Source organism: Pseudomonas sp. 3296 (assembly GCF_031456615.1).
In the GTDB taxonomy this organism is placed as follows: Bacteria; Pseudomonadota; Gammaproteobacteria; order Pseudomonadales; family Pseudomonadaceae; genus Aquipseudomonas; species Aquipseudomonas mucoides.
This window is the reverse complement of the sequence record NZ_JAVDUY010000004.1, coordinates 346029-574817: the sequence shown is the minus strand read 5'-3', so window position 1 is coordinate 574817 and position 228789 is coordinate 346029. Positions and strand designations below refer to the sequence as shown.

At 60.3% G+C, this 228789-nt stretch carries 216 protein-coding genes, 1 tRNA gene and 5 pseudogenes (1 of these 222 cut by a window edge); 112 read left to right on the top strand and 110 right to left on the bottom strand.

The window, feature by feature from the left end; genetic code table 11:
* Positions 1–708, bottom strand: the 5' portion of a protein-coding gene (locus J2X66_RS13915) for a DUF1329 domain-containing protein (protein ID WP_310265167.1). The gene continues 615 nt to the left of window position 1, outside the view; the window shows 708 of its 1323 coding nt (coding positions 1–708); its start codon is at positions 706–708; its stop codon lies off the left edge, out of view.
* A gap of 207 nt (positions 709–915) precedes the next feature.
* Positions 916–2091, bottom strand: coding sequence for a DUF2252 domain-containing protein (locus J2X66_RS13910; protein WP_310265285.1), 1176 nt, complete (start codon positions 2089–2091; stop codon positions 916–918).
* 772 nt (positions 2092–2863) lie between these two features.
* Here J2X66_RS13910 and J2X66_RS13905 point away from each other — a divergent pair.
* Positions 2864–3223 (top strand): DUF6124 family protein, encoded by a 360-nt coding sequence (locus tag J2X66_RS13905; RefSeq protein ID WP_310265165.1) that lies wholly within the window; start codon positions 2864–2866, stop codon positions 3221–3223.
* A gap of 100 nt (positions 3224–3323) precedes the next feature.
* On the opposite strand, the gene J2X66_RS13900 is transcribed toward J2X66_RS13905, so the two are convergent.
* Positions 3324–4565: an MFS transporter gene (locus J2X66_RS13900; RefSeq protein ID WP_310265163.1), complete on the bottom strand. Its 1242-nt coding sequence runs from the start codon at positions 4563–4565 to the stop codon at positions 3324–3326.
* A gap of 110 nt (positions 4566–4675) precedes the next feature.
* Here J2X66_RS13900 and J2X66_RS13895 point away from each other — a divergent pair, with 110 nt between their 5' ends.
* On the top strand, positions 4676–5131 hold the full coding sequence (locus J2X66_RS13895) for a helix-turn-helix domain-containing protein (protein WP_310265160.1): 456 nt from the start codon (positions 4676–4678) through the stop codon (positions 5129–5131).
* Between the two features lie 10 nt (positions 5132–5141).
* Here the strand turns inward: J2X66_RS13895 and J2X66_RS13890 are convergent, their stop codons facing one another.
* A complete protein-coding gene (locus tag J2X66_RS13890; protein ID WP_194940313.1) occupies positions 5142–5303 on the bottom strand; it encodes a DUF2986 domain-containing protein in 162 nt (53 codons plus the stop codon).
* Between the two features lie 261 nt (positions 5304–5564).
* Here J2X66_RS13890 and J2X66_RS13885 point away from each other — a divergent pair.
* A tRNA-Gln gene (locus tag J2X66_RS13885) sits at positions 5565–5639 on the top strand.
* Positions 5640–5712: 73 nt separating this feature from the next.
* Here the strand turns inward: J2X66_RS13885 and lipA are convergent.
* The 5 genes from lipA to J2X66_RS13860 form a co-directional block, all read right to left on the bottom strand.
* A complete protein-coding gene (lipA, locus tag J2X66_RS13880) occupies positions 5713–6693 on the bottom strand; it encodes a lipoyl synthase (protein ID WP_310265157.1) in 981 nt (326 codons plus the stop codon).
* 92 nt (positions 6694–6785) lie between these two features.
* Positions 6786–8042, bottom strand: coding sequence for a serine hydroxymethyltransferase (gene glyA / locus J2X66_RS13875; RefSeq protein ID WP_310265155.1), 1257 nt, complete (start codon positions 8040–8042; stop codon positions 6786–6788).
* A gap of 33 nt (positions 8043–8075) precedes the next feature.
* On the bottom strand, positions 8076–8459 hold the full coding sequence (gene gcvH / locus J2X66_RS13870) for a glycine cleavage system protein GcvH (protein WP_310265153.1): 384 nt from the start codon (positions 8457–8459) through the stop codon (positions 8076–8078).
* Positions 8460–8794: 335 nt separating this feature from the next.
* Positions 8795–10303 carry a sigma-54-dependent transcriptional regulator gene (locus tag J2X66_RS13865; RefSeq protein ID WP_310265151.1) on the bottom strand — a complete coding sequence of 503 codons (1509 nt, stop codon included), beginning with the start codon at positions 10301–10303 and terminating at the stop codon, positions 8795–8797.
* 79 nt (positions 10304–10382) lie between these two features.
* Positions 10383–11297, bottom strand: coding sequence for a LysR family transcriptional regulator (locus J2X66_RS13860; protein WP_310265149.1), 915 nt, complete (start codon positions 11295–11297; stop codon positions 10383–10385).
* A 151-nt stretch (positions 11298–11448) separates the two neighbouring features.
* Here J2X66_RS13860 and speB point away from each other — a divergent pair, with 151 nt between their 5' ends.
* From speB to J2X66_RS13830, 6 genes are all read left to right on the top strand, one after another.
* The gene (speB, locus tag J2X66_RS13855) at positions 11449–12453 is read left to right on the top strand and encodes an agmatinase (RefSeq protein WP_027924755.1); all 1005 of its coding nucleotides are present in this window, start codon (positions 11449–11451) and stop codon (positions 12451–12453) included.
* A 28-nt stretch (positions 12454–12481) separates the two neighbouring features.
* Positions 12482–13990 (top strand): aldehyde dehydrogenase family protein, encoded by a 1509-nt coding sequence (locus tag J2X66_RS13850; RefSeq protein WP_310265146.1) that lies wholly within the window; start codon positions 12482–12484, stop codon positions 13988–13990.
* Between the two features lie 100 nt (positions 13991–14090).
* Complete coding sequence (locus J2X66_RS13845; protein WP_310265144.1) at positions 14091–15659, top strand: cytosine permease; 1569 nt, start codon at positions 14091–14093, stop codon at positions 15657–15659.
* Positions 15660–15661: 2 nt separating this feature from the next.
* A complete protein-coding gene (gene betA, locus J2X66_RS13840; protein ID WP_310265142.1) occupies positions 15662–17350 on the top strand; it encodes a choline dehydrogenase in 1689 nt (562 codons plus the stop codon).
* 214 nt (positions 17351–17564) lie between these two features.
* Positions 17565–18218 carry a peroxiredoxin gene (locus J2X66_RS13835; protein WP_059182676.1) on the top strand — a complete coding sequence of 218 codons (654 nt, stop codon included), beginning with the start codon at positions 17565–17567 and terminating at the stop codon, positions 18216–18218.
* A 24-nt stretch (positions 18219–18242) separates the two neighbouring features.
* Entirely contained in the window at positions 18243–18701 is a 459-nt protein-coding gene (locus J2X66_RS13830; protein WP_310265139.1) for a GNAT family N-acetyltransferase, read from the top strand.
* 31 nt (positions 18702–18732) lie between these two features.
* Here J2X66_RS13830 and J2X66_RS13825 read toward each other — a convergent pair whose 3' ends face one another.
* A complete protein-coding gene (locus tag J2X66_RS13825) occupies positions 18733–20154 on the bottom strand; it encodes a M15 family metallopeptidase (RefSeq protein WP_310265137.1) in 1422 nt (473 codons plus the stop codon).
* A gap of 145 nt (positions 20155–20299) precedes the next feature.
* Here J2X66_RS13825 and J2X66_RS13820 point away from each other — a divergent pair, with 145 nt between their 5' ends.
* The 5 genes from J2X66_RS13820 (at position 20300) to J2X66_RS13800 (ending at position 24314) form a co-directional block, all read left to right on the top strand.
* The gene (locus J2X66_RS13820) at positions 20300–21277 is read left to right on the top strand and encodes an NAD-dependent epimerase (RefSeq protein ID WP_310265135.1); all 978 of its coding nucleotides are present in this window, start codon (positions 20300–20302) and stop codon (positions 21275–21277) included.
* A gap of 43 nt (positions 21278–21320) precedes the next feature.
* Positions 21321–22061, top strand: coding sequence for a glycosyltransferase (locus J2X66_RS13815; RefSeq protein WP_059182679.1), 741 nt, complete (start codon positions 21321–21323; stop codon positions 22059–22061).
* Positions 22058–22336: a lipid-A-disaccharide synthase N-terminal domain-containing protein gene (locus tag J2X66_RS13810; protein WP_027924746.1), complete on the top strand. Its 279-nt coding sequence runs from the start codon at positions 22058–22060 to the stop codon at positions 22334–22336. The genes J2X66_RS13815 and J2X66_RS13810 overlap by 4 nt, the downstream gene beginning before the upstream one ends.
* Positions 22337–22339: 3 nt before the next feature.
* Positions 22340–23881, top strand: a complete 1542-nt coding sequence (locus J2X66_RS13805) for a glycosyltransferase family 39 protein (protein WP_310265133.1) — start codon at positions 22340–22342, stop codon at positions 23879–23881.
* Between the two features lie 103 nt (positions 23882–23984).
* Positions 23985–24314 (top strand): hypothetical protein, encoded by a 330-nt coding sequence (locus J2X66_RS13800; RefSeq protein ID WP_310265283.1) that lies wholly within the window; start codon positions 23985–23987, stop codon positions 24312–24314.
* Between the two features lie 67 nt (positions 24315–24381).
* Here the strand turns inward: J2X66_RS13800 and J2X66_RS13795 are convergent, their stop codons facing one another.
* The 5 genes from J2X66_RS13795 to J2X66_RS13775 all read right to left on the bottom strand — a co-directional run bounded on the left by J2X66_RS13795 (position 24382) and on the right by J2X66_RS13775 (position 30519).
* Positions 24382–24783, bottom strand: coding sequence for a heme-binding protein (locus J2X66_RS13795; RefSeq protein WP_310265131.1), 402 nt, complete (start codon positions 24781–24783; stop codon positions 24382–24384).
* Between the two features lie 21 nt (positions 24784–24804).
* Positions 24805–26022 carry a glycolate oxidase subunit GlcF gene (gene glcF / locus J2X66_RS13790; RefSeq protein ID WP_310265130.1) on the bottom strand — a complete coding sequence of 406 codons (1218 nt, stop codon included), beginning with the start codon at positions 26020–26022 and terminating at the stop codon, positions 24805–24807.
* Positions 26023–26025: 3 nt separating this feature from the next.
* Complete coding sequence (gene glcE / locus J2X66_RS13785) at positions 26026–27090, bottom strand: glycolate oxidase subunit GlcE (RefSeq protein ID WP_310265129.1); 1065 nt, start codon at positions 27088–27090, stop codon at positions 26026–26028.
* Entirely contained in the window at positions 27090–28589 is a 1500-nt protein-coding gene (glcD, locus tag J2X66_RS13780; protein WP_310265127.1) for a glycolate oxidase subunit GlcD, read from the bottom strand. The genes glcE and glcD overlap by 1 nt, the downstream gene beginning before the upstream one ends.
* A gap of 169 nt (positions 28590–28758) precedes the next feature.
* Positions 28759–30519: a caspase family protein gene (locus J2X66_RS13775; protein WP_310265125.1), complete on the bottom strand. Its 1761-nt coding sequence runs from the start codon at positions 30517–30519 to the stop codon at positions 28759–28761.
* A 619-nt stretch (positions 30520–31138) separates the two neighbouring features.
* Here J2X66_RS13775 and J2X66_RS13770 point away from each other — a divergent pair.
* The 5 genes from J2X66_RS13770 (at position 31139) to J2X66_RS13750 (ending at position 36464) form a co-directional block, all read left to right on the top strand.
* Positions 31139–33142 carry an aminotransferase class I/II-fold pyridoxal phosphate-dependent enzyme gene (locus J2X66_RS13770; protein ID WP_310265123.1) on the top strand — a complete coding sequence of 668 codons (2004 nt, stop codon included), beginning with the start codon at positions 31139–31141 and terminating at the stop codon, positions 33140–33142.
* Positions 33143–33169: 27 nt separating this feature from the next.
* On the top strand, positions 33170–33952 hold the full coding sequence (locus J2X66_RS13765) for a transporter substrate-binding domain-containing protein (protein ID WP_310265121.1): 783 nt from the start codon (positions 33170–33172) through the stop codon (positions 33950–33952).
* An 87-nt stretch (positions 33953–34039) separates the two neighbouring features.
* Positions 34040–34753, top strand: coding sequence for an ABC transporter permease (locus J2X66_RS13760; RefSeq protein WP_027924737.1), 714 nt, complete (start codon positions 34040–34042; stop codon positions 34751–34753).
* 5 nt (positions 34754–34758) lie between these two features.
* Positions 34759–35457: an ABC transporter permease subunit gene (locus J2X66_RS13755; RefSeq protein ID WP_310265118.1), complete on the top strand. Its 699-nt coding sequence runs from the start codon at positions 34759–34761 to the stop codon at positions 35455–35457.
* Entirely contained in the window at positions 35457–36464 is a 1008-nt protein-coding gene (locus J2X66_RS13750) for a DMT family transporter (RefSeq protein ID WP_310265116.1), read from the top strand. Before J2X66_RS13755 ends, J2X66_RS13750 begins: the two co-directional genes overlap by 1 nt.
* On the opposite strand, the pseudogene J2X66_RS13745 reads toward J2X66_RS13750, so the two are convergent.
* Positions 36420–36905 (bottom strand): annotated as a pseudogene (locus J2X66_RS13745) (TetR family transcriptional regulator C-terminal domain-containing protein); the annotation flags it as partial. The gene J2X66_RS13750 and the pseudogene J2X66_RS13745 sit on opposite strands and share 45 nt — an antisense overlap.
* A gap of 171 nt (positions 36906–37076) precedes the next feature.
* Here J2X66_RS13745 and J2X66_RS13740 point away from each other — a divergent pair.
* Positions 37077–38093, top strand: a complete 1017-nt coding sequence (locus J2X66_RS13740; RefSeq protein ID WP_310265114.1) for a succinylglutamate desuccinylase/aspartoacylase family protein — start codon at positions 37077–37079, stop codon at positions 38091–38093.
* Here the strand turns inward: J2X66_RS13740 and J2X66_RS13735 are convergent.
* A complete protein-coding gene (locus J2X66_RS13735) occupies positions 38090–38983 on the bottom strand; it encodes a LysR family transcriptional regulator (RefSeq protein WP_310265112.1) in 894 nt (297 codons plus the stop codon). The two genes, J2X66_RS13740 and J2X66_RS13735, sit on opposite strands and share 4 nt — an antisense overlap.
* A gap of 157 nt (positions 38984–39140) precedes the next feature.
* On the opposite strand from J2X66_RS13735, the gene J2X66_RS13730 reads away from it, so the two are divergent.
* On the top strand, positions 39141–39680 hold the full coding sequence (locus J2X66_RS13730; RefSeq protein ID WP_310265111.1) for a carbonic anhydrase: 540 nt from the start codon (positions 39141–39143) through the stop codon (positions 39678–39680).
* A 67-nt stretch (positions 39681–39747) separates the two neighbouring features.
* The gene (locus J2X66_RS13725) at positions 39748–40128 is read left to right on the top strand and encodes a RidA family protein (RefSeq protein ID WP_027924731.1); all 381 of its coding nucleotides are present in this window, start codon (positions 39748–39750) and stop codon (positions 40126–40128) included.
* A gap of 48 nt (positions 40129–40176) precedes the next feature.
* Here J2X66_RS13725 and J2X66_RS13720 read toward each other — a convergent pair whose 3' ends face one another.
* Positions 40177–41889, bottom strand: coding sequence for an amidase (locus J2X66_RS13720; protein ID WP_310265108.1), 1713 nt, complete (start codon positions 41887–41889; stop codon positions 40177–40179).
* 277 nt (positions 41890–42166) lie between these two features.
* On the opposite strand from J2X66_RS13720, the gene J2X66_RS13715 reads away from it, so the two are divergent.
* Together J2X66_RS13715 and J2X66_RS13710 are read left to right on the top strand one after the other, a co-directional pair.
* Positions 42167–42595, top strand: coding sequence for a DUF1801 domain-containing protein (locus J2X66_RS13715; RefSeq protein ID WP_310265106.1), 429 nt, complete (start codon positions 42167–42169; stop codon positions 42593–42595).
* A gap of 120 nt (positions 42596–42715) precedes the next feature.
* Complete coding sequence (locus J2X66_RS13710; protein WP_310265104.1) at positions 42716–43051, top strand: hypothetical protein; 336 nt, start codon at positions 42716–42718, stop codon at positions 43049–43051.
* 398 nt (positions 43052–43449) lie between these two features.
* Here the strand turns inward: J2X66_RS13710 and J2X66_RS13705 are convergent, their stop codons facing one another.
* A complete protein-coding gene (locus J2X66_RS13705) occupies positions 43450–43869 on the bottom strand; it encodes an organic hydroperoxide resistance protein (protein ID WP_310265102.1) in 420 nt (139 codons plus the stop codon).
* Positions 43870–44257: 388 nt separating this feature from the next.
* Positions 44258–45841: a winged helix-turn-helix domain-containing protein gene (locus J2X66_RS13700; RefSeq protein WP_310265100.1), complete on the bottom strand. Its 1584-nt coding sequence runs from the start codon at positions 45839–45841 to the stop codon at positions 44258–44260.
* Positions 45842–46096: 255 nt separating this feature from the next.
* On the opposite strand from J2X66_RS13700, the gene J2X66_RS13695 reads away from it, so the two are divergent.
* The gene (locus tag J2X66_RS13695; protein ID WP_310265099.1) at positions 46097–46849 is read left to right on the top strand and encodes an SDR family oxidoreductase; all 753 of its coding nucleotides are present in this window, start codon (positions 46097–46099) and stop codon (positions 46847–46849) included.
* Between the two features lie 42 nt (positions 46850–46891).
* Complete coding sequence (locus J2X66_RS13690; RefSeq protein ID WP_310265098.1) at positions 46892–47305, top strand: cupin domain-containing protein; 414 nt, start codon at positions 46892–46894, stop codon at positions 47303–47305.
* A gap of 3 nt (positions 47306–47308) precedes the next feature.
* Here J2X66_RS13690 and J2X66_RS13685 read toward each other — a convergent pair.
* Positions 47309–47410: pseudogene (locus J2X66_RS13685) on the bottom strand (polyphosphate kinase 2); the annotation flags it as partial.
* A 195-nt stretch (positions 47411–47605) separates the two neighbouring features.
* Here J2X66_RS13685 and J2X66_RS13680 point away from each other — a divergent pair.
* Positions 47606–48541 carry a Ppx/GppA family phosphatase gene (locus J2X66_RS13680; protein WP_310265097.1) on the top strand — a complete coding sequence of 312 codons (936 nt, stop codon included), beginning with the start codon at positions 47606–47608 and terminating at the stop codon, positions 48539–48541.
* Between the two features lie 14 nt (positions 48542–48555).
* On the opposite strand, the gene J2X66_RS13675 is transcribed toward J2X66_RS13680, so the two are convergent.
* The gene (locus tag J2X66_RS13675; protein WP_310265095.1) at positions 48556–50121 is read right to left on the bottom strand and encodes an aldehyde dehydrogenase (NADP(+)); all 1566 of its coding nucleotides are present in this window, start codon (positions 50119–50121) and stop codon (positions 48556–48558) included.
* Positions 50118–50753, bottom strand: a complete 636-nt coding sequence (locus J2X66_RS13670; protein WP_310265093.1) for an isochorismatase family cysteine hydrolase — start codon at positions 50751–50753, stop codon at positions 50118–50120. The genes J2X66_RS13675 and J2X66_RS13670 overlap by 4 nt, the downstream gene beginning before the upstream one ends.
* Positions 50754–50853: 100 nt before the next feature.
* Here J2X66_RS13670 and J2X66_RS13665 point away from each other — a divergent pair, with 100 nt between their 5' ends.
* A complete protein-coding gene (locus tag J2X66_RS13665; RefSeq protein ID WP_310265091.1) occupies positions 50854–51384 on the top strand; it encodes a helix-turn-helix domain-containing protein in 531 nt (176 codons plus the stop codon).
* A gap of 56 nt (positions 51385–51440) precedes the next feature.
* Here the strand turns inward: J2X66_RS13665 and J2X66_RS13660 are convergent, their stop codons facing one another.
* The gene (locus J2X66_RS13660; RefSeq protein ID WP_310265089.1) at positions 51441–51884 is read right to left on the bottom strand and encodes a hypothetical protein; all 444 of its coding nucleotides are present in this window, start codon (positions 51882–51884) and stop codon (positions 51441–51443) included.
* 241 nt (positions 51885–52125) lie between these two features.
* Here J2X66_RS13660 and J2X66_RS13655 point away from each other — a divergent pair, with 241 nt between their 5' ends.
* Positions 52126–52581 (top strand): cupin domain-containing protein, encoded by a 456-nt coding sequence (locus J2X66_RS13655; RefSeq protein WP_310265087.1) that lies wholly within the window; start codon positions 52126–52128, stop codon positions 52579–52581.
* Between the two features lie 37 nt (positions 52582–52618).
* Here J2X66_RS13655 and J2X66_RS13650 read toward each other — a convergent pair whose 3' ends face one another.
* Together J2X66_RS13650 and J2X66_RS13645 are read right to left on the bottom strand one after the other, a co-directional pair.
* Positions 52619–53737, bottom strand: coding sequence for a P1 family peptidase (locus tag J2X66_RS13650; protein ID WP_310265086.1), 1119 nt, complete (start codon positions 53735–53737; stop codon positions 52619–52621).
* Between the two features lie 101 nt (positions 53738–53838).
* The gene (locus tag J2X66_RS13645; protein ID WP_027924712.1) at positions 53839–54942 is read right to left on the bottom strand and encodes a polyamine ABC transporter substrate-binding protein; all 1104 of its coding nucleotides are present in this window, start codon (positions 54940–54942) and stop codon (positions 53839–53841) included.
* A gap of 111 nt (positions 54943–55053) precedes the next feature.
* Between J2X66_RS13645 and J2X66_RS13640 the strand changes: the two genes are divergently transcribed.
* Positions 55054–55827, top strand: a complete 774-nt coding sequence (locus J2X66_RS13640) for a helix-turn-helix transcriptional regulator (protein ID WP_310265084.1) — start codon at positions 55054–55056, stop codon at positions 55825–55827.
* Between the two features lie 12 nt (positions 55828–55839).
* On the opposite strand, the gene J2X66_RS13635 is transcribed toward J2X66_RS13640, so the two are convergent.
* Complete coding sequence (locus J2X66_RS13635; protein WP_310265081.1) at positions 55840–56781, bottom strand: class I SAM-dependent methyltransferase; 942 nt, start codon at positions 56779–56781, stop codon at positions 55840–55842.
* Positions 56782–56947: 166 nt separating this feature from the next.
* Here J2X66_RS13635 and J2X66_RS13630 point away from each other — a divergent pair, with 166 nt between their 5' ends.
* The 7 genes and pseudogenes from J2X66_RS13630 (at position 56948) to J2X66_RS13600 (ending at position 63476) form a co-directional block, all read left to right on the top strand.
* Positions 56948–57568 (top strand): cytochrome b/b6 domain-containing protein, encoded by a 621-nt coding sequence (locus J2X66_RS13630; protein ID WP_310265079.1) that lies wholly within the window; start codon positions 56948–56950, stop codon positions 57566–57568.
* Positions 57565–58350 carry a molybdopterin-dependent oxidoreductase gene (locus J2X66_RS13625; protein WP_310265077.1) on the top strand — a complete coding sequence of 262 codons (786 nt, stop codon included), beginning with the start codon at positions 57565–57567 and terminating at the stop codon, positions 58348–58350. Before J2X66_RS13630 ends, J2X66_RS13625 begins: the two co-directional genes overlap by 4 nt.
* Positions 58351–58415: 65 nt before the next feature.
* A complete protein-coding gene (locus J2X66_RS13620; RefSeq protein ID WP_310265076.1) occupies positions 58416–58670 on the top strand; it encodes a pentapeptide MXKDX repeat protein in 255 nt (84 codons plus the stop codon).
* Between the two features lie 297 nt (positions 58671–58967).
* Positions 58968–59480, top strand: coding sequence for a formaldehyde-activating enzyme (fae, locus tag J2X66_RS13615; RefSeq protein WP_008043405.1), 513 nt, complete (start codon positions 58968–58970; stop codon positions 59478–59480).
* A 10-nt stretch (positions 59481–59490) separates the two neighbouring features.
* Positions 59491–60525, top strand: coding sequence for an aldo/keto reductase (locus J2X66_RS13610; RefSeq protein ID WP_310265070.1), 1035 nt, complete (start codon positions 59491–59493; stop codon positions 60523–60525).
* Positions 60522–61955: pseudogene (locus tag J2X66_RS13605) on the top strand (NAD-dependent succinate-semialdehyde dehydrogenase). Before J2X66_RS13610 ends, J2X66_RS13605 begins: the two are co-directional and overlap by 4 nt.
* Before the next feature lie 156 nt (positions 61956–62111).
* A complete protein-coding gene (locus tag J2X66_RS13600; protein ID WP_310265068.1) occupies positions 62112–63476 on the top strand; it encodes an MFS transporter in 1365 nt (454 codons plus the stop codon).
* 124 nt (positions 63477–63600) lie between these two features.
* Here the strand turns inward: J2X66_RS13600 and J2X66_RS13595 are convergent, their stop codons facing one another.
* Both J2X66_RS13595 and J2X66_RS13590 read right to left on the bottom strand, forming a co-directional pair.
* On the bottom strand, positions 63601–64476 hold the full coding sequence (locus J2X66_RS13595) for a LysR substrate-binding domain-containing protein (RefSeq protein WP_310265067.1): 876 nt from the start codon (positions 64474–64476) through the stop codon (positions 63601–63603).
* A 156-nt stretch (positions 64477–64632) separates the two neighbouring features.
* Positions 64633–65811 (bottom strand): hypothetical protein, encoded by a 1179-nt coding sequence (locus J2X66_RS13590; protein WP_405046775.1) that lies wholly within the window; start codon positions 65809–65811, stop codon positions 64633–64635.
* 185 nt (positions 65812–65996) lie between these two features.
* On the opposite strand from J2X66_RS13590, the gene J2X66_RS13585 reads away from it, so the two are divergent.
* The 7 genes from J2X66_RS13585 (at position 65997) to J2X66_RS13555 (ending at position 74213) form a co-directional block, all read left to right on the top strand.
* Positions 65997–66929 (top strand): LysR substrate-binding domain-containing protein, encoded by a 933-nt coding sequence (locus tag J2X66_RS13585; protein WP_310265066.1) that lies wholly within the window; start codon positions 65997–65999, stop codon positions 66927–66929.
* Between the two features lie 170 nt (positions 66930–67099).
* On the top strand, positions 67100–68524 hold the full coding sequence (aldA, locus tag J2X66_RS13580) for an aldehyde dehydrogenase (protein ID WP_310265280.1): 1425 nt from the start codon (positions 67100–67102) through the stop codon (positions 68522–68524).
* Between the two features lie 85 nt (positions 68525–68609).
* Complete coding sequence (locus J2X66_RS13575) at positions 68610–69929, top strand: MFS transporter (RefSeq protein WP_310265064.1); 1320 nt, start codon at positions 68610–68612, stop codon at positions 69927–69929.
* Position 69930: 1 nt separating this feature from the next.
* Positions 69931–71148 carry a mandelate racemase/muconate lactonizing enzyme family protein gene (locus J2X66_RS13570; RefSeq protein ID WP_310265062.1) on the top strand — a complete coding sequence of 406 codons (1218 nt, stop codon included), beginning with the start codon at positions 69931–69933 and terminating at the stop codon, positions 71146–71148.
* A gap of 178 nt (positions 71149–71326) precedes the next feature.
* Entirely contained in the window at positions 71327–72934 is a 1608-nt protein-coding gene (locus tag J2X66_RS13565; protein WP_310265060.1) for a GMC family oxidoreductase N-terminal domain-containing protein, read from the top strand.
* 113 nt (positions 72935–73047) lie between these two features.
* Positions 73048–73455 carry a response regulator gene (locus J2X66_RS13560; RefSeq protein WP_310265059.1) on the top strand — a complete coding sequence of 136 codons (408 nt, stop codon included), beginning with the start codon at positions 73048–73050 and terminating at the stop codon, positions 73453–73455.
* 89 nt (positions 73456–73544) lie between these two features.
* Positions 73545–74213 carry an HAD-IA family hydrolase gene (locus tag J2X66_RS13555; protein ID WP_310265056.1) on the top strand — a complete coding sequence of 223 codons (669 nt, stop codon included), beginning with the start codon at positions 73545–73547 and terminating at the stop codon, positions 74211–74213.
* Positions 74214–74225: 12 nt separating this feature from the next.
* Here J2X66_RS13555 and J2X66_RS13550 read toward each other — a convergent pair whose 3' ends face one another.
* Both J2X66_RS13550 and J2X66_RS13545 read right to left on the bottom strand, forming a co-directional pair.
* Positions 74226–74885: an isoprenylcysteine carboxylmethyltransferase family protein gene (locus J2X66_RS13550; RefSeq protein ID WP_310265054.1), complete on the bottom strand. Its 660-nt coding sequence runs from the start codon at positions 74883–74885 to the stop codon at positions 74226–74228.
* 52 nt (positions 74886–74937) lie between these two features.
* Complete coding sequence (locus J2X66_RS13545) at positions 74938–75885, bottom strand: GlxA family transcriptional regulator (protein ID WP_310265052.1); 948 nt, start codon at positions 75883–75885, stop codon at positions 74938–74940.
* 124 nt (positions 75886–76009) lie between these two features.
* Here J2X66_RS13545 and J2X66_RS13540 point away from each other — a divergent pair, with 124 nt between their 5' ends.
* Both J2X66_RS13540 and J2X66_RS13535 read left to right on the top strand, forming a co-directional pair.
* Positions 76010–76801 (top strand): SDR family oxidoreductase, encoded by a 792-nt coding sequence (locus J2X66_RS13540; RefSeq protein ID WP_310265050.1) that lies wholly within the window; start codon positions 76010–76012, stop codon positions 76799–76801.
* A 66-nt stretch (positions 76802–76867) separates the two neighbouring features.
* Positions 76868–77797 (top strand): pyridoxal-phosphate dependent enzyme, encoded by a 930-nt coding sequence (locus tag J2X66_RS13535; protein WP_310265048.1) that lies wholly within the window; start codon positions 76868–76870, stop codon positions 77795–77797.
* 52 nt (positions 77798–77849) lie between these two features.
* On the opposite strand, the gene J2X66_RS13530 is transcribed toward J2X66_RS13535, so the two are convergent.
* The 6 genes from J2X66_RS13530 to J2X66_RS13505 form a co-directional block, all read right to left on the bottom strand.
* Positions 77850–78167 (bottom strand): DUF2388 domain-containing protein, encoded by a 318-nt coding sequence (locus J2X66_RS13530; protein ID WP_310265046.1) that lies wholly within the window; start codon positions 78165–78167, stop codon positions 77850–77852.
* 95 nt (positions 78168–78262) lie between these two features.
* On the bottom strand, positions 78263–79036 hold the full coding sequence (locus J2X66_RS13525) for a hypothetical protein (protein WP_310265043.1): 774 nt from the start codon (positions 79034–79036) through the stop codon (positions 78263–78265).
* A gap of 20 nt (positions 79037–79056) precedes the next feature.
* Entirely contained in the window at positions 79057–79425 is a 369-nt protein-coding gene (locus J2X66_RS13520) for an SLOG family protein (RefSeq protein ID WP_310265041.1), read from the bottom strand.
* Positions 79413–81068 carry a Na/Pi cotransporter family protein gene (locus tag J2X66_RS13515; protein WP_310265039.1) on the bottom strand — a complete coding sequence of 552 codons (1656 nt, stop codon included), beginning with the start codon at positions 81066–81068 and terminating at the stop codon, positions 79413–79415. Before J2X66_RS13515 ends, J2X66_RS13520 begins: the two co-directional genes overlap by 13 nt.
* 149 nt (positions 81069–81217) lie before the next feature.
* Positions 81218–83938 carry a magnesium-translocating P-type ATPase gene (gene mgtA, locus J2X66_RS13510; protein ID WP_310265036.1) on the bottom strand — a complete coding sequence of 907 codons (2721 nt, stop codon included), beginning with the start codon at positions 83936–83938 and terminating at the stop codon, positions 81218–81220.
* Positions 83939–84241: 303 nt separating this feature from the next.
* Positions 84242–84505 carry a hypothetical protein gene (locus tag J2X66_RS13505; RefSeq protein ID WP_310265034.1) on the bottom strand — a complete coding sequence of 88 codons (264 nt, stop codon included), beginning with the start codon at positions 84503–84505 and terminating at the stop codon, positions 84242–84244.
* A gap of 361 nt (positions 84506–84866) precedes the next feature.
* On the opposite strand from J2X66_RS13505, the gene J2X66_RS13500 reads away from it, so the two are divergent.
* Complete coding sequence (locus J2X66_RS13500) at positions 84867–86000, top strand: NAD(P)/FAD-dependent oxidoreductase (RefSeq protein ID WP_310265032.1); 1134 nt, start codon at positions 84867–84869, stop codon at positions 85998–86000.
* A 139-nt stretch (positions 86001–86139) separates the two neighbouring features.
* Positions 86140–86736 carry a DinB family protein gene (locus J2X66_RS13495; RefSeq protein ID WP_310265030.1) on the top strand — a complete coding sequence of 199 codons (597 nt, stop codon included), beginning with the start codon at positions 86140–86142 and terminating at the stop codon, positions 86734–86736.
* Here the strand turns inward: J2X66_RS13495 and J2X66_RS13490 are convergent.
* Entirely contained in the window at positions 86648–87577 is a 930-nt protein-coding gene (locus J2X66_RS13490; RefSeq protein ID WP_310265028.1) for a LysR substrate-binding domain-containing protein, read from the bottom strand. The genes J2X66_RS13495 and J2X66_RS13490 overlap by 89 nt on opposite strands.
* Positions 87578–87997: 420 nt before the next feature.
* On the opposite strand from J2X66_RS13490, the gene J2X66_RS13485 reads away from it, so the two are divergent.
* The 4 genes and pseudogenes from J2X66_RS13485 (at position 87998) to J2X66_RS13470 (ending at position 90859) form a co-directional block, all read left to right on the top strand.
* The gene (locus J2X66_RS13485; RefSeq protein WP_310265025.1) at positions 87998–88363 is read left to right on the top strand and encodes a DUF6124 family protein; all 366 of its coding nucleotides are present in this window, start codon (positions 87998–88000) and stop codon (positions 88361–88363) included.
* Between the two features lie 790 nt (positions 88364–89153).
* Positions 89154–89361: pseudogene (locus tag J2X66_RS13480) on the top strand (transposase); the annotation flags it as partial.
* Between the two features lie 223 nt (positions 89362–89584).
* Positions 89585–90064 (top strand): hypothetical protein, encoded by a 480-nt coding sequence (locus J2X66_RS13475; RefSeq protein ID WP_310265024.1) that lies wholly within the window; start codon positions 89585–89587, stop codon positions 90062–90064.
* A gap of 429 nt (positions 90065–90493) precedes the next feature.
* Positions 90494–90859 carry a DUF6124 family protein gene (locus J2X66_RS13470; RefSeq protein ID WP_310265022.1) on the top strand — a complete coding sequence of 122 codons (366 nt, stop codon included), beginning with the start codon at positions 90494–90496 and terminating at the stop codon, positions 90857–90859.
* Positions 90860–91044: 185 nt separating this feature from the next.
* Here the strand turns inward: J2X66_RS13470 and J2X66_RS13465 are convergent, their stop codons facing one another.
* On the bottom strand, positions 91045–91932 hold the full coding sequence (locus tag J2X66_RS13465) for a LysR substrate-binding domain-containing protein (protein WP_310265020.1): 888 nt from the start codon (positions 91930–91932) through the stop codon (positions 91045–91047).
* A 117-nt stretch (positions 91933–92049) separates the two neighbouring features.
* Here J2X66_RS13465 and J2X66_RS13460 point away from each other — a divergent pair, with 117 nt between their 5' ends.
* From J2X66_RS13460 to J2X66_RS13450, 3 genes are read left to right on the top strand one after another with little or no spacing between them, the layout of a single operon-like run.
* Positions 92050–93066, top strand: coding sequence for an aldo/keto reductase (locus J2X66_RS13460; protein WP_310265018.1), 1017 nt, complete (start codon positions 92050–92052; stop codon positions 93064–93066).
* A 2-nt stretch (positions 93067–93068) separates the two neighbouring features.
* Positions 93069–93866 (top strand): SDR family oxidoreductase, encoded by a 798-nt coding sequence (locus J2X66_RS13455; protein ID WP_310265016.1) that lies wholly within the window; start codon positions 93069–93071, stop codon positions 93864–93866.
* A 25-nt stretch (positions 93867–93891) separates the two neighbouring features.
* The gene (locus J2X66_RS13450) at positions 93892–94302 is read left to right on the top strand and encodes an SRPBCC family protein (RefSeq protein ID WP_310265014.1); all 411 of its coding nucleotides are present in this window, start codon (positions 93892–93894) and stop codon (positions 94300–94302) included.
* A 48-nt stretch (positions 94303–94350) separates the two neighbouring features.
* Here the strand turns inward: J2X66_RS13450 and J2X66_RS13445 are convergent, their stop codons facing one another.
* Both J2X66_RS13445 and J2X66_RS13440 read right to left on the bottom strand, forming a co-directional pair.
* Entirely contained in the window at positions 94351–95748 is a 1398-nt protein-coding gene (locus J2X66_RS13445; RefSeq protein ID WP_310265013.1) for a HAMP domain-containing sensor histidine kinase, read from the bottom strand.
* Entirely contained in the window at positions 95726–96409 is a 684-nt protein-coding gene (locus J2X66_RS13440) for a response regulator transcription factor (RefSeq protein ID WP_310265011.1), read from the bottom strand. Before J2X66_RS13440 ends, J2X66_RS13445 begins: the two co-directional genes overlap by 23 nt.
* A 278-nt stretch (positions 96410–96687) precedes the next feature.
* Between J2X66_RS13440 and J2X66_RS13435 the strand changes: the two genes are divergently transcribed.
* Together J2X66_RS13435 and J2X66_RS13430 are read left to right on the top strand one after the other, a co-directional pair.
* The gene (locus J2X66_RS13435) at positions 96688–97617 is read left to right on the top strand and encodes a hypothetical protein (RefSeq protein WP_310265009.1); all 930 of its coding nucleotides are present in this window, start codon (positions 96688–96690) and stop codon (positions 97615–97617) included.
* A 211-nt stretch (positions 97618–97828) separates the two neighbouring features.
* Positions 97829–98368, top strand: a complete 540-nt coding sequence (locus J2X66_RS13430; RefSeq protein WP_310265008.1) for a hypothetical protein — start codon at positions 97829–97831, stop codon at positions 98366–98368.
* A 68-nt stretch (positions 98369–98436) separates the two neighbouring features.
* On the opposite strand, the gene J2X66_RS13425 is transcribed toward J2X66_RS13430, so the two are convergent.
* Positions 98437–100248, bottom strand: coding sequence for a monovalent cation:proton antiporter-2 (CPA2) family protein (locus J2X66_RS13425; RefSeq protein ID WP_310265006.1), 1812 nt, complete (start codon positions 100246–100248; stop codon positions 98437–98439).
* A gap of 136 nt (positions 100249–100384) precedes the next feature.
* On the opposite strand from J2X66_RS13425, the gene J2X66_RS13420 reads away from it, so the two are divergent.
* Entirely contained in the window at positions 100385–100690 is a 306-nt protein-coding gene (locus J2X66_RS13420; protein WP_310265004.1) for an RcnB family protein, read from the top strand.
* 3 nt (positions 100691–100693) lie between these two features.
* Here J2X66_RS13420 and J2X66_RS13415 read toward each other — a convergent pair whose 3' ends face one another.
* Positions 100694–101767 carry a sensor domain-containing diguanylate cyclase gene (locus J2X66_RS13415; protein WP_310265002.1) on the bottom strand — a complete coding sequence of 358 codons (1074 nt, stop codon included), beginning with the start codon at positions 101765–101767 and terminating at the stop codon, positions 100694–100696.
* A 157-nt stretch (positions 101768–101924) separates the two neighbouring features.
* Between J2X66_RS13415 and J2X66_RS13410 the strand changes: the two genes are divergently transcribed.
* From J2X66_RS13410 to J2X66_RS13400, 3 genes are all read left to right on the top strand, one after another.
* The gene (locus J2X66_RS13410) at positions 101925–102659 is read left to right on the top strand and encodes a hypothetical protein (protein ID WP_310265000.1); all 735 of its coding nucleotides are present in this window, start codon (positions 101925–101927) and stop codon (positions 102657–102659) included.
* A gap of 35 nt (positions 102660–102694) precedes the next feature.
* Complete coding sequence (locus J2X66_RS13405; protein WP_310264998.1) at positions 102695–103213, top strand: hypothetical protein; 519 nt, start codon at positions 102695–102697, stop codon at positions 103211–103213.
* A 70-nt stretch (positions 103214–103283) separates the two neighbouring features.
* Positions 103284–103622, top strand: a complete 339-nt coding sequence (locus tag J2X66_RS13400; protein WP_310264996.1) for an FKBP-type peptidyl-prolyl cis-trans isomerase — start codon at positions 103284–103286, stop codon at positions 103620–103622.
* 8 nt (positions 103623–103630) lie between these two features.
* On the opposite strand, the gene J2X66_RS13395 is transcribed toward J2X66_RS13400, so the two are convergent.
* Positions 103631–103933 carry a pyocin S6 family toxin immunity protein gene (locus J2X66_RS13395; RefSeq protein ID WP_310264994.1) on the bottom strand — a complete coding sequence of 101 codons (303 nt, stop codon included), beginning with the start codon at positions 103931–103933 and terminating at the stop codon, positions 103631–103633.
* 103 nt (positions 103934–104036) lie between these two features.
* Positions 104037–105068, bottom strand: coding sequence for a D-cysteine desulfhydrase family protein (locus J2X66_RS13390; RefSeq protein WP_310264992.1), 1032 nt, complete (start codon positions 105066–105068; stop codon positions 104037–104039).
* A gap of 117 nt (positions 105069–105185) precedes the next feature.
* On the opposite strand from J2X66_RS13390, the gene J2X66_RS13385 reads away from it, so the two are divergent.
* The gene (locus J2X66_RS13385) at positions 105186–106070 is read left to right on the top strand and encodes a LysR family transcriptional regulator (protein WP_310264990.1); all 885 of its coding nucleotides are present in this window, start codon (positions 105186–105188) and stop codon (positions 106068–106070) included.
* A 52-nt stretch (positions 106071–106122) separates the two neighbouring features.
* On the opposite strand, the gene J2X66_RS13380 is transcribed toward J2X66_RS13385, so the two are convergent.
* On the bottom strand, positions 106123–107229 hold the full coding sequence (locus J2X66_RS13380; protein ID WP_310264988.1) for a cytochrome P450: 1107 nt from the start codon (positions 107227–107229) through the stop codon (positions 106123–106125).
* 82 nt (positions 107230–107311) lie between these two features.
* On the opposite strand from J2X66_RS13380, the gene J2X66_RS13375 reads away from it, so the two are divergent.
* Complete coding sequence (locus J2X66_RS13375) at positions 107312–108067, top strand: metalloregulator ArsR/SmtB family transcription factor (RefSeq protein WP_310264986.1); 756 nt, start codon at positions 107312–107314, stop codon at positions 108065–108067.
* Between the two features lie 102 nt (positions 108068–108169).
* Here the strand turns inward: J2X66_RS13375 and J2X66_RS13370 are convergent, their stop codons facing one another.
* The 5 genes from J2X66_RS13370 to J2X66_RS13350 form a co-directional block, all read right to left on the bottom strand.
* Positions 108170–109189 carry a branched-chain amino acid aminotransferase gene (locus J2X66_RS13370; protein WP_310264984.1) on the bottom strand — a complete coding sequence of 340 codons (1020 nt, stop codon included), beginning with the start codon at positions 109187–109189 and terminating at the stop codon, positions 108170–108172.
* A gap of 155 nt (positions 109190–109344) precedes the next feature.
* The gene (gene lpdA / locus J2X66_RS13365; RefSeq protein ID WP_310264982.1) at positions 109345–110727 is read right to left on the bottom strand and encodes a dihydrolipoyl dehydrogenase; all 1383 of its coding nucleotides are present in this window, start codon (positions 110725–110727) and stop codon (positions 109345–109347) included.
* Between the two features lie 4 nt (positions 110728–110731).
* On the bottom strand, positions 110732–112003 hold the full coding sequence (locus tag J2X66_RS13360; RefSeq protein WP_310264980.1) for a dihydrolipoamide acetyltransferase family protein: 1272 nt from the start codon (positions 112001–112003) through the stop codon (positions 110732–110734).
* The gene (locus J2X66_RS13355; RefSeq protein ID WP_310264978.1) at positions 112004–113062 is read right to left on the bottom strand and encodes an alpha-ketoacid dehydrogenase subunit beta; all 1059 of its coding nucleotides are present in this window, start codon (positions 113060–113062) and stop codon (positions 112004–112006) included.
* A 1-nt stretch (position 113063) separates the two neighbouring features.
* Entirely contained in the window at positions 113064–114299 is a 1236-nt protein-coding gene (locus J2X66_RS13350; RefSeq protein ID WP_310264976.1) for a 3-methyl-2-oxobutanoate dehydrogenase (2-methylpropanoyl-transferring) subunit alpha, read from the bottom strand.
* 185 nt (positions 114300–114484) lie between these two features.
* Here J2X66_RS13350 and bkdR point away from each other — a divergent pair, with 185 nt between their 5' ends.
* Entirely contained in the window at positions 114485–114973 is a 489-nt protein-coding gene (gene bkdR, locus J2X66_RS13345) for a Bkd operon transcriptional regulator BkdR (protein ID WP_310264973.1), read from the top strand.
* A gap of 48 nt (positions 114974–115021) precedes the next feature.
* Here bkdR and J2X66_RS13340 read toward each other — a convergent pair whose 3' ends face one another.
* Positions 115022–115885 (bottom strand): MBL fold metallo-hydrolase, encoded by an 864-nt coding sequence (locus tag J2X66_RS13340; protein ID WP_310264971.1) that lies wholly within the window; start codon positions 115883–115885, stop codon positions 115022–115024.
* A gap of 162 nt (positions 115886–116047) precedes the next feature.
* On the opposite strand from J2X66_RS13340, the gene J2X66_RS13335 reads away from it, so the two are divergent.
* The 3 genes from J2X66_RS13335 to nahK all read left to right on the top strand — a co-directional run bounded on the left by J2X66_RS13335 (position 116048) and on the right by nahK (position 120689).
* The gene (locus J2X66_RS13335) at positions 116048–116854 is read left to right on the top strand and encodes a sulfite exporter TauE/SafE family protein (RefSeq protein ID WP_310264969.1); all 807 of its coding nucleotides are present in this window, start codon (positions 116048–116050) and stop codon (positions 116852–116854) included.
* 108 nt (positions 116855–116962) lie between these two features.
* Positions 116963–118126: a nitric oxide-sensing protein NosP gene (gene nosP / locus J2X66_RS13330; RefSeq protein WP_310264967.1), complete on the top strand. Its 1164-nt coding sequence runs from the start codon at positions 116963–116965 to the stop codon at positions 118124–118126.
* A complete protein-coding gene (nahK, locus tag J2X66_RS13325) occupies positions 118056–120689 on the top strand; it encodes a hybrid sensor histidine kinase/response regulator NahK/ErcS' (RefSeq protein ID WP_405046774.1) in 2634 nt (877 codons plus the stop codon). The genes nosP and nahK overlap by 71 nt, the downstream gene beginning before the upstream one ends.
* A 42-nt stretch (positions 120690–120731) precedes the next feature.
* Here the strand turns inward: nahK and J2X66_RS13320 are convergent, their stop codons facing one another.
* The 6 genes from J2X66_RS13320 to J2X66_RS13295 form a co-directional block, all read right to left on the bottom strand.
* A complete protein-coding gene (locus J2X66_RS13320; protein WP_310264965.1) occupies positions 120732–121397 on the bottom strand; it encodes a response regulator transcription factor in 666 nt (221 codons plus the stop codon).
* A 56-nt stretch (positions 121398–121453) separates the two neighbouring features.
* The gene (locus J2X66_RS13315) at positions 121454–122011 is read right to left on the bottom strand and encodes a PQQ-dependent catabolism-associated CXXCW motif protein (protein ID WP_310264963.1); all 558 of its coding nucleotides are present in this window, start codon (positions 122009–122011) and stop codon (positions 121454–121456) included.
* Positions 122012–122130: 119 nt separating this feature from the next.
* Positions 122131–122922 (bottom strand): ABC transporter permease, encoded by a 792-nt coding sequence (locus J2X66_RS13310; protein WP_310264961.1) that lies wholly within the window; start codon positions 122920–122922, stop codon positions 122131–122133.
* Complete coding sequence (locus tag J2X66_RS13305) at positions 122919–123650, bottom strand: ATP-binding cassette domain-containing protein (protein WP_310264959.1); 732 nt, start codon at positions 123648–123650, stop codon at positions 122919–122921. Before J2X66_RS13305 ends, J2X66_RS13310 begins: the two co-directional genes overlap by 4 nt.
* Positions 123647–124621, bottom strand: coding sequence for a YVTN family beta-propeller repeat protein (locus J2X66_RS13300; RefSeq protein WP_310264957.1), 975 nt, complete (start codon positions 124619–124621; stop codon positions 123647–123649). Before J2X66_RS13300 ends, J2X66_RS13305 begins: the two co-directional genes overlap by 4 nt.
* A 40-nt stretch (positions 124622–124661) precedes the next feature.
* Positions 124662–125846 (bottom strand): ABC transporter substrate-binding protein, encoded by a 1185-nt coding sequence (locus J2X66_RS13295; protein WP_310264955.1) that lies wholly within the window; start codon positions 125844–125846, stop codon positions 124662–124664.
* A gap of 296 nt (positions 125847–126142) precedes the next feature.
* Here J2X66_RS13295 and pedF point away from each other — a divergent pair, with 296 nt between their 5' ends.
* From pedF to J2X66_RS13230, 13 genes are all read left to right on the top strand, one after another.
* Entirely contained in the window at positions 126143–126604 is a 462-nt protein-coding gene (pedF, locus tag J2X66_RS13290) for a cytochrome c-550 PedF (RefSeq protein WP_310264953.1), read from the top strand.
* Between the two features lie 4 nt (positions 126605–126608).
* Positions 126609–127484, top strand: a complete 876-nt coding sequence (locus tag J2X66_RS13285; RefSeq protein ID WP_310264951.1) for a transporter substrate-binding domain-containing protein — start codon at positions 126609–126611, stop codon at positions 127482–127484.
* A gap of 9 nt (positions 127485–127493) precedes the next feature.
* Positions 127494–128255, top strand: coding sequence for a quinoprotein dehydrogenase-associated SoxYZ-like carrier (locus J2X66_RS13280; RefSeq protein WP_310264948.1), 762 nt, complete (start codon positions 127494–127496; stop codon positions 128253–128255).
* A gap of 16 nt (positions 128256–128271) precedes the next feature.
* Complete coding sequence (locus tag J2X66_RS13275) at positions 128272–129210, top strand: quinoprotein relay system zinc metallohydrolase 1 (RefSeq protein ID WP_310264946.1); 939 nt, start codon at positions 128272–128274, stop codon at positions 129208–129210.
* Between the two features lie 143 nt (positions 129211–129353).
* Positions 129354–131129 (top strand): PQQ-dependent methanol/ethanol family dehydrogenase, encoded by a 1776-nt coding sequence (locus J2X66_RS13270; RefSeq protein WP_123435692.1) that lies wholly within the window; start codon positions 129354–129356, stop codon positions 131127–131129.
* 152 nt (positions 131130–131281) lie between these two features.
* Positions 131282–132802, top strand: a complete 1521-nt coding sequence (locus J2X66_RS13265; protein ID WP_310264944.1) for an aldehyde dehydrogenase family protein — start codon at positions 131282–131284, stop codon at positions 132800–132802.
* 257 nt (positions 132803–133059) lie between these two features.
* Positions 133060–133131, top strand: a complete 72-nt coding sequence (gene pqqA / locus J2X66_RS13260) for a pyrroloquinoline quinone precursor peptide PqqA (protein WP_003253598.1) — start codon at positions 133060–133062, stop codon at positions 133129–133131.
* A gap of 54 nt (positions 133132–133185) precedes the next feature.
* Positions 133186–134100 (top strand): pyrroloquinoline quinone biosynthesis protein PqqB, encoded by a 915-nt coding sequence (gene pqqB / locus J2X66_RS13255; protein WP_310264942.1) that lies wholly within the window; start codon positions 133186–133188, stop codon positions 134098–134100.
* Between the two features lie 2 nt (positions 134101–134102).
* On the top strand, positions 134103–134882 hold the full coding sequence (pqqC, locus tag J2X66_RS13250) for a pyrroloquinoline-quinone synthase PqqC (protein ID WP_405046773.1): 780 nt from the start codon (positions 134103–134105) through the stop codon (positions 134880–134882).
* Positions 134879–135151: a pyrroloquinoline quinone biosynthesis peptide chaperone PqqD gene (gene pqqD, locus J2X66_RS13245; RefSeq protein WP_310264938.1), complete on the top strand. Its 273-nt coding sequence runs from the start codon at positions 134879–134881 to the stop codon at positions 135149–135151. Before pqqC ends, pqqD begins: the two co-directional genes overlap by 4 nt.
* Positions 135129–136271 carry a pyrroloquinoline quinone biosynthesis protein PqqE gene (gene pqqE, locus J2X66_RS13240; RefSeq protein WP_310264936.1) on the top strand — a complete coding sequence of 381 codons (1143 nt, stop codon included), beginning with the start codon at positions 135129–135131 and terminating at the stop codon, positions 136269–136271. The genes pqqD and pqqE overlap by 23 nt, the downstream gene beginning before the upstream one ends.
* Before the next feature lie 192 nt (positions 136272–136463).
* Positions 136464–137627: an alcohol dehydrogenase-like regulatory protein ErcA gene (ercA, locus tag J2X66_RS13235; protein ID WP_310264934.1), complete on the top strand. Its 1164-nt coding sequence runs from the start codon at positions 136464–136466 to the stop codon at positions 137625–137627.
* The gene (locus J2X66_RS13230; protein WP_310264931.1) at positions 137611–139338 is read left to right on the top strand and encodes a NahK/ErcS family hybrid sensor histidine kinase/response regulator; all 1728 of its coding nucleotides are present in this window, start codon (positions 137611–137613) and stop codon (positions 139336–139338) included. The genes ercA and J2X66_RS13230 overlap by 17 nt, the downstream gene beginning before the upstream one ends.
* Positions 139339–139343: 5 nt before the next feature.
* Here J2X66_RS13230 and J2X66_RS13225 read toward each other — a convergent pair whose 3' ends face one another.
* The 6 genes from J2X66_RS13225 to copC form a co-directional block, all read right to left on the bottom strand.
* A complete protein-coding gene (locus J2X66_RS13225; protein WP_310264929.1) occupies positions 139344–140216 on the bottom strand; it encodes an aldose 1-epimerase in 873 nt (290 codons plus the stop codon).
* Between the two features lie 177 nt (positions 140217–140393).
* Positions 140394–141284: an SMP-30/gluconolactonase/LRE family protein gene (locus J2X66_RS13220; RefSeq protein ID WP_310264927.1), complete on the bottom strand. Its 891-nt coding sequence runs from the start codon at positions 141282–141284 to the stop codon at positions 140394–140396.
* Positions 141285–141319: 35 nt separating this feature from the next.
* The gene (locus tag J2X66_RS13215) at positions 141320–142141 is read right to left on the bottom strand and encodes an NAD(P)-dependent oxidoreductase (protein ID WP_027923306.1); all 822 of its coding nucleotides are present in this window, start codon (positions 142139–142141) and stop codon (positions 141320–141322) included.
* Positions 142142–142387: 246 nt separating this feature from the next.
* Positions 142388–143686 (bottom strand): OprD family porin, encoded by a 1299-nt coding sequence (locus J2X66_RS13210; RefSeq protein WP_405046772.1) that lies wholly within the window; start codon positions 143684–143686, stop codon positions 142388–142390.
* Positions 143687–143843: 157 nt separating this feature from the next.
* Positions 143844–144704, bottom strand: coding sequence for a copper homeostasis membrane protein CopD (gene copD / locus J2X66_RS13205; protein ID WP_310264924.1), 861 nt, complete (start codon positions 144702–144704; stop codon positions 143844–143846).
* A gap of 3 nt (positions 144705–144707) precedes the next feature.
* Complete coding sequence (gene copC / locus J2X66_RS13200; RefSeq protein WP_310264922.1) at positions 144708–145070, bottom strand: copper homeostasis periplasmic binding protein CopC; 363 nt, start codon at positions 145068–145070, stop codon at positions 144708–144710.
* 138 nt (positions 145071–145208) lie between these two features.
* Between copC and J2X66_RS13195 the strand changes: the two genes are divergently transcribed.
* On the top strand, positions 145209–145829 hold the full coding sequence (locus J2X66_RS13195) for a TetR/AcrR family transcriptional regulator (protein WP_027923310.1): 621 nt from the start codon (positions 145209–145211) through the stop codon (positions 145827–145829).
* Between the two features lie 114 nt (positions 145830–145943).
* On the opposite strand, the gene preA is transcribed toward J2X66_RS13195, so the two are convergent.
* The 3 genes from preA to hydA form a co-directional block, all read right to left on the bottom strand.
* On the bottom strand, positions 145944–147218 hold the full coding sequence (gene preA, locus J2X66_RS13190; protein ID WP_310264920.1) for an NAD-dependent dihydropyrimidine dehydrogenase subunit PreA: 1275 nt from the start codon (positions 147216–147218) through the stop codon (positions 145944–145946).
* Entirely contained in the window at positions 147219–148586 is a 1368-nt protein-coding gene (locus J2X66_RS13185; protein WP_310264917.1) for an NAD(P)-dependent oxidoreductase, read from the bottom strand.
* Between the two features lie 84 nt (positions 148587–148670).
* Entirely contained in the window at positions 148671–150110 is a 1440-nt protein-coding gene (gene hydA / locus J2X66_RS13180) for a dihydropyrimidinase (RefSeq protein ID WP_310264914.1), read from the bottom strand.
* Between the two features lie 542 nt (positions 150111–150652).
* Here hydA and J2X66_RS13175 point away from each other — a divergent pair.
* Positions 150653–152137: an NCS1 family nucleobase:cation symporter-1 gene (locus tag J2X66_RS13175; RefSeq protein WP_310264911.1), complete on the top strand. Its 1485-nt coding sequence runs from the start codon at positions 150653–150655 to the stop codon at positions 152135–152137.
* A 135-nt stretch (positions 152138–152272) separates the two neighbouring features.
* Positions 152273–153556, top strand: coding sequence for a Zn-dependent hydrolase (locus J2X66_RS13170; RefSeq protein ID WP_310264908.1), 1284 nt, complete (start codon positions 152273–152275; stop codon positions 153554–153556).
* Between the two features lie 36 nt (positions 153557–153592).
* On the opposite strand, the gene J2X66_RS13165 is transcribed toward J2X66_RS13170, so the two are convergent.
* The 9 genes from J2X66_RS13165 to J2X66_RS13125 all read right to left on the bottom strand — a co-directional run bounded on the left by J2X66_RS13165 (position 153593) and on the right by J2X66_RS13125 (position 164049).
* Complete coding sequence (locus J2X66_RS13165; protein ID WP_310264905.1) at positions 153593–154747, bottom strand: XdhC family protein; 1155 nt, start codon at positions 154745–154747, stop codon at positions 153593–153595.
* A 70-nt stretch (positions 154748–154817) separates the two neighbouring features.
* Positions 154818–156206 carry an amidohydrolase family protein gene (locus tag J2X66_RS13160; RefSeq protein WP_310264903.1) on the bottom strand — a complete coding sequence of 463 codons (1389 nt, stop codon included), beginning with the start codon at positions 156204–156206 and terminating at the stop codon, positions 154818–154820.
* Positions 156207–156218: 12 nt separating this feature from the next.
* Positions 156219–157574: a nucleobase:cation symporter-2 family protein gene (locus J2X66_RS13155; RefSeq protein ID WP_310264901.1), complete on the bottom strand. Its 1356-nt coding sequence runs from the start codon at positions 157572–157574 to the stop codon at positions 156219–156221.
* Positions 157575–157762: 188 nt separating this feature from the next.
* Complete coding sequence (locus J2X66_RS13150) at positions 157763–158803, bottom strand: GTP-binding protein (RefSeq protein ID WP_310264898.1); 1041 nt, start codon at positions 158801–158803, stop codon at positions 157763–157765.
* 36 nt (positions 158804–158839) lie between these two features.
* Positions 158840–159433, bottom strand: a complete 594-nt coding sequence (locus J2X66_RS13145; protein ID WP_310265273.1) for a UbiX family flavin prenyltransferase — start codon at positions 159431–159433, stop codon at positions 158840–158842.
* Between the two features lie 11 nt (positions 159434–159444).
* Positions 159445–160830, bottom strand: coding sequence for a UbiD family decarboxylase (locus tag J2X66_RS13140; protein ID WP_310264895.1), 1386 nt, complete (start codon positions 160828–160830; stop codon positions 159445–159447).
* Positions 160831–160987: 157 nt separating this feature from the next.
* Positions 160988–161893: an amidohydrolase family protein gene (locus tag J2X66_RS13135; protein ID WP_053158646.1), complete on the bottom strand. Its 906-nt coding sequence runs from the start codon at positions 161891–161893 to the stop codon at positions 160988–160990.
* A gap of 4 nt (positions 161894–161897) precedes the next feature.
* A complete protein-coding gene (locus J2X66_RS13130) occupies positions 161898–162827 on the bottom strand; it encodes an amidohydrolase family protein (protein ID WP_042559644.1) in 930 nt (309 codons plus the stop codon).
* 331 nt (positions 162828–163158) lie between these two features.
* Complete coding sequence (locus J2X66_RS13125; protein ID WP_310264893.1) at positions 163159–164049, bottom strand: LysR substrate-binding domain-containing protein; 891 nt, start codon at positions 164047–164049, stop codon at positions 163159–163161.
* Positions 164050–164167: 118 nt separating this feature from the next.
* Between J2X66_RS13125 and J2X66_RS13120 the strand changes: the two genes are divergently transcribed.
* The 5 genes from J2X66_RS13120 (at position 164168) to J2X66_RS13100 (ending at position 169767) form a co-directional block, all read left to right on the top strand.
* Positions 164168–164632 carry a 2Fe-2S iron-sulfur cluster-binding protein gene (locus J2X66_RS13120; protein WP_310264891.1) on the top strand — a complete coding sequence of 155 codons (465 nt, stop codon included), beginning with the start codon at positions 164168–164170 and terminating at the stop codon, positions 164630–164632.
* On the top strand, positions 164632–166836 hold the full coding sequence (locus tag J2X66_RS13115) for a molybdopterin cofactor-binding domain-containing protein (protein ID WP_310264890.1): 2205 nt from the start codon (positions 164632–164634) through the stop codon (positions 166834–166836). Before J2X66_RS13120 ends, J2X66_RS13115 begins: the two co-directional genes overlap by 1 nt.
* 5 nt (positions 166837–166841) lie before the next feature.
* Positions 166842–167732, top strand: a complete 891-nt coding sequence (locus J2X66_RS13110) for a LysR substrate-binding domain-containing protein (RefSeq protein ID WP_310264887.1) — start codon at positions 166842–166844, stop codon at positions 167730–167732.
* A gap of 88 nt (positions 167733–167820) precedes the next feature.
* On the top strand, positions 167821–169317 hold the full coding sequence (locus J2X66_RS13105; RefSeq protein ID WP_310264885.1) for a helix-turn-helix transcriptional regulator: 1497 nt from the start codon (positions 167821–167823) through the stop codon (positions 169315–169317).
* 198 nt (positions 169318–169515) lie between these two features.
* Positions 169516–169767 (top strand): DUF1652 domain-containing protein, encoded by a 252-nt coding sequence (locus J2X66_RS13100; RefSeq protein ID WP_310264883.1) that lies wholly within the window; start codon positions 169516–169518, stop codon positions 169765–169767.
* Between the two features lie 491 nt (positions 169768–170258).
* On the opposite strand, the gene J2X66_RS13095 is transcribed toward J2X66_RS13100, so the two are convergent.
* The 11 genes from J2X66_RS13095 to J2X66_RS13045 all read right to left on the bottom strand — a co-directional run bounded on the left by J2X66_RS13095 (position 170259) and on the right by J2X66_RS13045 (position 180952).
* On the bottom strand, positions 170259–171026 hold the full coding sequence (locus J2X66_RS13095; protein WP_007948679.1) for an SDR family oxidoreductase: 768 nt from the start codon (positions 171024–171026) through the stop codon (positions 170259–170261).
* 44 nt (positions 171027–171070) lie between these two features.
* The gene (locus J2X66_RS13090; protein ID WP_310264881.1) at positions 171071–172138 is read right to left on the bottom strand and encodes a phosphotransferase family protein; all 1068 of its coding nucleotides are present in this window, start codon (positions 172136–172138) and stop codon (positions 171071–171073) included.
* A 144-nt stretch (positions 172139–172282) separates the two neighbouring features.
* A complete protein-coding gene (locus J2X66_RS13085) occupies positions 172283–173248 on the bottom strand; it encodes a 2-hydroxyacid dehydrogenase (protein ID WP_310264879.1) in 966 nt (321 codons plus the stop codon).
* Between the two features lie 103 nt (positions 173249–173351).
* Entirely contained in the window at positions 173352–173951 is a 600-nt protein-coding gene (locus J2X66_RS13080) for a TetR/AcrR family transcriptional regulator (RefSeq protein WP_310264877.1), read from the bottom strand.
* Between the two features lie 30 nt (positions 173952–173981).
* Positions 173982–174365, bottom strand: a complete 384-nt coding sequence (locus tag J2X66_RS13075; protein ID WP_027923324.1) for a tautomerase family protein — start codon at positions 174363–174365, stop codon at positions 173982–173984.
* Positions 174366–174496: 131 nt separating this feature from the next.
* Entirely contained in the window at positions 174497–175969 is a 1473-nt protein-coding gene (locus tag J2X66_RS13070; protein ID WP_310264873.1) for an aldehyde dehydrogenase family protein, read from the bottom strand.
* A complete protein-coding gene (locus tag J2X66_RS13065) occupies positions 175962–176789 on the bottom strand; it encodes an ABC transporter permease (protein WP_310264871.1) in 828 nt (275 codons plus the stop codon). Before J2X66_RS13065 ends, J2X66_RS13070 begins: the two co-directional genes overlap by 8 nt.
* A 1-nt stretch (position 176790) precedes the next feature.
* A complete protein-coding gene (locus tag J2X66_RS13060) occupies positions 176791–177708 on the bottom strand; it encodes an ABC transporter permease (RefSeq protein ID WP_310264868.1) in 918 nt (305 codons plus the stop codon).
* Positions 177709–177739: 31 nt separating this feature from the next.
* Positions 177740–178882 (bottom strand): spermidine/putrescine ABC transporter substrate-binding protein, encoded by a 1143-nt coding sequence (locus tag J2X66_RS13055; protein ID WP_310264865.1) that lies wholly within the window; start codon positions 178880–178882, stop codon positions 177740–177742.
* A gap of 39 nt (positions 178883–178921) precedes the next feature.
* Positions 178922–180037 carry an ABC transporter ATP-binding protein gene (locus J2X66_RS13050; protein ID WP_310264864.1) on the bottom strand — a complete coding sequence of 372 codons (1116 nt, stop codon included), beginning with the start codon at positions 180035–180037 and terminating at the stop codon, positions 178922–178924.
* Between the two features lie 105 nt (positions 180038–180142).
* Positions 180143–180952, bottom strand: a complete 810-nt coding sequence (locus J2X66_RS13045) for a LuxR C-terminal-related transcriptional regulator (protein ID WP_310264862.1) — start codon at positions 180950–180952, stop codon at positions 180143–180145.
* A gap of 356 nt (positions 180953–181308) precedes the next feature.
* On the opposite strand from J2X66_RS13045, the gene J2X66_RS13040 reads away from it, so the two are divergent.
* Both J2X66_RS13040 and J2X66_RS13035 read left to right on the top strand, forming a co-directional pair.
* Positions 181309–182589 (top strand): HAAAP family serine/threonine permease, encoded by a 1281-nt coding sequence (locus J2X66_RS13040; protein WP_310264860.1) that lies wholly within the window; start codon positions 181309–181311, stop codon positions 182587–182589.
* A gap of 94 nt (positions 182590–182683) precedes the next feature.
* A complete protein-coding gene (locus J2X66_RS13035) occupies positions 182684–184336 on the top strand; it encodes a SulP family inorganic anion transporter (RefSeq protein ID WP_310264859.1) in 1653 nt (550 codons plus the stop codon).
* A 91-nt stretch (positions 184337–184427) separates the two neighbouring features.
* Here the strand turns inward: J2X66_RS13035 and acnB are convergent, their stop codons facing one another.
* Positions 184428–187028 carry a bifunctional aconitate hydratase 2/2-methylisocitrate dehydratase gene (acnB, locus tag J2X66_RS13030; RefSeq protein ID WP_310265271.1) on the bottom strand — a complete coding sequence of 867 codons (2601 nt, stop codon included), beginning with the start codon at positions 187026–187028 and terminating at the stop codon, positions 184428–184430.
* A gap of 407 nt (positions 187029–187435) precedes the next feature.
* Here acnB and J2X66_RS13025 point away from each other — a divergent pair, with 407 nt between their 5' ends.
* Positions 187436–187906 (top strand): DUF1289 domain-containing protein, encoded by a 471-nt coding sequence (locus J2X66_RS13025; RefSeq protein ID WP_123435652.1) that lies wholly within the window; start codon positions 187436–187438, stop codon positions 187904–187906.
* 119 nt (positions 187907–188025) lie between these two features.
* On the opposite strand, the gene J2X66_RS13020 is transcribed toward J2X66_RS13025, so the two are convergent.
* Complete coding sequence (locus tag J2X66_RS13020; RefSeq protein ID WP_310264856.1) at positions 188026–188886, bottom strand: universal stress protein; 861 nt, start codon at positions 188884–188886, stop codon at positions 188026–188028.
* Between the two features lie 162 nt (positions 188887–189048).
* On the opposite strand from J2X66_RS13020, the gene J2X66_RS13015 reads away from it, so the two are divergent.
* Positions 189049–189657 carry a tRNA-(ms[2]io[6]A)-hydroxylase gene (locus J2X66_RS13015; RefSeq protein WP_046032069.1) on the top strand — a complete coding sequence of 203 codons (609 nt, stop codon included), beginning with the start codon at positions 189049–189051 and terminating at the stop codon, positions 189655–189657.
* An 18-nt stretch (positions 189658–189675) separates the two neighbouring features.
* Here the strand turns inward: J2X66_RS13015 and J2X66_RS13010 are convergent, their stop codons facing one another.
* On the bottom strand, positions 189676–190164 hold the full coding sequence (locus J2X66_RS13010; protein WP_310264853.1) for a GFA family protein: 489 nt from the start codon (positions 190162–190164) through the stop codon (positions 189676–189678).
* 219 nt (positions 190165–190383) lie between these two features.
* Between J2X66_RS13010 and J2X66_RS13005 the strand changes: the two genes are divergently transcribed.
* The 3 genes from J2X66_RS13005 (at position 190384) to J2X66_RS12995 (ending at position 193593) form a co-directional block, all read left to right on the top strand.
* Positions 190384–191268, top strand: coding sequence for a LysR substrate-binding domain-containing protein (locus tag J2X66_RS13005; protein WP_310264850.1), 885 nt, complete (start codon positions 190384–190386; stop codon positions 191266–191268).
* A 100-nt stretch (positions 191269–191368) separates the two neighbouring features.
* A complete protein-coding gene (gene aguA / locus J2X66_RS13000; RefSeq protein WP_310264849.1) occupies positions 191369–192493 on the top strand; it encodes an agmatine deiminase in 1125 nt (374 codons plus the stop codon).
* Between the two features lie 2 nt (positions 192494–192495).
* A complete protein-coding gene (locus J2X66_RS12995) occupies positions 192496–193593 on the top strand; it encodes an extracellular solute-binding protein (RefSeq protein ID WP_310264847.1) in 1098 nt (365 codons plus the stop codon).
* Positions 193594–193662: 69 nt separating this feature from the next.
* On the opposite strand, the gene J2X66_RS12990 is transcribed toward J2X66_RS12995, so the two are convergent.
* Genes J2X66_RS12990 through J2X66_RS12980 form a run of 3 tightly spaced genes read right to left on the bottom strand, consistent with a single transcriptional unit; the run spans position 193663 to position 196203 of the window.
* Positions 193663–194280 carry a DNA-3-methyladenine glycosylase gene (locus J2X66_RS12990; protein WP_310264845.1) on the bottom strand — a complete coding sequence of 206 codons (618 nt, stop codon included), beginning with the start codon at positions 194278–194280 and terminating at the stop codon, positions 193663–193665.
* 5 nt (positions 194281–194285) lie between these two features.
* Entirely contained in the window at positions 194286–195089 is an 804-nt protein-coding gene (locus J2X66_RS12985) for an isocitrate lyase/phosphoenolpyruvate mutase family protein (RefSeq protein ID WP_310264843.1), read from the bottom strand.
* A 31-nt stretch (positions 195090–195120) separates the two neighbouring features.
* Complete coding sequence (locus J2X66_RS12980; RefSeq protein ID WP_310264840.1) at positions 195121–196203, bottom strand: trifunctional transcriptional activator/DNA repair protein Ada/methylated-DNA--[protein]-cysteine S-methyltransferase; 1083 nt, start codon at positions 196201–196203, stop codon at positions 195121–195123.
* A gap of 118 nt (positions 196204–196321) precedes the next feature.
* Between J2X66_RS12980 and J2X66_RS12975 the strand changes: the two genes are divergently transcribed.
* From J2X66_RS12975 to J2X66_RS12965, 3 genes and pseudogenes are all read left to right on the top strand, one after another.
* Entirely contained in the window at positions 196322–196741 is a 420-nt protein-coding gene (locus J2X66_RS12975) for a VOC family protein (protein ID WP_310264838.1), read from the top strand.
* A gap of 493 nt (positions 196742–197234) precedes the next feature.
* On the top strand, positions 197235–197627 hold the full coding sequence (locus tag J2X66_RS12970) for a DUF6124 family protein (protein ID WP_310264836.1): 393 nt from the start codon (positions 197235–197237) through the stop codon (positions 197625–197627).
* A 115-nt stretch (positions 197628–197742) separates the two neighbouring features.
* Positions 197743–197835, top strand: a pseudogene (locus tag J2X66_RS12965) (pirin family protein); the annotation flags it as partial.
* Here the strand turns inward: J2X66_RS12965 and J2X66_RS12960 are convergent.
* The 3 genes from J2X66_RS12960 to J2X66_RS12950 form a co-directional block, all read right to left on the bottom strand.
* Positions 197835–198275, bottom strand: a complete 441-nt coding sequence (locus J2X66_RS12960) for a tryptophan-rich sensory protein TspO (RefSeq protein ID WP_310264835.1) — start codon at positions 198273–198275, stop codon at positions 197835–197837. The pseudogene J2X66_RS12965 and the gene J2X66_RS12960 sit on opposite strands and share 1 nt — an antisense overlap.
* 170 nt (positions 198276–198445) lie before the next feature.
* Positions 198446–199066 (bottom strand): LysE family translocator, encoded by a 621-nt coding sequence (locus J2X66_RS12955; RefSeq protein WP_310264834.1) that lies wholly within the window; start codon positions 199064–199066, stop codon positions 198446–198448.
* 90 nt (positions 199067–199156) lie between these two features.
* A complete protein-coding gene (locus tag J2X66_RS12950) occupies positions 199157–200053 on the bottom strand; it encodes a DMT family transporter (protein ID WP_310264833.1) in 897 nt (298 codons plus the stop codon).
* 87 nt (positions 200054–200140) lie between these two features.
* On the opposite strand from J2X66_RS12950, the gene J2X66_RS12945 reads away from it, so the two are divergent.
* Both J2X66_RS12945 and J2X66_RS12940 read left to right on the top strand, forming a co-directional pair.
* Complete coding sequence (locus J2X66_RS12945) at positions 200141–201472, top strand: PLP-dependent aminotransferase family protein (protein WP_310264831.1); 1332 nt, start codon at positions 200141–200143, stop codon at positions 201470–201472.
* Between the two features lie 132 nt (positions 201473–201604).
* Complete coding sequence (locus J2X66_RS12940) at positions 201605–202192, top strand: LysE family translocator (RefSeq protein WP_310264829.1); 588 nt, start codon at positions 201605–201607, stop codon at positions 202190–202192.
* Here the strand turns inward: J2X66_RS12940 and J2X66_RS12935 are convergent, their stop codons facing one another.
* The gene (locus tag J2X66_RS12935) at positions 202193–203026 is read right to left on the bottom strand and encodes an AraC family transcriptional regulator (protein WP_310264827.1); all 834 of its coding nucleotides are present in this window, start codon (positions 203024–203026) and stop codon (positions 202193–202195) included. It lies immediately after the preceding gene.
* A gap of 35 nt (positions 203027–203061) precedes the next feature.
* A complete protein-coding gene (locus J2X66_RS12930; RefSeq protein ID WP_310264825.1) occupies positions 203062–203565 on the bottom strand; it encodes a VOC family protein in 504 nt (167 codons plus the stop codon).
* Between the two features lie 255 nt (positions 203566–203820).
* Between J2X66_RS12930 and J2X66_RS12925 the strand changes: the two genes are divergently transcribed.
* From J2X66_RS12925 to J2X66_RS12900, 6 genes are all read left to right on the top strand, one after another.
* A complete protein-coding gene (locus tag J2X66_RS12925; RefSeq protein WP_310264823.1) occupies positions 203821–204069 on the top strand; it encodes a transmembrane sensor/regulator PpyR in 249 nt (82 codons plus the stop codon).
* 1 nt (position 204070) lies between these two features.
* Entirely contained in the window at positions 204071–205225 is a 1155-nt protein-coding gene (locus J2X66_RS12920) for an NnrS family protein (protein ID WP_310264820.1), read from the top strand.
* 305 nt (positions 205226–205530) lie between these two features.
* Positions 205531–205986 carry a 2Fe-2S iron-sulfur cluster-binding protein gene (locus J2X66_RS12915; protein WP_310264818.1) on the top strand — a complete coding sequence of 152 codons (456 nt, stop codon included), beginning with the start codon at positions 205531–205533 and terminating at the stop codon, positions 205984–205986.
* 24 nt (positions 205987–206010) lie between these two features.
* Positions 206011–208179 (top strand): xanthine dehydrogenase family protein molybdopterin-binding subunit, encoded by a 2169-nt coding sequence (locus J2X66_RS12910; protein ID WP_310264815.1) that lies wholly within the window; start codon positions 206011–206013, stop codon positions 208177–208179.
* A 1-nt stretch (position 208180) separates the two neighbouring features.
* A complete protein-coding gene (locus tag J2X66_RS12905; protein ID WP_310264813.1) occupies positions 208181–208759 on the top strand; it encodes a hypothetical protein in 579 nt (192 codons plus the stop codon).
* Positions 208760–208833: 74 nt separating this feature from the next.
* The gene (locus tag J2X66_RS12900) at positions 208834–209439 is read left to right on the top strand and encodes a GGDEF domain-containing protein (protein WP_310264811.1); all 606 of its coding nucleotides are present in this window, start codon (positions 208834–208836) and stop codon (positions 209437–209439) included.
* Positions 209440–209551: 112 nt separating this feature from the next.
* On the opposite strand, the gene J2X66_RS12895 is transcribed toward J2X66_RS12900, so the two are convergent.
* Positions 209552–210016, bottom strand: a complete 465-nt coding sequence (locus J2X66_RS12895; protein WP_405046771.1) for an amidase family protein — start codon at positions 210014–210016, stop codon at positions 209552–209554.
* The gene (locus J2X66_RS12890) at positions 210013–210438 is read right to left on the bottom strand and encodes a VOC family protein (protein ID WP_310264808.1); all 426 of its coding nucleotides are present in this window, start codon (positions 210436–210438) and stop codon (positions 210013–210015) included. The genes J2X66_RS12895 and J2X66_RS12890 overlap by 4 nt, the downstream gene beginning before the upstream one ends.
* Before the next feature lie 114 nt (positions 210439–210552).
* Between J2X66_RS12890 and J2X66_RS12885 the strand changes: the two genes are divergently transcribed.
* The gene (locus J2X66_RS12885; RefSeq protein ID WP_310264805.1) at positions 210553–211419 is read left to right on the top strand and encodes a LysR family transcriptional regulator; all 867 of its coding nucleotides are present in this window, start codon (positions 210553–210555) and stop codon (positions 211417–211419) included.
* Positions 211420–211582: 163 nt separating this feature from the next.
* On the opposite strand, the gene fabI is transcribed toward J2X66_RS12885, so the two are convergent.
* The 8 genes from fabI to gloB form a co-directional block, all read right to left on the bottom strand.
* The gene (gene fabI, locus J2X66_RS12880; RefSeq protein WP_008152082.1) at positions 211583–212377 is read right to left on the bottom strand and encodes an enoyl-ACP reductase FabI; all 795 of its coding nucleotides are present in this window, start codon (positions 212375–212377) and stop codon (positions 211583–211585) included.
* A 24-nt stretch (positions 212378–212401) separates the two neighbouring features.
* Entirely contained in the window at positions 212402–214009 is a 1608-nt protein-coding gene (locus J2X66_RS12875) for an ABC transporter ATP-binding protein (protein ID WP_310264802.1), read from the bottom strand.
* A 1-nt stretch (position 214010) separates the two neighbouring features.
* The gene (locus J2X66_RS12870) at positions 214011–215030 is read right to left on the bottom strand and encodes an ABC transporter permease (RefSeq protein WP_310264801.1); all 1020 of its coding nucleotides are present in this window, start codon (positions 215028–215030) and stop codon (positions 214011–214013) included.
* Between the two features lies 1 nt (position 215031).
* Complete coding sequence (locus J2X66_RS12865; protein ID WP_027923384.1) at positions 215032–216105, bottom strand: microcin C ABC transporter permease YejB; 1074 nt, start codon at positions 216103–216105, stop codon at positions 215032–215034.
* A gap of 4 nt (positions 216106–216109) precedes the next feature.
* A complete protein-coding gene (locus J2X66_RS12860) occupies positions 216110–217951 on the bottom strand; it encodes an extracellular solute-binding protein (protein WP_310264798.1) in 1842 nt (613 codons plus the stop codon).
* Complete coding sequence (locus J2X66_RS12855) at positions 217948–219780, bottom strand: extracellular solute-binding protein (RefSeq protein WP_310264796.1); 1833 nt, start codon at positions 219778–219780, stop codon at positions 217948–217950. The genes J2X66_RS12860 and J2X66_RS12855 overlap by 4 nt, the downstream gene beginning before the upstream one ends.
* A gap of 193 nt (positions 219781–219973) precedes the next feature.
* Positions 219974–221419 (bottom strand): transglycosylase SLT domain-containing protein, encoded by a 1446-nt coding sequence (locus J2X66_RS12850; RefSeq protein WP_059180962.1) that lies wholly within the window; start codon positions 221417–221419, stop codon positions 219974–219976.
* A gap of 99 nt (positions 221420–221518) precedes the next feature.
* On the bottom strand, positions 221519–222286 hold the full coding sequence (gloB, locus tag J2X66_RS12845; protein ID WP_310264793.1) for a hydroxyacylglutathione hydrolase: 768 nt from the start codon (positions 222284–222286) through the stop codon (positions 221519–221521).
* A gap of 65 nt (positions 222287–222351) precedes the next feature.
* Between gloB and J2X66_RS12840 the strand changes: the two genes are divergently transcribed.
* The 5 genes from J2X66_RS12840 (at position 222352) to J2X66_RS12820 (ending at position 227556) form a co-directional block, all read left to right on the top strand.
* A complete protein-coding gene (locus J2X66_RS12840) occupies positions 222352–223110 on the top strand; it encodes a methyltransferase domain-containing protein (protein ID WP_150780211.1) in 759 nt (252 codons plus the stop codon).
* 90 nt (positions 223111–223200) lie between these two features.
* Entirely contained in the window at positions 223201–223653 is a 453-nt protein-coding gene (gene rnhA, locus J2X66_RS12835) for a ribonuclease HI (RefSeq protein ID WP_008028618.1), read from the top strand.
* Between the two features lie 132 nt (positions 223654–223785).
* The gene (gene dnaQ / locus J2X66_RS12830; RefSeq protein WP_027923390.1) at positions 223786–224544 is read left to right on the top strand and encodes a DNA polymerase III subunit epsilon; all 759 of its coding nucleotides are present in this window, start codon (positions 223786–223788) and stop codon (positions 224542–224544) included.
* A gap of 127 nt (positions 224545–224671) precedes the next feature.
* Complete coding sequence (locus tag J2X66_RS12825) at positions 224672–226927, top strand: Orn/Lys/Arg decarboxylase N-terminal domain-containing protein (RefSeq protein ID WP_310264784.1); 2256 nt, start codon at positions 224672–224674, stop codon at positions 226925–226927.
* A 14-nt stretch (positions 226928–226941) separates the two neighbouring features.
* Positions 226942–227556, top strand: a complete 615-nt coding sequence (locus J2X66_RS12820; protein WP_310264782.1) for a GNAT family N-acetyltransferase — start codon at positions 226942–226944, stop codon at positions 227554–227556.
* Here J2X66_RS12820 and J2X66_RS12815 read toward each other — a convergent pair.
* Both J2X66_RS12815 and J2X66_RS12810 read right to left on the bottom strand, forming a co-directional pair.
* Positions 227522–228415 carry a LysR family transcriptional regulator gene (locus J2X66_RS12815; RefSeq protein WP_310264780.1) on the bottom strand — a complete coding sequence of 298 codons (894 nt, stop codon included), beginning with the start codon at positions 228413–228415 and terminating at the stop codon, positions 227522–227524. The genes J2X66_RS12820 and J2X66_RS12815 overlap by 35 nt on opposite strands.
* An 88-nt stretch (positions 228416–228503) precedes the next feature.
* Positions 228504–228764, bottom strand: coding sequence for a hypothetical protein (locus tag J2X66_RS12810; RefSeq protein ID WP_310264777.1), 261 nt, complete (start codon positions 228762–228764; stop codon positions 228504–228506).
* Positions 228765–228789 lie beyond the last annotated feature (25 nt).

The window sequence follows — 228789 nt, the reverse complement described above, 5'->3', positions numbered from 1 at the left end:
GGCTCGCCGCGCAGGCCCGGTATAGGACAATTTCAACTGGTAGTAGAGGTCGGAGTTGTTGATGGGCTTGGACAGGTTCTCGTAAATCGGGAACGAGACGAAGGCCTCGCCGGTGACGGCCAGGCTTGCCACGCCCGCCGAGTCGACATTCCAGGAGTCGTACTTGGAATGAATGTTGACGCCCTGGTAGCGCAGCAGGAAATTCCACATCGCCTCGGCACCCGATTGCGGGATCGGGAACGGCACACCGGGCAATACATTGTCGAAGGCAATCCCGCCATTGAGGGACCGTGCGACGGTGGCGTTCGTGCGGCTATTGTCCAGCACCGTTTGCGGCAACGATGCGGTGCGGTGGGTTGGGTACACGTCGATGCGGTAACCGGGGTAGCGCTTGGCCAACTCGACGGTGGTGGCCGTCAGCATGCCTTTGTACTGATCAACGTTGCGGCCATTGATCACCAGCAGCGGTTTTTCGTTCGCATAAGGATCGGGGCGCATGGTATCGCCGACCTTGAAACTGGCCGGGGCAGTGGTCAAGCCACCGCTATAAGGCGGGATGGAGCCATCGGCATTACCGGCCTTTTCAGCACCGACCAGCGTCAGGCTGGTGCCCAGTGCGGCAGCTTGCTGACTCGACACATAGGCCTGGGCATTAATGGCCAGCGTCATCAGGAGTGAAGCAGCCAGAAGACTTTTCACGCTTTTCATATTGTTATTCTCTGCTGAGTGCACCAGGCCACTCGTGGCTCAGGCGGAGCAATCGTGTTCACCTTGTGGGCGATCAGACGGGCTCAAGCGCCAGATGCTTTTTTATGACTCCCATTAAAAAGCCCCCAAATCGGGGGCGCTTTTCATTTGACGACAGTCGCTTGGCTATTCATGACAGACGCACACTGTCTCGTCGGCAACGCAGCCTCAAAACTCTTCCTCTCTCAACGCAATGATCCGCCCTGATTTCTCGGCGGCCACCAGAGAGGCATGGTCTTTTGCGTTTTGATCGGCATAGGTGAGGGCAAATGTTCCGATGGCCTGGTCGAAAGAGTCGGTCTTGCCAAGGTAGCCACTGATGAGTGCAGCATCCCCGGATTTGGCGTGGGAACGGGCCAGGGTCAGACCGCACCACTCGGCGTACATTTTCAATCGTGGGGCGGAAATGCCCTCGATGGGTGCTGACATTTTCATGTCGCGCAACTGACGCACAAAGAAATAGCGGCCGTTCTGACCGCGTGTCCAGCCCAGAAAGATGTCGCTGGACGACTGCATCAGACGCTGCCCCGTGACGACACGTTGTCCCTGATTCTCGTATTCGCTCTTGCCGGCATAGGGCGCGAGTACCGACGGACAGGCTTCCTTGAACTGCAGGAGTAACGGGTGATTTTCTGCGGAAAAGAACAGGCCGACGAAACAATAAGTCCCGACGCTGCCAATGCCCACCGCTTTGACGGCAATGTCTTCGAGACGGTAGCGATCGAACAGCACGCGCCGTTCATGGGGCAGCGACAATCGATAATCCTGCAGCGCCAGATGGACGTTGCGCACGAAGCCCTTTTCATACACATGAAACAGTATCGGCGGTTGATCGATCAGGCGCCGTCGCCCTCCGACTTCACCGCTGATTTTGGGGTAAAGGTAATCGCCAACACGCAGCCTGGCCTTGGCGACCAATTGCTCACGGATTTTCTTGATTTCAGCATTGGGCGCCATGTCGATGATCGCTTGGGCGTCCAGGCAGTCGTACCAGACCTCCACCGGGCTCATCTTGGAAAATTTGCGCAGGCTCTCGCGGTAGGCACGCACACATTCGGCGGCGCAGATCTTTGCCGCTTTATCGCTGAGGCGGTTGTCGCGGGCGGCCACGGCAAAACTGATCGCCAGGCGTTTGACATCCCATTCCCAAGGGGCGGGGAGGGTTTCGTCGAAATCGTTGATGTCAAAGATCAGATTGCGCTCAGGTGTCGCGAACAACCCGAAATTCATCAGGTGACAATCCCCGCATGCCTGCACCTGAAAGCCGGTGGTCGGGGTCGTCGCCAGGTCATGCGCCATCAACCCCGAAGAACCGCGTAGAAAGGTGAACGGACTGGCCAGCATGCGCCCGTAGCGCACCGGCACCAGATTGGGCAGTCGATAGCGATTGGACTCTTCGAGGAGTGCGATAGGGTCGCGGTGTTTGCGCGCGGGTTTCCATTCGGCATGAAGGGCATGCGGCAGACGCACGCGTAACTGCTCACCGGCGTACAGGCGCTCCTTGCGTGAGTGAAAGACCCGTTCTTCCCCGTCGTCTTTTGATTGCCCTGACTTGCTGTCGGTAGGCTTGTTTTTACGGGGCGGCATGTTCACTCCTTTGCTCAACGAAGTCTGATTCGGTTGGGCGCAGGAGCTGGTCATTCGGCTGTTCCATCAGCCTGCAGAGAGTGTGTGCGCCAGTGTGTTGGAAAGCGCGAAAGTTAATGTTTGAAGCGTAGCAGCACTTAGTACAACGCGTGTTCAGTCGAAGGCTGTCTTAAACAAGAAAAATCGCCCGCGTTTAAATGAAGCCTTCCGTTACCACTCAGAGGCTACAACGCCTTGCGCCATCGCCTACGGGTAAGACAGAATCCGCCGGCTTGTTTGCTTTGGCCCTGGCCTCTATCGTTTCCCTGCCACTGCCCATCAGTGGTCGGGTTTAGTCGCCCGGGGTTAAAAGTAAGGTGCATTAGCTCTGTCAGTCAGGCATTCCCATGCCTGCACTTGATGGTGGTTGTGCGCAGGGCGCCCTCGGGCGCGCCGGCTTTGCTAGCTTCCCCGGTCGACTAACCTGCGCACAGCTGCCTCCCTCTCGTTTAGTCGCAGGAGGGTGGCGCTCAATCAAGGAAGCGAGCATATGTTCAAAGTAACACCCAACCCACCGGACACTGATCCGGCATCCCCGTACGAACCCGATTCAAAAAAACTCAACGAAGCCGCCGAACGCGCCCTCAATTTCCATTTCCCGTCGAACGCTGATATCAACGCCAAACCGCGAACCCGCAGCACGCTGTTTTCCGTGGACCCGCACGCCACCGCCGAAACCCTGGGCGTATTTTTGGTCGAGACACTGGCCTCGATCGACGTGATGGTCCATCACTTGGTGGATCATCTGGAGGGGGAGGCACGCTACGCCTTGCTGGGCATCTCAAACAGCATCATGGTGGCCGAAATCACGGCAAACGGCGTGCTGGATAAAATAGAACCACCCAGGTAACCGCTGCTACAGACGAGGCTAACACCACCATCTTGTAGCCGCTGCCGAGCCCGCGAGGCTGCGTTCGAGCCGGGGTCGCGCTCGACCGCAGTCCTCGCCATCATGGACGGTGTCCTAGTGGCAGACACGGCTGCGAAACCCGCTGCAACGTGACAAACCAAGCAACCCAGGCAGTCACGCTGATCAAGGCCCCCAACAAACTGACGGCCATCCATCCCCATACCGCATAAACCTGAGTCGCGGCAGCGGCGCCCAGCGCGCTACCGACCGAGTAGAAACACATGTAGGCGCCGACCATACGACTCTGGGCATCGGGTCGCGCCACGAAAATGATGCTCTGGTTGGTGACGTGTACGGCCTGCACCGCGAAGTCGAGCAGGACGACGCCGCAGACCAGTGCGATCAGGGACGTCTCGGCAAACGTGATGGGCAGCCAGGACAACGTCAGGAGCGCCAGCGAAATCCCGGTCACCCGCTGTCCCAGACCTTGATCGGCCCAGCGACCGGCTCTTCTGGCCGCCAGGGCACCGGCGATGCCGGCCAGGCCAAACAAGCCGATGGCCGTGTGTGAAAGCGACAGCGGCGGGGCGCTCAACGGCAGCACCATGGCGGTCCACAGCACGGAAAAAGCGGCAAAGATCAGCAGGGCCAGCAAGCCCCTGACACGCAACGCGGGTTCGGTGATGAACAGTTTGAACAGAGAACGGATGAGCGTCAGGTAGGACTCTTCATGCCTTGTCGACGCCGTGACCGGCACCACTCGCCACAACACCGCCGCAAGAGTCAGCATCAACCCTGAGGACACACAGTACACAGCGCGCCAGCCCGCAATGTCCGCAATCAGGCCAGAAGTAAACCGCGCCAGAAGAATGCCCAGAACAATGCCACTGGTGACCGTCCCCACGGCATGCCCGCGTTGTGAGGGCGTTGCCAGCACGGCGGCATAAGCCACCAGCACCTGAACGACCACGGCCAACAAACCCATCACGACCATCGCACCTAACAGGGCCAGCCATTGCTGCGCTGCGCCGACCGCTGCGAGCGCAACGGCAGACAGCAACACTTGCGAAAGAATCAGCCGCTTGCGGTTGACCAAGTCACCGAGCGGCACGATAAACAGCAACCCCAGCGCGTAACCGACCTGAGTGGCCGTCACCACAACCCCGATCATGGATGATTCCACGCCCAGGCTCTGAGCCATTGAGTCGAGTAAAGGCTGGGCGAAATAAACGTTGGCGACGGCCAGCGCGCAGGTGACAGAAAACAACAACGTGAGCGACGGAGAAAGCCCCGCAGGCTGCGTGAACAGTTGTTGGGTGGTTAAGTCGACCTTGGCTGTCATGCACACCTCCAGGGTGTTAATCTGGTTTCAAATAAAAACCGGATGCGATTGTTGCTGCATCTGGTTTCAAATTGCAACCTGAAAAACCACCTTTTGGAAGGGCAAAAAAAATGGTCGAAGACGTTTCACCGCAAAGCAACGAATGCCCGGTCGCCAGAACACTGGAGGCCATCGGAGATCGCTGGTCGCTGATGATCATTCGTGACGCATTTGACGACATTCGCCGATTCAGCGAATTTCAAAAGAGTCTCGGCGTGGCCAAAAACATTCTGGCGTCGCGCCTGAAAACGTTGGTTGAAGTCGGGGTCTTCGACATTCGACCGGCGTCAGATGGCAGCGCGTACAAGGAGTACGTGCTGACGGAAAAAGGACGGGAGGTCTTTCCGGTTGTGGTCAGCATCAGGCAATGGGGCGAACGTTTTCTGTTCCAGCCCCAGGAGACGCGATCTGTGCTGCTGGATAACGAGTTCGGCCAGCCGCTGATGCCGCTTGAAGTTCGCTCTTCAAACGGTCAAAAACTTGAGCCTTCTGACTGCCACAGGGTGAGGCTGGTTGTCGGCGTTTAAGACGTATCGATCAACTTTCAGCGGTAACGGCTGAGTCTGAACTGGCCTCGGCCTCCAGTTTCAACCGGTCAGCCTTGCTGATGTATTTTTCCTTGCTTTGCGGTGCCAGTTTGGCGCTGGCCTTTTTGGCGTGGGCCTTTAATAGCTGCTGTATTTTTTTACGGCGGTTCATGTTTTTTACTCGGCTTGCAGATTCTTGAATGAGGCGCGCCTTGAATATTAACTCAGATCCTGTGATGCGCTTGATACGCGATGCCCATCAACAACTCTGATGTGACCAGTCATCAGTCTCCGGTTTAATCGAGTGAAACACCCGTTGTATCTGAAGTCTATTAATGTTAAGTGGCTGTTTTAGAAGAAAAATATTTTAAGCAGGGGCTTCCCGGACGGCGCAAAAGTTGTTAAATTCCCGCCCACACGTAGCAAGTGCTACAGGGGCGTCGCCAAGCGGTAAGGCAGCAGGTTTTGATCCTGCCATGCGTTGGTTCAAATCCAGCCGCCCCTGCCATCTTCAAGAAACGCCAGATCCTATCGGGTCTGGCGTTTTTTTATGCCCGTCACTTTCTACCAGGCGACATACCTCAGACTGCCTTTGCACCCTGCATTTGTTGGTCTGCATGGTAAGACGAGCGCACCAGCGGGCCGGAGGCGACGTTCTTGAAGCCCATTTTTGCGCCTTCCTCGGCGAACCAGGCGAACACGTCCGGGTGCACAAAACGCTGGACCGGCAAATGGCTGCGCGACGGCTGCAGGTACTGGCCGAGCGTGAGCATGTCGACGTCGTGCTCACGCATTCGCTGCATGACTTCGATCACTTCCTCGTCGGTTTCACCAAGGCCGAGCATCAGGCCGGACTTGGTCGGTACGGACGGGACCAGTAACTTGAATGTCTGCAACAGATCCAGCGACCACTCGAAATCCGAACCCGGCCGCGCGGCTTTGTACAGCCGTGGCACGGTCTCCAGGTTGTGGTTGAACACATCGGGCGGCTCCGTCGCGGTGATCGCCAGCGCAACATCCATGCGCCCCCGGTAATCCGGGACCAGGGTTTCCAGTTGCACGCCCGGCGACAGCTTGCGGATCTCGCGCAGGCAATCGACGAAGTGCTGGGCGCCGCCGTCGCGCAGGTCGTCGCGATCCACGGAGGTGATCACCACGTACTTCAGACGCAGGTCGGCGATGGCCACGGCGAGGTTCATCGGCTCATCGGCGTCCAGCGGTTTTGGCCGACCGTGGCCGACATCGCAGAACGGGCAACGGCGGGTGCAGATGTCGCCCATGATCATGAAGGTCGCGGTACCACCGGAAAAACATTCGCCGAGGTTGGGGCACGAAGCTTCTTCGCAGACGCTGTGGAGCTTGTGTTTGCGCAGCAATTGTTTGATCCGGTCGACCTCGGGAGAGATCGGCATGCGCACGCGGATCCAGTCGGGTTTGCGCGGGAACTCATCGGTCGGGATGATCTTGATCGGGATCCGCGCGACCTTTTGCGCACCGCGCAGTTTGACGCCGACTTGCATTTTGGCCGGGGCGGGGTTGGTTGATTCCACAATTGGGTTCATGAGTATTTTCTTTCTTCGGAAGGCAGAGGCGAGCCCACACACAGCCCAATGTGGGAGCTAGCTTGCTCCCACAGGGATTACGGGGTGGCTGATCAGTCGCGGTAGACCGGGAAGTCGCTGCACATGGCGGCGGCTTGTTTGGCGACTTGCGCCTCGACATCGGCATCACCGAGGTGATCAAGCAAGTCGCAGATCCATCCCGCCAACTCGATACTTTGCGCTTCCTTGAAACCACGGCTGGTGATCGCCGGCGTGCCAATGCGCAACCCCGACGTCACGAATGGCGACTGCGGGTCATTGGGCACGGCGTTCTTGTTCACCGTGATCCCGGCTCGACCGAGCGCGGCGTCGGCGTCTTTGCCGGTCAGGCCCTGACGGATCAGGCTGACCAGGAACAGGTGGTTGTCGGTGCCGCCAGACACCACGTCAAACCCACGGTCGATAAACACCTTGGCCATGGCCTGGGCATTGCGAATCACCTGCGCCTGATAGGTTTTGAAACCAGGCTCCAGCGCCTCCTTGAAGCACACCGCTTTGGCTGCGATCACGTGCATCAGCGGGCCGCCCTGGCCGCCGGGGAACACCGCGGCGTTGAGCTTTTTCTCCAGTTCCGGATTGGCCTTGGCCAGGATCAGGCCGCCACGCGGACCGCGCAGGGTTTTGTGCGTGGTGGTGGTGACGACGTCGGCGAAGGGGATCGGGTTCGGGTACAGACCGGTCGCCACCAGCCCGGCGACGTGGGCCATGTCGACAAACAGGTAAGCGCCCACCTTGTCGGCAATCTCACGGAAGCGTGGGAAGTCCAGGGTCTTCGAGTAAGCGGAGAACCCGGCGATGATCATTTTCGGCTGGTGCTCGACCGCCAGGCGTTCGACTTCATCGTAATTGATCAGCCCCGTATCGGTGTCGATGCCGTACTGCACCGCGTTGTAGAGCTTGCCGGAGAAGCTGACTTTGGCCCCGTGGGTCAAGTGACCGCCATGGGCCAGGCTCATGCCCAGCACGGTGTCGCCGGCTTGCAGCAGCGCGAGGAACACCGCGGCATTGGCCTGGCTGCCGGAGTGCGGCTGGACGTTGGCGTAGTCGGCACCGAACAATTGTTTGGCGCGATCAATCGCCAGTTGCTCGACCACGTCAACGTGTTCGCAGCCGCCGTAATAACGCTTGCCCGGATAGCCTTCGGCGTACTTGTTGGTCAGGCCGCTGCCTTGCGCTTCCATCACCCGTTGACTGGTGTAGTTCTCGGAGGCGATCAACTCGATGTGGTGTTCCTGCCGTGCGTCTTCGGCATTCATCGCTGCCAGCAGTTCGTCGTCGTAGCCTTTGATCTGGTCGTGTTTGCTGAACATGGTGGTGTCCTGTGTGGTAAGCGGGAAGGGAGGTCAGGCTTCGGCGGATTCCTGGGTCAGGCGCACGTAGGCGTCCTGATCCAGCAGGTGGTAAATGGCCTCGGCGTCGGTCGGTTTGAAACGAAAGAACCAGCCTTCGCCCAGCGAGTCTTCGTTGACCCGTTCCGGTGAGGATTCCAGCATCGCGTTGACCTCGACCACTTCACCGTCCAGCGGCATGCCGATGTTGCTGGCCGCTTTCACCGACTCCAGCACCGCCACTTCATCACCGGCGCCGAACGTCCCCAATTCCGGCACCTGTACGAACACCACATCGCCCAGCGCCTGCTGCGCGTACGGCGTGATGCCAACGGTGACCAGGCCATCACGCTCAAGCCGCAGCCATTCGTGATCGACGGTAAAACGCAATTCGCTCATACCCACTCCTCATTGTTCAGACCCATCCGCTGCTGGTGGCGGATGACGTTTACAGGCTCGTGCGGGGCAGCGAGCGTGGTTGCAGAGAGTGATAGCAAAGGTGGTGCCAATGTTTGTTAGTTGTTTTAAATCAATGATTTACAGTTGTTTTTTGAGAGACAAAGGGTGTTGCCTGTATTGAAATCAATACGGGCAAGAGGCGTGTAGCGAGCAGGGCAAGAAAACACGCGGTGGAAGGGGTGTGTCTTGAATTCGATACGCTGTATCGATTTGCAAACACTCATGTCTGCCGCACCCCACAGGGGATTTGTGTTGTTTGGGGAGGTGGGCAGGTTTCAGGGCTTGGCGGGAATGCCGTATTTGCGCAGGCGAATGGCGATGGCGCTGTGGGAGGTTTGCAGGCGGGCGGCGAGCAGGCGGCTGGACGGGTAGCTGCGGTAGAGCTGCTCCAGCAGGTGCTTTTCAAACCCTTCGACAGCTTCTTCCAGGCTGCCGACTTCACCGTCGTTCTGGCGCTCCACCGCCGTCCTGGCGATGTCCAGATCGTCGATGTCTACCAGCGGGTTTTCGCAAATGGCCGCCGCGCGGAAAATCACGTTTTGCAACTGGCGCACATTGCCCGGCCAGCGGTTGCCGAGCAGGGCGGCAAAGGTGCTCGGGGCCAGACGGCAGACCGGGCGCTGGATCTGCGCGCAGGCCTGTTGCATGAAGTGATTGGCCATCAGCAGGATGTCGTGGCCGCGTTCGCGCAGCGGCGGTACTTGCAGGTTGAGCACGTTGAGGCGATAGAACAGGTCTTCGCGAAAGTGGCCTTCGCTGACCATTTTTTCCAGATCCCGGTGGGTCGCGCTCAGCACCCGAACGTTGACCTTGACCTCGCGATCACCGCCCACCCGGCGGAAGCAGCCGTCGCTCAAAAAGCGCAGCAACTTGGCTTGCAAGTAGGGCGACATCTCACCGACTTCATCAAGAAACACCGTGCCCTGATCCGCCAGTTCCAGCAGGCCGAGTTTGCCGCCGCGCTGGGCGCCGGTGAACGCGCCGGCGGCGTAGCCGAACAGTTCGCTTTCGGCAAGGCTCTCCGGAAGCGCGGCGCAATTGAGCGCGAGAAACGGCGCCTCCCGACGTGTGCTGATCGCGTGGCAGGCACGTGCGACCAGCTCTTTGCCGGTACCGGTTTCCCCCTGGATCAACAGCGGCGCATCGAGGGTGGCCACACGTTGGGCACGGGCCTTGAGCGTGCGGATCGCCGGGGACTCGCCCAGCAGCGCATCAAACCCTTCGGCATGGTCATGGTGCAGCGCCGACAGGCGTTCGCCGATGCGGCTCGGGTGATACAGGGTCAGCAGGGCGCCGGCGTCGGTGATCGGCATAGCGTCCAGCAGTAACGTCTGGCCGCCCAGGCTGACCTCGTGCATGGGCAGGCGGAAGTGGTGTTCGATCAACATGCGTTGCAGGGTCGGATCATCAAACAACGTCGTCAGCGATTCACCGGCCGGTTCACGCCCACACAACGCAATCAGCGCCGGGTTGGCCAGCAGCACAACACCGCGATCATCCACGGCCAAAACAGCGTCAGTGCTGGCCGCAAGCAAGGCATCGAGTTGCAAGCTGCGGCGCTGCCCCGGAAGGATGTCGACCATCGTCACCGCTTGCACGCCCTGCACCCCGAGAAAGGCCTCACGCAACTCTTCCAGCACCTCGGCACCGAGGGTCGGCGCATCGATGTAAACGTTCGGCGGCACCATCTCGACGGCGTCCAGATTGAACCGGCGCCCACCGAGCAGGGCCAGCACTTCCTGGGTGATGCCGACGCGGTCGATGAAGGTGACGTGGATGCGCATAACGGGCCTGCAAGGGTGGTGAGCGGGGTGATTGCGTCAATGAGTATGCCGGGCACTGTGCGGGTGTGGCGAGCGCAGATCAGCCATTGGCGGTTTTACGCGCGCTGGCCGCCAGGTCCTCCAGGAAGGCCTGGAGGATCGGCGGCGGTGCCGTGCCGCGTCGGGTAATCACGTCAAACGGCGACACCAGTTGCAGGCTTTTCGGCGCCAGTTGGTGCATCTCCCCGGTCTTGATCCACTGCGCGGCGAAGTGCGCCGGCAGAAAGCCGAGGTAGGCCCCGGAGATCAGCAAAATGGCCAGCGCCTCGATGTTGTCCACGGTCGCGGCGGCTTTGCTGACCCCCAAATGTTCGAGGTCGTATTGCTGCATGTAGCCGCGCACGACAATCCGGCTGGCGGCGATTTCTTCGAGCAGTTCGTCGCCTTCGGCCTTGTTGCCATACAGCGGATGTCGGCGCCCGCAATACAAGCCCAAGGCCTCTTGATACAGCGGTGTGTGCAGCAACCCCGGTACATGGATGGGGAAGTGCCCGATGGCCAGGTGCAGGCGGCCGTCGAGCACCCGTTCTTCGAGTTCGGCGGGGGTGCCGACGTAGACGTTGAGGTGCACGTCATGCCCCCGGGACACGAAGCGCTGAGTGGTGCGTGGCAGCGGCGAATCGGGGTCGGTGATGGTGGTGTCGATAATTCCCAGGTTGAGTTTGCCGCTGATGTGCTGCTTGAGCACGTCGGCGTCCATGCAGAAATTTTCCACCGCCGACAGCAGGCGTTGGGTGGCTTCATGTATCGCCACGCCTTGCTCGGTCAGGCGAAACCCACTGCGCCCGCGTTGGCAGAGTTTGACCCCGAGCCGGGTTTCCAGATGAGTCATCTGTTCGCTGATCGTCGACTGACCGGCGTTCAACGCGGCCTGCGCGGCGGAAAAGCCCCCGCACCGCACAATCGTAGCAAACACCCTGAGCAATTTCAGATCGACATCGTGTAGCTGAATCACCTTGGACCTCCCGCACGTGGATGCATCGGTAATGCCGATATGAGTATCTGATGTTTAGCATTTTTTCCACGGAAACCTGCGCCCATAGTCATTCCAACGGCGGTCGCCTTGCAGTCCGCCCAGCCGATAACAAAAAGTGGAGAGGCTTGAAATGTCGAATAACGGTTATGAATCCGGTCGCCTGAACCTGCCATTCGTAGGTCATTGCACCTTTGGCAAATCCCCGGTGTGCACCGATTGGGACGCGCTGGATGCCGACGTCGCGGTGCTCGGCGTGCCCAATGACATGGGCACCCAGTGGCGCTCCGGCGCACGCTTCGGACCACGCGGGATTCGCGAAGCATCGACGCTGTTTTCCTTCGGCCACGCCGGCGCTTACGACCACGAAGACGACGTGATGTACCTGACCGCCGCCGACGTGCGCATGGTCGACGTCGGTGACGCCGACATCGTGCACACCGATATGGTCACCAGTAACGAAAATACCGAATACGCTGTGCGCAAAATCCTCGATGCCGGCGTCATGCCGGTGGTGCTCGGCGGCGACCACTCGGTGCACGCGCCGGTGATCAAAGCTTTCGAGGGCCGCGGCCCGATCCACATCATCCACTTCGATGCGCACCTGGATTTCGTCGACGAACGGCACGGTGTGCGCTACGGCCACGGCAATCCGCTGCGCCGCGCCTCGGAAATGAACCACATTGTCGGCATGACCCAGATGGGCATTCGCAACGTCTCGTCGTCCAACCGCGATGACTACGAAGCGGCCCACGCCGCCGGTTCGAAAATCCTCTCGGTGAGGGATGTCCGTCGCCTCGGCGTCGAAGGAGTGCTGGCGCTGATCCCGCAGAACATCAACTACTACATCACCATCGACATCGACGGTTTCGACCCGTCCATCGCCCCCGGCACCGGCACCCCGAGCCACGGCGGCTTCCTCTACTACGAAGTGCTGGAAATCATCCAGGCCCTGGCCAAGCGCAGCAAAGGCAACATTGTCGGCATGGACCTGGTGGAGGTTGCACCGGTGTATGACCCGAGCGGTATGACCTCGATTCTGGCGGCGCAACTGCTGCTTAACAGTATCGGTTTCATCTTCCATGAACGGGCTCAGGCGAAGCACGCCGTGAGCGCAACCACCACCGAATCGGCGTGAACTGACCGCCGCACAGAGGGCATGAAAAATGGACGCGAGTGTTAAGCAGTACCTGCAGAAATTCGGTGTCTCGGAAGCGACCCAGACCTTCCTCAGCAAGGTGCAGAAAATGTTCATCGGTGGCGCCTTTGTCGAGGCCAGCGACGGACAGACCTCCGACGTCATCGAGCCGTCGACCGAAGGCCTGATCACACGCATTCCGATGGGCACCACCGAGGATCTGGACCGCGCCGTGCAAGCCGCTCGCGCGCAGTTCGACGGTGGCGCCTGGAGCCAGGCCAAACCGGTGGAACGCGAGCGCTTGATGCAGCGCCTGGCGGACCTGATCGAGCAGAACGCGGCAGAGCTGGCGGAAATCGAATCGATCGACATGGGCAAGTCGGTCGCGTTTGCCAAGGACGTCGATATCCAGGGCACCGTCGATACCTTGCGTTATTTCGCCGGGTGGGCGACCAAGCTGCACGGACGCACCGTCGAGCCTTCGCTGCCGGGCAACTATCTGGCGTATACGCGCAAGGAAGCGGTGGGGGTGGTCGGCGCTATCGTGCCGTGGAACTTCCCGCTGCAAACCATGGCCTGGAAGCTCGGCGCCGCCCTGGCCACCGGTTGCACCGTGGTGGTCAAACCCGCTGAACTGACCTCGCTGTCAGCCCTGCGTTTTGCCGAACTGGTGCAGGAAGCCGGGATTCCCGACGGCGTGGTCAATATTGTCTCGGGACGCGGCAGCGTGGTCGGCGCGGCCATGGCCACGCACCCCGGCATCGATAAATTGACCTTTACCGGCTCGACCCCGGTCGGCCGTACCGTCGGGCGTGCGGCGCTGGACGAAATGAAGCGACTAACCCTGGAACTGGGAGGAAAATCACCGGTAATCGTGTTGGCCGATGCGGACATCCCTGCGGCGGCGCAAGCGGTCGCCAACGGTGTGTTTTTCAACTCGGGCCAGGTGTGCGACGCCGGTACACGCGCCTATATTCATCGCAGTGTCTACGACGAATTTTTGCGTGAACTGATCGCCTACACCTGCACGCTGAAGATTGCACCGGGTCTGGATCCAGATTGTTTCATCGGCCCACTGGTCTCGGCCCAGCAAAAGCAGCGGGTCATCGAGTACATCGAAACCGGCAAGCAGGAAGGCGCCGAACTGGTCTACGGCGGCCAGCCTGTCGATGGCCCTGGCTTCTTTGTCGAGCCGACCATTTTCGCCCATTGCCGCAATGACATGCGCATTGTCCAGGAGGAGATTTTTGGTCCGGTGCTGGTCACCGCACCGTTCGACGATGAGGAAGAAGCGCTGGCCCTGGCCAATGACTCGGTGTACGGCCTGGCCGCCGCGCTGTATTCCAATGACCTGGGCAAGGTGCACAGCCTGATCCCACGGTTGAAGGCCGGTTCGGTCTACGTCAACGCCCACGGCACCCTCGATCCGTCGATGCCGTTCGGTGGCTACAAACAGTCCGGTTTCGGCAAGGACCTGGGCGCCGAGCAGCTCGATTACCTGCTCGAGACAAAGGCCGTCTGGATCACGTTGCCTTAAGCACGCGGCACCCGTGGAGAGGGAGCAAGCTCCCTCTCCTCAAGGTGCTCATCGCAAGGAATGCAGTTCCGTCATGATCTTCCAACAATAAGAGTCCATCATGAACACTGACGCCAAAGCCGCTCCTAGCGTGTCGCTCCTCGACGATAAACCCATCGTCGAAAGCCATTCGATCGACTTCATCCCGGAACACGAACGCACCGACAAACTGTCGAGCCAAGGCCCGTTCTGGTTCCTCGGCAACTTCACGTTCTTCACCATGACCATCGGCTTCGTCGGACCAAGCGTCGGCCTGACCGCGCTCTGGACCACACTCGCCGGCACGCTGGGCATCATGTTCGGCACGCTGTTCATGGCGTTCCATGGTTCACAGGGCCCGCACCTTGGCTTGCCGCAAATGATCCAGTCGCGGGCGCAGTTCGGCTATCGCGGCGTGATTCTCGTGTTGCTGGCGACGCTGTTTGTGTTTGCCGGATTCAACATCGTCAACCTGGTGTTGATGATGCAGGGTTTGCACACGCTATTCGGCTTTCATCCCTGGGTGATAGCGGTGGCGGTGACGATACCGGCTGCAATCCTGGCGATCCTTGGTCATGACTGGATGCACCGCAGCTTCAAATGGGCGTTGTACCTGTCGATTCCGTTGTACGGCCTGGTGACGCTGGCGGTAATGATGGGCTGGGTGCCCGATGCGGCGATGCCAGTGTTGGCAGCGGGAGAAGTCGCGCCGGCACCGTTGGGCTTCAACTGGACCGGGTTCATCGCCCAGTTCGCGGCGGCGGCCAGTTACAACATCGCTTACGCCCCGTACGTGTCCGACTATTCCCGTTACCTGCCGAAGAACACCTCCAGCGGCAAGCTGATTGCCGTGGTGTTTCTCGGTGCGTCGCTGTCCGGCGCGTGGATGATTTCGGTGGGTGGCTGGTTGGCCGATCACCTGCACTCCACGGACGTGTTGGTCGCCCTCGGACAAGTCGGTAACGTGGTCTCGCCACTGATCGGCACCGCGGTGGTGGTGATCACGATCCTGGCATTCCTGCCGGTGATCGCGATGAACATCTACAGCGCGAAACTGACCACGTTGACCTGCGTCGACTCCATCAAGCACATCGAACCAACCCGCAAGGCCCGCGTCCTGGCGATTGGTTTTGTGATCCTGCTGCAACTCGGCGTGGCCCTGAGCATCCAGAGTTCAGGCAAAGGCTTGTCAGTGCTGGGGATCTACCTGGTAGTGATGCTGTACTTCCTCGTGCCCTGGACCTCGGTCAACCTGACGGACTACTTCTTCGTGCGCAAGGGCCGCTACGCCATCCCGCACTTCTTCATGCCCCACGGCAACATCTACGGCAACTGGGGCCTGCGTGGCATCGCCGCGTACGCCATCGGTTTCGTGTCGATGATCCCGTTCTTCTACATCTACGACGGCGTCGAGCAGCGCGAGGTCTATGTCGGCCCCCTCGCCAAAGCCCTGGGCAGCATCGACATCGCCTGGCTGGTCGGGCTGATCGTTTCGGGGCTGGTGTACTACTGGTTCAGCCGCTCGATTGATCTCAAGCGTGAAGAAACCGTGATCCAGCACATCGAGAAAACCTCTGCGCAATACACCACCGGCGACTCGCTGAGCTTTCGCTCGGCGGCTGTTTTCAACGAATCGGAAGCCGGGAGATAACCATGGCTACGCAAAAATACGACTACATCATCATTGGCGCCGGCTCCGCGGGTTGTGTGTTGGCCAACCGCTTGAGCGAAGACCCGGCTACTTCGGTGTTGGTGCTGGAATTCGGTGGCAGTGACCGCAGTGTGGTGATCCAGATGCCGAGCGCGTTCTCGATCCCGATGAACACCAAGAAATACAACTGGCGCTACGAAACCGAGCCAGAGCCGTTCCTCAACGGGCGGCGCATCCACTGTCCACGCGGCAAGGTGCTGGGCGGTTCTTCGTCGATCAACGGCCTGGTCTACATCCGTGGCCACGCCTACGACTTCGATGAGTGGGAATCCCTCGGTGCCCAGGGCTGGGGCTACCGCAATTGCCTGCCGTACTTCAAACGGGCAGAACATTACGAGGAGGGTGGCGACGGCTATCGCGGCGGCACCGGGCCGCTGCACACCACCAACGGCAACCACATGAAAAACCCGCTGTATGGGGCGTGGGTCGAAGCCGGTGCCGAAGCCGGTTACATCAAGACCGAAGACTGCAACGGCTACATGCAGGAAGGGTTCGGCGCCATGCACATGACGGTGAAAAACGGCGTGCGCTGCTCCACGGCCAACGCCTATTTGCGCCCAGCCATGGGCCGTCCGAACCTGACGGTGATCACCCACGCGATGACCCGCCAGATCCTCCTTGAAGGCAAACGGGCGGTTGGCGTCATGTACGACCACGATGGCCAGACGCACCAGGTTTACTGCCACCGCGAAGTGCTGATTTCTTCCGGCCCCATCGGTTCGCCGCACCTGTTGCAACGCTCCGGTATCGGCCCGGCCGAGGTTCTGCGCAAAGCCGGGATCGACGTGCGCCATGACCTGCCGGGAGTCGGGGAGAACCTGCAGGATCATGCCGAGGTGTACATCCAGTTCGGCTGCAAGGAACCGGTGACCCTCAATAGCAAAATGGACCCGCTGAGCAAACTGATGATCGGTCTGCGCTGGCTGCTGTTCAAGGATGGGCTCGGCGCCACCAACCATTTCGAGGCCGGTGGCTTCATTCGCTCGGACAAGGGCCTGCGCTGGCCGGACATCCAGTTCCACTTCCTGCCTGCGGCCATGCGTTATGACGGCAACAAACCGATCAAGGGCCACGGCTTCATGGTGCTCACCGGGCCGAACAAACCCAAGAGCCGCGGCTACGTGCGCGCCCGTTCGGCGGACCCGTACGAGCACCCGCAGATCCAGTTCAACTACCTCCAACGGGAAGAAGACCGCGAAGGCTTCCGCCGCTGCATCCGCCTGACCCGGGAGATCATCGGCCAGAAAGCCATGGACCGTTTCCGCGATGGCGAAATCGCCCCCGGCCCGCGGGTGAACACCGATGAAGAGCTGGACGCCTTCGTGCGGGAAAACCTCGAAAGCACCTACCATCCGTGCGGCTCGTGCCGCATGGGCGAGGACGACATGGCGGTGGTGGATTCCGAGTTGCGCGTGCATGGCATCGCCGGGTTGCGCGTGATCGACTCGTCGGTGTTCCCGACCGAGCCGAACGGCAATCTCAACGCGCCGACCATCATGCTCGCCGAGCGCGCCAGCGATCTGGTGCGCGGACGCAACATGCTGCCGGCCTCGGATGCACCGGTTGGTTTGGTGGAGAATTGGGAAAACAGCCAGCGCTCGACGCTGCCGGGGCGCAACGTCCGGGTTTAATGTCCTGGTTTTTTGCTCAACAACAGCCAGGTCGACGCCGAGTCGATCTGGCTTTTTGTGTTTTTCAGGCGGGTTTTAGCGGTAACGGCCTTGTCTTGCAGCGTCTCCTATACTGATCCGCGTTGGCAGGTTCAACACCGATCCTGAATGCCGTTGGAGACGCACCCAGCACTCCGACGGTTTTCCCTACGACCCCTCAGTAAGGAGAACGAACATGGCAATCCGCATTGGCGACGAGGCACCGGACTTTACCGTCGAGAGCACCGAAGGCACGCTGCATTTCCACGAATGGATTGGCGACAAGTGGGCCATCCTGTTTTCGCACCCCAAGGACTTCACCCCGGTGTGCACCACCGAACTGGGCTATATGGCCGGGCTCAAGCCCGAGTTCGACAAGCGCAACACCAAGATCGTCGGCCTCAGCGTCGACCCGGTCAGCAACCATGCAAGCTGGGCCAAGGACATCGAAGAAACCCAGGGGCACGCGGTCAACTACCCGATGATCGGTGACGAAAACCTGGTGGTGGCGAAGCTCTACGACATGATTCACCCGAATGCCAGTGGCGGCACCCGCACCGCCGCCGACAACGCCACCGTGCGTTCGGTGTTCATCATTGGTCCGGACAAAAAGGTCAAGGCCATGCTCATCTACCCGATGAGTGCCGGGCGCAACTTCGATGAAGTGCTACGTCTGCTCGATTCCCTGCAATTGAACGCCAAGCACACCGTCGCCACGCCGGTGAACTGGCGTCCGGGCGAAGACGTGATCATCCCGACATCGGTGTCCGATGAAGACGCGCGGAAAAAATACCCGGACGGTTTCAAAACCATCAAGCCGTACTTGCGCACTGTGGCGCAGCCCAAGTAATACAACTGTCGAGGGATTCCCAAAATGGACGTAAAAGCCCTGCGCGCCGACGCCAGCCATCTCGACAAGGTGGCGCGCCTCTTCGACGCCTACCGAGGCTTTTACGGCCAGCCCTCGAACCCGACCCAGTCCCGGGACTTCATCGCCGAACGCATTGCCCGTGACGAATCGGTGATTTTCCTCGCCGAAGACGCCGCGGGCCACGCGTTGGGTTTCGTGCAGTTGTACCCGACGTTTTCCTCCATCGACGCCCACCGCACCTGGTTGCTCAGCGACCTGTTCACCACTCCCGAGGCCCGTGGCCTAGGGGTGGGCACGTTGCTGATGAACACCGCCCGTGCCTTTGCGGTGTCGAGCGGTGCCAAGGGCATGGTGCTGGAAACCGCCACCGACAATGTGGGTGCGCAGCGGTTGTATGAGTCGTTGGGGTATGTGCGTGATGGGGGGTATTACACGTATTGCCTTGATTTGAAGCAGGGTTGAGAAGGGTGGTGGTCATGCACCCCCACCCACATCACGGCAACGCCCACTCCTCACGAAACTGCTCGTACTGCGCCTCCGGCATCTGCACCAGCAATGGCGACTCTCGAGGGTCGAGCCACTTGAGCAACGCAGCAATATCTCCCTGATCCATGGCCGTACAGCCCGCTGTGGGTGACGCGGGGCCGCGCCAGATGTGGAAGAAAATGCACGAACCCGAACCCGCTGTGGCCGGGGTGTTGTGCTCGATGAAAATGCCGTGACGATAACCCTCTTCGTTGCGCATGTGTTCCGAGCTGCTCCAGTCTGTTGCCGTCGCTGCGCCGTCGACCAGTTTGTTGTAGTGACTGGATTGGCTGTCATCCACGCATTCGGTGGTCGGTGTCAGCGCGAGGTAAGGCAGGTGCGTGTCGACCGTAGCGTCGAAACCAAACGCCGTGCCCAGTTTGAAGATCCCGGCGGGTGCTTTTCCATCGCCTTCGCGTTTGACCGGGCCTTCAACATCACCCAGGCTGCTCACGCCTTTGCCCCAGCCCATGCCGTTTTTGCCGACCACGACGGGAAAGGCATCGCCGTATTTTCGAAAGGTTTTCCCGTCACGTTCATAGCGCTGCGCGGTGCCCTGAATGTCATCCCAGTTTTTGCTGGTGACTACAATCAATTGTCCACTGCTGCCGACAGTGTCGCTGGCGCTCATCGGTGTGATCGGGAAATCCATCACGTCCTTCGGCGCGCTCTCGCCACTGAATGTGAAATGCCACCATTCCTTCGAATACCCGGCAAACCCTTCTTTCTCCATGGCACTGCTCAGACGTTGACGGTTGTCCTTGGCGGTGGCGTTGATCGTCGGGTTGGCGGTATGCGCGCGCTCGTCGAAGCAATCGAAACCGGTGCCCATATCCAGGGCGCCATCGTGCCAGCGCTGGTCATAGGGTGCGGTGCAATCGACTTGCGTCGCTGTTGGTGTCCAGGTGTCAGCGGGCAGCGCATCGGGGCCGATCAGCGTCAGGTCCACGGTTGAGCCCTTGGAGTGTCCCGACACCCGCGCCACATAGCCCAAACGCCAGAAGTCCTGCTTGTCCACGCGCGGATAGAACTCGGCCTTGCGCGGGTCACCCGGTTCTGTCGCGAAGCGCCCCATGTCGGCGACGGCGCGGCTGGGTCGATAGCAGTCGAACACCTTCAAACCGTAGCCTTGCGTGCGCAGTTCCGCCTGGACCCGGGCGAGGGCCTTGGCGGTGTCCTCGGACAACAGGCATTCGGCCGCGTCATAACCGTCGAGCCGGTGCCCGGTGAAATTGTGGGCACTGGCGTAGCGCATGTCTTGTTCGATGCTCGGGTCGATGGTGCGCAAATACACCATGTTTTTGGGCCTTGGTTCGGCACTGGCCATGCCGCAAATGACAAGGCTTATCAGTAGCGCTAAAACGCGATTCCGCACGCTTGTCGCCTTCATACAAATTAAATAAATATGTAACAAGATTTCACCATTGCACAGGCAGGGTAACGGGGCGGCGTGTCAACGATGTCACGGGCCTCAAGGACTTATCAATGGTGCCGGACATGAAGTTGAATCGGGCTTCGAATAATAATGAGGTGCTATGACTGTTCTGGTTACCGGCGCTGCCGGTTTTATTGGTTATCACACGGTTAAACGGCTGTGCCAACAAGGTCTTGATGTCGTCGGTATCGATAACCTCAACGACTACTACAGCGTAGAGCTCAAACAGGCACGGCTCAATGAGTTGGAGTCGTTGCCGGGTTTTCGCTTCCAGCGCTTGGATATTGTTGATAAAGCGGCCCTGATGGGGCTGTTTCAGGAGCATCGATTCACCGAGGTCGTGCATCTGGCCGCTCAGGCCGGCGTTCGCTATTCGCTGGACAACCCCGACGTCTACGCGCAATCGAACCTGGTGGGGTTTGTGAATGTGCTGGAAGCCTGCCGGCACCATCGCCCGGAGCATTTGATCTACGCGTCGAGCAGCTCGGTGTATGGCACCAACAGCAAAATGCCGTTCAGTGTCGAAGACGCCGTCGAGCATCCGGTTTCGCTGTATGCCGCCAGCAAGCGCGCCAATGAACTGCTCGCGCACAGCTATTGCCATCTCTACGGGATTCGCGCCAGTGGCCTGCGGTTTTTCACCGTTTACGGGCCCTGGGGGCGGCCGGACATGGCGCTGTTCAAGTTCACCCGAGCGATGCTCAACGACGAACCGATCGACATCTATAACCACGGCGAGATGGCGCGGGACTTCACCTACATCGATGACATCGTCGAAAGCATCGTGCGCCTGCGGCCCAAACCGCCGTTGGCGGACAATGCCGGCGAAGGCATCAATCGAATTTTCAACATCGGACGGGGCGAACCCATGCCGTTGCTGGCGTTCGTCGAGTGTCTGGAAAACGTGCTGGGCATCAAGGCGCGGCGCAACTACTTGCCGCTGCAAGCGGGCGATGTGATCAAGACCTGGGCCGATGTGTCGGCGTTGGCGGATTGGGTCGACTTCCGCCCGCAAATGACGGTCGAGACCGGTGTGACGGAGTTTGTGAAGTGGTATCGGCACTTTTATCAGCGATGAAGCGTTCACCCTTGAGAACAACCATTAGCGGGGGGAGAACCCTATGAGCCAAGACATTTTCGTATCGGTACTGATTCCGGCGAAAAACGAAACCAATAACCTCAAGCCCTTGATTGAGGAAATCCGTGTGGCGTTGGCCGATGAAGCGTACGAAATCATCGTCGTCGACGATGGCAGCACCGATGCCACCCTGCACGAACTGCAACAGATCAAAAACAGCGGTTTGAGCACGCTGCGCATACTGTGCCATGAGCGTTCACTGGGTCAAAGCACCTCGCTTTACCATGCCGCGCTCGCCGCGCGCGGGCAGTGGCTGGCGACGCTCGATGGTGACGGCCAGAACGACCCGGCGGACATCCCCGGGATGTTGCAACTGGTGCGGGGCGGTCACGGTCCGGTCGATGTTCAACTGGTGGCCGGTCACCGGGTTAATCGCCGCGACACCGCCAGTAAACGCTGGGCCTCGCGCTTCGCCAACGGACTGCGCCGGCGCATGCTCAACGATGCCACGCCGGACACCGGTTGCGGGTTGAAGCTGATCGAGCGGGCGGCGTTTCTGCGCTTGCCGTACTTCGACCATATGCACCGGTTTCTGCCCGCGCTGATCCAGCGTCACAACGGCCGTATGATCGTCCACCCGGTCAACCATCGTCCGCGTACGGCGGGGGTGTCCAAGTACGGCAACCTCGACCGGGCACTGGTGGGCATTCTTGATCTGTTCGGGGTCTGGTGGCTGATCAAACGCACGCGCCTGAACACCAAGGCGCAGGAGATCGAAGGATGAACCTCTCCCGCGAAGCCCTGTGGCTGGCGGTCGGTTTCATTGGCCAGATCGCCTTCACCGGCCGCTTTGTCCTGCAATGGTTGTACAGCGAATACCAGAAGCGCAGCGTGATCCCGACGAGTTTCTGGTACTTGAGCATCGTCGGCAGCACGTTGCTGCTCGCGTACGCCATTTACCGCCAGGACCCGGTGTTCATCGCCGGTCAGGCATTTGGCTCGATTGTCTACCTGCGCAATTTGCAACTGATTGCCAAAAGCACCCCCGCGAAGGAATGAGTCATGCGTAGAACGCTATCGCCCGGTGTCGAGTGCCTGGGCCTGATGTTGCTGGCCCTGCTGCTGATCGGCGCCGGGTTGGGGCTGCGTCAGCCGCAGAATGTCGATGAGGAACGATTCCTCGGCGTGGCCCTGGAAATGTTGCACAACAACGCGTGGCTGATTCCGCACCGGGCGGCAGAGATCTACGGCGACAAGCCGCCGATTTTCATGTGGACCGTGGCGTTCTTCACTTGGCTGACCGGGAAGCCTGCGATTGCCCTTTATATTCCGGGCCTGTTGTCCGGTGTGACAGTCACCGCAGTGGTTTACGACCTTGGCCGACGCCTGTGGAACCAGCGCATCGGCCGGATCGCGGCCCTGTTGTACCTGGCCACCTATCAAACCTACAGCATCTTGCAGACCGGCCAGATCGACAGCTTTTTGGTGCTGTTTACCTCGGTCGGCCTCTACGGTCTCACGCGTCATTTGTTGCTTGGCCCTGCCTGGCGCTGGTTTTACATCGGCTGCGCGGCGATGGGCGTGGGCGTAATCACCAAGGGAGTCGGGTTCGTTCCGGCACTGATGTTGATTCCGTATGCCTATGCGGTGCGCAAAGACTGGCCTGGCGTGGTGGCGATGCCGGGGGAGGCGCGCAAGTGGTGGCTGGGACTGGCGGTGATGTTGGGCGCCACGGCGATCTGGTTGCTGCCCCTGGCGTTGTCCATCGTGCTCAATGGCGGCGCCGAGGAAATCGCCTATGCCAAGGAAATATTGCTGCGTCAAACCGCAGGGCGATATGCCGCGGCCTGGGACCATCGTGAACCGTTCTGGTACTTCTTCGTTTACGTGATCCCGCAATACTGGCTGCCACTGGTGCTGGCGTTGCCGTGGCTGGTGCCCGCGTGGCGTCGGCAGTTGCAAAAGCATGACGGCCGGGTGTTGGTGCTGCTGGGGTGGGTCGTGCTGGTGGTGCTGTTTTTCTGCATCAGCAGCGGCAAGCGCAAGTTGTACATCTACCCGGCGCTGCCAGGGTTGGTGTTGGTGGCGGCACCGCTGATTCCCTGGTTGCTCAAGCGCTGGTTCAGCCAGCGCCCGCGCGGTCGTCAAGTGTTCCAGGCGGTGGCGGTGATCTGGTTTGCGCTGTGGTTCGCCCGTGGCTTTATTGAGCCCATCAGGGACGGTGCCAACCCGCATAACGCAATCATGGCGCAAGCCGCGACCATGACCGGTGGCGCAGAACTGGTGCTGGTCGACTGGCGTGAAGGGCACTGGTTGTACGCCCGGCAGCCGATTGTGCATTTCGGCATGGCCGGCTCCTCCGTCGAGCAAGCCGCACAATGGCTGCGCGACCATCCCAAGGCGTACGCGCTGGTCCCCGACGAGGAGCTGGAGAAGTGTTTCAATCCCCAGACCGCCCGTGAGTTGGGCGAAACCTCGCGTGCCCAGTGGTCGATTGTGGGGGCCGACGCGGATAACGGTAAATGTCATCCGTTGCCGCCCGTCAACGTCTATCACTTCACCTGGAACGAGCAGGTCAATGAGTTGAAGGCGGCGCTGCGCTGATCCCGATAACGGTTTTCGGTGCGAATAAGGCAAATTGCTGGCCCCGCTGGCGCAAAACAGTCGCCAAAATCACTTTATTTTCAGGTGGTTAGGCGGAATGCAATTGCGCAATGTAGCGATCACGATGATCTCGTTTGCCCTGGCAAGCATGGCCGGTGCGGCCCAAGCCAGGGAGTTGGTGGCCAATGACCGATACATGTGCGACTGGGGCGCGGGGACGGCGGCCAGGGCCCAGGAGCTGAAGTTGTCCGGGGTGTCGCTGTATGCCGCTCGCAAGAAGATTCAGACCTACAAATTCAACAAACCGTGGATGCACATGATGGCCATGGGCATTACCGAGCAGACCTACGACAGCCCGTCGCGGTTCAAGCCGGCTGCGGTGCGGCAGAGTTTTTATGAAGAGTGCATTCGTTACAAGCTGGCGCGCAAGTAACCGAGCACGAACGCACTTTGTAGCAGCAGGCTTTGCCAGCTGCTACAGGGGGTGTGTTGTTTGCGGATTACTTGATGCACTGCGCCCCGGCCTTGGCCACTTGCGCATCCTGTTCGGCCTTGACCCCGGACACGCCGACCGCGCCGATCACCTGGCCGTCGTAAACAATCGGCACGCCACCTTCTAGGGACGTTAGCAACGGCGCCGATAAAAAGGCAAAGCGTCCGCCGTTGACCATGTCTTCATAACCTTTCGACTCACGCCGGCCCAAGGCCGAGGTGCGGGCTTTTTCAGTGGCGATGTAGGCGCTGCTGGCCGCGCAGCCGTCGAGGCGTTCGAGCGCCAGGGGATGGCCGCCGTCATCGACAATCACAATGGTCACGGCCCATTGATTGTTCTGTGCTTCGGTGCGGGCGGCGGTGAGGATCTGGCTGACTTCGGCCTGACTCAGTACGGCTTTGCGCTTCATGGCGATTGCTCCAAAGGGTGATCAGGGCAGGGCGGCTTCCACCAGTTCAATCCAGTGCCGGACCGGGGTTCGACCCGCGCCGTCGAGGTGGGACTGACAGCCGATATTGGCGGTGACAATGATTTCGGGATGCCCGCTCTCCAGCGCATTGAGCTTGTTGTCGCGCAGTTGCCGGGACAGTTGCGGTTGAGTCAGTGAATAGGTGCCCGCCGAGCCGCAGCACAAGTGGCCATCGGGCACGGGCGTGAGGTTGAAACCCAGACGTGTCAGCAGCGCCTCAACCGCGCCGCCGAGTTTTTGCGCGTGCTGCAAGGTGCAGGGGCAATGGAACGCCAGGCGCTGGTCGCTGTGGATACCGAGGGTTTCCAGCGGTTCATCGCGCAGCACTTCGACCAGGTCCCTGGCCAGTGCGCTGATCTTTTGCGCCTTCTCGGCATAGGCCGGATCGCTGCGCAGCAAATGACCATAGTCCTTGATGAACGCACCGCAACCGCTGGCGGTTTGCACGATGGCTTCTGCGCCGTTTTCAATCGCCGGCCACCACGCATCGATGTTGTGCCGTGCGCGATCAAGGCCGGCCTCCTGGGCGTCGAGGTGATAATCGACCGCGCCGCAGCACCCGGCTTCGCGGGTGGGTATGACGCTGATACCGAGTCGATCCAGCACCCGCGCAGTGGCGGCGTTGGTGTTGGGCGACAGCCCCGGCTGCACGCAACCTTCGAGTATCAGCATTTGCCTGGCGTGGCGCACCGTCGGGCGTGGTTTGGCCGGGTACACACGGCGAGGCAACTTGGCCTGCAAGGTGTTCGGCAACAAGGCACGGAACACCTGACCACCGCTCACCAGCGCTTTGAACAATCCCGGGTTGGGTACCACGCGGCGCAACCCTTCGCGCAATAAACGCTGCTCGAGCGGGCGCGGTACGGCGGCGTCCACCACCGCGCGACCAATGTCGAGCAAGTTGTGGTAATCGACGCCGGAGGGGCAGGTGGTTTCGCAGTTGCGGCACGACAGACAACGGTCCAGATGCTGCTGGGTTTTTTGCGTGACTTCGTTGCCTTCCAGCACCTGCTTGATCAGGTAGATGCGACCTCGCGGGCCATCCAGTTCATCGCCGAGCAATTGATAAGTCGGGCAGGTCGCATTGCAAAAACCGCAATGCACACAGGTGCGCAGAATGCGTTCGGCTTCTTCGGCGCGGGGTAGTTGGCGAGCCTGGTCGCTGAGCGTGGTTTGCATGGGTCAACACTCCGCGTACAGGCGACCGGGGTTGAAAATGCCCCGTGGGTCAAGTTGCTGTTTCAGGTTCTGGTGGTAGCGCATCAGTGCAGCAGGCAATGGTTGGAAAGGGCTGTCGATCAGACCGTGGCTGTAACAGGTCACATGCCCGCCGACCTCGCCGACGATCTTGCGAATGAACGAGGCTTGCGCCTCGGATTTGAGCCAGCGCTGTGCGCCGCCCCAATCGATCAGTTGAACGCCGGGCAAAGACAGTCGGGGTGTGTTGTGGGGCAGGGACAACCGCCAAAGAGGCTGGTCCTCATCAAAGAAACTCAGGCGATGTTCGTTGAGGTCCGCCCAATAGTTCGCGTCCAGCCGCTCGCCGCCCAATCGATCATGGGCCGCCGCCACCGAGCCTTCGCCGCCCTCAAGCCGCAGGTGCAGGCGTTGCCCGTCGTGGCACGCGGCGCTGATCGGCAAGGGTTGCTGGCCCCATTCCGCGAGGCGCAGCAGGGCGCGGTCACTGTCGATGTCCAGGCTGATGCTCAGGCATTGACGCGGTTTGGGCAGGACTTTGAGTGACACTTCAGTCACCACCCCCAGCGATCCGTAACTGCCGACCATCAGGCGCGACAGGTCGTAACCGGCGACGTTCTTCATGACTTCGCCTCCGAAGCGCAGATGCTTGCCATGCCCGGTGATCACCCGCGTACCGAGGACAAAGTCCCTGACCGAGCCTGACCACGGGCGTCGAGGCCCCGACAAGCCGCAGGCAATCATGCCGCCGACGGTGGCGCCTTCGCCGAAGGAGGGCGGTTCGCACGGCAGCATCTGCTGTGCGTCGTCCAATACCTCAGCCAGTTCTGTCAACGGTGTGCCGCAGCGGACGGTGATCACCAGTTCGGTCGGGTCATAGCTGACGATGCCCCGGTGGGTGCGCGTGTCGAGCACTTCACCGGCAACGATCCGTCCCAGGAATGCCTTGCTGTTGGAGCCCTGAATGCGCAACGGCGTGGCGTTTTGCAGCGCCTGGTTGACCTGCTCCAGCAGCGCGGCGCTGTCATCCATGTCGTGTTCGCTACGCATCAGAAGCGCTCCAGATCGGGGAAGGGCAGCTGCCCCATATGCACGTGCATCGCGCCAAACTCGGCGCAGCGGTGCAGGGTCGGAATGTTCTTGCCGGGGTTGAGCAGGCCGCCTGGGTCGAAGGCAGCTTTGACCGCATGGAACACGGTCAGCTCATCGCTGTTGAACTGCGCGCACATCTGATTGATCTTCTCGCGACCCACGCCGTGTTCGCCGGTAATGCTGCCGCCGACCTTTACGCACAACTCGAGGATCTTGCCGCCCAGGGATTCGGCGCGATCGAGCTCGCCGGGCTGGTTGGCATCGAACAGAATCAGCGGATGCATGTTGCCGTCGCCGGCGTGGAACACGTTGGCCACCCGCAGGCCATATTCATCCGAGAGTGTCGCGATAGCCCGCAACACACCGGGCAGTTCGCGGCGCGGGATCGTGCCGTCCATGCAGTAGTAATCCGGCGACAGCCGTCCGACGGCCGGGAAGGCATTCTTGCGCCCGGCCCAGAACCGCACGCGCTCGGCTTCATCGCGGGCCTGGCGGACTTCGGTGGCGCCAGCCTTTTCCAGCACGTGGCGCACGCGGTCGCAATCATCATGGACATCGGCTTCAACGCCATCGAGTTCACAGAGCAAAATGGCTTCGGCGTCGACGGGGTAGCCGGCGTGGATGAAGTCCTCGGCGGCGCGAATCGCCAGGTTGTCCATCATCTCCAGGCCGCCGGGGATGATGCCGGCGCCAATAATGTCACCCACCGCGCGCCCGGCCTTTTCCACGGAATCGAAGGCGGCCAGCAGGACTTTGGCGGTTTGTGGTTTGGGCAGCAGTTTCACCGTGACTTCGGTGATGACCCCGAGCATGCCTTCGGAGCCGGTGAACAAGGCCAGCAGGTCAAAGCCGGGCGAGTCGAGCGCGTCGGACCCCAGCGTCAGGTATTCACCCTCGACGGTCAGGATGTCGATTTTGAGCAGGTTGTGCACGGTCAAGCCGTACTTGAGGCAATGCACGCCGCCGGCGTTTTCGGCGACGTTGCCGCCAATGGAACAGGCAATCTGTGAGGACGGATCCGGCGCGTAATACAAGCCAAACGGCGCCGCCGCCTGGGAAATCGCCAGGTTGCGCACCCCCGGCTGAACCCGTGCGGTGCGGGCGGCGGGGTCGATGTGCAGGATGTTGTTGAAGCGCGCCATCACCAGCAGCACGCCTTTTTCCAGCGGCAGTGCACCGCCGGACAACCCGGTGCCGGCGCCACGGGCAACCACCGGGACGTGCCGCTCATGACAGACTTGAAGGATGCCCTGGACTTCGTCTAGGTGGCGCGGTAACACCACCAGCAGCGGCGTGGTGCGATACGCGGAGAGCCCATCGCATTCATACGGTCTGAGCGCTTCTTGCTGATGCAGGATGTCCAGATCCGGCAAGCGTGCCCGTAGCGCCTGGAGCAGGGCGGCTTTGTCGACCTCGGGCAAAACGCCGTCGACGCGTTCGTCGTAAAGAATGTTCATAGCCGGATCGCGACCCTCGGTTGTTTTTATTAGAGGTCAGGTTTCGATGATAGGTCCCTCGCCAACGTTAGCTCACTTGCGCTAGAGCTGATTTGATTTTGACCCACTCAATAAGAAACCGGGCGTCTTCAAGACGCCCGGTTTGATTTTCAGCATGGTGGTTGATGGTTTATGGAACGACTTTGCCGAGTAAAACCTTCGGCCCGACAATGGCCGGCTTCTGGTCATAACCCAGCTCGGCCAGGAGCTTGCCCGTGGCGCGGACCAAGGCATTGAATGTCGGACGCTTTTTGGATGAGCGCAGCGTCTGGGCGAGCGCGTAGGTGAACGCGCCGTACGAAATCACGCCGTGACGGTACTCATACGACAGTTGGGATTCCCCGCAGGCGTACATGAGGATCGGCAGAAAAGGGCCATCGTGTTTGTAAGCGATGCGGCGTCTGTTGTAGAGCTTGTCGTCGTACCCTCGTACCGCAATGGCCTGGCCGACCCGGCGAATGCCGTCGCGATTGCTCACGGTGTTGGCGGCTTCTGCCTTCTGCGCGTTCTTGCGCGCCTCTTTCACCCAATCGCGCTCGACCCACATCTGCAGACTGGCCTCCCAGCGCAGGGCGCGATGGCGGATGTCATCCGGTGGTGTCAACCCTCGGGCACGCCGCGCGCCTTCACGCGTCATGCCGCCCGAGTGGCAGCAATCGAAGATGGTAATGAACTGTGTGTTGTACGGCAGCTGGATGTACAGGTCGCGAAAGTCGTTGTCGACGATGGCGTGCTCCGGCGTCCAGTCGAAATCCCAGGGGCACAGACATTCATCGATGCGATCGGCCTCGCCGGCGGCATTGGTATTGGGAATCTGCGCACCGTGCCCTGAGTAGAACAGCACTCGGCGATCACCTGCCTGGGCGTCGTCGAGCAACCAGTGCAGGCGATCGCGAATGCCGGCGGTGGTGGCGCGGTCATCGAGCACGACGCGGATGTCATCCGGAGAGAAGTTCGACTCTTGCAGCAATGAACTCATCAGGAACACGTCATTGACGCAACCCTCGAGCCGGTCCGAAGGGTTGGGATAGTTGTTGATCCCGATCAGCAACGCCTTGTCTCGCGAACGACGTGCGGTTTGTGCCTTTGGCACGGCCAGACCGAGTGATTTGTCGACGGCGAGCAAACGTTTGTCGAACCCCCTGGCGAGGCCGACCTGTAACAGCGGGCCCCAGACATTGGACCGGGTTTCGGGGTGACCGAGGTAGTACGTTGCATCGTGATTGAGCGCGTCGCCCGGTTTGTCGAAAGGCGTCATGACTTGAGTGAAGTTGGCATCGCGCAGGTACAGCGGTGCGGTAAACACATGATCGTGTTCGTTGTAGAGGTGGTACCACTTGTATGCCGTGTCAATGCCTTCGATACGTCCGCCGAACGTCTCGCGTACTGCAGGGTTGGCAATCTGCGAGCCGAACGTGATCAGCACGCGCTTGTTCATCAGCGACGGATCCCGACGGAACGTGTCATAGGCGACCAGTGTTCCTAGGCTGTGCGCACAGACGATATCCGGTTCTGAGTCGTTGATGCGCGTGGCGAGGTCTTTTCGCAGCGTGGTTCGCAGCGCCTCGTCGGCGGTCCATTGGGCCACCATGCCGGCCGTCCAGCGCAGGCGGTCGGGAAACTGCCCGATGCCGCGATCACGCCGGAACAGATCCCCGACTGAATGGATGACGGCGCTGGTCAGTAGACGCAGCGTCGCTTCGGCAATTTCCGGCGCGCCCAGACCGCTGGACGCAAAGCGCGCGTCATACTCGAAATAGTCCAGTTCGATCACCGCATTGGGCGCCACGCTCAGCACCGCCGTGGTAATCGACCGTTTCCAGGATTGCTCGAAACTCTCATCCGCTTCTTCATGGCCAATGCCATGCACGCACAGAACCTTGATCTTCATGTCCATTTCCTTGAAGTGATGTCTGCTGGCGTTATTTGCATGAACAAGCGGTTGTTGTCATCGGCTTGATAAGAGAACTAACTGCCTGTTGGTGCGTTGAGTTGAGCATATTCGATTAGCAAAATCCGACTGGGCTTTTTTATGATTAATTGGAATCAGTCAGTTGTTTTTAATTTAGAGCATTGCTATTGGGGTGAACTTCTAAGGTGCGAGTGAAGGCCTTACGGTTCGGGGTGTTGAGGAAAGCGCCTCGCCAAGAAGTGCTGATGTTATTGAGGTTTAGGCTCGGTTAAAGGTGTCAGGTTTTATAAGTGTCTTGTTGGTGTTACACATGCGAAGGAATTATCTAATGTGCAGCACTTATCCAATAAAGCTGACTCAGACGTTGTACCCGTCTTATTAAACTTTCGTGGCCGGAAACCCTCTCGGATTCCCATTCAGCCTCACCATGCCCCCGTGCTGAAAACGCCGCGACTGTCGTGAAAACGACCTCTTTACGCTGAACGCGAACCTTCGCGACTTTTCTGTTGAACGACTGTTCAGCTTCGACTATGTTGATGGCCACCTCCCCGGCGGGTAGCGCGGGCTGGCGTTTCTTCAATTCGAACGAGGCACTGGCATGCGGTTTTCACCTTTTGTTGAGCGGATTTCAGGCGACGGTGTGGCCGCCTGGGATATTCACAATGCAGCCTTTGAAGCCCAGCGCCGTGGTGAGGATGTGATCATTCTCAGCGTCGGTGACCCGGATTTCCCAACTCCCGATTTCATCACCGATGCCGCCATCGAAGCGCTGCGCGAGGGTGACACTCACTACACCGAGATCGCCGGTCGCCAGGCCTTGCGCGAAGCCATCGCCAACCGCTACAGCCCATTGCTCGGCCGTGAGGTGCAAGCGCCGAACGTGATCGTCGCGGCCGGGGCACAGAACGCGTTGTTCATCACCTCGATGTGCCTGCTCAACACGGGCGATGAAGTGATTGCCCTGGACCCGATGTACGTGACGTACGAGGCGACGCTCAAAGCCTCGGGTGCAACGCTGGTGCGGGTGCCGTGCTCGGCGGATTGCGGTTTCAGGCTCGATGTCGCTGTGTTGGCCAAGGCCATCACCCCGCGCACCCGGGCGATTTTCTTCTCCAACCCGAACAACCCCACCGGCGTGGTGCTCAACCGCGAAGAGCTGCAAGCCATCGCCGACCTCGCCATCGAACATGACCTGTGGGTGGTGGTCGACGAAGTCTACGAAAGCCTCGCCTTCGAACGCGAACACCTCAGCCTCGCGGCGTTGCCGGGCATGGCCGAGCGCTGTGTGGTGGTCGGCAGCCTGTCGAAATCCCATGCCATGACCGGCTGGCGGATCGGCTGGATCGTCGCCAACGAAGCCTTGATCGCCCACGCGGAAACCCTGGTGCTGAGCATGCTCTATGGCTTGCCGGGGTTTGTGATGGAGGCGGCGCTGAAAGCGGTGCAGGCCCACGAAGACGTGACCCACGGCATGCGCGACATCTATCGCCGTCGGCGTGATCTGGTGGTCACGAGTCTGTCCAACTGCCCGGGCATTTCAGTGCTCAACCCCGATGCCGGCATGTTCGTGTTGATGGACGTGCGGGACACCGGGCTGACTTCGCTGGAGTTCGCCTGGCGCCTGTTGCGCGAGGCGCGCGTGTCGGTCCTCGATGCGGCGGCGTTTGGCGAGCCGGCGCAAGGCTTTGTGCGGCTCTCGTTCACCCTCGGAGAAGAGCGCTTGGCCCAGGCCTGTCAGCGTATTCGCGATTTTGTCCTGATGCTGAAAGGTGAGGCGCCACGACCGGTGATCAGTCGCGTCACCTGCGAAGCCACCGTTGTCCCCGTCACGTCCAAGACCATGATCGAAGTCGATGGCCTGCACAAACGCTTCGGCAATATCGAAGTGCTCAAGGGCGTCTCGCTGACGGCCCGCGAAGGCGATGTGATCTCCCTGATCGGAGCCAGCGGCTCGGGCAAAAGTACTTTGCTGCGCTGCATCAACATGCTCGAAGTGCCGGACCAGGGACGCATTCTGGTGGACGGCGAAAGCATCAAGCTCAACCACGACCGTCCCGGCGCGCCACTGGTGTCCGACGCCAAACAGCTGGTGCGGATCCGTTCGAGCCTGGGCATGGTGTTTCAGAACTTCAACCTCTGGCCCCATCGCACGGTGCTGGAAAACCTCATCGAAGCGCCGACCCAGGTCCTGCGTGAAAGCCGTGCCGAAGCCACTGAACGGGCTGAAGCCTTGCTGGAACGCGTAGGGCTTGCGGCCAAGCGCAACGAGTACCCGGCGTTTCTCTCCGGGGGACAGCAACAACGGGTGGCCATCGCCCGGGCCCTGGCCATGCGGCCCAAGGTCATGCTGTTCGATGAACCCACCTCGGCACTCGATCCGGAACTGGTCGGCGAAGTGCTGCGGGTGATCCGCTCCCTCGCGGAAGAAGGCCGGACCATGATCCTGGTGACCCATGAAATGGCCTTTGCCCGTGATGTGTCGTCCAAAGTCGCCTACTTGCACCAAGGGCTGATCGAGGAAACCGGTTCGCCGGATGAAGTGTTCGTACACCCACGCAGTGAACGTTGCCGACAGTTCGTCAACGCACATCAGACTCGCTAAAACATCATAAAAAGACGGGGAAAAATCATGGGAAATCGACGTTTGGCAAACTGGTTTACCGGCGCGGCCTGCTTGTTGCTGGCTGGCATGAGCGCGGCGCAGGCGCAACCGATCCGGTTCGCGGTCGCGGCCGAACCCTATCCGCCGTACACCGAGAAACAGGCCAACGGTGAATGGAAGGGCTTCGAAGTCGACCTGATCCACAAGCTGTGCAGCGAGATGAAAGCCGAGTGCGAGATCAAGGAAGTGGCGTGGGATGGCATCATCCCCTCATTGCTGGCGAAGAAGATCGACGTGATTTTTTCCTCGATGTCGGTGACTGAAGAACGGGAAAAACAGATCGCCTTCAGCAAGGCTTACTACGATTCGGTGATCGCGATTGTCGGGCCGAAGGACGCTTCTGTTAAGAAGTACCCGGATGACCTCAAGGGCAAGACCATTGGCGTGCAGAACTCCACGGTGAGCGCCAGTTACCTGAAGACGTACTACTCAAACATTGCCGACGTGAAGTATTACGACACCCAGGACTCGGCCAACGCTGACCTGATTGCCGGTCGTATCGATTTGATGATGGCGGACGGCACGGCCATGGCGGCCTTCGTCCAGACCCCGGATGCCAAGGACCTGGCCTACCTCGGCGCAGTGCCTTACGACCCGATCTTCGGCAAAGGCGTGGGCGCCGGCCTGCGCAAGGACGACACCGAGCTCAAGGCCAAACTCGACACGGCCATCAAGACCTTGCTGGCGAGCAAGGACTATGACGACCTGTCCCAACACTACTTCGGCACCAGTGTGAAACCAGCGTTCTGATAGAGATCCTGTGGCCGATGCAAAACCCTGTGGGCGCGAGCAAGCTCGCGCCCACAGGGTCCGGTGGTGCTTTAACGGGAGAGTGAAATGCCGGCAATGTTCGATTTGATCAATTTCAGCGAACAAGGATGGGGCAGTGCGCTGTTGAAAGGGCTCTGGATGACCCTGCAGATTTCCGCCGGGGCGTTTGTGCTCGGGCTCCTGATCGGGCTGGTGGTGGCCTGCCTCAAGCTGGGCGCGCCGAAACCGATCGCGGCACTGATGCGCAGTTACACCACGTTATTCCGTGCGGTTCCGGAGTTGTTGCTGATCCTGCTGCTGTACTACGTCGGTTCGATGCTGCTCAATTCGCTGATGGCGCAGATGGGCTACGACACGGTGAATGTCAGCGGTCCGCTGGCGGCGATTGTGGTGCTGGGGCTGGTGCAGGGCGCGTACGCCTCGGAGATTTTCCGGGCGGCGATCCAGGCTATTCCGTTCGGTCAGATCGAGGCAGGCAAAGCGTTCGGCTTGAGCGGCTTCGGCCTGTTCCGACGGGTCACGCTGCCGATCATGGCGCCTTACGCCATGGCCGGGATGGCCAACCTGTGGATCAACCTGATCAAGGACAGCGCATTGATCAGCGTGGTCGGCACCAACGAGTTGCTGTACACCGCCAAGCAAGGCGCGGGCTCGACGCGTCACTACCTGTTGTTCTACCTCACCGCCGCGGCGATGTATTACGCCGTGACGCTGGTGTCCAACTACCTGTCGGGACGGCTTGAGCGACGCATCCGTCGCTGGATGCCTTTGGCTGAGTGAATGAAATGATTCCAGCGTGGATAGTTGAATACGCGGCGCTGTTGGGCCGGGGGCTGCAAACGACCATCACCATTTTGTTGATTTCCAGCGTGTTCGGTTATGCGCTCGCGGTACTGGTGGCGCTGGCCCGGATCTCGAAAAACAAAGTGATCGCCAAGGTCAGCCTGTTCTATACCAGCGTGACGCGCGGTACGCCGTTGCTGATCCAGATCTACATCTTCTACTACGGCCTCGGCAGCCTGTTTGCGCAGTTCCCGTTGATTCGCGGCAGCTTCCTCTGGCCATACCTGCGCGACGGTTACTGGTACATCGTGTTTGCCTTGGTGGTGTCGGTGGGGGCCTATGTCGGCGAAGTGATTCGCGGCGGGTTGCTGGCGGTACCCAAGGGTGAGATGGAAGCCGCGTCGGCGTTTGGCATGACCCCGCGCCAGTTGTTGCTGCGGGTGCGTTTGCCCAGGGCATTGCGTCTGCTGTTGCCGACCCTGGCCGGGGAAACCGTGATGCTGCTGAAGTCCACCGCTCTGGCCTCGACCATTGCGATTGTCGATCTGTTGGGCGCCGCCAACGTAGTACGTGCGCAAACGCTGCAAGTGTATGAACCGCTGCTGTTGGTGGCCGGCGTGTATGTCTGCCTGACGTTCATGATCGAAGCGCTGTTTGCCTTTGCCGAACGGCGCGGGACGCCCGTGCGCAGGTCGGTGTAATGAGTACGCCAAGGATGGTCGACCGGTCGTTGCAAGGCATAGGCCTGTGCACCTTGGGTTATACGTTCCTGGCCCTGCAGGACGCCGCCATCAAGCGGCTGGTGGCGGATTATTCGGTGGTCAGCATTCTGTTCTGGCGCGCCCTTGTGGTGGTCCTGGCCTGTCTGCTGGCCGGGCATTTGCGTTTGGTCCAGCGCGCCTGGCGCTCGCCGAGCCGACGCTTGCTGGTGGTGCGCGGGTTGTTGTCGATTGTTGCCTGGGTGCTGTATTACACGGCGGCCCGGGACCTGACCCTGGCGGAAATGACCACGTTATATTTTTCCGCACCGATCATGGTTACGGTGCTGGCGGCGGTGATTCTCAAGGAACGCGCCAGCGGCTGGCAGTGGCTCAGCCTGATCATCGGTTTTGTTGGTGTGATCATCGCCTGCCGCCCGAGCAACCTGGTCGATCCGGTGCCGGTGGTGCTGACGTTGTTGGCGGCGATGTGCTGGGCGTTCACCTACATCCAGTTGCGCCAGGTGGATGAGCAGACGTCCGTGCTCGAACAGATGTTGATCACCAACGTGGTGTTTGTGATTTGCATGGCAGTGGCGTTGCCCTGGACCTACACACCCGCACCCACCCCCGCGTGGCTCGGGATGCTCGGCGCCGGGCTGGTTGGCGGCATCGGCCAGTTTCTGCTGTTTGCCAGTTTTCAGCGGGCCACGGCCACGTTGCTCGCACCGTTCGAATACACCGGGCTGATCTGGGCGTTCCTGTTGTCGAGCCTGATCTGGGGCACGCTGATGGACGTGTCGCTGATGGTCGGTGCCGGGCTGATCGCCGTCAGCGGCACGCTGGCGATGATCTTCGGCCGTCACCCCTCACAGGACGTCGTCGGTGCTGAATGCTCCGTGTCGCAACCCCTTTATCCAGCAGCGACAGATGTGGAGGCCGTTGGCGGGGCTGAAGGTTTCGGGGTTCAGGCACCACTCGATCCAGAGACCGTCGAGCATCGCCGATAAACCGATGGCGGCCAGGCGCGTGTCGTGGATCACGAAGCCTTCACTGGCCGCCATGTCATCCAGCAGTTGGCGGAGCAAGTCGAGGTAGGCGCGGTAGCTTTTTTCGTGGGACTGGCTGACGTGTTCGGAGTGCCGGATCAGACTCCAGAACACCACCCAGACCCCAAGCAATTGCGGGTCCATGACCCGAGGCGAGAAGGAGCCGGTGAGGAACGCGTCCATCTTCTGCGCGGGCGTGCCGGCCTGCTGGATTTCCTGTAGCAGGGCGGTGGTCAGCTCGCTGGCGATCTTTTGATAGGTGTCGGCAATCAACGCATCGATGCTGCCGAAATGGTGATTGAGCAACCCCACGGACACCCCGGCCTCGGTGGCGATGCGGCGCACGGAAATGCCGGCGTGACCGTCGCGCACCAGGCAGCGCAGGGTGGCGGCCACCAGCATTTCACGACGCTCGTCCGGTACTGCACGGCGGTTTTTTGGGGTGGGGATTGTCACAAGGAGTCCTTGGGTGTGTTGCCTGGTTGGCGAGCTTAGTTGAACGTGCGTTCAATCTCCAGTTCGGCCTTGGCAACGTGTCGGTTTTTAACGTTCGTGACGCGGGAGGACTAGCAGATGGTGCAGGATGTTTCGTTCAGTGTTCGCAACAACAACGGTGACCCGGTGCAGGTCAGCGCTTGGCGCTACGACGGCAATGGCAGCGGGCCGACCGTGCACCTCCAGGCCGGGGTGCATGCGGATGAAATCGCCGGGATGCTTGTATTGCATCTGCTGATGCAGAAGCTTGAGGTCGCCCAGGCCCAAGGGCGGCTCAACGGCCGCGTGACGGTTGTGCCGCAAGCCAATCCGCTGGGCATCGGGCAGTTTCGCCAGGGACGCATTCTTGGCCGCTTTCACGACGCTACCGGGCATAACTTCAACCGCGGGTTCGACCAGTCGGTCGCCATGGCCCAACCCTCGACCAACGTCCAGGAATGGCAAAAAAAACTGGTGCAGCTCGCGGCCCCGGCGGACGTGATGCTCGACCTGCACACCGATGACGAAGCATTGCCCTACCTCTACGTTCACCGCCGTTTCTGGCCCCGTGGCCGTGCACTGGCCGCCGCGATGAAAATGGACGTGGCGATCATCTGGGATGACGGCGGCGATGGCTCTTTCGAAGAGACCCTCATTGCGCCATGGCTGCGCGACGGCGTCACCGACCAGCGCATGGCGGCGACACTGGAGTTGCGCGGGCAAGGCGACGTCAGCGACCGGTTTGCCGAGCAGGACGCCGAAGGGTTGTACGTCTGGCTATGCGGCTGCGGGGTCATCGATGAGGCGCAGGCACCCGATGACTGGCCCGTCGAGGCGATGGAAATGGGCCACATGGAAACCATTCTGGCGCCGCAGCCCGGCGTGCTGATCTTTGAAAAAGAGTTGGGCGATTTCGTCGAAGAAGGGCAGCGCTTTGCGCGGATTCTGCGGCGGCCGGGCGATCCATCGTCCGAGATGGTTTTGGTCGCCGAACAAGCGGGGCGCATGGTCACCCGTTATCGCGATCGGCTGGTGTCCCAGGGCATGGTGGTGGCGAAATTCACCGGCAGCCGGGTCTCGCGCAACTGGAGCGGCGGGTTGCTGGACCCAAACTAGGCATTGCTTTGGAGCGTGGTGGCGAGGAAGTCGGCGAACGCCCGCGCTGCCATGCGCGTCGTGCGTCCCAGTGGAAAGTAGGCGTGCACGGGCAGGTCTGCCATTTTCCATTCCGGCAGCAATTGCACCAGATCACCGCTGGCCAGTTCCAGGGCGCTGGCCCAGGACGTCGTTGACACGATGCCGAGGCTGCCGGCGGCGGCAGCCAGGGCGCCTGCGGTGTCATTGGTTGAGAACTGTGGCGTGAGATCGACGCAAGCAACGTTACCGTCGCGTTCAAACTGCCAGGACGAGGCCTGCGCGCCGGCCGGACCACCGACGATCCGGTGATGGGCAAGGTCGTTCGGCAGGGTGGGGGTGCCGTGGCGCTTGAGGTAGGCCGGCGACGCGACGATCACCCGATGCATGGTGCCAATCCGCCGCGCGGTGCCGGCCAGGTCCGGCAGGTGACCCACGCGAATACCGATGTCGACGGCCTCCTTGACCATGTCTTGCCACTGGTCTTCGAGCATCAACTCCAGATGCAACTGGGGATGACGCTCGGTAAACGCCACCAGCCTGGGGATGACCACACGAATGCCCATCGTCGACGGCATCCCGATGCGCAGCAACCCGCGTAACTCGCCGGTCTCGCGCACGCTGTTTTCGGCGTCGTCGACGGCCGCCAGAATCGGCTCCATACGCGCCAGAAACTCCAGGCCGGCCTCGGTCGGCACCACCGCCCGGGTGGTGCGCGACAACAGACGTGCCCCCAGGTTGGCCTCCAGCTCGGCAATCATCCGCGACACCTGGGACTGCGCCAGCCCGCTTTCACGTGCGGCTGCCGAAAAGCTTCCGAGCCGTGCGACGCGGGTGTACAGCCTCAGGGTGAGGATGTCTTTCAAGGGCATGGCAGCGTTCCTGTTGTGGGCGAGCAAAGGCATTGATGCTGATCCGAGATAAATCTTAGCTTGATTCGACGGCTACCGGAGGATCTGGCCGGACGGGATAGTGAGACACCTGCTGCCGTAGCGCGGCTGATTCCACACCTGATTGATGGAGATGACCATGGGCTTTTTACAGACCCTGACCCAACGCAATGTGGCGTTCGCCGCAAACGGTTTCGCTGCCGATTTGAAGATCATTCCTTCGCAGCACACTCTGATCCTCGGCTGCGTCGACCCCCGCGTCGACCCGATGGATGTGCTCCAGCTTGAGCCCGGTGAGGCCGCGGTGATCCGTAACGTCGGCGGCCGCGTGAACCCGACGCTGTTTGAGACGATGGCCATTCTTGGCACCGTTTCGCGTGTTGGCGGCGTGGCGGTGGGGCAAGGCTGGAACCTGATTGTTCTGCACCACACCGATTGCGGCATTCGCGGTTGCTACCACCATGCGCCTGAATTGCTGGCCAAACACATGGGCGTCGCGACAGACGAGTTGGCAGCGCTTGAAATCGACGACCCTTATAAAGCGGTGGCGGTTGACGTGGCGGCACTGAAGGCCAATCCGAACCTGCCGGGTGGTTTCACGGTGACGGGGCTCGTGTACGACGTGACGACCGGGCTGATCGAAACGGTGGTTCCTTCCGGGTTGCTGCGCCCCGATTAAATGAGATGGATGTAAACTGCGCGCCTGATACGCAACAGCCCCTTTTCACCTCAAGCGCGAGATCCTCATGGCTAACCAAGACATCACGTTCATCCCTGATCCAGACCAGGACTCCATCTCCTCCGACGTTGCCGGTTTTGGCGGGCTGCTGGTCTCCACTCAGATCCCTACCCGCGCCGACGGCAGTCTGGAACTGGGTGGCATCGTCGAGCAGAGCGAATGCACGCTGCAAGCGCTCAAGTCAGCCCTGGAAGGGGCTGGCAGTTCGATGGATCGGGTGTTGCACCTGACCATCTACCTCACCGACATGGCGGATCGCGCCGCGTTCAACGAGGTCTACAAGCGTTTCTTCGCCAAGCCGTGGCCGGTTCGCGCCGCTGTGGGCGTGGCCGCTTTGGCGGTCGAAGGCATGCGTGTGGAAGTCACCGCAATGGCGGCCAAGGGCTGAATTATTGAGCGGGATTGGAGCCTGTAGCGCACCAATCCCGCTCAATGTTTACGGCTGGGTTGGCAGCGGCGGGGTGCGCGGCGGGATCAAGCGTTTGCTCCCGGTGGCTTCAAACGCCGACGCCAGGCGCAGCAGCGACGAATCGTCATAGGCGCGACCGGCGAACGTCAGCCCGACAGGCATGCCGATGTCCGGCATCACGCCCATCGGCACCGTGACCGTCGGAACGCCGAGGTGGCGGATGGCGAGGTTGCCGTTGGCGACCCAAATGCCATTGCTCCACGCAATGTCCGCAGACGCAGGATCGACATCGGCGTTCGCCGGGCCCACGTCGGCGACAGTCGGGAACAGCACGGCGTCCAGTCCCAGGCGATCCATCCATTGCTCAAGATCGATACGCCGTGTGTGTTCAAGCCCGCGCAAGCCATCAGGCACGGTGGTGATCTCGTTCCACGGCGTAATGCCGCGTTCGGCCATTCGCACGTATTCGTCCATGCCGGCCGCCAGATCGCCCTCGCGGTTAGGCAGCGTGCCGGGGTCGTGCGGGAATATCAGCGGTCCATTCACATCGACCAGACGGTTCAGTTTCGGATCGCCATTGGCCTGAAGGAAATCATCGAACGCCCAGGCCGTCAGGTCCCACAATTCATGGTGCAGGAACTCCTTGGAGACGATGCCGCGATTGAACACGGTCGGCGCGCCCGGACGGTCACCTTCGCAGTTGGAGACCAGCGGGAAATCGACTTCGACGACTTCAGCGCCGGCGGCTTCGAGGGCCTTGCGAGCCGCTTCCCAAAGACCGATCACCGAGGCGCGGGTGTTGATGCGCTGCCCGGTCGGCCCGCCGATACCCGGCGCCTCGCTGGTGCCCGCTTCAAGATCCTTGTTGATGTACATGCGCGGCACACCGAAACGCTTGCCGGCGAGTGCGTCCGGTTGCGCGGCCAGGTCATGATAGGAAGCCGGGCGCACCGAGGAGACACTCGGAATCGGCACCCAGGGTTGCATCCGCCACAGATCGCCGCGTGTGTCCGGGTCTTCGGCCACGACAATGTCGAGCACCTCAAGCAGGTCCGCCATGGTCCGGGCGAACGGCACGACCACGTCCATGGTCGGTGTCAGCGGCCAGTTACCGCGCACCGAAATCACCCCGCGCGAGGGCGTGTAGGCGCACAAGCCATTGTTCGACGCCGGGCCGCGCCCACTCGACCAGGTTTCTTCCGCAAGGCCGAACGCGGCGAAACTGGCAGCAGTTGCGGTGCCGGCACCGTTCGACGAACCCGAAGCGAAAGGCGCGGTGAGGTAGTCCGCGTTGTACGGGCTCTCGGCACGACCATAGACCCCGCGCTGCATACCGCCGTTGGCCATGGGCGGCATGTTGGTCTTGCCCAGACAGATCGCACCGGCACCGCGCAGGCGTTCGATGGTGAACGCATCGCGATAGGCCATCAGATTGGCGAAGGCCGGGCTTCCGGAGGCGGCGGTCAGCCCCTTTACCAGATAGCTGTCCTTGGCCGTGTAGGGGATACCGTCAAGCGGGCCCAGCGTTTCGCCTTTGGCCCGACGGGCATCCGACGCTTGCGCTTCCTTGAGTGCATCGGGGTTGCGAACCACCACCGCGTTGAGGGCGGTAGGGGTGTCGGCGCCGTCGTAGGCATCGATCCTGGCGAGATAAGCCTCTACCAACTCGACCGCCGTGGTCTGGCCGGATTCAAGCGCAGCACGCAGTTGCGCAATGGAAACCTCAGTGACTTCAATCATGCTGTGACCGCCGGCGATTGATGGGAGACGTGGGATTCAGGGGCATCACTTATCTGAAAATGGGGGTTCATATCGATTCTCGTTGCACTGCATGACGCGGGGCAGGGGCTGGACGGGTGACCTGAGCGTTGCATTTTGGCATTAAGCCGGTGGCAGAGGAAACGCTGTGCGCAGATCGTGCCGGACGGGGCGCCGTCAGTCAGTGGCGCTCGAGCGGTGGGCGAGCGGCAACTATCATGAGGCGGGTCAAAACCATCATGAAGAAGGTGATCACTGTATGAAGAAGGACGAGCCCATTGCACAGGCTGCCGTGACGCAGGACGCCTCGGCGTTGATAGACGACAGAATCAAGGAACTGGGCGATTGGCGGGGCGAGATGCTCGGTCACATTCGAACGTTGATCCGCCAGGCCGATCCCGAGGTGGTCGAGCAATGGAAGTGGCGGGGCGTGCCGGTCTGGTCACACGCCGGGATCCTCTGCACCGGGGAGACCTACAAAAGCGTGGTCAAAATGACCTTCGCCCAAGGCGCGGCGCTGGAGGATCCGGCAGGGCTGTTCAATGCCAGCCTGGAAGGCAATACGCGACGTGCCATTGATGTGCATGAGGGCGAAAAGCTCGATGAAAAGGCGTTGGAGGCACTGATCAAGTCCGCCGTGGCGCTCAACCTGTCGCGGGCGGCCGCTCGGCGTAAACCGGCCAAGTGAGTACAAATCGGGATAACACCAGCGCAATTTTTTGTCGGTAGTACCAATTGGCCATCACCTCCGTTAGAGTGTGCGCCGCCCGAGAGACGGATCCCGGGCACATTCTCATGGAGTTTTTCAGTGAAGTACCTCAGTAAAGTTGTCGCGGTTGCTCTGTTCGGTCTGGTTTTGGCGGGTTGCACCGGTACCCCGATGAACACTCAGCATTACGATGCCAGTCAATACACCGTCCTCGGCCACAGCGAAGCATCCGCTACCGGCCTGTTGCTGTTTGGTGTGATCCCGATCCGGCAGAACAGCCGTTTTGTTCGCGCGCAAGACGCGGCGATCAAAGCCAAGGGCGGCGACGCGATGATCAACACCCAAGTGCAGGAAAACTGGTTCTGGGCCTGGGTCCTGACCGGTTACACCACCAAAATCTCCGGTGATGTGGTCAAGCTGAAAAACGTTCAGTAAGCCCAGAGTCCTGCTGATAGGTGGGGAGGCGTAGACGAAAAAGCCCGCACAGGGCGGGCTTCGGATTTCGAGTAGGTGGCCAGTGCTGGTTTCTGGCTTACAAGGTTTATCAGGACTCTGACAGAACAGTGTTATGTACTTCTGCTTCACACGGCATAAGGGCTGGATCTCAGCGCGGAGATCTTTCTAACCGTGTACCCTTCGGGACGTGCCCCACGTCTCCTTGCTATCCGCTTGCGCATCAGTCTGCGTCTTCACCTACACCTTGAGAATAGCAAAGCATGCGCAGTGTAAAGCGCGCTTTTTAGACCGATTTCGTCCTGTGAAAAACATTGCAGGACGGAAAACTGCTATCGGCACGGCCCGCCCCGAAAGGCGGGCTGTTCCAGCAGGCCGGATCACACCAGATTGATCTCGACATCGATGTTGCCACGGGTCGCTTTGGAGTACGGGCAGGTTTGATGAGCAGCGTCCACCACGGCGCGAGCGGTGGCTGGATCCAGGCCTGGAAGGCTGACATTGAGGCGTGCTTGAAGGAAAAAAGCGTTGTCGATTTTGCCCAGGTCGATTTCGGTATCCACGGCCACGTCGCTTGGAAGGGCGACTTTCAATGCGACTGCCGCCTTACCCATCGCGCCGATAAAACACGCCGACCAACCTGCCGCCAGCAACTGTTCCGGATTGGTGCCGCTGCCCGACGAACCGGGAGGGGACAGCTTGATGTCCAGGCGTGCGTCCGAACTTTTGGACTGACCGTCACGGCCGCCGGTGGTGTGGGTTTTGCCGGTGTACAGCACGGTGTCGATTTGATTGATCATGGCAAGTTCCTGCTGAGGGTTTAGGGCTTGTTTATGCAGGTCGCGGGTTCAGGGAAGTCCTTGCGACGTGGCGCACTTTTGCACCCTCATGTCGTGCGTATGTGTCTGGAATCGGCCGTTGTGTATCGCTGTGTAAGATCGCCGGCAAACATACAGATCGATACCATTCAGCCCGTCGCAATTGCATCTGATAGGCTTCTGCGCCAGACAATTCCCACTTTCAGGCGCACTCAATGTTCAACATTCGTGTCATGACCCTGGACGATTACGAGACGGTTATCGAGCGATCATGAGTCTCGTGGGTTTGGCAGTTCTGATTAACACGCGAACCGCTTTTGTGCCTGAATAGGTCAACTGTTTGTCATTCCTACGGTCAGCCATCCCCGGCTCACTCACCCAACCCCGCCCGCCGCAGTCCCTCCGTAAACCGTGCAAGATCCTCCGCACGCTGAATAGGCAGCCAATCCCTCAAATTAGAAACCCGCAACATCGGATCCAGCGCTCGCAGGTGCTGCATGGCCTGCTTCGCTTTGTCCATTCGTCCGCTGAGCGCGTAACTGGCCGCCACCAAGGCCACCGGGGCCAGCAGATTGGGCAGGTTGCCCAAGGCTTTTTCCGCCCATTGCGTAGCGAGGTCGAAGCGGCCGGCGAAGAAGTGCGCGAGCGACATCCCGATCTGCATCCTGAACATTTCGGGGTCCACCGGACTCAAGCGAACGGCATGGGTCAAGTCCTTGATGGCGCCTTCAGTTTCACCGCGCAGCGCGCGCAAGACGCCGCCCAGGAACCAGGCGGGGGCGAGGTTAGGGTTGAGCAGGCGTGCCCTGTCGAGCAGCGCTATGCCCCCATCGACATCACCGGCCAGATGAGCAAGTGCATGTCCGCCGCGCGTCAACGCGACGGCATCGTCGCGTCCAAGTGTCACCGCCAGGCGCGCAAGCCGTGTGCCTTCGGCGATTTCTGCAGGCCGGTCGCTCATCCAGCCATTGAGCTTGCGCCAGAAGTGGCACCAGGCGGCCATGCCATAGGCTGAGGCGAATTCGGGGTCGAGTTCTATGGCTGTGTTGAACATCGGCAGGGCATCCGCGATGGCTTCGCGGGTGCCGCTGTGCAGTTTTGCCATGGCCCTCAAGTAATAATCGTAGGCGTCCAGGCTTTCGGTGGGTTTGCGTTTGGCGCGTTCGATTTCTGCCCGTTCCAGTTGCGGCGCGATGGCACCCACGACACTTTCGGCGATTTGATCCTGCAACTCGAAGATGTCGTCGATCAGGCCTTCGAAGCGTTCCGCCCAGAGGTGCGTGCCACTGGTCGCGTCGATGAGTTGCCCGGTGATGCGCACCTTGTTCCCGCACTTGCGCACGCTGCCTTCGAGCACGTAGCGAACGCCCAGCGTCTGACCGATGCCCTGGATGTCCACCGCCCGACCTTTGTAGGTGAAGCTCGAATTGCGCGCGATGACGAACAGCCAGCGGATCCTTGAAAGGGCGACGATGATGTCCTCTACCACGCCGTCGGCGAAGTATTCCTGCTCTGGATCGCCGCTCAGATTCTGGAAGGGCAAGACCGTAATCGACGGTTTGTCCGGGAGAAGCAGCGCAGAGGAGGGCGTTTGCCTGGAGGCCGTGTGTTCGTCGACGCCAGGGTGTCGCGCTTGCTCGCTGTTGTCGACGTTGATGTGCCCGACGAAGCGGTAACCCTTACGGGCAATTGTGCGGACAAGGCGCTGCTCTTCGCCCGTATCGCCGATGGCTTTACGCACCGCATTGATGTGGCTGGTGATCGTCGACTCCGAGACGATCCGGCCGCTCCACACGGCCTTGAGCAAGTCGTCCTTGCTGACAACGCAATCGCGGTTGCACACCAGGTACAGCAATAGATCGAAAGTCTGCGGCCCGACGGCCACGACTTGCCCACGCAAGGTCAATTCCCGGCGCTCTTGATCGAGCACGAAGTCTTCAAACGCGAATTGCAACGTGGGCGTCCCCTGGCAAAGCGCCTTCAACTCCGTGTCCCAGGCTGCTGGTGATATTTAGTTGAGATTGATAATACGGCAGCTCGAAACCCGTTGCATGGTCTACGGTGACGATGGACGAATAACCACTGCTTTGGACGCAAATCCAATCGTTCATGAAGGTAAATCCAAGCCCGCTGCAAGGACTTGCCGCGTGCGCGCATGCAATCTCTCTACACCGACGCAATGGTTGCCGTCGACACGTGGAGAACAGCCATGAAGATCGTAGTTATCGGAGGCTCCGGCCTCATCGGATCGAAACTTGTGAACACCCTTCGCGAGCGCGGCCACGACGCGGTCGCCGCCAGCCCCAGCACGGGCGTGAACAGCATCACCCGCGAAGGCCTGGCCGCAGCGATGGATGGTACTGACATCGTCGTGGACGTGGCGAACGCGCCGTCGTGGGAAGACCAGGCCGTGCTTGATTTTTTCGAAACATCGACGCGTAACCTGCTGGCCGCCGAAGCGGCCGCCGGGGTTCGTCATCACGTAGCCCTGTCGATCGTCGGTAGCGAACGCCTTCCCGACAGCGGTTATTTCCGGGCCAAGGTCGCGCAGGAAAACCTGATCAAGGCATCCGGCATTCCTTACACCCTCCTGCGTGCCACGCAGTTCTTCGAGTTTGTCGAAGGCATCGTCCAGTCGTTCGCCGTCGGCGAGGAGTTCTGTGTTTCGCCGGCGCTGATCCAGCCGATAGCGTCCGACGATGTAGTGGCGGCGCTGACCGAAGTGGTGCTGGCAGCACCGGTCAATGGCACGGTTGAAGTCGGCGGCCCGGAAGCGATGCCGATCGACGAACTCGCCAGGCGTTTTCTGCGGGTGACGGGGGACAGCCGCAGGGTCTCGCCGGACGTGCACGCCCGTTACTTCGGTGCCGTGCTCGACGATCAATCGCTGGTGCCTGGCAAGAACCCACGGTTGGGGGCGATCTGCTTCGAAGACTGGATCGCTCAATCGAAGGCCCGGTAACGGCTCGCGCCCTCACATTCCCACCCACGAAGGAGCCATCCCATGGTTACTCGAATCCTGTTGGCCGCGGCTTTCGCAGCGCTATCGATCAGCGCAGCGTCTGCTGCTGAGCCGCCCCACGGCAAGGTGACGGTCGTGTTCGACCGTCCTATTCCCAATCTTCCTGGCAAGAGCATGAAAGGCGTCGTCGTCGAGTATGGGCCAGGCGCTGCGTCGCCATCCCACACCCATCCGAAAACGGCCTTCATCTATGCAACTGTCCTGGAAGGCTCGTTTCGCATCCAAGTCAAAGGTCAGCCGGAAAAGATCTACCACGTCGGAGAAAACTTTGTAGAGGAGCCGGGTTCCGTGCACTTGGTCAGCGCCAACGCCAGCGACACCGAGCCTGCACGCCTCCTGGCGGTGTTCGTCCTCGACACCAGCGAAAAGGAACTCGTCACACCGATCAAGAAGTGAGCTGAAACCCATGACCATCTCGACGCCCGCACGGTTGCACCAGCTGCGGTCGAACAGCACGATTTCACTGGCGGCCGGCAGGTGCGAGACATAGCGCTGGAAATATGGTCCGAGTCCCGACAGGGGTGGAAGTCGCCATGCTGGCCGGGGGATGTGACGGACAAGTGACGATGAAGACATCGCAAAAAAACGTGTTGTCATCCTGGTGTCACCTAACCCATGGCAGGATCCTCGCAAACCGTCTTGAACGCTCAGCGGAACTCCGTCCGCGGGCTGATGAAATTGCCAGGAATCCGCCCCATGAAAGGAGACGCCTCCCTGTTTGCAGCCATCGACCTGGGCTCCAATGCGTTTCGCATGATGATTGGCCAACCGGTCAAACGGAACCAGAAGTGGATGATTCACGAGGTGAAAACCCTGCGTGAACCTGTCCGTTTGTCGGAGGGTTTCCAAGGTGGAGCGCTGGATGAAATGGCGCTGGACCGTGGTTGGCAGGCGCTCTCGCGATTCGGCAAAAAGCTACGCGGATTTGAGCCGGGTCGGGTGCGGGCGGTGGCGACCAGCGCAGTGCGCGAGGCCGACAACGCACAACTGTTTTTGGCGAGCGCCGAGCGTCATCTCGGCTTTCGGATCGATGTGATTTCCGGGTACGAAGAGGCGCATCTGGTGTACGCCGGTGTGGCCCATTCGATCCCCAGCCCGCAGAGCATGCGACTGGTGGTGGACATCGGCGGTGGCTCTACCGAACTGATTCTGGGGCAGGGCACTCAGCCGCTGTTAACCGAAAGCATCGCGATTGGCAGCGGCACCTTTGGCGCGCGTTATTTTTCCGGTGGTTGCATCACGGCTCCGGCGTTGCTGAAGGCGGAGCGGGTGGCCACGCTGCAATTCGAAAAAGTGGCGCGGCGTTACCGTGCCCTGGGTTGGCAGCAGGCCATCGGCTCGTCGGGGACGGCACGGATGCTCGCCAAAGTGCTCAAGGCCAACGGCATGAACGACGAAGGCGAAAGCGGCATCACCTACAGCGGCCTTTTGCGCCTGTCGTTGCGCCTGCTGGAAGTGGGGCATGTGAAGCAACTCAAGCTGGCCGGCCTGCAAAACCATCGCTTGAGCACCCTGCCGGGTGGGCTGGTGGTGATGCTGGCGGCATTCAAAGTCTTCGGTATCTCGCAAATGACGCCTTCCGAAGGCGGGTTGAGGTTCGGGGTCCTGCATGACCTGATGGCCCGGCATTGAACCCCGCCCCCGTTCTAGATACCGTCAATGAGACGAGGCAATGCCATCGGGTTTGCGTCCCGCAGCACCTCAGGCAGTAGTGCTTGCGGAAAGCCCTGGTAAGCCACCGGGCGCAAGAACCGCTCAATCGAGGTCATGCCGACCGACGTGAAGCGGCTGTCCGACGTCGCCGGAAACGGTCCGCCGTGAACGGTGGCAAACGTCACTTCCTGCGGGTGCGCGAAGGCATTGACGACGATGCGTCCGGTGCGGCGCTCCAGCACCGGCAACAAGCGCTGCGCCAAGGGCAAATCCTCGTCCTCAAGGTGCATGGCCGCCGACAGTTGCCCCCGCAGAGAACGCGCAACAGCGAGCATTTCTGCCTCATTCCTGACATTCACCAACAGCGCTGACGGGCCGAAGACTTCTTCAGCCAGCAGCGTTTCGCTCAGGAATTGATCGCCGTCGACTTCCAGCAACGCAGAGGTGCCTTCCAGTGCCGTAATGGCCGGTGAACCTTCGCCAATACGCCGTGCACCTGCGCCCTCTATCTGGCCAAGACCGTTCAAATAGGCGGTGTGAATGCCGGGTGTCAGCATCGGTCGCGCCGACGCCTCATTGACGCGCTTGATCATCGCGGCGCGCATGGCCTCAAAGCCAGGCCCGTCGATGGCAATCAGTAGCGCGGGTTTGAGACAGGCTTGCCCGACGTTGACCAGCATGCGCTCGATAAAGCCGTCACCGATCAGCGCACCTTTTGTCGCCTGCGCATGAGGCAGGATGAACGTCGGGTTGATACTGGTCATCTCGGTAAACACCGGAATCGGATCCGGACGCCGTTGCGCACGGCGATACAGCGCCATGCCGCCACGTTCCGAGCCGGTGAACGTCACCGCTTTGATCAGCGGGTGATCGACCAGCGCTTCACCGATGGCGTTACCGTCACCGCGCACCATCGAGAACACGCCTTCGGGCAGATTGTGCGCTTGCACAGCGTCGCGGATGGCCCGCGCCTGAATTTCCGAAGCCCCGGGATGCGCGTTATGCGCCTTGAGGATCACGGTTGCGCCGGCGGCCAGTGCCGAAGCGGTATCACCGCCGGCAATCGAATAGGCGATAGGGAAGTTGCTCGCGCCGAAAATCGCTACCGGGCCGAGGGCGATCTTCTGCAAACGATGGTCCATGCGCGGACGCGGCTGACGATCAGGTTGTGCCGGATCGATGGCCAGTTGCAGGAAGCGTCCTTTGCGCACGACATTGGCAAATTGACGGAACTGGGTGGCGGCTTTGATCGCTTCGCCCTCCAGTTGCGCTTCTGGTATGCCGGTTTCGAGGGCGGCTCTGGCCGCCAGCGTCTGGCGGACCGCATCGAGATTGTCGGCAATGCTGTCCAGGAACGCCGCGCGCCGGTCGAGCGAGGTGTGGCTGTAAACATCGAATGCTTCATCGGCGAGGGTCGCTGCCCGGTCGACGTCGGCCACGCCACCCAGTGCGAAATCCGGTTCGATCAGCTGATTCGTAGCCGGATTGAGCGCCTTCATCGTCCCTTCGGAACCGGGCACATCGTGGGCGCCGATCAGGAGTTTGCCTGTCAATGTCATGGGCGATCACCTTGGGTCAGCGTGGCGATAAGCTCGGGCGTGGTCACAATGGAATGAGCGAACGTAGGACCATTCAGTTCATGGGCCGAGTGCATCATTTCTGGCTTGAAGGCCGCCGTTGCGTCGCGCACCAGGGTGACGTGATAGCCAAGCTCTTGGGCGTAACGTGCGGTAGCTTCGATGCAGGTATTGGCCAGCAACCCAACGATGATCACGTGGGTAATGCCTTTCTGCTTAAGGCGGAAATCAAGGTCGGTATTGGCAAAGCCGCTCGAACCCCAGTGCTCCTGAACGACGATGTCGCCGTCCTTGGGCGCGAAATCCGGGTGCCATTCGCCGCCCCATTCGCCACGCGCGAAGTGATGCATGTGCATGATCTTGCATTGGGTGGGGCTTGGGTGATCCCAGTTTTCGTAGTCGCCTTGTTCCCAGCGGTGGTGCGGTACGATGACCACCGGGATGTCGAGGGCACGGACGGTGCGATCGAGTGCGCGCAGGTTGTCGAGCAGGCCGACTTGCGCGGCGATCGGTTCGATCAGCGGATAGACTTTGCCGCCTTCGGAAAGGAAATCATTGTAGGGGTCGACCAACAGATAAGCGGTTCTGTCGAGGGGGTAGAGGGCTTTTGACATGGCGGTGTTCTCCAGGAGTGTTGAGTGACCGATGCCCGGCGCTTGCCCGGACATCATGTTGATATGATAATCATAGTAACTGCAAAAGAGGCAAGACCGCATGTCGGTAAATACACCTGTTCCTGAAACCCTGTGCCCGATTTCACGGGCCGAGGCCATCGTTGGCGACCGCTGGACGGTCCTGGTGCTGCGCGAGTTGTTCATGGGCAGCCATCGATTCGACGAGATCCAGGCGCAAACCGCCGGGACCCCGCAAATGATCGCCACCCGTCTCAAGCGCCTGGAGGCTGACGGGCTGGTCGTGCGCCGCGCCTACAGCGAGAGGCCTCCGCGTTACGAGTACCACCTGACACCCAAAGGCGATGCGTTCTATTGCGTGGTGCTGGCACTTCGCGCCTGGGGTGAAACCTGGTGCAAGTCAGAGGAGGAGGGCTTGGCGGTCGTTTACACCCACGCCACCTGTCGCCAGCCTGCCGGATTGGGTCCGTTGTGCGCACATTGCGGCGAACTGCTGCGCCGTGGCGAGTTGATCAGCACGCCCAGCGAGGCCTACGCTGCTGAACGCAAGGCACGGCGAGACGCTTTCAAAGGTGGCCGCGGTGCGGACCCGGTGGCGGCTCAGGATCAGTAATTAAAGAAAAAGGCGTTCCCACAGCGCAGTCGGGAACGCAGGGACAACCCGCGGCTTCAGCTCAGCTTGCCGCAGTAAATGCTTTGACGACCATCGGCCGGGCTTTCACGTACCACCAGCGCATAGCTGCCGGCTCGAAGCGTCTCGACCGCTACCGGTGCGCTTTTCCAGAAATACTGCATCGATGCAGATGAATAGAACCGTGCATTCGGTCCGTCGTTCAGGTCATAGGCCGGTTTTGCACCCAGATTGGCGCAGCTGCCGGGATAGATGTAAGCCGTCAAACGACCGGGTAATGCGCTGCCCATGGTTTCGCCGCTGACGGCGAACCAGAACTCGGTGGCATTACCTTTGGGCATCATGATGGGCCGGGCGATATTCCCGGCGTTGACGGACGTGGCGTGCAGGGGAATGTTGGTGATTTGACTGTCAGGCACCGTCGAACACCCGGAGAGCCACCCGGCCGCCACCACCAACGCCAGCGAAGATACGATTTTCATCGTGATACTCCCGCTTGCAAGAACGCGTTGAAGTGATCCCCCCCGTCAATTCTAGCTGTCAGGGGGCGCTGGGCATTTCTTCAGATAATCGGTCTTCACGGGTACACGTTTGTATCGCTAAGTATCTCCGGTGCCGGCAGCCAACTTCGCATACAAAACCATGGCCTGCGTGACACGAGCGGGATACACCGAACCCTCTAAATGGGCTCACCGTATTGACGGCAATCATTGGAGAATCGCGATGTCCCGTATCACTTCCCGCAACACGGCTGGCCGGTCAGGCATTGCCCTTGCCGTTCTTTCACTGGCAGCTTTCGCGAGTTTTTCGCAGGCGGGCGAATCAAGCGATGAGGCGCAGGCTGGCAAAAGCTGGCAGTCCGGCATCCACCGTACCGATCTGGTGCGCAAAGACCTGGGGGCGGCCGAGCGTGAGGTGATTCAGGTGCGTGTCGATTTCGATGCCGGCGTGTCCTCGCCTAAACACTCGCATCCCGGAGTGGAAGTGGCTTATGTCATCGAAGGTTCGTTTGAGTATCAGCTGGAGGGCCAGCCACCGGTCACGCTCAAGGCTGGCGATTCGCTGTACATCCCGGAGGGCACGGCGCATCTGGCGAAGAACGTGGGTGGCGGTAAAGCGTCGGAGCTGGCGACGTACATTGTGAAGAAAGGCACGCCGCTGCTGGTGCTGGAGGAGTAAGCCGTGTTCGCCCGATGCATGGCATCGGGCGATTCTGTCAGCGCTGCCCCGGCCAACCCGCCTGGCGCAATGCCTTGAGCAGCGTGTCCGCATCCAGCCCCTTCACCGTATGGCCGTTGCCTTCCACTGTGTCAGACGCCAGCAGCGCATTGATGATGGCTTCTTCCACGGCCTCGGTCGCGGCCAGAAACAACTCGCTGATGTGATCGTTGTTGACCATGCGCAGGTTGTCGCACGTCGGCGCGCCTTTGCCTTCATAGGCGGCGGGTGGCACCTGCTGGTTGCCGGTGGCGAAGGCAATGAAGATGTCACCGCTGTGGTCCTCGTTACCGCCACCGGTGCGGGCCAATCCCAGGCTGGCACGCTGCGCGAGGCGCGTGCATTGGTGCGGCAGCAATGGCGCATCCGTGGCCAGGCAGACGACGATGGAGCCCATGCCCGGATACGGCAGCGAGGCTTTGAGGAAGGGCGAGTCGACCTGTTCCATGTAGCGTCCCACCGGGTAACCGTCGACACGCAACTCGTTGCGGATGCCATGGTTGGCCTGGACGATGGCGCCGACGGTCCAGCCGCCTTGCGCCGGGCTCAAGCGTCGCGAGGACGTGCCAATCCCTCCTTTGAACTCATGACAGATCATTCCGCTGCCACCGCCTACTGCGCCTTCGATCACCGGTCCGTCGACGGCATTGCGCTGTGCATGGGCCACATGCTCGGGTTTGACGTGGAAGCCATTGATGTCGCTCAGCAAGCCATCGAACGTCTCCAGCACCACCGGCATGTTCCAGTACAACCGGCCGTCATCGGGCTGGGCCTGCCGGTCCAGTGCAATCAGTGCATCGCGCACCACGCCGAGGCTGTGGGTGTTGGTGAAGGCGATCGGGCTGGTCAGCAGACCGGCTTCGCGAATCCACTCAAGACCGGTAGCGTCACCGTTGCCATTGAGCACATGCACGCCGGCAAAGCACGGTTGCTGGTTGGTGGAACCGGCACGCGGTTCGATCAGGGTGACGCCGGTGTGGATGTCACGACCGCTGTCGGTACGGCCACGCACTTCACTGTGTCCGACGCGGACGCCGGGTACATCGGTGATGGCATTGAGGGGGCCGGGTTGCAGTTGGCCGAACTGAATGTTCAGGTCACGGGCACGTGGTTTCATCGGGTTTCTCATCTTCAATTCGTTAGAAAAAGGTCATTGGGTCGCGGACCTCTGTAGCCGCAGGCTTCGCCAGCGGCTACAGGAATCGCGGTGTCTCAGGGTCACTGGCCGTTTTTGACCTTGCTCCAGACCCGCGTGCGCACACGTTCAGTCGCCGGCGGCAGCGGTTGAAGGGTGAACAACGTGGCCAGCGCTTCAGCCGACGGATACACCGCCGGGTTGGTGCGGGTCGCTTCGGCTACCAACGGTGTCGCGCTGCGGTTGCCGTTGGGGTAGTTCAGGTGATCGCTGACCGGGGCGATGACTTCGGGGCGCATCAAGTAGTCGATAAAGGCCAGGCCTTGTTGCGGATGCGGTGCGTCCTTGAGCAGCACCAGGGTGTCGAACCAGACCGGCGCGCCTTCCTTCGGCAGGCTGTAGGCGATCTTCACGCCGTTGTTGGCCTGCTCGGCGTTGGTCTTGGCTTCCAGCATCGCGCCAGACCAGCCCACCGCCACGCAGATGTTGCCGTTGGCCAGGTCGCTGATGAATTTGGAGGAGTTGAAGTAGGCAATGTGCGGACGCAACTTCAGCAGCAGCGCCTCGGCCTTCTTGTAGTCTTCAGGGTTGGTGCTGTTCGGTGGCAAGCCCAGGTAGTGCAGGGCGACGGGGAGCATTTCCGACGGCGAGTCGAGCATCGCCACACCACATTGGCCGAGCTTGGCCAGGTTTTCTTCTTTGAACACCAGGTCCCAGGAATCCACCGGCGCCTTGTCGCCCAACGCCGCGCGGACCTTGTCGATGTTGTAGCCAATCCCGTTGGTGCCCCACAGATAAGGCACTGCATATTGGTTGCCCGGATCGTTGTTGGCGAGTTTCGCCAGCAGGTCGCTGTCCATGTTCTTGAAGTCAGGCATTTGTGCGTGGGGCAACGGGGCGAGGGCGCCGGCCTTGATCAGCGTCGGCAGACTGAAGTTGCTCGCCACCACCACGTCGTAGCCGCTGCGGCTGGTCAGCAGTTTGCCTTCGAGTACTTCGGCGCTGTCGAAGGTGTCGTAGACCGGTTCGATCCCGGTGTCGCGCTTGAAGTCGTGCAGGGTGTCGGGTCCGATGTAGTCGTACCAGTTGTAGACATGCACCGTCGGGGCATCGGTGGCCATGGCCGACAACGAGACGCACAAACAGGCGCCCAGTCCAAGATTGATATGCGAGCGGTGACGACTCATGATGCGGCACTCCTGGCCTGCTGCAGGCCGGTGATGAACAGGTGCTTGCAGCGTACTGGCAGGCGGGGGACTCACCCATTCCCATCATGGGTTACTCGAAAGGGGTAGTGCGTGGACGGATTGTTGAAAGAGCTGCCGGTGCACCAGTCGCTGGCGCGAGTGTTTGGCGCGTTGGGGCAGGACGGGTTCTGGCGGACGCTGGTTGACACGTTGCGGCTGCTGGTGCCGCTGGACAATGCACTGGTCGCGGTGATGCGCGCGGGGCGGGTCCCGCGTTTGCTGATTGATTTCGACTCGAAGGGCGGTGCCGCCGAGCACGAAGAACTGGCGGACTACAGCGCCGGCATGTACCTGCTCGACCCCTTTTATCAGGCGGCTTGCGCCGGTATTACCGAGGGCCTGCACAGCCTCGAATCGGTGGCGCCCGACCAGTTCCAGCAGAGCGAGTACTACCTGAGTTACTTCCGCTCGGTGGTGGGTGCGGACGAGTTGCAGTTCATGGTCCACGTTGATGGGGCGGTGTTGGGGTTGTCGCTGGGACGTTCGACGCGGTTCAGCCTGCAAGAGCAGGGCCGCCTGCTGTGCGTGCGCGACTGGGTGCTGTCGGCGATGCGCCGTCATCTGCAATTGATGCCGCCGGAAGGCGCGACCGCCGAACCGGTGGCCGGTGATCTTGCGACGTTGCTGGACCGCTTCGACGCGCGTCTGTCGGTACGGGAAATCGAAACCGCCCGGCTGATCCTTCAGGGCTTCTCCAGCAAAGCCATCGCCCAGCACATGGGCATCTCACCGGAGACGGTGAAAGTGCATCGGCGCAATGTCTATCACAAGCTCAATGTGACCGGGCATGGGGAGTTGTTTGCGTTGGTGTTGCAGCCGCGTTGAGCCCGGCAAGACTCAATCGCCCAGTTTGAACACCAACGCCTTCAACCCACACTCAACATCGGCATCCGGAAACTCCGGCGGATTCTCCAGCCGCTGCTCAAAACGCAAACTCGGCGCTTCACGCATCACCCCATCGATCAAGAAGTCAGGCCCAAACGCTGGGTCATTCATGCACGCCAGCACCGTGCCCGCAGGGCTGAGCAATTCCGGCAACCGGCGCAATACCCGCTGGTAATCCTTGGTCAGCAAAAAACTGCCTTTCTGAAAGGACGGCGGGTCGATGATCACCAGGTCATAAGGCCCCTTGCCAATCACTTTGCCCCAGGACTTGAACAGGTCATGGCCAAGAAAACTGACCTGGCTCAAATCGTGACCATTGAGCCGGTGATTGTCGCGGCCACGGCTCAGGGCCGGGCTGGACATGTCCAGATTGACCACGTGCTCGGCGCCACCCTCGATGGCGGCGACCGAGAAGCCGCAGGTGTAGGCAAACAGGTTCAACACGCGCTTGCCCTGGGCATTGGCCCGCACCCAGTCTCGGCCGTAGCGCATGTCGAGAAACAACCCGGTGTTCTGCTTGCGGCCCAGGTCCACGCGATAACGCAAGCCGCCCTCGGTGATGTTCATCTCGTCGATCACCTCGCCCAGGAGCCATTCGGTGGTGCTTTGCAGCAGGTAGCGATGTTGCAACAGCAACGTGTGCGCGCCGGATTGTGCCCACTCGGGTGACTGGGTGATCTGGATCAGCAGTTGTTTCAACGCTTCCAGCTGCGACGCTTCCGGCTCTTTGAACAGCGCGACCAGCACCACGCCCTGCAACCAGTCGACGGTCAACTGCTCCAGCCCCGGCCAGCAGCGGCCGCGGCCGTGAAACAGCCGACGGGTTTCCCCAGGGGCCGTTGCCAGGGCCGTCAGCAGGTGGGCGTTGAGGGTGGCAAGTGCGTCTGAGTTCATCGGGCAGGGTCGGCAATTTGAGGGGGCGGCATTTTAACCACAATTGCAGGGCAAGGCGTGTTGCAACGCGTCGGGAGTTATCACGTTTAATTTAACTTTACGTGAGGATTTGGCGATCAATCGGCTCCCATACTCGGCCCCAATGATCAATCGCAGGGAGCCGGACATGTCGCAGCTATCTGCTTCACCCTCTGTCAATAGCCATCCTCGCTGGTTACGGCTGACCCATTGGCTGAACGCCCTGGCCGTGCTGGTCATGGTCACCAGCGGTTGGCGTATCTATAACGCCTCGCCGATTTATGACTTCAGCTTTCCCAAATCGATCACGCTGGGCGGCTGGCTCGGCGGTGCGCTGCAATGGCACTTCGCGGCGATGTGGTTTCTGGCGATCAATGGCCTGATTTATCTCGCCATCAATCTGTTCAGCGGTCGTCTGAAACGTCGCTTTCTGCCCGTCTCGCCCAAAGGTGTCCTGCATGACCTGTGGGCCGCATTAAGAGGGCGGTTGAGCCATGCCGACTTGAGTCATTACAACCAGGTGCAACGGGTAGCCTACCTGTTCGTGATGGTCGACATCACGCTGCTGGTGGTCTCCGGGCTGGTGCTTTGGAAGTCCGTCCAGTTCCCGCTGTTGCGTGAACTTCTGGCGGGTTACGAAGGTGCGCGGCGGGTGCATTTCTTCGCAATGTCGCTGTTGGTGGCGTTTGTGGCGGTGCATCTGGTGATGGTCGCACTGGTGCCAAAAACGTTGTGGGCGATGATCGTCGGTCGCAAGGAGCGGGTATGAAAAAGCGCATCGAAAGTTCCGGGCTGGACGAATCATCGATCCTGACAGACGCCCGAAAAATACTCGCCCCGCAGATTCCCGACCGTTCGCGTCGCGCGTTTCTGCTGCACAGCCTGACCCTCGGCGGTGTGGCGATGTTGTCTGGCTGCAACCTGACCGACAACGAAAGCGTCGAGACCGCGTTATCGTCCATGTCGCGCTTCAACGATCGGGTGCAAGGCTGGTTGTTCAATCCGAAGGCTATGGCGCCGACCTACCCGGAATCCATGATCACCCGGCCGTTTCCATTCAATGCCTTCTACGGCGTTGACGAAGCCCCGACGGTGGAGGAGGAGTCCTATCGGCTGGAAGTGACCGGCATGGTCGCGGACAAACACAGTTGGCGGCTCGAAGAACTGCGCGCCATGGCACAAACCGAACAAATCACCCGGCACATTTGCGTCGAAGGCTGGAGTGCCATCGGACGTTGGGGAGGCGTCCGGTTCAGCGACTTCCTGAAGCGGGTCGGCGCAGACACCGATGCCCGGTACGTCGGTTTCAAATGCTCGGACGATTACTACACCAGCATCGACATGGCCACCGCCCTGCATGCGCAGACCTTGCTGACGCTGACCTATGACGGCGCCGTGCTGCCTCGCCAGTACGGCTTCCCGATGAAGCTGCGCATGCCCACCAAGCTGGGCTACAAAAACCCCAAACACATTCAGGCGATTTTCGTCAGCAATACCTACAGCGGTGGCTACTGGGAAGACCAGGGTTACAACTGGTTCGGCGGCAGCTGACAGACACATTCATCACGCAGCCCACGCTGCGTTCATTCGCAACCTGCACTTCGAGGAGTTTGATCATGAAAAAGTTAGCCACCGCCGTCCTGTCCATGTGCATCGCACTGGGTGCCGCCAGTGTTTTTGCTGCCGATACCACGAGCAGCGACAGCATGAGCAAGGACTCGATGTCCAAAGACACCATGAAAAAAGACGCAACGATGAAAAAGGATGCCATGGCCAAGGACACGATGAAGAAAGACAGCATGTCCAAAGATGCAATGTCCAAGGACAGCATGAGCAAAGACACCATGAAAAAAGACGCCATGTCGCAGTAGTCCAATCCTCCCGATCCCAGTGGGGAGCAAACTCGCTCCCCACAGGTTTTACAGGGTATGACTTGAACTCATACCCTCATGACTTTTAATGGTTACAGCCCCGCAACCCCCCAGTGTTAAAAAATCGCAAACCGGCTCATCAACAACAAAAAAGAGCGTTTGCAACCATGACTCATCATCACTGCCGCGTCTTCGCCAGCGACCTGCTGCGCTCTTCGAACCCCGACATTTGCCACGCCAGCCCCGCTGCCTGCGTGCGTTTCTGATCAACCTCAACTCCCTGAAGAGTAACGACTCATGAAAGAACTCGACCTGTACATCGGTGAAGGTTTCGAAGGCCCGGGCGTGAATGCCGCGCACATCAATATTCTGATCGGCCCGCGCAACGGCCCGGCCGGTCAGGCGTTTGCCAACAGCCTGGCGTCGCCAAGCCAGGGTCACTGCCCGTTCATGGTGATCGCCCAGCCGAACATTCCAGTCAAGCCAATGACCCTTTACGTCAACAAAGCCGCGATCAGCAGCGACCTGCACGGCAACGCTACCTGGGGCGCCTCCCAGGCTGGTATCGCCAAGGCTGTACTCGAAGCGCTGCTGGACGGCACCTTGCCACCGGAAGCCGAAGACGAGTGGGCCATCGTCACCGCCAACTGGGTCAACCCGGCTTGCGATGACCTGGATGCGGTCTACCTGAACAACTACAACGCCTGCCGCACCGCGATCCGTGCCGCGCTGACCGGCAAGCCGGAAACCGCGCAACTGGCGGATGTGGTCAATCACATCAGCAACCCTTTCTACACGCCAAAAGCCTGAGGTCCGCGCCATGCAATACATTCGTTTGGGCAACTCCGGCCTGCAAGTCTCCCGCCTGTGCCTGGGCACGATGAACATGGGCACCCCGGACTGGAAACCGTGGATCTTCGACGAGAAGAAAAGCGAGCCGATCGTCGCGCACGCCCTCGACAACGGCGTGAACTTCATCGACCTCGCGGACTTCTATTCCGCCGGTGTCGGCGAAGAAGTGGTGGGGCGCATCGTCAAGCGCCTGGCCCGTCGCGAAGACCTGGTGATCACCACCAAAGTCGGCTACGGCACCCGCAACGGCATCAATGCCAGTGGCCATTCGCGCAAACACATCATGGACAGCATCGACGCTTCGCTGAAGCGCTTGAACATGGATTACGTCGATGTGTTCATGCTGCATTACTTCGATGTGAACACCCCGGTCGAAGAAACCATGAGCGCCATGAACGACATCGTGCGCTCCGGCAAGGCACGTTACATCGGCGTCTCGACCATGCTCACCGGGCAATTGGCGAAGATCCTCATGGCCTGCGAGCGCAACGGTTGGGTCAAGCCGATCAACATGCAGCTGCAACTGAACTGCGCCTACCGCGAAGAAGAGCGCGAGATGATTCCGTTCTGCCGCGACCAAGGCCTCGGGGTCTCGGTGTTCAGCCCGCTGGCCCGTGGCTTGCTGACCGGCGACGTGCAGTCGACCCGCAACCAGACCGACTTCTTCACGCAGCAGATGTACAGCGACGAAGCCTCGTTCGAAATCGCCCATTCGGTGCAGCGCGTGGCCCGTGCCCGAGGCGTGTCCAACGCACAAATCGCGCAGGCCTGGGTGGCCAATCATCCGGGTGTGGATTGCATGCTGGTGGGCGCTGATACCACTGAACAGTTCGACAGTGCACTGGCCGCGCTCGATACCAGACTCGATGCCGAAGAACTGCACGAACTGGAACGCAATTACACCCCGTGCGACGTGATCAACGATTACACCGCCGGCAAACGTATCTTGCGTTCGGCCCGTCCGGGTCTGGAACGCTTCACCCTGACTGAGGCTGTGGCATGAGCGCGCTGATTCGCACCGGTAATTTCATCGACGGCCAATGGTCGTCCGGTGGCCCGACTTACCCGGTGTTCAACCCGGCCAACGGCGAGTTGATCACCGAAGTACAAAAGTCTGGCGCCGAAGAAACCAATCGGGCCATTGAAGCCGCCAACCGTGCATTGCCGGCGTGGCGCAAGCTCACCGCCAAGGAGCGCAGCCAGAAGCTCAAGCGCTGGAGCGAGCTGATGCTGAGCAACCAGAAGGATCTGGCGACCCTGCTCAGCCGCGAACAAGGCAAGCCGCTGGCCGAAGCCATGGGCGAAGTGGTCTACGCCGCGAGTTTTCTGGAGTGGTTTGCCGAAGAAGCCAAGCGCGCTTATGGCGATGTGATCCCGAGCCACAAGGCTGATGCGCGGATCATCGTGGTCAAGGAAGCCATCGGCGTGGTCGCCGCGATCACCCCGTGGAACTTCCCGTTGGCCATGGTCACGCGCAAGGTCGGTCCGGCTTTGGCCGCTGGTTGCACGATGATTCTCAAGCCTTCGGAAGAGACGCCGCTGTAGGCCTTCGCTCTGGCGGTGTTGGCAGAGCAGGCGGGTATTCCGGCGGGGGTGTTCAACATTGTGTCGGGCGATGCGGTGGCCATCGGTGGGGCGCTGCAAGCGTCGAGCATCGTGCGCAAACTGTCGTTCACCGGCTCCACGCGCACCGGCAAATTGCTGATGCGTCAGGCGGCGGACACCCTGAAAAAGGTTTCGCTGGAACTGGGTGGCAATGCGCCGTTCATTGTCTTCGACGATGCCGATCTGGACGCTGCGGTCAAAGGCGCGATGGCCTCGAAGTTCCGCAACACCGGACAGACCTGCGTGTGTGTGAACCGCTTCTTTATTCAGGACGGCGTTTACGAAGCCTTCACCGGCAAGCTCGCGGAAGCGGTGGCGACGATGCGGGTTGGCAGTGCGCTGGACGGGGAAACCGAGCAAGGCCCGCTGATCAATGCGGCGGCGCTGGCCAAGGTCGAACTGCACGTCGGCGATGCACTGGAGAAGGGCGCCCAACTGTTGTGTGGCGGTCGTCGTCATGCGCTGGGCGGCACGTTCTACGAGCCGACCATCCTCGCCGAAGCCAGCAGTGAAATGCTCATTGCCCAGGAAGAAACCTTTGGGCCGGTGGCGGCCTGCTTCCGTTTCAAGGACGAAGCCGAAGTGCTGCAAAAGGCCAACGACACGCCGTTCGGTTTGTCGGCCTACTTCTACAGCCGCGACATCGGCCGCGTGTGGCGCATGGCCGAAGGCCTCGAAGCGGGGATGGTCGGGATCAACGAAGGGATCATTTCCACGGAAGTGGCACCGTTCGGCGGCATCAAGGAATCGGGCCTCGGTCGCGAGGGCTCGAAATACGGTCTGGATGACTACCTGGAAATCAAATACTTGTTGATGGGTGGTCTCTAACCCCCACCACAACCCTTGTAGGCGTGAGCCTGCTCGCGATGGCGGTGTGTCAGGCAACACAGCTTCGACTGACACACTGCTATCGCGAGCAGGCTCACTCCTACAGAACAACGATCGGTTTCATTTCTCCGTCAATAACAACAATTGGAGATTTACATGTCCGTACAACCGGTAAAAATCGACGACCTGCCCATCGGGCGCTTTCACCTGAAAATCGCCGGCCTGACCTTCGGCGCGCATTTCACCGACGGCTACATCCTCGGCCTGATCGGCATCGCGTTCACCTTGCTGAGCCCGCAGATGCACCTGGATGCGTTCTGGCAAGGACTGATCGGCGCTTCGGCCCTGATCGGCCTGTTCCTCGGCAGTCTGTTTTTCGGCTGGATCTCCGACAAGGTCGGCCGGCAGAAAATCTTCCTGGTCAGCTTCGTGCTGATTACCATCGCCTCGGTCATGCAGTTCTACGCCGAAACCGCGATGGGCCTGTTTCTGTGCCGGGTGCTGATCGGCATCGGGCTGGGCGGTGATTTCAGTGTCGGCCACGCCATGCTGGCCGAATTCGCGCCGAAGAAGCATCGCGGCGTGCTGCTCGGTTCGTTCAGCGTGATCTGGACCTTCGGCTACGTGGCCGCGACGTTTGTCGGCACCGCCATGCTGAGTCTGGGCGATGACGCCTGGCGCTGGATGCTGGCGTCTTCGGCAATCCCGGCGGCGTTGATTCTGATTGCGCGCATCGGCACGCCAGAGTCACCGCGCTGGCTGGTGAATCAGGGCCGAATTGCCGAAGCGCGGGCAATCGTCAAGAAGCACCTGGGCGCCAACGTCGAACTCGACGAATCCCAATCCACCGAAACCCGTTCCGGCTACGCGGTGCTGTTCAGCCGTGAATACCGCAAACGCACCGCGTTCAACTGCCTGTTTTTCGTCTGCATCGTCATGCCGTACTTCGCCATCTACACCTTCCTGCCTTCGATTCTGCAGAAGATGGGCCTCGCTGAAGGCTTCGGCACTGAACTGATGTTGAACATGCTGCTGATCCTCGGCGCGTTGATCGGGATCTGGTGCACGATCAAATTCTCTCGGCGCGGGTTCTTGATCAACTCGTTCATCATCCTCGCGGTCGCGTTGTTCATGCTGGCGGTGTTGCCGAGCAGTGCAGCGTTCCTGATGGTGCTGGTGTTCGGCTTGTTCACCCTGGTGTTGTCGGCGGTAAGTAATCTGGTCGGCGTGTTCCCGGCCGAGAGTTTCCCGACTGAAGTGCGGGCCAGCGGGATTGGCCTGGCCACGGCGGTCAGCCGGCTGGGGTCGGCGATCAGTACGTTCCTGTTGCCGGTGAGCGTGGCGGGGATCGGCTTGAGCCCGACGATGGGAATTCTGGCGGCGATTCTGGCCATCGGCGCCTGGCTGTCCTGGGCTTGGGCGCCGGAAACCAAATCGCTGACACTGAGCCAGGCGTGCAAGGCGCAGAGCCCGGTGGAGGGTGGCGCAGCGGTGGCAGTGAAAGTCCCAGCCCCAATCTAAGAATCTACCGAAGATCCAATTGTAGGAGTGAGCCTGCTCGCGATGAGGGAGTGTCAGTCGACATCAATGTTGACTGATCCACCGCTATCGCGAGCAGGCTCATTCCTACAAGGGGACGTGGGTGTCAGGGGTTACTGACCAATCCCAACCAATTGGTGAACAAGCGCACCTTCGACAACCCTTGCTTGTCATTCGCCACATCCAGCCAGTAGCCATACGGCCCGATCACCTCCACCGGGGTAATCGGCAGCAGGCTGCCATTGGCCAATTCCTTCTCGATCATCTGCCGGTCAATGACCGCCAGACCACCCCCGGCCAGCGTGGTGTGGATCACCTGATCCAGCGTGCTGAATTCCAGCCCTTGTCCCGCATCGACATCGTTGCGCCCCATGGCCGCCAGCCAGTTTTCCCAGACCTTCAGGCGCTTGCCATCATGCAGAATGTGCAGCAGCGGAAAGCCTCGCAGGTCCGGTGGCTGACCGTCGCTGAACAACTCCGGGCTGGCCACGGCGATGTGTCGTTCCATCACCAGCAATTGGCTGCTGCAATGGCTGTTGGCTTCGAGGCCGAAGCGGATGTGGCAGTCGATTTCCGCGATGCTGTCGTGGCTGGCCTGATTGGTCACACTCAGGCTGATGTCGGGATAACGCTGACAGAACACGCGCAAATGCGCCGACAACCAGCGCGTCGCCCAGGTCGGTGGCGCGAGGATTCTCAGGCGCTGGCGCAGGTTGGGCACGCGCACGGCTTGCAGGGCACGTTCAATGTGGTCGAAAGCTTCCGCCAGGTGCGGGGAGAGGGCGATGCCGGATTCGGTCAGCGACAAACCCTGGGGGGTGCGCACGAACAGCGCGACGCCGAGGTAGTCTTCCAGTTGCTTGATCTGGCGGCTGACGGCGCCTTGGGTGACGTTGAGGCCGAGCGCCGCCTGGCTGAAACTGCGATGACGCGCGACCTCTTCGAAGACGCGCAGCATATTGAGCGAGGGCAGTTGACGCATCGAAGGTGGACTCCGTACCGGCCTCAGGTGTTGCGTCGGGCCGGTTTATTGTTTTGGTGGCGTTCTCTGTGGTGCCTATCTGACTATTAGCAATGGGCGGATGCAAGTGTTGTTTTGGCTGGCGCCATCGCGAGCAAGGACGCTAGAAATACCGGATCAGAAGTAGTAACCCACATTCACATAAAGCTGATTCTCCCACTGATCACTCCCGCCAGCCCCCAGACTCTGGGTGTAACTGCTCCCCCCGATATACGGATCATTCTTGCCAAACAACCACTCCGCAGCGACCCACAATTTACTCACCGAAAACGAGCTGCCCAGAATCATCCGCTCCGAGGTCTTGAACTCGCTGGCAGATTTATCGAAGGCGCTGTAGTTGGCGTACAGCTTGACCCCGCTGACCTGATCGAACAGGTATTTCCCGGCGACGTCGTAACTGATGTCCGCCACATACAAGTTGCCGCGACTGGCAACGTTGTACGTGCCGTCATACCCGCCGAGGGTGACGAGCTCATCGGTGCCGGGGTTACGCGGGGACATCTGTTGCCGCGCCGCCTGCAACTGCACCCCCCACGGGCCGTTCTTGCCCAGGTAGTGGATGGCCACGGCATTGCGCCGGCCATCGTCATTGGTGTCCTTGTTCTCTAGCGACGAGCTCAGGCCCGAGAGGCCGACTTCCGATTTCCACGGTCCCAGGTCCAGCGCCTTGGCCACCCGCAGCACCACGGTGTTGCGCTCCTGGTTGTTGCTGCCGTCGGCGACATAGCTGTCGGCTTCGGATACCACGCTGGAGTAAGTGACCCCGTTGCTGGTGCCTTTGCCTTGCCACGCCGGGCGCAAGTAGTAACCGGCCTGGACGTTCCAATCACCCGATTGCTGGACGTACTTGGCGCCGACCTGTTGCACATCTTCCAGGCCGATGACGTTGCCCAGGGTTTCGTAGAAGGTGCTGCCGAAGTACGGCTGCAAACCGAACGGCACCGTGTTCAGGCCTACTTGCACCTGCTGGTCGGGGTTGAACTTGTAGCCGGCCCAAGCGAACTTGGCGAACTGGATGTCGCCATAGTTCTTGGTGTACTGATACGGATAAGACCGGCCATAGAAACGATACTGGGCCTCGCCGATCCAGGTGTCGGAGTTGTACTTGGCGCTGAGGAACATGGTGTCCAGGCCGAACTTCTGGATATCGCGATCCGGGTCATAGTCCCAGCGCGCACGAACCGCGCCGCCGAGGTCAAGATGGTCGGTCACTTGCACGGCCATGGCAGGGCCCGCAAAGGTGCAGAACAGAGCGATGTACAGAGGACTGAGGCGCAGGGAAGCAGAGAAGGGCATGGGGCAGCTCTCGGTTATTTTTATATGAGATGCCGGCCAGTCTTGCGATGAACGGTGCATTGAACAAACGATTAAAAATGCGCGAGAACCTTCCTCAGATGCATGTTACTGAGAAAATCCTGTAGGACAATGCGCGGTGGCCATGGGATGCTTGGCCGATCAGCTAACGTCCTCGAGTGCTTTACATGAAACGCAAAATGCCCGGTCTTAATGCCCTCAAGGCGTTTGAAGTGGCCGGCAGCACCGGTAGTTTTACCCGCGCCGCCGAGTTGTTGAACGTGACCCAGAGTGCGGTCAGCCGCCAAGTGCGTCAGTTGGAGGAGCAGCTCGGCGAGAGCCTGCTGGAGCGCCGCCACCATCACCTCGAACTGACCAGCGCCGGCAAAGTCTTGCTGCGGGCATTGCATCAATCCTTCGACAAGATCGAGCTGACGGTGCGCAGCATCCAGCAGAAAACCCATTCCAATCGCCTGCACATCAACGCGCCGCCGACCTTTACCAACCGATGGCTGATGCCGCGTCTGGGGCGGTTGCGCGAAAAGCATCCCGAGCTGGAACTGAGCATTACCACGCGCTTGCAGGACAGTCTGGCGGAAACCAGCACCCTCGACTGTGCGATCCGTTTCGGCGATGGCGAATGGGATGGCCTGAACAGCTCGATGCTGATTCAGGAACGGCACATCGCGGTGTGCGCGCCGACCTTGTATGCGCGGGAGTGGAGCGAGCAGGGTATCGACCTCAATCGCCTGACATTGCTGCATGTGCTGGCCCGGGAAGATCAGCGCTACCTGACCTGGAAACACTGGCTGGACGCCGCACGCATCAACGGAGTCGACACCCAGGGCGGGTATGAATTCGACTTGCTGGACCTGGCGATCCGCGCGGCCATCGACGGTTTGGGCATCACCATCGCCGACTGGCACATGGTCGCCCCGGAACTGGCCAGCGGGCAGCTGACTCAAGTACTCAACGTGCATGTGGAAGGGCACCAGTCCTATTGGCTGGTCACCCGGCCGGAGCAGACCCTGATGCCGCAATTGCAGGTGTTCAGCCAGTGGTTGCAGGAAGAAATCTGGTTGGCGCAACGGCAGCTCGAACCCTCAACCGCCGCTCTCTGACCACCACAAATCCCTGTGGGAGCGAGCAAGCTCGCCCCAGAGGGGATCTCATCGTTTCAGAGGGTAACCTGCATTTTTCGAATGTTTGCCCGCTCAATAAATCGTTTGTTCAACCCGCTCAGGATGCCAAGACTGCTCGAACTGGATAAAAACAACGATGGGCGATGCACATGCGACTCGAGCGAAATTTTGTTAACGGCCACTTCATCGAACCTGCCAGCGACGCGCTGATCGCAGTCTATAACCCGGCGACGGAAGCACTGGTCGGCCACGTCTCGGCCGCCACCGCTGTTGAAGCGGTCAACGCGGTCGAAACGGCTGCCGCTGCGCAAAAGGTCTGGGGCAAACTCACCAGCATCGAACGCGCCGAACACCTGCGTGCCTTCGCCGATGCCCTGGATGCCTGCGCTGAACACATCGGCGCCGCCCTGGCCGCCGAGTCCGGCAAAAGCGTGGCCGATGCCAGCAACGAAGCTCGTTACGCCGCGCAGATCACCCGTTATCACGCTGAATGGGCTCGCCGCATTGAAGGCGAGATCATTCCCAGCGACAGCCCGAACGAAAACCTGTTCCTGCACCGCGAAGCCATTGGCGTGGTCGCGTGCCTGATTCCGTTCAACTACCCGGTCTATACGCTGCTGCGCAAAATCGCCCCGGCGCTGATTGCCGGCAACACCGTGGTGGTGCGTCCAAGCAACAACACACCGACCTCGGCCTTTGAAATCGCCAAGGCCGTGGCACAATCCGGCCTGCCGGCCGGCGTGGTGAACATCCTGACCATGGACCACGCCACTGCGGCCGCTGTTTGTACGCACAAGGCTGTGGGCTTGATCACCCTGACCGGCAGCGTCAATGCCGGGCGCATCGTGCTCGATTACTGCAAGGCCAACATCGCCAAGCCATCGCTGGAGCTGGGCGGCAAAACCCCGGCGATCATCGAAGCCGACGCTGACCTTGAAGCCGCCGCGTCCGCCATCGTTGCCTCGAAGACCACCCACTGCGGCCAGTTGTGCACGGCGGTGGAGCGGGTCTACGTGCAGGAAAGCGTCTATGAACCATTCCTCGCGCTGCTGAAATCGAAAATCAGCGCCGTGAAGTTCGGCGACCGCGCCACCGACGCCAGCCTGATGGGCCCGTTGGTCAACGCCACCTCGCAGCAGAACATCCACGCCATGGTCGAGCGCGCCATTGCGGACGGCGCAGTGCTGGAAGCCGGTGGTTTTATCCCGCAGGGCAACGGCCATTTCTACCCGCCGACGCTGCTCAGCGGCTGCCGCCAGGATATGGAGATCATCCAGGAAGAAATCTTCGGCCCGGTGCTGCCGGTGCTCAAGTACCGCGACATCGACGAAGCGCTGGCGATGGCCAACGACCATCAGTTCGGCCTGGCCTCGGTGCTCTACACCGAGAACTACCGCACCACGATGAAAGTCGCCAACGGCATCGAAGCCGGCGAGCTCTACATCAATCGCACCCCGGCCGATCCGTACCAGGGCTACCACGCCGGCTGGAAACGCTCGGGCCTGGGTGGCGATGACGGCAAGCACGGCATGCTCGAATTCACCCAGACCCGTCTCGTGGTCATGAAGTACTGATCCACCGGCAATACGCCTCATGCAACACCCATAAAAACAATTAACAGGGCCAGCCCGGACCACCGGGCGGCCAGAGGTCACCTAGATGTCCAAGCAAGCATCCACTGCTGCCGCTGTTCAGGGTTCGAATGCGGGTTCAATCAGCCAGAGTGACAAGGGCAGTCGCTATTTCCAATTGATGTTACTGGTGCTGGCCGCCGGTGCGATCTACCCGATCCTGTACCTGCGCCAGGTCTACCAGACCACCATGCTCGAAGTGTTCCAGATCAACCACAGCGAGCTGGGGTATCTGTACTCGATGCTCGGCACGATTTTCCTCCTGAGTTACTTGCCGAGTGGCTGGCTGGCGGATCGCATTGCCCCACGCTTCCTGATTTTCTTCTCGCTGATCGCCACCGGTGCCCTGGGCCTGTGGTACTCCACTGCGCCGTCGATGACCGGTTTGATGATCATCTTCGGATGCTGGGGCCTGACCACCGGCCTGACGTTCTGGGCCTCGGTGCTCAAACGCGTGAAGATGATCGCCCATCACACCGAGCAAGGCCGCTTCTTCGGCATCCTTGATGGCGGTCGCGGGCTGGTCGAAGCGCTGCTGGCAACGGTCGCGCTGGGGCTGTTTGCCTTCGCCACCGAAACTCGCGGCGAGTCGGCGGCCGAAGGCTTCAAGCACGTGGTCTACCTGTATGCCTTCACCTGTATCGCCATCGGCTGTGTGCTGGTGTTGATCAAGGACCCGCAGTCGATGGAAGACACGGCGGCGGTGGAGAAGGGCAAGTACAACCTGCTCAGCGACCTGACCACCCTGGTGAAAATCCCGGAGCTGTGGCTGGTCACCGCCATCGTGTTCTGCGGTTATCACATCTTCTGGGCCACCTACAGCTTCTCCGATTACCTGCAGGGCGGCGGCATGACTGCGGTCATGGCCGGCACCATCACCACCATCAAACTGTGGATGCGCCCGATTGGCGGCATCGGCGGTGGCTGGCTGGGTGACAAGTTCTCGAACATCTCGGTGCTGATCGTGGCGCTGTTCTGCGCGACGTTGGCGATGGTCGGCCTGATCGTGTTCCCGGCGCTCAATAGCATGGGCCTGCTGGTCGGCACGGTGATTTTCATCGGCCTGATGACCTATGCGATTCGCGGTTTGTACTGGGCGATCCTCGACACCTGCAACATTCCGCTGCGCATCACGGGGCTGGCCATCGGCATTGTCTCGGTGGTCGGTTATCTGCCAGACGCATTCATTCCGTTGATCAACGGCTACCTTACCGAGCATTTCCCGGGTGCCTTTGGTTACAAGCTGTATTTCGGCTACATCGCTTTCGTCGGCCTGCTGGGGACCCTCGCGGCGCTGACCTTGCGTGCTCGTATCAATCGTAAATCCCTGATTAAGACAGGTGCCTGAGATGAAAATCGTCGCCCTTGAAACCCATATCGTCGCCGTACCGCCACCGCACATCGGCGGGATGTACTGGCTATTCGTCAAGATCAAAACCGATTGCGGCATCGAAGGCGTGGGCGAGATCTACGCCGCGACCTTCGGCCCAAAAGCCATGTTGCCGATCATTGAAGACGTGTTCGAACGCTACCTGTTGAACCAGGACCCGCACCACATCGAACGCTTCTTCCGTCAGGCCTATTCGAGCGGTTTCACCCAGCGTCCGGACCTGACCATGATGGGCGTGGTCAGCGGTCTGGAGATGGCCTGCTGGGACATCATCGGCAAAGCGGCGAACAAGCCGGTCTATGAGTTGCTCGGCGGCAAGGTCAACGAACGCCTGCGTTCCTACACCTACCTCTACCCGGTGAACAGCAAGGGCGAGTACGACTATGACGACCCGGACCTGGCTGCCGAGTGTGCCATCGAGAACATGAACAAAGGCTTCACCGCCGTGAAGTTCGACCCGGCCGGGCCGTACACCGCGTACTCCGGGCACCAGATCTCGCTGGAAGTGCTGGAGCGCTGCGAAACCTTCTGCCGCAAAATCCGCGAAGCGGTGGGCGACAAGTGCGACCTGCTGTTTGGCACCCACGGGCAAATGGTGCCGTCCTCGGCGATTCGCCTGGCCAAGCGCCTGGAGAAGTACGACCCGCTGTGGTTCGAAGAACCGGTGCCGCCGGGTCAGGAAGAGGCCATGGCGCAGGTCGCGGCCAAGACTTCGATTCCGATTGCCACGGGTGAGCGACTGACCACCAAGTACGAATTCTTCAAATTGCTGCACGCCGGCGGCGCATCGATTTTGCAGATGAACGTCGCCCGTTGCGGCGGTCTGCTGGAAGCGAAAAAGATCGCCAGCATGGCTGAAGCCTATTACGCGCAAATCGCCCCGCACCTCTACAACGGACCGATTGGCGCCGCCGCGAGTTTCCAGTTGGCGACCTGCACGCCGAACTTCCTGATCCAGGAAAGCATCATGACCTGGGGCGGTTTCCATGCCGAAGTCCTGACCAAGCCGCTGCAATGGGAGGACGGCTACATCATCCCGTCCACCGAGCCGGGCCTGGGCGTGGAGCTGAACATGGACGTGGTGCGCAGGCACTCGCCGTACACCGGCGAGCGCCTGCACCTGCAAATGGCGCCGACCCCGGTGGACGTTAAAGACACATCGCCAGCCAGGGGCTGACGGGAAGTTTCAGTCGGGCAAGGCTCAAACCTGTAGGAGTGAACCTGCTAGCGATAGCGCCGGGTCAGCCACCATCAGTTCTGGATGCGCCGCCGTCATCGCGAGCAGGCGCACTCCTACACAGTTCGCGCTGTGCCCACTCCAGTTTTTTGTACAACGACTTACGCGGTAACCTTGCATGACTTACGACTACATCATCGCTGGCGCTGGCGCCGCAGGCTGCATCCTGGCCAACCGGCTCTCGGCCAGTGGCAAACATTCGGTGTTGCTGCTGGAAGCGGGCGGCAAGGACAGTTCCTTGTGGTTCAAGATCCCGGTCGGCTTCGCCAAAATGTATTACAACCCAACCTTCAACTGGATGTACTACAGCCAGCCACAAAAGCAATTGGCCAACCGCGAAATTTACGCCCCACGCGGCAAAGTGCAGGGCGGTTCGGGCTCGATCAACGCGATGATCTATGTCCGCGGCCAGGCCCACGACTTTGACGATTGGGCGGCCAACGGCAACGAAGGTTGGGGCTTTAAAGATGTGCTGCCGTATTTCCGCAAACTGGAAAACCATCCGCTGGGCGACAGCGAATACCACGGCGGCAGCGGCCCGATCAGTATCACGCCGATGAAGGGCCAGACCCATCCGATCTGCGATGTGTTCCTCAAAGGTTGCGATGAACTCGGTTACCCGCACAGCGACGACTTCAACGGGCCGACATTCGAAGGTTCGGGCATTTACGACGTCAACACCAAAAATGGCCAGCGTTGCTCCAGCAGCTTCGCGCATTTGCACCCGGCCTTGAGCCGGCCAAACCTGACCGTCGAGCATTACGCCCTGGTCGACCGTGTACTGTTCGACAACGGCCGCGCAACCGGGATTTCCATCACCCAGCACGGTGTGGTGCGAACCTTCACCGCCAACAAAGAAGTGATTCTTTGCGCTGGTGCGGTGGACACGCCGAAGATCCTGCAACTGTCCGGTGTCGCGGATCAGGCGCTGCTGGCCAAGCACAATATCCCAATGGTCAAGCACCTGCCCGCGGTGGGTCAGAACCTGCAGGATCATCTGTGCGCCAGCTATTACTACAAGGCCAATATCCCGACGCTCAATGACGAGCTGAGTTCGCTGTTCGGTCAGTTCAAACTCGGACTGAAATACCTGTTCGCCCGCAAGGGCGCGCTGGCGATGAGCGTCAATCAGGCCGGCGGATTCTTCCGTGGCAACGAGCAGCAACCCCACCCAAACCTGCAGCTGTACTTCAACCCGCTGTCGTACCAGATCCCGAAAAACAACAAGGCCAGCCTCAAACCGGAGCCGTACTCAGGCTTCCTGTTGTGCTTCAATCCATGCCGGCCGACCAGTCGCGGGCACATCGAGATCGCCTCGAAAAATCCACGGGACCCCGCACTGATTGATCCGAATTACTTGAGCACCCAGAAGGACATCGATGAGGTCATTCAGGGTAGCCGCTTGATGCGCAAGATCATGCAGGCACCGGCGCTCAAGGGCATCACGGTTGAAGAAGTGTTGCCGGGGCCGGTCGTCGAAACCGACGAACAAATGCTGCAGTATTTCCGCGAAAACAGTGGTTCGATCTATCACCTGTGCGGTTCCTGCGCCATGGGTTCGGACGAGCAGAAGTCCGTGGTCGACCCGCGTTTGAAAGTCCATGGTCTTGAGGGATTGCGCATCGTCGATGCGTCGATTTTTCCTAACGTGACGTCGGGCAATACCCACGCGGCAGTGTTGATGGTGGCCGAGAAGGGCGCCGACCTGATTTTGCAGGACGCCTGATTTCACATCCTCTGTGTATCAAAAATGAATTTCCGCCAAGTCCGCTGCTCATACCTGATAGGCAGCGGATTTATTGCGCAAAATCATGGGTGTATTCAGGGAGTGTTGAAATTATGGGGCCAGTATCGACGGTGGGCACGAACGTAACTGGCGGGTTGATTCTGGTGGTCGAGGATGACCCGCTGATTCTGGAGTTTCTCTGTGAAATTCTTCAGGAAGAGGGGTTCGTGGTTCAGCCACAGACCAACGCGGACGCCGCTTCTGTTTACCTGGAGCAACACTCGGACAACGTCTGCCTGTTGCTCACCGACATCACCATGCCGGGCAAACTCAATGGCGCTGACCTGGCCAATCAGTTTGGCGACCGCTGGCCAGACAAACCGATCATGATCATGTCCGGTTTCGAAACCCCGCAAAGCTCCGGTGTCAGGCATCCCGTTTCGTTCATCAAGAAGCCCTGGGCGCTCGGCCAACTGCTCGACTGCGTCAAGGACGCCTTGAAGTCCAAACCCCTCAGCTGAAACGTTATTGCGCTGCATGAGTCCGTCTCGCAAGTAAATGCTACATTGCTCGGCACACCCGCCAGGCCCTTGCGAGAGGAAGCTCATCCTTGTCTGCTCATCGATCCGTTTTCAACACACCGTACCGCGCGTTCCTGTTCGACATGGACGGCACCCTGCTCAATTCCATTGCCGCTGCCGAGCGGATCTGGACGATCTGGGCCGTGCGCCACGGGGTGGATGTCGCGTCCTTCTTGCCGACCATTCACGGCGTCCGCGCCATCGACACGGTGAACCGCCAGGGGTTGCCGGGTGTAGATGCCGAAGCTGAAGCGGCGTGGATTACCGAGGCAGAAATCGAAGACGTGGAGGGGGTTGTCGAGGTTCGTGGTGCGGCGGCATTCCTTCGGTCCTTGCCGGCCGGCCAATGGGCAATCGTGACGTCCGCGCCCAGAGCGCTGGCGTTGCGCCGGATGGCGGCGGCGGGAATTCCCGAGCCGGATGTCATGGTGACGGCTGCAGAGGTCAGCGCCGGGAAACCGGATCCAGCGGGGTATCGGTTGGCCGCCAAGCGGCTGGGTGTCGAGGTGACGGACTGCCTGATCTTTGAAGATGCCACTGTAGGCATTCTCGCGGCAGAAGCGGCGGGGGCGGATTTGGTGATTATCACTGAAACGCATGAGCACCCGATCCAGACGCAACATGACACGCTGGCCAACTATCAGTCGGTCAGCGCAACCGTGGATCCCGACCAATATCTCCGCCTTATGCACATCTAACTGCAGGAGTGGCTAATAGAGTCCAGGTATCAGCCGCCAGGTCGTGGCGCAATACGCCTCATACTCCCCGCCAAACTGTGCCCTCAACAACGCCTCTTCCGAGTGAATCCGCGCAATCAGCGGAATCACCGTCAACGCCGCCAGCAACAGCCCGACCCCCGAACGAAAGGCCAGCGCCCAGCCCAGGGCAATCACCAGCATCCCCAGGTAACTGGGGTTGCGCAGGCACCGGTAAATTCCGTCGGTGACCAGCGTGTGCCCCGGCTGAATCGCCACCAATCCGCTGAAGCGCTTGCCCAGTACAAACACCGGCCACAAGCGAAGCGCGCCGCCGAGGCAGAACAACAACGCGCCCATCCAGCGCAGCCCTTCACCGCCAAAGGTCCAGAAATCGATCCGGTCGGTATAGGCCGGCAGGAATCCGCTGAGCAACCCGATTACCCCGAACGCCGGAAGCACCCAGCGATTGGCCCGGTCCTCGCGTTCACCGGAACTCAGATTGACCTCGGTGAACAGCGACAACACGGTCATCACCACGGTTGCGAGGGCAACCACCACCAACGACCCATGGGCAGAAAACGCCGCAAATCCGCCCATGCCCCAGATAGCAAGACCGAGGTAGGCAAGGGTGCCGACGATGGCGAAGAACGCCAGTTTGGCCGAGATTTTCATGGGCGCCTCCTGATGAGCCTTGACCCGTTTCAGTTTAGATGCCCACGGTTGTTCACGCGTTCAACTCGGCCCTGGCATTGCGCCGGATCACTTGCGGCGGTTGGCCGAATGCCCTTAGAAAGGCTTCACGCATGCGGCGTCGGTCAGTGAAACCGGCCTCAGTAGCGATCTGATCGAGGGTCAGGCGCCCGCGTTCGAGCATCTGCCGCGCCGCTTCCAGACGCAGGTTTTCGATGGCCTTGGCCGGCGTCTGCCCGGTTTCGGCGCGAAAGCTGCGGCTGAATTGCCGTGGGCTCAGGCGCGCCACCTCGGCTAGTTGCTCCACCGACAGCGGCGAGGCCAGGTGCTCCTGGGCGTAGCCAAGAACAGTCTGAATGCGGTCGGATTTTGGTGCCAATTCGAGTAACGCCGAATGCTGGGACTGGCCGCCCGCACGACGCTGGTACATCACCAGTTTCTGCGCCACGGAACGCGCCAGTTCCGCGCCGTGATCCTTCTCGACCATGGCCAGCGCCAGGTCGATGCCGGCGGTCATGCCGGCCGAAGTCCAGATCGAGCCGTCGACCACGTAGATGCGGTCTTCTTCCACCTTGATCGAGGGAAAACGCGCTTGCAGGTCTCGGGCATACGCCCAGTGAGTGGTGGCCCGCCGTCCGTCGAGCAGACCGGCCTGCGCCAGCACGAACGCCCCGGAACAAATTGACGCCATCCGCCGTGCGGTGCTCACGCTGTCGCGCAGGTAGGTCAGCACGCTGTCGGGCGCCTGTTGGACGATGCAATCGCCGCCGACCACGATCACCGTATCAAATACCCGCTCACCGAACGCCAGGGTTCCGACGCTCAATCCCCCGGAGGCGCGCAGGGTGCTGCCATCTTCGGAGACTACGCTGACGTCATACAGCGTCTCACCGGCGCTGAAGTTGGCGTACTCGAACACCGGCATGGCGGCCAGCGCCATGGACTGGAAACCCTCGAACACCACAAATGCCACGCTAGTCATTGCCAGACCCTCAAAAGGACATGTCCTGAAAACGTACTTTAAACGTCATTTGAGACAAGTGTAAGAGCCTCTATAACTGTTCGCACCCGGCGAACTGATCGCCTCACTGTGAAGGAAACTCGACATGGCTCTCTCATCCAAAGGCACCGCATTGATCACTGGCGCATCGTCGGGCATCGGCGCGGTGTATGCCGACCGTCTCGCGCGTCAGGGTTACGACCTGATTCTGGTCGCCCGCAGTCAGACCAAACTGAACGCTCTGGCGAACCACTTGAGCAATGAAACCGGGCGCGCGGTGGAGGTGGTCGCCGCCGATTTGAAAGTCAAAGCCGATGTGCTGCGGGTCGAGCAAATCCTGCGCAACGACGCCAGCATCACCTTGCTGGTCAACAACGCCGGCGTCGGCGCTGTCATGCCATTGCTGGGCAGCCCGGTCGATGAGATGGAAGACATGATCACCCTCAACGTTACCGCGCTGATGCGTCTGGCCTACGCCGTGGTGCCAGGCTTCGTCGCCCGCGGCACCGGCACCGTGATCAACATCTCGTCCATCGTTGCGGTCGCACCGGAAATCCTTAATGGTGTGTACGGCGGGACAAAGGCCTTTGTGCTGGGCCTGAGTCAGTCGATGCACCATGAGCTGGCGGATAAAGGTATCCGCATCCAGGCGGTATTGCCCGGCGCGACCGCAACCGATTTCTGGAACGAGGCGGGTAACCCGGTGGAAAACTTGCCGCAAGAAATCGTGATGTCGGCGCAAGAGATGGTCGATGCCGCGCTGGTGGGTTTGGCGAATGGCGAAATGGTGACCGTGCCGAGCCTGCACGACGGCGAGCAATGGGACCGTTACGAAGCGCAGCGTCAGACTCTGTCGGGGTTGTTCGGCAACTCCAGCGCCGCACCGCGTTATTGCTAACCAGGGGGTTGTGGGCAGGGTGAACTAAGCTTGGATAAGAACGGTTCACCTTTGGGACGCCCCGCGATGCTGCACATTAAAACGCCGTTGCTGCTGCACCTGGGCTTGTCGACACCGACCCGGCGGATCTGGCTGAAGATGGAAAACCTGCAACCGAGCGGTTCGTTCAAGCTGCGTGGCATGGGGTTTCTGTGCACTCAGGCCAAGGCGCAGGGAAAATGTCGAGTCGTTTGCCCTTCGGGCGGTAATGCCGGTTTTGCCACCGCCATTGCAGCCGCCAGCCTTGGGTTGAGTGCCTGCATTGTGGTGCCGCATACGACCCCGGAATCGACCCGCAACAGGATCAAAAAAACCGGTGCGCAAGTGATTGTCCACGGCAAGGTCTGGGACGAAGCGAATCAACGGGCCAAAGAACTTTCAAAGGACGCTGACACCGAATACGTGCCGGCTTTTGATCACCCGGTGTTGTGGGAAGGGCACAGCACTTTGGTCGATGAAGTGCTGGAGGTGTGTCCTCAAGTCGATGCGATGGTGACGTCGGTGGGCGGCGGTGGTTTGCTGGCGGGAATTCTCACGGGGTTGATTCGCCATGGCCGCACGGATTGCCGGATCATCGCTTGCGAAACCGAAGGCGCCGCTTCTTTCGCGGCGGCCATGAAGGCCGGGCATCCGGTCCGACTGCCGCGCATCGATACTGTGGCGACATCGCTGGGCGCGGCGAAGGTTGCGGCCTGGCCAGTACAGCACCTCCGTGATTTCCCTCATCAATGCGTGGTGCTCAGCGATGAGGACGCGATCATGGGCGTCGTTCGTTTTGCCAGCGACCTGCGCCAGTTGGTGGAACCGGCGTGCGGTGTTTCATTGGCGGTGGCGTACCTCGACCATCCCGCCATAGCCGCTGCGCACGACGTGGTGATCGTGGTCTGTGGCGGGGTGAGCGTCAGCGCACAGTTAGTCGCCGGGTGGGCACGGTTGTCCGCAGGGAAAGCGAAGTAGGGCTGCAAACGCTATCCAGGTGTCACAAGCCCCACCGCTGTTTTCCCAGACTTCATTGGCCGGCAGCATCGCCTTCCTGGATCAGGATGGCCCGAGCCAGGTCTTCATCAGTGGCGTTGAGGCCGGGATTGTCCTGACGGATTTTTTTCAACACCGACTCCAGATAAACCCCGCGAATCGCACCGCCACTGGCCACGAAGCTGGAGGCGTCATCCCGGGCGGGAATCATGAGTTTATGGTCCTTGAACGTCGAGTACAGCGAAGCCGATACCCCGGCCGACGTGGCGACATCCTCCGCGTCCACTTTGGCCATAGCCGAACCGAAGGGCAAACACAGCATCAGGGAAGAAATGATAATCAGACGGCGCATGACAGTGTCCTCTGAAAGCATGAAGCAAATAGGAAGTACCTCATAGTCTAGGATGCGCGGTGAGCGCCAGGAGTTCCTTAACCGCGCGATATCGTTCAAAACCGCAGTGTTGCTCCGCTGGTCAACCACTGATCACGATCCCCTGTCAGGTGACGTCCCGCCACCACATCCACGTCGAGACGCTCGCCAAGATGAAACCGTGGCCCCCCCTGCCATGCCTGTTCAGCACCCCGTTGGCCATAGCGTTCGGCAATCAGCGTCAGTGACCGGGCCAGGTCGTATTCGACACCGGTGCCCCAGGTCCAGCGATGGTTTTGCTCACCATCGTCATAGGCCTTTGCCCAGCCGGTATTGAGGTTCAGGCGCAGCGCTTGGATCGGCTGGTAGGTGAACGGAAGGTTAAGTTCGCCGCCATCGAAGGCGTGTGCCCGGTTGAACGCGAAATGTGCCGCACCTGCCAGCGCCCATTCAAGACCGAGATCTTCTCGCGCAAACAGCGAGGTCTTGAACTGCGGGCTTAGTTGAGTTTCCGAGTCTGCGTCATCGCGACTGTGCGCAATGGCCGCGCCGAGTTGCAGGGTGGGCAGCCCCTTCAGCGTGCAGTCCTGGGACAACGATGCGTTGCTCGATGAGCGATTATGGCGACCGCTCTGGTACCAGGTGTCGATGTTGCATTCGCCTGGTGCATTGATCGCGGCATCATCCACCACATAAGCGCCGCCGGCGGCTTTGGCGTTGGACATCACTGTCAGGAGTGCGATCAGGCTCAGGGTGATACTGACGAACCACAGATTGCGCCGCACCCTTCGACCTTGCACGGGTGGCAGGTTGCGTAAAAAGGACATGAATTCACGAGTCGGTTTGTGCATGAGGTATACCTCGACAGCTTCTACAAGGGGTGCGTTGTGTTTGGGGTGGCAAGCGACAGGGTTTGCAAACCGGCCGCCCGGGCTTGGGCGAGCAGCTCTTCGGTGTCTTCGCCGCCGGGCAGGGCGATCACCACGTCCGGCCGGCTGTCGCGCAACATGAAGTGGTTGCGCAAGCGCTCTGCCGACTTGCCGTGGCGCTGCCAGTTAGGCGGGTAACGCACAAGGTCGATGCCTTGTTCTCGCGCCCATTCTTCGATTTCGCCGCCCAGATGTCGGTTGCCGCCATGGATCAGCACACGCACCGGGTGCGCGCGTTGGAAGGCGTCGAGCACCCGTCGGCAATGGCCGCTGTCGGCGTAATGGCGTCCCGCACAAATCAGCAGGCGCATGACGGGGTTTCCTTCGCCGGATCGTTGTTCTCGATCACTCGCTCACCGACGCGTTCAAGCAATGGATAGGCGAGGGCGGCGATGTGGTGGTGCACGCGGCGGTAATCGCGCAGCACGCGTTGGAAGAGGTCTCCGGACTCGGCCCAGGTGTTCTTGTCGTCCTGCAGTTTGCGAAAATGCTCACGGCTGGCGTGCGCTTCGAGCTGTCTGACGGTTTCCTTGCGGCTGATTAATTGATGGGCGATGGCGATGTCTTCGCGCAGGAACACGCTGATCGCCAGGCTCAGGCTTTCCAGCAAGGCGTCGTGCAGCGGGGCGATGTTGCCCAACTCGAACGCCGAGAACTGTTCGCCACGACGCACCCTGCGCATCGCCAATTGCGCGAGGCTGCTGGAGAGAATGTCCGCCGCGTGTTCAAGGTTGATGACGAACAAGAGGATTTCCTGGGCGCGATCAGCATCGTCGTCGCTGAGGCCTTCTTTGCCGATGTCGGCCAGATAGGCACGAATCGCTGCGCTGAGCAGGTCCAGGGATTGATCGATGCGTCGTACGTCGTCGACACAGGTCGGCGCTGAGGTGTGGAACAGCTGCAACAGGCGCCCGAGCATCGCCGAGAACATATCGACCATGCGCAGCGCTTCCCGGGCCGCGTTGGACAAACCGATATTGGCCACGTCCAGGCCGGCCTCGTCCAGATAGTGCGGCATGCCGGGATCGACTTCCCGCACCGGATCCGGCAGCAGCCGGGTCAGGGCATTGGCAAGTACGTCGGTCAAACCGATGAACACCAATGCCAACAACAGATTGAAACCGCTGTGCAGGACCACCACCAGTGTCGTCGGATTCAGGTTCGTCTCGGCCAGCCACCCGGCAAACGGCAACACCGCCAGCGCTCCGACCACCCGCACCAGTAGATTACCCAGCGGCAAACGTCGACCGACGCTCGATCCGGCGTTGATCACTGACGGCAAGGTCCCACCAATGTTTACACCCAGGACCAACGCCACCAGGGTGGTCGCCGAGAGCATGCCGGTCGCGGCCAGCGAGACGATCAGCAACACCACGGCCACGCTGGAATGGCAGAGCCAGGTGAGCAGCAGCGCCACCAGCAGGGCAATCAGCAGGTCGCCGTCCAGGCTTTGCATGATCAGTTGAAACACCGGCGTACTTTCGACGTGCGCCAGGGTTGAACCGAGCATGTGCAGGGCCAGCAGCATCAGCCCCAGGCCGATCAGCGCACAGCCGATACTTTCAAAGCGTGAGTCATCGCGCAGGCGAAAGACGATCACCCCCGTCAGTAGCATCAGTGGCATGAGCATTGACAGGTCGAGGCTGAGCAGTTGCACCACCAGGGTCGAACCGAAATTGGCGCCTAGCATCATCGCCAATGCCGGGGCGAGCGCGAGGGTGCCGGCGGCGGTGAACGAGGTCGCCATCAGGCTGACGGCGGTGCTGCTTTGCAGGAGGCCGGTGATGCCGATCCCCGACAGCAACGCCATCCAGCGGTTGTTCAGGTGGTGGCCGAGCCACTGGCGCAACGGCGAACCAAAGCCGCGCAGCAACGCCGAAGAAATCATGTGAGTGCCCCACAGCAGCAGTGCGATGGCCCCTGCGAGGTTGATCAGTAGAGTCGTTCCCGACATGAGAACTCTCCTTTTTTAGTAGGGTTAAGCGCGGTTCATGTGGGAGCGAGCCTGCGCGCGAAAGCGGCGTTTCAGCCAACGAAAATGTTGCCTGACACTCTGTCTTCGCGAGCAGGCTCGCTCCCACATTGTCAGCAGTGTTCAGCCGGTCAGAACCACTGCTTGAAGCGGCGGATGTAGATCGTTTTCATGACCTGCGCGAAGACGCAGTAGCTGAGCAAGGTGGCGACCAACCAAGGGAAGTACGCCCACGGCAATGGCTGCAAACCGACCAGCGTGCCCAGTGGCGAGAACGGAATGTAGATGCCCAGCACCATCACCAGCCCGGTCATCAGAATCACCGGCAATGCCGCCGTGCTCTGGAAGAACGGGATCTTCTGCGTGCGCAACATGTGCACCACCAGCGTCTGCGACAGCAGCCCTTCGATGAACCAGCCGGACTGGAACAGGCCCTGCATTTCCACGCTGTTGGCGGCGAACACGTACCACATCAGCGCAAACGTGGTGATGTCGAACACCGATGACGTCGGCCCGATCCACAGCATGAAACGGCCGATGTTCTTCGCGTCCCACTTGCGCGGTTTGCTGAGGAATTCCTTGTCCATCTTGTCCCACGGCAGCGCCAGCTGAGAGATGTCGTACATGAGGTTTTGCAGCAGCAGGTGAATCGACAGCATCGGCAGAAACGGAATGAAGGCACTGGCCACCAGCACCGAGAACACGTTGCCGAAGTTGGAACTGGCGGTCATGTTCAGGTACTTCATGATATTGCCGAAGGTTTCGCGGCCCTTGAGCACGCCCTCTTCGAGCACCATCAGGCTCTTTTCCAACAGGATGATATCGGCCGATTCCTTGGCAATGTCAGTGCCGCTGTCCACCGAAATGCCGACGTCGGCATCGCGCAGGGCGGGGGCATCGTTGATACCGTCGCCGAGGAAACCCACGGTATGACCGTTGGCCTGCAATGCCTTCAGCACCCGCGACTTTTGCAGCGGCGTCAGCTTGGCGAACACCGTGCGTTCTTCGACGCGCAGCTTGAGGGTGGTGTCGTCCATGCTTTCAATGTCCTGGCCGAGCAGCGGGGTGCCCGGTTCCAGGCCGACGTCGCGGCAGATCTTGCAAGTGACGACCGCGTTGTCGCCGGTCAGCACCTTGACCGTCACACCCATGTCCCGCAGCGCCGCAATGGCCGGGCCAGCGGTTTCCTTCGGTGGATCAAGGAAGGTCAGGAAGCCGCGAATCACCAGCTCGCGCTCATCCTCGGTGGTGTACTGGTTTTTGCTCTGTGCTTTCGGGATCTCGCGGGTGGCGACCAGCAGCACGCGGAAGCCGTCTTCGTTGTACTCGTTGGCCAGGGCCAGCAGGTCTTTGCGGCGTTGATCATCGAGGGCGACGACGCTGCCGTTTTCATGGAGGTGACTGGCGATGGACAGCATTTCCTCGACCGCGCCTTTGCACACCATCAAGTGGTCGTCGCGGCTGTCCTTGACGATGATCGACAGGCGCCGACGGACGAAGTCGAATGGCAATTCATCGACCTTGCTGTAGGCGAACGGCACTCTGAACTTTGGATTCGCATTGGCAAATTGCACCACCGCCTGGTCCATCAGGTTTTTCAAACCACTCTGGTGATGACTGTTGAGCCACGCCAGTTCGAGGATTGCATCGTCGCGCCGGCCATGGCTGTCGACGTGGTGCTCGAGAATGATCTTGTCCTGGGTCAGGGTGCCGGTTTTGTCAGTGCACAGCACGTCCATCGAACCGAAGTTCTGGATCGCGTTCAGGCGCTTGACCACCACTTTGCGCTTGGCCATGGCCATCGCGCCTTTGGCGAGGTTGGCGCTGACAATCATCGGCAGCATTTCCGGGGTCAGGCCGACCGCGACCGCCAGCGCAAACAGAAACGCGTCGCTCCAGTCGCCCTTGGAAAAGCCGTTGAGCAGGAACACGATCGGCACCATCACCAGCATGAAACGGATCAACAGCCAGCTGACACTGTTTACCCCACGGTCGAACGCCGTTTGCACCCGCGAGCCGACAATCGCTTTGGCCAGCGAACCGAAGTAGGTGCGCGAGCCGGTCGCGACCACCACGGCTTTGGCGGTGCCGCTGACCACGTTGGTGCCCATGAAGCAGATGTTCGGCAGGTCGAGCAGGTTCGATTGATCGGCGGCGTAGCCGGTAGCGGACTTCTGGGCGACGTTGCCCAAGGTGTCGTATTTCTCCACCGGCAAGGCTTCGCCGGTGAGCACGGCCTGGCTGATGAACAGGTCGCGGGATTCGATCAGGCGGATATCCGCCGGGATCATGTCACCGGCGCTGAGTTGCACGATGTCGCCGGCCACCAGCTCGCGCATCGGTACTTCACGAAGCGTCGCCTCCTGGCCACGTTGCCCGCGCCGCATCACGGTGGCGGTGGTGCGCACCATGGCCTTGAGGGTTTCGGCCGACTTGGCCGAGCGGTATTCCTGCCAGAACCGTAGCAGGCTGCTCAAGCTAACCATGGTCATGATGATAATGACCTTGGTCAGGTCGGCATCGTCGCTTTCACCCTGGCTGATCGGCAGCCAGTAATCGGTGAAAAAGCTGATGCCGGCCAGGGTCAGCAGCACATAGATGAAGGGATTGTGCAGGGCTTTGAGCAGTTGGACGAGGGCGTGAGGCGGCTTGTCGTGGGCGACTTCGTTGTAGCCTCCACGGGCCAGTCGGCCTTCGGCTTCCAGTTCGGTCAGACCGTCGGGGGTTGCGTTGAGGTTGGCGAGGGTGACGGCGAGGCCGTTTTGAGCTTCTCGTGCGGCGCGCATCGACAGTTTGGCGTTGTCGCTGCTGGCACCTTTGGCGCGGGTGTTCGGGGTTTTTACGGTGGTCATCGCGTGTGCTCCTGCCGCTGACTGCGGCACGACACACAGCCGGCTCACCCAACTACAGGCGAGCGAATGTATGTCGAGCCGCAAACAAGCGATCGATGTCAGAAGTATTGATTTGTTGTTTTAACGTTCGCTGGCTATCCATAGGGAAGTGATAGGCAGCGAACCGTCTACTGGCTTCGTCCATAACTAACTCCAATTAACGTGTGTTTTAAAAGGCAATAAGAAGTTGTCGGTTTCCCTTGTCAGGAAACCGTTGAAGGAAGGACTTTAAAGTGCCTTCAAATCAACTGAATGTGCGGCCTGTCAGGCTCGGCTTCGCAGCTGGAAGCGGCGCACGATACGTCGGCTTGGTGGTTCCTGGCTGTCGTCCAGGCACCAGCGTTGCTGAAGCCGACCCGTCATCGGGCAGACGCGCCAGTTGGCACGCGGGTGTGCTTTGGCAGGGGAAGAAGGGCTGGAAAACGGCGCAATGGCGCGGTTTGCGAGCGTAGGCTCACGGCAGGGCTTGACCCGCATGGTCGAAGCAAAGGCGCGTACGCCGGGCATTACGGAGGTTTTGAAGTTCATAACATGCCTCTGGACCGGACCGGCGCCGGCGAGGCAAGTTACGGTGGAGCATCAAGCTCTAGCGCAGCTCGCCCGACCGAAAAGTCGAGTCCCGTCATTGTCTGGGTTATGTGCCAGATTCTGCTGATTAGCAGTAACCCGACAGCGACTAGATACTGTGTCCATTGAATTCCGGAGTGAGTTGAAAAAAGGCCTTCGTTGAAGGCCCGGGCAATTTACTCAGCGAGGTGGAGTCCGTCAACCTTAAAGGCCCGATTAATAGTGCATTAAATGGAAAAGTTGCACATTTGATTATTGAGTTCAGCCAAATGACAGTAAGTTGTGTTTCATGTGACGGAGTGCAGCGAGGGCCGGTTTGAAAATGAGCACAGGACAATCGAGCATCGATACCGACTGCGTAGTGGTTGGGGCCGGCGTGGTCGGGCTGGCGGTTGCCAGGGCGCTGGCCGGGACCGGGCGGGAAGTGATCCTGATCGAAGCCGGCGAGGGGATTGGCGTGGGCATCAGCTCGCGCAACTCGGAGGTGATTCACGCCGGTATTTACTACCCGACCGGTAGCCTCAGGGCGCAGTTGTGCGTTGAAGGCAGGCAACGGTTGTATGCCTTTTGCGATGCGCGCGGGGTTGATTATCAGCGCCTGGGCAAGCTGATCGTGGCCACCGATGACAACCAGTGCGCGGCGTTGCGGGCATTGTTGGAACAAGGGCGACGTAATGGCGTCGATGATTTGCAGTGGCTGGATGCAGCGCAGGCCCGAGCGCTTGAACCGGCACTGTCCTGCGTCGCCGCGCTCTGGTCACCTTCTACGGGTATTATCGATTCCCATGCGTTGATGCTCGCGCTCCAGGCGGATGGGGAAGCCAGCGGGATGTCGATTGCCTTTCAAACACCGCTGGAATCCGCTCGTTGTACGGCACACGGTTTTGATCTGGTCATCGGCGGTGCGCAACCCATGCGCTTGAGTAGCCGTGATTTGATCAACTGCACCGGGCTCTCTGCGCCTGACGTGGCGAGCCGGATCGAAGGCTTGTCATCGCAGCACGTTCCAGTGGCCCGATTGTGCAAGGGCAGTTATTTCAGTTTTAGCGGCCGCGCGCCGTTCCGGCATCTGCTCTATCCGGCGCCGGAAAGTGCCGGGCTTGGCGTGCACATGACGCTCGACCTCGGCGGCCAGGCGCGTTTCGGGCCGGACGTCGAATGGGTCGATCAGGTCGATTACCGCGTGGACCCGCGCCGCGCCGATGGATTTTACGAGGCGATCCGCCGTTACTGGCCCGGTCTTCCCGATAACAGCCTGCAACCGGCCTACAGCGGCATTCGCCCGAAAATCACCGGTCCGACCGAACCTGCAGCGGATTTCATCATCAGCGGTCCGGCCGAACATGGCGTGCCGGGACTGGTGAACCTGTTCGGCATTGAGTCACCGGGCCTGACCAGTTGCCTGGCACTGGCCGAGCGGGTGGTACAGCGCCTGGCGCAACCCCGTAGCAGCTGACGAGCCGAACGCAGCCTCGCGGAGCTCGTCAACTGCTACAAAGGGGCACGAAGCGCAGGTGCCGGTTATCAGTCGTTGCGATGCCCGGAGCCATGAGGGCTATGCTTTGCAGTGCGCCCATCACCATGGGAGACCTCTGATGATCAACGTACGCACTGCCCGCATGCTTGCCGATTACAAAAACTGGGCCGACCAGCGCCTTTTTGACAGCCTGGCGGCATTGCCGGCAGGTGAGGTCAGCAAAGATCGCGTGTCGGTGTTCAAGAACATGATCGGCACCTTGAACCACATCTATGTCGTGGACTGCATCTGGCAGGCTCACCTCGAAGGCCGAGGGCACGGCTTCAAAACCTCGCATGATCTGTTGCACGCCGACCTTGCCGAACTGCGCATGGCGCAACGGGAGATCGATCACTGGTACTGCGACTGGAGCGAACGGCAGACCGAGACGTCGCTGGATAAACCCGTTGAATTCACGTTTGTCTCAGGTGAAAGCGGCACCATGAGCGCTGGCGCCATGTTGATGCACGTGGTCAACCATGCCAGCTACCACCGTGGCTGGGTAATTCAGATGTACTTCGAAATCCCGGCCATGCCACCGGTGACGGACTTGCCGGTGTACCTGCGCGAAACCCAGCCTACGGCCTTCAAATCGCTGCATGCCCCGGCAGTGGAACCGACATGTGCTGTGCAATTTTCGAGCGCAACCAGCGTTCTGCCGGATCGTTATCGTTGACCCCGTTCCAGACCATGGACAATTCGGACAGCACGATGTCAAACGGCGGGTCGTCGGCCCGCAACTGGCTGCTGCCTTCGATCAGCGCACACGCAGCATAATCCGGCACCGAGGCGAGCAAATCGGTGCCGGCCAGTAACGAGCGCAATCCGGCAAACTGCGGCACCGCCAGCACTACCCGCCGCGAACGACCGATGCGCGCCAGGTCGTTGTCGATAGCCCCGGTCAAGTCTCCGGAAAACGACACCAGCGCATGGGGGCGTTCGCAGAACTCATCCAGTGTCAGAACACCGGGGCGGTCGTCGCCGCGCAGGATTTTTACGCTCAAATCGCGCAATTTCTTGCGCTTGGCATTGGCTGGCAGTTCCGTGGTGTAACTGATCCCGACAGAAATCTCGCCGCTGGCAAGCATCGACGACATCAGCAGAAAATTCACCCGCCGCACCACTACCACGACGTTCTGCGCTTCTTCGCGAATCTGCTTGAGCAACGGTGGAAACAAGCCGAACTCAGCGTCGTCGGACAGGCCGATGCGAAACACATCACGGCTGGTGGACGGGTCGAAATCCTTGGCCCGGCTGACCGCACCGGAAATGGTGTCCATCGCCGGTTGCAGCTCCTGGAGGATCGCCAATGCGCGCTGGGTGGGTTCCAGCGTACGGCCGTTGCGCACCAACAGCGGGTCGTCGAACAAATCGCGCAATTTGGCCAGTGAGGCGCTGACGGCGGGTTGGCCGAGGAACAGCTTCTCCCCGGCGCGGGTGAGGTTTTTCTCGAACATCAGGGTTTCGAAAATCACCAGCAGGTTCATGTCCACACGGCGCAGGTCGTTGCGGTTCATGTTGGAGGCTCGCAGGATTTTGAGGGTCTGTTCAGTAAAGCATCAAACCTGAGAGGGTCATTAAACGGCGATGTTTAACACACATCTCCAGACACTCTGCGAGGCTACACAACCTTGCGCCATTGCCGACGACTGCGCCAGAATCCGCCGGCTTGTGCGCCTTGGGCCGGGACTCTATCGTTTGCGGGTCGCTGACAAATCAGCGATCGGGTTTAGCGACCCGAACCTTTGTAGGCGCAACAGCGCTCCAAACTCTCTTGCAGAATGTTCATCTCTGCGATTGATGTCATGGCGGCTGTGCGCGGGAGACCTTCGGGTCTGCCGGGCGCCTACACCCGGTTCGCTAACCTGTGTACAGCCGCCACCCTTTCTTGTTTAGCGACAGGTCCAGGTGGCTCCATTAATTGTAGGAGCTTCACCATGTTCAAGATCACACCCAACCCGCCAGAAACCGATACCGACGACGTTTCCCCCTACGAATCCACCGATTCAAAAAAACTCAACACCGCCGCCGACCGCGCCCTCGATTACTACCTCAAACCAGTCATCCCCAAAGACACCCCGCGTAAACCCAGCACGATCTACTTCGTCGGCCCCGACACCGATAACGAAACCCTGCTGGTCAACGCCTGCGAGACATTGGCGTCAGCGAGTGTGATGTTGAGCGACTTCGCCGGGCAATTGAACGGCACTCAGCGCCATACCCTGCTGGGCATTCAAAACTCCGTGATGTTGGGCGAACTGGCGGTGAATCGGATGCTGGATAACGTCGACCCGCATGGCTAATGCCGCAACTGCATGGCTGAAAGCTGAGTTTTGCGGTGCTTGTCCGAGCCTCAGCGCAGTTAAAAGGTGACAGATCTATTTGGTAAACAGGTCTGTCGCCTTTTTTGTCATTTTTTGTATGTCACAGTAATTAGGAATAAATAATTCCGCTTCCTTATTGCTGTTATGCCTTGTTGGGCCCGCAGGTCGCGCATATACGGCGGTTAATAAGGATGATTTAATTCAAGCTCGTTCTCAATGTTTGCTTTTTTCTTAAGATTAGAATATCAATGATGGATGCTGTAGAGCATTTCGCCTTTGGGGTCCAGGGTGCCGTAGTAAGTTATTTTTTGTCCCTTGGTATAAGTTCGCACTTTCCGACTTCCTGTAATGCTTATGGCTTTCCCACCGTCATCAGGGATGATCGTAATGGAGTAAATCGTGGTGTCGATATGAGGGTTTGGAGTCGGATTGGACTCGCGGAAATACTAAACTGTTCCTGTAAGGTTTGGCATGGTATTGCCTCATCGATTGAGAGTTGATTTAGGTACTGGGTCCTGACGGTTCAGTGCGAGGCTAGATTGCGAGCAGTGATGATGACTTTAGCGTGTTTGATTTCAGTGTTTAACTGTAATAAGTGACAGTTTTTATGGTGTTTTGTAATATCTGAGATGGCCAGATGAAAGTATGTGGTTTTCCTGATGCCAGGAACATTAATAAAGTTAATCTGGGTTGTACGCAGCAGGATAGGGGGAGATGGCGGGCTGTTCTGGATTCACCTCGCGGTGATTCAGTGCGATCAGCGCGGAACTTTGGCGAGCTACCGTTGGAGATTCCCCGTGACCGCCAGGGCATGTTCGAACCCCAACTCGTCTCCAAACACCAGACACACTGGACGGGCTTCGACGACAAAGTCAGCTCGCTGTACGCCCGAGGCATGACCTTGCGAGAAATTCAGGGGCACCCGGAGGAGATGTACGGCACAGAAGTCTCCCCCCAGCCTCATCTCAGCGATTACCGTGTTAAGTAAGTGTCTTCAGGCCTGTTACCTTTTTGCTAAAACCTATAGCCAAAAATTCTTAAAAACTGTTATTTGTTACAGGTGCCAATTCGTACATGCAGTTCTATATTTATTTACGTGGCAAATGAATAAATCGTTTTGGTGATCAACTTTTCTTGCGCGTCTATTTTTCGCCAGAAAGGCAACAAGACCTAATAATCTCCTTATAATTGGAGCCTGCCGTGACAGATAAAAAAAACGACCGGATTGACCTTGTCCTCGGAACTAATATCATGTCGGGCAATGAGTCCTTCGAAATCAATCCAAAATTTGACGAAGCTTCTGTGCGCGTCGGAAGTGGGGCTGTCGTATTAACTGGTGCCTACCCAGCGATATTAGGCGAGAACATAAATAATGCATTCACTGCTATGGATGCCGCCATAGCAGCGATAGGAGCAATAGGAACAACTCGGACAAAACGAGAGACTTCTCTAAATCGATCATTCATTCTTTCAGAAGAAAACTGCATAGACCATATAATCAGCCAGAAAAACAGCACCTACTCGCACCGATTTCCAGAAGGTTCGACACTCTTAGACGACAAAAGTCACGCCTTTACAATTTTAATCGAGTTAAAAAATGGAATTTACCTGGACGGAAAAGGCAAACTTTACCCATATAAAGATTTTCTAAGCAGCTTATACAATGCCAGCAAAAAATAATAAAACAGCTGGAAAAGAGCTGGAAAAGAGCTGGAAAAGGGGACGCATTTATTTATCTCTTCTGCTTCCGTTCCATGGCCTGAGTGAACATTCAACGGCGATGTTTAATGGGCGCCTCCAGACACTCACTCAGGCTACACAACCTTGCTCCATTGCCTACGACTGCGCCAGAATCCGCCGGCTTGTGCGCCTTGGGCCGGGACTCTATCGTTTGCGGGTCGCTGACAAATCAGCGATCGGGTTTGACCGTCCGACTCAATCAAGGCGTACCAGTACCCAAGAAAGCTTCAGGCTTTTTGCGGTGGCTGTGCGCGGGACACCTTCGGGTGTGCCGGATACCTTGATTTCCGGTCGGTCAACCCGCGTACAGCTGCCACCTTGATTCGTTTGACCGCGGACGGCGACGCCACTAATCAAGGAGCTTCACCAATGTTCAAGATCACACCCAACCCGCCAGAAACCGACACCGACGACGTTTCCCCCTACGAATCCACCGATTCAAAAAAACTCAACACCGCCGCCGACCGCGCCCTCGATTACTACCTCAAACCAGTCATCCCCAAAGACACCCCGCGTAAACCCAGCACGATCTACTTCGTCGGCCCCGACACCGATAACGAAACCCTGCTGGTGAACGCCTGTGAGACGTTGGCCTCAGCGAGTGTGATGTTGAGTGATTTCGCCGGGCAGTTGAACGGTACACAGCGCCACACCCTGCTGGGCATTCTAAACTCCGTGATGTTGGGCGAACTGGCGGTGAACCGGATGCTGGATAACGTCGATCCGCATAGCTGACGTTGAACTGTGGCGAGGGAGCTTGCTCCCGCTGGGCTGCGAAGCGGCCCCAAAATCCCAAGCTCCCTGGAGATCTTGCGAGCGCTGCGCACTCGAACGGGAGCAAGCTCCCTCGCCACAATGGCCCTGGCTGACCGTAGGTTTCTGAAGTGTTTGGTCGGGCCTCATCGCGAGCAGGCTCGTTCCTACGCGGATCTCGGTTCTGTCAGTACCTTGCGAAACGTCTCCACCAACGGCCGCAGATTGATCCGGTGCCACGCCGCCCACAGGGGTCTGGTGAAGGCGATCCATGGCACTTCCCGCAGCACCACACCCGGCGGTGCATTGCGGCTCAAGCCTTTTTGAATCATCGCGATGCCCAGTCCCGAGGCCACCAGGGCCATGGCAGTGAAGGGGCCGGTGGCTTCCATGCGGATGTCCGGGGTGAAGCCGGCGCGGATGCACGCGCTGATAAAGTCTTGGCGGCTGGTGTGGTGTTGCACACCGATCCACTCCTGATCGGCGAGGTCGGCCGGGGTCAATGTGGTCTGCTTGGCCAGTGGATGATCCTCAGGCAATGCCAGCAACATCGGGTCGTCCAGCACCTGAAAGCCCATCAGGTCCGGATCGTTTTTGTCCGGCGGTTCGCTGACCAAGGCGATGTCGAGGCTACGCTGGCGCAGGCCTTCAAGCTGTTCAGTGGAGCGCAGGTTGTACAGCGCGACATGCACGTTCGGCCGCTCGACCCGCAACACACGCAGGGCATTTGGCAACACGCCGGCGTGCATGGCGTTTTCGATGTAACCGACGCACAAACCGCCTTCTTCACCGCGACCAAGGCGTTTGCCGAGGGATTCAAGGCGACTGGCGTGGGTCAGCAGGGCGCGGGTTTCGGCGAGGAAGGTATGGCCGTCGCGGGTCAGGCGAATGCGTTGTTGGCTGCGTTCGAACAAGGTCAGCCCCAGGCGTTCTTCGAGTTGGGCGATCTGCCGGCTCAGCGGTGACTGGGAAATGTGCAGGCGTTCGGCGGCGCGACCGACGTGTTCTTCTTCGGCGACGGCGACGAAGTAGCGCAATTGGCGGATGTCGATCATGTCAGACCTCTGAGGACTCAAGTTCTGCACATTATGTCTTGGACGGTCCGACCGTCGCAATCTAGGATCTGCTCAACGGTCAGGCGACTGGCCACTGAAACTGACGAGGATTGAATCATGAGCTTGAAAGACAAACTGCCCGGCGCGCTGGGTTTCGGCACCGCACCCTTGGGCAACATGTTCCGCGCGATTCCTGAAGACGAGGCGCTCGCCACCGTGCACGCCGCCTGGGATGCCGGCGTGCGTTACTTCGACACCGCGCCGTTCTACGGTTCGGGCCTGTCGGAAATCCGTTTGGGCGCCGCGCTGTCCCGATACAAACGTGACGACTATGTGCTGAGCAGCAAAGTCGGCCGGGTCATTCTGGATGAAGTCGAAGACACGGCGGCCCGTGAATTGGGCGAGAAGAGCGGGGTGTTCGAACACGGCCTCCCGAACAAGATCGTCAACGACTACAGCGCCGACGCGACGATGCGCTCCATCGAGGACAGCCTCAAGCGTCTGCAAACCGACCGTCTGGACATCGTCTGGGTGCATGACATCGCGCAGGATTTCTACGGCGATCAATGGCTGGAGTATTTCAATCAGGCCCGCACCGGCGCGTTCAAGGTGTTGACCCGCTTGCGCGAAGAAGGCGTGATCAAGGGCTGGGGCCTGGGCGTGAACAAGGTCGAGCCGTGCGAACTGACCCTTGATCTGACCGAAGCGCAACCGGACGGCTTTCTGCTGGCGGGTCGCTACACTCTTCTCGACCACGACCGCGCGTTGCAACGTTTGATGGATGCCGCCCTGGCGCAGAACGTCGAGATCGTGGTCGGTGGTCCTTACAGCTCGGGCATTCTGGCCGGCGGTGCGCACTTCGAGTACCAGAAAGCCAGCCCGGCGATCATCAACAAAGTCGAGCACATCAAACGCATCGCTGCCGCGCACGGTGTCGACATAAAAGCAGCAGCCTTGCAGTTCTCGTTGGCCAACCCGGCGGTGGCGGCGGTGATTCCAGGTTCCAGCCGTCCGGAGCGGATTGCTGAAGACGTTGCCGCGCTGTCGGCGGTCATTCCCGCCGCGTTCTGGCACGCGATGCGTGAGGCGAAACTGGTCTGCGACCGCGCGCCATTGCCGATCACAGGAGTTTGAGCATGAAGATTGATCTGAGTGGAAAACTCGCCATTGTCAGCGGCAGCACCGCCGGCATTGGCCTGGGCATCAGCAAGGCGTTGGCCGAGTCCGGCGCCACGGTGGTGGTGATCGGGCGCGAGACGGCCAAGGTCGAACAGGCGCTGGCGAGCATTCGTCAGAGCGTGCCGGGCGCGCAGTTGCGTGGCCTGACCGCGGACCTGGGCACTGCCGAAGGCGCCGAGGTGCTGTTCGCCGCCGAACCGCGTGCGGACATTCTGGTGAATAACCTCGGTATTTTTAACGACGTGGATTTTTTCGACACGCCGGACAGCGAGTGGACGCGCTTTTATGAGGTCAACGTGATCTCCGGTGTGCGCCTGTCCCGGCATTACGTGCCGGACATGGTCAAGCAGGGCTGGGGCCGGGTGATCTTCGTGTCCTCGGAGTCCGGCATCTCGATCCCGGCCGACATGCTCAACTATGGCGTGACCAAAAGCGCCAACCTGGCAGTCTCCCATGGCTTGGCCAAACGGCTGGCGGGCACTGGAGTGACGGTCAATGCGATCCTGCCCGGCCCGACGCTGACCGATGGGCTGGAACAGATGCTCAAGGACGCCACCGCTGCCTCCGGTCGGGGTATACGCGAAGAAGCCGATGCGTTCGTGCGCAAGGCGCGGCCGACGTCGATCATCCAGCGTGTGGCGGATGTCGAGGAGGTGGCGAACCTGGTGGCGTACATTGCTTCGCCGCTGTCCTCGGCCACCACCGGCGCGGCATTGCGCGTTGATGGCGGCGTTGTCGACAGCATGGCAATCTGATTTTTTAATTAACAGAGAGGAATACATGGCAACTGCATCAGCGACGATTGAGATCCCGGCTTCGGCCGACGAAGTGTGGCAATTGATTGGTGGCTTCAACTCGCTGCCGGGCTGGCTGCCGTTTATTGCGCAAAGCGAACTGAGTGAAGGCGGGCGGGTTCGCAGCCTGCAAACTGCGGATGGCGCGGTGATCGTCGAGCGGCTTGAGGCGTTTGATAACGCCGGCAAGACGTACAGCTATTCGATTGAGCAGGCACCGTTTCCGGCTACTGAGTATCTGGCGACGATCAAGGTCGACGCGCAGGGGCAGGGGGCTCGGGTGACGTGGTCGGGTCGGTTCACGCCTGTGGGGGTGAGTGAGGAAGAAGTGGTGGCGTTGTTCGACGGGATTTATCAGGGCGGGTTGCAGGCACTGCGAGCCAATTATTCGGCTTAGTCAGTACGATCAACCCTTGTAGCAGCTGCCGAGCCCGCGAGGCTGCTGCTACAGGGGTTGTGTCAGGTTCGGGTTTTTGCAATCCAGCACCAACCGTGCGCCGCCGAGTTCGCTGCTGCCCACTTCAAGCGCAAACCCATGCAAACTGGCAATCGCCGCCACAATCGACAATCCCAAACCAAACCCGCTTTTCTGGTTGCCACCTTCAGCACGATAGAACCGCTGAAACACCGCTTCACGCTCGGCCTCTGGAATTCCGGGGCCGGAATCCAGCACTTCGATCCGCGTAAACCCGCCCTCACTCACCCCACGCAAAATCACCTCGCCCCCGGGCGGTGTGAACTTGATCGAGTTGCTCAGCAGATTCGCCACGGCTTCGAACAACAACGCCCGATCCCCGTTAAGCGCTGGCAACGACGCCGGCAATTGCAGCTTGAAAACCAGTTCGCCTTCTTCCGCCAGTGGCAGGTAGAAGTCGTGCAGCTCTTGCAGCAAGGGCACCGGGTCCAGTTGCACGAAACCCGAGCGGCGCTGGCGATCTTCCAGTTCGGAAATCCGCAGCAACCCGCGAAAACGCGCCATCAAGGTGTCCGCTTCACCGAGCACCGAATCCAGTTGCACAGCCAGCGTCGAGTCATCTGCGGCCTGCTGCTGAATCCGGTACAGCTGCGCCCGCAGGCGTGTCAGCGGGGTGCGCAGGTCATGGGCGATGTTGTCGCAGACTCCCTTGACCTCGTGCATCAAGCGCTCGATGCGTTCGAGCATGGCGTTGACGATGGTGGCGAGCATGTCCAGTTCATCGCGCCGATTGGACAAGGGCAGGCGCCGGGTCAAATCCCCGGCGACGATGGCTTCGGCACTGGCCTGGATCGCGCGGATGCGCCGCAGGGGGCGTCGGCGCAACAGGTGCCAGCCGGCGATGCCGGGAATGATCGTCAAGGTCACGCCCCAGAACAACGCATGAAGGATGATCCGGGTGACGGCGAACAACGAACCGTTGTCACGCACCAGCACCAGCCAGCGACCGTCGCGGGTCTGGGTCGCTACCGCGTCGCAACTGTCGGCGGGCAGGATCGGGTCGTCGGAATCGGAGCAATCCTTGAGCATGTGAATCTTGCCGTCCAGCGGCAGGTCTTCGGGGATAAAACGCAGGGCGCCGCTGAGGTAGCGATGCTGGTGATCGAACAGGCCATAGGCATCGATGCCGCGGATGTCGAAGGTCATGCTGACGGAGAGAGCGTCCACCAGTTGCTCGCCCTGGAAGCGCGAAAACAGATGCTGGCGTTGCATCAGCGAGTGCTTGGCCAGGTTATCGAGGTAAGCAGACACCTCGTAGTACATGACGCCCATCAGGATCGCGCTCCAGATCACGAACAGCGAACTGTAGAGCGCCAGTAAGCGGCTGCTGGAAGAGCGCCAGCCTTTAGACGGGTTCGGCAATGACATAACCCGAGCCTCGCACGGTCCGAATCAGTGGGGCCTGGCCTTGTGGGTCGATTTTCTTGCGCAGACGGCCGATGTGCACGTCGATCAGGTTGGTGCCGGGGTCGAAGTGGTAGCCCCAGACTTCTTCGAAAATCATCATGCGCGACAGTATCTGCCCGGTGTTGCGCATCAGGAATTCGAGCAGTTTGTACTCGGTCGGCAGCAGCGTCAGAAGCTGGCCGCCACGGCTGGCTTCATGGCTGATCAGGTTGAGTTCCAGGTCGGCCACACGCAACGTCGTGGCCTGGGCGGTCACGGTGTTCTGGCGGCGTAACAGCACTTCAACGCGGGCGGCCATTTCATCGGTGGCGAATGGCTTGGTCAGGTAGTCGTCCCCGCCGGCGCGCAACCCCCGCACGCGCTCATCGACATCGGAGAGGGCGCTGATCATCAGGATCGGCGTGGCCACGCCCATGGTCCGCAGTGTGGTGACAATCGCCAGGCCATCGAGCTCCGGCAGCATTCGGTCGAGGGTGATCAGGTCGTAGTCACCACTGACCGCACGCGCGAGGCCTTCGCGACCATTGTCGACCCAGTCGACATCGAGGCCGTGGCTGCTCAGTTCGGCGACGATCTCCCGGGCGGTCACGGCGTCGTCTTCGATGGTCAAGATGCGGGTCATAGGGCTGGCCTGATTAGCGGTTCTCAATGATGTGCAGCATTTTGCCAAGAAATGATCGGAGTCTTTCTAAATAAAACTTCATGCACTGAATATTGTGATCAATGCAGAAAACCCGCTGGGTTGAGGCATTTCTTGCAAATTGCATGAGAAAAGGAAGTTCAATCTTTATAGGTGATTGAAAAATAAGGAAATAACTAAAATTCGCGACTGGCACGCTGACTGCAATGGTGCATTTGAAGAGTTGTAACACCATCTTTCCTGCCTGGAGCGATACAACAATGAATAGATCTTCTGATGGTTTCTATCCCGTCGCAGAAGAAACGAGCACGCTCTCGGGTGTGTCCTGGGGGGCGATCTTCGCCGGGGCCGCTGCGGCGGCAGCGTTGTCGCTGATTCTGGTGCTGCTCGGTTTCGGCCTGGGTTTTTCGGCGGTGTCACCGTGGGCCAATGAAGGTGTGAGTGCCAAGGGGCTGGGCATTTCAACCATCGTGTGGCTGGCGGTCACGCAAATTCTGGCGGCCGGGGCCGGCGGTTACATTGCCGGTCGCTTGCGGGTCAAGTGGGCCTACCTGCACGGGGATGAAGTGTATTTCCGTGATACCGCCCATGGCTTCCTCGCCTGGTGCGTGGCGACGCTGGTGACCGCGACCCTGGTGGTCGGCTCGGTCAGCAGTGTTATCAGTGGCGGCATGCAAGCAGGGGCCAATATGGTCGGCGGGGCGGCCAGTGCGGCGACTCAAGCTGCCGGTACCGCGGCTGCCAATACCAATAGCGATCAGTACGGCTATTTCGTCGACAGCCTGTTCCGTGACGATCGTCCAGCCGCCGTCAGCGATGATGCCGCGCGTGGCACCGTGACGCGCATCTTTGTGCGCAGTCTGGGCAATAACGGCCTGAGCGCCGACGACCGGACTTACCTCGCACAAATGGTCGCCCAACGCACCAACCTGACTCAGGCCGACGCCGAACGTCGTGTCGATGAAGTCTACGCCCGTACGCAAAAAGCCGTGGCCGACGCCAAACTGGCTGCCCAGCAAGCCGCTGACAAAGCCGCGAAAGTCGCTGCCTGGACGTCGCTGTGGATGTTCATCGCACTGCTGATCGGCGCGTTTTTTGCCAGCCTTGCCGCCACTTTTGGTGGTCGTCGTCGGGACGCCGTTGTGTACGTGGAAACCGATACTTACGTCACCACCACCCCTGTTCGTTAATCCAGGAGAATCATCATGCGCTCATTACTGCTGTTCTTTCTTGGCGTGCCGATCCCGATCATTATCCTGATCGCCCTGTTCATGCATTGATTCGCTGAGGCTCGTGCCTCTGCCGCTTCCGCTTCTGGTGGAAGCGGCGTTTTGCTTTGTGACCCCCAATAAAGCGAAGATGCCTACTACTGTGGGTTGCTTTTTGAAGGGGAGACGTGCGTTGGACAAAAAGGAAATCAAGCGGCAACTGATGGTGGCGCTCGACGCTGGGCACTCCAAAACCGCGACGTTCAAGGCGTTCTCCGGTGGCGTGGTCAAGGACCGGGTGCTCGCTTACTGGATCGGTGCCAGGCCGGATCCGGCGTTGCGGGAAAAACACGCGCTCAAGGTCAACATTCTGCTCGCACTGACCTGCCTTCAGGCCTTGCTGGGGGCCGTCACCGGATTCTATCTGGGCTCGATGATCGGCCCCGGTGCCGTGGTGTTTTTCACCCTGTTTGCGGCGCTGGTGCCGCTGGCGTTTGCCTGGGGTTTCTACAAGAACTCGGCGCAGGTCTACACCCTTTACATGATTCTGACCGTCAGCCAGATCGGGCGGATGTTTCAGGGGTATGAGGAAGATCCGGTGATGACGGTGGTGGGTGTGGTGATCACGTTGGCCATGGTGTTTTATGTGGCCTGGGTGAAGGCGCTGCTATTCCCGGACCTGGGGTTTGTCGGTTCGAAAAAGGTGAAGGGGCAGTTTGTGTTTTCCAACTGATGCTCGGGTGAGGGGCAGGCATTGCACCGCGTTATCGTTCATCGCGGGCAAGCCTGCCGCCACATCACTTAAACCTTGCCCGCTTCCTGCTCCTCCAACTGATCCGACTCAAACAATTTAGCCAATTCCGCCCGCGCTTCCTGCGCCGTCTGCAACACCTTCGCCGCATCGTCATACACCGCGTGCTGGGCCTCCAGCACCTGTTCATCGTGATGCTGGAAACGCTTGATCCGCGCATCCGCCTGCGCCTGGGTCAGCCCCAGGCCAACCAGCGTGCGGCGGCTCATTTCCAGGCTTGAATAATAGGTTTCACGAATCGCCTCGGCCCCCAGGTCCACCAGGCGATGCACATGCTGACGGTTACGTGCGCGGGCGATGATTTTAATGTGCGGGTACAGCCGGTGCACCACCTCGGCGGTCTTGATGTTGGTGTCCGGGTCATCGGTGGCGATGATGAAGTATTCAGCCTGTTCGACCTTGGCTGCGCTGAGGATCTCCGGGCGCATCGGGTCGCCATAGAACACCGGTACGCCGCCGAAACTGCGGGACAGTTCGATGGTTTCCACCGACGTATCGAGCGCCACAAATTTGATGTTCTGCGCCCGCAGAATCCGCGCAACGATCTGACCCATCCGGCCCATACCGGCGATCACCACGCGCGGCGCATCGGTGTCGATGTCGCGGAATTTTTCCGGCACCACGACGGGCTGCACCTTGGGTGAATACAACCGGGCGCACAGCAGCAACAACAGCGGTGTCACTGCCATGGACAGGGTGATCGTCAGCACCAGCAAATCGTACAGGTGCGGCTCGAACAGGCCTTGATCACGGCCAATCTTGAACACCACAAACGCGAACTCACCGCCGGCCGCCAGCACGATGCCCAGGCGCAGCGCACTGACTTTGCCAAGGCCACCGGCCAATCGGCCGACCACAAACAGCAGCGGCAATTTGATTGCGATCAGCAGCAGGGTCAGCCCCAGGACCGCAAGCGGGGCGCTGAGCAGCAGGCTTAGGTTGGCGCCCATCCCGACGCTGATGAAGAACAGCCCCAGCAGCAGGCCTTTGAACGGCTCGATCTGCGCTTCCAGTTCATGTCGGTATTCAGAGTCCGCCAGCAGCAACCCGGCGAGAAAAGCGCCGAGCGCCATGGACACGCCGACCAGGTCCATCAGCCACGCCGTGCCGATCACCACCAGCAACGCCGTGGCGGTGGACACCTCGGGCAAACGGGTTTTGGCGACGATGCGAAACACCGGACGCAACAGATAGCGTCCACCGATGACCACCACCGCAATGCTGCCCAATACCCGCAAACCGTGATTCAAGTCTTCAGCGGCGGTGGAGGTGTGGTCACCCCCGGCCAGCAGCGGGACCATGGCAATCAGCGGAATGGCCGCGATGTCCTGAAACAGCAGAATTGCAAACGCCAGTCGACCGTGGGGGCTGGTCAGTTCCTTGCGCTCGGCCAGGCTTTGCAAGCCAAATGCAGTGGACGACAAGGCAAGGCCAAGGCCGAGCACGATGGCGCTGTTCAGCGGCTGGCCGAAGACGAGCAGCGCCAGCACACCGATCACTGAACCGGTCAACAACACCTGCGCCAGGCCCACGCCGAACACCGATTTGCGCATCACCCACAGGCGTCGCGGCGACAGCTCCAGGCCAATGATGAAAAGCAGCAACACCACGCCTAGTTCAGAAATATGGCTGACGCTTTGCGGATTACCAATCAGCCCCAGCACCGACGGCCCGATCAGGACCCCGGCAAACAGATAACCCAGCACGGCTCCCAATTGCAGGCGCTTGGCCAAGGGCACGGTGAGCACCGCCGCGAACAAAAACACGACAGCGGCTTGCAACAGGTTGCCTTCATGGGGCATGACTTACTCCAACACTCGATACGGCGGAGCGCCAAGGATAAAGGCTGCGGCGGGATGCGTCAGCCGTGATGGCCGACAAACCGTGAATTCCGCTATCGCGAGCAGGCTCGCTCCTACAGTCACTGGAGGATCACCCATGAACCGCAAAACCCTCATCGCCGCCCTGGCCATTGCCGCTGGCGTTGCCGGTATCAACCCTATCGTTCAGGCGGCCGAGTCCCCTCAGAAAACCGTTCAGCCCGGCGTCAACAACCGTGAACTGGTGGTCGGCGACCGCGCCCCGGACATCTACCAACGCAGCGAAAAAGCCCTCGCCAATTGGCAGGAAAAAGGCCTGAAAGCCCCGAAGGATCGGGCACAGTGGGTGCAGATCAATGACAAATACATGATGGTGATGATCACCAACGGGACGATAGTGGACATCACGCCGGTGGAGCGTTAGAGCCTATTGGCTGTGAGCCCGCACCGGGCTTTCGCCGCCCAACCGATACTGATTATTGCCACTGCGCTTGGCCTCATACATCGCCAGGTCCGCGATATGAATCAGCCGGTCCATGCTTGGCGCATGGTCCGGGTACACCGCGACACCGAGGCTGGTGCCGATGTGGCGCTGGTCGTTGCCGATGGTGATGGGCGGTGACAGTTCGATGAAGATTTTCTGGCAGATGCTGCGTGCTTCATCCTGCAGGTTGATGCCTTTGGGCAACCCTTGAAGGATAACCACGAATTCGTCACCACCGATGCGGGCGACGGTGTCGGTTGAGCGCAGGATTTTCTTCAGGCGTGTGGCAGTGGTGATCAGGACGCGGTCGCCGGCCGCATGGCCGTAGTGATCGTTGATGGCCTTGAAACCGTTGAGGTCGACAAACACCAACGCCACCCGGGTCGCGCCGATACGCGCCTGTTCCAATGCCTCGGACAACCGTTCCTCCAGCACCAGACGATTGGGCAGGCCGGTCAACGGATCGTAGTGAGCCAGGTGCTGGAGGTAACTGGCGGAGGCTTTTTCCTCGGTGATGTCGCGCACCACGCCCATCATCTTGATGGTGGCGTCGTGGTCGTTCTTGACCACATTGCCGGTCTCTCGCAGCCAGTGAATACTGCCGTCGGGCCAGACGACGCGGTATTCCTCGTCATGGTTTTCGCCGGTTTCCAGGCAGCGCAGTTCCCCGGCCCGCACGCTGGCGCGGTCCTCCGGGTGAACGCAGGCGCAAAACAGGGCGTAGGAGGGCGTCACTTCGCCGATCTTGAAGCCGAACATGCCGTAGATCGCATCCGACCAGTAGAGCTTTTCGGTGTCGACGTCCCAGTCCCAGGTGCCGATGCGGGCGAAGTATTGGCTGCGTTTGAAGCGTTCGGCATCGCCGTCCTGGCGCACGGACGGTCCCTCGGCCAGGCTGGCGATCAGCGCACGACTCTCGGCCAATTGCTGTTTCAGTGAGCGCACGCGATAGATCATCGCGATGAGCAGGGCAAACATGACTGAGCCGACGGCTGCGCTGGTCCAGACCAGATTCATTCAGGGATCGTCATTGGGCATTAAACCGAGGGATACGTTGGTGCTTATGTTAGTTCACCGCGCTGTTGGGTTGCAGTCGCTTTCTGTCTAACGAGCGCTAGACTTTCTGTGCACGCCATCTGCTTCGTGATCATCCGTCAGCCAGGAGATCCTCAGCATGACTCAAGTCAACCCGTCTGGCCCGACGCCCCCACCGCCTGCGCCGGAGAGTTCACAGTTGTCGGCACACTTTGGTGGGCCAACGCTGCTGTTTGCGGCCTATCTGTTTTTCTATTCCTGGCTGCATTTGTTTTATTACTTCAAGACGTTCGGCATACCGCTGGTATCGCTGGATATCTCGCTCTATTTCTATCTGGCGTTTGCCTGGACTGCGGTGAAACAGTTCGGGGCCTGGATCCCCCTCATTCTGGGCGGCGGTGCCATCCTCTATGTTGCGCTTAACGGCGGCTGGTCTTCGGACCACAGGCTGTTTCGGCATTTTTTGCACAAAGCGCTATTCGCACTTTTTTTGGTCTTGGGACTTTGGGCCACGTCTGTCATGGCCGAGTACCTCGGTACGTTCCAGGCCCAGCAAGTCCGCGATGGCGGTGTGTTGCACCCGATTCGCCTGCACTTTGAAGAAAAGCAGGCGAAGAACTTTCCGACTGAGTTGTCGACGGCCACCATTAGCAAGGATGGCGGGATTAAAGAAGCCGTGCTGCTGATTGAAACGGACGAGACGTACTACGTGCTGATTCAAAAGGTGCTGATGAAAACCGATAAGCAGCCGCAACGTTACGATTCATTTGGCACGGTGTACCAAGTGCCGAAGAACCAGGTGATTTACGTTGAAATGGATGTGCCCAATATGCCGCGTGTTACCAGGACATTGTTTTTAGACGAGTTCCTGTAATCACCACGCGGGACTGGACTAATGGCAGGTGCGCTATGACCAGAAGGAAAACTGCCCTGGCACTCGCTCTGTTTGTGAGTGCGGCGCAGGGCGAACAGATCTTGATGATGCCCAGTGGCGATCAGTACCTGGGCAACGAAACCGTGGACCATTCGGGCATTTTTGTTGATTGCGCAAAATTTCCCCATAGTTCGGCGGACGGCAAGATCCAGCCGACGAGCCAGCGGTGTGACAACAATGTCATCGTTGTCATGGCGCCCTCGTTGATCACTCGCTCACCGCTGGAGGTGGTCAGCGTGGACCCGACCGCCAAAAAAATTGAAGTGATGGAGGGCAATACGGTCCAGACCCTAGACTTGAAACAGTTCCCGGATCTGCATTGGTTTGATTTCACCAAAGGCGACCAGATCGGCATTGTGACTGACAAGAAAAGCAGTACAGGCAAGTGGATCCATCCAGAAGCGATCTTCGGCAAAGACTTCGCGGTCGATGCGAAGCAGAAGGAAGACAAAAAAGTCGTGGAAATGTTGACCCACCCCGATAAAGGCACCTGAACAGTTGCCATCCAGCTGATTTTCTGGGAAAACCACGACCCTCGAATTCTGCAAACAGATAAACACCGTCATGAATAACGAACTGCAAATCATCGACCTCCAGCCAGGCGATGGCAAAGCCGCCGTCAAAGGCGCGCTGATCACCACTCAATACCGTGGCTGGCTGGAAGACGGCACTGAATTCGACTCCTCCTACAACCGTGGTAAACCTTTCCAGTGTGTGATTGGCACGGGCCGGGTTATCAAAGGCTGGGATCAGGGAATCATGGGGATGCAAGTCGGCGGCAAGCGCAAGCTGCTGGTGCCTGCACATCTGGCGTATGGCGAACGTTCGATGGGCGCGATCACGCCGAATTCGAACCTGATTTTCGAGATTGAATTGCTGGAAGTGCTGACGCGGGATGATTGACTGGAAACCTACCCCCGCAGCCCTATGAAAAGGTCCAACTCAGTCGGTAGCTGCTCATTGAGCGCTATGGCGATTTGTTGGACCTGCCCGGCCGTCAGTAAACAGTCCCCGTCCTCGCTTTGATCAAGGTTCTTCCAGCCCAGTACGCCCAGTATCACGACTTCTGACTCGGGCGGAACGGTGAGTTCGTATTTTAGAAAGTCACCCTCTTGATCACCTTTTAAAAATCCGCTGATCCAAAAAAAGTGGGCAGGGTGCCCGTCGAGCGACGTCAGGTTTTGAATCAAAGGTGTCTCTGTTTTACGAGTCATTAGCGTTCTTGTCTCATCCTTTAAAAGCGATGCGAACGCTATCTCAATGGGCGTTTGATAGATGTAGGATAGTTCTGAATTTGCAGCCGGTATTTCAGAAGATTCAACCCTGAAACGTCTCCCGATACGCAAACAACCCCGGTGTACCGCCAGTCATCACAAACAACACATTGTCCCCGCGCTGAAAGCGCCCATGCCGGAGATCGGCCACCAACCCGGCAAATGCCTTGCCGGAATACACCGGGTCAATCAGCAACCCTTCAGCCCGAGCCATCAAGCGCACCGCCTCCTGCATGGCCGGCGTCGGCAGGCCGTAACCGTCGCCCAGCTGACTGCCATCGATAACAATATCCGAAGTCTGAACAACCGCGCTGCTCCCCAGCAACGCCAATACCTCCTGGGTCAATTGCCGGGTTCGGGCCGCTGACGACTCTCTGTCAGACAACACCGAGTACGACTTCACCAGCGAAGTCCCCCGACCCAGCAACTCAAACCCCGCCGCAAGTCCTGCGTGGGTGCCGGCGCTGCCGTTGGGCACCACGACCTGGTTAAAGGTCAACCCCAGTTCGCGTTCCTGTTGCGCGATCTCCGCCGCGCAGCGCGCATAGCCAAGACTGCCCAAGGGTGTCGAGCCTCCCGTGGGAATCACCAGCACCTTGTGTCCTTCAAGCCGCAGCTGTTCGGCACGCTTCTCGGCTTCAGCCAGCGAATCGCTGCCGCCGGCCAACACGCGGAGGGCGGCGCCAAACAGCTGGTCGAGCAGGACGTTGCCGTTGAGTTCGTAGTCCACTTCCGTTTTGGGCACCGAACGGGTCAGGATCAGTTCGCAGGCAATCCCGAGACGAGCGCACACGGCCGCGGTCAGGCGCGCATGGTTGGATTGGAGGCCGCCGATGGTGATGATGGTGTCGACCCCGGCTGACAGCGCTGCGCCCAGATGAAATTCGAGTTTGCGCAGTTTATTGCCACCGTCGCCGATCAGCATGTGATCATCGCGCTTGAGAAACAGGCCGATGCCTTGCGCCTTCAAACCCAGTTGCTGTTCGAGGCGTTCGGCGCGCTGGATCGGTGTCGGGCCTTGCAGAAGGTCGGCGCGGGCAAAAGAACTCAGTGACGTGTCCAGTAGGATTTGCATCAATGACGCCTCGTTGTTCAGTGTTATGACCGTGACTCTAGGGAGAAAGCCCCGACGGATAAACGCATCGCCGGTTATTACTCCTTTAACCTTATGTATTTAATGCAAGGCATGTTCATGAGCAAACTCAGGCAAATGGAAGTCTTCGTCGCGGTGGTCGAGGCGGGCAGTTTCGCCGATGCGGCCCATGCAGTCGGCATGTCGGCTGTGATGGTCGGGCGGCATATCCAGAGCCTGGAGAACACTCTCAACACCAAACTGGTTCAGCGCACCACACGGCGGCAATCGATCACGGCCGAGGGGCAGTTGTTTTATGAAGAGGCCAAACTGGCGCTGGAACAGGTGAAGTACGCGTTCAGCCGGGTCGAAGCGTCGAACCCGGAGCCCAGTGGCCTGTTGCGAATCACCGCGCCGATGAGCCTGGGCGTATCGTTGGTCGGCCCATTGGTGGCGGAGTTCATGCAGCTTTATCCGCAGATCCAGGTTGAGCTGATCCTGAGTAATGAAGTGGTCGATCTGTACGAAACGTCGTTCGACCTGGCTTTCAGGATTTCTGAGCTGATCGGCGTCAATCTGCTGGCCACGCCATTGCCGCCGTATCGCATGGTGATCTGCGCTTCACCCGGCTATCTGCAGAAATGGCAGGAACCCAAGGCCCCCGAAGACCTGCATCGGCATCGGATTCTCACGCATACCTCGTGGAATAACCGGTTTGCCTGGCCACTGCGCAACGGCGCCAGCGAGGTGCCCTGGCCAGAGGGTGCGGTGTTGAAGAGCAATGACGGGCAGGTGTTATTGCAAGCGGCGATGGCTGGGGAGGGGATCTTGATGCAGCCGGACTTTTTAGTAGCGGCGGCGTTGGGCAAGGGTGAGCTGGTGCGGATCATGGAGGACTATGTTCCGCCGCCCAAGCCCGTGCAGATGGTGTATCCGCGGTCGCGGAAGTCGTTGCCCAAGTTGAAGGCGTTTGTGGAGTTTGTGGTGGGGCGGTTGGTGATCTAGGGAATGTGAAGGCGCTTTCGCGAGCAGGCTCGCGAAGAACGATCACTCGGTCTTAAACCAGGTCACGGAATGCCGGAATCCGCCCATTCAGCGAAGGCCGATATTCCCAGGCCAACCCCCCCAGCGCAGACCGGTGCAGCAGAATTTCCCGCAACGTCGCACTGGCAATCCCCAACGCCAACACGTGCCCCGGACACTGATGCCGACCCGCGCCAAAGGTAAAACTGCGACGGTGCGGGCGATCCACCAAAAAAGCATCAGGGCTGTCATTCAGCAGTGGATCGCGATTGGCCGACGCCAACAGCAGCAAAATCACATCGCCCGACTGGAAGTTCACCCCCTCGATTTCACAGGGTGCAGCGACAAACCTCCGGGTATTCTGCACCGACGGGTCAAAACGCTGGATTTCGGCAATCAAATCCTCCACCCGCGTCTCGTGTAGCAATGGATTTCGCATCACCGCCAACAGCGCATTACCGATCAGTCCCGCGGTGGCCTCGAAAGACTGGGAAAACAAGCCGATCAGATTGGCAATCAGCGTTTCGTGGTCACCGCTGAAGCGTCTGCGAATCCCGGCGAGCAGCTCGCTTTTGTTGTCCGGGTCATTCAGCAACTCAACGAAGTAACCCTGTAAATGTTCAGCCGCAGCCTCTGCAGCGTCGAGTTGCGCCTGATTGCTCAGCGGCGACAGGCACGCCACGAACTCCGCCGTCAGCGCACTGATCGTTCGACCCTGAGCCGGGGTGAACCCCAACAACGCCGCCACCACGCACACCGGACCGCGAAACATGGCGTTGTACAAGCCGTCGGCATCCGGCGTGATCAATCGCGCGGCCACCAGCGCATTGACTTCATCCCGATCAATCAACCCCAGCCCCGGCTCAATCGCCGACCTCGGGCAACGCTGCCGTTCGCCTTCATTCATCCGCATCAACTGCCCGAACACCTTGCCCGCCATGCCACCGGCAATCGCCTTGGGCACCGGTTCAGCGCAAGGGCGGACATGGCAATCAGGATGGGCCAGCACGGCGGCGACTGTTCGGGCGCTGCTGGCCACCCACAGGTTCAGTCCGGTGTGAAACATCAGACCTCCTTGGGCACGCAGTTGCGCGTAATAGGGATAAGGGTCGGCATGAGTCGCAGCGATGATCGGGTCCATGGGTCGCAGCCTTGTTCGGGGTGGGGAAAGTGTTGCTACTATCTCCAGTTCCAAAGGCCCTTGATTCGTCCGGGAGCGAAATATGAACGCAGAACAACATGACATCGGCGTCTCTCAGGTCGCGGCCGCCATCGCGGAGCCGGCCCGGACGAAGATCCTCTGTTCGCTGATGGACGGCCACGCCCGCACCAGCACCGAGCTGGCGGCGATTGCCGAAGTCAGCGCCTCCACCGCCAGCGCACACCTGGCCAAGCTCAAGGAGCAGGCGCTGGTGCGGCTGCACGTGCAGGGCCGCCATCGCTATTACAGCCTGGCGGACAAGCGCGTGGCCCAGGCGCTGGAAGCGCTGATGGTGATCGGCCAGAACAGCGCACCGGCGTATAACTCGCGCACGCCGGATCGCCTGCAATTCGCCCGCACCTGCTACGACCACATGGCCGGCACGCTGGCGGTGTTGCTGCATGACCGGATGCTGGAAAAAGGCTGGTTGCTGGAAACCGATGAGCAGGCGTATCGGCTGAGTGACAGCGGCGAGGCGCTGTTTGAAGGATTGGGTATTGAAGTCAAGGACCTGAGCACGCTGCGCCGCCGTTTCGCCTGCCCGTGTCTGGACTGGAGCATGCGTCGGCCACACCTTGGCGGCTCGCTGGGAGCTGCGTTGCTGCAATCGGCGATCAAGCGCCAATGGGTGACGCAGGATCTGGACAGTCGGGCGCTGACGTTGACGGCGGTAGGGCGCAAGGCACTTGGCGTGCAGTTCGATCTTGTGCTGCCGTCTTCAAGTGGATCTACGGTTTCTATTGATAAAAAACATCAGGATATCGCTGTTAGTCATTGATTAATAAAACTGGCTGTTGCTGGCTCCAGGCGAAAAAAAGCCCGGTTATCCAATCGATAACCGGGCTTTTTTGCTCAAGCTCAAGCGAACAGCAGCGTCAGATCAAACCTTGACGATCCAGCCCGCTGGCGCTTCGATGTCGCCCGTTTGTACACCGGTCAGCTCCTTGTAGAGCTTCTGGGTAACCGGGCCGACTTCGGTTTCGCTGTGGAACACGTGCAGGTGGTCGTTGTAGCTGATGCCACCGATCGGGGTGATCACGGCCGCAGTACCGCAAGCGCCGGCTTCCTTGAAGTCGGAGAGCTTGTCGATGAACACATCGCCTTCAACCACTTCCAGGCCCAGACGCGATTTGGCCAGTTCGATCAACGACAGGCGGGTGATGCCTGGCAGGACCGACGGCGAGTTCGGCGTGACGAACTTGTTGTCGTGGGTGATCCCGAAGAAGTTGGCCGAGCCGACTTCTTCGATTTTGGTGTGGGTCATCGGGTCCAGGTAGATGGCGTCGGCAAAGTGCGCCTTCTTGGCCTGGGAACCTGGCATCAGGCTGGCGGCGTAGTTGCCACCGACCTTGGCTGCGCCGGTGCCCTGTGGGGCGGCACGGTCGTAGCTGGAGATCAGGAAGTTGTGCGGGGTCAGGCCGCCCTTGAAATAGGCGCCAACCGGGATGCAGAAAATCGAGAAGATGAATTCCGGTGCGGTACGCACGCCGATGTTGTCACCCACGCCGATCACGAACGGACGCAGGTACAGCGCGCCGCCAGTGCCGTAAGGCGGGATGAAACGCTCGTTGGCGCGGACCACTTCCTTGCAGGCTTCGATGAACTGTTCGGTGGACACCTGTGGCATCAGCAGACGGGCGCAGCTGCGTTGCATGCGTGCGGCGTTCTGATCCGGGCGGAACAGGTTGATCGAACCGTCCTTGCAACGATAGGCCTTCAGGCCCTCGAAGCATTGCTGGCCATAGTGAAGGGCAGTCGAGCCTTCGCTGATGTGCAGCACATTGTCTTCGGTCAGGGTGCCTTTGTCCCACTCGCCATTACGCCAGTGCGATAGATAGCGCTTGTCTGTCTTGATGTAGTCAAAACCCAACTTGTCCCAATTGATGCTTTCGTTACCCATGACACCCTCTATCACTGAACAACCGTCGAAACGGTTCAAGGCTTCTGACGTTTTTTGGATGGGGACAACAATACTTCATTCCGGGCCTGTTTCGCAGCCCGGAATGCGATCTCTCTCGCACTAATCGTTCCCACGCAGAGCGTGGGAACGATCAGTTAGAGATGCAGCGCGTGACCCAAGGCCCGCAGCGCGGCTTCCTGTACCGCTTCACCCAGTGTCGGGTGCGCGTGGATGGTGCCGGCGATGTCTTCCAGTCGAGCGCCCATTTCCAGGCTCTGGCCGAAAGCGGTCGACAACTCCGAAACGCCGACCCCGACCGCCTGCCAACCGACAATCACATGATTGTCACGGCGCGCCACGACACGCACGAAGCCGCTTTTGGATTCCAGCGTCATCGCCCGGCCATTGGCCGCGAACGGGAAGCTCGACACGATGCAGTCCAGCCCCGCAGCCTTGGCCTCGTCCGGGGTTTTGCCGACCACCACCAGTTCCGGGTCGGTAAAACACACGGCGGCGATGGCGGTCGGGTTGAACTCGCGGTGTAAACCGCTGATCAGTTCAGCGACCATTTCGCCCTGGGCCATGGCTCGGTGCGCGAGCATCGGTTCGCCGCTCAGGTCGCCGATGGCATACACGTTACGCATGCTGGTCTGGCAACGGCTGTCGATCTTGATCGACGAGCCGTTCATGTCCAGGTTCAGCGCTTCGAGGTTCCAGCCCTGGGTGTTGGGTTTGCGACCGACGGCCACCAGCACCTGATCCGTTTCCAGGTTCAGCGTCTCGCCGCCCGGCTCCAGAACTTGCAGGGTATTACTAGCAGTATCAAAGCCTTGCACGCTGTGCTTCAAGTAAAGCTTTACGCCAAGTTTCTTCAGTTCGTCGTGTACCGGCTGCGTCAGTTCGGCGTCGTAGGCCGGCAGGATGCGCTCCTGTGCCTCGACCACGCTGACGTCAGCGCCAAGCTTGCGATAGGCAATCCCCAGTTCCAGACCGATGTACCCACCACCGACCACGGTCAGCCGCTTCGGCACGGAGGTCGGTGCCAGAGCTTCAGTGGAGGAGATGATCGGGCCGCCAATCGGCAGCATCGGCAGGTTCACGCTTTTCGATCCGGTGGCCAGCACCAGGTGCTCGCACTGAATGCGTGTGTCACCGACGTCAACGGTTTTGCCGTCGACGACCTTGGCCCAGCCTTGAATGACTTGAACCTTGTTCTTCTTCAGCAATGCCGCGACGCCAGTGGTCAGGCGATCAACGATGCCGTCCTTCCACTCGACGCTCTTGCTGATGTCGAGGGTTGGCGCCGAAACGCTGATGCCCAAGGCCGAATGCTGGCTGTGATGTTGCGTCTGGTGAAACTGCTCGGCCACGTGAATCAGCGCTTTCGACGGAATGCAGCCGATGTTCAGGCAGGTGCCGCCGATGGATTCGCCTTCTACCAAAATGGTGGAAATGCCCAGTTGACCGGCACGGATCGCCGTCACGTAACCGCCAGGGCCGCCGCCGATGATCAACAGTGTGGTGTTCAAAGATTGCATGACCTTACTCCACAAACAAGGTGGCGGGTTGTTCGAGCAGGCCACGAACGGCCTGGATGAATTGCGCCGCGTCCATGCCATCGACCACACGGTGATCGAAGGAGCTGGAGAGGTTCATCATCTTGCGAATCACGATCTGGCCTTTGACCACCATCGGACGTTCGACGATTTTGTTGACGCCGACAATCGCCACTTCCGGCAGATTCAGCACCGGGGTGCTGACGATGCCGCCCAAGGCGCCGAGGCTGGTCAGGGTGATGCTCGAACCGGACAATTCGTCGCGGCTGGCCTTGCCGTTGCGTGCAGCGCTGGCCAAACGGGAGATTTCCGCCGCGTTGTCCCACAGGCTGCGGGCTTCGGCATGACGCACCACCGGCACCATCAAACCGATGTCGGCCTGGGTGGCGATGCCCACATGCACCGCGCCGAGGCGGGTGATGACCTGGGCTTCGTCGTCGTAACGGGCGTTGATCTGCGGGAAATCACGCAGGGCGACGACCAGGGCACGGACGAGGAACGGCAGCAAGGTCAGCTTGCCACGGGTGGCGCCGTGTTTTTCGTTCAGGTGCGCGCGCAGTTCCTCGACGGCTGTTACGTCGATTTCTTCGACATAACTGAAGTGGGCGGCACGCTGGGTGGCGTCCTGCATGCGCTGGGCGATCTTGCGGCGCATGCCGATGACCGGGATTTGCTCTTCGTCGTCACGCTGGGCGTAAGCGGAGGATACAGTCGAGGCACTCGACTGACCTTGCGCCAGATAGGCGTCCAGGTCTTCGTGCAGCACGCGACCGGCAGGGCCGCTGCCACGCACCAGGCGCAATTGAATGCCAAGGTCCAGTGCGTGTTTGCGCACGGCCGGGGACGCCAATGGCCGATCGTTGGCCTCGCGAGCCACCATCGGGCCTTGGCAAACGGCCGCTCGCGGCACGGCAGCAGCGACCGGTTTGCTTTCAACAACGGCTGCAACTTTAGGTGCTGCAACCGGCGCTTCTTTAACGGGAGCAGGCTGCGCCGACTCTTTAACGTTGCCCGCGCCTTCCACTTCAATGCTGATCAGGATGCTGCCCACCGCCATGACTTCACCGGGCACACCGCCCAGCGCGATCACTTTGCCGTGGACCGGCGAAGGGATGTCGACCATCGCCTTGTCGGTCATCACATCGGCCAGCACCTGATCTTCGACGACCATGTCGCCAACCTTGACGTGCCACACCGACAATTCAACTTCTGCAATGCCTTCACCAATGTCCGGCATTTTAATAACGTGCGTGCCCATTCAGACCTCCATAACCCGATGCAAAGCCGCGCCCACTCGGGACGGACCAGGGAAATACGCCCACTCTTGTGCGTGCGGGTAGGGAGTGTCCCAGCCGGTGACGCGCTCGATAGGCGCTTCCAGGTAGTGGAAGCAGTGCTCTTGCACCAGGGCGACCAGTTCGGCGCCGAAGCCGCACGTACGGGTCGCTTCGTGAACGATCACGCAACGGCCGGTTTTCTTCACTGATTTGACGATGGTTTCCAGGTCCAGCGGCCACAGGCTGCGCAGGTCGATGACTTCAGCGTCGATGCCGGTTTCTTCAGCCGCCACTTGCGACACGTAAACGGTGGTGCCGTAGGTCAGGATGGTCACGTCCTTGCCCGGACGGGTGATGGCGGCGACGTCCAGCGGCACGGTGTAGTAACCGTCCGGCACTTGAGCGGCCGGGTGTTTCGACCACGGCGTTACCGGACGTTCGTGGTGACCGTCAAACGGGCCGTTGTACAGGCGTTTTGGCTCAAGGAAGATCACCGGGTCATCGTTTTCGATGGAGGCAATCAGCAGGCCTTTGGCGTCGTACGGGTTGGACGGCATGACCGTGCGCAGACCGCAGACCTGGGTGAACATCGCCTCGATGCTCTGGCTGTGGGTCTGGCCGCCATAGATGCCGCCACCGCAAGGCATGCGCAGGGTCATCGGGGCGGTGAATTCGCCAGCCGAGCGATAACGCAGGCGGGCGGCTTCGGAAATGATCTGGTCTGACGCCGGGTACACGTAGTCGGCGAACTGGATCTCGGCGACCGGGCGCAGACCGTAGGCGCCCATGCCCACGGCGACACCGACGATGCCGCTTTCGGAGATCGGCGCGTCGAACACGCGGGAGGTGCCGTACTTGGTCTGCAGGCCTTCGGTGCAACGGAACACGCCGCCGAAGTAGCCCACGTCCTGGCCGAACACCACGACGTTGTCGTCACGCTCAAGCATCACATCCATGGCCGAGCGCAGGGCCTGGATCATGGTCATGGTGGTCGTGGTCATGGCGGTTTCCAGCTCGATATTGTTGTTGTGGTCGTTCATGTCAGATCCCCAACTCTTGACGCTGGCGCTTCAAGTGCTCCGGCATCTCTTTGTAGACGTCTTCGAACATGGTCGCGGCGCTTGGAATCTGGCCGCCGGCGAGGGTGCCGTACTGTTCGGCTTCTTTCTGCGCGGCGATGACTTCGGCTTCCAGTTCAGCGCTGACGGCGGTGTGTTCCTCTTCGGACCAGTGACCGATCTTGATCAGGTGCTGCTTGAGGCGTGCAATCGGGTCGCCCAACGGGAAATAGCTCCAGTCGTCGGCAGGACGGTACTTGGACGGATCGTCGGAGGTGGAGTGTGGGCCGGCGCGGTAGGTGACCCATTCGATCATGGTCGGGCCGAGGTTGCGGCGCGCACGTTCGGCGGCCCAGGCAGAGGCGGCGTAGACCGCGACGAAATCATTGCCGTCGACCCGCAGGGAGGCAATGCCGCAGCCGACGCCACGGCCGGCAAACGTGGTGGCTTCACCGCCGGCGATGGCCTGGAAGGTGGAGATCGCCCACTGGTTGTTGACCACGTTGAGGATCACCGGCGCACGGTAAACGTGGGCAAAGGTGAGGGCGGTGTGGAAGTCGGATTCAGCGGTGGCTCCGTCGCCGATCCAGGCCGAGGCGATTTTGGTGTCGCCCTTGATCGCCGAGGCCATGCCCCAGCCTACTGCCTGGACGAACTGGGTCGCGAGGTTGCCGGAAATGGTGAAGAAGCCATAGTCTTTGACCGAGTACATGATCGGCAGCTGACGTCCCTTGAGCGGATCGCGCTCGTTGGACAGCAGTTGGCAGATCAGGTCGACCAGCGGTACTTCGCGCGCCATCAGGATGCTTTGCTGGCGGTACGTCGGGAAGCACATGTCATCGACGTTCAAGGCCAGGGCCTGGCCGCTGCCGATGGCTTCTTCGCCAAGGCTCTGCATGTAGAAAGACATTTTTTTCTGACGCTGGGCGACCACCATGCGGTTATCGTAGATCCGCGTCTTGAGCATGGCGCGCATGCCTTTGCGCAGGATCTCGACCGGTACGCCTTCCGCCCACGGACCGAGGGCATTGCCCTGGTCGTCGAGCACGCGAATCAGGCCCTTGGCCAGATCAGCCGTGTCGGCCGGTTCAACGTCGATGGAAGGTTTGCGCACCGTGCCCGCGTCGGTCAGACGCAGGTAGGAGAAGTCGGTTTTGCAGCCAGGACGGCCCGATGGTTCGGGAACGTGCAGGTGCAGCGGTTCGTACGCTTGGTTCATGGCTTCTACGCTCGATCTTGTGAATTTCTTGTAGTGAGCTGACCGTCATTCTTCTGTGGAAGAAATCTTGTCCTACAACAATCATAGGCCCGGCGAAGAAGAATATTTATCTCTGTTTCGTTGCGCTGGTGGTCATTTGAGGATAAAAAATCTGCATAAACACAAAAAACAGGTGGTTTTGTCTCATGCGCAAACTGGACCGTACCGATATCGGCATTTTGAACAGCCTTCAGGAGAACGCGCGCATCACCAACGCCGACCTCGCACGCTCGGTCAACCTGTCGCCGACGCCGTGCTTCAACCGGGTCAAGGCGATGGAAGAATTGGGGCTGATTCGTGAACAAGTGACGCTGCTGGACGCTGATCTGCTGGGGCTGCACGTGAATGTGTTCATTCATGTGAGCCTGGAAAAACAGGTGGAGGAGGCATTGCAGCATTTCGAGGAGGCGATCTCGGATCGCCCGGAAGTGATGGAGTGCTATTTGATGGCCGGTGACCCGGATTATTTGATTCGGGTATTGGTGCCGACCATTCAGTCGCTGGAACGCTTCATGATGGACTTCCTCACCAAAGTCCCCGGCGTGGCGAACATCCGCTCAAGCTTTGCGCTCAAGCAAGTGCGGTACAAGACCGCACTGCCATTGCCGGCCAATGGCTTGACCCTCGTCAGCTAAGCGAAACCCCTGTGGGAGCGAGCAAGCTCGCTTCCACAGGTTTTGCGTTTACAGCTTATTTATGGGGATTTTCAAGTAGGTCACGCCGTTACTCTCCGCCGGTGGCAAATTTCCGGCGCGCACATTCACCTGAATCGCTGGCAACAACAGGTTTGGCATGCCCAACCCGGCATCACGTCGGGTGCGCATGTCGACAAATGCCGCCTCATCAACGCCGTCATGCACGTGAATGTTGCTTCGGCGTTGTTCGCCGACGGTCGACATGCACCGGGATTCCCGGCCTTCAGGCGGGTAATCGTGGCAGACGTACAAACTCACACTGGCCGGGAACGCCAGCAGTTTGCGAATCGAGGCAAACAACTGATTGGCGTTGCCGCCCGGAAAATCGCAACGCGCGGTGCCCACATCAGGCATGAACAGCGTGTCGCCCACCAAAATCTGCTCACCGTCAATCAGGTAGGCCATGTCCGCCGGCGTGTGGCCGGGCACATGCAGGGCGGTGGCCTTGAGATTGCCGATCATGAATGACTCGTCCGGTGCGAACAGATGATCGAACTGCGAACCGTCAACGCGAAATTCCGGCTCAAGGTTGAACAAGCTTTTGAACACCCCCTGAACCTTGCTGATTGACTGCCCGATCGCGATCTTGCCACCCAGCTCGCGGCGCAGATAAGGCGCGGCAGACAAGTGATCGGCATGGGCATGGGTTTCCAGCAGCCATTGCACCTGCAACTGATGTTGGCGAACAAAGGCGATGATTTTGTCGGGCTGAACGGTGCCCGTTCTGCCGGCCGCCGGATCGTAGTCGAGCACCGGGTCGACGATGGCGCACTGGCCGCCATCGACTTCGTAGATCACGTAGCTGTAGGTCGACGAGGCAGGGTCGAGGAAAGCTTCAATCAAGGCAGGCATGGTGAATATTTCTATCTGAACAAGCACTGAGGGTAGATTCATTCCCCCTGCATTGGCCAGCACCGCATCAATTCATTTGATGAAAAAATCTGCGCGGGCTCTATCCTGTCACTCATCGATACCGGGCGTTCCCGGCCTTTTTGTGCAGATCACGAGTGCTTTATGTTGCTGGCGAGTTTTTTTGGGGTGGTCATGGGCCTGGTCCTCGGGTTGACCGGGGCCGGTGGTGGAATTCTTGCAGTGCCGGCCCTGGTGTTGGGGCTGGGTTTGACCATGACTCAGGCGGCGCCCGTCGCCTTGTTTGCGGTCGGGAGTGCGGCGGCGGTCGGGGCGATTGACGGCTTGCGGCATGGCTTGGTGCGGTATCGCGCGGCGCTGTTGATCGCGCTGCTCGGCGCGGTGTTTTCGCCGGTGGGCATTTACTTTGCCCATCAGTTGCCGGAAAAAATTCTGATGATTCTGTTCAGCCTGCTGATGGTCATGGTTGCCTGGCGGATGCTGCGCCGCGAGCGTCAGGAAGAGGGGCCGAACGATCACGGTCACGCCAACTGGGGGCAGAAGAACTGCATGCTCGATCAACAGACCGGGCGTTTTTCCTGGACCGCCAAATGCACCGCGACGCTGGCGGCACTCGGCGCGGTGACGGGGGTGGTGTCCGGGTTGCTGGGCGTGGGCGGCGGTTTTCTGATTGTCCCGGCGTTCAAGCAACTGACCGATGTGCAGATGCGCGGGATCGTCGCCACGTCCTTGATGGTGATCAGCCTGATTTCCGCGATCGGCGTGGTCGGCGCGTTTCACGCCGGTGTGCGCATCGACAGCCTCGGTGCCAGTTTCATCGTTGCCAGCATTGTCGGCATGATCATTGGCCGCAAGCTGTGCGCGCACGTGCCCGCGCGAGCGTTGCAAATCGGCTTTGCCAGCGTCTGCCTTGTGATTGCCGCTTATATGCTGTTCAGGGCTGGCGTCTAACCGCTCTCATCCCATCGAAGCACCTGACTGCTACCCAAGTAGCATTCGTTGCACGCCACGGGTTTCGTAAACTCCCTGCTCAACCATACGCACCTGCGGGAGGCGACGATGCAGCAGGTCCAGGGTGAAGGTGTCGTCAGCGCAATGTCCCAGGCCACCGATGCCCGGCAGGTGGCGCAAGAACTGGCGCGTCAATTGCTGCATCCGCATCTGGGCTTCGTGCTCTTTTTCTGTTCCGCCGAGTATGACTTGCAGGCACTGGGGCAAGCCCTGCAAGACAGTTTCGGGGGGATTCGCCTGGTGGGTTGCACCAGCGCCGGGGAAATCACCCCGTTGGGCTATGGACGCAATTGCGTGACGGCGGTGGGGTTCGATCACCGGCACTTCTCCATTGCGCTCGAGTTGATCGACGAGATGGAGCGCTTCAGCCTGATCGATGCGCAGCAGATGGTCGAGCGCCTGGTCCGCAGCTGTCGCAGTAACACCCTGGCACCGATCAAGGGCAACAGCTTTGCCCTGACCCTGCTCGATGGGTTGTCCAGCCGTGAAGAAATGGTCCTCGCGGCCTTGAGTGCCGCATTGGGCGACATTCCGCATTTCGGTGGTTCCGCTGGCGACGATAATTACCTGACCCACACCCATGTCTACTTCGACGGCGAGTTCCACAGCGGCGCGGCGGTCGTCGTGCTGGTCAATACCTGGCTGGATTTCGAAGTGTTCACCACCCACCACATGCTGCCCCGGGCCGAAAAACTGGTAGTTACCGGGGCCGACAGCGCCTCGCGCCGTGTTTATGAACTCAATGCGGAACCCGCCGCCGCCGAGTACGCGCGGCTCATCGGCGTGCCGGTGAATGAACTGGATCACCGGATTTTCGCCGCGCACCCGTTGGCCGTGAGGATCAACGAACAGTATTACGTGCGGGCCATCCAGCAGGTGCACGCGGACCTGAGCCTGAGTTTTTACTGCGCCGTGGAGAATGGCATCGTGCTCACCGCCATGACGCCGGGCCCGATGCTGCCGAACCTGAAAAGCCTGTTCGAAGGATTGGAAGAACGCTTGGGTGAGCTGTTGCTGACCATCGGTTGCGACTGTTTTCTCCGGCGTCTGGAGCTGGAGGACGACGGCAGTCTCGACGAGATCGGGACGTTTTTGCGCGAGCAACGGGTGATGGGTTTCAACACCTACGGAGAACAGTTCAATGGCATGCACATCAACCAGACCTTCACCGGCGTTGCCATTGCCCGCGGCCGTGCCCCAGGACATCGCTGAGTTGCAGGCCGAACTGGCCAGCCTGCGCCACGACAACCACAAGCTGCAGCGCATCAACGCGGCGCTGATCGAGCGTATCGAGTCGGGCATCACCCGGGGCAATGACCCGTACGCGGCGTTTCAGCATTCGGTGGTGCTGGCCGAGCAGGTCCGTGAGCGCACCGATGCCTTGAACCAGGCCATGGCCGAACTCAAGGCCGGCAACCATTTGCTCAGCGAGGCGCGCCTGCGCGCCGAGACCGCGCATCGACACCTGATCGATGCCATCGAGAGCATTTCCGATGCCTTCGTATTGTTCGACGCCGAGCAGCGCATCGTCTTGTTCAACAGTCGCTTCAAGGCGTTCTGGCGCAATAGCCGGGTGCGGATCAACGCGGGCATGCGCCTGGCCGAGGTCAAGCGCCTGATGATGAGCAATGGGCTGTTCACCGAAGAACCGCGCGGGCATGCCGACGAGAGTCTGCTGTATCGCTTGCAGAACGGGCGTTGGCTGCAAGTCAGCGAGCGGCCGACCCAGGAAGGTGGGCGGGTGATTCTGTTCACCGACATTACCGAGGTCAAGCTCAGTGAAACCGTACGCCGCGAACAGGCTGTGGCGCAGAAGTCGCATTTGTTACAGCGGGCGGTCGATAACCTGTCCCAAGGCGTGGCAATGGTCAACGCCGAGGGCATTCTGGAATTGTGGAACCGGCGTTTTCTCGAATTGAGCGGGTTGGCGCCCGTCGCGGCCCATCGACCGTTTGCTGAAGTGATGGTGGACAGCGAATTGAACCTGCTGACCCCGGCCAGTCACGATGGCAATGGGCGGCCAGTACAGGAATGCGAGCAACGCCTCGATGACGGACGAGTCCTGGAAATCCGCACGCACCCGTTGCCGACTGGCGGTTTCGTCAACACCTTCACTGACATCACCGAACGCTACCAGCACGCCCAGACGCTGAGTGAAAGCGAGCGCTGGATTCGCCTGATCACCGACCACGTGCCGGCGTTGATTGCCTATCTCAATGCCGATCTGGTGTACGAGTTCACCAACAAAGTCTATGAGCAATGGTATTGCTGGCCCCGAGGCGTGATGCTCGGCCAAAGCCTGCGCGAAGTGCACAGCGAACAGCACTACCAGCGTCTGGAGTCTTACGTGGCAAGAGCGCTGGCCGGCGAGAGCGTCACGTTCGAGTTTGCCGAGACCAACGTCAATAATCAGGAGCGCTACATGCTGCGCTCCTACGTGCCCAATCGCCTGGCCACTGGGGAAGTGGTGGGGATTTTCGTGTTGATCCGCGACATCACCGAGCGTCGCCGCACTGCCGAGGCGCTGCATCAGGCCTATCAGAACCTTGAGCTGCGGGTGCGTGAACGCACGGCGGAGTTGACCACGCTCAATGATCAGTTGTTGCGTGAAATCGAAGAGCGCCGCCAGGTGGAGTCACGGTTGCGCGAGGCCAAGCTCGAAGCCGAGCACGCCAATTTGTCCAAGACCAAGTTTCTGGCGGCCGTCAGCCACGATTTGCTGCAACCGCTGAACGCCGCCCGCTTGTTTACCAGTGCGTTGCTGGAGCGACGTGAACCGGTCTGCAACGAGATTCTGGTGCGTAATGTCAGTAATTCCCTGGAGGATGTGGAGAACCTGCTGGGCACGCTGGTGGACATTTCCAAGCTCGATGCCGGGGTCATCAAAGCCGATGTCGCGCCGTTCGCCCTGAGCGAACTGCTGGAAAATCTCGCGGCTGAATACACCCAAGTGGCACGCAGTGAGGGCCTGGAGCTGCATTTTATTGCCTGTTCGGCGCTGGTGCGCAGTGACATCCAGTTGCTGGCGCGCATCCTGCGTAACCTGTTGAGCAACGCGATTCGCTACACCTACAGTGGCCGGGTGGTACTCGGGTGCCGTCGCCTGCATCAGCGGTTGTTGATCCAGGTCTGGGACACCGGCATGGGCATCGCCGACAATCGCCTGGAAGAGATTTTCCAGGAGTTCAAGCGCGGGGACGTACAGCGTCCGGACCAGGATCGCGGTCTGGGGTTGGGCCTGGCCATTGTCGAGAAAATCGCCGGCATCCTTGGGCATCGGATTCATGTGCGCTCATGGCCGGGGAAGGGCTCGATGTTCTCGGTCGAAGTGCCGTTGAGCGCAACGGCCCCCAAGCCGTTGCCGGCCTTGCAGATGAGCGCGCCGATGCTTGAACGCCTGCGCGGGGCAAGGGTGTGGGTGCTGGACAACGACGCCACCATTTGCGCCGGCATGCGCACTTTGCTCGAAGGCTGGGGCTGTCGGGTGGTGACGGCGCTATCGGAAGAGGACCTGGCGCGAAAAGTGGACAACTACCACGCGGAGGTTGACCTGTTGATCGCCGATTACCATCTGGACAACGATCAGAACGGCGTGGACGCCGTGGCCCGGATCAATGCCTGTCGTACGTCACCTATCCCGGCCATGATGATCACCGCCAACTACAGCAACGAACTCAAACAGCAGATCCGCGAACTGGGCCACACCCTGATGCATAAACCGGTACGGCCGATGAAGCTGAAGACGGCGATGAGTCATTTGCTCACACGACCTTGACTTCACTGTTGTTAGTACTGGCCTCTTCGCGGTCCCCCTGACTCAACGCCGCATATAAGACCCGAAATCAATATCCCCGGCACTCAGGATCGCCTGCACCCGATTGTGCACATTGAGCTTGCGCAGGATCGCCGAAACGTGAGCCTTGACGGTGGTCTCGGCGATTTCCAGGGTGTAGGCGATCTGTTTGTTCGACTCGCCCTTGGTCATGCGTTCAAGCACCTGCAATTGCTTGCGGGTCAGGGCCTGGAGCAATTCAGGGGGAAAGCTCGGCGTATCGTTCATCCGGCGAGGGGTGTTGGTTCGGGTGGTGCGGATGATGTCCGGCGGCAAGTACACGTTGCCGTTGAGAATTTGCTGGATGGCTTCGGTCATTTGCGTGCGCGGCGACGACTTGGTGATGAAACCCACCGCGCCGTAGGTAATGGCTTGCAGGACGATCTGTTTGTCCTGCTCGGCCGAGACGATCACCACCGGAATGGTCGGGGCTTCATTGCGCAGGTTGATCAAGCCATTGAGCCCATGCATGCCGGGCATGTTCAGGTCGAGCAGGATCAGGTCCAGGTCGTCGTGTTCCTGGGTCAGGACCAGGGCACTGTCGAGGTCGGCGGTTTCCATGACTTCGGAGCCCGGGAAACCGTCACTGATGACGTTATGAATCGCTTCGCGAAACAGCGGGTGATCGTCGGCAATCAGAATTTTGTACATAGCCTTTCACCTCATTATTTTGATTAGGGTGTGGCAACAACACGCCAGCGTAAAGATCAGGGGAAAGGCTCGGGACGGGCCGGTGTCACGGCATGCCCGGCCGCTTGCCAGGCATCGAGGCCGTCGCGATACCAATACAGTGTTTTATAGCCCATGGCGGACGCTCGTTTGACGGCGTTCCAGCTAAGCCAGCAGTCGGCGCGGCAATAAAAGACCAGCGGTCGTGCCGGGTCCCCGGCGGTCAATGCCTTGAGGTTACGCGCAAAATAGCCTTGCCAGTCGGGCGTCAGGTCACCGTCGCCGGTATTGGCCAGCCAGTGGCTGCCGGGCAGGTTTTCATGGGGTTGGTCTTCGATGAATTGGCCTTGCAGCCATTGGCGGCGGTAGACATCGATCAGCACCGGTGGCGGCGTTTGACTGAGCAGTGTTTGCAAAGCCGGGGTGTCAACGATGGTCGCGCCTTGCAGGCTGTCCGGCGTCGGGCTGCGGTACAGGTTGATGCGATAGCCGTCTGCGGAAAACAGCGGCGATTCGGCGTGCGCAGCACTCAGCACCAGGCAGAGCGGCAGCGCAGCGAAAGCAGGGCGCAACAGACAACGTCGGGCACGCGGCATGGGTTCGATCCCTATAGTTATGGACCTATTACAGGCCAGGCGGGACGCTTTGGGAATGCGACGATAGACAGGGAAACCAGTACTAAAGTAGTAATTATTGATGGAAATCCTTTGTGGGGTCAGTTGGATTTACGCAGAGCTGCATGCTGAGGATTGAAGGTCAGTACGGCGAGTAGCGCGAACAACACGGTCAACCCGGCACACACCGCCAGCGCCAGCGGATTGAAGCGTTCATAAAGGGCGAACCGCACCAGCTCCACCGCATGGGTGAACGGGTTCACCGCGCACAGCCAGTACAACCATTCACTGGCTTCACGCATTTTCCACAGCGGATACAGCGCCGAGGACAGGAAAAACAGCGGAAAGATCACGAAATTCATGACCCCGGCAAAGTTCTCCAGCTGCCGAATGGCGTTCGACAGCAACAGGCCCAACGCGCTGAGCATTAACGCCACCAACAGTAACGCCGGCAGCGCGATCAATAACCCCATGGCCGGCGGTTGCACGCCATAGAGCCAGGCGATCGCCAGAAAGGCATACACCTGCAACAGGGAAATCAGCGACGTGGCCAGCAACTTGCTGCACAGCAGAAAGGTCCGGGGCAGGGGGCTGGTCAGCAGCACGCGCATGCTGCCCATCTCGCGGTCGTAGACCATCGACAATGAGCCTTGCATGCCATTGAACAGCAGGATCATGCAGGCAAGGCCCGGGATGATGTAGACCTCGTAAGGAATGTAGGTGTCGTAAGGTTCGATAATGGCGATCCCCAAGGCTGCCCGGAAACCGGCCGCGAACACCAGCAGCCATAACAGCGGTCGCACCAGGGCACTGAGAAACCGCGTGCGTTGCAACACAAACCGCAGCCATTCGCGCAGTACGATTCCGCTGAAGCAATGCCAGTACGCATTCATCGCGCCGCTCCTGAAGTGGTCAGGTGAGTGAAGGCCGAACCCAGATCACCGCCATGTTCCAGGCTCAGCGCATCGGCCTGTCCACTGGCGACCAGCCGACCTTGATGGAGGATCAGCAAATCGTCGCTGGACTGCACTTCGTCGAGCAAATGCGTGGTCCAGAGCACGCTGATGGCGTGTTCGCTACACAAAGTGCGCAAGTGTTGATTGAGCGCCAGGCGACTGGCGGGATCGAGGCCGACACTGGCTTCGTCAAGCAGCAACAGGCGCGGCTCATGCAGCAGGGCGCGGGCGATTTCCACCCGGCGGCGGTGGCCGCCATTGAGTTCGCGCACCCGTTCGCGGCGGCGTTCGGTCAGGGCTTGACGGGCCAGCTCGGCGTCAATCCGGACACCGCTCTGGCGCCGGGACAGACCATGCAGCGCGGCGTGATACCGCAGGTTCTGCTCGACGCTGAGGTCCAGGTCCAGGGTGCTTTGCTGGAACACTACGCCCAACTGCCTGAGCGCCGGGCGTGGCGCATCGCGCAATGAACAGCCGCCGACCCGAATGTCGCCGTGCTGAAGATCATACAGCCGGGTCAACAGGGCGATCAGCGTCGATTTGCCGGCGCCATTGGGCCCCAACAACGCAGCGAAACGCCCCGGGGCCAACTCGAAGTTCACGTGGCGCAAGGCTTCCCGAGCCCCATAGGCAAAACTCAGGTCGCTGACTTCCAGGGCGTTCATGGCGTCACCACCACGCCCCACGGGTAGCGCCCGACTTTCACCGATTTGCTCACCTTGAGGCTGTCGACATCAATCACCGACACGTCACCGCTGACGCCGTTGGTGGCGAGCAGTTGCTTTTGATCGGGGGTGAACGCCAGCTGCCAGACCCGACGTCCGACCAGCAGATAGTCGAGAATCTCGAACGTCCTGGCATCGATCACCGCCACATGATTGGCCGGGCCCAGTGCAACGAAAGCGTACTTGCCGTCGGCGCTGAGCTTGATGCCCACGGGCTGGACCTTGTCCGGGTGTACGCCTTTGATCTGGAAGTTCAGGGTCTTGAGGATCTTGCGGCCGGCGACGTCGAGAATGGTCACCGTGCCGCCGATTTCCGCTGACGCCCAGAGCTGTGAACCGTCTTGATTGAATTCGACAAAGCGTGGCCGCTGGTCCACCAACGTGCTGTCGGCCAGGGTCTGGGTGCTGGTGTCGATCCAGTGCAGCATGTTCGTGGTTTCGCTGGTGTTCACGGCCCACTTGCCATCGGGACTGACGGCCATGCCTTCGGGCTCGACGCCGACGTTGATCTGGCTCAGCACTTTGGAGGTTTCTGTGTCGATCACCGTGACCAGCGCATCGTCTTCGTTGGAGACGTACAGCCAGCGGTTGTTGGGGTGCAGGGCGAATTGCTCGGGGTCTTTGCCCGAGGGCAGTTCCTTGATGATCTTGCGCGTGGCCACGTCCATCACCTGGACCCGGTCGGAATCGCTGGCGCAGATGTACAGCAGCTTGTTGTCGTGGGACAGCAACAGGCCGCGTGGGCGCTGGCCGACGGGCAGGGTGTCGGTGACTTGCAGGGTCTGCATGTCGATCAGGCTCAGGCTGTTGTCCTTTTCGTTGGAGACCCACGCGGTGCTGGCCGCGGCATACCCGGAGGCGAACAGCAGGGCCCCGGAAAGCAGGGAGCGGCAGAGCAGGGTGCGGCGCATGGCGGATTCCTTTTTGTTGTCGTTCTTGTGGAAAACTGGATCAGGGAAAGCGGCAGCTGACCTCGGGTTTGTCGTAACCCAGGCTGTCCATTTCGTTGAAGGGATGCAGAAAGCCGTCCTGCGGCGACGTGCTGACCAGGGCGCGGGGCTGGACGATGGGAATCGGTTGGCGCAACTGGCCGTTCCACGGGCGATAACTGAGCTTGCGTCCCTTGAAACCGTCCAGCGGCAGTTGATCGCTGATTTCCAGTTGACGGATCGCCATCGGCTCGGTCTGGCGCAGTTTGCTCACCGCGCTGGCGATACTGCGCACGGCCATCCAGGCAGCGAAATCGCGGTCGTTCATCCAGCGGCCGGTCAGGGCTTCAAAACGCTTTTGCAACTGCGCGGCGCCGTAGGTTTCCACGGTTTTGTGCCAACCCACCGGAGTCAGCCCTTGCGTGCCGGCGACGGGGCGCGGGTACCAGGTCTGGTAGGGCACGTACTCGCCGAAGTCGCCGCGCTCATCGGCCACCAGCACCACGTCATATTCGGCGGTCTGGGTGAACAGCGGCATGTCCGCCTGGGCACTGCGACGTTGGTCGTTATCAAAGCTCCAGGCCTTCTCCGCCACCAGTTGCAGGCCGAAGCGTTTGGCCGCGCGGCGCAGGGCGGCGGCGTAGGCTTGATCGTCGGCAGTCGGGCCAACGATCAGCAGCGCGCGTTGCCATTTGCGCACCACCAGAAATTGCGCCAGCGCATCGGCGAGCATCGCGCGACTCGGCAGGGTGTGCAGCACGTTCGACAGGCAATCGGTGCTGCGCAAGCGGTCGTCGGGACTGCCGGCGTTGAATATCAGGCTGTCGGGCAGGACGGCGCTGAGTTGGCGCAAGCTGTCGGCCGGGGCGTTCACCACAAACAGCCGCAAACCCTGCGCGTGTTGGGCGTTGGCCGCATCGAGCAAGGCTTCGGGGCTGTCGACGCTGGCGTTGACCAGGGCGTAGCTGTGGTTGAGAAAACGTCCGGTGCTGTTGCTGTCGGTGACCGCCAGTTCGGCACCGCGCAGTCCGGCATCGCTCGGTTCGGGAATCACATTCGACAGGAGCGGCCCAGGATCAGCTCGATAACCCAGGTAGCCGATCCGCACCTCCAGTGGCGCCTGCGCAGCCTGGCTCTGGGTGGCCACGCCGGCGGCACAGGCAATCGCCAGCAGGTAGAGCAAGGCGTAAGGGGCAAGCAGGCGCATGGGGCACTCCTTTACAGGTAGCGCCAGCATAGGAAGCCTGTGGAACAGAAGAAATATGCAGAAAGTACCGGTGAGCCAGTACCAAGGTAGTAACCAGCGCCCGGCAGTGCGGTTTTCCGGTCACGTCGGGACACCAGGTCTGTTGGCGACGTACCTGAGGTGTGCATCCATCGCCTTACTACCAAGGGACTAGAACGCGACCACCAAAGCAGCATGGGGTGTTGGCGATGCCGTTTCTAAGATGAGTGCCATAGCCTCTGCCAAGAGGTTTTGCGTGCAATCCTGAGGGCATAACAATGACAACAAAACGCAACGCCTTGCTCGTCGTCGGTCTACTGGCCGGCTTTATCGGTGCTGGATCCGTGTGGGCTCACGGCAACGTGGTGCCGCAAGCGGTTGAAACCCAAGGTCTGACACCGATCAAGGACGCCGGTGTAACGGTGGATGGCGATGGCTGGGCCGCGGCCAACCCCTATCGAACCTCCCCGGAGCACGACAGAGCCCTGGAAATCGGTTCGTCGGCCTACAACCAGAACTGCGCGGCGTGTCATGGCCTGGAAGCCAAGTCGGGTGGGATCGCCCCGGACCTGCGCCTGCTCGATGTCGGCGAGGCGGGTGACGAGTGGTTCGTCGAACGCGTGCGTCATGGCGCCGTGCGTGACGGTCGGGTCTACATGCCGAAAATGGCCGATTACCTGAGCCAGGAAGCGTTGTGGGCAGTGCGCACTTACCTGGACAGCGTTCACGTCGAGGAGTGATTCCATGCGTCTGCTCGCGGTGTTGATCAGTGCTGTGTGGCTGTGTTGCCAGACGGTGCAGGCGCAGGTTCGAAACTATGACGAAATGATCGCCGCCGGTGAGCTGAAAGTGGCGGTCTACAAGGACTTCGCCCCCTACAGTTTTGAGCAGGCCGGCCAGCCCCGAGGCGTCGATGTCGAACTCGCCGAGGCGCTGGCCAAGGCGCTCGGCGTACGCCTGACGCTGATCTGGGCCCCCGCCGGGGAAAAACTCGATGACGATCTGCGTGATTACATCTGGCGCGCCAGTGCCTTGCACAACCAGCAATTGGCCGACCTGATGATGCGTGTGCCCTATGACCGTGACTACGCCCAGAAGCGCAACGAGTTCGGCGAAATGGAAAACGGGCATGTGGTGATGTTCGGGCCCTATCAGACCGAACAATGGCAGGTGGCTTACGATCAGCGCCGATTGGACAAGGTCGGCAGCGTGGCGGTGTTCGACTCGCATCCGATTGGCGTCGAGGTCGACAGTGTGCCGTCGTTCTACCTGACGTCGGTGTTCAACGGCATGCTCGCGGGCAAAACCCACCACTACCCGGGCGTACCCCAGGCCTTTGCGGCGATGAAGGCCGGTGAGGTCGACGCGGTCATGGCCATGCGTGGCGAAATCGACTGGCAGGTGCATGAGGCGGCCGACCCGCAATTGGCGTTGGCAGAAAACGCCTATCCGAACATGGGCAAGCAACGGTGGGAGATCGGCATGGCCGTGCACGAAAGCAACCGTCAACTGGCCTATGCCGTGGAAGAGGCACTGGAAGGCCTGATCCGCGAGGGGGTCGTGAAGACGATCTACAGCCATTACGGCCTGCGGTATGACGTGCCGGAGATGTACCAATAGGAGCGGGTGATGAGCTGGCGAATCAAGTGGCTGTTGGCCTGCTGGTTACCCTTGGCCGCGCACGCCGCGAGTGTCGATCCGGGTAAAGACCCGGTGCCCTCGGTGATGTGGGCGTTCTATCACAAGCAAATGCTCGGCGACGCTCCTTTTGTCTTCGATGACCGGGTCAAGCTGCTGGCGCCGCCGTTCGCCGAAGATGCCCGGCAGGTCCCACTGGAAATCGATGCGCGAGCGTTCAAGGGCGAGGTGGTGAAAATCCTCGCCTGGGCCGAGCTCAATCCGCTGCCGAAGATTGTCGACTTCCAGCCGCTGGACCGCGTGTTGCCGTGGTTGTCGATCCGGATCCGTATCGAACAGGCCACTCCTTTACGCGCTGCCGTCCTGACGCGCGATGGTCTGTGGCATGTCGGTTCGACCCTGATCGATGCGGCAGGCGGTGGTTGCACCGCGCCCAGTGTGGTGCGTACCCAGCCCGGCTGGGAGGAACACATCGGTGAAGTGTTGGGCGCGCGCTATCCGCGCAATGACTTCAGCCGATTGCGCGTGCAGGTGGCGCATCCGATGGACAACGGCATGGTCAGTGGCATCCCGGAATTTTTCATCAACCATGCCGAACTGCGAGGTGCCGACGATCAATTGTTGGCGCGGCTGGAGCTGTTTCCTGCCGTCAGTGAAAACCCCAACCTGGCCTTCGACATCGAAGGGGCAGGGCAGACGCGTCTGATTATTCGGGACAACAGCGGCAATGAATTTGATGCGTCGATTCCCTGAGCCAAAGGAGCCTTTCATGCGCTGGATATTGCTGATGATGTTGAGCGTCAGCCTGCCGGCCATGGCCGACCTTGAGTATTCGCTCAAGCCCCGGCAGATCGCCGAAGGCACCTGGCTGCTGGAAGGCAGCACGGATAATTTCGCCAAGGCCAACGGCGGCAATATCGTCAACACCGCGTTCATTGTCACCGAGGGCGGGGTAGTGGTCATCGACACCGGGCCGTCCAAGCGCTACGGCGAGGCGATGCGCAAGGCGATTGCCTCGATCACGAATAAACCGGTGGTTCAGGTGTTCCTGACCCACCATCACCCGGACCATGTGCTGGGCAATCAGGCGTTCACTGACGTGCCCATCGGCGCACTGGCGGGAACCACCGAGCTGTTGCATCAACAAGGTGATGCGATGGCCGAGAACATGTATCGAATGGTGGGGGACTGGATGCGTGGCACCGAAGTGGTGTTGCCCAATCAAGTCGTGACACCAGGCGTACGCAGTTTTGGGAATCACGATTTACGCTTGCTGGGCCTGGGTGGGCATACGGGAGCGGATCTGGCTATTCTCGACCAGAGAACCGGCGTGCTGTTTGCCGGGGACCTGGTGTTTTATCAACGGGCCTTGACCACCCCCAACAGTCCCGGATTGTCAGTGTGGCTGACGGACATCGCGACCCTGCAGGGCTTGCCCTGGACGCTGATTGTGCCGGGTCACGGCCCCGTGTCCAGCGACCCACAACCCTTCGAACAAATGCGCGATTACCTGACTTGGCTCGACCAGTTGCTACAAGCGGGTGCGGCGAATGGCAGCGACATGGCCGAGATGATCCGCAGTCCGATCCCTGAACGTTTCGCCGGGATCACGCTAAGCCGTTATGAATTGATCCGCAGCGTCAGTCATTTGTACCCGCGCTACGAGCGTGGGCAGATGCCCCGGGTGGATTCCGGCGCAACCAGATAATGCTTGAACCCATTCGACCCGCTACTAAGGGATTAGGAATCTCCATATTGCGGGTAATTGTTGTCAGGGCGACGGCGCCCAAGAATCTGCACTACGCCGGGAAACGTTCCCGCGAATAACAAAAAACCGCAGAGGTAGCCGTCATGACTCAACCCGCACGTCGCCAGCCCTTCGTCTTGAGCTTGCTGCTCAGTGCCATGCTGTTGTCCGGCCAGGCCTTGGCGGCGGTCTCCGACCAGGACATTCTCCAGGACCCGAAAAACCCGGAGCAAATCGTCACCAATGGCCTCGGCGTCCAGGGGCAACGCTACAGCCCGCTGGATATTCTCAACGTCGACAACGTGAAGGAGTTGCGACCTGCCTGGGCATTCTCCTTCGGCGGCGAAAAACAGCGTGGCCAGCAAGCACAGCCGATGATCAAGGACGGCGTGATGTACATGACCGGTTCTTACTCGCGGGTGTTCGCCGTGGATGCCCGTACGGGCAAAAAGCTCTGGCAATACGATGCGCGCCTGCCGGATGACATCCGTCCGTGCTGCGACGTGATCAACCGTGGCGTGGCGCTGTATGGCGACCTGGTGTTCTTTGGCACGCTCGACGCCAAGCTGGTGGCCCTGAACAAAGACACCGGCAAAGTGGTATGGAGCAAGCAGGTGGCCGACCACAAGGAAGGCTATTCGATCAGCGCCGCGCCCTTGGTGATCAACGGCAAGCTGATTACCGGCGTGGCCGGTGGCGAGTTCGGTGTGGTGGGCAAGATCTCGGCGTACGACCCGAAAAACGGCGATCTGTTGTGGGTCCGCCCGACCGTCGAAGGCCATATGGGGTACGTCTACAAGGACGGCAAGGCCATCGAAAACGGCATCTCCGGCGGTGAAGCCGGCAAGACGTGGCCGGGTGACCTGTGGAAGACCGGCGGCGCCGCACCCTGGCTTGGCGGTTACTACGATCCGGAAACCAATCTGCTGCTGTTCGGCACCGGCAATCCGGCACCGTGGAACTCGCATTTGCGTCCTGGCGATAACCTCTACTCGTCGTCGCGCCTGGCGCTCAATCCGGACGACGGCACCATCAAATGGCACTTCCAGAGCACGCCCCACGACGGTTGGGACTATGACGGCGTGAACGAGCTGGTCTCGTTCAACTACACCGAGGGCGGCAAGGAAATCAAAGCGGCGGCCACGGCGGACCGCAACGGTTTCTTCTACGTGCTGGACCGTACCAACGGCAAGTTCATCCGCGGCTTCCCGTTCGTGGACAAGATCACCTGGGCCAGCGGCCTGGATAAAGACGGCCGGCCAATCTACAACGAAGCCAGTCGCCCAGGAGCCCCGGGCGCTGACCCCAAGGGCAGTTCAGTCTTTGTAGCGCCTGCTTTCCTCGGCGCGAAGAACTGGATGCCGATGGCCTATAACCGCGACACCGGGCTGTTTTACGTGCCATCCAACGAGTGGGGCATGGACATCTGGAACGAAGGCATCGCCTATAAAAAAGGCGCGGCATTCCTCGGCGCCGGCTTCACCATTAAACCGTTGAACGAAGACTACATCGGCGTGCTGCGCGCCATCGACCCGATAACCGGCAAGGAAGTCTGGCGTCACAAGAACTACGCCCCGCTGTGGGGCGGGGTACTGACCACCAAAGGCAATCTGGTTTTCACCGGCACGCCGGAAGGTTTTCTCCAGGCGTTCAATGCCAAGACCGGCGAGAAAGTCTGGGAATTCCAGACCGGTTCCGGCGTACTCGGTTCGCCCGTGACCTGGGAAATGGACGGCGAACAGTACGTGTCTGTCCTCTCCGGCTGGGGCGGCGCCGTACCGTTGTGGGGCGGAGAAGTGGCCAAACGGATCAAGGACTTCAACCAGGGTGGCATGCTCTGGACCTTCAAGCTGCCGAAGGACCTCGTTGCCAAGCACTAACCCCAAGTCCACCGCACAACCCCTGTGGGAAACCTGCGACCAAATAACGAGAGCCCTCCTGCCAACGGCGCATTCGTCCGGCACCCGGGGCTCTCTAGTATCGATTCATCGCTTGTCGGCACGACAGGCATCGACCCAGACAGAGGCCCATCATGATCTATGCACAACCCGGAACCCCAGGCGCCGTTGTTTCCTTCAAACCGCGCTATGGCAACTTCATCGGCGGCGAGTTTGTCGCGCCGGTCAATGGCGAATACTTCACCAATACCTCGCCGGTGAACGGTGAGGTGATCGCCGAATTCCCACGCTCCAGCGCCGCCGACATCGAAAAAGCCCTCGACGCGGCACACGCCGCTGCGGATGCCTGGGGCAAGACCTCGGCCCAGGACCGTTCGCTGGTGTTGCTGAAAATCGCCGATCGCATCGAACAACATCTGGAAATCCTCGCCGTCACCGAAACCTGGGACAACGGCAAGGCCGTGCGCGAAACCCTGAACGCCGACGTGCCATTGGCCGCCGACCATTTCCGTTACTTTGCCGGGTGCATTCGCGCCCAGGAAGGCGGGGCTGCGGAGATCAATGAGCTGACCACCGCCTATCACTTTCACGAGCCTCTGGGCGTGGTCGGGCAAATCATTCCGTGGAATTTCCCGCTGCTGATGGCCGCCTGGAAACTTGCCCCGGCCCTGGCCGCCGGTAACTGCGTCGTGCTCAAACCTGCAGAACAGACACCGCTGTCGATCATGGTCTTCGCCGAACTGATCGCCGACTTGCTGCCGGCGGGCGTGTTGAACATTGTCCAAGGCTTCGGTCGTGAAGCCGGCGAAGCGTTGGCCACCAGCAAGCGCATCGCCAAGATCGCCTTCACCGGTTCCACACCGGTTGGCGCGCACATCATGCATTGCGCCGCCGAGAACATCATCCCGAGCACCGTCGAGTTGGGCGGCAAGTCGCCGAATATCTTCTTCGAAGACATCATGAACGCCGAGCCGCAGTTCATCGAGAAAGCCGCCGAAGGCCTGGTGCTGGCGTTCTTCAACCAGGGCGAAGTCTGCACCTGCCCATCGCGGGCGCTGGTGCAAGAATCGATCTACGAGCCGTTTATGGCCGAGGTGATGAAGAAGATCGTCAAGATCAAACGCGGCAACCCGCTGGACACCGAAACCATGGTCGGCGCCCAGGCGTCGGAGCAGCAATACGACAAGATCCTCTCGTACCTCAAAATCGCTCAGGAGGAGGGGGCCGAACTCCTCACCGGTGGCGCCGCCGAGCGGCTTGAAGGTGACCTGTCCAGCGGCTATTACATCCAGCCGACGCTGCTCAAGGGCCACAACAAGATGCGCGTCTTCCAGGAAGAAATCTTCGGCCCGGTGGTGGGCGTCACCACCTTCAAGGACGAAGCAGAAGCGCTGGCGATTGCCAACGACAGCGAGTTCGGCCTCGGTGCCGGCCTCTGGACCCGCGACATCAACCGCGCCTACCGCATGGGCCGGGCGATCAAGGCCGGGCGCGTGTGGACCAACTGCTACCACCTGTACCCGGCGCATGCGGCGTTCGGTGGTTACAAGAAGTCCGGCGTCGGTCGGGAAAACCACAAGATGATGCTCGATCACTACCAGCAGACCAAAAACCTGCTGGTCAGCTACGACATCAATCCGCTGGGGTTCTTCTAACCCTCGAACACACCGTAACCCCTGTGGGAGCGGGCTTGCCCGCGATGAGACCTGCACATTCAACATTGATGTTGACTGTCACGCCGCCATCGCGGGCAAGCCTGCTCCCACAGGGGTACTTCGGTGAATATGAAAGTCCCGTACACCCCCCTACCAACGCACCCCGCCATCTCCTTCGAAAGTAGCATTCGGGCGCCCGACGCCCCGTGCATTAATGGCTTTACCGGAATCGCCCGGCACAAGAAGAGGATTGACCCATGTGGACTAAACCCGCGTTTACCGATCTGCGCATTGGCTTCGAAGTGACGATGTATTTCGCCAACCGTTGATTGCTCACCCGGCCAGCCGTCGGGTTGGCCGGGCCTGCCTTTGGAGCCTCATCCATGCACATTCGCATTCTCGGCTCGGCTGCGGGTGGCGGTTTCCCGCAGTGGAATTGCAATTGCCACCAATGCGCCGGGATGCGCAATGCCAGCCTGCGGTCACAACCGCGCACCCAGTCCTCGATTGTCCTGAGCGACAACGGTGTGGATTGGGTGCTGTGCAATGCCTCGCCGGACATTCGTGCGCAGCTCGCGAGTTTTCCGCTGATGCAACCGGCTCGCCAGTTGCGTGACAGCGCCATCGCCGGCGTCGTGCTGCTGGACAGCCAGATCGATCACTGCACCGGTTTGCTGAGCCTGCGCGAAGGCTGTCCGCATGCCGTCTGGTGTACCGAACGGGTTCACCAGGACCTGAGCAGCGGCTTCCCGCTGTTCAACATGCTGCGCCACTGGAATGGCGGGCTGCAGTGGCAACCGATCGGCCTGGATCGTCAGCCGTTCAGCATTCCTGCCTGCCAGCACTTGCGCTGGCGGGCGATTCCCTTGGTGAGCAACGCACCGCCGTACTCACCCAATCGCGGCCATCCGCAACCGGGCGATACGATCGGCTTGTTCATTGAAGACCGACGCAGCGGTGCATCGCTGTTTTATGCGCCGGGGCTGGGGCAAGTCGATGACGAAGTGCTGGGCTGGATGCAGCGTGCCGATTGCCTGCTGTTGGACGGCACTTTGTGGCGTGACGACGAAATGCGCGTCTGCGAAGTCGGCCAGAGTCTGGGCAGCGAAATGGGCCACCTGTCGCAAAGCGGCCCCGGCGGCATGCTTGAGGTGCTCGAAGGTTTTACCCGCCAGCGCAAGGTGCTGATTCACATCAACAACACCAATCCGATCCTCGATGAAGACTCGGCCGAGCGGGCCTTGCTGGAACGGCGTGGAATCGAAGTGGCTTATGACGGCATGAGTATTGAGCTGTAGCGATGAGGCCTGACCAGACACCGCACATCCATCGGAGACCCGCAATGACCCCCACCGAATTCGAAGCCGCCCTGCGCGCCAAAGGCGCCTACTACCACATCCATCACCCGTTTCACCAAGCCATGTACGCCGGCCGCGCGAGCCGCGAGCAGATTCAGGGCTGGGTCGCCAATCGCTTCTATTACCAGGTGAACATTCCGCTCAAGGATGCCGCGATCCTCGCCAACTGCCCGGACCGCGACGTGCGCCGTGAGTGGTTGCAACGGATTCTCGACCACGACGGCGTGCCCGGCAGTGAAGGCGGCATCGAAGCCTGGCTGCGCCTGGGCGAAGCGGTGGGGCTGGATCGCGAACAGATTCTGTCCCAGGAACGGGTGCTGCCCGGCGTGAGGTTCGCCGTCGATGCCTATGTCAATTTCGCCCGTCGCGCCTGCTGGCAGGAAGCGGCGAGCAGTTCGCTGACCGAGCTGTTCGCCCCGCAGATCCATCAGTCCCGACTTGACGCCTGGCCGACGCATTACCCGTGGATCGACGCTGCCGGTTATGACTATTTTCGCAACCGTTTGAGTCAGGCCCGACGCGATGTGGAGCACGGCTTGCGCATTACCTTGGCGCACTACGTCACGCGTGAGGCGCAGCAACGCATGCTCGAGATCCTTCAATTCAAACTCGACGTGCTGTGGAGCATGCTCGACGCCATGAGCATGGCCTACGAGCTGGAGCGCCCGCCTTATCACACCGTCACGGCCAACAAAGTCTGGCACCGGGGGATTGCCCTGTGAGCCTGATTCATCGCGGGTGGTTGCCGTCGTTGCGCCAGGGCTTTCGTTTGCAATGGGAACCCCGCCAGGACTGTCACGTGCTGCTGTACCCCGAAGGCATGATCAAACTCAACGCCAGCGCCGGGCAGATCCTCGGTCTGGTGAATGGCCGGCGCAGTGTCTCGGCGATCATTGAGCGACTGACCGCGAATTTCCCCGGTGCACCGGGGATTGATGAGGACGTGCTGGCATTCCTGGAGGTGGCCCATGCGCAATTCTGGATTGAATGATTCACCCGTCGGCCCACCGCTGTGGCTGTTGGCCGAGCTGACTTACCGCTGCCCGCTGCAATGCCCGTATTGTTCCAACCCGCTGGATTTTGCCCGGCATGGCGAGGAGTTGAGCACCGAGGAGTGGATTCGGGTGTTTCGCGAGGCCCGTGAGATGGGCGCCGCGCAGTTGGGGTTTTCCGGTGGCGAACCGCTGGTGCGACAAGACCTGGCCGAACTGATCAAAGCCGCGCGAGACATGGGCTACTACACCAACCTGATCACCTCGGGCATCGGCCTGACCGAGCAGAAAGTCCGCGACTTCAAGATGGCCGGGCTGGACCATATCCAGATCAGCTTTCAGGCGGCTGACGAAGCGGTCAATAACATGCTCGCCGGCTCCCGCAAGGCCTTCGCCCAGAAACTGGCCATGGCCCGCGCAGTGAAAGCCCAGGGTTATCCGATGGTGCTGAACTTCGTCACCCATCGGCACAACATTGACCAGATCGCACAGATCATCGACTTGTGCCTTGAGCTGGAAGCGGATTTTGTCGAGTTGGCCACGTGCCAATTCTACGGCTGGGCCGAACTCAATCGCGTTGGCCTGCTGCCGACCCGGGAACAGCTGCAGCGGGCCGAGCGCATCACCAACGAGTATCGCGCGCGGCTGGAGGCCCAGGGCCATCCGTGCAAGCTGATCTTTGTCACTCCGGACTATTACGAAGAGCGCCCCAAAACCTGCATGAACGGTTGGGCCAATCTGTTTCTCGACATCACCCCGGACGGTACCGCGCTGCCTTGCCACAGCGCCCGTCAGTTGCCGGTGCAGTTTCCCAACGTGCGTCAGCACAGCATTGAGCACATCTGGACTGATTCGTTTGGCTTCAACCGTTTTCGTGGCGATGACTGGATGAAGGAACCGTGCCGCTCGTGCGATGAAAAGCACAAGGATCTGGGGGGCTGCCGCTGCCAGGCGTTCATGCTCACCGGCGATGCCGCCAATGCCGACCCGGTGTGCAGCAAGTCGCCGCACCATGGCGTGATCCTCAAGGCCCGGGAAGAAGCCGCCGCCGTGGGGCAGGGCATGGAACACCTGACGTTGCGCAACGAAAAGGCTTCGCAGCTGATCTATCGCGGATGAATCTGGCGACATACATCCCTTGTAGGAGTGAGCCTGCTCGCGATATCGATTTAACATTCAACATCTTTGTTGGCTGACTCTCCGTCATCGCGAGCAAGCTCGCTCCCACAGTGTTCTTTGGTCTGATTGCATTCGCAGCCGGATGGTTTAGTGTGGGTTCTATCTTCCAAAACAATAAAAACAGGCTTTCCAATGAGCCAGAGTCTCAGCCAGCTGCGTAAGTTCGTGTCTCCAGAAATCATCTTCGGTGCCGGCTGTCGGCACAATGTCGGTAATTACGCCAAGACCTTCGGCGCCCGCAAAGTCCTGGTGGTCAGCGACCCCGGGGTGATTGCCGCCGGTTGGGTCGCCGATGTCGAGGCCAGCCTGCAAGCCTTGGGTATCGATTATTTCCTGTACTCCGATGTTTCCCCCAACCCGCGGGTCGAAGAAGTGATGCTCGGCGCCGAGCTGTACCGGGAAAACCATTGCGATGTGATCGTCGCCGTAGGGGGTGGCAGCCCGATGGATTGCGGCAAAGGCATTGGTATTGTCGTTGCTCACGGACGCAGCATTCTCGAGTTCGAAGGCGTGGACACCATCCGCGTGCCCAGCCCGCCCCTGATCCTGATTCCAACCACCGCCGGCACGTCGGCTGATGTGTCGCAGTTCGTGATTATTTCCAACCAGCAAGAACGCATGAAGTTCTCCATCGTCAGCAAAGCGGTGGTGCCGGACGTCTCACTGATCGATCCGGAAACGACCCTGAGCATGGACCCGTTCCTGTCGGCGTGTACCGGCATCGACGCGTTGGTGCATGCCATCGAAGCCTTCGTCTCCACCGGCCACGGGCCACTGACCGACCCCCATGCGCTGGAAGCGATGCGGTTGATCAATGGCAATCTGGTGCAAATGATTGCCAACCCCACGGACATCGCCCTGCGCGAGAAGATCATGCTCGGCAGCATGCAAGCCGGGCTGGCGTTCTCTAACGCCATTCTCGGCGCGGTCCACGCCATGTCTCACAGCCTCGGCGGGTTTCTCGATCTGCCCCATGGCCTGTGCAACGCGGTGTTGGTGGAGCATGTGGTGGCGTTCAATTACAGCTCGGCGCCGGATCGCTTCAAGGTGATCGCCGAGACCTTCGGCATCGATTGCCGTGGCCTGAACCACCGGCAGATCTGCGCGCGGCTGGTGGAGCATCTGATTGCGCTCAAACAAGCAATCGGTTTCCGCGAGACACTTGGCTTGCACGGGGTCAGTACGGCGGACATTCCGTTCCTGTCGCAACACGCCATGCACGACCCGTGCATCCTGACCAATCCGCGCGAATCCAGTCAGCGTGATGTCGAGGTCGTCTATGGCGAAGCCCTCTGACGATCAGCAACGGGCACTGGCGGGGTTACTCGGGTTAGGTAGCCATTCGGCGCGCAAGAGTCATTACCCTGAACTGGCCGCGCGGCTCGACGAACTGGAAGCCGAGCGCAATCGCTACAAATGGCTGTTCGAAAACGCGGTCCAGGGGATTTTCCAGGCCAGCCTGCAAGAAGGCATGCGGGCCGCCAACCCGGCGTTGGCGCACATGCTCGGCTATCAGGACCCGCAAGAGGTGCTGTTTTCCCTGGCGGATCTGGCGAGCAACCTGTTTGTCGGCGGGGCCAGTGAGCTGGAAAACATCGGCGAAATCCTCAAGCATCAACGCAGCCTGCACGGCTATGAAACCCAGTTGCGGCGCAAGGACGGCAGCAGCCTCGATGTCTTGATGAACCTGTTGCTCAAGCCCGATCAGGAAGGCCTGGTTGAGGGGTTCGTCGCCGACATCACCGAACGCAAACAAGCCCAGCAGCGTTTACAACAACTCAACGATGAGCTGGAGCAGCGAGTCGCCGCGCGCACTGATGAGTTACTGGAAGCCAACCGCAACCTGCAGCAGCAGATCACCCAGCGCAAGCAGATCGCCGAAGCTTTGCGCGATGCTCGCGACGCCGCTGAGGCCGCCAATCGCAGCAAGGACAAATACCTCGCGGCGGCCAGTCACGACTTGCTGCAACCGCTTAACGCTGCGCGCTTGCTGATCTCGACGCTGCGTGAACGAAAGCTGCCTGACGTTGAACAGGTCCTGGTCGAGCGTACTCATCAGGCACTGGAGGGGGCCGAAGATTTGCTCACTGATTTGCTGGATATATCCCGGCTCGATCAGGCGGCGGTCAAACCCGACGTTGCCCTTTATCGTCTCGACGAATTGCTCGGGCCGCTGGTGTCCGAATTTCAGTCGGTCGCCGAAGCGGCAGGGTTGAACCTGCGGGTGCATGTGGGCGAGTACGCCATCAGCACCGACCTGCGCCTGATGACGCGTATCCTGCGTAACTTCCTCAGTAACGCCTGCCGCTACACCGACGAGGGCAGCATCCTGCTGGGCGCCAGGCGTCGCGGCGAGATGCTGCGCCTGGAGGTCTGGGACACCGGGCGTGGCATCGCCGCGGACCGACTGGATTCGATTTTCCTGGAGTTCAACCAACTCGACGTCGGACGCGCCGCCGACCGCAAAGGTGTGGGGTTGGGGCTGGCCATTGTTGAGCGCATCGGCAAGATTCTCGGTTATCGGATTGGGGTTAAATCGGTGCCGGGACGAGGGTCGATGTTCAGCATCGACGTACCGATTTCCCATGAGGTTCCGCTGCCGATCAGTAAAGCTGCGCCTCAGTTGACCACGGGCAATCCCTTGCCGGGCCGACGCCTGCTGGTGCTGGACAACGAAGTCAGCATTCTCGAGAGCATGAGCGCGCTGCTCGGGCAGTGGGGGTGCGAGGTGGTCACGGCCACGGATGAATCCTCGGCGCTGGCGGCGCTGCGTGGGCAAGCGCCGGAACTGATCCTGGCGGACTATCACCTTGATCATGGCGTGGTGGGCTGCGATGTGGTCAGGCATTTGCGTGAGCATTATGGCCAGGTGATTCCGGCGGTAATCATCACGGCGGACCGCACGGATCAGTGTCGACGCTCGTTGCAGCGACTCGGCGCACCGTTGCTGAACAAGCCGGTGAAGCCCGGCAAGCTGCGTGCGGCGCTGAGTCAGATGCTTGGGTAATGGCGTTATCCGAGCGCGCGATACTGCAGGCTGAACCCAAGTTCCGCCGACTGACCTTGCTCCAGCAACCGTAACCCTGGCCGGCCGGGCAGGTGATGCGCGTTGACGGGATGGCTCACCGGTTCGATACAGAAAAACTCCAGGCCGACCGGGCAGTAGAGCAGGTAGTAGTCGCTGCCGATGGCCTGGCATTCCAGCGCATAACCGAGGTCAGGTTGCTGGATCAGGCAATGGCCGTCCCAGTGGCAGAAACCGTTGTCGACCAGGGAGGTGGGTAAGGCGCCCAGTTGACGGAAATCCCAGTCGGCGGGCAACTCGATCAACTCGGTTGGCAGCTTCGAGCCATCGCATAACCAGACTTTCTCGGCCTTGGCCTGTAGCTGCGTGTTCGCCGTGCGCGGGAAGTAGGGGTGCAAACCGAGGCCATGCCACGCGCAGCGGTCGGCCAGGTGCGTGACCTGTAATTCGATGCTCAACTGGCCCTTGCTCAGATGAAACCGCTGCCGGGCGCGATAAGTGAACGGCGTGCTGCTGTCGAGTTGCAGGACCACTTCGTTGGCTGATTGCGACACAACCTGCCACGGTTGCTGCCAGGCACTGCCGTGAATCGGCAGAGGATCGGTGAGGCTGTTGGGCGTCAACGCCAGCCAGCCCTCGGGGCATTCGAAACCACCCTCGGCGATGCGGTTGGACCACGGCGCCAGGGGATAGCAACCGAGTTTGCCCGGCAAGCCAGTGTTCAGTGCCTGGGCGTCATTGTGACGGAGCAGCGGTTGGCCAGTGCTGCGCACCGTCCAGTTGACGAGGCTGCCGCCTAGCTCGGGGGCGAGGGTGAGGTGGGTCAGTTCGTCTTCGAGTTCGAGAAGCGTCATTGTCATTGTGAAATGCCTGGCTCAATGGGGACATTGTGGCGAGGGAGCTTGCTCCCGCTCGGCTGCGAAGCAGTCGCCAATACAGCTGCCTCGATACAAATGAAAGATTGTCGGGGCCGCTGCGCGACCCAGCGGGAGCAAGCTCCCTCGCCACAGGGGAAGGCGCTTATTTTCTTCATTCAGTCAGGGAACATTGAACAGCGGTTCCGGCAACCCGGTAACACCCGGATCGAGGGCAAACACGCCGCCAGCCAGGGACTGTTCATCATGGTCATCACCGGGGCGGATCGAGGTCACAAACAGCGTGTCCAGGCGGCTGCCACCGAAGGCGCACATGCTGGGTTTCTTCACCGGGACGGCGAGGGAGCGATCCAGTCGGCCGTCGGGGGTAAAGCGGTGAATAACCCCGGCGTCATTACCGCAGATCCAGTAGCAACCGTCAGCATCCACCGCCGCACCGTCAGGGCGACCGGGGAACTGGTTCATGTCGACAAACAGCCGCCGATTGGACGGTGTCCCGCTGTCGAGGTCGTAGTCAAAGGTCCAGATTTTCTGAACGTTGGGATGCGAGTCGGACAGGTACATCGTCCGCCCATCCGGGCTGAAGCCCAGGCCGTTCGGGACAATAAACCCGCCCAGTTGTGCCTCAAGTGGCCCACGTTGACCGGTACTGTAGCGGTAAAGCGCGCCATCGGCCGCGTTGGCGCCCATGTTCAACACCATGCTGCCCGCCCAGAAACGCCCCTGACGGTCGCAACGACCATCGTTCAGGCGCATATCAGTCCGGGCATGGTCAACGTGCGCGAGCAATTGACTGTCGAGGCTGCCGTCGGTGTGCGTGTGCAGATGGAAAAACCCGCTTTCCATCCCGGCCACCCAGCCACCGTCGCGGTGGCGGGTGATGCACGCGAGCATCTCGGGCGCGGTCCACGCATCGACGTGTCCGCTGGCGGCACTCCAGCGTTGCAGGGCGCCGGCAGGAATATCGACCCAGTACAGGGCGTTTTCCTCGGGGACCCACACCGGGCATTCACCGACAGCGTTACGGGCATCGACAATCAATTGGGCTTGCATGGCCACTCATTCCCTTGGTTTTTTGTTGTTGAGGGTCAGTCGCCGAACGGGCCCGACGCGACAAACGCACCACCTTGGTAAACCATTGCCGGGTCATCAGCGGCCGGCATCGGTTGGGTCTCGATTTTTTCGCGGAATACTTCGGAGTTGTCCTGTGGTTGATAACCCAGGCCGGATGCGAAACGGTTGTCCCACCAAACGTGCTTGTTGTCGGACACGCCATACACCACGGTGTGGCCGACGTTCGGGGCGTACAAGGCGCATTCCAGCAATTGGGTCAGGTCGCCGAAGCTCAGCCACGTGCTCATCATGCGGCGGTTTTGCGGTTCCGGGAACGAGGAGCCGATACGCACGCTGACGGTCTCGATGCCGTAGCGATCGAAGTAAAAACTGGCCATGTCTTCGCCGTAGGACTTGGACAAACCGTAGTAGCTGTCCGGGCGACGTGGGGAGTGGGCATCGATGACCTGGTCTTGCTTGTAGAAACCGATGACGTGGTTGGAGCTGGCGAAGATCACGCGCTTCACACCGTGGCGGCGCGCGGCTTCATAAATGTGGAATACGCCGCAGATGTTGGCACCGAGGATTTGCTCGAACGAGTGCTCGGTCGACACGCCGCCAAAGTGCAGGATCGCATCCACGCCTTCGACCAATTGATGCACGGCTTGCTTGTCTGCCAGATCGCACGGCACGATTTCTTCGCGGTCATCGATCGCCGGAGCGAGGTCGACGATGTCCGACAGGCGAATCACATTGGCATAGGGGCGCAGGGTTTCGCGCAAGACTTTACCCAGGCCACCGGCGGCACCGGTCAGCAGCAGGCGATTGAAAGGGAGGCGGGTAGTTGTAGTCGTCATGGGAATCCTGGACAAACAGTTGTTGTTATTGAGTCGTTGTAGGTTGTCGTACGACTTTGCTGAAGTATTGTAAGGCTCTCCAGGTCTTGTCAACGCGACGTTGGTTGAAATGGACGGAGGGTCAATTCCTGATTGCAAAACCATCCTTGCAGGAGTGAGCCTGCTCGCGATGGCGGTGGATCAGTCAACCAACGTGCTGATTGAAAGATAGCTATCGCGAGCAAGCTCGCTCCCACAGGGGCGGTGTTACAACAGCGAAATCGGGTAGTTGATGAAAATACGGTTCTCATCGAATTCGTTGGTGCTGAAGCTCTTGCGAATGCTCGCGTTGCGCCATTTCACGTTGAGGTTTTTCAACGGCCCGCTCTGTACGGTGTAGGCCAGTTCGGACTCACGGCCCCATTCTTCGCCGTCGGTGATCTTCCCGGTGTGTACGTTATCACCGCTGATGTAGCGGTTCATCAGGGTCAGGCCGGGAACACCGAGGGCGACGAAGTTGTAGTCATGGCGAACCTGCCAGGATTTTTCCTTGGCGTTATCGTAGCTGGAGTTGTAGCTGTCGTTGGCCAGGGTGCCGCCGCTGGTGCCGTTGACGCGCATCCATTGATCGTCGCCGGTGAGTTTTTGCAGGCCGACGTAGAAGGTGTTGCCGCCGTATTTGGCCGAGAGCAGGGCGAACGCGGTTTTGTTGTCGAGATCGCCGGCCAGGGCGCTGCCGTTTTCCTTACCGATGAAGTAACCAAGGTTGGCGCCGAGGGTCCAATCGCCAAGCGGTTGGGTGTGGTTCAGGTTGAAATACTGTTGCTGGTAGATGTCGCTGAGCTCGTCGTACCAGACGCCGATCTGGGTGTGTTTGTCGTTGAACGTGTATTCGCCGCCGCCGAAGTTGAAACGATCTGAGGTAATGGACGCGGATTTACCGTTCATGAACATGTCTTCCATGCTCGCATCGTTGCGCGGGCTGTTCTGCTGGAACTGACCGCCGTAGAGCGTCAGGCCGCTGATTTCAGTGGAGGTCAGCTGACCGCCGCGGAAGGTTTGCGGCAGGGAACGGCCGTCGTCGGAGCGCAGGATCGGCAGCACCGGCATCCACTCGCCGACCTTGATTTCAGTCTTCGAAATCTTTCCTTTGAGCGCCACACCCAAGCGGCCGAAGTTGTCGGCCGGGCGGCCATCGCTGTGGATCGGCAGCAGTTGCGTACCGCCGGTGCCTTTACCGCCGTCGAGTTTTTGCGAATACAGGCCGAGCACGTCCACGCCGAAGCCGACGGTGCCCTGGGTGAACCCGGACTTGGCGTCGAGGATGAAGTTTTGCGTCCACTCTTCAGCCTTGCCCTGTGGATACGCCGGGTTGGTGTAGTTTCGGTTGAAATAGGCGTTGCGCAGGTTCAGCGTGGCCTTGGCGTCGTCGGTGAAACCTTCGGCATGGCCGGCCATCGGCAGGGCGAGGGCCAGGCCACTGCAACCAATGAGGCCCAGGGCATGATGGCGTTTGAACATCGGATGTGGGGTGCAGGCGGACGAATTGCGGACGAGCTTGCTCACAGTAACGCTCCCAGACTTCTTGTTGTTTTTATTTTTGTTATACGTCGTCGTACAACATTGGCGGCGATTATTTGCGAGGGTTTGAGGGCTTGTCAATCAGAAGTTGTACGATGACATGGCGCCATGGGGCAGGACGCCGAAAAACCTGTGGGAGGGGTCAGCTGGAGATCATGGGGGGCAGGGTGCCGAGGAGGGACACTGCTGCGACTGCGCCCATCCCCAGCATCCATTCGAGAATTACACTGGTTGTGAGTGTCGACAGGCGCTGCTCGCAGTCGTTGATGCGCAGGCGATTGAACAGCGCCAAACCGAGCATGGCCGCAATCAGCGCCACCTTGATCAACAGGATCAACGCAAAACCAGTGAACAACGGCGTCGGCCAGAACACTCCGGTCAGGCCCCGAACGTTGATCAACCCGGTGATCAGCAGCCCCGCCACCAAGGCGTAACCGACACCACTAAAGCGCTGCAATATCGCTTTGACGGGCTGCGCTGCCGGTTGACGCAAGATCATCACCAACAGCATCAACCCGCCGAGCCAGGCACCCACGCAGGTCAGGTGAACGACTTGATTGAGCATCAACAACTGGCCATTGAGCCCGTCCAGCATGGCGCCGTGACCGACCGGTGCGAGGGTCGCCAGTAACAGGCTGGCGAGGCCGATTCGCAGCGACTTGTTGGCCCGCCAAGGGCTCATCAGCATCGCCACCAACACCCCATTGAGCAACAAGTGCCAGCGCCAGACCTGGCCAAAAAAAGTGTTGCCCAACACCAGGTGCAGGGTCGACGGATCAAACGCCTCTTCCCATGCTCCGGCCATGCTCGCGGTGATCAGCAGCAACCAGGCAACGCCGCTGGCCAATGCCACGGCGGCCAGCCAGCGACTGGTCAACGCCAGCTTGCGATCAAGGTGCTCAGCGTTGCCATTGAGCAGCAAGGGCCGAAACACCCACGCCCCGAACAGCATCAGCACCATGGTGAAATGCACAAAGCGACACAGCACCATCGCGCTCGTCATGAATTACTGGCCGACCTTGAAGCTGTAGGCGCCTTCACTTTTGTGGGTGTCGACGGACACCGCGTGCCACTCGACTTTATAGGTGCCTGCGGTCAGCGGTGCGGCAGGCGTAACGACCAGGGTTTTCTTGTCACTGCCTTCGGTGGCGAGGCTCTTCACAGGCACTGCGGCGCCGTCCTTGGTGAGCGTGACCTTGGTGAAGGTCGCTTCAACGCCTTCGGAAAACTCCAGGCGCAACTCCGCTGGCGCGCTCACGGTGCTGTCGGCGGCCGGGGTCTGGCCTTTGAGATGGGCGTGAGCCCAGGCCGATGAAGCGGCCAGCAGCGAGCCGAGGAGGGCGGTGGTGACCAGGGCTTTCTTGAGCATCGTGAATACCTCTGAGGCAGGTTCGAAGTGGCGCCAGTTTACTCGCCGACCGCGGAGTGTCGAAGTTTCGTTTTAGCCTGTCGCCCTGACGTGGAGCCGGATGCTAGTCTTGGTCAACGCTGGCGTCAGGGAGCCCTCATGGGCAATCACAAGATCGGGATTCGTCGCAGTAACGTCGAGAAAATTCTGCTGGGGGCGGAAAAGGTCTTCGCCGAAAAAGGCTTTGGCGGCACCGCCATGGCCGACATCGCTGCCGAAGTGCAACTGCCACGCTCCAACCTGCATTACTACTTCAGCACCAAGACCGAGCTGTACAGCGCAGTGCTGTTCGATCTGCTGGAAGTGTGGAAGCAGGACGCGTTGTGCTTCGAGATGTTCGACGATCCGCGCGTGGTACTCAGCAGCTACATCCGCGCCAAGATGAACCACTCACGCAGCCGGCCTTATGGGTCGAAAGTCTGGGCCAACGAAATCATCCACGGCGCGCCGACATTGGGTGAGGCGCTGGACGCCAGCCTGTATGACTGGGCGAAGATGAAAGAAGCGAAAATCCGTCAGTGGGTGGATGACAAACGCATCCTGCCGGTGGAGCCTTCGAGCCTGCTGTACATGATCTGGGCGTCGACCCAGCACTATGCGGACTTTGATCATCAGGTGAATATCTTGAATGATCACCAGCCGCTGTCGGACATGCAGTTCGAGCGGGCGGTGCAGACGGTGACCAGCGTGATTTTGCGGGGGATCGGGTTGGAGCCTTGAACCTGTGGTGATGCTGCCGGCCCCATCGCGAGCAGGCTCACTCCTACCTTGGAACGCATTTCAACTGTAGGAGTGAGCCTGCTCGCGATGGGGCCAGTTCAGGCTCAGCAAATCTCAGACCGCTACATGGTACGGATTCCTCGGATCATGATTCCAATCCAGAAACGGCTTGCCCGTGTCCATCGGCACCATCTCGATGCAGTCCTGCACCGGGCAGGTGATCTGGCACAGGTTGCAGCCCACACACTCCTCATCAATCACTGAATACTGATGCGTCCCGTCCGCCTGCTTCACGCTGGCAATCGCCTGGTGCGACGTATCCTCGCAAGCAATGTGACAGCGACCACACCCGATGCACGTCTCCTGATCAATCTTGGCGATCACCTGATAGTTGATATCGAGGTACTTCCAGTCCGTGGTGTTGCCCACCGCCCGCCCGGAAAATTTCGAAATGCTGGCGTAGCCCTGACTGTCCATCCAGCGTGACAGACCGTCCTTCATTTCCTCGACAATCCTGAAACCGTGCAGCATCGCCGCCGTGCACACCTGCACCGAACCGCTGCCCAACGCAATGAATTCCGCCGCATCGCGCCAACTGCCAATGCCGCCAATGCCGGAGATCGGCAGGCCCTGGGTCTGGGGGTCACGGGCGATTTCGGCAACCATGTTCAGCGCAATCGGCTTGACCGCCGAGCCGCAATAACCGCCATGAGTGCTTTGGTTACCCACGACCGGGTTGGCAACCATGCGCTCCAGATTCACGCTGGTGATCGAGTTGATGGTGTTGATCAGCGACACCGCATCCGCGCCCCCGCGATGGGCCGCGCGGGCGGCGACGCGGATGTCGGTGATGTTCGGCGTGAGCTTGACGATCACCGGCAGCGAGCAATACGTCTTGCACCAGCGGGTCACCTGTTCGACGTACTCCGGCACCTGGCCGACCGCCGCGCCCATGCCGCGTTCCGGCATGCCGTGGGGGCAGCCGAAGTTCAGTTCGATGCCGTCGGCACCGGTGGCTTCTACCAGTGGCAGGATGAATTTCCAGGATTCTTCGACGCAGGGCACCATCAGTGAAACGATCAGCGCGCGGTCCGGCCAGTCTTTTTTGACCTGAGTAATTTCCCGCAGATTGATCTCCAGCGAGCGGTCAGTGATCAGCTCGATATTGTTGAAGCCCACCACCTCACGGTTGGCGCCGAAATGCGCCGAGTAGCGCGACGATACGTTGACCGCCGCCGGGTCTTCACCCAGGGTTTTCCAGACCACGCCGCCCCAACCGGCCTCGAAGGCACGGACCACGTTGTAGGCCTTGTCGGTCGGTGGCGCGGAGGCCAGCCAGAACGGGTTGGGGGCTTTGATGCCGGCGAAGACAATCGAGAGATCGGCCATTTACGCAGCCTCCACGTTGAGCATCAGTTGAGCGTTGATCGCCTCGGCGGCGCGTTTGCCATGTTGCACCGCTTGCACGGTGAGGTCCTGATCGAGGCTGGTGCAGTCGCCGCCGGCATACACGCCGGGGATGCTGGTGCGCAGTTGTTCATCGACCTGAATTCGCTCGCCCTGACGCTTGAGCTCACGGGCCAGCGGATCGACGAGGGCGCTGCCATCAAAGGCCTGACCGATGGCTTTGAAGATGGCGTCGGCGGCCAGTTCGAAGGTTTGCCCGGTGGTTTGCAGGCGACCGTCCACCAGATGTGTGCGGGCGAAGCGCATGCCGCGCACCTGGCCTTGGTCGTCGAGCAGCACTTCTTCCGGCTGCGCCCACGTCAGCAAACGCACTTGATTGGCCTTGGCAATGTCCTGTTCATGACCGGTGGCGCCCATGTCTTCCACGCCACGGCGGTACACCAGATTCACATCGCGAGCGCCGAGACGGGCCATTTGCACGGCCATGTCGATGGCGGTATTGCCGGCGCCGAGGACGATGCAGTGGTCCGCAAGCGGCAGTTGAGTCAGGTCATTGGCCTGGCGCAGTTCGCGAATGTAATCGGTGGCGGCGAGCAGGCCAGGCGCGTCTTCGTGGGCCAGGCCGAGTTGTTTGCTGGCATTCAGACCGAGGCCGAGAAACACTGCGTCGAATTGCTGGTGCAAGTCGCTCAGGGTCAGGTTCTCTCCGAGCTTTTGTCCGTGGCGGATTTCGATGCCACCGATTTGGAGGAGGAATTCCAGCTCCTTCTGCGCGTAGTCGTCCACCAGTTTGTATTTGGCGATCCCGTATTCGTTGAGGCCACAGGCCTTTTCCCGGGCTTCGAAAATCACCACGTCATGGCCGTGCATGGCGCTGCGGTGCGCACAGGACAAACCGGCCGGGCCGGCCCCGACCACGGCAATGCGTTTGCCGGTTGAGGCCGCACGCGGGAAGGGGTGTTCACTGAAGTGAGCATTATCGACGGCGTAGCGTTGCAGCAAGCCGATCAAGACCGGTGCGCATTCATGGTCGTTGTTGCGCACGCAGGCTTGCTGGCAAAGGATTTCCGTCGGGCACACACGGGCACAACTGCCGCCGAGGATGTTCGCCGAGAGGATTTTCTGCGCGGCGCCCTGAACGTTTTCCTGATGGATATTGCGGATGAAGGATGGGATGTCGATCTCGCTGGGACAGGCGTTCACGCAGGGCGCGTCGTAGCAATACAGGCAACGCGAGGCTTCCAGATGGGCCTGGCGGTCGTTGAGCGGCGGCGCCAGGTCGGTGAAATGGCCGGCGAGGGCGGCGGCATTCTCGTAAGGATGCGGGAGGTGGTTCAGGGTCTTGATCACGGTTTTAGCCTCACGGTGATGGAGGTGCTGCCTCTGTCGGGCTGCATTACCACGCGGAGCGTGGGAACGATCTTCGGGAGTGCGTTAGCGTTTCACAGCAGTAGGCCTGTTCAACTCAGCCCGCTTACTCAGCAAATCAAACACCGCCGGATACGCCGGCCGTTCGACATACCGCCCCGCCCCCCGCTCGGCGCGCAAGTCGCCATCGGCCCAGACCACGCGGCCCTGGCTGACGGTGTGGCTCGGCACGCCGCGCACGGTCTTGCCTTCAAAGATGTTGAAGTCGACCTGCTGGTGATGGGTTTTGGCTGAAATCGTCCGCGTGCCTTGCGGGTCCCACAGCACCAGGTCGGCATCGGCACCGACCCGAATCGCGCCTTTGCGTGGGTAGAGGTTGAAGATCTTCGCGGTGTTGGTAGACGTCAGCGCCACGAAGTGCTGCATCGACAGGCGCCCGGTGTTGACCCCTTCATCCCAGAGCACCGCCATGCGGTCTTCGATACCGGCAGTACCGTTGGGGATTTTGCTGAAGTCGTCGCGGCCGGCGGCTTTTTGTTCGGCGCAGAAGCAGCAATGGTCGGTCGCGGTGGTGTGCAGATTGCCGGACTGCAAGCCATGCCACAGTGCCTCTTGATGGCCGCGAGGACGGAAGGGCGGGCTCATCACGTAACCGGCGGCGGTCTGCCAGTCCGGGTGTTGGTAAACGCTGTCGTCCAGCAGCAGATGCCCGGCCAGCACTTCGCCGTAGACTTGTTGACCCTTGCTGCGGGCGTAGGTGATTTCATCGAGGGCTTCTTTGGTCGAGACATGCACCAGGTACAGCGGCGTGCCCAACGTCTCGGCAATGCGGATCGCCCGACTGGCGGCTTCGCCTTCCACCTGCGACGGACGCGACAGTGGATGCGCTTCCGGTCCGGTGATGCCCTGCGCCATCAACTTGCGTTGCAGGTGATAGACCAGTTCGCCATTTTCGGCATGCACAGTGGGCACCGCACCCAATTCCAGGCAACGCTCAAAACTCGCCACCAGCGTGTCGTCGGCGGCCATGATCGCGTTTTTGTACGCCATGAAGTGCTTGAAGCTGTTGACCCCGTGCTGGTTGACCAGCTCCGCCATCTCCTCGCGCACCTGCTCGCTCCACCAGGTGATCGCGACATGGAAGCCGTAGTCCGATGCCGATTTCTCGGCCCAGCCGCGCCACTGGTGAAACGCTTCCATCAGCGATTGCTGTGGATTGGGAATCACGAAGTCAATGATCGACGTGGTGCCACCGGCCAGTCCCGCCGCCGTGCCACTGAAAAAGTCTTCGCTGGCCACGGTGCCCATGAAGGGCAATTGCATGTGCGTGTGCGGATCGATGCCGCCGGGCATCAGGTACTGGCCGCTGCCGTCGAGCACTTCGGCACCTGCCGGAACATCAAGATTATCGCCAATGGCTTTGATCACGCCGTCGGCGCAATAGACGTCGGCGCGATAACTTTCATCATGGGTAACAACGGTGGCGCCACGGATCAACAGAGACATTCCGAGTTCCTCGCAGGCAATGACCGGCTTATGCCGGTTCTAGGTGTTTTATATGAAACTGTCGCCAACAGGTGTATTCCTGTCAGTGCTGTCAGGAAATGAAGCTAGTCTGAGTTTATGAATTCAGCAAGAATATTTTTTATAAGCTTATGACTGTTTTAAATAATTGATTAATAACGATTAAATAAATAATTCACCAAAATGGTGAGGCTTCTCACCATTTTGACGCACTTGACAGGTTCCAAAAATAGACGAGATTTTCTATGTGAAATCAGCCGCTTGAGGATGGTCTATGGTTGATGCGCAGCGTTTCAAAAAAGTTTGCTGCACCAGTTTGAGTCCTGACGGTTCGGATTAACTGACCTGGCATTCAGCCTGAGTGAACAGGCAGATCGTCCAAAATCTGCCGGATATATCAATAAAAACAGTTGGTTGTAACGTTTTATGGAACTGCCCGATGCGTAGTCGAGGTGCCCGGCACGTTTATTGATGCCCCGGCAGCTTGATGAGCAAACAATAATTCAAAGAACAGTGGAGCGGCCATGCAACAGATCAGATCGCAAGTGACCGAGCGCAACGGCTTGTATGAACTCGAAGCCGGAAGCGACGTCCTCGACAGTCCCCGTTACAACCACGACATGGCACCGACCAAGTTGCATGAGCGAACCTGGAACAAATGGCACATCACTGCGCTGTGGATCGGCATGGCCATTTGCGTGCCGACCTACACCTTGGGCGGCGTACTTACCGCGTACTTCGGGCTGACCGTGGGTGAGGCGCTTCTGGCGATCCTGTTTGCCAACATCATCGTGCTGATCCCGCTGACACTGAACGCTTTCGCCGGCACCAAGTATGGCATTCCGTTTCCGGTGTTGCTGCGTTCGAGTTTCGGCATTCTCGGGTCCAACATTCCGTGCCTGATCCGCGCCCTGGTGGCGTGTGGCTGGTTCGGGATTCAAACGATGTTCGGCGGGTTGGCCATTCACCTGTTCCTGGGCTCGGTGTTCGAGGGCTGGAAGTCGTTGGGCGGCACCGGCGAAGTCATCGGTTTTATGGTGTTCTGGGCGCTGAACCTGTGGGTGGTGATTCGCGGCGCCGAGTCGATCAAGTGGCTGGAAACCCTGTCCGCGCCGCTGTTGATTTTGGTCGGTGCGGGTTTGCTGGTGTGGGCGCTGCCAAATGTGTCGATGACCGAGTTGCTGGCGATCCCGGCCAAGCGTCCTGAGGGCGCGAGCGTGGCGGGTTACTTCGCCGCCGGCCTGACCGCGATGGTCGGTTTCTGGGCCACCTTGTCGTTGAACATCCCGGACTTCAGCCGTTACGCCAAAAGCCAGAAAGACCAGATCATCGGGCAGATTATCGGCCTGCCACTGACGATGTTCCTGTTCGCCTCGCTGGGTGTGGTCATGACCGCCGCGTCGGTGAAACTCGTGGGCGTGACCGTCTCCGACCCGGTGACGCTGATCGGGCATATCCAGAGCCCGGTCTGGGTCGCGCTGGCCATGGCGCTGATCATCATCGCCACGTTGTCGACCAATACGGCGGCCAACATCGTGTCACCGACCAACGATTTCCAGAACGTCGCGCCCAAGTTGATCAACCGTACCAAAGCGGTGTTGCTCACCGGGGTGGTGGGGCTGGTGTTGATGGCGCATGAACTGCTGAAAAAACTTGGGTTGATTGTTTCGGACCTGAGCCTGGAAACGGTCTACTCCAACTGGTTGCTGGGGTATTCCAGCTTGCTTGGACCGATTGCCGGGATCATGGTGGTGGATTATTTCCTGATCAAAAAACAGCAACTGGATCTGGCCGGGCTCTATCGCGATGACGTGTACCCGGCCTGGAACTGGTTCGGCTTTATCGCGTTCGGTGTGCCGGTGGTGTTGACCCTGCTGTCACTGGGCAGCGACGCGTTCAGCTGGTTTTACAGCTACGGCTGGTTTACCGGCTCGGCGTTGGGTGGGGTGATTTATTACGGGTTGTGCTCGTTGCGGCCCAGTCCATCTGTCGCCAAATCTGCGGTGTAAAGGATGATCGTTCCCACGCTCTGCGTGGGAATGCAGCTCGGGACGCTCCGCGTCCCAAATCGGACGCGGAGCGTCCATGGATGAATTCCCACGCGGAGCGTGGGATCTATCAGTAGAAAGCCTGAGGAGATCACCATGAACGCAGCCGTAGACGTTCTGCAATCCACCCATCAGCACATCAACCGCGACCGCCTGTGGCAATCCCTCATGGAGCTCGCAAAGCTCGGCGCCACGGTCAAGGGCGGCGTCTGCCGCCTGGCCCTGACGGACCTCGACCGCCAGGCCCGCGACATCTTCGTCAACTGGTGTGAAACAGCCGGCTGCACCGTCAGCGTCGACGCCGTCGGCAACATCTTCGCCCGCCGTCCGGGGCGCAACCCGAGCCTGCCACCGGTCATGACCGGCAGCCACATCGACACTCAGCCCACCGGCGGCAAGTTCGATGGCTGCTTCGGCGTGCTGGCCGGCGTCGAAGTGCTGCGCACCCTCAACGACCTGAACATCGAAACCGAAGCGCCGCTGGAAGTGGTGGTCTGGACCAATGAAGAAGGCTCGCGCTTCGCCCCGTGCATGATGGGCTCCGGGGTCTTCGCCGAAAAATTCACCCTCGAAGAAACCCTGGCCAAGGTCGACGCCGAAGGCATCACCGTGGGCCAGGCACTCAACGCCATTGGTTACGCCGGTCCGCGTCAGGTCAGCGGCCATGCGGTCGGTGCTTATTTTGAAGCCCACATCGAGCAAGGCCCGATCCTCGAAGACGAACACAAAACCATTGGCGTGGTGATGGGCGCGCTCGGCCAGAAATGGTTCGACCTCAAACTACGCGGCGTCGAAGCCCACGCCGGTCCGACCCCGATGCACTTGCGCAAGGACGCCCTGGTCGGCGCCGCTGTGATCGTCGGTGCAGTCAACCGCGCTGCGCTGGGTCATCAACCCCACGCCTGCGGCACCGTCGGCTGCCTGCAAGCCTACCCCGGCTCACGCAATGTCATCCCCGGCGAAGTACGCATGACCCTCGACTTCCGTCATCTGCAGCCGGCACGCCTGGACTCGATGATCGCCGAAGTCCGCCACGTCATCGAAACCACCTGCGATGAACACGGCCTGACCTTCGAACTCACCCCCACGGCAGACTTCCCGCCGTTGTACTTCGACCCAGGCTGCGTCGACGCGGTACGCAATGCCGCGCAAGGCCTGGGCTTGTCGCACATGGACATCGTCAGCGGAGCGGGGCACGACGCAATCTTCCTCGCCGAACTCGGTCCTGCCGGGATGATCTTCGTGCCGTGCGAAGGCGGCATCAGCCACAACGAAATCGAAAACGCCGCGCCGGATGATCTGGCGGCGGGGTGTGCGGTGTTGTTGCGGGCGATGCTGGCGGCGTCGGCGGCGATTGCCAGCGGGGAGTTGGCGGCCTGAGTGAGGCGCGACGTGCGCTGAACCTGTCCGCGCACGTCACACCCCCAAGCCTTCCCGTTGGTGCACCAATGCCTGCGACACCAACAAATCCACCGGATGAATCGGCCGGCCCCGATGTTTCAACATCCCGCCATTGCGCTGGTTCAACACCGCTGTCATCTCCGCCAGCATCGACAACGCCACGCTTTCCGGCGCATCGCCGCCCAAGTCCAGTCCCATCGGGTAATGCAGCGCCGGTGAGCTTCGGCCGATGTCGGCCAGCAAGCGTTCTGTGCGCTCCTTTGGCCCGAGCTGGCCGAGGTAGGCGGGGGCCGCGTGCAGTATTTGCCCGAGCCAATGTCGGTCTTGCCGATAACTGTGAGTCATCACGGCGACGGCGGCGTCGTTGACCAGCGGCTGTAGATCGAATGGGTGGTGGAGGTTGGCGAAGATCACCGCATCTGCCTGTGGGAAGCGTTCGGCGCGGGCGTAGTGGCTGCGGCTGTCGACGACGCTGACGTGCCAGTTCAGCAATTTGGCCATGCGCACCAACGGCTGGGCGTCGTGGCCGGCGCCGAAGATCACCAGGCGTGGCGGCGCAGCGACGTATTCGAAAAACACTTCGACTTCGCCACGGGCATCGGTGTAGAGGCGCAGGGATGATTTTTTCTCGCGCAGGGTCTTGTGCAGATCCTCGCGAATGGCACTGTTCAGCGGCGGGTTGCGCAGGCCACCGTCGGTGTCTGACAGCACGCGATCACCGACCCGCGCCGAGGCGTTGCGCGAGGTGGCGATAACGGTTGCCATTGCTGCGGGTTGCTGGCTGTCGCGCACCCGGTGCAGCAGGTCAATGGCCGGAGACGGGTTTGTCGCGCGCAGGCGTTCGAGCAGCACGAACACCGTGCCGTTGCAGCCGAGGCCGAAGGTCAGCGAGCTGTGTTCGTCGTCTTCGTCCTCGCTGGCGCCGGTGCTGTAGCGTCGTACCACGGGCTCGCCGGAGTCGGTGAGCCACCAGGCTTTTTTCGCCAGGTCCTGTTCCAGGCAACCGCCGCTGACGGTGCCGACGGTGCGGCCGTGCAGCGGGATCAGCATGCGTGCGCCAGGCCGACGGTAGGCCGAACCTTCGACCTTGACCACGGTGGCGAGGATGGTTTCTTCGCCGTCGTCGGCGGCGGTTTTTATGGCGTGCAGAAGATCATTAAGGCCGGACATGCATTTTCATCCCGAAAAGGGGGGCGATCCCTGTGGGCGTTTGTTCCCACAGGGGGGGGGGTGAGGGAGGTCAGTCGACATCCTGTTGCATCAACTGCCGCACCCCGTCCCACGCTTCGGCCCGCATCTGCTGCACATCCAGCCCCGGTATTTCGCCGTTGTCGACCACCACCCGCCCGCCGACCAGGCTGTAACGCACGGCAATCGGCTCACCTGCCACCACCGGTGCCACGGCAATGTCGTGGAAGCCAAAGAACCGTGGATGGTCCAGGCCATAGATCACCAGATCTGCGGCTTGCCCGACTTCCAGTGTGCCGACGGCGCCGAGACCGAGTACCTGTGCGCCACCTGCCGTCCCCCAATGAATGACCTCTTCAGCGGTGGTCGCCGAAGCGCCTTGTTCCGCGCGGTGGATCAGCCACGCCGTGTTGGCTTCACCGACCATGCTTCCGGATTCATTGGAGGCCACACCGTCGACGCCGAGGGAAATCGGTACGCCGGCCTCGACCATTTGCGGCACCGGTGCCACGCCGCTGCCCAAGCGTGCATTGCTGACCGGACAGTGTGAAATGCCGGTGCCGGTTTGCGCGAGCATGCGGATTTCCCCCGGTTGCAAGTGCACCGCGTGGGCGAACCAGACGTCCGGGCCGAGCCATTCGTGCTCGGCGACAAACTCCACCGGCAGGCAGTTGTACTTCTCGCGGCAGAAATTGACGTAGTTCTGTGTCTCGGAGAGGTGCGTGTGCAGGCGCAATCCCAGGCCGCGCGCCGTGTGGGCGAGTTCGCGCAGGAGCGTCGGTGGCAGCGAAAAAGTCGGTGTGGTCGGTGCTACCACGACCCGGCGCAGCGCATCCGGGGTGTCCTGGTGATAGCGCGATTTGAGCCGCTCGATGTCACCGACCATCTGGTCCAGCGTCTCTGGTTGCAGCGCGGTTTTCGAGAAGCCCGGGTGCGCGCTGGCCGACTCCAGCGCGCCACCGCGGCAGAGCACGAAACGCATGCCGAATTCATCGGCCGTGTCGAACAGTTGGTCACCGCTCTCGGTGCTGCCGTGGGCGTGATAGAGGTAATGGTGATCGGCGCAGGTGGTGACGCCCGACAGCAGTAACTCGGCCATCCCCAGCCGTGCGGCGATCCGCGTCAATTGCGGGGTAAAGCGGTTGAGGCGCGGGTAAGGCACACTCGCGAGCCAACCCTGAAGGTCCTGATTCAAACCCTCGGGCACGGCTTTGAGGAGGTTCTGAAACAGGTGATGGTGGGTGTTGATCCAGCCCGGATAGACCAGCGAGTTGCGTGCATCAATCACTCGCTCACCGGGTTGCGCGATGAGCCCAGCAGCCATTTCAGCGATGCGCCCGTTGACGATGCGAATGTCCACTGCGCCGGCCCGGGCACGCGGGCCGCGCAAACCGGTCATTACCGCGACTGGATGTTTGATCAGGATGTTTTGAAGTTTCATGGACGGCTCCCGTCAGAGGGTGTGGGTGGCGGATTTGCTGGCGGCGGCATCAGGCACGCTGACACCGTTGAGCGCGGCATTGAGCAGCACCGACACCAGGCAGGCGATCACCACGCTGCTGTGCAGAAACGGCTGCGACCACTCGGGCATTTGTTTGAACAGGGCCGGGGCCAGGACCGGCACCAGAGCGGCGGCGATGGTGAAGCCGACGATCAGCACGTTGTAGCGGTTGCGCTCGTAATCGACCTTGGCCAACGTCTGGATACCGGCTGCCGCGACCACGCCGAACATTGCGATACCGGCCCCCCCCAACGCGGCGGTCGGCATGGACGCGATGATCGCGCCGGCCTTGGGCACCAAGGCCACCAGGCACATCAACATCCCGCTGATCGCGACCACCCAGCGGCTGCGCACCCCGGTCAGAATCACCAGCCCGACGTTTTCCATGAAAGCAATAAACGGGAACGCGGCGAACATCCCGGCAATGGTGCTGGCCAGGCCATTGGCGCGCAGGCCGTTGATGACTTGTTTTTCTTCCACCGGTTTGTCGACGATGTCGCCGATGGCCACGAACAGCCCCATGGACTCGACCATTTGCACGATCATCACCACCACCATGGTCGCGATGGGGATCAGGCTGAACGTCGGCAAACCGAAGTAGAACGGGTAGGGCACGGTGAGCCACGGCGATTCCTGCACGCTGTGAAAACTGCCCATGCCCAGGCCGTACGCCAGTCCCGCCCCGACCAACATGCCGAAGAGCACTGCCATGTTGCGCATCATCGGGCTGCCGTAGCGGTTGACCAACAAGATGGTCGCGAGCACCACGGCGGCCACGGCGAGATAAGCCGGCGCGCCGAAATTACTGACGTTGCGGCCTCCGCCAACCCATTCGTAGGCAATCGGAAACAGCTGCAATCCGATCACGGTAACGATGCAGCCGGTGACCACGGGCGGAAAAAACCGGCGTAATCGCCCAACGAACGGCGCCATCAACATCGTGAAGATTCCCGCGCCGATCACCGCCCCGCAGACCCCGGCAAACCCCACCTGCGGGTTGGTGCCGATGGCGATGACCGGCCCGACACTGCTGAAAGCCACGCCCTGCAAAATCGGTAAACGCACCCCGAATTTCCAGAAGCCAACGGTTTGCAACAGCGTGGCGATGCCAGAGCAGAACAGCGTGGTGCTGATCAGCACTACGGTGTCTGCCTGGGACATTTTCAAGGCGCTGGCGACGATTAACGGCACGGCGATGGCGCCGATGTACGAGACGGCCATGTGTTGCAGGCCGAGGGTGAGCATTTGCCTGATCGGTAATACCTGGTCGACCGGGTGGACGGCGGAAGGAGTAGTGGCTGACGACATGGGGAAACACCTCTAGCTGTTGTTATTCGGTACAGAGGGGTATTTGTTCTGATGCGAGGGTGTCGATAGCTCGACCACTGCAGTTCCCTGTGGGAGCGAGGCTGTTCGCCGCCACAGGTCGTGCCTGTCACATCAGGCCTTTCGTTCTTGCGCCCGGACCCGCCATCCACCGGCTCCGATGCGTTGTTTCAGCCTGCCAGGCAGGCGGCAAAGCCTTGGTTCAACGCCGCGCGGTCCAGGTCGCGGCCGATGAACACAATCTTGCTGGAACGCGGTTCGTTACCCCATGCCGTGGACGCACGGAACTCGACGAGACTGTGCACGCCTTGCAGCACGTAGCGCTGGTCTTGATCGGCGACGGCCAGGACACCTTTCATGCGGTACAGGTTGTCGGCCTGTTCAGTACGCAGCCGGGTGATCCAGCGGTGGAAGTCGCCCAGATTCACAGCGCCCTCGACGGCGATGCCGACAGACGTCACGCTAGGGTCGTGCTCATGATCCGGCTCGTCGTGGCGATGGGCTTCGGCGTGATGGTCGTGTTCGGCACCGATTTCCATGAGTTTTTGCGTTGACTCAAAGGCGCCGATGCCGAGGATCTTCGACAGATCAATTTCGGCGTAGCTTGACGTCACCAACTCTGCCGTGGCGTTCAAGCCGCGAATCTTGTCGCTCAGCGCAGCCACTTCAGCCGGGCTCACCAGGTCGACCTTATTGATCACAATCCGGTCGGCACAAACGATCTGGTCCACCGCCTGGTTGTCCACGCCATCCAGTTGCAAATCCTCCAAATGCTGGGCGATGTGCTTGGCGTCGACCATGGTCACGATGGCGTCCAGTTCCACTTCATCGGCAATCGGATCGTTGATGAAAAAGCTCTGCGCCACGGGGTACGGGTCGGCCAGGCCACTGGTTTCAATCAGGATGTGATCGAGTCGCACGGGGCGCGCCACCAGTTCGCGAACGATGCGCACCAGGTCCTCGCGAACCTCAGCGGTGCAGCACACGCAGCCATTGACCATTTCGTAGATTTCTTCAGTTTCGGAGCTGAGCACCAAGTCGCCGTCGATGCCGACCTCGCCGAATTCATTTTCGATCACGGCAATTTTGCGCCCGTGGTTCTCCTTGAGGATGTAGTTGAGCAGGGTGGTTTTACCGGCGCCAAGGAAGCCCGTGAGGATGGTCACCGGGATTTTGCGGTTCGGGGTTGGGGCGTTGAATGGGATGGTCATCGGGTGCTCCTTAAGAACGGATGGGTCGCAGTGCTATCAACTGTGGGAGCGAGCAGGCTCACTCCTACAGGTTTTGTGGTTGGGTTCACCCCAGCGCAGCGCCGTGCCCGCGTCGAGGCCGAACAGGTCAAGGACACGGCCGAGGCTGTGGTCGACCATTTGCGCCAGGTTGTTCGGGCGGGCGTAAAAGGCCGGGACGGGCGGGGCGATGATCCCGCCCATTTCGGTAACAGCGGTCATGTTGCGCAGGTGTGCCAGGGTCAACGGGGTCTCTCGCGCCATCAGCACCAGGGTGCGACGTTCCTTGAGGGTGACGTCGGCGGCGCGTCCGATCAGACCCGACGATGTGCCGGTGGCGATTTCTGCCAGGGTGCGCATGGAACACGGCGCGACCACCATGCCCAGGCAGCGGAACGAGCCGCTGGCAATCGCGGCGGCCACGTCGTCGGCGCGGTGGTAATGACTGGCCAGCGCCGTCACGTCGGCGAGTTTGTAGTCGGTTTCATGGGCCATGGTCAGCAGCGCGGCGCGGCTGATGATCAAGTGGCTTTCGATGTCCAGTTCGGCGAGCAATTCCAGCAGGCGCACACCGTAGATGAACCCGGACGCACCACTGATGCCGACCACCATGCGCGGGCGGTTCACGACAGATAGCCCTTGAGCAGATCGCGTGCGCGTTCGAGCACGTCCTGATCCAGTTGTGCCTTGATCCCGTCGAACGCCGAACCGCGCGTGGCATCGAGACCCATGCGCGATGTGGTGCCGTTGACCGAGGACGATGGGTCCAGCGGGCTGCCGGGCAAACCGTCAATGACGAACAAGTCCTGATGTGGCTGAAAGTGCGTGGCCAGTGCCCACAGCACCTGGCTGTCGTCACTGATGTCGATGTCGCTGTCCACCGCGATCACGGTTTTCAGGTAGGGGTCCCAGCCAAGCAAGGCCAGCATGATCTGCCGGGCCTCGCCGTCACGGCTTTGGTCCAGTGCGACGTAGCAATGAAAGTGCGTACCGGAATTGGGGTAATGCACGGCGGTCACGGAAGGAAAACGCGCTTTGATCTTTTCGCTCATCTCCGCTTCCCGTGGCAACCGCGCGAGCGTCAGGTGTTCGGCGTAACGGCCGCCGACCACGTCCACCAGCCAGGCATCTTTGCGGCGCATCAGGGTGTCGACGCGCAACACGTTGTTGGTCGAGCGGTCCGAGGAATAGCCGCTGAATTCGCCAAACGGACCTTCCTCGGCATACGCCGCCGGATCGATGGCGCCTTCGAGCACAAACTCCGCGTACGCCGGCACGCCAATGCCGTAGCGCGGGGTTTTGACCAGTTCCAGCGCCGCACCGAACAAGCCACCTGCCACCGCACGTTCATCGGCGCCAAAAGGCAACCGCGCGGCGGCTGCGAGCATGAACAACGGGTGCGCGCCGACCACCATGGCCACGCGCAATTCTTCGCCTCGCTCGCGAGCGGTTTGCAACATGCGCCACAAGTGGCCACGCGAGTGCAGGCTGGTGGCGAGCGTCTGCCGGGCATGACGCATCGAGCGGTGATAACTCATGTTGGCGATGCCGGTCACCGGGTCTTCGGCAATGATGATGGCGTTGGTGATGTATGGCCCACGGTCGCTGTCGAAATGCTTGAGCATTGGCAGCAGCGCCAGGTCCACATCTTCGCCTTCAAAGATTTCGTCCAGTATCGGACCGGTCTCGACATGGCGCGGTGGGATGGGGTGGTTGGCGCGGGTCTGAAACGTTTCGTGCAGCAGCGCCGGGGTGACGCCGAACATCCGAGCGATGCGGGTACGGGAGGCGAACAGGTTGGTCGCAACCGGCACGCCGAGATGCCCGACCTTTTTGCAGATCAGCAGCGGATCCAGGCCTTGGGCGGCGAGGGCGTCCACCAGTGCGGTGACGTCCTGATCAGCGGAAAGGGTGTGGTCGATTGTCAGCACATCGTCCGGGTATTGCCGGCGATAGGCGTCAATGAATTGGTGAAAATCCTGGGTATCGCCGAGCGTCGAGAGGGTCATGGTTTCACCTCGTAAAAAGCAGGCGCGCAGGTGTGAGGGCGACGCTCGATCGACCAGCCGTTGGCCCGCCGGTCGATCGAACACCGGTTCATCTGAACGCCTGTAAAGTCGCTGTACGGTCAGTCAGTCAAGCCACAAGGTTTTGTGTCATGCCAACTCAGAGGTAAGTGGTGGTCAGACGGATGTCTGCCTCGATCAGGTCCTTGGGCGGTGGCGTCGGTTCGATCCCGCACAACCGGGCAATGTTATTGCCCAGGTAATCCTCAAGATGATCTTCATCGATCCCCAACCCCTGCGGCGCCGGAGAGCACAGCACCTCGAGTTCACGCAGCCACATGCCCGGTTCGTTCGGCGGCGAGTCGGTGCCGAACACGATCTTGTTGCGCGGCAGGTCCTTGGCGAACTCGACGATTCGCGACTGGAAACACCAGCCGGATTCGCAGTACACGTTCGGCGTGTCCATGGCCATCCAGAACGCCTCGAACGAGTAGTTGCCACCGGTCTGGATACCGAAGTGACCGATGATGAAATTGACCATCGGGAATTCACGAATGATCGGGTAGAACATCGTCGGAATCGTGTACGGGCCGTCGCCGGTATGGATCAGCACCACAATGTTGTACTTGGCACAGACCTTCATCGCCGGGCGCAACCAGTCCAGTGCGCGGTCCGGGCGGTAGCCGTGCATGTTGGCGTGCAGCTTGAGCATCTTGAAGCCGTATTCCTTGATATGGAACTCCAGCTCCGCCGCACCGTTTTCCGGTCCCCAGCGCGGGTTGAAGTTGAAGTTGCCGATGAAGCGGTCCGGGTACTTCACGCACAGTTCGGCGACATAGGACATGTAATCGCGCACGCCTTCACGTCCCCGGCGGTTGCCGTCGCGATAACCGGTATTGCCCGGTGGCGGCTGGATGAAACCCATGTCGATGCGGCGTGGTTTGCCGTTGATCATGTACGGGCCGTCCATCAGCTTGAGCATCCGTTCGCCGGTGAACGGTTCGCCGGTGTGGCGCCACGCTTCGTCGACCAGGTTGGTGGGGTGCAGATGGGTATCGATAATCATCGGTTCAGCTCCTGGCCAGTTGGGTGGTGACGGGGCGCTTGAGTTGCGCCTCTGCTTCGGAAACGGAACGCGGTGGCGGCGTGGGTTCTAGGCCGATCATCCGTGCGGTGTTGTTGCCCAGGTACTCTTCGAGGGTGTCTTCGTCGAGGTTCAGGCCCTGAGGCGGCTCGTGGCAGAGCACTTCGAGCAGGCGTAGCCACATGCCCGGTTCGTTGGGCGGGGTGTCGGTGCCGAAGAGGATCTTGTGGGTCGGCAGGACCTTGGCGAATTCGACGATCCGCGATTGCAGGCACCAGCCCGATTCGCAGTAGACGTTGGGCAGCTCCATCGCCCACTGCATCGGTTCAAACACATACACGCCGCCGGTCTGTACGCCGAAGTGCGCCATGATGAAGTCGACGTTGGGGAATTCCTTGATCATCGGCACCCATTCCGAGGGGATGCTGTATGGCCCGTCGCCGGTGTGCAGCTTGACCGGGATGCCCAGCTCGGCGCATTTTTCGAAGCACGGACGTACCCAGTCCAGTGCGCGGTCAGGACGGTAGGCATGCATGTTGGCCTGCATTTGCACCATCTTGAAACCGTGTTCCTTGACGTAGCGCTCGATCGCCTCGACGCCGTTTTCCACGCCGCAACGCGGGTTGTAAACGAAGCAGCCGATGAAACGGTCCGGGTAGGTCTGGACCATTTTCAGGGTGTAGGCCATGTAGGCGTCGATGGACTCGCGGCCGGTGAGGTCGCCGTCGGTCCAGGTGTAAATGGTGTTGCCTTGCGGTGGCTGGATGAAGGCTTTGTCGATGCGGCGAGGTTTGCCGTTGACCATGTACGGGCCATCCATCATCTCCAGCAGACGCTCGCCGGTGAACGGGTCACCGTCATGCCTCCAGGCGAGGTCCACCAGGTCGGTGGGATAGCAACTGATATCGATGATCATTGAAGTCGATCTCCTGATAGCGGGGAAGGGAACCTTGCGGTTCACAGCAGTCGCATCCCGGGCAATCGGCCATTTCTATGCGCAAAGACTCGCGCATTCCCTCGCCTGTTTGCATCCGGCCCGGGTGGGTGGCTGCTGGGGGGAAGTATTGGAAGGGGGGATCGGGTTCGTACAATATTAATTGGGCGAGGAGGTGATATGCGTTCGATATGGTTTCGTATTGGCCGGGCTGGCCCATCGCGGGCAAGCCCGCTCCCACAGGTTTTTTGGTGTGTCGCAGATGGGGTTGACACCCTCGAACACGGTGGGAGCGGGCTTGCTCGTGAAGGCGTCAGATAAATGTTTGCTGAGCCAGCTGCTTGACCGCCTCAACCACGGGCGCCACCCGCTCAGCCTGGCCCGGCGGCCACACCGCGTACAGGTTGTAATGCGCCGCAATTTGCGCGTCGTTCAATGCCACCAGGCGTCCGCTGCGCAAGGCATCCGCCGCCAGTAACCCGCGCACTAACCCTGCGCCAACCCCGGCCTCGGCCGCGGCAATCAGGTTGGCGGCGTTGTCGAACACCACTCGCGCCGTGGGCTCGACAGGCGGCATACCCGCCGCATCCAGCCATGGAATCCACGAGCGCCGCGTATACCCCAGCAACGGTAGCTCAAGGATTTGCACCGGGCTTAACGGCAGTTGCACTCCATGCCGTTCGAGCAGCGTCGGCGAGGCTACAGCCCTGACGCTGTCGCCACAAATCTGCGTCATTTCACAGTCGTCCCAATCGCCGTAGCCGTAGCGCAACGCCAGGTCCACGCGCTCGAACGAACTGCGATCCGTGCGTGGCATCGACAGCATCACCACCTCGTAATCGGGGAGTAAATCCAGCAGCTGCGGCAAGCGCGGATTAAGCCAGCTCTGCGCCAGTTCGCTGTCCACGTCGAGGGTCAGGCGCTGCGCCACGCTGCGGTTTTTCACCGAGGATAGCGCGCGATCAATTTGCGCCAGACCATCGGACAGCACACTGGCAAACAGCTGCCCGGCATCGGTCAGGTTGCTGCCGCCGCCTTCGCGCACGAACAGCGGTTGGCCGATGAAGTCCTCCAGGGCACGAATCTGCTGGCTGATAGCACTGTGGGTCAGGTCGAGTTTGCGTGCGGCGCTGGAGAAGCTGCCACTGCGGGCCGCCTGGATAAATGCGCTCATGGACTGCACCGACGGGTATCGCTTGTACATGCTGTTAGTCCTACTTACACAGGATGGCAGAAATCGTCGCTGGCCCGATTTTCTCAAGGCTCCCAATAATCGATCACCAGGCCTGCACAAAGACAGGCCGCTCTCTTGGAGCCTGACAATGATCGAATTCACGGTAAACGGCGAACGACGCGAGCTGGCAGAGACATCGCCCTCCATGCCCTTGTTATGGGTGTTGCGTGACCATCTGAAACTCACCGGCACCAAGTTCGGTTGTGGCATGGGGTTGTGCGGTGCCTGCACCGTGCACCTGGACGGCGTTGCCGTGCGTTCCTGCCAGTTGCCGGTCGCGGCAGTGGCGGGGCATGCCATCACCACCATTGAAGGCTTGTCGCCGACCGAACAGCATCCCTTGCAATTGGCGTGGGTTGCCGAAGATGTCCCGCAATGCGGTTACTGTCAATCCGGGCAGATTATGTCCGCCGCTGCGTTGCTCACTACCGGCGCGGCAGTTACCGACGATTCGATCCGCAACGCCATGTCGGGGAATCTGTGCCGTTGCGGCACTTACGGTCGCATCAATAAAGCCATCAAACGTGCGGCGAATGCGCCGAAGGAGGCGTGATGAGCCTTGATCAAATCGAGCTGTCGCGCCGAGTCTTTCTCAAGCAGGCAGCGACCGTTACCGGTGGGCTGGCCGTGGCGTTTTACCTGCCGCCGGGGATGACCGCGACCGGCCCCAAGGCGCCGGCGCCCGCCGCAGAATTCGAACCCAATGCGTGGGTGCGTATCCTGCCCGACGGCACCGTGAAACTGGTGGTGCACAAACACGATTCCGGCACCGGCACCCAGACAGCCCTGGCCGCGTGCGTGGCCGAGGAGTTGGACGTCAACCCGATGACGGTGCAGGTGATCACCCCGGAAAATCCGTTTTTTGATACCTACATTCATCCGGTCTGGAAAGTCTTCTCAACGGGTGGCAGCACCAGCGTTTCCCTGGAGTATGACCGTTTGCGCATGGCCGGTGCGACGGCGCGTGCATTGCTGATTATGGCTGCTGCCAAACAGTGGAAAGTCAGCCCGGACAGTTGCACCACCGAAGAGGGGCGCGTCGTGCACGTGGCCAGCAAGCGTCATTTGGCCTACGGCGAGTTGGTGAGCGATGCCGCGCACTTGCCAGCCCCGGCCAAGGTCGCGCTCAAGGACCCGGCGCAGTTCAAATACATCGGCAAGCTGCGACACAAACGCGACGCGGCCGCCAAGGTGTGCGGTCGCTTCAAGTACAGTATCGACGTGGTGCTGCCGCAGATGCTGGTGGCCGTAATTCAACGGGCGCCAGTGATTGGCGCAACCGTATTGTCGGTGGATTCGAGTGCGGCGCTACAAGTGCCGGGCGTGCGTAAAGTGATCCGCGTGCCAGGTCGGCCGGATGTGCTCGGCGGCAATGTCGAAGGCGTGGCCGTGCTCGCTGATAACTATTGGGCCGCCCATCAGGGCCGCGATCAGCTCAAGGTTCAGTGGAGCGAATCGGCGCTATCGGGGTTCGACAGCGATCAACTGGCCGACGCCCAAGCGGCGGCTATCGAGGACAAGCAAGCGCAACGCGTCACCGCGATGGCGGCAGGTGATGTCGGAACGCAATGGGCAACGGCTGCAAAGGTGCTCGAAGCCGACTATCACATGCCCTACAAAGTGCAAAACCCGCTGGAGCCGATTTGCATCACCGCGCAGGTCAAAGACAACGCCATCACCTATTGGGGCGGTGTGCAGGTGCCGTCGTCGGCGCTGGAAGCCGCGCAAACGGTGTGCAAGATCAGCCAGGACCACGTCACTATCAATGAACTCGTCTCCGGTGGCAGTTTTGGTGCGCGAGAAGCCAAGTACTGGCTGTTCGAAGTGGCGTACCTGGCGCAACAGGCCAAGGTCCCGGTGAAGTTGATGAACAGCCGTGAAGACGAAATGCGCGCGTTGTTCATGCACCCGGCCACCTTGCACCGGGCCAAAGGTGCGCTGGACGCGCAGGGGCGACTGACTGCGTTGCAACTTCAGGCGGTGTCTCCGGCGTCGCCAGAACAATGGGAGCCGGGTTACTTCGAACGCCCCGACAAGATGGATTACAGCACCACCGAGGCCATGACCGCGTGGGACTTTGCTTATCGCCCGGCGAATCTGGACCTGGTCTGGGTCAAGCACGAAAGCAACGTCCCCAGCGGCTGGTATCGGTCGGTCAGCTTCATTCCCAATGTGTTCGCCGTGGAAAGCTTCATGGATGAAATGGCGCACGCCGCCGGGCAGGACTCGTTGGCGTTTCGCCTCGCCCACATGCAGGACCGGCCAAGGCATGTAGCGGTGCTCAAGAGTGCTGCCGAGCGCGCCGGATGGGGCCAGCCATTGCCGCCGGGCACGGCGCTGGGGGTCGCCACCAATCAGGGTTACACCAGTTTTATCGCCGTGGTGGCGCAGGTGTCGAAAAAGGACGGTGTGACCAAGGTCGACAAGCTCACCTGCGTGGTCGATTGTGGCCTGGCGGTATCGCCCGGCGGTGTCGAAGAACAACTCTACGGCGGCCTGATGTGGGGCTTGGGGCATGCCTTGTTTGATCGGCTGGACATCAAACAGGGCCGGGTGGTGCAGAGCAATTTCCATGACTACCGGGTGACACGCATGTCCGATATGCCGGCCGTGGACATCCTCGTGGTCGACGGCGAGCCGGGTAAACCGGGGGGCGTCGGTGAACTGGGCAGCCCCTCCGTGGCGCCGGCCATTGCCAATGCGCTGTTCAACTTGACGGGTGTGCGCCAGCGTTCGACACCGCTGACCCTGGGGTAACGGCCATGGACTTGCGTTTGCTGCGCTATTTCATGGCACTGGCCGAGGAGCTGCATTTCGGCCGGGCTGCCGCGCGTCTACACATTTGCCAACCGCCGCTGAGCCAGCAGATTCGTCTGCTGGAGGAAGAACTCGGCACGCCGTTGTTCGAGCGCAGCCATCATCGGGTTGAACTGACAGCGGCGGGGCGGATGCTCAAGGAACAGGCGCCGATGGTGTTTGAGCAACTGAGCCGCGCCCTGGACCTGACACGTCAGACCGGTCGCGGCCAATTGGGAGAACTTGAAATCGGCATGATCAGTTCGGTGATGGTCGGCGTCTTGCCACGGGCCTTGCACCTGTTCCGCGAGCGCTATCCGCAGGTCAATTGGCGTCTGCATGAAATGACCCCGGCGGCGCAAGTTCAGGCACTCAAGGAAAAGCGTATCGATGCCTGCGTGTTTCGCGTCGGTTATGACGATCCGCAGTTGCGCAACGAACTGTTGATCTACGAGCCGATCCGGGTGGTTATGCCGGCGGATCATCCGCTGTCCAGACACGAAACCCTGGCGCCAGCGGACCTGGCCAATGAGCCGTTCGTGGCGCTCGAACTCAAGCAGTCGCGGTTTGCTGATTTCCTCTACCAGTGTTGCGTCAAGGCCGGGTTTATCCCGCAGATTCGTCAGCAGGTGATCGAGGTGCAAACCTTGCTCAGCCTGGTGCGTGCGGGGTTTGGCGTGTCGCTGCTGCCAGCGTCCATCGAGCAGATGGCGCCCCCCGGCCTGGTGTTTCGCCGGTTGACCCCGGCATTGCCGGAAGTGCCGCTTTACGCCACCTACCGCGCGGACGATGACTCGCCGGTGCTCAAGCTTTTTCTCGATACCCTGCGCGAACTGGTCATCCAGAACGCCAACTGAACGCCAAACCCACTGTCACAAATCATCCGCACGATCCAATTCCTGCGCGGTCGTACTCTTCATACGAGCGCAACACTGTGGGGAACCAATGAGCCAGGACGTTCTGAGCACCGAAACCAATCGTCGCCAGTTGCAGCAGATTATTGCGGGTTTGTCCGACGGCGTGATTCTGCTGGAACTCGATCAGACGATCCTCTGGGCCAATGACGCCGCGCTGGCCATGCACGGAGTCGAGCAGATCAGCGAACTGGGCGCCAATGCCCGGGAGTACGCCAAGCGCTTCGCCTTGCGCTATCGCAACAATCACCCGGTGCCGAAGGACAATTACCCGGTGAGCCGCGTCGCCCGGGGCGAAACGTTCAGCGATGTGCTGGTTGAAGTCAGTCCGGCCGGCGATGAAGAGCACATGTGGGTGCACCGGGTGCGCAGCTTGGTGGTGGCCGACAGCGCCGGTGAGCCGGAGTCGCTGGTGCTGATCATGGACGACGTCACCGAATGGGCCAGCGCCGAGCAGCGTTTCGAAAAGACCTTCAATGCCAACCCGGCTCCGGCGGTGATTTGTCGCCTCAGCGATTTGCGTTACATCAAGGTCAACGGCGGTTTCCTGGAGATGACCGGTTTTACCCGCGATCAGGTGATCGGCGTGTCGACTTATGAATTGGACATCCTCGAAGGCGCCGAAAAGAAAGACCTGGCCATCGAGCGTCTGCGCGAGCACGCCACGATTCCACAGATGCAGGCCGAGCTGCGCTTGGCTGACGGTGGCAGCAAACAGGTGATCGTTGCGGGGCAGCCGCTGGAATTGAACGAAGAAGACTGCATGCTATTTTCGTTCGTCGACATGGAGCCCCGGCACAAAGCCGAAATTGCCCTGCGCCAGAGCGAGGAGCGCTTCGCCAAGGCCTTCCGCCTGACACCGGTGCCGACGCTGGTGTGCAGCGCGCAGGATCAGGTGGTAATCGACGTTAACGAAGCCTTTCTCGACACCCTTGCGTATCCCAGCGAGGAAGTGCTCGGCAAGACGATCGCGGAGATCGATTTCATCGACGACAAGACGGCACGCACGCAACTGTTTGCAGCGTTGGAGAAGGCCGGGAGCCTGGACCGCGTCGATGTCAGGATCCGCAAGAAAGATACGCTCCTGATCGACTGCACGATCTCGGCTGACACCGTGAATATTCAGGACAGTCCTTGTTACTTGCTGGTGTTGATGGACATCACCGAACGCAAACGCACCGAGCTTGAACTGGTCGCGGCGATCGAGGAAGTGATGAAAGACGCCTCCTGGTTCAGCCGTACGCTGATCGAAAAACTCGCCAACGTGAAAAGCGTCAACTCACCGAAGTTACCCAGCGTGTCCTTCACCGACCTGACCGCTCGCGAGCGCGATGTACTCGGCCTGATCTGCGAGGGACTGGCCGACAAGGAGATTGCCGTGCGCCTGAAACTGGCGCTCAACACAGTGCGCAACCACGTATCGACGGTGTATTCCAAGCTTGGCGTTCACAGTCGCAGTGAGGCGATTGTCTGGTCGCGCGAGCGTGGACTGTTTTCCAGTGAATGGCGGCCCAAGGGCCAGCGCTAGGGTGCAAATGCACTAGTGGAGGCAGTGCAAATGGAAGTGTTGGGACCAGACACCAGTCCTTAGGCTGTGAGGGTGCGAAAAGGGGGCTTTGACCCCTTCGCGTCCTCTACGAAACAGCTCAAGGAATTGCCCTATGCGTCGCCCACTTAATTTCGTTTCCATCGACGAGGTTGCCAGTCAGCTCAAGGGGGAATCGCAATGATTTACCTGACGCAATTGCGCGCGCTGCTGGAGCAACACTTTTCACCTCGCGCCTGCGAATGCAGCGTGTCGGGAGACAACTCGGTGACGGTAAAGCTGTATCACCCGGAGTCGGGTGAGGTTGACCTGGTGGTCAGCGGATTGAAGGTGTCGAGCCTGAATTCGCCGCAAGCGGTGGCGTCGCTGATAGAAGAGCTGCGTTACGAGTTGCAGAGCAATAGTTTGCATCGCTCGGGTGAGAATCAGTAAGAGCTGTCGTTTTTCGGGATGAAAATCGGCCTGCGTGGCTTATTTGCTGGCATTGGCCGGTGACTGGGCTATAAGAAATGCGAGGGTAAAATTTTCTGTGACCGGTCCGCGACTTCGCGGTGTTGTCGTCGAGTCGCGGAAAACATCGATTACTTACCGCAGGTCAGCCTATGAACAGTCTTGGAAAACGTGCTTTTTCGCCGTTGTCGCTTGCCTTCTGCATTGCGATCCTCAGCGGCTGCTCCAGTCCACCGCCTCCGCCGCCACCGTTACCCCCGGTAGAACGCCACTGCGAAACCATCGACAAGACCGAAGTGTTGGGTGATGCGAGAGCGGATGGGGAAGTTAAGCGCATGACCACGACCACGCGCTGCATTACCCAATAGACCCCAAACACAGAACCTGTGGCAGCCGAGCAAGCTAGGCTCCCACAGGGAGTGTGGTTTGACAGCCCGTAACGGATTGGCTCCGGGCTGCCTTGGATGCATCTATCAGGACAAGAACCCACCGTCCACATTCAACGAAACCCCAGTGGTGTAGCTCGACGCATCACTGGCCAGGTACAACACCGCGCCCGCCATTTCACTCGGATCAGCAACACGCTTGAGTGGAATCTGCTGCAACGCGGTTTTGAGAATCGCATCGTTCTTGACCAGTGCCGAGGCAAACTTGGTGTCGGTCAGGCCTGGCAGCAGGGCGTTGCAACGGATGCCGAATTGCGCGCATTCCTTGGCGAATACTTTGGTCATGTTGATCACGGCGGCCTTGGTCACCGAGTAGATGCCCTGGAAGATGCCCGGCGAGACGCCGTTGATCGAGGCGACGTTGATGATGCTGCCACCACCGTTTTCGCGCATGATTTTGCCGGCTTCCACCGACATGAAGAAGTAGCCGCGGATGTTGACGTCGACGGTTTTCTGGAAGGCGCTGAGGTCGGTGTCCAGCACGTTGCAGAACTGCGGGTTGGTCGCTGCGTTGTTGACCAGAATGTCGAGACGGCCGAACTGTTCCTTGATGCCGGCGAAGACCTGGCTGATCTGTTCCATTTCACCGATGTGGCAAGCGACGGCGGTGGCTTTGCCGCCAGCGGCGATGATCGCGTCGGCCACATGCTGGCAGCCGTCGAGCTTGCGGCTCGAGACGATGACGTGGGCGCCTTGCTGGGCCAGGAGTTTGGCGATGGCTTCACCGATGCCACGGCTGGCGCCGGAAACGAAAGCGATCTTGCCGTCGAGGTCGAACAACTGAGTCTTGGACATGGGGTTCTCTTATAAAAAGTCTTGTTATTGGGCCAGGCGCGTAATCAAAGGCTGGATTTCTGGATGACTTGCAGGCTCATTTGCTCCAGCAGTTTGTTCATGTGAATGAACTGCGCGAAGCGTTTGTCCTGGGTCTGACCATGGAAGAAGCGGTAGTAGATTTGCTGGACGATGCCCGCCAGGCGGAACAGGCCGTAGGTGTAGTAGAAGTCGAAGTTGTCGATCTGGATGCCCGAGCGTTCAGCGTAGTAGTCGACGAATTCACGGCGGGTCAGCATGCCCGGTGCGTGGCTCGGCTGGCGACGCATCAGTTGCACCGGTGCCGGGTCGCCGGCTTCGATCCAGTAGGCGAGGGTGTTGCCCAGATCCATCAACGGGTCGCCGAGGGTGGTCAGCTCCCAGTCGAGCACACCGATGATCTGCATCGGGTTTTGTGGGTCGAGGATCACGTTGTCGAAGCGATAGTCGTTGTGGACGATGCTTGATGTCGGGTGGTCGGCCGGCATCTTGTCGTTGAGCCAGGCTTTGACCACGTCCCACTGTGGTGCGTCCGGGGTCAGGGCTTTCTCGTAACGATCGCTCCAGCCTTTGATCTGGCGGGCGACATAACCTTCGGGTTTGCCCAGATCACCCAGGCCGTAGGCGTTGTAGTCGACACGGTGCAGTTCAACGAACTTGTCGATGAAGCTTTTGCACAGGGCCTCGGTTTTTGCCGAATCCAGACCCAGTTCCGGCGGCAGTTCGGAGCGCAGGATGATCCCGTTGACCCGTTCCATCACATAGAACTCGGCGCCGATCACCGATTCGTCGGTGCAGTGCACGTAGGCTTTGGGGCAATACGGGAAGCCGTCCTTGAGCTGGTTGAGAATGCGGAATTCGCGGCCCATGTCGTGGGCGGACTTGGCTTTGTGGCCAAATGGCGGCCGACGCAGGACAAATTCCTGCTCGGGGTATTCCAGCAGGTACGTCAGGTTCGATGCGCCGCCGGGAAACTGGCTGATCTGCGGCAAACCTCTGAGGCCCGGAATGTGTGCCTTGAGGTACGGATCGATCAGGCTGGCATCAAGTTCTTCGCCAGAGCGGATACGGGTGGACTGGTCAGTAAGCGCCATGCTTATCCCTTCTGCTTATTTTGGAGGCCTGCGACTATTGGCTAATCTAATCCGCACACCCGGCACCCACAACCATCAACAGCCCTTATAGGTGAGCGTGTTGCCGGGCAATCATTGCTTTTGATACACCTGTTTGAATGAGCCTCAAATCGCAGCGCTGCTCAGCGATGTCGGCAGTTCGATGGGGGTCAAGACCGGGTTGCCGGAGAAGAACGCCGTCAGATTGCGTCCCACCAGTTCGACAGTGCCTTGAGTCGCCTCCGGGGACAAACCCGCCACATGAGGCGTCAGGATCACGTTGGCCAGCGACTTGAGCGCCTCCGGCACATGCGGTTCGGCATCGAACACGTCCAGCGCGGCACCGGCAATGCGTCGTTGCTCAAGCGCACTGATCAGGTCGGTGCTGACGATCACGCTGGCGCGGGCGATGTTGACGAGGAACCCGTTGGGCCCCAAGGCGTCGAGGACTGGCTTGTTGATCAAATGTCGGGTGCCAATGCCGCCAGGGGTCGCGATAATCAGAAAATCCGAGGTGCGCGCCAGTTCGGTGGGCGTTGAGCAGAAGGTGTACGGCACATCGCTGCGATGCTGGCGGTTGTGGTAACTGACCGTCATGTCGAAGCCATTGGCGGCGCGTTTGGCGATGGCCATGCCGACGGCGCCGAGGCCCAGGATGCCCAGGCGCTTGCCGGCCAGGGAAGGGCGCATGATCTTCGGCCACTCACCACGACGCACTGCCGCATCGCAGCGGGGGATGTCACGCACCAGCGCGAGCAGCATGGCCATGGCGTGGTCGGCGACTGATGAGGCATTGACGCCGGCACCGTTGGTCACCGTTATGCCGCGGTCAGCGGCGGCTTGCAGGTCGACGTGTTCGTACCCGGCACCGATGACGCAAATAATCTTGAGATTGGGCAGGGCGGCGATTTCATCGGCGTAAAGACCCAATGGGCCGCGTGTCAGCACGGCATCGATCTGCGCTCCATGACGGCTGATGGCCGCCGCGCGTTCGGCGGGTGTGGGGGCAAGAATCAGGTGAAAACCCTGATGTTCGAGAATCGGCAAGTAATCATTGATGGTTTCAACCAGTACCAGAACGGTTGCAGGCATGCTGCGCTCCTGTGGGCATCGAAATTGTCGGGGCTCGAACGTTGCTTCAGATTGCGGGCTCCCGCACAGTTTAGCAACGGCCAACAGTCGCACACGTGGATGTTCAGTTTGATGAACCTTTTGAAGTCAGAAAGGTGCGGGCGGCGTCGAGAATTTCCTCCGATACGGCCTCGCCGCGGGTGGCGCGGGCGAGGGTCAGGGCGCCCACCATCAGCGAGTACTCCACCAGTGCCTGTTGCCGATCGGCATCGACATCGCCCGAATCGAGCAGCGAACCATAGGCTTTCAGCAGCCGGTTGAGCCCCTCCATGAAGGTCTGGCGCAAACCACTGTCGGCCTCTTCGTGGCACATGTCCCCGGCAAAAGCCGCCACCGGGCAACTGTCACCCGGGTTGTCGCGGCTGGCTGGCGACAGGTAAGGCTCGATCAGCGCACGACGGGCGGCGTCCTTGTCGTCAACATGGGCGGCGATCCGTTCCTGCCAGCGTTCAGCCGACTGCTCGAACGCCCGATGACTGGCTTCCTGCGCCAATGCCTCCTTGGACTCGAAATGTCCATAGAAGCCCCCATGGGTCAGGCCTGCGGCGCCCATGACGTCGACGACACTGATGCCGTGCACGCCTCGCTCGCGAAACAGCCGCGTGGCGGCCTCGACGATGATTTCGCGGTTGAGGTCGGCTTGCTTGCGGGAAACGCGGGGCATCAGTGGCTCACAGGTATGAAAGGTGGGGAATCAAAGGGCGTATTGGGCAATCCCGTTGCCGAACGACCAGTTCTCTTTTTTAACTTCCACCAGATTGATGAAAACATCCTCCAGGCGTACCGCCAGCTCGCGATTCAGGCTCTCGGCGATGGTTTTGTAGAGCAGCTTTTTCTTCTCGTCCGTGCGGCCTTCGCTCAGCGTGATCTGGATGATCACCAGATTGTCGGTGCGGTTGATGCCCAGGTATCCAGGGTCGAAGATGAAATGGTGTTCATCGTGTTCCGTCAGGATCTGGAAGTTATCGTTCTCCGGTACGGCAATGGCGCTGTGCATGGCCGCGTAAATCAGCTGGCCGACGCGTTTGGCGAAGGTAGGGTCTTGGTGTTTTTTGATGTCGACACGAACCAGTGGCATGGGATGTCTCCAGAAAAAAGGCCGGTCAGTTAAAAATACATGACGAATGTCCTTTATCAAGCGAAAGCTGTTATCTGGCTATGAAACATCCGCATGCCGTTTGTGGGAGTGAGCCTCTGATCCGAGAGCGACTATTTCAGGTACCAGCCCCACGCCTGGTCGCTGATGTACTCGGTGACTTGCTTCACCTCCAGATAATTGTGCAGGCCCCACTGACCCAGCTCGCGGCCAATGCCGCTGTGTTTCATCCCGCCCCACGGGGCTTCGACGAAAGTTGGCTGCGAACAGTTGACCCAGATGATTCCCGCCCGTAACTGGTTGGCGACGCGGGCGGTGCGTTGCAAATCAGCGCTCATTACTGCGGCGGCGAGGCCGAAGCGACTGGCGTTGGCCATTTGCACCGCTTGCTCTTCGGTCTTGAAACGCTTGATGCACAGCACCGGGCCGAATACCTCTTCGCGCCAGAGAATGCTGCTGTGCCCGGGCTCGTCGAAGATCGCCGGTTCAATAAAGTAACCTTCAGGCAGATGCGCCGGTCGCCGACCACCGATGAGTAGACGGGCACCGCTGGCGAGGCCTTGATCAATGAAACCGAGGACCTTGTCATGCTGGCTTTGACTGACCAGCGGGCCGAGCAGGACACCGGGTTCCATGCCCGGGCCGATACTGATCTTGCGTGTTTCCTCCACCAGTCGTTCGACCAGGCGCGGGGCAATGTTTTCCTGCACCAGCAGGCGTGACGTGGCGCTGCACACTTGGCCCTGGTTCCAGAAAATCCCGAACAGAATCCATTCCACCGCCGCCTCGACATCGGCGTCGTCGAATACGATGAAGGCAGACTTTCCGCCCAGTTCGAGGCTGATGTTCTTGATGTCGCGGGCGGCCGCCGACATGATTTTCGCCCCAGTGGGCACGCTGCCGGTAAAGGCCAGCTTGTCTACGCCGGGATGTTCGGTGAGCGGGCTGCCGGCGTCGGCACCGAGGCCGGTGACCACGTTCAATACCCCGGCGGGCAAACCAATACGGTCGGCGGCAGCGGCCAGCTCCAGTGCCGTGAGAGGCGTCAGTTCGGACGGTTTCAACACCACCGTGGCGCCTGCAGCCAGGGCCGGTGCGACTTTCCACGCCGCCATCAACAAAGGGTAGTTCCAGGGAATGATCTGCCCGGCGACGCCAATCGGCTCATGACGGATACGGCATCGAAAGCGTGCGTCCGGCAACGTCAGCGGTTGATCCTGCTGGTGATCCAGTTCGCGGGCCAGGCCGGCGTAATAACGGAAGCAACCAATGGCATCGCCGACGTCCCATTGCGCTTCGGGCAATGGTTTACCGTTGTCACACACTTCCAGTTCGGCCAGGGCTGCTTGGCTGTTTTCCAGTTCATCAGCCAATGCCTCCAACCATTGCGCGCGTTCGGCGCCGATGGTCTGGCTCCAGCCGTTATCAAAGGCTCGGCGTGCGGCGCGCACCGCGTGATCGATGTCTTCTTCGGTGCCCGCGGCTACCCGATGGAAAACGGCTTCGGTGGCCGGGTCGATGACGTCCAGATAACCGCCCAGGTCCGGGCTGACCCACTCGCCGTTGATATAAAGCTGATCACGCATGGTTGGACTCCTGAACGCCGGTGCGGCGGTTTTGCAGAGAGCGGGAAGTGAATAGCAGGGCCAGCGAGGCGCAGATAATGACGGTCGAGACCGCGTTGATCTCTGGCGTCACGCCGCGGCGGATCGATGAAAAGATGTAGATCGGCAACGTCGTTTCGGAACCCGCAACGAAGAACGCAATGATGAAGTCGTCGAAGCTGAAGGTGAACGCCAGCAGGAATCCGGCCATGATTGCCGGGCTGATCTGCGGCAGGGTCACCCGCCAGAACGTTTGCATGGGTGGGGCATAGAGGTCCGCTGAAGCTTCGAGCAAGGCCTTGTCCAGCGAGTCGACGCGGCTGCGCACGATCACCATGACCAGCGCCATGGTAAACAGCGAATGCGCAGCAATCACCGTGGCAAAACCCATGTTCAGACGCGGCATATTCGGAATCCAACTCGCCAGCAGCGGATTGATCAGGTCGAACAGGGTAATGAACGCAATCAGCGTCGAGATGCCGATGACGATGCCCGGCACGATGATCGCGCAATAGGTCAGTGCATCGAACAACAGGCGTACTTTTTTACCCGCGCGTTGCAGGCCGAACACGGCCAGGGTGCCGAACAAGGTGGCGATCGCCGCCGAAGTGAAGGCGATGAACGCACTGTGCCCCAGCGCTTCCATGATGAACGGGTTGCCAAAGGCGCGACCAAACCATTGCGCCGAACAGCATTCGAAGGCCAGGCCACTGCGCCCGGCGTTGAAACTGAACAGCACGATCAACGCGATCGGCGCGTAGAGAAACAGGTACAGCGAGGTCGAATAGCTGCGCAGCCACATGTCACAACCCTCCATCGGCAGGGCGGCCGCCGTAGCGCGCCACCAGTTTCAGATACACGCCGATGATCAGCAGCATCATCGCCACCAGCGTCATTGCCAGGGCACTGCCGAACGGCCAGTTACGCGACTGCAAGAACAGGTCGACCAGCGCGTTGCCGACAAAGAACACCTTGCCCCCGCCGAGAATCGCCGGGATCAGGAACTCGCCCATCAACAGGATGAACACCAGCATCACGCCGGTGATGATGCCCGGCGCGGACAGCGGCAAGGTGATCCGCCGGAAGCTCTCGAGCGCGCTGGCACCGAGATCGGCAGAGGCTTCGAGCAGGCGTTTGTCGAGTTTTTCGAGGCTGACGTAAATCGGAAACACCATCAGTGGCAGGTAGCCGTAGACGATACCGATCAGCACCGCCCACGGCGTGTTGATCAGCCGCACGTCTTCCAAGCCAAGGCTGGCGAGCAGGGCGGGGATGCCCTTGCCGCTGAGGATGAAGATCCAGGCGTAGGTACGGATGAGGAAACTGGTCCAGAACGGTACGATCACCAGCGTCAGCAACAGCGAGCGGTTACGGGTGACCTTGACCGCCAGGAAGTAGGCCAGCGGGTAGGCCGCGACCAGGCACACCAGGGTGCCCAGTGGCGCCAGCATCAGCGTGTTGCTGAATGCCGCGCCACGCGAGCCGAGGTTCAGGTAGTTGGCCAGGGTGAAGCCACCGGCGTAGCCGCCCACGGCACTGCGCTCGCCGAAACTGAAGACCAGGATGATCACCAGAGGCATCAATAACAGCAGCAGGAACCACAAGGTCGAAGGCAAGAGCATCAGCAGGGTGATCCGCCGACCGAGGCTGCGCCGTTGACGTACCTCGATTGACAGCGCATTGCCCGGCTGCACCGTTTGCGGTTGGGCGGCAGCATTCATGGGTGACTCCTCATTGGCCATGGTCAGGCGATCAGGCGGACTTGAAACGCGCCATCAGTTCGGCGCGCGCCGGGCTGGTGAGCGTTGCGGCGGCGCCGAACTCCAGTGGGCTGAGTGCTTCGGCGGCCGGGTACATGATTGGATCGTCGAGCATCGCGGTGGGAAGCAATGCATCGACCCGTTTGTCACCGCTCGGATAGCCGTGACTCAACACTTCGAGTTTGTTGTGCTGCGGGTCGAGCAGGTAATTGATGAAGGCGTAGGCCGCGTCCTTGTGCTCCGAGCTTTTCGGGATGGCAAAGAAATCACTCCACAGTTCGCCTCCCTCCTTGCCCAATTCGAACTGCATCTGCGCGTTGTCGCGGTGCAATTGCGAGGCGTCGCCGGTCCACGACATCGCGAGCCAGGCATCGCCGCTGCGCATTGATGGCTGAATGTCGGAGTTGATGGCGAACAGGTGCGGTTTAACCTCGATCAGCAGTTTTTCCGCGTCGGCCAATTCTTTTGGGTCGAGGGAGTTAAAGCTGTAGCCGAAACTTTTGAGGGCGTTGCCGATGGCGGTCAACTGGTAATCGTGAACCATCGTCCGGCCGCTGGCCGGGCCTTGGGCGGCGGCCCAGAACTCTTTCCAGCTGCTCGGCCCGTTCTTCAGTTTGCCGGCGTCGTAGAGCATGCCGGTTGTACCCCAGTTTTTCGGCACGGCGTACACCTTGCCGTCCACGGTGCCTTGGGCCATGAATTTTTGCTGGAATGCCGAGGCATCGAAGTTGGGGATGCGTGACAGGTCCAGCGGCTCGATCAATCCCAGGCCGACGTAAGTGCTGATGGTGTAGTTGGTCGGTACCAGTACGTCCCAGCCACTGCCACCGGCTTGCAACTTGGCGAGCATTTCTTCGTTGGAGCCGAACACGCTCATCGAGACGCGGGCGCCGGTGGTTTTGCCGAAGGTGTCGAGGTTTTCCTGGCTGTGGTAGTTCGGCCATGTCGCCAGTGACAGGCGATCCCCCAGCTTGGCCTGTTCGGCCGCTTCTGCGTTGGACGTCAGCAGGCCGGGCATATGGGTGGCGACCACGGCGGCGGCAATCCCCAGGCCGGTGCGGCCAAGAAATTCGCGACGACTGATCGAGCCGTTCTGCCAACTGCGCAGGGTTTTGATAAACGTCTTCTGGTCCATAGCACGCTCCACATCCGGTTGATGAATCGAGTCGATGATTTACAACGCCATGGCCAGGCCATTGGCGTGATCCCAGCCGACGCTCACTGCTGCGCCGTGTTCGAATGCGTTGGCGCCGTGATCCTGCTGGCGGGGCACCCGCACGCAAACCACGCCAAAGGCCTGGGTGCGCACGCGGTATTCGGTGGAATTGCCGAGGTAGATGCGGTCTTCCACGCAGCCTTGCAGTGTCACTTCACGAGCCAGTTCGGCGTGGGTGCCGGCAATGCTGATCAACTCCGGGCGCACCGCGATGCAACCGGCGGTGTCAGCGCTCAGGGCCTTGCCGGTCGGCGTCAGCGGGCTGGTCAGTTCCAGGCCTTGCTCGGTACGCAGCACCACCGAATTGCCGTGCAGGTGGCGCACGGTGCCGTTGAACAGATTGGATTCGCCGATGAAGTCGGCGACGTAACGGCTGGCCGGAGCTTCGTACAGTTGTTCCGGGGTGGCCGTCTGGATGATCGAACCGTTGCGCATCACGCTGATGCTGTCGCTCATCGACAAGGCTTCTTCCTGGTCGTGGGTGACCAGTACGAAGGTGATGCCGACCTCGCGCTGCAAACGCAGCAGTTCGGATTGCATTTCCTTGCGCAACTTGCGGTCGAGCGCCGCCAGTGGCTCGTCGAGCAATAGCACGGTCGGTTTGTTGACCAGCGCCCGGGCGAGGGCGACGCGTTGCTGTTGGCCGCCGGAGAGTTCGCTCGGTTTACGTTGGCCGAAGCCGCTGAGGCGAACCATTTCCAGGGCCTCATCGGCCATGCGCAATTGGGTTTTCTTATCCGGGCGCGGGGTGCGATAACGCAAGCCATAGGCAATGTTCTGCGCCACCGTCAGGTGCGGGAACAGGGCGTAATGCTGGAACACCATGTTCACCGGCCGTTCGAACGCCGGTACGCCGGCGACGTTTTTGCCGGCCAGGCGTACTTCGCCGCTGGTAGGTTGTTCGAAGCCGGCAATCATGCGCAGGGTCGTGGTTTTACCGCAACCCGAGCCACCGAGGAAAGAATGGAACGAGCCACGACGCACGGCGAAATTCAGGCCATTGACGGCCGCCACCTCGCCATAGCGTTTGACCACATTGCAGAATTCGATATCGCTTGGCTGGTTGTCATTCACGGTGCGGCTCCCCTTGCAGTGATCAATCATTGCGTCGGGAGCCAAACTAGCAATCGCGGTTTTGCGCTGTATATATCCCTTGGGGGATAGAGTCGTTTTCAGGTGTCAGGCTTCGGCGTGCAGTTCCTGGCCGGTGAGGTCACGGATGAACAGCCCGAGCAGTTCAGACTGGCTGCCGATGCCGAGCTTGGCGTAGATGTTCTTGCGGTGAATCTTCACCGTGCCGGGGCTGATGCTCAGTTGCTCGGCCACCGAGGCACTGGAGTGACCGCGCAGCAGCAACTGCACCACCTCCTGTTCGCGGCCGGTAAGGATGTGCGCACCGAACTGATCGAACGCTTCGCGGATCTTGAAGTCGAGATCTTGTGCCGGGCGCGGCTGTTGCGCCTGACGCAAGCGCCAGGCTTCGTTGACGACTTGTTCGACGACGGCTTGTGCGCACTCGATCAATTGCATTTCGTCACGACTGAACGCGCAACTGGCCGAGGAGCGCATCAGCGATAGAACGGCCATGGCGCCGTCGCCGAGTTCGACAAAAAATGCCACTTCTTCGGCCAGGCCGGTTTGCTGGTAATAAGTCAGGTAGTACTCGCCGAGGTAGAAGTGGTCGGGCGCGAACTGGCGCAAGCGCCACAATCCCGCTGCTTGTCCGCGGGTGCAGGCGAGGTAGAACGGATCGAGCAGATACGGACCGCACTGGTAGTCATCGACATACACCGCACGCTTGTCGGCGGCAAAGGTGTCGAACAGCGCCAACGGTCGGTGATTGCCCTCGTAGACGAACAGGACGAAATGATCGACCGGACACACCTGGCGCAACCAATGGCTCAACGCCGATAACCGCGCATGCCCGGCAGGCAGGTCAAGCAGGTGGGCGACACCGGTGGTCCAGAGTTTCAGTTCCTTGGGGCGCATGGCGGTTTCAGACAGGAGTGGAGTGCCAGTGGATGCACAAACTACGCCATGCGGGGTGCGCCTTGCCACACGGGGCGCACGCCGTTACGTCAGTGAAAAGATGCACCGCAACAGGGCTGGATGTTACCGAGTGCTACACGGTTGGTAGCAGAAACGATCGTATCGGCACACAGCCCTGCTCCTGCATAACGTCCTGAAAACCTCTGATCCGCACAACCATTCCTCAGCTAAGTCTTTGCTTCTGTTGATTAATCCCGGACAATCGCGCCCCTGTTTCGGCCAGGGCGCTGCCTGTCGGGTTTTTCCGACTCGTCCTGACCGGGTAGCAACTGACCGGAATGCGGAGATCCCACCGGATGAATGATCAGGCCAATAGCGTCGACAAACGCTATGTAACGGCGGCACCAGCAACGCTTGAGAGCTGGAATCGTCATGACACCACCTGGATGCTGGGCCTGTTTGGCACAGCCATCGGGGCTGGCACGCTGTTTTTGCCGATTAACGCAGGGCTGGGCGGTTTCTGGCCGTTGCTGATCCTGGCGGTGCTGGCATTCCCCATGACCTTCTACGCACACCGTGGCCTGACCCGCTTCGTGCTGTCCGGACGCGAAGGCGCGGACATCACTGAAGTGGTGGAAGAACACTTCGGCATCAAGGCCGGTGCGCTGATCACCTTGCTGTATTTCTTTGCGATCTTTCCGATCCTGCTGATCTACAGTGTGGCACTGACCAACACCGTGGGCAGTTTCCTTGAGCATCAATTGCACATCATGCCGCCCCCGCGCGCGGTGCTGTCGTTCGTGCTGATTCTCGGTCTGCTGGCGGTGGTGCGTTGCGGCGAACAGGCGATCGTCAAGGCCATGAGCCTGATGGTGTATCCGTTCATCGTTGCACTGCTGTTTTTGGCGGTGTTCCTGATCCCGCACTGGAACGGCGGCATTCTGAGCACTGCCAGCACGCTGCCTGAACCGTCGGCGCTGCTGCATACCTTGTGGCTGGCGATTCCAGTGATGGTGTTCTCGTTCAACCACTCGCCGATCATCTCGGCGTTTGCGGTCGACCAGAAGCGCCGTTACGGCGAACACGCCGAAGAGCGCAGCTCGCAGATCCTGTCTCGCGCCCACCTGCTGATGGTGGTGATGGTGCTGTTCTTCGTCTTCAGTTGCGTGCTGACCCTGTCGCCAGCACAACTGGCCGAAGCCAAGGCGCAGAACCTGTCGATCCTGTCGTACCTGGCCAACCACTTCAGCAACCCGACCATCGCCTTCGCGGCGCCGTTGATTGCCTTCGTGGCCATCTCCAAGTCGTTCCTGGGGCACTACATCGGTGCCAGCGAAGGTCTTAAAGGCCTGATCGTCAAAAGTGGCAAGCGCCCGGCACCCAAGACTCTGGACCGCATGACTGCTGCGTTCATGCTGGTGGTGTGCTGGATCGTTGCCACGTTGAACCCGAGCATTCTCGGGATGATTGAAACCCTCGGTGGTCCGGTCATCGCGTCGATTTTGTTCCTGATGCCGATGTATGCGATCCGCAAGGTGCCGGCGATGGCGCGTTATCGCGGGCAGGCGTCCAATGTCTTCGTGACGGCGGTGGGCCTGGTGGCGATTACAGCGTTGATCTACTCGCTGACCGCGTGATCGTTCGGCCTGCTCGCGCAGCGCCGGATTGACAGCTACAGTGGCCGCTGCGCGTATTGCGCGCAGCGGTTTTTTTTCGCCTGGAGACACCGGATTGCCCAGCGCCTCACCCCAAAATTTCACTGAACAATCCACTCGCTGGCAGGACCTGCTGGCCGGGTTGTCGATTGCCGGCCTGTTGTTACCTGAAGCGGTCGCGTATTCAAGCATTGCCGCCGTCGCGCCGCAGGCCGGGGTAATCGCCTTGTTTGCCGGTTTGCTGTGTTACGGGCTGTTCGGCACCAGCCGTTTCGCCATTGTCTCGGCGACTTCGTCGTCGGCAGCGGTATTGGCGGCCGCCACCGCGACGCTGGCCCACGGCGATCCGCAACTGCGCTCTGCCCTGGCCATCGGCCTGGTGCTGGTGACTGGCGCGTTCTTCCTGCTGGCCGGGTTGTTCAAACTGGGCAGCGTGACTTCGTTCATCGCAAAACCGGTGCTGCGCGGCTTCGCCTTTGGCCTGGCGCTGACCATCATCCTCAAGCAAGTCGCCAGCGTGGTCGGGGTGCATCTGAGCGACGGCAATCTGGTGCACTTTCTGCCGCAATTGCTGGAGCAACTGCCGCAATGGAACTGGGTGGCGGCGGGTGTCGCCGCCGTGGCGTTGGCCTTGCTGGTGCTGTTTGCAAGGTTCCGGCGCTTGCCGGGCGGCTTACTGGTGGTGGTGATTGGCATTGCGGCGAGTCAATGGCTGAACCTGCCGGCGTATGGGGTGAAGCTGATCGGCGTGATCGATTTGAGCCTGGAAGTCCCGAAGCTGCCGGTATTGCCCTTTACTGACTGGTTGCGCCTGGGTGAATTGGCCTTTGCCATGGTGATGATCCTGTACGCGGAGTCTTACGGCTCGATCAGCGCTTACGCGCTCAAGCACGGCGACAGGATCTCGTCGAATCGCGATCTGCTGGCACTGGGGGCGTCCAACTTGTTGTCTGGGCTGTTTCATGGCATGCCGGCGGGGGCAGGGTACTCGGCAACGTCGGCCAATGAAGCAGCAGGGGCCACGTCGCGGCTGGCGGGTGGAGTGGCGGCGCTGGTGGTGTTGCTCATCGTGCTGACCGTGTTGCCCTTCATCGCCCTGACCCCGGAGCCGATTCTCGCCGCCATCGTCATCCATGCCCTGGCGCGAGGCTTGAGCCTGCAACCGCTGGGACGCTATTTCATCTGGCGGCGCGACCGGTTGCTGGTCATCTGCGCGGTGGCCGCCGTGCTGGTGCTGGGTGTGCTGGACGGGTTGCTGCTGTCGGTGGCGATCAGTGTGGTGTTGATGCTCAAGCAAATGTCGGCGGCGGATATTCAGATTCTTGGGCGGATCGACGGCGGACACGACTTTGTCGACCTGAACCTCCATCCAACGGCGCAAACGGTGCCAGGGGTTTTGATCGTCCGGCCGGGGGAGGCGTTGTTCTTTGCCAACGTCGAGCGGATTCTGGGCAGCACGTTGCACTTGATCCGTCATTCGCAGACGCCGATTCATTCCGTGGTTCTCAGCCTGGAGGAATCGCCGGATCTGGATGGCACCAGTATTGAGGCATTGCAGGACTTTTTTGTGCGGGTGCGGGGGGAAGGGAAGCATCTGGTGCTCGCCCGGCTCAAGGACTCGGCGCAGGCCGCATTGGCGGCGTTGCCGGAAGTGAAGGATACACAGGTGATCCTCAGCGGTTTGAGCGTGGATGGCGCGGTGCAACAAGTCCTCAAGACCAGCGCATAACCCTTGTAGCAGTGTAGGGGCATAGCCATCGCAGGCATAAAAAAACGCCGCACATCTCGCGATGGGCGGCGTTTTCTATTGCGTTGCAGCGTTAGGCTTGAACGACCGGAATGTTGGCGTTCGCAGCCGCTTCACGGAACTCGGCGATCTGGTCGAAGGACAGGTAGCGGTAGACATCAGCCGCCATGCTGTCGATCTTGCCAGCGTACTCCATGTATTCCTCGACGGTCGGCAGGCGACCCAGGATGGACGCCACGGACGCCAGCTCGGCCGAAGCCAGGTAGACGTTCGCGCCGTCACCCAGACGGTTCGGGAAGTTACGGGTCGACGTCGACACCACAGTCGAATTCGGCTCTACACGTGCCTGGTTACCCATGCACAGCGAGCAGCCTGGCATTTCCATGCGTGCGCCGGCCTTGCCGTAGATGCCGTAGTAGCCTTCTTCGGTCAGCTGGTGAGCGTCCATTTTGGTCGGCGGCGACAGCCACAGACGGGTTGGCAGCTGACCCTTGACCTGATCCAGCAGCTTACCGGCAGCGCGGAAGTGACCAATGTTGGTCATGCACGAACCGATGAACACTTCGTCGATCTTCTCGCCAGCAACGCTGGACAGCAGACGGGCGTCGTCCGGATCGTTTGGCGCGCAGAGCACAGGCTCTTTGATGTCGGCCAGGTCGATTTCGATGATTTCAGCGTATTCGGCGTCAGCATCGGCAACCATCAACTCAGGGTTGGCGATCCAGGCTTCCATCGCTTGAGCACGGCGTTCCAGAGTCCGTGCATCGCCGTAGCCTTCGCCGATCATCCAGCGCAGCAGGGTGATGTTGGAGCTCAGGTACTCGGTGATCGACTCTTTCGACAGCTTGATGGTGCAACCGGCAGCCGAACGTTCGGCCGAGGCGTCGGACAGCTCGAAAGCCTGTTCGATGCTCAGGTTGTCCAGGCCTTCGATTTCCAGGATGCGGCCGGAGAAGGCGTTCTTCTTGCCTTTCTTCTCAACGGTCAACAGGCCAGCCTGAATCGCGAAGTAAGGAATGGCGTGAACCAGGTCACGCAGGGTGACGCCCGGTTGCATCTTGCCTTTGAAGCGCACCAGGATCGATTCCGGCATGTCCAGCGGCATAACGCCGGTGGCTGCAGCAAACGCCACCAGACCCGAACCGGCCGGGAACGAAATGCCCATCGGGAAACGGGTGTGCGAGTCACCACCGGTGCCGACGGTGTCCGGCAGCAGCATGCGGTTCAGCCAGCTGTGGATGATGCCGTCACCCGGACGCAGGGAAACGCCGCCGCGGGTCATGATGAAGTCTGGCAGGGTGTGGTGGGTGGTCACGTCGATCGGCTTAGGGTAAGCCGCAGTGTGGCAGAAGGACTGCATCACCAGATCAGCGGAGAAGCCCAGGCACGCCAGGTCTTTCAGTTCGTCACGGGTCATTGGACCGGTGGTGTCCTGGGAGCCGACGGTGGTCATCTTCGGTTCGCAGTAGGTGCCTGGACGCACACCGGCTACGCCGCACGCCTTGCCGACCATTTTCTGCGCCAGGGTGAAGCCCTTGGTGCTTTCGATAGGGGCATCCGGTTTCTTGAACAGGTCGAACGCTGGCAGACCCAGTTCGGCGCGAGCCTTGTCGGTCAGGCCACGGCCGATGATCAGCGGAATACGACCGCCGGCACGGACTTCGTCCAGCAGCACAGGGGTCTTCATTTCGAAGGTAGTGATGACTTCATCGGTACCGTGCTTGCAGACTTTGCCTGCGTGCGGGTACAGGTCGATCACGTCGCCCATGTTGATGTTGGTCACATCAAATTCGATTGGCAGTGCGCCGGCATCTTCCATGGTGTTGTAGAAGATCGGAGCAATTTTGCTGCCGAAGCAGAAACCGCCAGCACGCTTGTTCGGCACGTAAGGAACGTCGTCGCCGAAGAACCACAGCACCGAGTTGGTCGCCGATTTACGCGACGAACCGGTACCGACCACGTCACCGACGTAGGCGATCGGGAAGCCGCTGTTGCGCATTTCTTCGATCTGCTTCATCGGGCCGATGGAGCCTTGCACGTCCGGCACGATGCCGTCGCGGGCCATTTTCAGCATGGCCAGGGCGTGCAGCGGGATGTCCGGGCGGGACCAGGCGTCCGGAGCAGGGGACAGGTCGTCGGTGTTGGTTTCGCCGGTGACCTTGAACACACGCAGGCTGATCTTGTCGGCCAGAACAGGGCGGTTCTTGAACCACTCGCCGTCAGCCCAGGATTGCAGTACGCCTTTGGCATGAACGTTGCCGTTCTTGGCGCGTTCAGCGACGTCGTGGAAGGCGTCGAACATCAACAGGGTGTGCTTGAGTTCTTTGGCCGCCACTGGCGCCAGTTCGGCGTCGTCCAGCAGGTTGACCAAAGTGACGATGTTGTAGCCGCCCTGCATGGTGCCGAGCAGTTCTACAGCGCGCTTCTTGTCGAGCAGGGGGGATTTGGCTTCGCCTTTGGCGAGGGCAGACAGGAAGCCGGCCTTGACATAGGCCGCTTCGTCCACGCCAGGTGGAACGCGATTGGTGATCAGGTCAACGAGGAAAGCTTCTTCGCCAGCCGGAGGATTCTTCAGCAGCTCGATCAGGCCTGCAGTTTGTTCGGCGTTAAGCGGCTGGGGAACGATACCCAGTGCTGCACGCTCTTCGATATGTTTGCGGTAGGCTTCAAGCACAGTTATTACCCTCATCAGTGGTCCCAAATGGGTGTCCGGGACGCTCATCCCGAAATTGCCGTACTCATGCGCTGCGTGGCGTTGTGAGCCACTTAGCCAGAATTACCGACAATTCCTTACAGAAGCTGCTTTCAAAGTTTTACGCCTGCAGAACGGGAGCTGATGAGGGTTGGCGTTGGGTTTTTCCCCGCTGGAAAAACCCTTCGCCAACACCGCTCTGAAGGAACGACTGTGCTCGTGACGCTTTGAAAACAGCTTCTAACGGACATTGGCGCCTTAAAAGGCTGGCTGATTCTACGGCAAAAAAAAATTAAAGGTAAGTTAGCCCCTGAACTTTGAGGGGTGATGAATGTTAGACAAAGGGCTAACATGCCGGCCTGTTCTGCTTTCCCGTGTTCTGCCTACCTATGCCCAATCAGACCATCAAGACCCCCTGCGTCGGCCTCTGCTCCACCGTTTACGGTGACCTGGTGTGCCGTGGCTGCAAGCGTTTCCACCACGAAGTGATCAACTGGAATGGTTACAACGAGGAGGAGAAGCGCGCGGTATGGCTGCGTCTTGAGCAATTGCTGTCCCAGGTGATGGCCAGCAAGCTGGAGGTTTTCGACGCCCAGCGCCTGCGTCTGCAGCTTGAACAAAGGAAAATTCGCTTTGTGCCGCATCAGTCGGAGTATTGCTGGGCGTATCAGTTGATTGCCCGTGGGGCGCGGGTGATCAATAACCTGGAGGCGTACGGGATGGTGCTGATGCCGGAGTTTCGTGACTGGAACCTGCCGGAATTGCGTGATGCCATTGATCGGGAGTTCTTTTTGCTGTCCGAGGCGCATTATCAACGGTACATCGCACCGGGCTTTTTAAAAGACGCCTTCGGCGCCTGAAAGCATCGTCGGAACGCCGCCTGGACCCAGCCCGGCTCCTACAGTCAAGCTCCGGTGCTCACAAAACCCTGTGGGAGCAGGGCTTGTCCGCGATGACGTCCGACCAGACACCACAGATTTCAGTGCTGAGCCAACTCGTCAAGGTGATTCTCAATCTCCTGGGGTTTGAGCACCAACACATCACTTTCCACCGAATCGAGCACCACTTCCGCCGTATTGCCGATCAACGCCCCCGACACCCCCGACCGCGCCACGGTGCCGATCACGGTCACCGCCGCCTGCAGCTTGTGCACCATGAACGGAATCAACACATCCGCCGGACCTTCCTCGATATGCAAATGCTCATCGTCGATGTCGAACTCCGCCTGGAACGCCTTGCACTGTTCGCGATAGCGCGCCTCGATGGTTTCGCTGAGTTGAAACGTCGGGTCGGCCGCCGACAGCATCGGCGATGGATGCGCGCTGATCACGTGCAGATGCGCCTTGGCCAGACTGGCGATGTCATAGCCGTAATCGATGATGGTGTTGTGCAGGTGACGGTGCTCACCGTCGGTGTTGCCCACATCAATGGCGGCCAGAATGACTTTGTCTTTCCAGGAACCGGCCGTTTTCACCAGCAGCACCGGTGTCGGGCAGTTACGTAGCAGTTTCCAGTCGTCCGGGGTCAGCAAAGCTTTTTTCAGCGGGCTGTCCGGGTAATGCTGCTTGATCACCAGCCCGCAGCCTTCGGCTTGCTGCACGTCGATGATGGTTTGGTGCAGGCTTTCGCTCCAGGCCTGTTCGGTGGTAACGCTAAAGCCGTCCGCCAACAAGGCTGTCTTGAGCACGCCCAACATAGCGCTATGGTCATGTTTGCGGTCACCGACCAGCAGGTGCAAGTGTGCCTGGGTCACTCTGGCAATCAATTTGGCCCGTTTGAGCGCCAGGCTCTCCGAGTGTTCGGGTTCGAGGACCACCAGGATGCTGCGAATGGCTTGCATGAGGGGAATCTCCATAAACGGCTAAAAAGCACGGCGTTGCACAACTATAGTTCCTGCTCGCCAACCAGGTACTTGATGCATATCAACGGTTGGCGACTGGTGGTCTGGCGGCAGGCCGGTATAATCGGCGCCCTTCGTTTTGACCATTTATCCGTGAGCCCCATGATCCTTCCCGAAATTCACGAGTTCCTCGGCTGCCGTACCCCTGACGGCTGGGTGCAGGCCGCACTGGCCGATCAGGAAACCTTGCTGATCGACCACAAGAACTGCGAATTCAAGGCCGCCAGCACCGCGCTGAGCCTGATTGCCAAGTATCACTCCCACGTCGACCTGATTAACCTGATGTCGCGCCTGGCCCGGGAAGAACTGGTGCACCACGAACAAGTCATGCGCCTGATGAAAAAGCGCAAGATCGAGCTGCGCCAGTTGTCCGCCGGGCGCTACGCCTCGGGCCTGCGCAAAGTGGTGCGCAGCCATGAGCCGGTGAAACTGGTGGATACGCTGGTGGTGGGGGCCTTTATCGAAGCCCGCAGCTGCGAGCGTTTCGAGGCGCTGGTGCCGCATCTGGACGAAGAACTGGGCAAGTTCTACTTCGGCCTGCTGAAAAGCGAAGCCCGGCATTTCCAGGGTTACCTGAAGCTGGCTTACCAGTACGGCGACGCCAAGGACATCGCCCAAGTGATCGACAAGGTGCGCGCGGCCGAGCAGGAACTGATCGAGTCACCGGACGTGGAATTCCGTTTCCACAGCGGTGTACCTGCTGCGGCCTGACACAGCCGCAGAGGCGCTTTAGCAGCTCAAACCCAGCCGTTCGTGCCATTCGGCAATGGACTCCTCGGGATACACCTCGAACTGTTGATCCCCCACGTGCGCCTCAACCTCTACCCACGGTGCTTTTGAACCGAGCATCAAATGCGTGTGCTCCGGTGGTACCGGCAGCGCAGTGTCGATGGCGGAGGCGAACGGGTGGATCAGCTCCGGCCATTCAGGGCTGAACAGCCACAGTCCCGTCCCGCACAGCGAGCAGAAATGCCGCTCGGCGCTGCTGCTGTGCGCCCGTTTATCGCCTTCGTCCTTCATGCGCGCATGGTAGATCGCGATGTGTTTGCGGCCGCGAACCTTGAGGCTTGCGGCTTCACCGCCGAGGTTGATCGCAAACCCGCCACCGCCCTGGGTCTTGCGGCAGATCGAGCAATAGCAACGCTGATAAGGGTAGGGGTGGGCACTGTTCAAACTGAACGACACCGCGCCGCAATGGCAGGAACCTTCAAGTTGCATGGCAACCTCCGATGGGGCTGGGGTTTATCCAGACAGCCTAGACCGGGACCAGAATCCGGGCTGCCGCCATCGAGAGCAAGCTCGGCTCCCGCAGGGTATTGTGAGCGCCACAAATCCCCTGTAGGAGCCGGGTTTGCCCGCGATGAGCGATAACGCGTCCTGCTGGACGCCCACTCACGGCCGAGGCAGCATGGGCGCCTCCATCACCGGGGCCGACTCATGCGACGATTACCTTCACTGGCCGCACTGCGAACCTTCGAATGCGCCGCCCGCCACGCGCACTTCGGCCGGGCCGCCGCCGAGTTGTGCGTCACCGACAGCGCCGTCAGCCATCAAATCCGCCAGCTCGAAGAACACCTCGGCGTTTCGCTGTTCATCCGCGAAGGCCGGCAGATTCGCCCAACCATGGCCGCAGGCCGACTGATGCAAAGCCTGCAGCAAGCCTTCGAACTGATCGGCGATGCCTGCGATGAGCTGCGCGATCCGTCATCGTTGGCGGTGTTGCGCCTGGCCGTCACCGCCGAGCTGGCGCAAAAGTGGTTGATGAGCCGGCTCACGGATTTCTACGCGCGTTATCCGCACATCACCCTGCACCTCTACGAGCAACCGATTGACGGCACGGCGCCGGGTGAAGACATTGATCTTGCGATCACCTACGGCACCGGTCCGGTGGACAGCAGTGCGTTCTTTGTCAAACCCTTGCCGGCGTTGCAGTTCTTCCCGGTGTGCAGCCCCGGCCTGTTCAATCAGGGCACGCTGAAAACGCCGAGGGATCTGGCGCGGCATTGCCTGTTGCACGACGATCAGGACGGCAAGACCTGGACGGCCTGGCTGACCAGCCATGCCGGGGATCAACGCCCCGAGCGACAGCTGTATTTCGCTCACGCCGGCCTCGCGCTGGAAGCTGCAGCCCAGGGGCAGGGTGTGGCCATGGGCGATAACCTGACGGCGCAGGAAGACTTGCTCAGCGGGCGTCTGGTTCGACCTTTCACCTCGAGCATGACTGCCCTTGGCCAATACGCGCTGGTGTGCGAGCGGGTGCGGCTGGAGCGTCCGGCGGTGGCGCAGATGCTGGAATGGTTCAATGATCAGCTGATCGATTGATGAGTTGAATTCAACTGTTCCGAAATAATCATCGTTGGCGAGGACGGCGCCAGCGACCTTAGCCTGTGGTCATTCCAATCCCCGCTGACGAGGTTTGACCATGGCACGTTTGCTCGATTCCACCCCCAAACAAGACGGTTTCCGCTTGCCCGGCGAATTCGAAACCAAGTCCGGTTGCTGGCTCGGCTGGCCGGAGCGCACCGACGTCTGGCGCAACGGTGCCAAGCCTGCGCAGAAAGTCTGGGTGCAAATCGTCACCGCGATTTCCCACAGTGAACCGGTCACCGTTTGCGCCTCGGCCACGCAGTTCGCCACCGCCCGCCGTCAATTGCCGCCGCAAGTGCGTGTGGTGGAAATGACCTGCAACGACACCTGGTTTCGCGACAGCGGGCCATGCTTCGTGGTCAATGATCACAGTGGCGAAGTGCGCGGTGTCGACTTTGAGTTCAACGCTTACGGCGGTCTCGATGGCGGTTTGTACTACCCGTGGGACAAGGACGATCAGATCGCCAGCAAAATCCTCGAAATCGAACGTTTCGACCGCTATCGCGCACCGCTGATCGCCGAACTGGGTGGGATCCAGAGCGATGGCCAGGGCAGCATCCTCACCACCGAACAATGCCTGCTCAACCGCAATCGCAACCAGCATCTGGGCAAGGAAGAAGTCACGCGGCGCCTGACCGATTACCTCGGCGCCGAGCAAGTTATCTGGCTGCCACGGGGCTGCAAGTTCGACGAAACCGACGGCCACGTCGATGACCTCGCGTGCTTCGTGCGCCCCGGTGAAGTGGTGCTGCAATGGACCGACAACCGCGATGACCCGCAATGGGAAATCTATCAAGAGGCCTACGACATCCTGCGCAGCACCCGCGACAGCCGTGGCCGCGAATTGATCGTGCACAAACTGCCGCAGCCCGATGTACTGGAGTGGACGGCTGAAGAAGCCGAGGGTCTGGATCAGCAAGACAGCACGCACACGCGTCAGGCCGGGACGCAAATCTGCGCGTCGTACATCAACTACTACGCCGGCAACACTTCGATCGTGGTGCCGCTGTTTGGTGATCGCAATGATCAGGCCGCCATGGCGACCCTCGCGGAACTGTTCCCGCAGCACAAGATCGTCGGTATCGAAAACTCCCGGGAAATCCTCCTCGGTGGCGGCAACGTCGCGTGCATCACCATGCCTCAATACGCGGCGCCTGCCAGCCACAAAAAGGGAGTATGAACATGGGCCTGCACAAACTGACTCAAGCGTTAATGCTGGTGCTTGCACCCCTGTGTGTGCAGGCCGCCGACACCGCCAAACCGGTGGTCAACCTGTACATCTGGGGCGAGTACCTGGCGCCGGATACGCTGAGCAATTTCGAGAAAAAAACCGGCATCCATGTGGTGGCCGATCACTTTGATTCACTGGAAACCGTCGAGACCAAATTGCTCACCGGTCGCAGCGGCTATGACCTGGTATTGACGGCGGGGCAGCATTTGTCCCGGGCGATCCAGAGTGGCGCGATCCAGATACTGGACCGCAAGCAAACGCCGCACTTTCAAGGCGTTGGCGAGGAGTTCCGCCAGCACATGGCGGTGTTCGATCCGGGCAACCGTTACGCCGGCATTTATGCCTGGGGCACCACCGGCGTCGGTTATCAGGAAGAAGCGGTGAAGCAGCGCCTGCCCGACGCGCCACGGGACAGTTGGGCGATGCTGTTCGATCCGGCCGTGGTGTCGAAATTCGCCGATTGCGGGGTCAGCCTGCTCAACGATCCCAACGAGGTGTTTGCGGCGATCATGAAATACATGGGCCTGGATATCAACCGCCAGAACCTCGATGACCTGAAACTGGCCGAGCAACAATTGGCGAAGATCCGGCCGTACATTCGCTATTTCGACAATGACCTGAACATCAGCGACCTGGCCAACGGCAACACCTGCGTGGCGATGTCCTGGAACGGCAACGTGGCCATCGCGGCGGGGCAGGCCGAAGCGGCGAAGAAACCGTTCACGCTGAAGTACCGGATACCCAAGGAAGGCACGTTGATCTGGTTTGACGCGATGGTCATTCCCAAGGATGCGCCACACCCCGAGGCGGGGCTGGCATTGATGGATTACCTGATGACACCTGAAGTGATCGCGCCGATCACCGACACCATTCACTACGCCAATGCGATTACGGCGGCGGACGGGCTGGTCGATCCGGCGATTCGCGATGACCCGGGGACGTATCCGTCGGCGCAGGTCAGGGCTTCGTTGTATAGCAAGAATGACAATGGGAAGGCGTTTAACCGGGCGTTGATTCGGGCGTTTAGCCGGTTGAAGTCGGGGTTGTGATTGGCTGGAGGGATGTGTCGTACTTCCGGACGCCTTCGCGAGCCTGCTCGCGAAGAACGATAACGCGGTCTACCGGCTAGGCACCCGCCACAAATACCACGCCGCCACCGTCCGATACGGGCTCCACCCCAACCCGATCTCCACCATCTGCTTGCGCGTCGGCTGCACCTCCAGTCCCTTCAGCCGTCGATACCCCTCACGCACGCCAAAGTCATCGGCCGGCAAGATATCCGGCCGCTCAAGGCTGTAGATCAGCAACATCTCAACCGTCCAGCTCCCGACCCCGCGCAAGGTGATCAGGCGCTCGATCAATGCCTCATCGTCCATGGCCAACGCCGTCGCATAATCGGGCACCAAGCCATCCAGCGTCGCTTGGGCAATCCCCTGAATGGTCGCGATCTTGCCCGCCGAAAACCCGCAACTGCGCAGCTGATCAAACCCGGACGCCAGAATCTGCTCCGGTCGTGGAAACGCCACCGACGGAAACAACCCCAGCAAGCGACCGACAATCGCATCCCCGGCCTTGGCATGCAGCTGCTGGTAGGCAATCGCCCGCACCAGCGACTCATACGGATCGCGAGCCGCATGGGGTTGATGCAGGCACGGGCCGACGGCGGCGATGTGGCGCGCCCAGTCGGCGTCGAGGGACGCCAGAAATTCGGTCGCGGGCCGATAAGGATCGGGCATGGCGATCAAGCGTTCCCGGCCCTTTTCAGCAGGGCGTTGACTTCACCGTACGTAAACGCCTTGAGGTGGCTGCTGTCGAGTTTGCCGGTTTCCAGAAAACCCTTGGCCAGCCCGGCCATGGCGCCATACAAAAACTCGGCGATGCCCGAACCGGCACTCAAACGCCGTACGCCCAGTGCTTTCAGCGTTTCAGGCGAAGGCAGGCTCGCAAGCCCCAGCACGTTCACCGGCAACGTGGTGCCCTGGCACAGTGCGGCGATTTCGTACTCCGCCGACACCCCCGCCGCGAACAACCCGTCGGCACCTGCCGCTTGATACAGCGCTGCACGCTTGAGTGTCTCGGCCACGCGATCTTCGGCCGGCACCAAGCCCTTGAGGTACACATCAGTGCGCGCATTAATGAACAGCTGCACATTGCGCTGATTCGCCACCTTGCGCGCCACTTCGATCTTGCGCACCAGCAACTCGGGCGGGGACGCGCCGTCCTCGATATTGATCCCGACCGCCCCGGCGCCAATCACCGCTTCAATCACTTGCGCGACCCGCGTCAGGTCATCGGAATAACCGGCCTCGACGTCTACGGTCAACGGCACCGAAATCACCCGGGCGATGGACTCGACGGTTGAGACCAGGCGCTCGAGGGGCAGGGCGTTGCCGTCTGCATAACCATGGGCCCAGGCCACCGCCGCACTGCTGGTGGCGACGGCTTTGCAGCCCAGTTGCTCGACGATGCACGCCCCGGTGGCATCGGCGACGTTGGTGAGGATCAACAAGCCTTCGTGGTGCAGTTGGTGGAATTGCTTGTCCATCGAATGTCCTTCCTTATGACGATTGAGGCAATCAGAACGCCAGTTGTTGGGTCATCTGCATCGCGGCGTTTTCCAGCCGCAGCAGAAACGCCTTGCGCGGTTGTCCTCCACCATAGCCGGTCAACGAGCCGTCTGCACCGATCACCCGGTGGCACGGCACCACGATGGACAGCCTGTTGTGCCCGTTGGCCAAACCCACTGCGCGACTGGCGCCGGGCTTGCCCAATAACCTGGCGATGCTGCCGTAGGTACTGGTCTGGCCGTACGGGATCTGTGCCAGTGCAGCCCAGACTTGTCGGGCGAACTCGCTGCCGGGCGTGTGCAGCGCGACGCTGAATTCGCTGAGTTTTCCGGCGAAGTACTGCGTCAGTTCGGCTTCGATTTGTTGCAAGTGCGCGTTGTGTCCTGGCGCGACCGCGTAGCCATAACGGTTCTGCAGTTCTTCGACTTCACGGGTCAACGCCGGGCGGTCGAGGAACTCCAGCAACACCAGCCCGCGACGCTCGGCCATGGCAATCATCGGCCCCAGTGGCGTGGTCAACCGGGTGAACAGCAGGGGTTCACTCTGTGCGGCCCGGCCCGGGGTGATGTGGAACGACTTCTGGAACGCGTCACGAAAACCGCTGAGGGATTCATAACCCGAATCGAAGGCCGCGCTATCGATGGAATCGCCCTGTTTGATCCCGCCCAGCGCCATGCCGAGGCGGCGGGTGCGCAGCCAGGCGTGAAAGGTCATGCCGAAATGCTGTTTGAACCAGCGCCGCAACTTCAGCGGCTCGATGCCCTCGGCCAGCAACTGGGCGTCGGTCCAGCGCTGCTCGGGATCGGCGTCCACCGACTTCAGCAGCGTCTGCACCCAGCCTGGCGCGATGGCCGCAGCGTCCAGTGGCTTGCAACGCAGACACGCGCGATAACCCGCCGCCAGGCATTCATCGGCGTGGGCAAAGAACTCGACGTTCTCCGGTTTCGGCGAACGCGCCGTACAGCCGGGGCGGCAGAAGATCCCGGTGGTTTTCACGGCCGTAAAGAACACGCCCTCGTAGGCGGTGTCGCGTTCGAGCATGGCGCGAACCATTTCGGCGTGGGGTGGCAGCAATGCGGTTTGTATGTTCATGGGCTGAGCATAAAACCCTGGGGGCGGTGACTCCACCGGAAAATCGACAGTGAATTTTTGTGGCCCTGGACTACAGTGTCCGGGTTACCGGTCATGCAACCCTTCAGGAACTGATTTCATGCAACCGTTCACGATTCAACACATTGATCACATCGTGCTGCGCGTCCAGGACCTGGAGCGCAGCATCGCGTTTTACGCCCGGGTATTCGGCGCTGAACTGGTCAAGCGCCAAGACCATCTGGGGCTGGTGCATCTGCGCGCCGGGACTTCCATGATCGACCTCGTCAGCCTGGACGGGGAGCTGGGGCGCAAGGGTGGTGCTGGCGCGGGTCAGGAGGGGCGTAACCTCGACCATGTCTGCCTGCGCATCGAACCTTTTGATGAAGCGGCGCTGGTCAGTCACTTGCAGTCGTTTGGTTTGACGCCGGAAAAAGCGGCCACGCGCTTTGGGGCTGAAGGTTATGGTTTGTCGTTGTATTGCTTCGACCCGGATGGCAACCAGGTCGAGCTCAAAGGGTCGTCCACTGATCAGCCTTGAGCATCCTCAAGCCGCTCACGCAGGAACTCGATTCGGGGCCAAGCGAACTTCAGGGCGTCAAACCGGCCACTCGATAGGATTCGATCATTTTCTGAAATATGTCGGACGTTTCTTTGATTTTTTTGGAGGCCTTCACGCGTTTAGCTTAGCGTGTTTAAAAACACTTGCGGTTACGTCCCGAAGGCTACAAAACCTTGCGCCGTTACCTACGATCAAGCCAGAATCCGCCGGCTTGTGCGGCTAAGGGGTGGGCTATATCGTTTCCCTGTCACTGAAAATAGTGATCGGGTTTGGTAGCCCGTCTAGAAGCCGCATGACAACACCTTATGTAGTCTCTTTTTGGGACTCTGTTTTTATGGTGGTCATGCGTGGGGCTCCATTGTGAGCGCCGGGTTTCCAGCTTCTACCGGTCTACCAACCCACGTATGGCCGCCACCCCTTCGTTTGGTAGCGAGGGTGATGGCTCCTCAATATTAGAAGTTGGAGTTCATCTATGTTCAAAGTAACACCTAACCCGCCAGACACCGATTCACCCGATGCCGATCCGCCAAACGCCGATTCAGTGTCCCCGTACGAAACCCTCGACCCCAAAAAACTTCACGACGCCGCCGAACGCGCGCTCAACTTCTATCTCAACCCGGCGGCGCTCATGAACAACACTCCACGTAAACCCAGCACCATTTACATGATTGCCCCAGACGTCGACCATGAAACCTTGCTGGTTCAAACGTGCGAGAACATGGCGTCGGCCAGTGTCATGGCCAGCAACGTGGCGGCATCGCTAGAGGGGACTCATCGCAGTAACGCCCTGGCATTGCAGCAGGTCATCATGCTGGGGGAGTTGGCGGTGAATCGAATGCTCGATAACTTCGTTCCGCCTAAGTAATCGCTGCATCAGGTTGGCGGGGGAGCTTGCTTCCTCGCCAACGGTGCGTGGTGGGCGAGGAAGCCCGCGTGCTCAACTCAACACCGCTTGGCGTACCAGGTCTGCTCACTGCGCAGAAATGGTTATCTTCGAACCCGGTAGCGGGATCGTGACGCTGAAGGCCATGCACCGGGATGTGATTTTCGTGATCGGTTCAGCGGAACCTCATCAGCGGTTATTGCGCAAGATGGAAAAATTCAACGCCGCGGCCACGCAAAGCCACCCAAGGTAAGGCAGCAGAATCAAGCCAGTGATCACATCAAGCTGCAACGCCATCACCACCATCACCGCGACCACCAGCCAGAGCAGCATCAGGATCACCATGCTGGCGAAAACGCGATGCGCGCCAAAGAATACCGGCGTCCACAGCGTATTCAGCGCAATCTGCGCCGCCCATAACGCCAGCACCTCCTGACTGCCAGGGACCAGGGTCAACCGGTACCCGGCCCAGGCGAGCAAAAGGTAGATCGTCGACCAGGCGACTGGAAACACCCAGTTGGGTGGGGTGAAACCGGGTTTGACCAGCGATTCGTACCACAGGCCCGGTTTAAAAAAGAAGCCTGTGCTTGCGGCTGCACCGCAGGCTAGAAGAAAAACGAGAAAGGTCATCGGCGATCCTTGGCTGAGGTCAGTTGTCCGGAGCTGCAAAGCCATGTCGGCAGCATTAAAGAGATGACGCCCGGTGACGCGAAAAGTTTGGAGGGAGGGATGATATTTCTCAGGCACAAAGGAGCGAAGGGGGCGATGTCGTGCTTAAAGAACCATCGTCCCCCGTTTGATCACGCCCGCTTAGCCATCAACAACACCGAAGCCGCCGCCGACAACAACCCCGCGCAGCACCGGTTGAAAATCCGCTTGCCACGCGGCTCGGCGAACCAGCGACGCATGTGCAATCCCATGTAGGCGTACGCGCTGATGGCGATCCATTCCAGTATCAAAAACAGCGCGCCCAGCAACGCGAATTGCGGCGTCACCGCGCGAGTCGGGTCGACGAACTGGGGCAGGAACGCGGTAAAGATCAGGATGGCCTTGGGATTGCCGGCCGCCACCAGAAACTCCTGCCGCGCCAGGGCCATCACCCCGACGGGTGGCCGGGTGTCTGCGTGCTCGGTGCCAGGGTCGGCGCGCCACAATTGCCAGGCGAGGTAAAACAGATACGCCGCGCCGATGATCTTGATCCCATAGAACAGCATTTCGGAGGTTTGCAGCACCACGGCCAACCCGGCGGAGGCGAGGGCGATCATGCCGGCGAACGCCAGCAACCGGCCGATCCCGGCCACACAGGAGGTGCGATAGCCATAACGAGTCGAGTTGCTGACCGACAGCAGGTTATTCGGGCCGGGCGCCATGTTCAGGGCAAAGCAGGCGGGCAGAAAAAGGGTGAGGGTAGCGAGGTCCATGGCGAGTCTCCGGGATCGAGAGCGCCATTTTTATCATGGGCGGTGGACGGACCGCCCGGTACAGCCATGGACACAAGCCGCAGTACACTTTTATCTGGCGAACTTTCTCGCGCCTGCCACGCAGAGAATCACCGCCACGGTGACCCCGAGCATGCCGAGGCTGACCTGTTCGTGCAGCAACGTCGCCGCCAGCGCCAGGCCGAAAAACGGCTGCAGCAGTTGAAGCTGCCCCACCGCCGCAATCCCCCCCTGCGCCAATCCGCGATACCAGAACACGAAGCCGATCAGCATGCTGAACAGCGACACATACGCCAGGCTCAACCAGGCTGGCATCGTGATCCCGGAAAATGAAACGGGCATCCGCCACACCGTCAGCGCGGCCATCAGCGGTAGCGACAACACCAGCGCCCAACAAATCACCTGCCAGCCGCCCAGTGTTCTGGAAAGCCTGGCGCCTTCGGCATACCCCAGGCCACAGGCCAGAATCGCCAACAGCATCAGCAAATCACCGACAGGCGACGTGGTAAGCCCCTGGGAAACGGCAAAACCGATCACCAGCAAACTGCCCAGCACCGAGAAAAACCAGAACGCCGGTCGTGGACGCTCGCCACCACGCAACACGCCAAACGCGGCCGTGGCAAGAGGTAGCAGGCCGACAAAGACGATGGAATGCGCCGACGTCACGTACTGTAACGCCAATGCCGTCAACAGCGGAAAGCCGACTACAACCCCCAGCGCCACAATGACCAAAGGCAGCAATTGACTGCGCGCCGGGCGCTTTTCCTTGAACAGCCACAGCATGCACAGCGCCATCACGCCGGCGATGGTGGCCCGGGCGACGGTCAGGAACACCGGGTCGAATTCCAGCACGGCCACGCGGGTGGCGGGCAGCGAGCCGCTGAAGATCAGCACGCCGATGATGCCATTGATCAGCCCGCTGGCGTGCTTGTCCAGTGTCGGTCTGTTGAGCGTTGATGTCCTTTCCATGTGGCGTCTCCGTGTCAGGTTGCGTGAAAGGCATCCTATGAGTCAGGATTAAGAACAATCAAAAAATTGTCATGGATACATCCCACGATGCCACGCTCTCGCTACAAGTCCCTGGTGGACACCCTGGCCGCCGATATTCACGCGGGGCGCTTGCTGCCGGGCACACGCTTGCCGACGCACCGTCAGTTGGCCGCCAGCGAAGGCCTGGCGCTGGTCACGGCCAGCCGGGTGTATGCCGAACTGGAAGCGATGGGATTGGTCAGCGGTGAAACCGGGCGCGGGACCTTTGTCCGCGAGACGTCGTTGCCGCCCAGCCACGGTATCGATCAGCCGGACGTCGCGCCGGGCGTAATCGACCTCAACTTCAACTATCCCGCGCTGCCGGGGCAGGCCGACCTGTTGCGCAATGCCTTGCGCCAACTCGCGCTGTCCGGCGACCTGGAATCGCACCTGCGCTACCAGCCTCACTGCGGGCGGGCGCATGAGCGCGCCTCCATTGCTCGACATTTGCTTAGCCGTGGCCTGACGGTTGAAGCCGACAACGTGTTGATTGTCAGCGGCGCTCAACACGGGCTGGCAGTGACATTGATGGCATTACTGCGACCCGGTGACGTAATCGCGGCGGACGCGCTGACCTACTCGGGCTTCAAAGTGCTGGCCGCCACGCTGCACCTGGAAATCGTGCCCATTCCGGTCACGGAGCAGGGCCCGGATTTGCAGGCGCTGGAGGACCTGTGCCGCCGCCGGACGGTGCGTGCCGTCTACACCATGCCGACCCTGCATAACCCGATGGGCTGGGTGATGCCGGTCGACCAGCGCGAACTCCTGGTGTCGATTGCGCGCAAGCATGACCTGCACATCATCGAGGACGGGGCCTATGCGTTTCTCGCCGAAGACGCGCCGCCGCCCATCGCCGAGCTGGCCCCGGAGCGCACGATTTACGTGTCCGGTTTTTCCAAGAACGTCGCCACCGGTTTGCGCGTTGGTTTCATTGCGGCCCCTGCGCAAAACGTCGCCGAACTCGAACGCACGGTCAGGGCGACCACTTGGAACACCCCAGGCGTCATGACCGCCATCGCTTGCGCCTGGCTTGAGGATGGCACTGTCACCCGGCTCGAAGCGCAAAAACGCGAAGACGCACAGGCCCGACAGACACTGGCCGACGAGGCGCTCAGCGGACTTGCGGTGATCCGCCATCCGTCGTCCTACTTTCTGTGGCTGCCTTTGTCGGAAGACGCACGGGCAGACCAGATTGCCGTGGCGTTGATGCGTGAGCAGGTTTCTGTGTCCACCGCCGAACCCTTTGCGACGTCGCTCCATGTGCCGCACGCCTTGCGGTTGGCGTTGGGCTCGGTAGACATGGACTCACTTCGACAGGCGCTGGTGAAAGTGAAGTGGGTGGTGGAGGCGCATACGTAGGCAACTTTGCGCGTTTCAACCCACCCTGTACCTACAACAACGTGCCGATGCTTTAGGCAGTTTTCTTCAATACGCGGAGCAGGGCGCTCAGTACCGTGAGCGCTGATTTCCCTGAATTGAAGAAGGTGTGCGATGAGTCTGTTGATTTCCATGGCAACGTTTGCACTGGTGGCGTCGATAACGCCGGGGCCGGTAAATATTGTGGCGTTGAGCTCGGGCGCGCAGTTCGGCTTTCGCGCCAGTCAACGGCACGTCGTCGGGGCTACGCTGGGGTTCGTGTTGTTGCTGGTGTTGATGGGGCTGGGGCTGCATGAGGTATTGCAGGTGTGGCCGGCGCTGACGCGGGTGGTGCAATTGGCGGGCGTGGCGTTTTTGTTGTTCATGGCCTGGAAACTGGCGGCGGACGATGGTCGTCTCGATGCCAGGGCGACGGGCCGGGCGCCGTCGATGTTGTACGGCGCGGTCATGCAATGGCTCAACCCGAAAGCCTGGCTGGCCTGCGTAGCGGGAATGGGCGCCTTCGTCGCGGACGGTGAGGCGAGGCTGGTCTGGCAGTTTGCGGCGGTGTATCTGGTGATCTGTTATGTGTCGGTAGGCTGCTGGGTATACGCCGGAACTTTTTTACGCGGTTACCTGAGCAACCCGGCGGGCATGCGATGGTTCAACAGGAGCATGGCGTTGCTGTTGGCAGTCAGTGCGGTTTATCTATTGTTGCCCTGATCAGCCTCGGTACTGCCCCGGTGTCGCTGCCAGGTGCTGTTTAAATGCCCGCTGGAAATGCGCCTGATCCGAAAATCCTGCCTCCAGCGCAACATCGGCAATCAACTTGCCATTGCGCAATTGATCGCGGGCGAACTGGATACGTCGGTTGACCAGAAACGCGTGGGGGGGCATGCCGTAATGCTGCTTGAAGGCGCGGATCAGGTACGACGCTGACAACTGAGCCGCTTCGCAAATATCTTCAAGCTTGAGCACGTGCGTGCAGTTGTCGCGGATGTACTCGGCGGCCCGTTCCAGCTTGAAATTGGGCTCGCGCAGCGGTTGATCGACCGGATTGAGTCGTTGCTGTACATCGGTAAAAAACTCCACGGCAGCGCTGTGTTTCTGCAGCACGTCGTGTAGAGGATCAATCAGTATTTCGTAGAGTTTTTGCAGACCGACAAACAACTGGATATCGCGCGTATGGGGGGTGGAAAACCGCCGAAACGCCGCGTCCTGGCTGAAGCCAAGTTGATGCTGCAAATCGGTCAGCCAGGGCGTCTCGACATACAGCATCAGGTACGACCACGGCTGGTCGTCGATCGGGTTGCAAGCGTGAACATCATCGGGATTCATCAGCACCACGGTACCGGCGCTGACCTGAAAGGCGGATTGTTCGTGCAGGTAAGTGCTGAATCCGGCGGTGATCGCACCGATGGAAAAGTGCTCATGGGCATGCCGGGTGTAGCAGACTTCACGACCGTCGGCGATGGAGCGGGCTTCGATGAAGGGCAGGGCGTCATCACGCCAGAAGCGCGGGGCTTTGTCGGCGTTTTTGGCAGCGGCGTGCTTCATCTTTGGCGTCCTCGGCAGGTCAGTCCGGGAGTGTATTAGCTCTCGCCGTCAAAGGCTCGCTGCAAGGCGGCGATGTCGAGTTTTTTCATCCGCATCATCGCCTGCATGGCACGCTGGGACTTGGTGGTGTCCGGGCTTTTCAGCATGTCCATGAGCTGGAGCGGAACGATTTGCCAGGACAGGCCGAACTTGTCCTTGAGCCAGCCACACTGCTGGGCCTGCGGTTCGCCGCCGGCGGACAACGTGCCCCAATAGTGGTCGATTTCCTCCTGGGTCTGGCAGTTGACCTGGAAAGAAACGGCTTCATTGAATTTGAACAGTGGCCCGCCATTGAGGCTGGTAAAAGATAGCCCGTCGAGCTCGAAGCTGACCGTCAGCACCAAGCCTTCAGGCATGCCGTGGACCTCCTGGCCTGCCTTGCCGTAATAGGTGGTGCCAGTGATTTTTGAATGATCGAAGATCGAACAGTAAAACTTCGCCGCCTCTTCGGCCTGAGTGTCGAACCAAAGGCAGGGAGTCAGTTTTTGCACGCGTTGCATGGTGGCGCTCCTCTACGGGTGACTCATGCTGGACTATCAGCGTAGTCAGTCTGACGCTGACCGGTCGGACCGTAGATCGAAAGTCTTGCCGAAGAAACGAGTCGGTATGACTCGCTTGTGGGTCATAAAGACTATTTTGTGACTTGGTCGATATGACTCTTATGCGTTCAACATATTGATTTTAAAGGTGGCAATACCTGGCACGGCGTTTGATGCGCTCAACGTACAACTGACCCGATTCAGGAGTACGACAAAATGTTCGGTTTTCTCAACAACCCTCTGCACGTTCTGTACCTGTCGAGCAAAGTGCTCGGTGCCGGCCTGGTCATGCTGTTTGCCGGGATCTACGGCGCCTACCTGTACGACGGTCATATGCCCATCGCGTTGTTAGTGGTGATGCATGCCATGACCATCATCGGCCCTACATTGCTCAAAATCGGCTACGTCATGCGCCTGCTGGCCCAATACCGGTTGGCTAAAACCCTGATTCCTGTGGTGGCTTGAAGTGAGAAAACTCGCCAGCGTACCGGTGTTCAGCCTCGGGTTTCGTCCGTTTTTTTTGGTCGGTGCTGTGTTCGCGCTGGTAGCGGTGGCGATCTGGGGGCTGTGGTTGTACGGCCGATTACCCGGTGCGCAACCCATTGGCGGCATGTTGAGCTGGCATCGGCATGAGATGCCGTTCGGGTTTGCCACGGCCATCATTGCCGGGTTTCTGTTGACGGCGGTGCCGAACTGGACCGGGCGTCCCGGCTTGAGCGGCTGGCCGCTGATCGGGCTGCTATTGGTGTGGCTGTTGGCGCGATTGGCGTGGTTGCTGCCGATCCCCGCGCCCATTCTGATTGCTCTGCAGACACCCTTTCTGCCTTTGCTGGCCTGGATGCTGGGTAGGGATTTGATCGCGGCCGGCAAGCGTGAGAACTATCCAATTCTGTTGGTGGTTGCTTTTATGGCGGGCTGCCAGGCATTGACGCTGTGGGGCATCGCCATCGATGACGCCGGGTTGCAACGACACGGTGTGCTCGCAGCCTTGTGGTTGGTGGCGGCGCTGATGACGGTCATCGGCGGGCGGGTCATTCCGTTTTTCATCCAGCGTGGCTTGAACCGTCCTGCCACACCGGCGGCTCATTCGTTGCCCACTAAAATCCTGCTGGTGAGTTCATTGCTGGCGGCGGTGTCGTTCGCCAGTGGCTTGAATGACAGCCCGAAGGCGTGGTTGTCCGCGTTGTTTCTTTTGATGGGCGCTTTGCATCTGTGGCGCTTGTTGCGCTGGCATGATCGTGGGATCTGGCGGGTGCCGTTGCTGTGGTCGCTGTACCTGGCGTATGCCTGGATGCTGATGGCCGCGTTGGCGATGGCGCTGTGGCACGCGGGCCTGATGCCACAGCAGAGCCTGGCTACGCATGCGCTGGCCGTGGGCGGCATTGGCGGGTTGATCCTGGCGATGATCGCTCGGGTCAGCCTCGGTCATACCGGGAGATTGTTACAACCCTCGAAAACGGTGGTGTTGGGCTTTGCCTTGCTGGTTGCCGCAGGTGTGTGCCGGGTGTTGCTGGTTCCGTTCTCCGGGACAGGGCTGGCACTCTCGGCGCTGCTGTGGTGTGCGGCGTTCGGTCTGTTCCTGACGCGCTATACCACGATCCTGTTCAAGCCACGGGTCTAACGCCCCAAGCCACCCTGACTGGCGATCCGGCGGGTGGCCAAATAGATAAAGGTACGCCAATCCCTGGCCGTTTCGCCGATGTAGCAGCTTTCGAGCCTGCGAGGCTGCGTTCGGCGACGCAGTCGTCGCGGGTTTGGCGGCGGCAACACAGCCATCAGAATGGGATTCAAGGTGTGACCGGTGGTCGATGAACCGGTCTCGCCCGGCATTTTGCGCTTAGCTGAAGGGATAACCCAAGGCGCGCACAGGCATTTGCTTGTCGTGGCGACGCCCTTCAGAACACCGTGAATCTGAGGAAACTCGCAATGCTGACCCTCAACATCAATGGCAAGGATCAGGAGCTGGATGTCCCTGCGGACATGCCGCTGCTCTGGGTCCTGCGCGATGTCGCGCACCTTACCGGCACCAAATTCGGTTGCGGCATGGCCCAGTGTGGTGCCTGCACCGTGCACGTCGATGGTGCGCCATTACGTTCCTGCATCACGCCCGCGACCGCCGTGGCCAACGGGCAAAAAATCCTCACCATCGAAGGCCTGTCCACTGACGGTTCGCACCCGGTGCAGCAAGCCTGGGCCGAACTCGACGTGGTGCAGTGCGGTTACTGCCAGTCCGGGCAAATCATGTCCGCCGCCGCGTTACTGGCAAAAATTCCCAAGCCCACCGACAGCGACATCGATCAGGCGCTCTCCGGCAACATCTGCCGTTGTGGCACTTACCCAAGGATTCGTGCGGCGGTCAAACGCGCCGCCGAGATCGGTTGATGCCATGTGGAGGGAATCAGAACGATGAACAGTATCCTGGATGTCTCACGTCGCCGTTTTCTCAAGGGCAGTGCTTTGTTGGGGGGCGGGCTGGTGGTGGCGTTCGTCATCCCCGGCGCCCATCGTTTCGCCGTGGGCGCGGAGAATGAGGGCAACATTTTTGCACCCAATGCTTTCCTGCGCATTGGCAACGACAACAGCGTCACCATACTGCTCGGCCATTCGGAAATGGGCCAGGGCATCTGGACCGGCCTGACCATGTTGATCGCCGAGGAGCTGGACGCCGACTGGACGACCATTCGCGTCGAGCATTCACCGGCCTCGGCCGCTGATTACGGTTTGGCTGGGTTTGGTGGCATGCAGATCACTGGCGGCTCGACGTCGACCTGGATGGAGTTTGACCGCTACCGGCAGGCCGGTGCAGCGGCGCGTTTGATGCTGATCCAAGCGGCGGCCAAGCGCTTCGACGTTGCGCCTTCGCAGATCCGTACCGAGTCGGGTGTGGTCATTGCCGGTGACAAGCGCGCCACCTACGGCGAACTGGCCGACGACGCCGGCAAGTTGCCGGTGCCGGATCCGGCCTCCATCAAATTAAAAGAGGCCAAGGACTGGAAGGTCATCGGCAAACCCACCAAGCGCCTGGACACGCCGGAGAAAATCACGGGGCGGGCCACGTTCGGCATGGACGTGCAGTTCGACGGCTTGATGACCGCCATGGTCGCCCGCTCGCCGGTGTTCGGCGGCAGCGTCAAATCCTTCGAAGGCTCGGAAGCGCTGGCGGTACCGGGCGTGCATAAAGTGGTGCAGGTGCCCACGGGCGTGGCGGTAATTGCCGATCATTACTGGGCTGCGAAGCTGGGGCGCGATGCGCTGAAAGTCGACTGGGACCTGGGGCCGAACACCGGGCTCGACAGTCAGAAACTGTTGGAGAGCTTTCGCAAGCTGGCCGCCACGCCCGGCATTTCGGCGAGCAAGGCGGGCGATGCAACGGCCGCACTCGGCAACGCCACGAAGAAGATCGACGTTGAATACAGCGTGCCGTACCTGGCCCATGCGCCGATGGAGCCGCTCAATTGCACCGTGAAAATCTCCAAGGACAAGTGCGAAATCTGGACCGGTACGCAGTTTCAGACACTGGATCAAATGATCGCGGGCAAGATCACCGGGCTAAAACCCGAACAGGTGGACATCCACACCGAATTCCTCGGTGGCGGCTTCGGTCGCCGGGCCAATCCGACCTCGGATTTTGTCGCCGAAGCCGTGCAGGTTGCCATAGCTGCGGGCGCGCCGGTGAAAACCGTGTGGTCGCGCGAGGACGACATTCGCGGCGGTTACTACCGCTCGATGTTCCTGCATCAGGCCAATATCGGCCTGGATGCCGGCGGTATGCCGATTGCCTGGAAACACGTGATGGTCGGGCAGTCGATCATGGACGGTACTGCGTTTGCGGCGACCATGGTCAAGGATGGGGTCGACAAGACTTCGGTGGAAGGTGTCGCCGACAGCCCTTATCTGGAAGACCTGGCCAATCACCAGGTGGAGTTGCACTCGCCGAAAACCGGTATCAGCGTGTTGTGGCTGCGTTCGGTCGGGCACAGCCACACAGCGTTCGTCATGGAATCGTTGATCGATGAGCTGGCCGAGGCGGCCGGCAAGGATCCGGTGGAATACCGACGAATCTTGCTCAAGAACCATCCAAGACACTTGGGTGTGCTCAATCTGGCGGTCGAAAAAGCCAACTGGACCGCGCCGTTGCCGGACGGCCACGCCTTGGGTGTCGCGGTGCATGAGTCGTTCGGCAGCTACGTGGCGCACGTCGCCGAAGTGTCCCAGGATAACCTGAAAATCCGTGTGCACCGGGTGGTGTGCGCGGTGGACTGCGGGATTGCGGTCAACCCGATGAGCATCGCGGCGCAAATGGAATCCTGCATCACCTTCGGCCTCGGCTTCGCCTTGCACAGCAAACTGACCTTTAAGGACGGACAGGTGGTGCAATCCAATTACCACGATTATCAGGTGTTGCGGCTCAACGAAATGCCGGTGGTGGAGGTGCATATCGTGCCCAGTACCGAACGGTCCGGCGGCATCGGTGAGGCCGGCGTTCCACCCACCGCACCGGCCGTCGCCAACGCAGTGTTTGCCCTGACCGGGCAGCGCTTGCGCGAGCTGCCGCTGCAACTGTCGGGGGTGTGACATGAAACGACATCTGATGTTGGGCGCGGTGCTGTTGATTGGTCTGGCGGGCTACGCCGAGGACCTGTTTGCGGACGACAAGGAAGCGATCAAGGCATTCGATACGGTGCAGAAAGTCTTTCAAAGTCCGCGTTGCCAGAACTGCCACATTCCGGGGGATTCGCCGTTGCAGTTCGATGCCGGAACCCCGCATGCCATGAACGTGGTGCGCGGGATGGACGGCAAGGGCGCGGCCGGACTGCCCTGTGCAACCTGTCACGCCGAGACCAATCCGCCGGCCAGTTACGGGCCGCATGCGCCACCGGGAGCGCCACACTGGAGCCTGCCGCCCGCGTCGCACAAGATGGCCTGGATCGGCCTGCCGGCGGACAAACTGTGCGCGATGATCAAGGACCGCGCCAGCAATGGCGACCGCGATTTCGCTGCACTGATCAAACACGTCAGCGAGGACAAACTGGTGCTATGGGGCTGGAATCCCGGTGAGGGCAGGGCGCCGGTGCCGGTGCCACACGACATTTTTGTCACGCAATTCAAGCTGTGGGCCGAGGCGGGTGGCCCTTGTCCGGTGCTGGGTAGCTGACCGGCGGTCCGTTAACAGGGAGTCAATGCAGGCATGGCCGACTCTAAAGACCATACCCGCCACTGGAGTGAGTCATGTTGATCCCAGGCAAACCGGTGAAAAACGGCGTTCGCGCTGATCCATTGCGTTCGCCACAACAGGAACGTCAATTACTGCGCGACCTGGCTCACAAGGCTGAGCAAGAGCTGATGGGCGTGCAGATGGCAAGCATGGATGAGTTGACGCTGCTGCCAAACCGTCACGGTTTCACCGTATTGGCCCAACAGGGGCTGGACGCCTGCCAGCAATTGGATAAACCGACGACGCTGTTGCTTCTCAAGCTCGATGAGCTCAAGCACATCAACTATCTGTATGGCCGCGCCGAGGGCGACCGTGCGCTGAAAACCTTCGCGGATGTGCTGCGAATCGCGTTTCGCGAAAGCGATGTGATCGGCCGGCTCGGCAGCGACAAATTCGTTGCCTTGCTGCTGGGTTCAAGCGTTGTGGATATCGCCGCTATCCGGGCGCGACTAGAAGAAATACTCGCTGAGCGTAACGCCACGGTGCATCGCCGTTCTGACCTGCACTTCAGTCTCGGTCAGATCGAATGTGACCCGCAGTTGCATCAGTCCGCGGAAGAACTGCTGACGGTGGTCGATGAGGCCATGCGCGCTGGAAAAACGCTGTCGATTCAGGGGTAAGTGACACCTTGCAAGTCAGCTGTTACGTGCTCGGCGGTACGCAACAAGTGACCATCGTCTCTGAACCGTCCGATCAGCTGTCACCTGATCGGTAGACGACCGTCGGTGCGATTCAAGGGCAGATTGATCTGCGGCCAGCCAAACGCTCCCCAGAACTTGATGAAGTCTGACGGTCCGGTGTTTTCAAGGCCGACAGGCGCGACCATCCCGCAAGAGGCGCCGAGCATGGCGTCGAAGGGTTGGCAATGCCGGTTTGAAGGCAAAGAGGCCGCAGTAGGACGCCGGCTTGAGCAATGAGCCAGCGGTCTGGGTGCCCAGCGCCAACGCAAAGCGTGGGGTACTCAGCGGTGTCGAAGATGTCCTTGATGCCCACGGGCACGCCGGCCAGCAGCCCTTGACCCTTGTTCTGCGCGGCATCGGCGCGTACCTGTCGAGTGTCGAACGAGACGAAGGCCTGGATATCCGGTTCCTGCGCAAGAATGCGTTCGATCATCGATTCTGCGATGGCCAGAGGAGTTGTCTCACCGTTGATCACCGACTCGCTGCGACGTGTGGCGTCCGGGACAGGGCGGATCATTTGGCAAACAACTGACTGATGTCCTTGAACGCCTTGAACTCCAGCGCATTCCCGCAAGGATCGAAGAGGAACATGGTGGCTTGTTCGCCCACCAGGCCCTGAAAGCGAATGCCCGGTTCGATCACGAACGCCGTGCCCCGCGCGGTCAGTCGCTGCGCCAGCGTTTCCCATTCATTCATGCTCAAGACCACGCCGAAATGCGGCACCGGCACGTTATGGCCGTCCACGGCATTGGTGTGCGCGGCTTCCTGGGAGACGTTTTTCGGCGCGAGGTGAATCACCAGTTGATGGCCGAAAAAGTTGAAATCGACCCAGTGATCGCTGGAGCGGCCTTCTTCCAGGCCAAACACCTCGCCATAGAAATTTCGTGCGGTGGTCAGGTCATACACCGGGATTGCCAAGTGGAAAGGGGACAATTGCATCGATCAAGCCTCGGATGGTCGTTGTGTGATGCTGAGTTTAGCGCTGTGCTTTTTGATTAAAGGACGATAGTTTTTGCGTCGAGCTCAAATTATTTCGATCAATCAGGGGCGATCATGCTGCGCGAACTCAAGACGTTCATTGCCGTGACGCGGTACGGCACCTTTGCGGCGGCCGGAATGCACATCGGTCTCACGCAGTCGGCGGTCAGCGCTCAAATGCGCAATCTGGAGCAGACGTTGGGTATCCGGTTGTTCGACCGCACCGGGCGCCAGGCAATTCTCAATGCCGCGGGGCAACGGGCGTTGCCGATGGCCAGAGAGATGCTGGACACGTTCAGCCGCATGGCAGTCAGTGATGACGTCAGCGAGTATCGCGGCGAGTTGAAGATTGGTGCTGTGGCCACGGCTCAGACCGGGTTGTTGCCGCAGACGTTGTTGCGGTTGAGGCAGCAGGCACCGTTGCTGGAGCCGAAACTGGTGCCGGGCGTGTCGCTGAATCTGTTGAGTCAGGTGGACACCGGTGAGGTAGACCTGGCCATTTTGATCAAGCCGCCGTTTGAGCTGCCCAAGGAGTTGTCGGCGCAGGTGATTCGCCGGGAGCCGTTCGTGCTGATCGTTCCGATGGACCTTGAGGGCGATGACCCATTACACATCCTCGCCAGTCATCCGCATGTGCGCTATGACCGCAACTCGTTCGGCGGACGTCTGGTGACGCGGTTTCTGCGTGAACAGCAGATTGACGTTAACGTGGCGCTGGAGCTGGATGAACTGGAAGCCATTGTGAAAATGGTTGAATGCGGGTTGGGCGTGTCGCTGCTGCCGGAAGCAGGGTTGTGGCTGGAGTATGGGGCGAAGGTCAGGATCATCGCGTTGAGTGAGTTGACGTTTTATCGGGAGATCGTGTTGTTACAGCGTTATAGCCAGCGCGCGCAGCCGATCCAGCAACTGTTCGCCCAGTGCCTAAACACAAATCCCCTGTAGGGGTGAGCCTGCTCGCGACAGCGGCCTTACATTCAAAACAGATGTCGACTGATACACCGCTATTGCGAGCAGGCTCACTCCTGCGGGGGATCGCATTGGTTTCTGGAATCGCAGGCATAAAAAACCCGCCAGATCGGCGGGTTTTTTATTGGCTAGCTGAAGATCACTCTTCCAGGCTACCCATCGCAGTGGTGTTGAAACCACCGTCCACGTACATGATTTCGCCGCTGATGCCGGATGCCAGGTCCGAGCACAGGAAGGCGCCGGCATTGCCGACTTCGTCGATGGTGACGTTGCGACGCAGCGGGGTTTGCGCTTCGTTGGCAGCCAGCATCTTGCGGAAGTTCTTGATGCCGGAAGCGGCGAGGGTGCGGATCGGGCCAGCCGATACGCAGTTGACGCGGGTGCCGTCCGGGCCTAGGGAACCGGCCAGGTAACGTACGCCAGCTTCCAGCGAGGCCTTGGCCATGCCCATGACGTTGTAGTTCGGCATGGTGCGCTCGGCGCCCAGGTACGACAGGGTCAGCAGGCTGCCGTTGCGGCCTTTCATCATTTCGCGGCCGGCTTTGGCCAGGGCCACGAAGCTGTAGGCGCTGATGTCGTGAGCGATGCGGAAACCTTCACGGGTGGTGGCTTCGGTGAAGTCGCCGTCCAGTTGGTCGCCCGGGGCGAAGCCGACGGAGTGCACGATGCAATCCAGGCCGTCCCACTTCTTGCCCAGTTCAACGAAGACCTTGGCGATTTCTTCATCGCTGGCCACGTCGCACGGGAAGCACAGGTCAGGGTTGGAACCCCAGCTCTGGGCGAACTCTTCGACACGACCCTTGAGTTTGTCGTTCTGATAAGTGAAGGCAAGCTCAGCGCCCTCGCGATGCATGGCGGCAGCGATGCCGGATGCGATGGACAGCTTGCTGGCGACACCGACGATCAGTACGCGCTTACCGGCGAGAAAACCCATGTGTTGCTCCTCTCTTTCAGGTTATTACGCAGTGGCTGGTGCCAGGAAAGCGGCTTCCAGCAACTGCTGTGTATACGGATGTTGGGGGGCGGCAAAGATACTTTGCGCGTCTCCCTGTTCGACCACTTGGCCATGCTTGACCACCATCAGCTGGTGGCTCAGCGCTTTGACGACAGCCAGGTCATGGCTGATAAACAAATACGTCAGGTTGTACTTGGTTTGCAGTGAACGCAGCAGCTCCACCACTTGGCGTTGGACGGTGCGGTCGAGGGCCGACGTCGGCTCGTCCAGCAAAATCAACGCCGGTTTTAGCACTAATGCCCGGGCAATGGCGATTCTCTGCCGTTGCCCGCCGGAAAATTCGTGGGGGTAGCGGTGCCGGGTTTCCGGATCCAGACCTACCTCCTTCAATGCCTCAATAATCGCCTGTTCCTGTTCCGCCTCGGTGCCCATCTTGTGGATCCGCAGGCCTTCGCCAACGATCTGGCTTACACACATCCGCGGGCTCAGGCTGCCAAACGGGTCCTGAAACACCACCTGCATCTCGCGGCGCAACGGTCGAACTTCGTTCTGCGTCAGGCAGTCTAGCTGCTTGCCTTCAAAACGGATCGCGCCTTTGCTAGCGATCAACCGCAAAATCGCCAGGCCGAGCGTCGATTTGCCTGAACCGCTTTCACCCACGATCCCCAAGGTCTGCCCCTGAGGCAGGCTGAAATTGATCCCGTCCACCGCTTTGATGTGGTCAACGGTCTTTTTCAGCAGGCCTTTCTTGATCGGGAACCAGACTTTCAAGTCCTCGACTTGCAGCAATGGCGGCCCGACTGCATTGGTCGCCGGCGTGCCGCTGGGCTCCGCTGCCAGCAGTAACCGAGTGTACGGATGCTGCGGCGCGCGGAACAACTCTTCGCACGATGCCTGTTCGACGATGCAACCGCGCTGCATGACACATACGCGATGCGCAATTCTTCGCACGAGGTTCAAATCGTGGCTGATCAGCAGCAGCGCCATGCCCAGACGGGCCTGTAATTCCTTGAGCAATTCGAGGATTTTCAGCTGAACGGTCACATCCAGCGCGGTGGTCGGCTCGTCGGCGATCAGCAATTCCGGTTCATTGGCCAGGGCCATGGCGATCATCACCCGCTGGCGCTGGCCACCGGACAATTCGTGGGGCAGAGCTTTCAGGCGCTTTTCCGGCTCGGGAATCCCGACCATTTCCAGCAGTTCCAGCGTGCGCTTGGTCGCCACTTTGCCGATCAGGCCTTTGTGGATGCCCAGCACCTCGTTGATCTGCTTTTCGATGGAGTGCAGCGGGTTCAGCGAAGTCATCGGCTCCTGGAAGATCATCGCGATCCGGTTGCCGCGGATGTGGCGGATCGTCTTCTCTCCCATGTTCAGCAGGTTGTGCCCGGCGTACTCGATGGTGCCGGTCGGGTGCCGGGCGATCGGGTAGGGCAGCAGCCGCAGGATCGAGTGGGCCGTGACCGATTTGCCGGAACCGCTTTCACCAACCAGTGCCAGGGTTTCGCCGCGGCGGATATCAAAGCTCACGCCTTCGACCACGCGCTGAGCACGCTCGCCGATACCAAACTCGACGGACAGGTCGCGCACTTCGATCAGATTGTCCTGATTCATTTCACTTCCTCGGGTCGAAGGCATCGCGAGCGGACTCGCCGATAAACACCAGCAAACTCAACATCAATGCCAGCACCGCAAACGCGCTGATGCCGAGCCATGGGGCTTGCAGGTTGGATTTGCCCTGGGCCACCAGCTCCCCCAGCGACGGTGCGCCGGGCGGCAAACCGAAGCCGAGGAAATCCAGCGCGGTCAGGGTGCCGATGGCGCCGGTCAGGATGAACGGCATGAACGTCATGGTCGAGACCATGGCGTTGGGCAGGATGTGGCGGAACATGATCGCGCCGTTCTGCATCCCCAGCGCCCGCGCCGCGCGCACGTATTCGAGGTTGCGCCCGCGCAGGAACTCGGCGCGCACCACATCCACCAGGCTCATCCACGAAAACAGCAGCATGATCCCCAACAGCCACCAGAAGTTCGGCTGCACAAAGCTGGCGAGGATGATCAGCAGGTACAGCACCGGCAACCCGGACCAGATTTCCAGGAAACGCTGCCCGGCCAGGTCCACCCAGCCGCCGTAAAAGCCCTGCAAGGCCCCGGCAATCACGCCGATGATCGAACTGAGAATGGTCAGGGTCAGGGCGAACAGCACCGAAATGCGGAAACCGTAGATCACCCGCGCCAACACATCGCGCCCCTGATCGTCGGTGCCCAGCAGGTTATCCGTCGACGGCGGCGCCGGGGCCGGGACTTTCAGGTCGTAGTTGATGCTTTGGTAGCTGAACGGAATCGGCGCCCACAGCACCCAGGCATCCTTGGCCTTGAGCAGTTCGCGGATGTACGGGCTCTTGTAGTTGGCTTCCAGCGGGAACTCGCCGCCGAAGGTGGTTTCCGGGTAGCGCTTGAGCGCCGGAAAGTACCAGCTGTTGTCGTAATGCACCACCAGCGGTTTGTCGTTGGCGATCAGCTCGGCGCCAAGGCTCAGGCCGAACAGCAGCAGAAACAGCCACAGCGACCACCAGCCACGCTTGTTGGCCTTGAACAGTTCGAAGCGCCGTCGATTGAGCGGGGACAGGTTCATCTCAATGCTCCCGGCTTTCGAAGTCGATGCGCGGATCGACAAAGGTGTAGGTGAGGTCGCCGATCAGTTTCACCACCAGACCGAGCAAGGTGAAGATAAACAGCGTGCCAAACACCACCGGGTAATCGCGATTGATCGCCGCTTCAAAACTCATCAGGCCGAGGCCGTCGAGGGAGAAAATCACTTCCACCAGCAACGAGCCAGTGAAGAAAATCCCGATGAATGCCGACGGGAATCCGGCGATCACCAGCAACATGGCGTTGCGGAATACATGGCCGTACAGCACGCGGTGGCGGGTCAGACCCTTGGCCTTGGCGGTGACCACGTACTGCTTGTTGATCTCGTCGAGGAAGCTGTTTTTGGTCAGCAGGGTCATGGTCGCGAAGTTGCCGATCACCAGCGCCGTCACGGGCAAGGCCAGGTGCCAGAAGTAGTCGAGGATCTTGCCGCCCATGCTCAGTTCGGCAAAATTATTCGAGGTCAGCCCACGCAACGGGAACCAGTCGAAATAGCTGCCGCCGGCGAACACCACGATCAGCAGGATCGCAAACAGGAACGCCGGGATCGCGTAGCCGACGATGATCGCCGAACTGGTCCAGACATCGAAATGGCTGCCGTGCCGCGTCGCCTTGGCGATCCCCAGCGGGATCGACACCAGGTACATGATCAGCGTGCTCCACAACCCGAGGGAGATCGAAACCGGCATCTTTTCCTTGATCAGGTCGATCACCTTGGCATCGCGAAAGAAGCTGTCGCCGAAGTCCAGCGACGCATAGTTCTTGACCATGATCCACAAGCGTTCCGGCGCCGATTTGTCGAAGCCGTACATGTGCTCGATTTCTTTTACCAATGCGGGGTCCAGGCCCTGGGCGCCGCGATAGGCGGAACCGGCCACCGACACTTCGGCACCGCCACCGGCAATGCGGCTGGTGGCGCCTTCAAAGCCTTCGAGCTTGGCGATCATCTGCTCCACCGGCCCGCCGGGCGCAGCCTGGATGATCACGAAGTTGATCAGCAAGATGCCGAACAAGGTCGGAATGATCAGCAGCAGTCGCCGAAAAATATACGCCAGCATCTGATTACTCCGTGCCCGCAGGGTCGGCTTGCAGTTTGGTTTCGACTTCTATCGCCGGTGTCGCGTCTGGCTTGACCCACCAGGTGTTGATGCCGATATCGTACTTGGGGGAGATTTTCGGATGACCGATGTGGTTCCAGTACGCCACGCGCCACGTCTTGATGTGCCAGTTGGGGATCACGTAATAACCCCATTGCAGCACGCGGTCCAGTGCGCGGGCATGGGCCACCAGACTTTTGCGTGAATCGGCGTTGATCAGTTGCTCGACCAATTGGTCCACCACCGGGTCCTTGAGGCCCATGGAGTTGCGGCTGCCGGGTTTGTCAGCGGCGGCCGACATCCAGAATTCACGCTGTTCGTTGCCGGGTGAACTGGACTGCGGGAAGCTGCCGACGATCATGTCGAAGTCCCGTGAGCGCACGCGGTTGATGTACTGCGAGACGTCGACGCGGCGGATCACCAGGTCGATCCCGAGGTCGCTGAGGTTGCGCTTGAACGGCAGCAGCACGCGCTCGAATTCGGTCTGGGCCAGCAGGAACTCGATGGTCACCGGTTTGCCGGTGGCGTCGACCATTTTGTCGTCGACGATCCGCCAGCCGGCCTCTTGCAGCAGGTGATAGGCCTGGCGCTGGTGGTCGCGAATCATGCCGCTGCCGTCAGTCGTCGGGTTCTCGAAGGCTTCGCTGAACACTTGCTCGGGGATCTTGCCGCGAAACGGATCGAGGATCGCCAGTTGATCGGCATCCGGCAGGCCGGTGGCGGCCATTTCCGAGTTCTCGAAATAGCTGCGGGTGCGCGCGTAGGCGCTGTTGAACAACTGTTTGTTGGTCCATTCAAAGTCCAGCAACAAGGTCAGGGCCTGGCGCACGCGCACGTCCTGGAACAGCGGGCGACGCAGGTTGAACACGAAACCCTGCATGCCGGTGGGGTTGCCGTTGGGGATCTGTTCCTTGATCAGCCGGCCTTCGGTAACGGCCGGAACGTTGTAGGCGTTGGCCCAGTTCTTCGCAGTCATCTCCAGCCAGTAATCGAACTGCCCGGCCTTGAGTGCTTCGAGCGCCACGGTGTTGTCGCGGTAGTAATCGGTGGTCATCACATCGAAGTTGTAGAACCCGCGATTGACCGGCAAGTCTTTGCCCCAGTAGTCCTTGACCCGCTCATAGCGAATCGAGCGTCCGGCCTTCACTTCGCTGACTTTGTAAGGACCGCTGCCCAAAGGCATTTCCAGGTTGCCCTTGTTGAAATCGCGGTTGGCCCACCAGTGTTTGGGCAATACCGGCAACTGGCCGAGGATCAGCGGCAGCTCTCGGTTGTTGGAGTGCTTGAACTTGAACAGCACAGTGAGCGGGTCTTCGGCGACCGCTTCCTCGACGTCGTTGTAGTAACCGCGATACAGCGGGGCGCCGTCCTTGGTCAGCATCTGGAAGCTGAACACCACGTCTTCTGCGCGAATCGGATGGCCGTCGTGGAAGCGCGCTTCAGGGCGCAGGTAGAAACGCACCCAACTGTTGTCCGGGGCTTTCTCGATCTTGCCGGCCACCAGGCCATATTCGGTGAACGGTTCGTCCAGACCTTGCCGGGCGAGGGTGTCGTAGATCATGCCGATATCGTCGGCCGGCACGCCCTTGCTGATAAACGGGTTGAGGCTGTCGAAGCCACCGAAACCGGCCTGGCGAAAGATCCCGCCCTTGGGCGCATCCGGGTTCACGTAATCGAAATGCTTGAAGTCTGCCGGGTACTTTGGCGGCTCGTTATAAAGGGTCACCGCGTGTTGCGGGGCGGCGCAGGCCAGCCCGGCGAACAGCAGACCGCTGGCCTGCAACAGCAGGGTGCGTACGGGTTTCATTGATCTTTCTCCGAAGACTTCAGCCACCACGCGCTCAGGCCCAGGGTATAGGGCGGCGTGGTCACAAAGGCGAACCGGCTGCGGTAGGCCAGGCGATGATAATTGAGGTACCAGTTGGGAATGATGTAGTGCTGCCACAGCAGCACGCGGTCAAGGGCTTTGCCGGCGGCGACTTGTTCGTCGCGGCTCTGGGCGGCGAGCAGTTGTTCGAGCAAGTGATCGACCACCGGATTGGCGATGCCGGCGTAGTTTTTACTGCCCTTGACCCCGACCTGGCTGGAATGGAAATACTGCCACTGCTCCAGACCCGGGCTGAGGGTCTGGTTGAGGGTCATCAGAATCATGTCGAAGTCGAACTGATCGAGACGCTGTTTGTACTGGGCGCGGTCAACGGTGCGCAGCCGCGCGTCGATGCCAATGCTCGTGAGGTTTTCGACGTAGGGCTGGAGGATGCGCTCCAGGTTCGGATTGACCAGCAGGATCTCGAATTGCAGGGGTTGCCCGACGGCATTCTGCAACCGTTGGCCATTGAGCTTCCAGCCGGCCTCAGCGAGCAGCCCGAGGGCTTTGCGCAGGGTTTCCCGGGGGATGCCGCGGCCGTCGGTGCGTGGCAGGCTGAACGGCTCGGTGAAGAGCTTGGCGGGCATCTGCTCGCGATAGGGCTTGAGCATCAGCCATTCGTGACCGACCGGGAGCCCGGTGGCTTCGAACTCACTGTTGGGGTAATAACTCATGGCGCGTTTGTAGGCACCGCTGAACAGTGTGCGGTTGGTCCACTCGAAATCAAACATCAGCCCCAGGGCTTCGCGGACTTTGGTCTCGGCGAAGGTCGGGCGTCGGGTGTTCATGAACAGGCCCTGACTCTGGGTCGGGATCTGATGCGGGATCTGCGCCTTGATCACGTCGCCGCGGCGTACTGCCGGGAAGTTGTAGCCGTTGTCCCAGTTCTTCGCCTGATGCTCGATGTAAACGTCGAACTCGCCGGCCTTGAACGCTTCGAAGGCGACGTCGCTGTCGCGGTAGAACTCGACTTCCATGCGATCGAAGTTGTACTTGCCGCGATTGACCGCCAGGTCCTTGCCCCAGTAATCCTTGACCCGTTCGAAAACGATCTGCCGTCCGGGCGTTACTGATGTGATGCGATACGGCCCGCTGCCCAGGGGCGGCTCGAAGGTGGTCGCCTTGAAATCGCGACCTTTCCAGTAGTGCTGTGACATGACCGGTAATTCGCCCAGGCGCAGGATCTGCAATGGGTTGCCGGCGCGCTTGAACACAAAACGAATGCGCTGCGGGTTAAGAATGTCGACCCGCGCGACTTCCTGAAGGCTGGTGCGGTACTGCGGATGCCCCTCCTTGAGCAACAAGCGGTAGGAGAACGCGACGTCGTAAGCGGTGATCGGCGAACCGTCGTGGAACCGCGCTTCGGGCCGCAGGTTGAACACCACCCAACTGCGGTCCTCGCTGTATTCCACCGATTGCGCGATCAGGCCATAACTGGAGGTCGGCTCGTCGCCGGACGGTGCGTACTGGCCGGTGCCGACCATCAGTGGCTCATTGAGCTCGTTGATGCCGTACTGCAGGAAGTTGGGGGTGGAAACCGGGCTTGAGCCCTTGAAGGTATAAGGATTGAGCGTATCGAAGGTGCCAAACGCCATCACCCGCAACGTACCGCCCTTGGGCGCTTGCGGGTTGACCCAGTCGAAGTGGGTAAATCGGGCCGGGTACTTGAGCGTGCCGAACTGCGCATAACCGTGGCTTTCGCTGATCGTCGCGCTTGCGGGGGAGCTGAAGGCCAGGCTGATCAGGAGCAGGAGGAGGGGACGCTTCAAGTCAGAGATCCGATCCAGGCGGCTTGGGCATTGTGGCCCGTACAGTAACAGCTTGTATCGACAGGAAAAAGACGGGGGGTTAATGCAGGGTTAATTGAACTTGCGGGCCCTTGTAGCGGAAGGCTTCGCCAGCTGCTACAGGGAATAGTGAAAACCTTCAGGCGAAAAAAAGCCCCTGAATTCAGGGGCTCTTTTAGCGTGGCGAAGACACTACCAGCATCTGCCCAGGCTTCAACGCCTGGCCGACGCGCGGGTTCCAGCGCTTGAGGTGCTGCATCTCGACGTTGAAGCGCTTGGCGACGATGTACAGCGAATCGCCTTGCTGGACCTTGTATTGGGTCTGCGGCTTCTTTTTGTCGGCTTTGCTGTTGGCGGCGACGACCGTGTTGACGCGACCGTTGCTGCGCTTGGTCGTGTCCTGCATCACCAGGGTCTGGCCCGTCTTGAGGTGCTTGCCCGTCAACTTGTTCCAGCGTTGCAAGTCTTCGACGTCGACTTTATTGGCCTTGGCGATAGTGCCTAGATTGTCGCCGCGTTTGACCCGGTAAGTGGTGCGCTTGACGCTGGCGAGTTGAACATCGTCTGCGCCTTCGAAGACCGGTTTGCGAGGCTTCTTGCTGATCAGTTCTTCCGGACGCATGGTCGACAGGCTGGTGGTCAGCAACTGCGCCTTGGACGTTGGCACCAGCAAGTGCTGGGGACCATCGAGAGTGGTGCGCTGTTTGAACGCCGGATTGAGCTGGAACAGTTCGTCTTCGTCGATGTTGGCAACCTCGGCGACCTTGGACAGGTCCATGCGCTGGTTGATTTCGACGACCTGGAAGTACGGTTCGTTGGCGATCGGGCTGAGGTTCACACCATAGGCTTCGGGCGATAGGACCACTTGCGACAAGGCCAGCAGCTTCGGCACGTAAGCCTGGGTTTCGGCTGGCAGCGGCAGGTTCCAGTAGTCGGTCGGCAGGCCGAGCCTTTCGTTGCGCTCGATGGCCCGGCTGACGGTGCCTTCACCGGCGTTGTAGGCGGCAAGGGCGAGCAGCCAGTCCCCGTTGAACATGTCGTGCAGGCGGGTCAGGTAATCCATGGCCGCGGTGGTCGAGGCGGTAATGTCGCGTCGGCCATCATAGGCACGGGTCTGGCGCAGGTTGTAGTAACGCCCGGTGGACGGGATGAACTGCCAGAGACCCACCGCGTCGGCTCGGGAATAGGCCATCGGGTTGTAGGCGCTTTCAATCACCGGCAGCAGCGCCAGTTCCAGCGGCATGTTGCGTTCTTCAAGGCGTTCGATGATGTAGTGAATGTACAGGCTGCCGCGCTCGCCGGCGTTTTCAAGGAAGGACGGGTTACTGGCGAACCACAGTCGCTGTTGCTCGATACGCGGGTTGACGCCCAGGCCGTCCTGCAACTGGAAGCCCTGGCGCATGCGCTCCCAGACGTCCTGCGGTACTTGCGGCGAGGGTTTTTCGCTGAGCCAGATCGGTTTCTGTTTGGCGCGAGCGGCAATATTCGGGGTATGGGCCGCGTCGGTCTGCGGCACATGGCTGGAACAGCCCGCCAGAGTGGCGGACACAGCCACCGCGATGGCTTGAGCCAAGCGGGTCAATGCGTCTGAATTGATGGCTTTACGAATAGATGACGACATTGGCTGGAAGTAAGTTCCGGGCAAAAATGTCGGCCGATTCTAGAAAGGGTACCCCCTGCGGTCAACCATTCAGAATTTTCATTGCAATAGGATGACGGCTTAGAACGTATCCTTCCAAGCCCGCAACGCAGCAAAGACCGCACTCGGAGCCCGGTTATCGGGGCCATTCCGTTCGTCCACTTTTTCTTTAACAGATGTTTCATCAACCCGTAAAAACGGGTTGGTGAGCTTTTCCAGGGCCAGGGTCGACGGCAGGGTCATGATCCCGGCCTGGCGTTGTTGGGTCACTATGGCGAGGCGCTCGGCGGTGTCGGAGTTTTCTGGCTCGACCGCTGCGGCAAACTTGAGGTTGCTCAGGGTGTATTCGTGGGTGCAATACACCAGCGTGTCTTCGGGCAATGCAGCCAGGCGTGTCAGCGAGGTGTGCATCTGTTCCGGCGTGCCTTCGAACAAACGGCCACAACCGGCGGCAAACAGGGTGTCACCGCAGAACAGCAAACCATGGTGGTAGTAGGCAATGTGCCCCAGGGTATGGCCGGGGACGGCGTACACGTCGAAGTCCCAGCCGAGCACGCTGATCCGGTCGTTGTCCTTGAGCGCGACGTCCCGTGCCGGGATGGATTCGCTGGCGGGGCCGTAGACTGTTGCGTCTGTCGCTTTTTTCAGCTGCTCGACGCCGCCGACGTGGTCATGGTGGTGATGAGTGATCAGAATATCGTTCAATACCCAACCCGGATGCGCCGCAAGCCAGGCCTGCACGGGCGCGGCATCGCCCGGATCGACCACGGCGCAGCGCTGGGTGCGGTGGTCTTGTAACAACCAGATGTAGTTGTCGGTGAAGGCGGGCAGGGCACTGATCTGTATCATCGTCGGATTCGCCAAGCGGAAAACAATGGCGCATCTTAGAACTTCCTGGCGCGTTGGAGAATGCAATGACCGATAAAGCGTTCGCTCAGGCTGATCCCGAGTGGCTGACATTGATCAGCGCGGCCCGTGAATGGCTGTCCGGCCCCATCGGGCAATTTTTGCTGGACGAAGAACGACGCATGCTCGAAGACGAGTTGGGGCGTTTCTTCGGCGGTTACCTGGTGCATTACGGTCCGTCGGCCCAGACACCACCGTCTGCTCCGCAAGTGCAGCGCAATGTGCGCCTCGGTGCGCCGTTGCCCGGTGTCGAGATCGTGTGTGAAGAGCAAGCCTGGCCGTTGAGCGAGCACGCGGCCGACGTCGTGGTGTTGCAGCATGGGCTGGATTTCTGCCTGTCGCCCCACGGTTTGCTGCGCGAAGCGGCGAGCAGCGTGCGGCCCGGCGGGCATTTGCTGATCATCGGCATCAATCCCTGGAGCACTTGGGGCCTGCGCCATGTGTTCGCCCATGACGCGATGCGCAAGGCGCGCTGTATCTCGCCGTCACGCGTTGCCGACTGGCTGAACCTGCTGGGTTTCGCGCTGGAGAAACGCCGCTTCGGGTGCTATCGTCCGCCGCTTGCGTCACCGGCCTGGCAAGCTCGTCTGGCCGGTTGGGAGCGCAAGGCCGGTGACTGGCAACTGTCGGGCGGCGGCTTCTATTTATTGGTGGCGCGCAAGATTGTCGTGGGTTTGCGTCCATTGCGTCAGGAACGACGCGAACCGATGGGCAAGCTGATTCCCTTGCCGATGGCCAAGGTCAATCGCCGTCGCATCGACCCGTAATACCTTTTATTTTTCCGGCCGGGTCAGTCCCGGCCTCGGGCATCGTCGATCACGAATCGGCGAGCCACCGCATTTTCTGGATAGATTGGCATGAGCGATAGCGTAGAACTCTTCACTGACGGCGCCTGCAAAGGCAACCCGGGCCCTGGCGGCTGGGGCGCACTGCTGGTGTGCAAAGGCGTTGAAAAGGAACTGTGGGGCGGCGAAGCCAATACCACCAACAACCGCATGGAGTTGATGGGCGCGATTCGTGGCCTCGAAGAGCTCAAGCGCTCCTGCGACGTGCTGCTGGTGACCGACTCACAGTACGTGATGAAAGGCATCAACGAATGGATGGACAACTGGAAGAAGCGCGGCTGGAAAACAGCGGCAAAAGAGCCGGTTAAAAATGCTGATTTGTGGAAGCTGCTGGATGAGCAGGTCAATCGCCACAACGTCACCTGGAAATGGGTGCGTGGGCATATCGGTCACCATGGTAACGAGCGGGCTGACCAGTTGGCCAACCGGGGCGTGGATGAAGTGCGCGGCTACAAACAGGCATAAATCACACATTGATCGTTCCCTGTAGGAGCGAGCTTGCTCGCGACAGGCAAAACGCGGTGTCTCTGAAAGACCCGGGCGAGCGTGTTAATATCGCCGCTTTTGCACGATTGACCCGTTGAGAGCTGAGCACTGATGGCCACCAGATCCGTTGTACTCGATACCGAAACCACCGGCATGCCGGTGACCGACGGCCACCGGATTATCGAAATCGGTTGTGTCGAGTTGATCGGTCGGCGCCTGACCGGTCGGCATTTTCACGTTTACCTGCAGCCGGATCGCGAGAGTGACGAAGGCGCCATTGGCGTCCACGGCATCACCAATGAGTTCCTGGTGGGCAAGCCGCGTTTCACTGAAGTGGCCGATGAGTTTTTCGAGTTCATCAAAGGCGCGCAGCTGATCATCCATAACGCGGCGTTCGATGTTGGATTCATCAACAACGAATTCGCCCTGATGGGCCAGCACGAGCGTGCGGACATCACGCAACACTGCTCGATCCTCGATACCCTGATGATGGCCCGGGAGCGTCACCCTGGGCAGCGCAACAGCCTCGACGCCTTGTGCAAGCGGTATGGCGTCGACAACTCGGGCCGTGAACTGCACGGCGCGTTGCTCGACTCCGAGATCCTTGCCGACGTTTACCTGACCATGACCGGTGGCCAGACCAGCCTGTCGCTGGCCGGTAATGCGTCAGACGGTAATGGTTCCGGCGAAGGCGCGGACAACTCCGCTACCGAAATCCGCCGCTTGCCAGCCGACCGCCCACGTGCCCGAATCATCCGCGCCAGCGAAGATGACCTGGCCCAGCATGTCGCACGCCTTGAAGCCATCGCGAAAGCCGCCGGTGCCCCGTCACTGTGGCAGCAACTGGCGGACGCCAAGGCCCAGGCCTGATTCTTCAGGTCGTGTTTGGGCTGCCGGTGACCCAGTTTGGGGCATCGCCACTCGCCACATCCGCCTCAACCCTCTACCCTGAGGATATTGGCAGGCCACGGTCTGCCGCCTCAGGACACTGAGCCCCATGTATAAAGATTTGAAATTCCCGGTCCTGATTGTCCACCGCGATATCAAGGCCGACACCGTCGCCGGTGATCGCGTGCGGGGCATCGCCCGGGAGCTGGAGCAGGAAGGCTTCAGCATCGTTTCGGCGGTGGATTACGCCGAAGGGCGGCTGGTCGCGTCGACCCATCACGGCCTTTCCTGCATGTTGATTGCCGCCGAAGACCCTGGTACGCACTCGCATTTGTTGCAAAACATGGCCGAGCTGATTGGCCTGGCGCGAGTGCGGGCGCCGGACCTTCCGATCTTTGCTCTCGGCGAGCAAGTGACGTTGGAAAACGCGCCGGCCGATGCCATGGCCGAGCTCAATCAACTGCGCGGGATTCTTTACCTGTTCGAAGACACCGTGCCGTTCCTGGCCCGGCAAGTGGCCCGGGCTGCGCGCAAGTACCTGGACGGTTTGTTGCCACCGTTTTTCAAGGCGCTGGTGCAACACACCGCCGACTCCAATTATTCCTGGCACACCCCGGGCCACGGCGGTGGCGTGGCATATCACAAGAGCCCGGTAGGGCAAGCGTTTCACCAGTTTTTCGGGGAAAACACCCTGCGTTCGGATTTATCGGTGTCGGTGCCCGAATTGGGCTCTCTACTCGATCACACCGGTCCGCTGGCCGAGGCGGAAGCCCGCGCCGCGCGCAATTTCGGCGCCGATCACACCTTTTTCGTGATCAATGGCACCTCGACCGCCAATAAAATCGTCTGGCATTCCATGGTTGCGCGCGATGACCTGGTGCTGGTGGATCGCAACTGCCACAAGTCAGTGTTGCATTCGATCATCATGACCGGCGCGATCCCGTTGTACTTGTGCCCGGAACGCAATGAACTGGGGATCATCGGCCCGATTCCATTGAGCGAATTCAGCCGCGAATCAATCCAGGCCAAAATCGACGCCAGCCCGCTGACCCAGGGCCGAGCGCCCAAGGTCAAGCTGGCGGTAATCACCAATTCGACCTACGACGGCCTCTGCTACAACGCCGAGTTGATCAAGCAGAACCTGGGCAACAGCGTCGAGGTGCTGCATTTCGACGAGGCCTGGTACGCCTACGCGGCGTTTCACGAGTTCTTCGCCGGACGCTACGGCATGGGCACCTCGCGCAGTGAAGACGGCCCGCTGGTGTTCAGCACGCACTCTACGCACAAGTTGCTGGCCGCATTCAGCCAGGCCTCGATGATTCATGTCCAGGACGGTGGGGCGCGGCAACTGGACCGCGACCGTTTCAACGAAGCGTTCATGATGCACATCTCCACCTCGCCGCAGTACAGCATCATTGCCTCGCTGGACGTGGCCTCGGCAATGATGGAAGGGCCGGCCGGGCGTTCGCTGTTGCAGGAGATGTTCGACGAGGCCCTGAGCTTTCGTCGCGCCCTGGCTAACCTGCGGCAGCACATCGCGGCGGATGACTGGTGGTTTTCCATCTGGCAGCCGCCGTCGGTGGAAGGCATTGATCGCGTGGTCACCGAAGACTGGCTGCTGCAACCCGATGCCGACTGGCACGGCTTTGGCGGGGTCACCGACGATTACGTGTTGCTCGACCCGATCAAGGTCACCCTGGTCATGCCCGGCCTGACGGCGGGCGGTGCGCTGAGCGAGCGCGGTATTCCGGCGGCGGTGGTCAGCAAATTCCTTTGGGAGCGCGGGCTGGTGGTCGAGAAGACCGGGCTGTATTCGTTCCTGGTGTTGTTCTCCATGGGCATCACCAAAGGCAAATGGAGCACGCTGTTGACCGAGTTGCTGGAGTTCAAGCGCAGCTACGACGCCAACGTCAGCCTGGCTACCTGCCTGCCCTGTGTGGCGCAACAGAGTGTCGGGCGGTATCAAGGCATGGGCTTGCGCGATTTATGCGATCAATTGCACGCCTGTTATCGCAGCAATGCCACGGCTAAACACCTCAAGCGCATGTACACGGTGCTGCCGGAAATCGTCATGAAGCCCGCTGACGCCTATGATCATCTGGTCAGGGGCGAGGTGGAGGCGGTGTCGATCGATGCCCTGGACGGGCGGATCGCTGCGGTGATGCTGGTTCCGTATCCGCCAGGCATTCCGCTGATCATGCCGGGTGAGCGGTTCACCGAGTCGACCCGGTCAATCATCGACTATCTTTCATTTGCACGGACGTTTGATAGCAGTTTCCCAGGATTCGTCGTCGATGTGCACGGATTGCAACACGAGGACGAGGGCAATGGACGGCACTACACCGTCGATTGCATCAAGGAATGAGGACCTTTCCCAGTATGCAACCTGTCATTAATCCCAAGTACCCCGGCCTGTCGGTGCGTGTCGCCGATGACGGCTTTGCGGCCTACATCTGGGGCAGTGATTTCAGCTTTGAAGTCGCCGCCTATGGTGCTGCCGAAATCGGCAAACCGGTCGATCAGTGGTTGATTACGCCGATCGCCCCTTATCGAAAGTGCTACGGCATCGACCCGGAAGAGTTCAGCAGCTTTCGCGATGCTGCTGACAGTGCAATTTTCATGGCGTACCTCGACGATGAGCCGGTCGGTCATCTGGTGGTCAGCACCAACTGGAACGGCTTTGCCCATATCGACGAGCTGGCGGTGCATGCCCCGGCCCGGCATCACGGAGTGGCCAAAGCCTTGCTGGACGTGGCTCAGTTCTGGAGTCGCAAGAAAAAACTGCCGGGCATCATGCTCGAAACCCAAAACAACAACCTCGGCGCCTGCCGGCTCTATGAGCGTTGTGGTTACGTGATTGGCGGGATGGATCATTTGCGCTATCGCGGGATCGATCCGAACACCGCCGAAGTGGCGTTGTTCTGGTATCGCTTGTTCGATAATGCGCTGGAACACTCGATCAGTTCGCCAGCATCACCGCGGCTTGTTCCGTGACGATGTCCAGCAGGATCTGAATGGCGGCGGCTGGTTCGCCGTTTTTCAGAGTCAGGGCGTAGACGCTGACTGGCACCGCCGGGGCCAGCGGACACACATCCAGCCCACCGGTTTTGGCGCCCAGGGCCGTAAACGGGTCGACAATCGCCAGGCCTTCACCGGCCTCGACCATGCTGCGCATCATCTGATGCGTCTGCACCCGGATATGCACGACCGGGGCCGGGCGCAACGCCTGCAATTTGTTTTCCAGGGCACGGCTCAGCGGATCGTGGCCTTCGAGGCCGACCATCGACTGGCCCGCCAGATCCTGCAATGAAATGTATTTCTGCTTGGGTTGCAGCCAGCCATGGGGTGCCAGCAGCTGGAGCTTGCCTTGGGCAATCACCTGGCAATGGATGTCGGCGTGATCGGGATCGTGCAGGCTCAATCCTAAATCGCTTTCGCGCAACAACAGGGATTTTATGATTTCGCGGGTCGATTGGCTCAGCAGGCTGCAAGGCGCATCGGGCAGGCGACGACGCAGCGTGGCGATGCTCCAGGGCAGTAATTGTTGGGCGAGTGGCGGGGTGCAGATGATGCGCAGGGGCGGTGCCTGATACTGCTTGAGGCTGGCGGCCAGGCGTTGGACGGGCTCCAGCGCTTCGTAGATGTGGGCGATTTGTGCCTCTAGCTCCCGCGCTTCGCGGGTCGCCTGCAAGCGCCCACGCACACTGGAGAACAGCATGAAACCCAATTGACCCTCGGCCTCGCGCAAAATGCCTTCAACCTCGGTCACGGGCAACTGCAGCCATTCGGCGGCGGTGCCCAGGTGACCGGTCTGCACAAGCGCGTGGATCACTTCGATATGGCGTAAACGCATGCGTGAAGTCCATGTTCAGCAGGTGAGGGAATCAATGGCTGAATCCTAACTCAAGTGCGCGCATATGACTTCTGCTCATAACGCAGGGTTATGACGCGACGTTGGCTTCCGGCACGCTGCCCACGAAGGTGTCGGGTTCACGCACGATGGTCACGTCCGATTGGATCAGCAGAAACTGGTTGTCATCGAGTTTCTTGACGCGATCGCCAATGGCCAGTTTGTAGGTGGTGACAGGCTCCGTGCCGCCGAGGCCGTCTGCCGACGGAGTGGATTCCTGGAACTCATGCACGGAATAAACGCGGCCTTCCGCATCTCTTGCATGGAACTGACCGACAAGTACTGCTGCCATCTGTTTAGAACCTCTGGAGATAAAT

Excerpts from the sequence above, each read along its gene's own strand:
- J2X66_RS13910 (WP_310265285.1), bottom strand. The coding sequence starts at position 2,091 with ATGCTGGCCAGTCCGTTCACCTTTCTACGCGGTTCTTCGGGGTTGATG.
- J2X66_RS13905 (WP_310265165.1), top strand. The coding sequence starts at position 2,864 with ATGTTCAAAGTAACACCCAACCCACCGGACACTGATCCGGCATCCCCG.
- J2X66_RS13900 (WP_310265163.1), bottom strand. The coding sequence starts at position 4,565 with ATGACAGCCAAGGTCGACTTAACCACCCAACAACTGTTCACGCAGCCT.
- J2X66_RS13895 (WP_310265160.1), top strand. The coding sequence starts at position 4,676 with ATGGTCGAAGACGTTTCACCGCAAAGCAACGAATGCCCGGTCGCCAGA.
- J2X66_RS13890 (WP_194940313.1), bottom strand. The coding sequence starts at position 5,303 with ATGAACCGCCGTAAAAAAATACAGCAGCTATTAAAGGCCCACGCCAAA.
- lipA (WP_310265157.1), bottom strand. The coding sequence starts at position 6,693 with ATGAACCCAATTGTGGAATCAACCAACCCCGCCCCGGCCAAAATGCAA.
- glyA (WP_310265155.1), bottom strand. The coding sequence starts at position 8,042 with ATGTTCAGCAAACACGACCAGATCAAAGGCTACGACGACGAACTGCTG.
- gcvH (WP_310265153.1), bottom strand. The coding sequence starts at position 8,459 with ATGAGCGAATTGCGTTTTACCGTCGATCACGAATGGCTGCGGCTTGAG.
- J2X66_RS13865 (WP_310265151.1), bottom strand. The coding sequence starts at position 10,303 with ATGCGCATCCACGTCACCTTCATCGACCGCGTCGGCATCACCCAGGAA.
- speB (WP_027924755.1), top strand. The coding sequence starts at position 11,449 with ATGTCGAATAACGGTTATGAATCCGGTCGCCTGAACCTGCCATTCGTA.
- J2X66_RS13850 (WP_310265146.1), top strand. The coding sequence starts at position 12,482 with ATGGACGCGAGTGTTAAGCAGTACCTGCAGAAATTCGGTGTCTCGGAA.
- J2X66_RS13845 (WP_310265144.1), top strand. The coding sequence starts at position 14,091 with ATGAACACTGACGCCAAAGCCGCTCCTAGCGTGTCGCTCCTCGACGAT.
- betA (WP_310265142.1), top strand. The coding sequence starts at position 15,662 with ATGGCTACGCAAAAATACGACTACATCATCATTGGCGCCGGCTCCGCG.
- J2X66_RS13835 (WP_059182676.1), top strand. The coding sequence starts at position 17,565 with ATGGCAATCCGCATTGGCGACGAGGCACCGGACTTTACCGTCGAGAGC.
- J2X66_RS13830 (WP_310265139.1), top strand. The coding sequence starts at position 18,243 with ATGGACGTAAAAGCCCTGCGCGCCGACGCCAGCCATCTCGACAAGGTG.
- J2X66_RS13825 (WP_310265137.1), bottom strand. The coding sequence starts at position 20,154 with ATGAAGGCGACAAGCGTGCGGAATCGCGTTTTAGCGCTACTGATAAGC.
- J2X66_RS13820 (WP_310265135.1), top strand. The coding sequence starts at position 20,300 with ATGACTGTTCTGGTTACCGGCGCTGCCGGTTTTATTGGTTATCACACG.
- J2X66_RS13815 (WP_059182679.1), top strand. The coding sequence starts at position 21,321 with ATGAGCCAAGACATTTTCGTATCGGTACTGATTCCGGCGAAAAACGAA.
- J2X66_RS13810 (WP_027924746.1), top strand. The coding sequence starts at position 22,058 with ATGAACCTCTCCCGCGAAGCCCTGTGGCTGGCGGTCGGTTTCATTGGC.
- J2X66_RS13805 (WP_310265133.1), top strand. The coding sequence starts at position 22,340 with ATGCGTAGAACGCTATCGCCCGGTGTCGAGTGCCTGGGCCTGATGTTG.
- J2X66_RS13795 (WP_310265131.1), bottom strand. The coding sequence starts at position 24,783 with ATGAAGCGCAAAGCCGTACTGAGTCAGGCCGAAGTCAGCCAGATCCTC.
- glcF (WP_310265130.1), bottom strand. The coding sequence starts at position 26,022 with ATGCAAACCACGCTCAGCGACCAGGCTCGCCAACTACCCCGCGCCGAA.
- glcE (WP_310265129.1), bottom strand. The coding sequence starts at position 27,090 with ATGCGTAGCGAACACGACATGGATGACAGCGCCGCGCTGCTGGAGCAG.
- glcD (WP_310265127.1), bottom strand. The coding sequence starts at position 28,589 with ATGAACATTCTTTACGACGAACGCGTCGACGGCGTTTTGCCCGAGGTC.
- J2X66_RS13775 (WP_310265125.1), bottom strand. The coding sequence starts at position 30,519 with ATGAAGATCAAGGTTCTGTGCGTGCATGGCATTGGCCATGAAGAAGCG.
- J2X66_RS13770 (WP_310265123.1), top strand. The coding sequence starts at position 31,139 with ATGCGGTTTTCACCTTTTGTTGAGCGGATTTCAGGCGACGGTGTGGCC.
- J2X66_RS13765 (WP_310265121.1), top strand. The coding sequence starts at position 33,170 with ATGGGAAATCGACGTTTGGCAAACTGGTTTACCGGCGCGGCCTGCTTG.
- J2X66_RS13760 (WP_027924737.1), top strand. The coding sequence starts at position 34,040 with ATGCCGGCAATGTTCGATTTGATCAATTTCAGCGAACAAGGATGGGGC.
- J2X66_RS13755 (WP_310265118.1), top strand. The coding sequence starts at position 34,759 with ATGATTCCAGCGTGGATAGTTGAATACGCGGCGCTGTTGGGCCGGGGG.
- J2X66_RS13750 (WP_310265116.1), top strand. The coding sequence starts at position 35,457 with ATGAGTACGCCAAGGATGGTCGACCGGTCGTTGCAAGGCATAGGCCTG.
- J2X66_RS13740 (WP_310265114.1), top strand. The coding sequence starts at position 37,077 with ATGGTGCAGGATGTTTCGTTCAGTGTTCGCAACAACAACGGTGACCCG.
- J2X66_RS13735 (WP_310265112.1), bottom strand. The coding sequence starts at position 38,983 with ATGCCCTTGAAAGACATCCTCACCCTGAGGCTGTACACCCGCGTCGCA.
- J2X66_RS13730 (WP_310265111.1), top strand. The coding sequence starts at position 39,141 with ATGGGCTTTTTACAGACCCTGACCCAACGCAATGTGGCGTTCGCCGCA.
- J2X66_RS13725 (WP_027924731.1), top strand. The coding sequence starts at position 39,748 with ATGGCTAACCAAGACATCACGTTCATCCCTGATCCAGACCAGGACTCC.
- J2X66_RS13720 (WP_310265108.1), bottom strand. The coding sequence starts at position 41,889 with ATGATTGAAGTCACTGAGGTTTCCATTGCGCAACTGCGTGCTGCGCTT.
- J2X66_RS13715 (WP_310265106.1), top strand. The coding sequence starts at position 42,167 with ATGAAGAAGGACGAGCCCATTGCACAGGCTGCCGTGACGCAGGACGCC.
- J2X66_RS13705 (WP_310265102.1), bottom strand. The coding sequence starts at position 43,869 with ATGATCAATCAAATCGACACCGTGCTGTACACCGGCAAAACCCACACC.
- J2X66_RS13695 (WP_310265099.1), top strand. The coding sequence starts at position 46,097 with ATGAAGATCGTAGTTATCGGAGGCTCCGGCCTCATCGGATCGAAACTT.
- J2X66_RS13690 (WP_310265098.1), top strand. The coding sequence starts at position 46,892 with ATGGTTACTCGAATCCTGTTGGCCGCGGCTTTCGCAGCGCTATCGATC.
- J2X66_RS13680 (WP_310265097.1), top strand. The coding sequence starts at position 47,606 with ATGAAAGGAGACGCCTCCCTGTTTGCAGCCATCGACCTGGGCTCCAAT.
- J2X66_RS13675 (WP_310265095.1), bottom strand. The coding sequence starts at position 50,121 with ATGACATTGACAGGCAAACTCCTGATCGGCGCCCACGATGTGCCCGGT.
- J2X66_RS13670 (WP_310265093.1), bottom strand. The coding sequence starts at position 50,753 with ATGTCAAAAGCCCTCTACCCCCTCGACAGAACCGCTTATCTGTTGGTC.
- J2X66_RS13665 (WP_310265091.1), top strand. The coding sequence starts at position 50,854 with ATGTCGGTAAATACACCTGTTCCTGAAACCCTGTGCCCGATTTCACGG.
- J2X66_RS13660 (WP_310265089.1), bottom strand. The coding sequence starts at position 51,884 with ATGAAAATCGTATCTTCGCTGGCGTTGGTGGTGGCGGCCGGGTGGCTC.
- J2X66_RS13655 (WP_310265087.1), top strand. The coding sequence starts at position 52,126 with ATGTCCCGTATCACTTCCCGCAACACGGCTGGCCGGTCAGGCATTGCC.
- J2X66_RS13650 (WP_310265086.1), bottom strand. The coding sequence starts at position 53,737 with ATGAAACCACGTGCCCGTGACCTGAACATTCAGTTCGGCCAACTGCAA.
- J2X66_RS13645 (WP_027924712.1), bottom strand. The coding sequence starts at position 54,942 with ATGAGTCGTCACCGCTCGCATATCAATCTTGGACTGGGCGCCTGTTTG.
- J2X66_RS13635 (WP_310265081.1), bottom strand. The coding sequence starts at position 56,781 with ATGAACTCAGACGCACTTGCCACCCTCAACGCCCACCTGCTGACGGCC.
- J2X66_RS13630 (WP_310265079.1), top strand. The coding sequence starts at position 56,948 with ATGTCGCAGCTATCTGCTTCACCCTCTGTCAATAGCCATCCTCGCTGG.
- J2X66_RS13625 (WP_310265077.1), top strand. The coding sequence starts at position 57,565 with ATGAAAAAGCGCATCGAAAGTTCCGGGCTGGACGAATCATCGATCCTG.
- J2X66_RS13620 (WP_310265076.1), top strand. The coding sequence starts at position 58,416 with ATGAAAAAGTTAGCCACCGCCGTCCTGTCCATGTGCATCGCACTGGGT.
- fae (WP_008043405.1), top strand. The coding sequence starts at position 58,968 with ATGAAAGAACTCGACCTGTACATCGGTGAAGGTTTCGAAGGCCCGGGC.
- J2X66_RS13610 (WP_310265070.1), top strand. The coding sequence starts at position 59,491 with ATGCAATACATTCGTTTGGGCAACTCCGGCCTGCAAGTCTCCCGCCTG.
- J2X66_RS13600 (WP_310265068.1), top strand. The coding sequence starts at position 62,112 with ATGTCCGTACAACCGGTAAAAATCGACGACCTGCCCATCGGGCGCTTT.
- J2X66_RS13595 (WP_310265067.1), bottom strand. The coding sequence starts at position 64,476 with ATGCGTCAACTGCCCTCGCTCAATATGCTGCGCGTCTTCGAAGAGGTC.
- J2X66_RS13590 (WP_405046775.1), bottom strand. The coding sequence starts at position 65,811 with ATGCCCTTCTCTGCTTCCCTGCGCCTCAGTCCTCTGTACATCGCTCTG.
- J2X66_RS13585 (WP_310265066.1), top strand. The coding sequence starts at position 65,997 with ATGAAACGCAAAATGCCCGGTCTTAATGCCCTCAAGGCGTTTGAAGTG.
- aldA (WP_310265280.1), top strand. The coding sequence starts at position 67,100 with ATGCGACTCGAGCGAAATTTTGTTAACGGCCACTTCATCGAACCTGCC.
- J2X66_RS13575 (WP_310265064.1), top strand. The coding sequence starts at position 68,610 with ATGTCCAAGCAAGCATCCACTGCTGCCGCTGTTCAGGGTTCGAATGCG.
- J2X66_RS13570 (WP_310265062.1), top strand. The coding sequence starts at position 69,931 with ATGAAAATCGTCGCCCTTGAAACCCATATCGTCGCCGTACCGCCACCG.
- J2X66_RS13565 (WP_310265060.1), top strand. The coding sequence starts at position 71,327 with ATGACTTACGACTACATCATCGCTGGCGCTGGCGCCGCAGGCTGCATC.
- J2X66_RS13560 (WP_310265059.1), top strand. The coding sequence starts at position 73,048 with ATGGGGCCAGTATCGACGGTGGGCACGAACGTAACTGGCGGGTTGATT.
- J2X66_RS13550 (WP_310265054.1), bottom strand. The coding sequence starts at position 74,885 with ATGAAAATCTCGGCCAAACTGGCGTTCTTCGCCATCGTCGGCACCCTT.
- J2X66_RS13545 (WP_310265052.1), bottom strand. The coding sequence starts at position 75,885 with ATGACTAGCGTGGCATTTGTGGTGTTCGAGGGTTTCCAGTCCATGGCG.
- J2X66_RS13540 (WP_310265050.1), top strand. The coding sequence starts at position 76,010 with ATGGCTCTCTCATCCAAAGGCACCGCATTGATCACTGGCGCATCGTCG.
- J2X66_RS13535 (WP_310265048.1), top strand. The coding sequence starts at position 76,868 with ATGCTGCACATTAAAACGCCGTTGCTGCTGCACCTGGGCTTGTCGACA.
- J2X66_RS13530 (WP_310265046.1), bottom strand. The coding sequence starts at position 78,167 with ATGCGCCGTCTGATTATCATTTCTTCCCTGATGCTGTGTTTGCCCTTC.
- J2X66_RS13525 (WP_310265043.1), bottom strand. The coding sequence starts at position 79,036 with ATGCACAAACCGACTCGTGAATTCATGTCCTTTTTACGCAACCTGCCA.
- J2X66_RS13520 (WP_310265041.1), bottom strand. The coding sequence starts at position 79,425 with ATGCGCCTGCTGATTTGTGCGGGACGCCATTACGCCGACAGCGGCCAT.
- J2X66_RS13515 (WP_310265039.1), bottom strand. The coding sequence starts at position 81,068 with ATGTCGGGAACGACTCTACTGATCAACCTCGCAGGGGCCATCGCACTG.
- mgtA (WP_310265036.1), bottom strand. The coding sequence starts at position 83,938 with ATGACCACCGTAAAAACCCCGAACACCCGCGCCAAAGGTGCCAGCAGC.
- J2X66_RS13505 (WP_310265034.1), bottom strand. The coding sequence starts at position 84,505 with ATGAACTTCAAAACCTCCGTAATGCCCGGCGTACGCGCCTTTGCTTCG.
- J2X66_RS13500 (WP_310265032.1), top strand. The coding sequence starts at position 84,867 with ATGAGCACAGGACAATCGAGCATCGATACCGACTGCGTAGTGGTTGGG.
- J2X66_RS13495 (WP_310265030.1), top strand. The coding sequence starts at position 86,140 with ATGATCAACGTACGCACTGCCCGCATGCTTGCCGATTACAAAAACTGG.
- J2X66_RS13490 (WP_310265028.1), bottom strand. The coding sequence starts at position 87,577 with ATGAACCGCAACGACCTGCGCCGTGTGGACATGAACCTGCTGGTGATT.
- J2X66_RS13485 (WP_310265025.1), top strand. The coding sequence starts at position 87,998 with ATGTTCAAGATCACACCCAACCCGCCAGAAACCGATACCGACGACGTT.
- J2X66_RS13470 (WP_310265022.1), top strand. The coding sequence starts at position 90,494 with ATGTTCAAGATCACACCCAACCCGCCAGAAACCGACACCGACGACGTT.
- J2X66_RS13465 (WP_310265020.1), bottom strand. The coding sequence starts at position 91,932 with ATGATCGACATCCGCCAATTGCGCTACTTCGTCGCCGTCGCCGAAGAA.
- J2X66_RS13460 (WP_310265018.1), top strand. The coding sequence starts at position 92,050 with ATGAGCTTGAAAGACAAACTGCCCGGCGCGCTGGGTTTCGGCACCGCA.
- J2X66_RS13455 (WP_310265016.1), top strand. The coding sequence starts at position 93,069 with ATGAAGATTGATCTGAGTGGAAAACTCGCCATTGTCAGCGGCAGCACC.
- J2X66_RS13450 (WP_310265014.1), top strand. The coding sequence starts at position 93,892 with ATGGCAACTGCATCAGCGACGATTGAGATCCCGGCTTCGGCCGACGAA.
- J2X66_RS13445 (WP_310265013.1), bottom strand. The coding sequence starts at position 95,748 with ATGTCATTGCCGAACCCGTCTAAAGGCTGGCGCTCTTCCAGCAGCCGC.
- J2X66_RS13440 (WP_310265011.1), bottom strand. The coding sequence starts at position 96,409 with ATGACCCGCATCTTGACCATCGAAGACGACGCCGTGACCGCCCGGGAG.
- J2X66_RS13435 (WP_310265009.1), top strand. The coding sequence starts at position 96,688 with ATGAATAGATCTTCTGATGGTTTCTATCCCGTCGCAGAAGAAACGAGC.
- J2X66_RS13425 (WP_310265006.1), bottom strand. The coding sequence starts at position 100,248 with ATGCCCCATGAAGGCAACCTGTTGCAAGCCGCTGTCGTGTTTTTGTTC.
- J2X66_RS13420 (WP_310265004.1), top strand. The coding sequence starts at position 100,385 with ATGAACCGCAAAACCCTCATCGCCGCCCTGGCCATTGCCGCTGGCGTT.
- J2X66_RS13415 (WP_310265002.1), bottom strand. The coding sequence starts at position 101,767 with ATGAATCTGGTCTGGACCAGCGCAGCCGTCGGCTCAGTCATGTTTGCC.
- J2X66_RS13410 (WP_310265000.1), top strand. The coding sequence starts at position 101,925 with ATGACTCAAGTCAACCCGTCTGGCCCGACGCCCCCACCGCCTGCGCCG.
- J2X66_RS13405 (WP_310264998.1), top strand. The coding sequence starts at position 102,695 with ATGACCAGAAGGAAAACTGCCCTGGCACTCGCTCTGTTTGTGAGTGCG.
- J2X66_RS13400 (WP_310264996.1), top strand. The coding sequence starts at position 103,284 with ATGAATAACGAACTGCAAATCATCGACCTCCAGCCAGGCGATGGCAAA.
- J2X66_RS13395 (WP_310264994.1), bottom strand. The coding sequence starts at position 103,933 with ATGACTCGTAAAACAGAGACACCTTTGATTCAAAACCTGACGTCGCTC.
- J2X66_RS13390 (WP_310264992.1), bottom strand. The coding sequence starts at position 105,068 with ATGCAAATCCTACTGGACACGTCACTGAGTTCTTTTGCCCGCGCCGAC.
- J2X66_RS13385 (WP_310264990.1), top strand. The coding sequence starts at position 105,186 with ATGAGCAAACTCAGGCAAATGGAAGTCTTCGTCGCGGTGGTCGAGGCG.
- J2X66_RS13380 (WP_310264988.1), bottom strand. The coding sequence starts at position 107,229 with ATGGACCCGATCATCGCTGCGACTCATGCCGACCCTTATCCCTATTAC.
- J2X66_RS13375 (WP_310264986.1), top strand. The coding sequence starts at position 107,312 with ATGAACGCAGAACAACATGACATCGGCGTCTCTCAGGTCGCGGCCGCC.
- J2X66_RS13370 (WP_310264984.1), bottom strand. The coding sequence starts at position 109,189 with ATGGGTAACGAAAGCATCAATTGGGACAAGTTGGGTTTTGACTACATC.
- lpdA (WP_310264982.1), bottom strand. The coding sequence starts at position 110,727 with ATGCAATCTTTGAACACCACACTGTTGATCATCGGCGGCGGCCCTGGC.
- J2X66_RS13360 (WP_310264980.1), bottom strand. The coding sequence starts at position 112,003 with ATGGGCACGCACGTTATTAAAATGCCGGACATTGGTGAAGGCATTGCA.
- J2X66_RS13355 (WP_310264978.1), bottom strand. The coding sequence starts at position 113,062 with ATGAACGACCACAACAACAATATCGAGCTGGAAACCGCCATGACCACG.
- J2X66_RS13350 (WP_310264976.1), bottom strand. The coding sequence starts at position 114,299 with ATGAACCAAGCGTACGAACCGCTGCACCTGCACGTTCCCGAACCATCG.
- bkdR (WP_310264973.1), top strand. The coding sequence starts at position 114,485 with ATGCGCAAACTGGACCGTACCGATATCGGCATTTTGAACAGCCTTCAG.
- J2X66_RS13340 (WP_310264971.1), bottom strand. The coding sequence starts at position 115,885 with ATGCCTGCCTTGATTGAAGCTTTCCTCGACCCTGCCTCGTCGACCTAC.
- J2X66_RS13335 (WP_310264969.1), top strand. The coding sequence starts at position 116,048 with ATGTTGCTGGCGAGTTTTTTTGGGGTGGTCATGGGCCTGGTCCTCGGG.
- nosP (WP_310264967.1), top strand. The coding sequence starts at position 116,963 with ATGCAGCAGGTCCAGGGTGAAGGTGTCGTCAGCGCAATGTCCCAGGCC.
- nahK (WP_405046774.1), top strand. The coding sequence starts at position 118,056 with ATGGCATGCACATCAACCAGACCTTCACCGGCGTTGCCATTGCCCGCG.
- J2X66_RS13320 (WP_310264965.1), bottom strand. The coding sequence starts at position 121,397 with ATGTACAAAATTCTGATTGCCGACGATCACCCGCTGTTTCGCGAAGCG.
- J2X66_RS13315 (WP_310264963.1), bottom strand. The coding sequence starts at position 122,011 with ATGCCGCGTGCCCGACGTTGTCTGTTGCGCCCTGCTTTCGCTGCGCTG.
- J2X66_RS13310 (WP_310264961.1), bottom strand. The coding sequence starts at position 122,922 with ATGAATGCGTACTGGCATTGCTTCAGCGGAATCGTACTGCGCGAATGG.
- J2X66_RS13305 (WP_310264959.1), bottom strand. The coding sequence starts at position 123,650 with ATGAACGCCCTGGAAGTCAGCGACCTGAGTTTTGCCTATGGGGCTCGG.
- J2X66_RS13300 (WP_310264957.1), bottom strand. The coding sequence starts at position 124,621 with ATGCGCCGCACCCTGCTCTGCCGCTCCCTGCTTTCCGGGGCCCTGCTG.
- J2X66_RS13295 (WP_310264955.1), bottom strand. The coding sequence starts at position 125,846 with ATGCGCCTGCTTGCCCCTTACGCCTTGCTCTACCTGCTGGCGATTGCC.
- pedF (WP_310264953.1), top strand. The coding sequence starts at position 126,143 with ATGACAACAAAACGCAACGCCTTGCTCGTCGTCGGTCTACTGGCCGGC.
- J2X66_RS13285 (WP_310264951.1), top strand. The coding sequence starts at position 126,609 with ATGCGTCTGCTCGCGGTGTTGATCAGTGCTGTGTGGCTGTGTTGCCAG.
- J2X66_RS13280 (WP_310264948.1), top strand. The coding sequence starts at position 127,494 with ATGAGCTGGCGAATCAAGTGGCTGTTGGCCTGCTGGTTACCCTTGGCC.
- J2X66_RS13275 (WP_310264946.1), top strand. The coding sequence starts at position 128,272 with ATGCGCTGGATATTGCTGATGATGTTGAGCGTCAGCCTGCCGGCCATG.
- J2X66_RS13270 (WP_123435692.1), top strand. The coding sequence starts at position 129,354 with ATGACTCAACCCGCACGTCGCCAGCCCTTCGTCTTGAGCTTGCTGCTC.
- J2X66_RS13265 (WP_310264944.1), top strand. The coding sequence starts at position 131,282 with ATGATCTATGCACAACCCGGAACCCCAGGCGCCGTTGTTTCCTTCAAA.
- pqqB (WP_310264942.1), top strand. The coding sequence starts at position 133,186 with ATGCACATTCGCATTCTCGGCTCGGCTGCGGGTGGCGGTTTCCCGCAG.
- pqqC (WP_405046773.1), top strand. The coding sequence starts at position 134,103 with ATGAGGCCTGACCAGACACCGCACATCCATCGGAGACCCGCAATGACC.
- pqqE (WP_310264936.1), top strand. The coding sequence starts at position 135,129 with ATGCGCAATTCTGGATTGAATGATTCACCCGTCGGCCCACCGCTGTGG.
- ercA (WP_310264934.1), top strand. The coding sequence starts at position 136,464 with ATGAGCCAGAGTCTCAGCCAGCTGCGTAAGTTCGTGTCTCCAGAAATC.
- J2X66_RS13230 (WP_310264931.1), top strand. The coding sequence starts at position 137,611 with ATGGCGAAGCCCTCTGACGATCAGCAACGGGCACTGGCGGGGTTACTC.
- J2X66_RS13225 (WP_310264929.1), bottom strand. The coding sequence starts at position 140,216 with ATGACAATGACGCTTCTCGAACTCGAAGACGAACTGACCCACCTCACC.
- J2X66_RS13220 (WP_310264927.1), bottom strand. The coding sequence starts at position 141,284 with ATGCAAGCCCAATTGATTGTCGATGCCCGTAACGCTGTCGGTGAATGC.
- J2X66_RS13215 (WP_027923306.1), bottom strand. The coding sequence starts at position 142,141 with ATGACGACTACAACTACCCGCCTCCCTTTCAATCGCCTGCTGCTGACC.
- copD (WP_310264924.1), bottom strand. The coding sequence starts at position 144,704 with ATGACGAGCGCGATGGTGCTGTGTCGCTTTGTGCATTTCACCATGGTG.
- copC (WP_310264922.1), bottom strand. The coding sequence starts at position 145,070 with ATGCTCAAGAAAGCCCTGGTCACCACCGCCCTCCTCGGCTCGCTGCTG.
- J2X66_RS13195 (WP_027923310.1), top strand. The coding sequence starts at position 145,209 with ATGGGCAATCACAAGATCGGGATTCGTCGCAGTAACGTCGAGAAAATT.
- preA (WP_310264920.1), bottom strand. The coding sequence starts at position 147,218 with ATGGCCGATCTCTCGATTGTCTTCGCCGGCATCAAAGCCCCCAACCCG.
- hydA (WP_310264914.1), bottom strand. The coding sequence starts at position 150,110 with ATGTCTCTGTTGATCCGTGGCGCCACCGTTGTTACCCATGATGAAAGT.
- J2X66_RS13175 (WP_310264911.1), top strand. The coding sequence starts at position 150,653 with ATGCAACAGATCAGATCGCAAGTGACCGAGCGCAACGGCTTGTATGAA.
- J2X66_RS13170 (WP_310264908.1), top strand. The coding sequence starts at position 152,273 with ATGAACGCAGCCGTAGACGTTCTGCAATCCACCCATCAGCACATCAAC.
- J2X66_RS13165 (WP_310264905.1), bottom strand. The coding sequence starts at position 154,747 with ATGTCCGGCCTTAATGATCTTCTGCACGCCATAAAAACCGCCGCCGAC.
- J2X66_RS13160 (WP_310264903.1), bottom strand. The coding sequence starts at position 156,206 with ATGAAACTTCAAAACATCCTGATCAAACATCCAGTCGCGGTAATGACC.
- J2X66_RS13155 (WP_310264901.1), bottom strand. The coding sequence starts at position 157,574 with ATGTCGTCAGCCACTACTCCTTCCGCCGTCCACCCGGTCGACCAGGTA.
- J2X66_RS13150 (WP_310264898.1), bottom strand. The coding sequence starts at position 158,803 with ATGACCATCCCATTCAACGCCCCAACCCCGAACCGCAAAATCCCGGTG.
- J2X66_RS13145 (WP_310265273.1), bottom strand. The coding sequence starts at position 159,433 with ATGGTGGTCGGCATCAGTGGTGCGTCCGGGTTCATCTACGGTGTGCGC.
- J2X66_RS13140 (WP_310264895.1), bottom strand. The coding sequence starts at position 160,830 with ATGACCCTCTCGACGCTCGGCGATACCCAGGATTTTCACCAATTCATT.
- J2X66_RS13135 (WP_053158646.1), bottom strand. The coding sequence starts at position 161,893 with ATGATTATCGATACCCATCTGCACCCCACCAACCTGGTCGACGAAGCG.
- J2X66_RS13130 (WP_042559644.1), bottom strand. The coding sequence starts at position 162,827 with ATGATCATCGATATCAGTTGCTATCCCACCGACCTGGTGGACCTCGCC.
- J2X66_RS13125 (WP_310264893.1), bottom strand. The coding sequence starts at position 164,049 with ATGTACAAGCGATACCCGTCGGTGCAGTCCATGAGCGCATTTATCCAG.
- J2X66_RS13120 (WP_310264891.1), top strand. The coding sequence starts at position 164,168 with ATGATCGAATTCACGGTAAACGGCGAACGACGCGAGCTGGCAGAGACA.
- J2X66_RS13115 (WP_310264890.1), top strand. The coding sequence starts at position 164,632 with ATGAGCCTTGATCAAATCGAGCTGTCGCGCCGAGTCTTTCTCAAGCAG.
- J2X66_RS13110 (WP_310264887.1), top strand. The coding sequence starts at position 166,842 with ATGGACTTGCGTTTGCTGCGCTATTTCATGGCACTGGCCGAGGAGCTG.
- J2X66_RS13105 (WP_310264885.1), top strand. The coding sequence starts at position 167,821 with ATGAGCCAGGACGTTCTGAGCACCGAAACCAATCGTCGCCAGTTGCAG.
- J2X66_RS13100 (WP_310264883.1), top strand. The coding sequence starts at position 169,516 with ATGATTTACCTGACGCAATTGCGCGCGCTGCTGGAGCAACACTTTTCA.
- J2X66_RS13095 (WP_007948679.1), bottom strand. The coding sequence starts at position 171,026 with ATGTCCAAGACTCAGTTGTTCGACCTCGACGGCAAGATCGCTTTCGTT.
- J2X66_RS13090 (WP_310264881.1), bottom strand. The coding sequence starts at position 172,138 with ATGGCGCTTACTGACCAGTCCACCCGTATCCGCTCTGGCGAAGAACTT.
- J2X66_RS13085 (WP_310264879.1), bottom strand. The coding sequence starts at position 173,248 with ATGCCTGCAACCGTTCTGGTACTGGTTGAAACCATCAATGATTACTTG.
- J2X66_RS13080 (WP_310264877.1), bottom strand. The coding sequence starts at position 173,951 with ATGCCCCGCGTTTCCCGCAAGCAAGCCGACCTCAACCGCGAAATCATC.
- J2X66_RS13075 (WP_027923324.1), bottom strand. The coding sequence starts at position 174,365 with ATGCCACTGGTTCGTGTCGACATCAAAAAACACCAAGACCCTACCTTC.
- J2X66_RS13070 (WP_310264873.1), bottom strand. The coding sequence starts at position 175,969 with ATGCGTGATCAGCTTTATATCAACGGCGAGTGGGTCAGCCCGGACCTG.
- J2X66_RS13065 (WP_310264871.1), bottom strand. The coding sequence starts at position 176,789 with ATGTGGCTGCGCAGCTATTCGACCTCGCTGTACCTGTTTCTCTACGCG.
- J2X66_RS13060 (WP_310264868.1), bottom strand. The coding sequence starts at position 177,708 with ATGAATGCTGCCGCCCAACCGCAAACGGTGCAGCCGGGCAATGCGCTG.
- J2X66_RS13055 (WP_310264865.1), bottom strand. The coding sequence starts at position 178,882 with ATGGACCAGAAGACGTTTATCAAAACCCTGCGCAGTTGGCAGAACGGC.
- J2X66_RS13045 (WP_310264862.1), bottom strand. The coding sequence starts at position 180,952 with ATGCGCCCCAAGGAACTGAAACTCTGGACCACCGGTGTCGCCCACCTG.
- J2X66_RS13040 (WP_310264860.1), top strand. The coding sequence starts at position 181,309 with ATGAATGATCAGGCCAATAGCGTCGACAAACGCTATGTAACGGCGGCA.
- J2X66_RS13025 (WP_123435652.1), top strand. The coding sequence starts at position 187,436 with ATGCCCAATCAGACCATCAAGACCCCCTGCGTCGGCCTCTGCTCCACC.
- J2X66_RS13020 (WP_310264856.1), bottom strand. The coding sequence starts at position 188,886 with ATGCAAGCCATTCGCAGCATCCTGGTGGTCCTCGAACCCGAACACTCG.
- J2X66_RS13015 (WP_046032069.1), top strand. The coding sequence starts at position 189,049 with ATGATCCTTCCCGAAATTCACGAGTTCCTCGGCTGCCGTACCCCTGAC.
- J2X66_RS13010 (WP_310264853.1), bottom strand. The coding sequence starts at position 190,164 with ATGCAACTTGAAGGTTCCTGCCATTGCGGCGCGGTGTCGTTCAGTTTG.
- J2X66_RS13005 (WP_310264850.1), top strand. The coding sequence starts at position 190,384 with ATGCGACGATTACCTTCACTGGCCGCACTGCGAACCTTCGAATGCGCC.
- aguA (WP_310264849.1), top strand. The coding sequence starts at position 191,369 with ATGGCACGTTTGCTCGATTCCACCCCCAAACAAGACGGTTTCCGCTTG.
- J2X66_RS12995 (WP_310264847.1), top strand. The coding sequence starts at position 192,496 with ATGGGCCTGCACAAACTGACTCAAGCGTTAATGCTGGTGCTTGCACCC.
- J2X66_RS12990 (WP_310264845.1), bottom strand. The coding sequence starts at position 194,280 with ATGCCCGATCCTTATCGGCCCGCGACCGAATTTCTGGCGTCCCTCGAC.
- J2X66_RS12985 (WP_310264843.1), bottom strand. The coding sequence starts at position 195,089 with ATGGACAAGCAATTCCACCAACTGCACCACGAAGGCTTGTTGATCCTC.
- J2X66_RS12980 (WP_310264840.1), bottom strand. The coding sequence starts at position 196,203 with ATGAACATACAAACCGCATTGCTGCCACCCCACGCCGAAATGGTTCGC.
- J2X66_RS12975 (WP_310264838.1), top strand. The coding sequence starts at position 196,322 with ATGCAACCGTTCACGATTCAACACATTGATCACATCGTGCTGCGCGTC.
- J2X66_RS12970 (WP_310264836.1), top strand. The coding sequence starts at position 197,235 with ATGTTCAAAGTAACACCTAACCCGCCAGACACCGATTCACCCGATGCC.
- J2X66_RS12960 (WP_310264835.1), bottom strand. The coding sequence starts at position 198,275 with ATGACCTTTCTCGTTTTTCTTCTAGCCTGCGGTGCAGCCGCAAGCACA.
- J2X66_RS12955 (WP_310264834.1), bottom strand. The coding sequence starts at position 199,066 with ATGGACCTCGCTACCCTCACCCTTTTTCTGCCCGCCTGCTTTGCCCTG.
- J2X66_RS12950 (WP_310264833.1), bottom strand. The coding sequence starts at position 200,053 with ATGGAAAGGACATCAACGCTCAACAGACCGACACTGGACAAGCACGCC.
- J2X66_RS12945 (WP_310264831.1), top strand. The coding sequence starts at position 200,141 with ATGCCACGCTCTCGCTACAAGTCCCTGGTGGACACCCTGGCCGCCGAT.
- J2X66_RS12940 (WP_310264829.1), top strand. The coding sequence starts at position 201,605 with ATGAGTCTGTTGATTTCCATGGCAACGTTTGCACTGGTGGCGTCGATA.
- J2X66_RS12935 (WP_310264827.1), bottom strand. The coding sequence starts at position 203,026 with ATGAAGCACGCCGCTGCCAAAAACGCCGACAAAGCCCCGCGCTTCTGG.
- J2X66_RS12930 (WP_310264825.1), bottom strand. The coding sequence starts at position 203,565 with ATGCAACGCGTGCAAAAACTGACTCCCTGCCTTTGGTTCGACACTCAG.
- J2X66_RS12925 (WP_310264823.1), top strand. The coding sequence starts at position 203,821 with ATGTTCGGTTTTCTCAACAACCCTCTGCACGTTCTGTACCTGTCGAGC.
- J2X66_RS12915 (WP_310264818.1), top strand. The coding sequence starts at position 205,531 with ATGCTGACCCTCAACATCAATGGCAAGGATCAGGAGCTGGATGTCCCT.
- J2X66_RS12910 (WP_310264815.1), top strand. The coding sequence starts at position 206,011 with ATGAACAGTATCCTGGATGTCTCACGTCGCCGTTTTCTCAAGGGCAGT.
- J2X66_RS12905 (WP_310264813.1), top strand. The coding sequence starts at position 208,181 with ATGAAACGACATCTGATGTTGGGCGCGGTGCTGTTGATTGGTCTGGCG.
- J2X66_RS12900 (WP_310264811.1), top strand. The coding sequence starts at position 208,834 with ATGTTGATCCCAGGCAAACCGGTGAAAAACGGCGTTCGCGCTGATCCA.
- J2X66_RS12895 (WP_405046771.1), bottom strand. The coding sequence starts at position 210,016 with ATGATCCGCCCTGTCCCGGACGCCACACGTCGCAGCGAGTCGGTGATC.
- J2X66_RS12890 (WP_310264808.1), bottom strand. The coding sequence starts at position 210,438 with ATGCAATTGTCCCCTTTCCACTTGGCAATCCCGGTGTATGACCTGACC.
- J2X66_RS12885 (WP_310264805.1), top strand. The coding sequence starts at position 210,553 with ATGCTGCGCGAACTCAAGACGTTCATTGCCGTGACGCGGTACGGCACC.
- fabI (WP_008152082.1), bottom strand. The coding sequence starts at position 212,377 with ATGGGTTTTCTCGCCGGTAAGCGCGTACTGATCGTCGGTGTCGCCAGC.
- J2X66_RS12875 (WP_310264802.1), bottom strand. The coding sequence starts at position 214,009 with ATGAATCAGGACAATCTGATCGAAGTGCGCGACCTGTCCGTCGAGTTT.
- J2X66_RS12870 (WP_310264801.1), bottom strand. The coding sequence starts at position 215,030 with ATGAACCTGTCCCCGCTCAATCGACGGCGCTTCGAACTGTTCAAGGCC.
- J2X66_RS12865 (WP_027923384.1), bottom strand. The coding sequence starts at position 216,105 with ATGCTGGCGTATATTTTTCGGCGACTGCTGCTGATCATTCCGACCTTG.
- J2X66_RS12860 (WP_310264798.1), bottom strand. The coding sequence starts at position 217,951 with ATGAAACCCGTACGCACCCTGCTGTTGCAGGCCAGCGGTCTGCTGTTC.
- J2X66_RS12850 (WP_059180962.1), bottom strand. The coding sequence starts at position 221,419 with ATGTCGTCATCTATTCGTAAAGCCATCAATTCAGACGCATTGACCCGC.
- gloB (WP_310264793.1), bottom strand. The coding sequence starts at position 222,286 with ATGATACAGATCAGTGCCCTGCCCGCCTTCACCGACAACTACATCTGG.
- J2X66_RS12840 (WP_150780211.1), top strand. The coding sequence starts at position 222,352 with ATGACCGATAAAGCGTTCGCTCAGGCTGATCCCGAGTGGCTGACATTG.
- rnhA (WP_008028618.1), top strand. The coding sequence starts at position 223,201 with ATGAGCGATAGCGTAGAACTCTTCACTGACGGCGCCTGCAAAGGCAAC.
- dnaQ (WP_027923390.1), top strand. The coding sequence starts at position 223,786 with ATGGCCACCAGATCCGTTGTACTCGATACCGAAACCACCGGCATGCCG.
- J2X66_RS12825 (WP_310264784.1), top strand. The coding sequence starts at position 224,672 with ATGTATAAAGATTTGAAATTCCCGGTCCTGATTGTCCACCGCGATATC.
- J2X66_RS12820 (WP_310264782.1), top strand. The coding sequence starts at position 226,942 with ATGCAACCTGTCATTAATCCCAAGTACCCCGGCCTGTCGGTGCGTGTC.
- J2X66_RS12815 (WP_310264780.1), bottom strand. The coding sequence starts at position 228,415 with ATGCGTTTACGCCATATCGAAGTGATCCACGCGCTTGTGCAGACCGGT.
- J2X66_RS12810 (WP_310264777.1), bottom strand. The coding sequence starts at position 228,764 with ATGGCAGCAGTACTTGTCGGTCAGTTCCATGCAAGAGATGCGGAAGGC.